Genomic DNA, 230686 nt, shown 5'->3' with positions numbered 1-230686 from the left:
GCTGATGACCTTGGATACCCCGTCGCCCTGCATCGACACGCCGTACAGCGCGTCGGCGACCTCCATCGTGCGCTTCTGGTGCGTGATCACGATGAGCTGGGAGCTCTCCTGCAGCTCCTCCATGATCCGGATCAGCCGCTGCAGGTTGGTGTCGTCCAGCGCCGCCTCGACCTCGTCCATCACGTAGAACGGGCTCGGCCGCGCCTTGAAGATCGAGACCAGCAGGGCCACCGCGGTCAGCGACCGCTCGCCGCCCGAGAGCAGCGAGAGCCGCTTGACCTTCTTGCCCGGCGGCCGCGCCTCCACGTCCACGCCGGTCGTGAGCATGTTGTCCGGATCGGTGAGCACGAGGCGCCCCTCGCCGCCCGGGAAGAGCCGCGAGAACACCCCCTCGAACTCGCGGGCCGTGTCCCAGTACGCCTCGGTGAAGACCTGCTCGACCCGCTCGTCGACCTCCTTGACGACCTGGAGGAGGTCCGCGCGGGTCTTCTTCAAGTCTTCAAGCTGCTCGCTGAGGAACTTGTGCCGCTCCTCCAGCGCCGCGAACTCCTCCAGCGCCAGCGGGTTCACCTTCCCGAGCTGCTGATACGCCCGCTCGGCCGCCTTGAGCCGCTTCTCCTGCTCGGCCCGGACGAACGGCACCGGCTGGTTCCGCGGATGCTCCGGGTCGGCCGGCAGCTCCTCGCCCTCGGTAGGCGGTGACGGCGGCACGAGCTGGTCCGGGCCGTACTCGGCCGCCAGCCCGGCCGGCTCCACGCCCAGCTCCTCCAGTGCCTTGGTCTCCAACTGCTCGATCTTCATGCGCTTCTCGGCGCCCAGCACCTCGCCCCGGTGCACCGAGTCGGTCAGCTTGTCCAGCGCGTCCTTCAGCTCGCGGTCCCGGTCCCGCTCGGCGGCCAGCGCCTGCTCCCGCTCCGCCTTCGCCCGCTCGGCGGCGGCCCGCTCCTCCTCGGCCCGCACGAGCGAGACCTCGATGTGCGCGAGCAGCTGCCGCGCGCCCTCCGACACCGCCGAAGCGACCCGCACCTCGTGGCGCAGCCGGGCGCGCCGCTGTTCGGCCCGCGCCCGCGCCTCACGCTCGGCACGCGCCGCCCGGTCCAGCCCGTCCGCCCGCCCCGCGAGCCCCTTGACGCGCTCCTCGTGCGTACGGACCTGGAGGCGCGCCTCCATCTCGGTCTGCCGCGCGTTGGCCCCGTCGGCGGCGAGCCGGTCCCGTACGGAGGTGTCCGGCTCCTCCTCGCCCGGGTCTTCCTCAGCGACGGCCAACCGCTCCGCCAGCTCCTCGGCCTCCTCGGTCGCGCGGGCCAGCGCCGCCTCGGCCTTGGCGACCGCGGCCGCCGACCGCTCCGCCTCCTCCGCGGCGCCCCGCGCCTGTCCGCCGAGCCGCCCCAGCGACTGCGCGACCTGCGACTTCTCGCGGTCGGCCGCCCGCCGGCGCTCGCCCAGCTCCTCGACCGCCGCGGCCCGTTCGGCCCGCCGCTCGGTGGCCAGCCGCTGTTCCTCGGTCAGCTCCTCGCACCGTGCGGCCAGTTCCTCCAGCTCCGCCGCCGCCTCGTCGACGGAGGCCTGCACCTCCAGCAGGCTCGGCGCGCCGGCCGAGCCGCCCTGCGCGAAGTGCGCCCCGAGCAGGTCGCCCTCGGCGGTCACGGCGGTCACCCCGGGCCGCGCGGCCACCAGGTCCTCGGCGTCCTCCAGCGTGCTCACCACGACCACGTCCCGCAGCAGCCGCCGCACGGCGGGCAGCAACTCGGCGGGCCCGTCGACCAGTTCCGCGGCAGCGGGCGGGCCACCGGGCGTACGGGCAGCGGGCACCGACCCGAACGACGCGCCGCAGGCGTCCCCTTCCGCACCGCCGGCCGCACCGGGGCCACTGCGCGCACCGGGGATCGCGGGGCCGTCGGCGTACGACGCTCCGTCAGAATGCGCGGCCGCACCGGGGCTCGACGCCCCGTCAGTACCTGTCCGGCCCTCGGCGCCCGCGGCGCCCGCCGTGCCCGACGCGCCCCCCGTCGCCGTCCCGTCGTGCGGCACCGTCCCCGCGAGGGAACGTTCCCCCTCGGCGCCCGTCAGGGGATGTTCCGCCGGGGCCGCCGGGAGCATGACCGCGCGGCCCGCGTCCTGCTTGCGCAGCAGGCGGATGGCCTCCGCCGCCGTCGCGGGGTCCGCGACGGCGATCGCGTCGGCCGCCGCGCCCAGCGCCGCCGCGACCGGCACCTCGTACCCCGGCTGCACGGTCAGCAGCTCGGCGGCCGGGCCGAGCAGTCCGCCCAGCCGGTCGGCGGCGGCCAGCAGCGCCCCCGTACCGTCCTTGCGGCGCAGCCCGAGCGCCAGCGCATCGTGGCGCGCCGCGGTCGCCGCGCGCTTGCGTTCCGCCGCCGTCAGCGCCTCGCGGGCCGCGGTCAGCGCGCGCTCCGCGCCGGCCAGCTCCTCCTTGGCCCGCTCGTGCTGCTCCGCCAGCTCCTCGTCGCCCGCGTCCAGCCCGTCGACCTCGGCCTTGAGCTGCTCGTACTCGCGCTGGGCCGCCTCGGCGCGCTGCTGCGCCCCGTCCCGCGACTCGGTCAGCCGGTCGATCTCGGCCTGGGCGGAGGCGGCCCTGCCGTGCGCGGCGGTGACCTGCCCGTGCAGTCGGGCCAGACCCTCGCGGCGGTCCGCGATGGCCCGTGCGGCGTCCCTTATGCGCCGCTCCTCGTCCTGCAGCTGCCGCTCCAGCCCCGAGCGGTGCTCGACCATGTCGTCCAGCGCCCGGGTCGCCGCCTCCAGCGCGGCCTCCAGCTCCGCCTCCTGCTCGCGGATCCGGGCCGCCTCGCGCTCCATCTCCTCGGGGTCGCGCCCGCGCCGCTCCTCGGGGGGCGCGGCCTGTGCGCTCTTCACCCGGGCGTCGGCCAGCGAGATCGTGCCGCGTACCCGCTCCGCCAGCTGCGACAGCTCGTACCAGGTCTGCTGGGCGCGCTGGAGCCGCGGCGCGAGCGTCCGCACCTCTTCCTCCAGCGCCGCCTCGCGCCGCAGCGCCTCCTTCAGCTGGGCCTCGGTGGCCTCCCTGCGCTGCTTGAGCGCGGCCTCGTCGGCGATCTCCGTACGGAGCGCCTCGCGCAGCGTGACGAGGTCGTCGGCGAGCAGCCGGAGCCGGGCGTCCCGCAGGTCGGCCTGGATGACGGCGGCCCGGCGGGCGACGGCGGCCTGCCGGCCGAGCGGCTTGAGCTGGCGGCGCAGCTCGTCGGTGAGGTCCTGGACGCGGGCGAGGTTGGCCTGCATCGCGTCCAGCTTCCGCAGCGCCTTCTCCTTGCGCTTGCGGTGCTTCAGGACGCCGGCCGCCTCCTCGATGAAGGCGCGGCGGCCCATCGGGTCGGCGTGCAGGACGCCGTCGAGCTGCCCCTGGCCGACGATGACGTGCATCTCGCGGCCGATACCGGAGTCCGACAGCAGCTCCTGGATGTCCAGCAGCCGGCAGGTGTCACCGTTGAGCTGGTACTCGCTGCCGCCGTTGCGGAACATGATCCGCGTGATGGTGACCTCGGCGTAGTCGATGGGCAGCGCGCCGTCGGAGTTGTCGATGGTGAGCGAGACCTCGGCGCGGCCCAGGGGCGGGCGGCCCGTGGTGCCGGCGAAGATGACGTCCTCCATCTTGCCGCCGCGCAGCGACTTCGCGCCCTGCTCGCCCATGACCCACGAGAGGGCGTCCACCACATTGGACTTGCCCGAGCCGTTGGGGCCCACGACGCAGGTGATGCCGGGCTCGAAGCGCAGCGTGGTGGCGGACGCGAAGGACTTGAATCCTCGCAGGGTCAGGCTCTTGAGGTGCACGCCGTTGGACTCTACCTTTCGAGTGCCTATGACCGTGCTCGTCCCGACCGGTCCTGGCGCGCCGCGGCGCCGCGCTCCGGCGGCGCCCGGTCGCCGGCCCGCTGCCGTGGCCGGACCATTTCGGTTTCGCCGCGGAACGTGCAGGGCACATCATGCGGTAAGAAGTCGCCGGGAAGCGGAGGCGTGAACGACGAAGGGACGCCGAAGCGTCCCTTGAATCTTCATAGAGCGGTGCCTCAAGTGGCTGTCGTTTCAGCCCGACCGGCCCTTGGGGCGATGGTCAGGTGAGCGCCGGCTCCGCCTGGGATACGTCGATGCTGTCGAGCAGCGAGTCGCCGTGACGTGCGGCAGCGGACAGAGCGTCGTTCTCGGCCTGAATCCTGATGATCTCGGATTCGAGGTCCTGGACGCGCTGCTGAAGCCGTCGCATCTCGGCGAGGACTCGGGGGTCGGAGCCGCCGACGTAACCGAGAAGCGCCTTTGCCATGATGGATGGTCCTCCACACTGAGTGACCGACCGAAGCGGTGGTGGGTCGTGAGGGAATCGCACCCGCGGTGTCTGTCATTCTCTGGTGTACGCAATGCCAAACAGCTAAGGTGCGCGGGGATTCCAGAGTCTCACCAAATGGATTGACGGTCAACACGATCACAGCCCGTATCCGAGGGCTCGTGTGCGCGCACGGCGGCAGAAGGCTCGCGGCGACGCTCCGGAAACGAGCCCGGGGGCGTGGAGATCATCCTTACTGCCGCAGCCTTCCACGGGTCGGCGGAAATGGCAACCACCAGGCGATTTCTGCTCCCCGCCGGTGCTCGCGGCATGCCATGAGGCGGGTCGGCGGCGGCCCGGAAGGCCGGTCGGCGGCCCCTCGTCAGCGGATCGCGAAGCCGTCGTACCCGCCCCGCGGCGTGTCCCAAATCTCACTCACCCCGTCGACCCGTCCGGGCGTGTCCCCGGTCCGCAGCCACTCCAGCAACTCCTCGCACCGCTCGCGGGGCCCCTCGGCCACCACCTGGACGCGCCCGTCCTCCCGGTTGATGGCGAAGCCGACGAGCCCTCCGATGCGCAGCGCGTTGGCCCGGGTGAACCAGCGGAAGCCGACACCTTGCACACGGCCCCGGACCCAGGCCGTCAGACGGACATCTTCGTTCATGCGTGCACGTTAACCGGCCAATTGCTTGCCGAGCACTTCGGCTCCGTACCCCGTGCCGTACAGTCACGCGACATCAGTGGTCACCCGTACGGGTGATTCAGATGTGGCGTTCGTGGACGCGAGTCCATGACGGTCGTGGACGGAAGGAAGTCACCGGATGGGCCGCCATCGACGCACCGCTCCCGTTGCCCCCGGAGTGCCGCCCGCCGACGCCACCACGGGCCGCCACCGAGGCGCCCGCGCCACGGGAACAGCCCACCCCGCAGGAACCGCACGCCCCGTGGGAACCGCGCCCCCCACGGGAGCAGCACGCCCCACTGCCCCCACCCGCACCGACAGCACCGCCGGCCCCCACGGGGCGCCGCGCCCCGACGCCCCCTCCCGCCCGGGCGGCATTCTGCGAACCGCACCCGTACGCACCGGCCTGCTCGGCATGTCGGCGGCGCTGGCGATGGGCGCCGTGGCGGTGTCTGCGGGGCTGCTGCCGGGCACCGGCACGTACGAGCCCGGCGGCGCGGACGGCCCCGGCGGACAGGTCCGTACCGGCGCGCTCCCGGAGGTGACCAGCACCCAGGGCGCCCGCTCACCCCTCCCCGCGGACCGCGGCACACCCCCGGCCGACCGCGGCGCCGCCCGCCCGGACACCCCCGGCGCAAGCTCCTCCGCCGACGCCTCGGCCGAGGACCGGGCCGGCAGGACCGACGACAGCGCTACCGAGAACGGCAGGCCCGGCAACGGCCGAACCGGCTCCCCCTCCGACCGCGCCGGCGCCCCCTCCAGCGCCTCCGGCGGCGCGTCCACCCCCACCCCGGCCGAGACCCGCGCGGCGGAACCGGCCCCCGCCGGGGACAGCTCCGCCGCCGCCCGGGTCCTCACCCTGGTCAACAAGGAGCGCGTCACCGCAGGCTGCGCCCCGCTCACCGCCGACGGCGGCCTCACCGACCTCGCGCAGGACTTCAGCGAGGACATGGCCCGCCGCGACTTCTTCGCCCACACCGACCCGGACGGCGCCACCCCCTGGGACCGCGCGAAGACCGCCGGCATCGCCGACCTCGGCGGCGAGAACATCGCCCGCGGCCAGACCACCCCCGAAGCGGTCATGGACTCCTGGATGAACAGCCCCGGCCACCGCGCCAACATCCTCAACTGCGACTACCGCACCCTCGGCGTAGGCCTCCACCGCTCCCCCGGCGGCCCCTGGTGGACCCAGGACTTCGGCTTCTGACGCCTCGCACGACGCCGTGTGTCACCCGCCCGGAACCGGACCGTCGGCGCGCTAGCGCGCCCTCGGTGCCCGCTGGCACCTGGGGCAGAAATAGCTCGAGCGGTTCATCCAGGAGCGGCGGCGGATGGGGGTGGTGCAGCGGCGGCAGGGTTCGTCCTCGCGGCCGTAGGCGTCCAGGGAGCGGTCGAAGTAGCCGGACTCGCCGTTGACGTTGACGTAGAGGCTGTCGAAGCTGGTGCCGCCGACGGCGAGGGCCGCGGTCATGACGTCGCGGACGTGGCCGAGGAGTTCGGTGGTGCGGGGGCGGGTGAGGGTGGCGGTGGGGCGGTCGTAGTGGAGCCGGCTGCGCCACAGCGCCTCGTCGGCGTAGATGTTGCCGACGCCGCTGATCAGGGACTGGTCCAGGAGCGCGCGCTTGATCGTCGTACGGCGGCGGCGCAGCGCCTCGTGGAACGCGGCGTCGTCGAAGTCCGCGTCGAGCGGGTCGCGGGCGATGTGGGCGATCACGTCGGGGAGGCCGTCGGGGTCGCCGGGGACGGTGGAGTGGAGCGAGAGTCCGCCGAAGGTGCGCTGGTCGACGAAGCGGAGTTCGGTGCCGACCGTGTCCGCGGGCAGGTCGGCGGCGGGCGCGACGCCGGGCGCAGCCGCCGCCGCGTCCGGGACGCTCGCCGCGTCCGTGAAACGGATCCGGATGCGCAAGTGCTTCTCGTCCGGCGCGTCCTGCGGCTGGACCAGGAGCTGGCCGCTCATGCCGAGGTGCGCGAGGACCGAGAGGTCGTCGGAGAGCGGCAGCCAGAGGTACTTGCCGCGCCGGCGGGCCTCGCCCACGCGGTGACCCGCCAGCCGCGCCGCGAAGTCCGCGCCGCCCGCGGTGTGGCGGCGCACCGACCGCGGGTGCAGGACGTCCACCGTGTCGATGGTCCGGCCGCTGACCCAGCGCTCCAGACCGCGCCGTACGACCTCGACCTCGGGCAGCTCGGGCAAGGGATCTCCTCGGGGAGGCGGATGGGCGCCGTGGGGGCGCCGTGGCGGGCGGGTTCCAGGCGCGGGGCGAAAGAAACCCCGCGAGGAAACCCCGTCCGGCGCCGGGAACGCGCCCCGGGCGCCGGAACGAGGAAACCCCGCCCGTCCCGCCCCGGTGAAGGGGCGGCCGGGCGGGGGCCGCGTGCGCGGGGCACGCGGGAAGGGCTCAGCTCGCGGGGCCGCCGGTGGTGGCTTCCGTGGCGGCCTTGGCCGCCGCGTCCGCCGCCGCGCGGATCTCCCGCCAGGCGGACTCGGCCGCCTGCTGCTCGGCTTCCTTCTTGCTGCGGCCGGTGCCGGTGCCGTACGAGACACCACCGACGCGGGCGGCAGCAGTGAAGGTCTTCTCGTGGTCCGGACCGGTCTCGGTGACCAGGTACTCAGGGACCCCGAGTCCTTCTGTTGCGGTCAGTTCCTGGAGGCTGGTCTTCCAGTCCAGGCCGGCGCCCAGGCTGGAGGACTTCTCGATCAGCGGGTCGAACAGGCGGTGCACCAGTTCGGAGGCCGCGTCGAGGCCCTGGTCCAGGTAGACGGCGCCGATGACGGCTTCGAGCGTGTCGGCGAGGATGGACGCCTTGTCCCGGCCGCCCGTGCCTTCCTCGCCCCGGCCGAGCCGGATGAACGCGCCGAGGTCGAGACCCCGGCCCACCTCGGCGAGCGCACGCGAGTTGACCACCGCGGCCCGCAGCTTGGCCAGCTGGCCTTCGGGCAGGTCGGGGTGGGTGCGGTACAGCGTGTCGGTGACCACCAGGCCCAGCACGGAGTCCCCGAGGAACTCCAGGCGCTCGTTGGTGGGCAGACCGCCGTTCTCGTATGCGTACGAGCGGTGCGTCAGCGCACGCACCAGAAGGGCGGACTCGAGCTGGTACCCGAGCCGCCCTTCCAGAAGCGTGTGGGACGAGGCCGTGTCCGCAGACGGAGTCTTCGAGGAGTTCTTCGACGAATCAGCGTCTGACATAGAGCCTGTCACCAGCCGATCAGACCTCGAGGACCTGGCGCTTGTTGTAGGTGCCGCAAGCGGGGCACGCGATGTGCTGCTGCTTGGGCTCGTGGCAGCGCTCGCACGCCACCAGGGTGGGGACCGCAGCCTTCCACTGCGACCGGCGGTGGCGCGTGTTGCTGCGCGACATCTTCCGCTTCGGAACAGCCACGGCTACTTCTCCTGCTTCTCGTCGACGCCCGCATCGGCGCCGCCCATGTTGTCCTTCTCGCCGTCCTGGATGGATTCAGCGAGTCCCTGCAGTGCCGCCCAACGGATGTCGACGGCATCGTGGTGGTGGTCCGGGTCGTCAGCGAGCCGGGCTCCGCACTCGGAGCACAGGCCCGGACAGTCGTCCTGGCACACCGGCTGCATCGGCAGTGCGAGCACCACCGCATCACGCAGCACGGGTTCGAGGTCGAACATGTCGTCCTCGAGGAAGAGGGTGTCCTCCTCGTCCTCGGCGTCGTCGTCCTGATCCGCTTCACGGACCCGGGCGTCGGCGTCGGGGTAGGAGAACATCTCCTGGAAGTCCGCTTCGAGCTCATGCTCGACCGGCTCCAGACACCTTACGCACTCCCCCTTCACGGATGCACGGGCGGTGCCTGTGACAAGCACCCCGTCCATGACCGACTCCAGGCGGAGGTCGAGCTCCGTCGGCGCGCCCTCGGGCACTCCGATGACCTCGTTGCCGAGGCTCGCAGGGGCCTCGACGGAGCGGGAGACCTTCTTCATCGCACCGGGACGCCGGCCCAGCTCGCGTGTGTCGAACACGAGAGGGGAGCGGTGGTCGAGGCGGGCGTTGATGGCTTCCTGCTTTCTACGGCGGTACGGTCCGCCCGGGCCGCCGTAGCGGCTGCCGGGCAGCACAGATCGCGGACGTATGCGCGACCGAACAGCCAGGATACTGGACGCGCCGCGATTGACCCAATCCACGGCGATCGGCCCCCGGGGAGGCGCGCCGACGGCCCTCGCGGGTCCCCGCCGGCGCCCCTGCCCGTACGGTCAGCGCCCCTGCTCGTACTGCTGCTCGTACTGCCGCAGCTGATCCAGGTCGATCATGCTGGTGTCGAAGAGGCTGGTCTCGTCCAGGGCGGCGGGCTGCTGGCCGTGGTGCTGCTGCGGCTCCTGGCCGGGCGGCATCTGCTGGGCCTGCTGGGGGAGGTACCCGCCGGCGTCGTACCCCTGCTGCGCCTGCTGCTGCCAGCCGTAGCCGTACGGGTCCTGCTGCTGGGCGTACTGCTGCGGCTGCTGATAGCCGTACGCGTCCTGGGGGTACCCCGCCGCGGCGTAGTAGTCCTGCTGCTGCGCGGCGGCCGCGGGCTGCACGTCCGGCGGCATCAGGGGCTGCGGCGGAAGCTCCGTACCGGGCTGCGCGACCGGCTGCGGGGACGCCGCCTGCTGCTGGGCGGCGGCGAGGTCCGCGAGGTACTCGGCGTCGCCGGACTGCGGCAGCCCCGTCGCGGGGTCGGTGTGCGCCGCGAACTGCGCCCCCAGCTCGTCCGTGGGCTGCGCGCCCAGCAGCTTCTGACGGCCCCGCCCGACCGCCTCCAGGGTCTTGGAGAGCACGGCCTCGAAGGCGCCGAACTTGGCGTCGACGTACGCGTCGGCCCGCTGCCGCAGCGTCTCCGGGTCCGCGCTGCGCTCGGGCGCCTCGGTGTCCGCGTACCCGTCCTGGTCCAGGCCCGGGCCGCGGCCGAGCAGCTTCTCGCGGCCGCGGTCCACCGAGCCGATGGTCTTGGTCAGCACGACCTCGAAGTTGGCGAGCTTGCTGTCGACGTAGTCGTCGGCCTCGGCGCGGATCTCCTCGGCCTCCCGGCGGGCCTCGGCCAGGATGCGGTCGGCCTCCTCCTGGGACTGCCGGGCGATCTGCGTCTCGGAGAGCAGCGAGCCGCGCTGGGCGTGCGCGCTCTCGATGATCCGCTCCGCCTCCGCGCGGGCCTCCTCGACCATCTGCTCGCGCCCGCCGAGCAGCTCCTGCGCCTGCGCGAGGGACCCCGGGAGCGCGGCCCGCACCTCTTCGAGGAGTGCCAGCAGCTCGGCGCGGTTGACCACGCAGGAGGCCGACATGGGCATGGACCGGGCATGGCCGACGGTCTCGACGATCTCGTCGAGCTTCTTCTGCACGTCCACTGGGGGCTCGCCACTCTCTGGGGGATGAAACGACGGAACGGGACCGACTGTACGGCCACCCGCCCCCGCCCCGACACCCACTGACGCCCCGTCAGCCGGACGGCCCTCCACCGCTTCCGGCGTCACTTCTCCCCGAGGCGCTCCGTGAGGGCTTCGAAGACGAAGTCCGGCACCAGGTGCGAGACGTCGCCGCCCCAGGCCGCGACCTCCTTGACCAGGCTGGACGAGAGGAAGCTGTAGGTCGGGTTGGTCGGGACGAAGAGCGTCTCGACGCCGGAGAGGCCGTTGTTCATCTGGGCCATCTGCAGCTCGTAGTCGAAGTCGCTGACCGCGCGCAGGCCCTTCACGATGGCCGGAATGTCACGCTGCTTGCAGAAGTCGACGAGCAGGCCGTGGAACGCCTCGACCTCGACGTTCCCGTACTCGGCGGTCGCCCGGCGGATCAGGTCGATCCGCTCCTCGACCGTGAACAGGCCCTGCTTGGACTTGTTGATCATCACGGCGACGTGGACCACGTCGTAGAGCTTGGAGGCCCGGGCGATGATGTCCAGGTGCCCATTGGTGACGGGGTCGAACGACCCCGGACAGACGGCACGGCGCACTTCAGGTTCCTCGCTCTCCGATCCGGTCATGACTCGCTTGCCGACGTGGCGGGCCGCTCGTCCTTCTCGTCGTCCTCGCACGTCGAAGCGGCGCGACCGTACCAAAGGGTGGCCTCGCCGTAGCGGCGGGACCGCAGGCCCTCGAAACCCTCGGGCCAGCGGAACTCTCCGCCTCGGGTGCTCCGCTCCACGGTGGCGAGCGCGTCGCCCGCGATCCAGCCCTGCGAGCGGAGTGTGAGGAGGATCTCCCGAAGATCGTCGTCGCTCACCGCGTACGGCGGGTCCAGGAAGACGATGTCGTACGGCTCCCCGGAGACCGGCCCCGCGGCGACCTGCTCGGCCTTCGCGGCACGGAACTCGGCACCCGGCAGCCCGAGGGTGCGGATGTTCTCCCGGATCGTCCGGGCGGCCTTCGCGTCGGCCTCGGCCAGCAGCACCGCGGCGGCGCCCCGGGAGAGCGCCTCCAGGCCGACCGCGCCGGACCCGCCGTACAGATCCAGCACCCGGGCCCCGGCCAGCGGGCCGTCCAGCGCCTCCCAGGTGGAGAACAGGCCCTCGCGCGCCCGGTCGGAGGTCGGGCGGGTGCCCGTGCCGGGCGGCACGGCCAGGCGCCGGCCGCCGGCCGTGCCGGCGATCACGCGGGTCATACGATCTTCGTCCTCGTCCTGTGCTGCCCATGCGGCCCATGGGCGGGGCGGGGCCGGGAACGGTCCCGCACCCCCACGATATGGCGTGCGCGCCTCACCTGCCGTCGGTCTCCTCGGCGCCGCCCACCAGCGCCGGTGAGGCGTACCGCGACCAGGACAGGCAGCCGTCCGGCGGGCAGTACTCCGGGCGGCGCGGGTCGTGGCCCAGCTCGCGCAGCTTCGTCCGTACCGAATCGGGCGTGCGGCCGAAGCGGGCGGCGATCCGCGCGATGGTCTCGCCCGCGTGGAACCGGCGGGTCAGGTCCTCCTCGTGCTGCGGCACCCAGGGGGCGCCGTGCCCGGGGAACAGCTCGCGCAGCACGTCCCGGTCCGGTATCGGCTCGGCCACGTCGGCCACCAGCGCGAGGGCGCGCAGGGCACGGTTCAGTGCGATCCGCAGCGCCGGTACCTCGGCCAGGGGCAGGGTGAGGGCGCCGGAGGCGAGGAGCGTCTCGGGCGCTTCCTCGTGCCAGCCGGTGAGGGTGAGGGTGACGGTCGCGTCGTCGTCGCTGGCGAGCTCGATGCGGAAGACCTTGTCGCCGAGCGGCAGTTCGTTCAGATGCCGGAATGCCATGAGAGGCCCCCCTGGTCCGCGCACGGCCGGCCACCGGAGAGAGAAGATCAGGACCGGCTCGTACGGAATTCAGTCTCCCAGGGGGGTCTGACAACGGTCCGGTCCTCGGGGAAGTCCGGGGCGCGGCCGGGACCACGGACCGTGGCCGGGCCGCCTCACCCCTTGTCCAGGTAACTCTCCCGCTCGGTGTCCAGCAGGGCGTCCAACGCGACCCGCAGCTCGGGGAGTCCGGCCAGCTCCGGGTCGTTCGCCACCGTCGCCGTCGCCTCCTCGCGGGCCGCCTCGATGACGTCCTCGTCCTCGATGACCGCCAGCATCCGCAGGCTGGAACGCACCCCGGACTGGGCCTGCCCCAGCACGTCGCCCTCGCGCCGCTGCTCCAGGTCGATCCGGGACAGCTCGAAGCCGTCCAGGGTGCTCGCGACGGCGCCGAGCCGGGCCCGCGCCGGACTCGCCTCGGACATCTCCGTCACCAGCAGGCACAGGCCGGGCGCCGAGCCGCGGCCGACCCGGCCGCGCAGCTGGTGCAGCTGCGAGACGCCGAACCGGTCCGCGTCCATGATCACCATGGCGGTGGCGTTCGGAACGTTCACCCCGACCTCGATGACGGTCGTCGCGACCAGGACGTCGACCTCACCGGCGGCGAACCGGCGCATCACATCGTCCTTGTCGTCCGGCTGCATCCGGCCGTGCAGCACCTCCACGCGGAGCCCGGTCAGGGGGCCCTTCGCCAGTTGCTCGGCGACCTCCAGCACCGCCAGGGGCGGCCGCTTCTCCGCCTCCTCCGCCGCGGCCTCCTCCTCGGCGTCCTTGCCCTTCTTCTTCGCCCCCTTGGGCTCCTCCTCGTCCCCGATCCGCGGACACACCACATACGCCTGGTGCCCGCCCTCGACCTCCTCCCGCACCCGCTCCCAGGCGCGCGCGAGGAAGTGCGGCTTGTCCTTGGCCGGCACCACATGGCTCGCGATCGGCGACCGCCCGGCCGGCAACTGGTCCAGTACGGAGGTCTCCAGATCGCCGAAGACCGTCATCGCGACCGTCCGCGGGATCGGCGTGGCGGTCATCACCAGGAGATGCGGCGGCTGCTTCCCCTTGGAACGCAGCGCGTCCCGCTGCTCCACCCCGAACCGGTGCTGCTCGTCGACCACGACCAGGCCCAGGTCGAGGAACTGCACCTTGTCCTCGATCAGCGCATGCGTACCGATCACGATCCCGGCCTCACCCGTGACGAGATCCAGCAGCGCCTGCTTCCGCGCGGCGGCCCCCATGGACCCGGTCAACAGCACGACCTTCGTCCCGCGCTCCGCTCCCCCGAGCATCCCGCCCTCGGCCAGCTCCCCCATCATCTCGGTGACCGACCGATGATGCTGCTGAGCCAGCACCTCGGTGGGCGCCAACATGGCCGCCTGCCCGCCGCAGTCCACGACGGACAGCATGGCGCGGAGAGCGACCATCGTGTTGTGCGTGACGGTGAAGTTGTCGGTCACGTACGCATGACTCGGGTGCGCGACGCTGATGCACTGGACCGGCTTCGTCCCGACGTACTCGACCGCTCGGATACCCCGGCGGAACGTGTTGTACTTCGGCCTTCCGCCCATGCGGCCGGCCTTCCGCGCAAGCCTGAAGGGCGGGAATTCGTCCGGCAGGGCCACGGACACGTCGAAGGCGTTCTTCTTCGGCAGCACCCGCGCCCGGCCGCCGAGCGAACGCACCAGCCAGGCGACGTCGTCGGCCAGCCGGCGCGAAACCGAGCAGAACGACACGGACATCCCGCTCTGCTGGACCGTACCGTCCGTGTCCATCAGCCCCTGCAGCACGGCCAGCCGGTCCTTCACCGGCGCGTTCTTGTAGCCGGGCGGAACGAACTTCGTGTGCGAGGTGGCACCCCACAGGTCCAGTTCACGCAGGGCCGAGATCACGGGGTTACGGCGTGTGCCGCCCTTCGGGCCGGTCAAGTGAATCGTGTAGTCGCAGTTCTCTCCCGGTACGGGCACCAGCTTGCAGGCCGGCGCCACCGCGGCGTCGACCGCCGCCACGAGGTCTTCGTCCACGCCGGAGAACCGCAGGTTGTGCCGGAAGGATCCGTCTCCCAGGAGAAGCCCCAGCAGGTACGGGTCGAGCGGCCGGGGATCACCGCATTCGAGGTCCACGGCCGCCGCGGGCGCGATGTACCACTTGGAGGCGCCGTTGGCCTTGAACGTGTCCGCCCTGATCTCGCGGGTCGTCATCACCTTCGGTCGCTCGCCGCGGTCCCACGCGCAACTGGTCGCGACGATCCAGAGGTGCTCATCATCACATTCGACGGTGCTCCCGTCCGACAGCACGAGGCGCCAGACATCCCGCTCACCCTGCGGAAACACCCCGTCCACCACGGCGATCTCACCGCTCGGCACCACCACCTCGTCGCCAACGGCCATGTCCCCCATCGCACGGAAGCCCGCCGGGGTCAGGACCGAGGAATCCAGCGGCTGGGCCTTCCCGCTGCCCACCTCTCCCTGAAGGAGCCGGTGCATCGGGTGGTCCGTGGCGAGGTCGTCGAAGATTTCGCGGCTGACCTTCTGCTGGCCGTCGGTGAGGGTGAAGGGGAGGCGGGCGTCGAAGGCGTCGAGGATGCCGTTCTCGGTCAACGGGCGGGGGACGGCGGGGAGCTGGGTCTCGGCGAAGCGGCGGCGGGCCAGCGCGACCTGGAGGACGAAGGCCTCGTCCCACTTCAGGCGGGCCCGGGCGTCCTCGATGTCGGCCCGGGTGGCGGGGCGGTGGATCTTGAGCAGGGCCTCGGGGAGCGGGACCAGGCCGCGGCCCTCGCGGAGCGCGGGCGGCAGCGGGTCGACCGCGTCGCGGGCGTTGGGCAGGACCGCGTCGACGGCCTTGGCGACCTTCCAGGACGGCATCTTCTGGGCCGCCGGATAGATCGGCAGGAGCTGGTTGGCGAACGCGTCGACGGCCTCCTCGCCGCCCTCGCCCGCGAGGAGTTCGTACTCGGGGTGGGCGAGCTGGAGCTTGCGGTTGAAGACCGAGACCTTGCCCGCGAACATCGCCCGGCGGCCCGGGAGCAGGTCGTGCCGCGGCTTGTGGATGCCCTTGCCGAAGAAGACCAGCTGGAGGCGGCCGCTGCCGTCGGTGAGAGTGACCTCCAGGCGCTGGCCCCGGCCGTGGTTGAAGGTGTGCACGCGGGCGTCGGCGACCCGGGCGACGACCGTGACGTGCTCGTCCAGCGGGAGGTCGGCGAGGGTGGTCAGCTCGCCGCGCTCGGCGTACCGGCGGGGGTAGTGGTGCAGCAGATCGCCGACCGTGTGCAGGCCGAGGTGCTCGGCCAGCACCTTCGCGGTGGTGCCGCCGAGGATCTTCTTCAGGGGTTCATCCAGCACGGGTCCATTGCACACCACGCCACTGACAAGCGGCGGGAGGACCGGGATTCGGGTGACGCGAAGGGGCGCGGGGGCCGGTCGGCCGGGGCCGGCTACTCCACGCCGATCAGCAGCAGCGGGGCCTGCCGGCCGCCCTCGTACACGACCGTGTCCACGGCGAGGTGGCGCTCGCGTACATGGCGTTCGAGCCGGTCGGCCAGGCTCTGGGGGAAGCCGTCGCCCACCACGAGGGTGACCATCTCGCCGCCCGCCGACAGCATCCGGTCCAGTACGTCGGCCGCGACGGCCGCCGGGTCGGCGCCAATCACCGCGACGTCGCCGTCCACCAGCCCCAGCACGTCCCCGGCCTGGCAGACCCCGGCCATGGTCCAGGACTGCCGTTCGGCGACGGCCAGCTCGCCGTACCGGGTGGCGCCCGCGGCCGAGGTCATGGCCACCACGTCCTCGTCGAACGAGCGGCCGGGCTCGTGGACGGCCAGCGCCGCGATGCCCTGGACCGCGGCACGGGTGGGGATCACGGCCACCCGTACGCCCTCGGTACGGGCCTGTCCGGCCGCCGCGGCGGCGGTGTGCCGCAGCTCGGCGTCGTTCGGCAGCAGCACCACCTCGCGGGCGTGCGCCTGCCGGATCGCCTGGACCAGCTCGCCGCTGGCGGGCGGCTCCCCGGGCCGTACGGAGACCACGCACGCGCCGGCCTCCGTGCACAGCCCGGCCAGCCCGTCCCCGGCCACCACCGCGACCACGGCCCGCTCCACGCGCTCGGGGGCCGTTCCCCGGGCGGCACCGGAGCTCCCGAAGTGCGTGACGCGGATCCGGTACGGGCGGCCCGCCTCGATACCGGCCTCGACGGCCGCGCCCGCGTCGTCCACGTGCACATGGACGTGGAACAGTCCGTCCCCGCCGACCACGACCAGGGAGTCGCCGAGCGCGTCCAGGCGGGTGCGGAGCCGGGCCACGGCGTCGTCGGCGGCCTCCAGGAGGTAGATCACCTCGAAGGCGGGCCCGTCGGCGGCCGCGTGCTCGTCGGCGCCGCAGCCGCCCGCGTCGGCGACGACCGCGACGGGATCGGTGCCGGCCCGTACGGCGGGCGCGCCCACCGCGATACGTACGCCGCCGGCCGCGGCCGTGCGCTCTCCGGAGAGCGCGTCGGCGAGCGCCCCGAGGACGGCGACCAGGCCGCAGCCGCCCGCGTCGACCACGCCGGCCCTGCCGAGCACCGCGAGCTGCCCCGGGGTGGCCTCCAGCGCCTTCCCGGCGCCTTCGTGGGCCGCGCGCGCCACGGCCACCACGTCACCGCCCGGCGCCACGCCCTCGGCGGCGTCCGCTGCCGCCGTCGCCACGGTCAGGACCGTGCCCTCCACGGGGTGCGCCACCGCTTCGTACGTGGACGCGGCGGCCCGCCGCAGTGCTCTGCCGAGGGCGTCGGCCGTACCGTGCTCCGCGTCACACTCCGGCGTCGTACCGGGGGCCGCCGCCAGCACCTCCGTCATGCCGCGCAGGAGCTGCGCGAGGATCGTGCCGGAGTTGCCGCGGGCCCCGATGAGCGCGCCGTGCGCCATGGCGCCGACGGCGTCGGCGAGGCCGGGGGCCGTGCCGGAGGCCGCGTGCCCCTCGAAGACGGCGTCGACGGCGCGGGCCGCGGACTCCATGGTCAGGTAGAGGTTGGTGCCGGTGTCACCGTCCGCGACGGGATAGACGTTGATCGCGTCGATCCGCTCGCGGTCCCGGCCGAGCGCCTCCAGGGCCAGCCCGCACCATGCGTGTACCGCGGCGGCGTCGAGCGTGTGGGGCACGGATGTCCTCCTCGGTCGGGGCCGTGCACCGCAGGGTAGCCGCGGACGGAGCGGGTGCTCGGGGCGGGGCCCCGAGCGGTCATGGTAGTTTCGTAGGGCGGGAGCGGTCGTTGTATGCTGCTCCGGTTGCCCGATGCGAATCGGGCCATTCCCCTCCCGGCACCGCTTGTCGTTCAATGCACTCGGCGCGCTGGGAATTACCGTAAGTGCATCTGAAGTCTTTGGAGTGACCCGTGGCTGCCAACTGCGACGTCTGCGGCAAGGGGCCGGGCTTCGGCAAGAGCGTTTCTCACTCGCACCGCCGCACCAACCGTCGTTGGAACCCCAACATCCAGACGGTGCGCGCTGTGATCGGGCGCACGCCGAAGCGGCTCAACGTCTGCACCTCGTGCATCAAGGCCGGCAAGGTCGCGCGCTGACGTTACGTCGTGGCGCAGCCTGCCGGTTGCCTTGAAGCCGGTCCACCTCAGGGTGGGCCGGCTTTTTTGCCGTTCCACCGACTTCTTTGACTGTTTTCCGGGGGCGTCCGCACCGGGATGCCGCCGCCCCCGGCATGCCTCAGCGCAGCCGCCAGCCGTGATCGACCGGGCCGATCCCTTCGCCCAGCCGGAAGCCGTGCGCGATCGCGCCCGTGACGTACTCCTTCGCCGCCGCCACGGCCTCCGGAACGGTGTCCCCGTGCGCCAGCCGCGCGGCGATCGCGCTGGCGAGGGTGCAGCCCGTGCCGTGCGTGTGGCGGTTGTCGTGGCGCGGCGCGCGCAGCCAGTGCTCCTGATCGCCGTCGGTGAGCAGGTCCACGGCGTCGCCCGACAGGTGCCCGCCCTTGATCAGGGCCCAGCGCGGGCCGAACTCCAGAACGGCCGCCGCGGCCCGCCGCATGTCGGCCTCCTCGTGCACCTGTACGCCCGTGAGCTGGGCGACCTCGTCGAGGTTGGGGGTGGCGACGGTCGCCGTCGGCAGCAGCTTCGTACGGACCGCGTCCAGGGCCGTCGCGGCGAGCAACGAGTCGCCGTGCTTGGAGACGCCCACCGGGTCGACGACCACGGGGGCGGTGGCCTCGGCGAGCAGAGCGGCGACGGTCTCGACCAGTTCGGGCGAGGAGAGCATCCCGGTCTTGACGGCCTGGACGCCGATGTCGTCCACGACGCTGCGGAACTGGGCGCGTACGGCCTCGGCGGGCAGCTCCCACGCGCCCTGCACGCCCAGGGAGTTCTGGGCGGTGACGGCGGTCAGCACGCTCATGCCGTGCGTGCCGAGCGTGAGCATCGTCTTCAGGTCCGCCTGGATCCCCGCGCCGCCGCCGGAGTCGGAGCCGGCGACGGTCAGGACGCGTGGTGGTGTGTACATGCTCCGAATCTAGACGACGCCGGCCGGGTCCGGTCGAGGCCGGTCGGCCGACGAGATCGACGCCGGTCAGCCGACCACGTCGTCGTCCCCGAAGTGGTCCCAGCCGCCCTTGGTCCAGGGCGCGCCGTCCACCGTGACCTGGGGCAGCGCGGAGGGGTTGAGGACCTCGCCGATGACCTTCCAGCGGGCGGGGAGCTTCACGTCCGGCGGGAAGGTCGCCACGATGGCGTGGTCCTCGCCGCCGCTGAGCACCCACTGCAGCGGGTCCACGCCGCAGGCGGTACCGATGTCGGCCATCTGCGAGGGCACGTCGATCTTCTGGGACTGCAGGTCGATGCGGACCTTGCTGGCCTCGGCGATGTGCCCGAGGTCGGCGACCAGGCCGTCGCTGACGTCGGTCATGGCGGTCGCGCCGAGCCCGGCGGCCGCGGGGCCCGCGTGGTACGGCGGCTCCGGCCTGCGGTGCGCCTCCACGAAGGCGCGCGGGGAGCGGAAGCCGCGGGTGAGGACGGCATGCCCGGCGGCGGACCAGCCGAGCCAGCCGGTGACCGCGACGACGTCGCCGGGCTGGGCGCCGCCGCGGGTGACCGGCTCGACGTTGCGCAGGTCGCCGAGGGCGGTGATGGCGACGGTGATGATCTCGCCGCGTACGACGTCGCCGCCGACCACGGCGGCGCCGGCGACCTGGCACTCGTCCCGCAGTCCGTCCATCAGCTCGGTGGCCCAGGTGGCGGGGAGTTCGGCGGGGACCACGAGGCCGAGCAGGATGGCGGTGGGGACCGCGCCCATGGCGGCGATGTCGGCGAGGTTCTGGGCGGCGGCCTTCCGGCCGACGTCGTAGGCGGTGGACCAGTCGCGGCGGAAGTGCCGCCCTTCGAGGAGTACGTCGGTACTGGCCACGACCCGGCGGTCCGGCGCGGTGACCACGGCGGCGTCGTCGCCGGGGCCGATGCGTACGGCCGGGGTGGAGGTGAGCCGCGAGGTCAGCTCTCTGATGAGGCCGAACTCCCCCAACTCGCCCACGGTGCCCTTCATGCTGTTGCCCTTCCCATGCGTACGGACCTTCCGTACTCCACTGACGCGTCGTGCACGGCCGGCGCCGCCCTCCCGGACGGCCGCGCTCCGGGTGACGCGATCCGCGCCGGCCGCCGCGAACTGTTGGCCGCGTCGGCCGCGCGGGTCTCCCCGCTCCGCTCGGCGACGCGGTACCGTGGCGTCCCTTCTTCCCACATGATCCTCGAAGCCGCCCTGGAGGTCCCGTGGTACAGGCCTACATCCTGATCCAGACCGAGGTCGGCAAGGCCTCCCAGGTCGCCGAAGTGATCGCCAAGCTGCCCGGCGTGATCCAGGCCGAGGACGTGACCGGTCCCTACGACGTGATCGTGCGTGCCCAGGCTGACACGGTCGATGATCTGGGCCGCATGGTGGTCGCCAAAGTCCAGCAGGTGGACGGGATCACGCGCACCCTGACCTGCCCCGTCGTCCATATCTAGCCCCCCGTATGCTCGGCCGGGTGAAATTCTCGCCCCGCCGGTCGCTCGCTCTGCCCCTGCTCGCCGTGCTGATCACCGCGGTGGGCTGTGCCCCGTCCGACGATTCGGCGAGCGTGGCGGTTCCCGCCCCGAAGGGTGAGGCTGCCCGGCTGTGCCGGGCACTGCACGGGGAACTGCCCGGCACGGTGGACGGTCTGAAGCGGCGGACCGCCGATCCCGTCTCCGACTTCACCGCCGTATGGGGGTCGCCCGCCGTGCGCCTGCGGTGCGGCGTACCGAAGCCCGAGGTGCTGCAGCGCGGTAATGAACATTACAACCCGCTGCAGGACGCCGCGAAAATCAACGGCGTCGAGTGGGTCTTCGAGAAGCAGGACGACGGCTACCGCTTCACGACCGTGCTGCGCAGGGCGTACGTCGAGGTGACGGTGCCGGGGAAGTACGCGCCCGAGGTCGATGTGCTCACCGACCTGGCGTCGGCCGTACGGAAGACCGTTCCGGTCGGGGTCGTGTAGGACACGCCCCGACCGGGGACGCCGCGGCCTCAGCGCAGGCCCGTGGAGCGGCGCAGCGCCGCCTGGATGAGCCGGTCGACCAGCTCGGCGTAGCTCACGCCGGACTCCTGCCACATTCGCGGGTACATCGAGATGGGCGTGAAGCCGGGCAGGGTGTTGATCTCGTTGATGACGAACTCGCCGTTGTCCTGCAGGAAGAAGTCGGCCCGCACCAGGCCCTCGCAGGACGCCGCCTCGAAGGCCTGCACGGCCAGCTCCTGGACGCGCGCGGTCTGCTCCTCGGTGAGCGGCGCGGGCACCAGTCCGGTGGCCGAGTCGATGTACTTGGCCTCGAAGTCGTAGAAGTCGTGCGCGGTGACCGGGGGGATCTCGGCGGGCACGCTGGCCCGCGGACCGTCCTCGAACTCCAGTACGCCGCACTCGATCTCGCGGCCGCTCAGCAGCGACTCGACGATGATCTTCGGGTCGTGGCGGCGGGCCTCCTCGACGGCCTCGTCCAGCCCGGCGAGGCCGTCCACCTTGGAGATGCCCATGGAGGAGCCGGCCCGGGCGGGCTTCACGAACAGCGGCCAGCCGTGCTCGCCGGCGAAGTCCACGATCTTCTTGCGGGCGGCGGAAGGATCCTGCTCCCACTCGCGCGGGCGGATGACCTCGTACGGGCCGACCGGCAGCCCGAAGGAGGCGAACACCCGCTTCATGTAGTCCTTGTCCTGGCCGACGGCCGAGGCGAGCACGCCGGAGCCCACGTAGGGCACGCCGGACAGCTCCAGGAGGCCCTGGAGGGTGCCGTCCTCGCCGTACGGGCCGTGCAGCACGGGGAAGACCACGTCGACGTCGCCGAGCGCCTTCGGGACCGCGCCGGGCTCGCTGTAGACGACCTCACGGTTGGTGGGGTCGACCGGCAGCACCACGGCTCCGTCGGCGGACTCGGCCAGCTCCGCGACGTTCGGCAGCTTCCGGTCCGTGATGGCCATCCGCTCCGGGGCGTCGGCGGTCAGCGCCCAGCGGCCGTCCGACGTGATGCCGATCGGCAGCACGTCGTACTTCTCGCGGTCGATGGCGCTCAGGACGGCGCCCGCGGTGACCACCGAGATGGCGTGCTCGGAGCTGCGCCCGCCGAACACGACGGCGACGCGGGGCTTCTGGGAGGAGGTCTCGCTGCTCATATCGGACCGAGACTACCTGTTGGTACGGCCGATGCGAATGTCCTGGGCGGCGTGGGGCGCTTCTATGGGCCATGTCCCCCGTGTCCGTGGCAGGGCCCCTCCCTCTCCCCGGTCCAGCGGGAGAACTCCCGTCCCCATGGCCAAGGCCCCTCCCCCACCTCCACCACACACAAGGTGAAGTTAGCCCTCACAGCCCGCGGCCGTGAGGGCCTGTGGACAACGGCTCATCGCCAACGCCCACGGCCCCCGGACTCTGTGGACAACCAGAGGCCCAAGGCCCTCCGACTCCGGAGATCTCAGTGCCGCTCCGACTTCGCCGACCGCGACATCAGTTCCTTCAGCGCCACCAGCGGCGGCTTCGCGTCGTGGACGATGTTCACCACCGTTTCGGTGATGGGCATCTCCACGCCGTGCCGGCGGGCCAGATCCAGCACCGATTCGCAGGACTTCACGCCCTCCGCGGTCTGCTTGGTGACGGCGATGGTCTCCTCGAGAGTCATGCCGCGGCCGAGGTTGGTGCCGAAGGTGTGGTTGCGGGAGAGCGGCGAGGAGCAGGTGGCGACCAGGTCGCCCATGCCCGCCAGCCCCGCGAACGTGGCCGGGTCCGCACCCAGCGCGAGGCCCAGCCGGCTGGTCTCGGCGAGGCCCCGGGTGATCAGGGACGCCTTGGCGTTGTCGCCCAGGCCCATGCCGTCCGCGATGCCCACCGCGAGCCCGATGACGTTCTTCACCGCGCCGCCCAGCTCCGCGCCGACCACGTCGGTGTTGGTGTACGGGCGGAAGTACGGGGTGTGGCAGGCGGCCTGCAGGCGGGTGGCGACGGCCTCGTCGGCGCAGGCGACGACCGCGGCGGCGGGCTGCCGGGCGGCGATCTCCTTGGCGAGGTTCGGGCCGCTGAGCACGGCCACCTGCTCGGCGGGCACCTTGGCGACCTCTTCGATGACCTCGCTCATCCGCTTGGCCGTACCGAGCTCGATGCCCTTCATCAGGGACACCAGGACGGTGTCGGCGGGCAGCAGCGGCGCCCATTCCGCGAGGTTGGCGCGCAGCGTCTGGGAGGGCACGGCCAGGACGGTGAACTCCGCGCCCTCGGCGGCCTCGGCGGGATCGGTGGTGGCCCGTACGGTCTGCGGCAGCTCCACGCCCGGGAGATAGTCGGGGTTGGTGCGGGTCGTGTTGATGGCCTCGGCGAGCTCCGCGCGGCGGCCCCACAGGGTCACCTCGCAGCCCGCGTCGGCCAGCACCATCGCGAATGCGGTGCCCCACGACCCCGTGCCGTAGACGGCGCAGCGCGTCACTTGCCTTCATCCTCCTGAGTGCGGCCGGACGCCTCGTCCTGCCGTCGCATCTGCTGGGTCTTCCGGCGCTGTTCGGCGCGGGCCTTGCGGTGGTCGTACGGCTCGGCGGGCGCGGGCTCGTCGCGGACCTCGGCCAGGATCGCGGTCACCGCCGTCATGATGCGGTCGGTGACGGCGCGCAGCACCTCGGCGGTGGGCTCCTGGCCGTAGAACTCGTCCAGGTCGACGGGCGGGCCCGCCTTCACGCGCAGGGTCTTGCGCGGGAAGAGGCGGAGTTTCTTGTCCTTGGCGTACGGCGGCATCGCCTCGTTGGCGCCCCACTGGGCGACGGGGATGACGGGTGCCTTGGTGAGCAGGGCGACGCGGGCCGCTCCGGTCTTGCCCTGCATGGGCCACATGTCGGGGTCCCGGGTGAGGGTGCCTTCGGGGTAGAAGGCGACGCACTCGCCGCGGTTGATGGCGTCCACGGCGGCCCGGAATGCGGTGGCCGCGTCGGTGGACTCGCGGTAGACCGGGATCTGTCCCGTTCCGCGCATGACCGCGCCGACGAAGCCGCCCTTGAAGAGGCCGGCCTTGGCGAGGAATCGCGGGACCCGTCCGCTGTTGTACTGATAGTGCGCGTAGGAGAGCGGGTCGAGATACGAGTTGTGGTTGACCGCGGTGATGAATCCGCCCTCGGCCGGAATGTTCTCCATTCCCTGCCAGTCCCGCTTGAACAGAACCACGAGCGGCGGTTTTGCGATGACCGCTGCGAGGCGGTACCAGAAGCCGATTCTGTGGCGGGACACTCGGACACCCTCCTTGTGGGACCTGCTGAGCTGCGGCGACCCGGCAGCCGCACAAGTGTCGCCCCCGGTACCCGGTCTGTCGAGGACACCGTATCCCCGCGCCCTGCTGCGGGCGGCGGCAGCGGGTGACAATGCTGCCGATGCGAGAGGAAGGAGCCGTCGCGGTGTGGAGCCTGGTGGTGCCTCTGAAACCGCTGGTGCTGGCCAAGAGCAGGCTGTCCGCCGCGGCGGATGCCCGCTTCCGGCCCCGGTTGGCACTGGCGTTCGCGCTGGACACCGTGGCCGCGGCGCTGGCGTGCCCGGTGGTACGGGATGTGGCGGTTGTCACGGATGATCCGCTGGCCGGTGAGGGTCTCGCGGCCCTGGGTGCGCGCATTGTGGCCGACACTCCGGCGGCCGGGCTGAATCCGGCGATCGCGTACGGCGCGCAGGCCGTACGGGCGTGCCGTCCCGATGCCGCGGTGGCGGCGTTGAACGCGGATCTTCCCGCGCTGCGTCCGGCGGAACTGGAACGGGTGCTCTCGGCGGCCGCGCAATTTCCGCGTGCATTTCTCGCGGATGCGGCGGAAATCGGTACGACGCTGCTGACCGCGGCGCCGGGGGTGGAATTGGCGCCGGCTTTCGGGGGCGCCTCGCGTGCCCGGCACAGGGCCTCGGGGGCGCGGGAGATCGCGCTGTCCGGTGTGCGGTCGGTGCGGCAGGACGTGGACACACCGGAGGACCTCGGGGCGGCGCTGGAGCTGGGTGTGGGGGCGCGGACGGCCCGGCACACGGCGGCCATTTCGGCGCGTATCGCGGCGCTGGGGGCCCAGGGGGCCTGAAAGGCGTCCAAGGGCGCCCGAGGGAGGCCGGGGCGGCTCTCAGGACGTCCGAAGGGCGTTTCTCCGGGGACGTCCGGAGGATGATTCTCCGGGGACGCCCGGAGGGTGTTTCAGAACGTCTGGAGCGTGATGAGGGTGATGCGGCGGTTCTCGCCGTCGCCCGTCACGTCGATGCGGACGCGCTGGCCGGGCCGGAGGAGCCGCAGGGCGCCTGCGTCGAAGGCGGCGGCGTCGAAGGGCAGCGGGGTGCCGTCGTCGAGCAGCACGCTGCCGGTGCGGCTGTCGGCGTCGTAGGTGTATGCGGTGGCCTGCATGGTCAGAGCCTAATCGGGTGGGGCGCGGACAACACACCGCGGGCCGGGCTCCTCAGGGGAGCCCGGCCCGTCGCGAGGGTCCGCAGGAAGGTCAGCGCTTGCGCGCGGTGGTCTTCTTGGCGGTGGTCTTGCGGGCGGTGGTCTTCTTGGCCGGTGCCTTCTTCGCCGTGGTCTTCTTGGCCGGGGCGGTCTTCTTGGCGGTGGCGGTCTTCTTCGCCGGGGTCGCCTTCTTGGCGGTGGTGGCCTTCTTCGCCGGGGTCGCCTTCTTGGCCGTGGTGGCCTTCTTGGCGGTAGTGGCCTTCTTCGCGGTGGTGGCCTTCTTCGCCGGCGTCGCCTTCTTCGCGACGGTGGTCTTCTTCGCGACCGTGGTGGTCTTCTTCGCCGCCGACTTCTTGGCGGTGGCCTTCTTGGCCGCGGCCTTGGCGGTCGTACGGGTGGAAGAACCGCCGGAAAGGCTGCCCTTCGGGGCCTTCTTGACGGCCACGTCGTTCTTGGGGAGCTTCTTGGAGCCGCTGACCAGGTCCTTGAAGCCCTGTCCGGCGCGGAATCGCGGCACGGAGGTCTTCTTCACCCGCACCCGCTCACCCGTCTGCGGGTTGCGGGCGTAGCGGGCCGGGCGGTCGACCTTCTCGAACGAGCCGAATCCGGTGACCGAAACGCGGTCGCCGCCGACCACGGCACGGACGATGGCGTCCAGGACCGCGTCGACCGCGTCTGCGGCGTTCTGACGTCCGCCGAGCTTGTCGGCAATGGCTTCTACGAGCTGCGCCTTGTTCACGTCTTCCCCTTCGGAGACATTGCTGGAACGAATGTGTTCAAGCTTTTTCGCACGTTAGGCAGATATATACCGCAAATCAAACACGAAACGGGCTAATCACCCTTGTGCCGCAACGAACTCGACCGTCACGGAGTTCCGTCGGCATCCACATCTTCGGGATAACGGCCTTCGTCGAGGTCGTTCATGAACCGCTCCAGACGCCGTGCCGCGCCGGCGAGATCGTGTTTTGCCGCAGCCGTGATGACGAGCAGCTTCCGGGTCAGCGCCATCCGTACGCCCTCCGGGACTTGCAGTGTCCGCACTCTTGTGTGTGCGGCCTTGAGGCGGTCGGCGACGAGACCGTAGAGCTCCAGTTGGCCGTCGCGTTCCATGCGCTAATTGTGCCATCTGCGGTGAGTTGTCGCTTCACGGGGCCTCAACACGCCACTCAACAAGACGAAGCGCCCCTTGCCAAGTAGCAAGGAGCGCATCGTATGCAAGATGTCTTTCAGCCAGAAAATCCCGAGGTCAGGCCACTACCGTCTCCGGCTTGAAGGACGGCCGCTTCGCCTCGTAAGCGGCGATGGCCTCCTCCTCCCGGAGGGTGAGGCTGATGTCGTCCAGCCCCTCCAGCAGCCGCCAACGCGCGTTCTCGTCCAGCTCGAAGCCGGCCTTGATGCCCTCGGCCCGCACCTCGCGGTTGACCAGGTCGACCGTCACCTCGGCGGTGGGGTCGGCCTCGGCCAGCTGCTGCAGCGCCTCCACGGTCTCCTGCGGCAGGACGACGGTCAGCAGACCGTTCTTGAGGGAGTTACCGCGGAAGATGTCGGCGAAACGCGAGGAGATGACGGCCTTGAAGCCGTAGTTCTGGAGCGCCCAGACGGCGTGCTCACGGGAGGAGCCGGTGCCGAAGTCCGGACCCGCGACCAGGACGGTGGCGCCCTGGTACACGTCCTGGTTCAGCACGAAGTCGGGCTGCTTGCGCCAGGCCTCGAAGAGACCGTCCTCGAAGCCGTCCCGGGTGACCTTCTTCAGCCAGTGGGCGGGGATGATCTGGTCGGTGTCGACGTTGCTGCGGCGCAGCGGGACGGCCCGGCCGGTGTGGGTGGTGAATGCTTCCATCGTTCTCAGACTCCAGCGGGCGCGGGGACGGCGGCGTCGGACAGGTCGGCCGGGGACGCCAGGTGGCCGAGAACCGCCGTCGCGGCGGCGACCTGGGGCGAGACCAGGTGGGTGCGGCCACCCTTGCCCTGCCGGCCCTCGAAGTTGCGGTTGGAGGTCGAGGCGGAGCGCTCGCCCGGGGCCAGCTGGTCCGGGTTCATGCCCAGGCACATGGAGCAGCCCGCGTGCCGCCACTCGGCGCCGGCCGCGGTGAAGACCTTGTCCAGGCCCTCCTCGACGGCCTGCAGCGCCACCCGGACGGACCCGGGGACGATGAGCATGCGTACGCCGTCGGCGACCTTGCGCCCCTCCAGGAGGGAGGCGGCGGAGCGCAGGTCCTCGATGCGGCCGTTGGTGCACGAACCTACGAAGACGGTGTCCACCTTGATGTCGCGCAGCGGCTGACCGGCCGTCAACCCCATGTATTCCAGGGCCTTTTCGGCGGCGTACCGCTCCGAAGCGTCCTCGTAGGAGGCCGGGTCCGGGACGCGCTCGGACAGCGGCGCGCCCTGGCCGGGGTTGGTGCCCCAGGTGACGAACGGCGCCAGCTCGGAGGCGTTGATGACGACCTCGTGGTCGAAGACGGCGTCCTCGTCGGTGCGCAGCGTCTTCCAGTACTCGACCGCCGCGTCCCAGTCCGCGCCCTTCGGGGCGTGGTCGCGGCCCTGGAGGTAGGCGAAGGTGGTCTCGTCCGGGGCGATCATGCCCGCGCGGGCGCCCGCCTCGATGGACATGTTGCAGATGGTCATCCGGGCCTCCATCGAGAGTTTCTCGATGGCGGAGCCGCGGTACTCGATGACGTAGCCCTGGCCGCCGCCGGTGCCGATCTTCGCGATGATGGCGAGGATCAGGTCCTTGGCGGTGACGGTGTCGGGCAGCTCGCCGTCGACCGTGATGGCCATGGTCTTGAAGGGGGACAGCGGCAGCGTCTGGGTGGCCAGCACGTGCTCGACCTGGCTGGTGCCGATGCCGAAGGCCAGCGCGCCGAAGGCGCCGTGGGTGGAGGTGTGCGAGTCACCGCAGACCACGGTGGTGCCCGGCTGGGTCAGTCCCAACTGCGGTCCCACGACATGGACGACGCCCTGCTCGACGTCGCCCAGCGGGTGCAGCCGGACGCCGAACTCCGCGCAGTTCTTGCGCAGTGTCTCCAGCTGGGTGCGCGAGACCGGGTCGGCGATGGGCTTGTCGATGTCCAGCGTGGGGGTGTTGTGGTCCTCGGTGGCGAGGGTGAGGTCCGTACGGCGCACCGTTCGGCCGGCCTTGCGCAGGCCGTCGAAGGCCTGCGGGCTGGTCACCTCGTGCAGCAGGTGCAGATCGATGAAGAGGAGGTCCGGCTCGCCTTCCACGCGCTTGACGACGTGGTCGTCCCAGACCTTCTCCGCGAGTGTCCGTCCCATCGCTGTCCCTCCGGCCGGCCGCTTCGCCGGCCCAACTCGTCTGATTGCGCGCCGCTCGTACCCCTCGTACCGGGCGGTACACAGGCCCCTGGTCCAGGACCTCGCTTCAAGAGTGGCGACTTCCTCGGAAAATTGAACTTGCGTTTCACAGTGTGAGACGCGAGTATCGTTGCATGGACAACTCTAGCGGCGTCGGCGTTCTCGACAAGGCGGCTCTGGTATTGAGCGCTCTGGAGTCCGGTCCGGCCACCCTCGCCGGGCTGGTCGGAGCGACCGGGCTCGCGCGCCCCACGGCGCACCGGCTTGCGGTAGCACTGGAACACCACCGGATGGTGGCGAGGGACATGCAGGGCCGGTTCATCCTCGGACCACGGCTGTCGGAGCTGGCCGCGGCGGCCGGCGAGGACCGCCTGCTGGCCACGGCCGGTCCGGTGCTCACGCACCTGCGCGATGTGACGGGCGAGAGCGCCCAGCTCTATCGCCGGCAGGGCGACATGCGGATCTGCGTGGCCGCTGCCGAGCGGCTCTCCGGCCTGCGGGACACCGTCCCGGTGGGTTCCACGCTCCCGATGAAGGCGGGCTCCTCCGCGCAGATCCTGATGGCCTGGGAGGAGCCGGAGCGGCTGCACCGCGGCCTTCAGGGCGCGCGCTTCACCGCGACCGCGCTCTCGGGCGTACGGCGCCGTGGCTGGGCCCAGTCGATCGGCGAGCGGGAACCGGGCGTGGCCTCGGTCTCCGCGCCCGTACGCGGCCCCTCGAACCGCGTGGTGGCCTCCGTGTCGGTCTCCGGGCCGATCGAGCGCCTGACGCGCCACCCGGGCCGGATGCACGCCCAGGCCGTCATCGACGCGGCCGCGCGCCTCAGCGAGGCCCTGCGCCGTACGAGCTGACCCGCGCCGTACGAGCCGACCTCTCCCCCGGGCCTGCCGCCGCCAACGCCGCCGGCGGCGGGCCGGGGCTCTTTTCGCTCTTTTCTCTTGGCAAACGAAAAAGGCCCTTCACCGAAGTGAAGGGCCTTTCTTCTGTACCCCCGACCGGATTCGAACCGGCGCTACCGCCTTGAGAGGGCGGCGTGCTAGGCCGCTACACAACGGGGGCTGGTCTGCTGTGATCAGCAGGAGGTGCAGTTCACCTGCTCAACTGCGCTGGCCTACCAGGACTCGAACCTAGACTAACTGAACCAGAATCAGTCGTGCTGCCAATTACACCATAGGCCATGGTGGTGTAGACCAATCCAGGATCGGTCCACCAGTACCCCCGACCGGATTCGAACCGGCGCTACCGCCTTGAGAGGGCGGCGTGCTAGGCCGCTACACAACGGGGGCCCTAGCGATCCTCATCATCACCGCATCCGGGAGCGACCCGAAGGAGGTGGGTTGAAAGGATCTGTACCCCCGACCGGATTCGAACCGGCGCTACCGCCTTGAGAGGGCGGCGTGCTAGGCCGCTACACAACGGGGGCTTGCACTGCAATCAAGAGACGTGCTTCGACGTGCGATGACGCAAAAGATGATCTCTTGCTGGCCTACCAGGACTCGAACCTAGACTAACTGAACCAGAATCAGTCGTGCTGCCAATTACACCATAGGCCACCAAAACGCAACCCCCTGCGGGGATTTTGTTCGGGTTACGCTTCCCGGCCGGGCCTCTCGGCCCTCTCGGGCGGCGCAGAAAGAACATTACCCGAAGGTGTCCGGCGCTCCAAAACGCGTATCGCCGCGCAGCAGCCCGGGCAGCTGGTTCAGGCCGGTGATCCGGACCAGCTCGGGACGGCCGCCCAGTCCCCGGCGGTCCAGCCAGATGCCGGTGAGCCCTGCGGCGACGGCCCCGCGCGCGTCGATGTCGGGCTGGTCCCCCACGTACGCCACCTCCGCCGGCGGCAGTCCCAGGACCTCACATGCGGCGTGAAAGGCCCCGGCGGCGGGCTTGGCGACCCCCAGGTCCGCCGCGCACACCAGCGCCTCGAAACGGTCCCGCACGCCCAGGACGCGCAGCTTGCGGTCCTGGTTGCGGACGGAGGAGTTCGAGAGCACCGCGTGCCGGTAGTCCGCCGCCAGCAGCTCCAGGGCCGGCAACGTGTCCGGGAAGAGCGCCCAGGCGGCCTCGTAGTGCGCGAGGTACCGCCCGAACCAGTCGTCGGCCTCCTCGTCGCTCATCGACGGCGTACCGAGGAAGTCCCGCACGCGGTCGCGGCGCTGCGCCTCGAAGGCGACGCCGCCGTTCTCGAACCGCCGCCAGTGCAGCTCGGTGAGCTCCTTCCACCGCACGAGGGCCGCATCGACGGACGGATGCCCGCCGGTCAGCCCCTCGGCAAGAAGATGCGCCTGCATCCCGGCGCGGTCGGCGCTCGCGTAATCGAAGATCGTGTCATCGACATCCCAGAGAACCGCGCGTATCGGCATGTCCCGCACGGTACCGGCGCATGCTTCAGGAGACCCAGTTCTTCAGGGGCTCGGTGTCGAGGGTGAGGTTCACGGGGTCGGGGAGGTGGACCTCTTTGCCGAACGGAATGATCTGGACCTGCTCGTAGCGGACGCCGTCCGGTTGGGAGAAGACCTTCACCTCGCAGCTGTCCCGGTCGATCAGCAGGTAGACGGGGATGCCGGCCTCTGCGTAGGCGCGGGGCTTGTCCCTCCGGTCCCGGCGGTCGGCGTCCGAGTCGTACGACGTCACCTCGACGGTCATGAGAACCGGGTCCGGATCGGCCCACTCCCCCGCCCCGACGAACGCATCACTCGGCGCAAGCATGCCGTCCGGTCGCGCACGACCACCGCAGTAGGCCCCGACGCACAGGCCCTGTTCAGGGTGGACCCAGAGCTCAGGACGCGCCTGCAGGCAGAGGCGCGTCAGCCATTGAATGAACCTCCCGTGATCACCGTTCGCCATCGCCTTGACCCCCAGCCGTCCGTCAATGAACTCAAGACGCGGGCCGTCGTCATGGTGCATGGCGATACGAGCCAGCTCTTCGAAGAGGTCCAGAGACATCTGCTGTTGCAGCATGTGCGGCCGCTCGGCGAGCGCAGTCATGGGCGTCCTCCTAGTCGCGTCACGCTCAGTGTTCCGCTTCATCTCCGGCACCGCCCCTGCGTAGACGTTCCTGCACTCTCAGTCATACACGAAAGAGGGGCGGCGACCGGTGTGGTCGGCGCCCCTCTTCAGGGGTGGGCGGTTACGCGCCCAGCTTCTTCAGGGCGGCGTCGATGCGGGCCAGGGTGCGGTCCTTGCCGAGGACTTCGAGGGACTCGAAGAGGGGGAGGCCCACCGTGCGGCCGGTGACGGCGACGCGGACCGGGGCCTGGGCCTTGCCGAGCTTGAGGCCGTGCTCCTCGCCGGCGGCCAGGACGGCCTCCTTGAGGGCCTCGGGGCTCGACCAGTCCGCGGTCTCCAGCTTGGCGCGGGCGGTGGTGAGCAGCGCGACCGGGTCGCCCTTGCCCATCGCCTTGGTCCAGGACGCCTCGTCGAAGACCGGCTCCTGCAGGAAGAGGAAGTCGACGTTCTGGGTGATCTCGGAGAGGACCGTGAGGCGGGTCTGGGCGTGCGGGGCGATGGCCTCCCACGCTGCCCGGTCGAAGTCCTCGGGGGCCCAGGGGGCGTACGGGGCCTGCAGCCACGGGGTGCAGGCCTCGGTGAAGGCCTTCACGTCGAGGCGGCGGATGTGGTCCGCGTTGATGGCCTCGGCCTTCTTGAGGTCGAAGCGGGCCGGGTTGGCGTTGACGTCCTCGATCTCGAACTTCGCGACCATCTCGTCGATGGAGAAGAGGTCCTGGTCCTCGGAGAAGGACCAGCCGAGGAGCGAGAGGTAGTTCAGCAGGCCCTCGGGGAGGAAGCCGCGCTCGCGGTAGAGGTTCAGCGAGGACTGCGGGTCCCGCTTGGAGAGCTTCTTGTTGCCCTCGCCCATGACGTAGGGCAGGTGGCCGAAGGCCGGTACCTGCTTGGCGATGCCCAGCTCGATCAGCGCCTTGTAGAGCGCGATCTGGCGCGGGGTGGAGGAGAGCAGGTCCTCGCCGCGGAGGACGTGGGTGATCTCCATGAGCGCGTCGTCGACCGGGTTGACCAGGGTGTACAGCGGCGCGCCGTTGGCCCGGAGGATGCCGTAGTCGGTGACGTTCTCCGGCTGGAAGGTCAGCTCGCCGCGGACCAGGTCGGTGAAGGTGATCGTCTCGTCGGGCATCCGGAAGCGGACGATCGAGGTGCGGCCCTCGGCCTCGTACGCGGCCTTCTGCTCGGGGGTGACCGTGCGGCACTTGCCGTCGTAGCCGGAGGCCTTGCCGGCCTTGCGGGCGGCCTCGCGGCGCTCGTCCAGCTCCTCGGCGGTGCAGTAGCAGTGGTAGGCGTAGCCGCCGTCCAGGAGCTTCTGCGCGACGTCCTGGTAGATGTCCATGCGCTGGGACTGCCGGTACGGGGCGTGCGGGCCGCCGACCTCGGGGCCCTCGTCCCAGTCGAAGCCCAGCCAGCGCATGGCGTCCAGGAGCTGGTTGTAGGACTCCTCGGAGTCGCGGGCCGCGTCGGTGTCCTCGATCCGGAAGACCAGGGAGCCCTGGTGGTGCCGGGCGAACGCCCAGTTGAAGAGGGCGGTGCGGACCAGGCCCACGTGGGGGTTGCCGGTCGGCGAGGGACAGAAACGTACGCGGACGGGGGTCGCGTTAGCCACGCTTGATCACCTTGTTGGTGAGAGTGCCGATGCCTTCGATGGTGACGGCGACCTCGTCGCCGACGTTGAGCGGGCCGACCCCCGCGGGGGTGCCCGTGAGGACGACGTCGCCGGGGAGCAGCGTCATCGCCTCGGTGATGTGGACGATCAGATCCTCGATCGAGCGGACCATCTCGCTGGTGCGGCCCAGCTGGCGTTGTTCGCCGTTGACCGTGCACTGGACGGTCAGGTCGCTCGGGTCCAGCTCGGTCTCGATCCAGGGGCCGAGCGGGCAGGAGCTGTCGAAGCCCTTGGCCCGGGCCCACTGCTTCTCGCGCTTCTGGATGTCACGGGCGGTGACGTCGTTGGCGCAGGTGTAGCCGAGGACGACGTCCTTGACGCGCTCGCGGGGCACCTCGCGGCACATGCGGCCGATGACGACGGCCAGCTCGGCCTCGTGGTGCACCTCCTGCGAGAAGGAGGGGTACACGACGGGGTCGCCGGGGCCGACCACGGAGGTGGAGGGCTTGAAGAAGGCGACCGGTACGTCGTCGACCTCGTTGCCGAGCTCCTTGGCGTGCTCGGCGTAGTTGCGGCCGATGGCCACGACCTTGTTCGGGAGGACGGGCGGCAGCAGCCGCACCTTGTCCAGGGGGACCTTCTGCCCCGAGCGCTCGAACTCGGCGAAGGGGTGTCCCTTGATGACGTCGAGGTCGTTGCCCTCGACGACGCCGAAGCCGACGTTGCCGTCGATGGAGAATCTGGCGATGCGCACGGAAGCCGCTGCCCCTCTTGATCTCTAACCGGGAGTGGACAACCCAGGCTATCGCGGGAGCAGCGCCCGCCCTCTGTCCTCTTCGTACGGGGCGTGCTGCCCCGTTTTGTGCGTCGCGTCCTACTCGGGCGCGGTCATGAGGACGGTGCGGCGGGGGTTGGCGGTCTGGGCGGGCAGCTCGACGGCGTGCTCCGGGGCCACGTTCTCCTCGACCGGTGCGGTCTGCAGCTCGTCCGCGTCCTTCAGGTGCATCAGAGTGGTGCGCCGCGGGTTGGCTATGGAGCGGAACATCATCGTCGTCTTCACTGCGGAATGCCTCGCGTATCTCGCGTCGTGGTGGACATGGCTCAGGTGCCGCTGGGCGATAGCGGCACCTGTGTAAAGCGCAAGGCTATGCGCGCTATTCCCGTCCGCGGTGCGGCCAAGTCGACGATCATCATGTGAGTTTGCTCACGAACAGTGTGGCAAATGCCGCAATTTTCATGATCGAAAACCACCGCCGAAACGGACATTGGCGGATCGAAGTGCACGTTCCACTCCCCTTTACCGAACCCGGGGCGGCGCGCTATGGCGACCGGAACGCTCGCAAAAGTCCGTTATAAGGGGCAGGAGCTTCTACGACTCGTTACTCACTCCATACATTGCGTCACACATGTCACAGCCAGGGCCTCCGCTCTTGTTGCTGCTCCGGCACTGTGCTGGAATTCCCCGGACCGCCGCATGTTTCACACGGCGCGCAGGGGGCGCAGAGCAGCGCCGCGCGGTGGGTGCCGCTCTCTTCGCCAGAGGGAGCAGCCCTCCGGTCACACTCACGACCGCCATGGGGCCCGCGGCCCCCTACGACTCGACACCGTCCCGCCGTTACGCGGAGGGACGCCTGGTCCAGAGGTTGCGACGCTAGTGCAGGGACGTTTCAAGAGGGATGGCAGCGCTGCGGCTGACCCGGAGCTGCGCGGCGGGACCGACCGCGCCTCCTCGCAGCAGCGCGCCCAGAGCAACGGTCCGGCGAGCGGCACGTTGCCGACCGACCGGACCGACCCGGCGCCGGCCGGCGACTCCGCCGCCGAGCGCCCCAAGGTCAAGGGCCCCACGGGGCCCGGGACCCGTCTGTCGCTGCGCAACTGGCGCATCAGCACGCGCCTGGTCTCCCTGATCGCCCTGCCCGTGGTCGCCGCCACGACCCTGGGCGGTCTGCGGATCAGCAGCGAGCTGGACAACATCGACCAGCTGGACCGCATGCAGCTCCTCACGGAGATGACGCGGCAGGCCACCGAGCTCGCCGACGCCCTCCAGGAGGAGCGGGACCGCTCGGCCGGCCCGGTCGCCGGCTCGGGCAACACCAAGGACGACACCGATGTCGTGGCGCCGCGCGAGGAGACCGACCGCGCGGTCAAGTCGTTCAAGGAGCACACCGACGACATCGACTCGGTGCGCGGCTCCATGGCCGGCGTCCGCGCCACGATCGTCGACATCCAGCGCCAGCTGGGCACCCTCAACGAGGTCCGCAACAAGGCGTACTCCGACAAGGAGAACGTCGCCCAGACGATCAGCGCGTACAACCAGCTCATCACCTCCCTGCTCGCGCTCTCCCAGGACATGGCGCAGGCGACCAGCAACCCGGAGATGATCCAGAGCACCCGCTCGCTGGCCGCGTTCTCCTCCGCCAAGGAGTACGCGTCGATGCAGCGGGCCTTCGTCAGTGCCGGTCTGGCGCACAAGGGCCACGCGCACCTGTCCGCCAACGACCGGCTGGCCGGCCGTACCGCCGAGGACAACGAGGAGTCCGCGCTCAAGCGGTTCTCCAACATCTACCCCGGCGCCGCCTCCCTCATGGAGGGCCTGGACAGCGGCAACGACGACATCGAGCACGCGAACTCCTTCGCCGACCGCAGCTTCAAGACCGAGTCGGGCATCCGCGGTGAGGAGATGTCGTACCTGGACTGGTACGACCTCGACACCAACAAGATCAGCCTGATGTCGCGCATCGAGACGACGCTGCTCTCCCAGATGGAGCAGAAGTCCCGCGAGCTGCGCAACGACGCGACCACCGGCGCCATCATCAACGGTGCCGTGATCCTGCTCGTCCTCGGCATCTCGCTGATCGGCGCGTTCGTCGTCTCCCGCTCCATGGTCCGCTCGCTGCGCCGCCTGCAGGACACCGCCCAGACCGTCTCCCAGAAGCGGCTGCCCGAGCTGGTCAAGCAGCTCTCCGAGGCCGACCCGCAGGAGGTCGACACCTCCGTCGAGTCCGTCGGCGTGCACAGCCGGGACGAGATCGGGAAGGTGGCCACCGCGTTCGACGAGGTGCACCGCGAGGCCGTCCGGCTGGCGTCCGAGCAGGCGCTGCTGCGGGGCAACGTCAACGCGATGTTCACCAACCTCTCGCGCCGCAGCCAGGGCCTCATCCAGCGGCAGCTGTCGCTGATCTCGGAGCTGGAGTCCCGCGAGGCCGACCCCGACCAGCTCTCCTCGCTGTTCAAGCTCGACCACCTCGCGACCCGCATGCGCCGTAACGGCGAGAACCTCCTCGTCCTCGCGGGCGAGGAGCCGGGCCGCCGCTGGACCCGCCCGGTCCCGCTGGTCGACGTCCTGCGCGCCGCCGCCTCCGAGGTGGAGCAGTACGAGCGCATCGAACTGAGCGCCGTGCCGACCACCGAGGTCGCCGGCCGCGTCGTCAACGACCTCGTGCACCTCCTCGCCGAGCTGCTGGAGAACGCCACCTCGTTCTCCTCGCCGCAGACCAAGGTCAAGGTGACCGGTCACGCGCTGCCCGACGGCCGTGTGCTGGTCGAGATCCACGACACCGGCATCGGCCTCTCCCCCGAGGACCTCTCGGCGATCAACGAGCGCCTCGCCAGCCCGCCGACCGTGGACGTCTCGGTGTCCCGCCGGATGGGCCTCTTCGTGGTCGGCCGCCTGTCCCTGCGGCACGGCATCCGCGTCCAGCTCCGGCCCTCCGACTCCGGCGGTACGACCGCCCTGGTCATGCTGCCGGTGGACGTCGCGCAGAGCGGCGGCGCCAACAAGAAGGCCGGCCCGGGCGGCAAGTCCGGCAAGCCCCAGGGCGGCCGCGGCGCCGGTGAAGCGGGCGGCCAGCACTCCAGCCGGCTCGCCGGCCTCCAGCCGCGCGGCCAGGTCGGCGCGGGCCCCCGTACGGCGCTGCCCACCCGCCCCGGCGCGGGCGCGCCCGGCGGTGCCCCCGGTGGCGCTCCCGGCGCCCCCACCCGTCCGCAGAACGACGCCTTCGGCAACCGTCCGGCGGCGCCCGCCGGCCAGGACCGGCCCTCGCTGCCGGTGCGCGGCGGTGAGCCGGCCCAGCCGCCGGCCGCGAACCACCAGCCGACCGTCGCCCCGCCCACCGGTGCGCCCGCGCCGCGCGGCGAGCGGCCGCAGCTGCCCACGCGCAGCTTGGCCGGCGAGCTGACCGGCGGTCCCGCCGCGGGTCAGGACGCGTCCGCTTCGCAGCAGCACGCGCAGCAGCCCGGTTCCAGCTGGGGTGCGCGGCGTGAGCGCGGCGAGGCGGCCGACGACTGGCCGCTGGCGCCCCGGCGCCCCCAGGAGGACCGCCCGCGCGGCCACGAGGAGCCCGGCACGGCCGGCGGCCACGGCCGTCCGGAGCTCCCGGCGCAGTACGAGCGTCCGGAGACCACGGGCCGGTTCCCGCAGCCCGGGAACACCGGCCAGTACGAGCGTCCGGAGACGACCGGGCAGTTCCAGCGGCCCGAGGCCCCCGGGCAGTTCTCGCAGCCGGCGGCCGGCGGTCCCGGTGACACGGCGCAGTTCGAGCGTCCCGACTTCGGCGGCCCGCGCCCCGGCGCGGACGCCCCGGCCCGCGACGACGGCCCCGCACAGGGCGGCCCGGCGCAGGGCGGTCCCGCGCAGGGCAGCCGGCCGATGTGGAGCGGTGAGTTCACGCTGCCGTCGGCCCCGTCGTCCGGGCAGCCCGCCGAGGAGGCCCCCACGCCTCCCGCGGCGCCCGCCGGGCCCAGCAGTCCCATGTGGAGCGGCGAGTTCGCCCCGCAGTCCGCGCAGGACGGCCGCCCCGCCGAGGAGAACGCCCAGGCGCCCGCCCGCGGCGAGGAGGCCCCGGCACGCGGCGGTCAGGCGTACGACGCCGACTCCTACGGACGCGACGACGCGTTCGGCCGGGACGACGCCTTCGGACGCGACGACGCTTTCGGGCGGGACGACGCTTTCGGGCGCGGTCCCCGTACCGGCGAGGTGCCGCTGCAGCAGCAGCCGCGCAACGCGCCGGACGACGCCGACTACCTCGGCGGCCCCGCGCCGCGCGACACGGGCGGCGACGGCCGTACGCCGATCTTCGACACGATCGAGTCGAACTGGTTCACCCAGCCGGGCGGCAGCGCGGCGCAGGAGCAGGAGCAGCCGAGCCGGCCGCAGAGTGCCCCCGAGGCGCCGCGGCTGCCCCGGCGTGAGCCGGCCGGCAGCGGCGCGCAGGCGCAGGCGCAGTGGCGTACCTCGCCCAACGACGACGTGTGGCGCCGGGCCGAGCAGGTCCGGCAGCCGGCGGCCGGCGGGGTCACCACCTCCGGGCTGCCGCGCCGGGTCCCACGTGCCAATCTGGTCGCAGGCACCGCGCAGCAGGAACCCCGGCCGGGCGGACCGCAGGTCTCCCGCTCGCCGGACGACGTGCGCGGCCGGCTGACCAATCTCCGCCGGGGCATCCAGCAGGGGCGGCAGGCCGGGCACACCGGCACGCATCCCCTCGTGGACCCCACTCACCAGCAGGAGCGTTAGTTGAGTCCGATGAGCCAGGCGGCGCAGAACCTGAACTGGTTGATCACCAACTTCGTGGACAACACCCCCGGGGTGTCCCACACGGTGGTCGTCTCGGTCGACGGTCTGCTGCTCGCGATGTCCGAGGGCTTCCCGCGGGACCGGGCCGACCAGCTCGCCGCGGTGGCCTCCGGGCTCACCTCCCTGACATCCGGCGCTTCCCGCATCTTCGAGGGCGGGAACGTCAACCAGACCGTGGTGGAGATGGAGCGCGGCTTCCTCTTCCTCATGTCCATCTCCGACGGATCGTCGCTGGCCGTACTGGCGCACCCCGAGTGCGACATCGGCCTCGTCGGTTACGAGATGGCCCTGCTCGTCGACCGCGCGGGGGGCGTCCTCACACCGGACCTGCGCGCCGAGCTGCAGGGCAGCCTGCTCAACTGATCCACCACCGATTCCACGTGCCGCAGTTCCCCCCACCGGCCCGACCCGACGACAGCCAGTTGTCCAGCCCGGAGGACCCATGACCCCGCCACCCGCTTCGCCCGGCCCGTACGGCCATACCCCGTACGCCGACGGGGGCGACCAGCCACTGGTCCGCCCCTACGCGATGACCGGAGGCCGGACCCGGCCGCGTTACCAGCTCGCCATAGAGGCGCTGGTCAGCACCACGGCCGATCCCTCCCAGCTGCCCGGACTGCTGCCGGAGCACCAGCGCATCTGCCATCTGTGTGCCGAGGTCAAGTCGGTGGCGGAGGTCTCCGCGCTGCTCCACATACCGCTGGGGGTGGCCAGAATCCTGGTCGCCGACCTGGCCGAGGCCGGCATGGTGGCGATCCACCAGCCCGGTGGCAGCGGTGAGGCCGGCGGCACGCCCGATGTGACCTTGCTGGAGAGGGTGCTCAGTGGACTTCGAAAGCTCTGAGGCCGAGTCCCGTTCGACCACGTCCGCGAAGATTGTGGTGGCGGGCGGTTTCGGCGTGGGCAAAACCACCTTTGTCGGGGCGGTCTCCGAGATCAATCCGCTGCGCACCGAGGCCGTGATGACGTCCGCTTCGGCGGGCATCGACGACCTCAGCCACGTGCAGGACAAGACGACGACCACCGTCGCCATGGATTTCGGGCGTATCACCCTCGATCAGGATTTGATCCTTTATCTTTTCGGCACGCCCGGCCAGGACCGTTTCTGGTTCATGTGGGACGATCTGGTCCGCGGTGCGATCGGCGCCGTGGTGCTGGTCGACACCCGCCGGCTCGCCGACTGCTTCCCCGCTGTGGACTACTTCGAGAACAGCGGCCTGCCGTTCGTGATCGCGCTGAACGGCTTCGACGGAGCCCAGCCGTACACCCCGGACGAGGTTCGGGAGGCGCTGCAGATCGGCCCCGACGCGCCGATCATCACCACCGACGCGCGGCACCGCAGCGAGGCCAAGGGTGCCCTCATCACGCTGGTCGAGCACGCTCTGATGGCGCGGCTCAAGTAGCGCTTCGACGTGGTCAGTTGCGCCGGGGCCCGTTGTGTCCTTGGACACGCCGGGCCCCGGCGTTCATAACGTTTCGACAGAGAAATCCCAGCACCTGGACACCGGATGCGCACAGCTGGCTTCGCTGTGTTCACTTTCACCCCGGCTTTTGCCGTGCCTCGCCCTTAACGCCCCTTTTATCTGGCGCCCCACCGGCCTTGCTCATCTTTTGCGCACTGTTTGGAACGCGCGGCCCTGACGTGCTGGAATTCGCTGAACTCCGGAGTAGGTAACGCCCAGAACGAAACGGCACAGTGAGAGACGTGCCGGCGCCGAGAGGTTGTTGGTCGAGTGAGGCGAAGCAAGTCGGGCCCCGCGCCGCAGCAGGCGGCGCAGCGGGGCAACTTCACACCGCCGCCGCGTAGTACGGCGTCGCCTTCCGACGCGCCCGAAAGTCCGCTGACCGCCCAGCCGGTACGCGGCAACCGGATGTCCCCGCGCAACTGGCGGGTGGCCACCCGCCTGAACGCGATCCTGCTGCTCCCCGTGATCCTGGCGCTGATCTTCGCCGGACTGCGGGTGAACACCTCGGTCGGTACCTGGAACGAGGCGCAGGACGCCGAGAACACCGCGAAGCTGGTCCAGGCCGCCGCCTCCTACGGGCAGGCCCTCGTCGACGAGCGCGACCGCACCGCGGCGCCGCTCCTCCAGGGCAAGCAGAACGACCCGGCCGTCCGCGACGCCCGCGCCGACACCGACGCGGCCGCGGCCGACTTCCACGACGCCGTCAAGAACATGCCCGACAAGCCGGGCCTGAAGCGCCGCCTCGCGGTCTTCGAGAAGGTCGAGCCCAAGCTCGACGCGCTGCGCAAGGCCGCCTACACCTCGCAGCTGACCGGCGTGCAGACCGAGGAGGGCTACACCGAGGTCCAGCACCCGCTGATGGAGTTCTCCAACGAGCTGGGTCTGGGCACCGGCAACATCACCTCCTACGGCCGTACGGTCTATGCCGTCTCGCTGGCCAAGGCCGCCACGTCACTGCAGCGCTCCATCGGCACCCACCTGCTGGTGCACCCGGCGTCCGACGCCAAGGAGCGCAAGAAGCAGCTGACCGCCTACGCCTCGTACGCCTACCTGGAGGGCATCGCCATCGGCGAGTACACCTCCGGCGGCACCCCCGAGGACATCGCACGCCTGAAGTCGGACTCGGCCGCGCTGAAGAAGAAGGCGCAGGAGCAGGCGGCCGAGGCCAAGCGGAAGTCCGCCGCGGCCGGGCGCACCTTCCAGGCGCCGCCGACCATGGACCAGATGGTCCAGGCGATCTCCTCCGGCGCCTCGCCGCAGCTGCTCGCCGCCAAGGGCGTCACCCCGAAGACCTGGTACACGGCCGCCACCGGCAAGTTCGACATGTACCGCGGCATCGAGAAGGACCTCGCCGACAAGGCGGTGGCCGAGGCCGCGCAGATCTCGTCCGACGCGCAGCAGACCACCTTCGTGGACTCCGGTGTCGCGCTGGGCGCGCTGATCATCGCCTTCCTCATCGCGGGCCTGATGGCCCGCTCGATGACCCGCAACATGCAGGAGCTGCGCACCGCCGCCTTCGGCATCGCGGAGCAGCGGCTGCCGATGCTGGTCGACCAGCTCTCCCGTACGGACCCGGGCCGGGTCGACACCCGGATCAAGCCGATCCCGATCTCCACCACCGACGAGATCGGCGAGGTCGCGCGCGCCTTCGACCAGGTCCACCGCGAGGCCGTGCGGCTGGCCGCCGAGCAGGCGCTGCTGCGGGGCAACGTCAACGCGATCTTCACCAACCTCTCGCGCCGCAACCAGGGCCTGATCGAGCGGCAGCTGACGCTCATCACCGACCTGGAGAACAACGAGGCGGACCCGGACCAGCTGGAGAGCCTCTTCCGCCTGGACCACCTCGCCACCCGTATGCGGCGCAACGGCGAGAACCTCCTCATCCTCGCGGGCGAGGAGCCCGGCCGCCGCTGGACCCAGCCGGTCCCGCTGGTGGACGTGTTGCGCGCGGCCACCTCCGAGGTGGAGTCCTACGAGCGCATCGAGCTCCAGGGCGTCCCGGAGAGCGAGATCCACGGCCAGGCCGTGACCGACCTCGTGCACCTGCTGTCGGAGCTGCTGGAGAACGCCACCACGTTCTCCTCGCCGCAGACCAAGGTGCGGGTCACCGCGACCCGTCTCCCGGACGGCCGCGTGATGATCGAGATCCACGACAAGGGCATCGGGCTCACCCCCGAGGACTTCGCGGACATCAACCACAAGCTGGCCAACCCGCCGACCGTCGACATCGCGATCTCCCAGCGCATGGGCCTGTTCGTGGTCGGCCGGCTGGCGGACCGGCACGGCATCCGCGTCCAGCTGCGCCCCTCGGGCGAGACGGCCGGCACCACCTCGCTGGTCATGCTGCCGGAGGCGATCACGCACGGCGGTGGCGGCGAGGACCGGTTCGAGGACGACTTCACGGTCTCCCGGATCATGCCGGAGCACCCGCAGTCGTTCACCCAGCAGCCCGACATCCGGACCGCGGCCGAGCTCGGCTTCGACGACCACTACCGGCCGTCGGACGACGGCCGGGACCTCGACCCCGTGGGCCGCTCGCTGCTCCGCGAGGAGCGCCGCGCGGCGCTGGAGGCCCAGAGCGGCGCTCCGCAGAACGGTGCGCAGCAGGGCCAGGAGCCGGCACAGAACCCGGCGCAGGACTTCGGCGGGCTCCCCCGGCGTGGCGAAGCGGAGGGCTCGGGCGGCGCGTACGACGGCTTCCAGCAGCAGCCGTACGCCCCCCAGGAGCCCGGCGGGCAGGGCTATGACGAGCCTGCCGGCGGCGACTACGGCACCCCGTCGTTCGGCGGCGGGAACATGTTTGACCAGGGGCCTTCGCAAGCCACTGGTGAGCAGCCGCAGTACCCGGCGCAGGACCAGCAGCGTCCCGCCTGGAGCGAACCCGCTTCGTTCCAGGGGTACTTCGGCGGACAAGCGGAATCGGACCACAATGGTCCGGACGCTCCCGCGCAGCCGCAGGAACGCGTAGCATTCGATCGTCCGGGTCCCACCCCGAGCGAAGTCCACTCGCTGACAGACGCCGGCCTTCCGCGCCGCGGAGGCGACAAGGCGCCGGGCCAGCAGGAGTGGCAGCAGCCCGAGGAGTCGGCGTCGCCCCCGCAACAGCGGAGCACGCCGGAGGACAGCTTTGGTTGGCGCACCGCCAACGACGAGCGCTGGCAGCGAGCGGAGCAGCTTCGCGAGCCGAAGGCGGGCGGGATCACTCCCTCCGGTCTTCCCCGGCGCGTGCCCAAGGCCAACCTGGTCGAGGGCACGGCGGAGCAGACCCTGCAGGGCGGCCCCCAGGTCTCCCGCGCGCCCGAGGACGTCCGGGGCAGGCTGAGCAACCTGCGCCGCGGCATCCAGCAGGGACGCAGTGCCGGTATGGAGGCACCCAAGAATGACCAACAGGGCTTCGGCCCCGGCAGCACCTACGATCAGGAGCGTTAGTGTGAGCCCGATGAGCCAGGCGGCGCAGAACCTGAACTGGTTGATCACCAACTTCGTGGACAACACCCCTGGTGTGTCCCACACGGTCGTGGTCTCCGCGGACGGTCTCCTCCTCGCCATGTCCGAGGGATTCCCTCGGGACAGAGCCGACCAGTTGGCGGCGGTGGCCTCCGGGCTCACCTCGCTGACCTCGGGTGCCTCCCGCATTTTCGAAGGCGGGAGCGTCAATCAGACCGTGGTGGAGATGGAGCGCGGCTTCCTCTTCATCATGTCCGTCTCGGACGGATCGTCGCTGGCCGTACTGGCGCACCCCGAGTGCGACATCGGCCTCGTCGGTTACGAGATGGCCCTTCTGGTCGACCGCGCGGGCAGTGTTCTCACGCCCGACCTGCGCGCCGAACTGCAGGGCAGCCTTCTCAACTGACAGACAGGCAGTGCGTTTCTCGCCACCGCGCCATAGGGTGCGGTGGCGCGACCGGCGTCGGATCGGCAAGTTGGAGGAGGAAACGTGGCAACGCCCCCTAGCGGATACCCGTACGATTTTGGGCATCAGCCCGAGTCGCAGGGCGAAACCCAGTACAACCGCTTCAACTTCCCTTCCGCACCGAGTCGCCGGCAGCCGCGGCCACCCGCGCCGCAGCCCTACGACACGTCGTACGGCAGCCCCTCTCCGTCGCCGTACGGCTACGGTGACGAGGGGCCCCGGGTTCCCCGTATAGAACCGGTCCAGCCGCACCGGCGGCCCGAGCCGTCGGCGCCGACCGGTGGCGCGCAGAACCCGCTGGTCCGCCCGTACGCCATGACCGGGGGCCGCACCCGGCCGCGCTACCAGCTCGCCATCGAGGCCCTGGTGCACACCACGGCCGGCCAGGCTCAGCTGCAGGGCCAGCTGCCGGAGCATCAGCGCATCTGCCATCTGTGCCGCGAGATCAAGTCGGTCGCCGAGATCTCCGCGCTCCTCTCCATCCCCCTCGGCGTCGCCCGGATCCTCGTCGCCGACCTGGCGGAGGCCGGACTCGTCGCCATTCATCAGCCCGGCGGTGACGAGTCCGCCGGCGGACAGCCAGATGTGACACTGCTCGAAAGGGTGCTCAGTGGACTTCGCAAGCTCTAGCGGTGCAGCCCGCTCCACCACCTCCGCGAAGATCGTGGTGGCGGGCGGCTTCGGCGTGGGCAAGACGACCTTCGTCGGGGCCGTCTCTGAGATCAATCCGCTGCGTACCGAAGCCGTGATGACCTCCGCCTCGGCGGGCATCGACGACCTGACGCACGCGCCGGACAAGACCACCACGACGGTGGCGATGGACTTCGGCCGTATCACCCTGGACCAGGACCTGATCCTGTACCTCTTCGGTACGCCCGGTCAGGACCGGTTCTGGTTCATGTGGGACGACCTGGTCCGCGGCGCCATCGGCGCCGTGGTGCTGGTGGACACCCGCCGCCTGGCGGACTGTTTTCCGGCCGTGGACTACTTCGAGAACAGCGGCCTGCCGTTCGTCATCGCCCTCAACGGCTTCGACGGGCACCAGCCGTACACCCCCGACGAGGTCCGTGAGGCCCTGCAGATCGGCCCGGACGCACCGATCATCACGACGGACGCACGGCACCGCAGCGAGGCCAAGAGCGCGCTCATCACGCTCGTGGAGCACGCCCTCATGGCACGCCTGCGCTAGCGCCCGCCCGTACGCGAAGGGCCCCGCACACTCTGCTGTGCGGGGCCCTTCGCGCTGGACGCCCCGCCAGGGGCGTTCAGGGGCGCGGGAGCGTGTCGACGTGCGGCTCCGCCGCGTGGGCGCGACCGGCCACCGCGGCACCGCGGCCGTCAGCGGAGCGTGCTGCCCACGGCGGTGACGATCAAGGCCAGCGAGGTGGCACCCGCGTCGGCGTGGCCATACCCCATGTCGCCCATGCGGGCCGCGCGCCCCCGGGCCGGTACCAGCTCCGCCGTCGCGGCCGCCGCCTTCGTGGCCACCTCGGCGGCAGCGCGCCACGCGGCACCCAGGTCCTCCCCGCCGCGCGTCGCCAATTCGGCCCGGAACGGGTCCAGCGCGTCCAGCATGGTCTTCTCGCCCACCGCGGCGCCGCCCAGCTCCGACACGGCCCGCTGCGCCGCGGTCACGGCCTCCGCGAGCAGCGCCGTCGTGCAGGAGGCGCCTTCCGGGGCCCGTACGAGGACGGCGCCGGTCTCGGCCAGCAGCGCCCCGTACAGCGCGCCCGAGGCGCCTCCTGAGGCGTCCGCGAGGGCCAGGCCCGCGCCGAGCAGCGCACGGCCCGCCGAGCGCGGGTCACCGGCAGGGCCCGGCTCGTCGGCGCGCGCGGCCGCCACCGCGGCGCGCAGCCCGCGCACGATCCCGATGCCGTGGTCCCCGTCGCCCGCGACCCCGTCGAGGCGGCCCAGCTCGTCCTCGTTCGCGGCGACCGCGTCGAGCGCGGCCTGGAGCGCTGCGGTCGCGGGCAGGTCGGCGGCGGAGGGCGCGGCCTGCTGCCGCTGCTCGGGCAGCGCCGCGGTCTCCCGTACGTCGTCGGCGTCCGTACGGGGCCCGGGCAGGCTGCGGAAGGCCGGGGTGTCGCACGGCGCGTCGTACAGCTCGGCCAGTTCGTCGTCGAGGACCATCACCGACAGCGAGACGCCCGCCATGTCGAAGGAGGTGACGAACTCGCCGACCTCCGGCCGGAAGGGCGTCAGCCCCGCCGCCTTCAGACGCCGGTTGACCTGCCGGAACACCACGAACATCTCTTCGTACTTGGTCCGGCCGAGGCCGTTGAGCAGCACCGCGACCCGGCCGCCGCCCCCGCCCTCGGGCAGCGGCGGCAGCTCCGGGAGGAGGTTGTCGACCAGCTCGTCGGCCAGCTCGCTCGCGGTGAGGCGGCGGGTGGTGCGCAGGCCGGGCTCGCCGTGGATGCCCATGCCCAGCTCGGTGGTGCCCTCGGTGACGGTGAACAGCGGCTCGGCAGCGCCGGGCAGCGTGCAGCCCGCGAAGGCGGCGCCGAAGGTGCGGGTCATGGCGTTGGCGCGGGCGGCCAGCCGGGTCACGCCGGCCAGGTCGTCGCCCCGCTCGGCGGCCGCGCCCGCCACCTTGAAGACGAAGAAGTCGCCCGCGACCCCGCGCCGGTCGCGCGAGGGGTCGATCTCCTGGCCCTCCACCGGCGGCGGGCCGCTGGCCACGTCATCGGTGACCAGCACGGTGTTCACGGGCACGCCCTCGGCGGCGAGGCGGCGGGCCGCCAGGCCGAAGTGCATCACGTCGCCGGCGTAGTTCCCGTAGGACATCAGCACGCCGGCGCCGCCGTCGGCGGCCTTGGCGGTGCGGTAGATCTGCTCGGCGCTGGGGCTGGCGAAGACGTCGCCGACCGCCGCCGCGTCCGCGAGGCCGGGCCCGACCAGTCCGGCGAAGGCCGGGTAGTGGCCGGAGCCGCCGCCGATGACGAGGGCGACCTTGCCGGGACGCGGGGCGTGGCGGCCGACCACGCCGAAGGTGCCGGGGACCCTCCGGAGCGTGCGCGCGTACGCGTCGGCCAGTCCTTCCAGCCAGTCCTCGCGGAAGGTCGCGGCGTTGTGTCCGAGGCCGTCGGGCGTCGTGGTCATCAGGGCACACTCCTTTGTTCCGTCCCTGTTGGATTTAACATCCAGATCACAGATTCGTCACCCCCTGAGCCGCAAATCGCGGTCAGCACCGTGAGAATCACGGGATGTAAAAACCCGGCATCACACCTTGCATGTGAAGTTCACAGGATTCATGCTGCTCGCATCACCCTTCACGGCACACCCTCTCCCCACGGAGGCGCGACATGGCTCCACCCTCGGCGCTCTCACTGCCGGACCGCCTCGGCATCCCCAAGGCGCTGGTCTACGGCTACCTCGGCGTCCTGCTCTTCATGGTCGGCGACGGCGTCGAGTCGGGCTTCATCGCTCCTTACATGGCCGAGCACGGCGCGGGCACCGAGGTGCACGCCTCCTATGTGATCACTGCTTACGGCGTCACGGTCATGCTCGCCTCCTGGCTCTCCGGTGCCCTGTCGGACCTGTGGGGCCCGCGCCGGGTGATGCAGCTGGGCCTGGCCATCTGGATCGTCTTCGACGTCCTCTACCTGGTCTTCGCGCTCGGGCCCGAGAACTACGCCCTGATGCTGGTCTTCTACGGCCTGCGGGGCTTTGGCTACCCGCTGTTCGCCTTCGGATTCCTGGTCTGGATCACGGCGACGGCGCCCATGGCACGGATGGGTGCCGCGGTCGGCTGGTTCTACATGGCCTTCACCGGCGGCCTGCCCACGCTCGGCTCGCTGGTCGCCGGCGCCACCAACCCGGTCTTCGGCCAGTTCGGCACCCTGTGGGTGGCGCTCGGCATCATCGCGCTCGGCGGCGCCTTCTGCATGTTCGGCGTGAAGGAGCGCACCGGCTTCTCCCGGCTGGCACCGCCCGAGGTCAAGCCGGTGCAGTCGCTGGTCTCCAGCCTCTCGATCGCCTGGACGCACCCCCGGGTCGCGGTGGGCTGCGTGGTGCGCATCATCAACACCGCGCCGGAGTTCGGCTTCCTGGTCTTCCTGCCCACGTTCTTCGCCAAGGAACTGCACTTCGGCGAGGGCCGCTGGCTTACCCTGCTCGCCGTCATCTACGGCACGAACGTCGTCTTCAACCTGATCTTCGGCGTCATCGGCGACAGGATCGGCTGGCGGCGGACGATCGCCTCCTTCGGCGGCATCGGCTGCGCGATCACGACCCTGACGCTGTACTTCGTCCCGCAGGCCGTCGGCAGCAACTACACCGTCGCGATCATCTGCGGCATGCTCTACGGCATCACGCTGGCCGGCTTCGTGCCGATCTCCGCACTGATCCCGGCGCTGGCCCCGGAGAACAAGGGCGGCGCGATGGCGCTGCTGAACCTGGGCGCGGGCGGCGCGGCCTTCGTCGGCCCCGCCATCGTCAGCCTCTTCCTCGACCCGCTCGGCCCGGCCGGCGTCGTCATCATCTTCGCCGCGCTGTACGTCGCCTCGGCGCTGATGACCCTGTACCTGAAGCTGCCCGAGACGTCCGCGGGCACCACTCCCCCGGAGCCCGCGGTCGAGGCGGCCGGCGCGGTGCGCACCTGACCGCCCGGTACGCCGAAGGGCCCCGCACACCGAGGTGTGCGGGGCCCTTCGTACGTCGCTGCGTCAGCGCTGCGCTTGCGTCAGCGCTGCCAGGAGCTCGCGCCGTGGAAGCCGCGCTGACGCTCCAGGCGGCGCCAGCGGGCGGCCGTGGCGTACGGCTGCGCCGGCACGTCGGCCGGGCGGTGCGCGGCGCGGGCGAGCAGCACCGCGGTCAGCGCGGCGAGCTCCTCCTCGCTGGCCTCGCCCTTCTCGACACGGACCAGGGAACGGTCGGAGGTAGCGGCAGGGTTCACTTTCGTCGTCTCCAAGGTCGCAGGGTGGCTGCGGTTCTGGTGGCCGGTGGTGGTGATCCGGTTACTGCGGCGGGTTGCCGTGCTTGCGGGCCGGAAGGTCGGCGTGCTTGGACCGAAGCATGGCCAGCGAGCGGATCAGCACCTCGCGGGTCTCGGTCGGGTCGATCACGTCGTCGACCAGGCCGCGCTCGGCCGCGTAGTACGGGTGCATCAGCTCGGACTTGTACTCCTTGACCATGCGCGCCCGCATGGCCTCCGGGTCGTCCGCCTCGGCGATCTGCTTGCGGAAGATCACGTTGGCCGCGCCCTCGGCGCCCATCACGGCGATCTCGTTGGTCGGCCACGCGTACGTCAGGTCGGCGCCGATGGACTGGGAGTCCATGACGATGTAGGCACCGCCGTAGGCCTTGCGCAGCACGATCGAGATCCGCGGCACGGTGGCGTTGCAGTACGCGTACAGCAGCTTCGCGCCGTGCCGGATGATCCCGCCGTGCTCCTGGTCGACGCCCGGCAGGAAGCCGGGGACGTCCAGCAGCGTGAGGATCGGGATATTGAAAGCATCGCACATCTGGACGAAACGGGCAGCCTTCTCCGACGCCTCGATGTCCAGCACGCCCGCCAGCGACTGCGGCTGATTGGCGATGATGCCGACGACCTCGCCGCCCATGCGCGACAGCGCGCAGATGATGTTGGTCGCCCAGCGCTCGTGGACCTCCAGGAACTCGCCGTCGTCGACGATCTCCTCGATCACCTTGCGCATGTCGTACGGCCGGTTGCCGTCGGCGGGCACCAGGTCCAGCAGGTCCTCGCCCGAGCGGTCCGCCGGGTCGTCGCACGGGACCGACGGCGGGTTCTCCCGGTTGTTCGACGGCAGCAGCGCGAGCAGGTACCGCACCTCTTCGAGGCAGGTCTGCTCGTCGTCGTACGCGAAGTGGCACACACCGGAGGTCTCGGCGTGCACATCGGCGCCGCCCAGCCCGTTCTGCGTGATCTCCTCGCCGGTCACCGCGCGGACCACGTCGGGCCCGGTGATGAACATCTGCGAGGTCTCCCGCACCATGAACACGAAGTCCGTCAGCGCCGGGCTGTAGGCGGCGCCGCCCGCACACGGGCCGAGCATCACCGAGATCTGCGGGATGACGCCCGAGGCCTTGGTGTTGCGCTGGAAGATGCCGCCGTAGCCGGCGAGCGCCGAGACACCCTCCTGGATCCGGGCGCCCGCGCCGTCGTTCAGCGACACCAGCGGCGCACCGGCCTGGATGGCCATGTCCATGATCTTGTGGATCTTGGTGGCGTGGGCCTCGCCCAGCGCGCCGCCGAAGATCCGGAAGTCGTGCGCGTACACGAAGACGGTACGGCCGTGCACGGTGCCCCAGCCGGTGATCACACCGTCGGTGTAGGGCTTCTTGTTCTCCAGGCCGAAGCCGGTCGCACGGTGCCGGCGCAGCGGCTCGACCTCGTTGAAGGACCCCTCGTCCAGCAGGAGGTCGATCCGCTCGCGGGCGGTGAGCTTGCCCTTGGCGCGCTGGGCCTCGGTGGCGCGCTCACTCGGGCCTCGCCGGGCCTGCTCACGGATCGCGTGCAGCTCGGCGACGCGCCCGCGGGCGTCGTTCGCCTCGGCGGGCGCATCTTCGACAGTGGTCATGCATCGACCGTACGCGGACACCTGCTCGGGAACCGATGTCGGTTTCGTACAACGTCGAGCGCGATTTGGTGGGCAAGCAGAACAGAACCACGCTGTACGCGGGGCGCGGGCCCGGCCCGGACGCGAACGACCACTCCGCGGGCACTGTGCGGGGCCCACAAAAGACACCGGTGGCGTCTTGTGGCGGTCCGCCGGTTGACCGCGGTTCCCGGCCATCGGCCCGCGCGTCCGCCGGGCGGCGGGGCCGGCCCGCGCCGCCCGGCGGACGGGTCAGCCCGTGGTGACAGTACAGCGGAACGTGGCGCAGACCTTCCCCGGCGCCACCCGCAGCCGCAGCCGCCGGCCGGCCTCCAGGACCGTGACGCCCGGCCCGGCGTCCACCACGCCGCGCACCGGCCGGTCCCAGACGACCTCCACCGGCTCCCCCGTGCGCGGCGGCTCCGCCACGCACAGCGTCGCCGTCCGGCCGCGCCCGCGCACCAGCACGGAGGCCGGCGCCGAGACGGTCAGCGGGCCCGCCGTACCGGCCCGCCAGAAGTTCGCCGCCGTCACCCCCAGCGCACGCACCTCCACCGCCTGCGCACCGCCCGTGTTGGCGAGCACCCGCAGCCAGTGCGGGTCGGCGGCGCGCGCCGCGAGGGCACGCGGCCCGGCCCCCGGCATCAGGACATAGGCGTACGAGGCGTCCACCGGGTCGGTGCCGTGCTCGTGCCAGAGCGTGAGGTAGCGGCGGGTGAGCCGGTCCGGCGAGGAGCCGGTGTTGATGTCCCGCCACGCGCCCGTACGGGCCTCCCGCAGCGCCCGCAGCCCCGCGCCACCGGGGAAGACGTACCCGCCGTGCCCCTCCAGGTGCGCCCAGCGGGCCCGCGGGAAGGTGCCCGTCCAGCCGGTCGCCGAGGACTGCCGGGCACCGTCGACCGTGAGCACCGGGCTCCCCGAGGCGCCGAGGTTGCGGTTGTCCACGATCGTCTCGGCGGGCACACCGTCCTGCCCGGTGATCCCCGCGCCCAGGCACACCACCGCGTCGGCCAGGCAGAACCAGGACTTCTTGGCCCGCAGCGTCGACGAGAGCCCGCGGACGTCCTGCCCCACGGCCGCGAACTCGCCGTCCGTGGTGCCGCCCACCCAGGTCGCGGCGGGCTTGGGCGCACCCCAGCCGCCACCCTCGTTGTCGGCGAGCCGCTTGGTGGACACCGTGGTCCCCGGCAGGCGGTACGGGTCCACCGTCGGCCAGAAGGCGTCGGTGTACTGGCCGCCGCCGAAGTCCGCGCCCCACCAGTAGAGCATTCCGGCACCGGTGTGCCAGCCGCGCGGATTCTCCCCGTTGCCGTTCTCGTAGTACGTGATCCGCTCCGAGGCCATGGCGATGTTCGCGGCGAACCCGGAGCGGCGGTGCACCGCCCGGTCCATGGCGGGGAAGAGCTTGTGCGCGACCGGCTCGGGCGCCGCGGGGCCCGGCCCGGCGGCCACGGCGGCCAGCCGCGCGGCATCCGCGACGCCGAACTGCCGGTCGGTCAGCACGTCCAGCGTGCTGTCCCGTTCGATCCAGCCCTTGACCATGGCATGCCAGCGGTCCCGCTCGGCGGCGGAGGCCCCCTGCGCCAGCACCGTCACCGCGGCCAGCAGCGCGTGCCCGTGGAAGTGGTCGCTGCGCATCACCTTCAGGTCGTCGTCGGCCAGGTAACCGCGGCTGACCGCCCGCCCGTTGACGCTGTCCATCATCAGGCCGTTGTGCAGCAGCGGTGCGTAGGCGTTCTCCACGCTGTCGAAGATGATCTGCCGCTTGGGGTCGGTCACCTCCCATGTGCTGCCGCGCAGCAGCGTGAACAGCCGCCCGAGCCCGTCCAGCAGCACGAAGCCGTACGTACCGGAGTAGGCGACCCAGGTGTGCTGCACGAAGGAGCCGTCGGCGTACAGCCCGTCGCCCTTCGTCACGTACGGGAAGACCGGCGAGAGCGCGTCGCGGGCGAGCGCCAGCTTCGCCGCCGACCGGCCCAGGACGCCGCGCACCGCGACGACCCGGCACAGGTCGACGCGGTTGGCCCCGGTGCTCGTGCCGGTGTAGTCGCCGAGCATCGAGTCGGGCACGAAGTGGTCGACCGCGGCGAGGAAGCGGTCGCGCTGCGCGTCGGAGAGCGCGTCGTCGACCAGCGTCATCGTGTCCAGGAGCAGCCGCGGGCTGCCGATCTGCCACTCCCACCAGTTGCCGTACCGGGTGGTCGTGGGGTTGTAGACCTTGGTGTCGAGGTGGTCCAGGCCCGCGAGGACGTCGGCGAGGACGCCCGCGTCGCCGGTGAGGCCCGTACCGGGCTGGGCGTACGCCTGCGCCAGGGTGTTCAGCCGGCTGTAGCTGCGGGTGATGCCGGCCGGCGGGTCGAACGGGCAGTCCGGCCAGAGCGACGCGGCGGCCGGCGCCATGGCCGCCCGGAACCGCCGGGCGAGGTCGCCGGTCTCCCGCAGCCGGGAGGCGTACGGCTCGGCGGCCGGGTCGAAGTCGGTGCCCAGCTGAAGGTCGGCCCAGCGCTGCCGCAGGGTGGCGTACTCGTCGGCGGCGGGGGCGGCCCGGCCGGAGCCGGCGGCGACGGCGTCCTGCGCGGACAGCGCGAGGGCGGCCGCGCCGGCGCCGCCCGTCGCGAGGAAGCCCCGGCGGGTCCAGTGGGAAGCGCGCGGCGCCATGGTCAGCAGCCGCCGCAGTTGTAGTAGAGGACGTCCCAGTGCGAGCCCTCCTTGGCGTAGATGTTGCCGGAGCCCGACCGGTACATCGGCGCGCCGTCGCCGCGTACGCCGATGTAGGCGAAGGTGCCGGTCACGTAGTTGCTGACGCAGCTGTTCAGCGCGAAGTCCAGCTTGTAGCCGTTCCAGTGGCTGTACGTGCCGCTCGCGTGGCCGGTCTCGGTGCCGCCGGTGATGTTCAGCGCGCAGCCGCTCGCCTTCTTGAGCGTGACGGCGCCCTGGGCGGTGGCCTGGTTCAGCTGGTCGAAGGAGGTGCAGGTCGGGGTGTTGCGGTCCGAACAGCCGCCGGAGGAGGACCAGGTGATGCCGGCGTTGCGGAACATCGTGGTGGCCTGGGAGTGGGTGAGCTTGGTGACGGCGTGCGCCTCGCCGGCGCCGGTGAGGACGCCGAAGCCGGGGGCGAACAGGACGCCGAGGACGAGGGCCGGCGCGCTGAGGACGGTACGGACTCTCAAGGGGAACCTCCTGCGGTGAACCGGTGAACCGTGCGACGGATGTTTCGGCGGTGCAGGTGGAGCACCGCAGATGATGCCCGACCTCTACGCGCGTCGCCAGCCCTTGCGAGCAGGGCGGACGAAGCCCGTCGCGGCCACCCCTCGACAGAAAGGTTGAATTTTGAACCAGAAGGGTCTACGCTGAATCTCGTTGAACGTTAAACAAGAAGTTCGACAGCGACATCGACGCCCGAGGTCCCCCGGACCCGTCCCCCCGAGGAGGAGCCATGGCTCTGTTCAACCGCAAGCGCGCCACCGAGACCGCCGCCCCCGCCGCCACCGCGACCCTCGCGGCGGACCCCGCGCTGGCCGCACTGACCGGCGAGTACACCATCGACCCGGCCCACAGCAGCATCGGCTTCACGGTGCGGCACGCCATGGTCACCAACGTCCGCGGCTCCTTCGGCGAGCACGAGGGCACCCTCCGCCTGGACGGCGCGAACCCGGCCGCCTCCACCGCGAGCATCGACGTGAAGATCGACAGCATCGACACCGGCATCGCGGACCGCGACGGCCACCTGAAGAGCGCCGACTTCTTCGACGCGGAGAAGTTCCCCCTGATGACCTTCCGCTCCACCGCCGTCGAGCAGACCGACAGCGAGACGTACCGGGTCACCGGCGACCTGACGATCAAGGACGTCACCAAGCCGCTCACCATCGACCTGGAGTTCAACGGCTCCGCCACCGACGTCTACGGCGCCGACCGCGTCGGCTTCGAGGGCACCGCCGACATCCTCCGCTCCGAGTGGGGCCTGACCTGGAACGCCGCCCTGGAGACGGGCGGCGTCATGGTCAGCGACAAGGTAAAGCTGACCTTTGACATCTCGGCGGTCAAGGCAGCCTGACCGGGCGTTCCCGCCCGGTGCCCGAAGGGGGCGCGCACTGCTCGGCAGTGCACGCCCCCTTCATGCCGTCCGCCGTCAGTCCTGCGGATCGACGCCCGCGCGGAGGAGGCCGTAGGCGTAGGCGTCGTCCAGGGCCTGCCATGAGGCGGCGATGACGTTCTCCGCCACGCCCACCGTGGACCACTCGCCGCGGCCGTCGCCCGTGGAGACCAGGACGCGGGTGATCGAGCCGGAGCCGAGTGCGCCTTCCAGGATGCGTACCTTGTAGTCCACCAGCTCCATCGACGCGAGCTGCGGGTAGATCTGTTCCAGCGCGACCCGCAGCGCGCGGTCCAGGGCGTTGACCGGGCCGTTGCCCTCCGCCGTGGCCACTATCCGCTCGCCCTTCGCCCACAGCTTCACCGTGGCCTCGTTGGCGTGCGTGCCGTCCGGGCGGTCCTCCACGATCGCGCGCCAGGACTCGACGGTGAAGTAGCGCAGCGGCTTGCCCTGGACTTCCTCGCGCAGGAGGAGTTCGAAGGAGGCGTCGGCGGCCTCGTACGTGTAGCCGGCGAGCTCGCGCTCCTTGACCCGCTCCACGACCCGGCCGACCAGCTCGCGGTCGCCGCCGAGGTCTATGCCCAGCTCCTTGCCCTTGAGCTCGATCGAGGCGCGGCCGGCCATGTCGGAGACCAGCATCCGCATGGTGTTGCCGACCAGCTCGGGGTCGATGTGCTGGTACAGGTCCGGGTCGACCTTGATCGCGGAGGCGTGCAGGCCCGCCTTGTGCGCGAAGGCGGAGAGGCCGACGTAGGGCTGGTGGGTGGAGGGCGTGAGGTTCACGACCTCGGCGATGGCGTGCGAGATGCGGGTGGTCTCGGCGAGCTTGCCCTCGGGCAGCACCTTGCGGCCGTACTTCAGCTCCAGCGCGGCCACGACCGGGAAGAGGTTGGAGTTGCCGACCCGCTCGCCGTAGCCGTTGGCGGTGCACTGCACGTGCGTGGCGCCCGCGTCGACGGCGGCCAGGGTGTTGGCGACGGCGCAGCCGGTGTCGTCCTGGGCGTGGATGCCCAGCCGCGCGCCGGTGTCCGCGAGGACGGTCCGGACGACGGCGGTGACCTGGGCGGGGAGCATGCCGCCGTTGGTGTCGCAGAGCACCACGACGTCGGCGCCGGCCTCGCTCGCGGTGCGGACGACCTGCTTGGCGTAGGCCGCGTCCAGCGCGTAGCCGTCGAAGAAGTGCTCGCAGTCCAGGAAGACCCGGCGGCCCTGGGAGCGGAGGTACGCGACGGTGTCGCGGATCATGGCCAGGTTCTCGTCCAGCGTGGTGCGCAGGGCCAGTTCGACGTGGCGTACGTGGGACTTGGCGACCAGGGTGATCACCGGGGCGCCGGAGTCCAGCAGGGCCGCCACCTGGGCGTCGTCCTCGACGCGTACGCCGGCCTTGCGGGTGGCGCCAAAGGCGACCAGCCGTGCGTGGCGGAAGGGGACCTCTTCCTGTACGCGCTGGAAGAACTCGGTGTCCCGGGGGTTGGCTCCGGGCCAGCCGCCCTCGATGAAGCCCACGCCGAAGTCGTCCAGGTGGCGTGCGATGGTCAGCTTGTCCGCGACGGTCAGGTTGATGCCCTCGCGCTGCGCGCCGTCGCGCAGCGTCGTGTCGAACACATGGAAATCGTCGGACAGAGGAGAGGGTTCTGAGGTGTCCGTCATGCTGGTCTGGCTCCTGTCGGGATCTCGGTCTACCGGAATTACCGGCTCCACCGTCCCCTCATGATCCCTCGCGCTCCGTCCCCGGTGGCTGGTGGGCCGGGAAACGAAAAAACCTCTCGCGGGTGCGAGAGGTCTGCGCGCGGGTCTGGGACGACGGTGCCGCGCCGTACTCGGTTTCGTACGGGGCGGTCACTGCGGACCGGCGCGCCTGCTGCCAATAATCATGGCGAACGAGAGCATGGGGGCAGTCTTGCACACGACTGCCCCCAAAGCGCCCACCGTCTCAGGATGCGAGCAGTCGCTGGTCCTTCCCCTTGCCCGCCTCGTCCTTGGTGACGCGGTGGAGGTCGATGGTGCGGGTTTCCCGCATCGTCAGATAGACGACCAGGGAGACGGCGGCGCAGCCGGCGACGTACCAGTAGTAGCCGGACTCGTTGCCGCCGTTCTTGAACCACAGGGCGACGTATTCGGCGGTGCCGCCGAAGAGGGCGTTGGCGATGGCGTACGGGAGGGCGACGCCGAGGGCCCGGATGCCGGTGGGGAACAGCTCGGCCTTCACGCAGGCGTTGATGGAGGTGTAGCCGGTGACGACGACGAGGGCGAGCAGGGCGAGGCCGAGGGCGGGCCAGAAGGAGCCGGCGTGCCGCAGCAGGGTCATGATCGGCACGGTGAGGAAGGTCGAGCCGATGGCGAAGGTGATCAGCAGCGGGCGGCGGCCGATGCGGTCGGACAGCTTGCCGGCGAGCGGCTGGATGCACATGAAGACGAAGAGGGCGCAGAAGCTGACCAGGGAGGCGGTCGGCTTGTCCATCCCGGCGCTGTTGGAGAGGTACTTGGTGAGGTAGGTGGTGTACGTGTAGTACGCCACGGTGCCGCCCATGGTGAGGGCGATGACGAGGAACGCCTCGCGCTTGTGGGCCCAGAGGGCCTTGAGGGTGCCGCGCTCGGGGTCGCTGTTGGCGTCGTCGTCGGCCGCGTAGACCTCGGTCTCCAGCATGTTGCGGCGGAGGTAGAAGACGATGGCGGCGCCGAGGGCGCCGATGATGAAGGGGATGCGCCAGGCCCAGCTGTGGAGCGCGTCCTCGGACATGGTGCGCTGGAGAATGATCTGGAGGCCGAGGCCGAGGAGCTGGCCGGCGGTCATCGAGACGTACTGGAAGCTGGAGGCGAAGCCGCGGCGGCCGGGTGCGGAGGCTTCGGTGAGGTAGGTGGCGCTGGCGGCGTACTCGCCGCCGACGGAGAGGCCCTGGAGCATGCGGGCGACGAGGAGGACGGCGACGCCGCCGTAGCCGGCCACCGCGTAGGTGGGGGCGACCGCGATGAGGACGGCGGAGGCCGACATCAGGGTGACGGTGAGCGTGAGGGCGGCCTTGCGGCCCTTGCGGTCGCCGACCCGGCCGAGCAGCCAGCCGCCGACCGGCCGCATGAAGAAGCCGACCGCGAAGACGCCCATGGTGTTCATGAGGTTGGCGGTCTCATTGCCCTTGGGGAAGAAGGAGTCCGCGAAGTACACGGCGAAGCTCGCGTACACGAACCAGTCGAACCACTCGACCATGTTGCCGGCGGACCCGACCCAGATCTTCTTCCATTGCTCTCGTCCCATAGCCGAGAACGGTGCCGGAGCTGGGACTTTTCGGCAAGGGTGCACCGGACAACGATCAGGCTTCGTTCCGTGCGTTACGTGCTTTCGCCGTCGGTGCGCGTGAGCGTTTCGTCCAGGAAGTCGCGTACGTGTCCGAGTACGTCCGGGCGGGAGAGGCCGGGCAGGCCGACGACGAGGTGGGTGCCGAAGCCGTCGAGGAGGGCGCGGGTGCGGGTGGCGAAGCGTTCGGCGTCGACGGCGCGCAGTTCGCCCTTGGAGGCGCCTTCGACGAGGAGGGCGACGAGGTCGCGGTGCCAGGCGAGTTCCAGGTCGAGCTGGCGCTGGCGGGTGGCGTCGTCGGCGTTCTGGGAGCGGTTCCAGACCTCTAGCCAGAGGGTCCAGCGGGGGTCGCGGGGTCCGTCGGGGAGGTAGAGGTCGACGAGGGAGTCGATGCGGTCGCGGGTGGGCGCGGGGCGGGCCAGCTCGGCGCGGCGCTGCGCGCCGAGCTGTTCCTCGCTCCACTGCAGGGTCTGCAGCAGCAGCTCGTCCTTGGTGCCGAAGTAGTAGAGGATGTGGCCACTGCTCATGCCGACCTCGCGGCCGAGTCCGGCCATGGTGAGCCGGTCCAGGCCCTCTTCGGCGATGGTGGTCATGGCCGCGGCGAGCACCTGCTCGCGTGGCTGGCTGAGCCGCCGCCGGGGACGGCGTGCGGGACCGGGCACGGTGACCTCCTGGACCGGCTGATCGGTGGCTGATCAGACCTTGGGCTGCTGCTGGGTGATGCAGTGGATGCCGCCACCCGCAGCGAAGATCGTACGGGCGTCGACGAGGGTGACCGTACGGCCGGGGAAGAGCCGGCGGAAGATTCCGGCGGCGTGCTCGTCGCGCGGGTCGTCGAAGGAGCAGAGGACGACGCCGTCGTTGCAGAGGTAGTGGTTGATGTAGGAGTAGTCGACGAACTCGCCGTCCTCCTCGATGACGGTGGGTGCCGGTACCTCGACGACCTCCAGCTGCCGGCCGCGGGCGTCGGTGGCGCTCTGCAGGATCTTGACGATTTCGGCGCAGACCGCGTGGTCGGGGTGGGCGGGGTCGGGCTGGGTGTGGACGACGACGGTGCCGGGGCGGGCGAACGCGGCGACGATGTCGACGTGGCCGCGGGTGCCGAACTGGCCGTAGTCGGCGGTGAGGCCGCGGGGCAGCCAGATCGCCTTGGTGGTGCCGAGGTGGGCGTGGATCTCGGCTTCGACCTCTTCGCGGGTGCGGCCGGGGTTGCGGCCGGGGTCGAGCTGGACGGTCTCGGTGAGCAGGACGGTGCCCTCGCCGTCGATGTGCAGGCCACCGCCCTCGTTGACGAGAGGGGTGGCGTAGCGGCGCGCCTCGGCGAGGTCCGCGACCTCGGCGGCGATCTTCGCGTCGTGTTCCCAGCTCGCCCATTCCTGGGCACCCCAGCCGTTGAACACCCAGTCGGTGGCGGCGAGTTGGCCGTTGCCGGTGAGGAAGGTGGGACCGATGTCGCGCATCCAGGCGTCGTTCAGCTCCCGCTCGACGACGTCGATGTCGGGGCCGAGGAGGCCGCGGGCGTTGGCGGCCTGACCGGGTCCTGCGACGACGGTGACGGGTTCGAAGCGGCGTACGGCGCGTGCCACGCGGGCCCAGGCGACGCGGGCTTCGGAGAGGTCGCTGCCGCCTTCTTCGCCGAAGGTGAAGTTGGGGCCGGGCCAGGCCATCCAGGTGCGCTCGTGGGGTGCCCACTCCGGGGGCATGGCGTATCCGTCGGCGGCGGGGGTGGCGCCGGTGGAGGGGAGGGGCTGGTCCGTCATGAGCTGCGTCCTTGGGTGGGAGAGGTCGAGGGTGAGGAAGCCGGGGCGGCCGCCCGGGGAGGGGCGGGCCGCCCCGGTGCCGCCCGGGAAGGGACGGGGCCCCGGGCGGGGCGTGATGGCCGCAGCGGGGCAGGCCGCTGCGGCCGGTGCGGGGCCGGTCCGGGCAGGGCGTACCGGCGGGAGGGGGCGCCGTCCCGCACGAACGGACGCCCCCGGTCCGGTGCCGCCCGGGTGTGCCGGGCGGCCGGGTGGTGCCGGCTCAGAGGAAGTAGAGCCGGGACAGCGAGACGTAGTCGGCGGGGTCGGAGCGCATGGGAGCGCCGTCGAGGGTGACCAGGCCGGTGTCGCCGTTGACCTGGACGTTGCCGACGCGGTCGTTGAGGAGCAGGTCGCGGGGGCCGATGCCGCGGGTGCCGCGGACGGCGACGCGGCGGCGCCGGGTGGGCAGCGAGTCGAAGGCCTTGCCGGGCGAGCCCGCCTCGACCGCGGCGCCGCTGACGAAGGCGACGGAGAGGTCGGCGGCGGTGGCGCCGTGGCCGCCGAACAGCGGTCCCATGACGAGGGGTTCGCAGGTGTCGGTGGCGGCGTTGGGGTCGCCGGTGACGCCCCACGCGGGGAAGCCGGACTTCAGGACCATCTGCGGCTTGGCGCCGAAGTAGCGGGGCTGCCAGAGCGCGATGTCGGCCATCTTGCCGACTTCGAGGGAGCCGATCTCGTGGGAGAGGCCGTGGGCGATGGCGGGGTTGATGGTGAGCTTGGCCATGTAGCGCAGCACGCGGGCGTTGTCGTCGTGCGGGCCGTCGCCCTCCATGGGGCCGAGTTCGGCCTTCATCTTGCCGGCCATGGCGAAGGTGCGGCGTACGGTCTCGCCGGCGCGGCCCATGCCCTGGGCGTCGGAGGAGGTGATGCCGATGGCCCCGAGGTCGTGCAGGACGTCCTCGGCGCCCATGGTGCCGGAGCGGATCCGGTCGCGGGCCATGGCGGCGTCGCCGGGCAGGTCCGTCTTCAGGTCGTGGACGGAGACGATCATGCCGTAGTGCTCGGCGACCGCGTCCCGGCCGAAGGGCAGCGTGGGGTTGGTGGAGGAGCCGATGACGTTCTCCACGCCCGCCATCTTCAGGACGTTGGGTACGTGTCCGCCGCCGCAGCCCTCGATGTGGAAGGCGTGGATGGTGCGGCCGTCGAGGACGGAGAGGGTGTCCTCCACCGACAGGCACTCGTTGAGGCCGTCGCTGTGCAGGGCGACCTGGACGTCGTGTTCCTCGGCGACGCGCAGGGCGGTGTCCAGGGCGCGGGTGTGGGCGCCCATGTCCTCGTGGACCTTGAAGCCGGAGGCGCCGCCCTCGGCGAGCGCCTCGACGAGCGGGGCCGGGTCGGAGGAGGAGCCGCGGCCGAGGAAGCCGATGTTGACCGGCCAGGCGTCGAAGGAGTTGAAGGCGTGCCGCAGGGCCCAGGGCGAGTTGACGCCGACGCCCCAGACGGGGCCGAATTCCTGGCCGATGATGGAGGTGACGCCGGAGGCGAGGGAGGCCTCCATGATGCGCGGCGAAAGCAGGTGGACGTGGGTGTCCACCGCGCCCGCCGTGGCGATCAGGCCCTCGCCGGAGACGATCGAGGTGCCGGTGCCGACGACGACGTCGATGCCGTCCGTGGTGTCGGGGTTGCCGGCCCGGCCGATGCCGCTGATGCGGCCCTCGCGGATGCCGATGGACACCTTGCGGATGCCCTGGACGGCGTCGATGACGAGGACGTTGCTGATGACGACGTCACAGGTCTCGCGGACGGCGGCGGCCTTGAGGTGCAGGCCGTCGCGGGCGGTCTTGCCGAAGCCGGCGAGGAACTCGTCGCCGGGCTTCTGGGCGTCGGACTCGACGCGTACGACGAGGCCGGTGTCGCCGAGGACGACCCGGTCGCCGGCCCGGGGGCCGTGCACGGACGCGTATTCCTGCGGGTCGATGGTCATGCCCGCTCCTCCTCTTCGGTGCTCGCCCCCAGGTAGCCGCAGGCGGCGGCCCGCCGCAGCGCTTCTTCCTTGGCCCCCGGTGCGTCGAGCGGGCCGTCCACCAGGCCCGCGAAGCCGATGGCGATGCGTGCGCCGCCGATCGGCAGGAGGCCGACTTCTTCCTCGCCGCCCGGGTCGAAGCGCTGGGAGGAGCCGGCGGGGACGTTGAGGCGCATGCCGTAGGCGGCGGCGCGGTCGAAGTCGAGCCGGGGGTTGGCCTCGAAGAAGTGGAAGTGGGAGGTGACGCTGACGGGGACGGTCGCGGTGTTGCGGACGCGGACGGTGACCGCGGGCTCGGGGGCCGTGTCGGCGGGTCCGGGCAGGATCGCGCCGGGTGCCGCGTCGCCCATCGATCCCCCGGCGATCGGGTCGCTGACCACGGCGAGCCGGGAGCCGTCGTCGAAGACGGCCTCGACGTGCACCTCGGTCACGACGTCGGCGACGCCGGGCAGGACGTCGTCCGGGCCGAGGACCGCACGGGCCGCCTCGATGGCGTCGGCCAGCCGGCCGCCGTCCCTGGCCACCTCGCAGACCGTGTCCGCGACCAGCGCCGTCGCCTCGGGCACGTTCAGCTTCAGGCCGCGTGCCCTGCGCGCTCTCGCCAGTTCGGCGGCGCCGAACAGCAGCAGCCGGTCGCGCTCCGTCGGGGTCAGCCGCATGCCACCCACACCTCCTGATCGATTAGAGCGTCACTCTAACCACAGTATCGAGACGTGGGAAGGGGTTGACCGACTACAGGGGCATGGGTCACATTGAGCGCCGCTCAATAAAGCGGAACGCTCCGCACCGGAGCGGCACCCCCCCCTCGACAGTTGTCCGGCCTCTCAGAGGAGCCCTCTCATGCCGATCGAACAACGCGGAGTCGACACGATCCCCGACGAGGAACGCACCAGCAGCCCCCGCGATCTCGTCTCCATCCTGCTCGGCTCCAACCTCGCCCTGGGGGTGGTGATCTTCGGCTGGCTGCCGGTCTCCTTCGGGCTGGGCTTCTGGCCCTCGGTCACCTCCCTCACCCTCGGCACCCTCGTCGGGACGCTGCTCACCGCTCCGCTCGCGCTGGTCTCGCTGCGGACCGGCACCAACCTCTCCACCAGCTCCGGCGCGCACTTCGGCGTCCGCGGCCGGCTGGTCGGCTCGGTGATCGGCCTGCTGCTCTCGCTCGGCTACACCGCGCTCACCCTCTGGGTCGGCGGCGACGCCGTCGTCGGCACCCTCGCCCGGATCGTCGGCCTCCCCGACAGCGGCGCGAGCTATGCCGCCGTCTACGCCCTGCTCGCCGTCTGCACGGCCGCCGGCGCGGTCTACGGCTACAAGCTCCTGCTCCGCCTCTCCCGCGTCCTCGCGCTCGGCATGACGGCGATCCTCGCGATCGGCCTGTTCGCGTACGCGCCGGACTTCACCACCGCCGCGCCGCACGGCAGCGCGTACCTGCTCGGCAGCTTCTGGCCGACCTGGCTGCTGGCCGTGGTCTCGGCCGGACTGAGCGGCCCGATCGCCTTCATCACGCTGCTGGGCGACTACACCCGGTACATCTCCCCGCGCCGCCACAGCTCCCGCAAGGTGTTCCTGGCCACCTGCCTCGGGCTGGTCGCGGGCCTGCTGGTCCCCCAGCTCTTCGGCACCTTCACCGCGCTCGCGGTCGGCGCGGGCGAGGACTACGCCGGGCCGCTCGTCGCGGGCGCGCCCTTCTGGTTCCTGGTCCCGCTGCTCCTCGCCGCCTCGGCGGGCTCGGTCGGCAACGCGGGGCTGATGCTGTACTCGATGGGCCTGGACCTCGACGCGATCCTGCCGCGCGCCACCCGTACCCAGGCCACGTACGTCGTGGCCGCGGTCGCCACGTTCTTCGTCTACCTCGGCCACTTCGCGTGGGACGCGCAGGACGCGATGACCTCGTTCGTGCTGCTGCTCACCGCGGTCGGCACGCCCTGGGCGGTGATCACCGTCATCGGCTTCGCGCGCTGCCGCGGGGTGTACGACTCCGAGGCGCTGCAGGTCTACAACCGCCGCTCCCGGGGCGGCCGGTACTGGTACACCGCGGGCTGGAACGCGCCCGCCACGACGGCGTGGGCGCTCGGCTCGCTGGTCGGCCTGGCGGCGGTGGACACCCCGCTCTACACCGGCCCGCTCGTCCCGTACACCGGCGGCATCGATCTCTCGTTCCTGCTGTCGGCGCTGGTCACGGCCGTGCTGTACGGGGCGCTGACGCGTCGCCCGGCGGCCGCGCCGGCGCCCGTGGCGCCGGTGCCGGAGGCCCCGGCGGAGGTGCCGTAGCCCGGCCGGGCCGTACGGCGAAGGGCCGCCCCGGACGCGGAAGGCGTGCGCGGGACGGCCCGTCGGAGCCGGTTGCTTCCCTCGGCGGTCAGCCCAGGGGGTGCATCCAGCCGTGGGCGTCCGCCGCCGTGCCGCGCTGGATGTCCAGCAGCGCCTCGCGGAGCTTCATGGTGACCTCGCCGGGCTCGCCGCCGCCCTGCTGCCACTCGGCGCCGGCGCGCTTCACGGTGCCCACGGGCGTGATGACCGCGGCGGTGCCGCAGGCGAAGACCTCGGTGAGCGTGCCGTTCTCGGTGTCGGCCTGCCACTGGTCGATGGAGACGCGCGCCTCTTCCGCCTCGTAGCCCAGGTCGCGGGCGACGGTGAGCAGGGAGTCACGGGTGACGCCCGCGAGGAGCGAGCCCGTCAGCGTCGGGGTGACAATCTTCGGCCGGCCGTCGGCGCCGCCGTTCCCGTACACGAAGTACAGGTTCATGCCGCCCAGCTCCTCGACCCACTTGTGCTCGACGGCGTCGAGGTAGGCGACCTGGTCGCAGCCCTTCTCGGCGGCCTCGGCCTGGGCGAGCAGGGACGCGGCGTAGTTGCCGCCGGTCTTGGCGTCGCCCATGCCGCCGGGGACGGCGCGCACCCGGTCCTCGGACAGCCAGATGGAGACGGGCTTGACGCCGCCGGGGAAGTAGGCGCCGGCGGGCGAGGCGATCACGATGAAGAGGTACTCGTTGGCGGGCTTCACGCCCAGGCCGACCTCGGTGGCGAACATGAAGGGGCGCAGGTAGAGCGACTCCTCGCCGCCGTGCGCCGGGACCCAGCCCTTGTCCTGCTCGACCAGCGCGTCGCAGGCGGCGAGGAAGGTCTCGACGGGCAGCTCGGGCATGCCGAGGCGGCGCGCGGAGCGCTGGAAGCGCTGGGCGTTGGCCTCGGGGCGGAACGTGGCCACGGAGCCGTCGGGCCGGCGGTAGGCCTTCAGCCCCTCGAAGATCGTCTGGGCGTAGTGCAGCGTCATGTTCGCCGGGTCGATGGAGAGCGGCGCGTACGGGACGAGCTGCGCGTCGTGCCAGCCGCGGCCCTCGGTCCACCGAACGGTCACCATGTGATCGGTGAAGTGCCGGCCGAAGCCGGGGCTGGCCAGGATCTTCTCGCGCTCCGCTGCGGACAGCGGGTGCGCGGAGGGCTTGAGCTCGATCGTGGGCGTCGTCATGAGTGCGTGTCCTTCACCGGTGAGGTTGTGGCGGCCGCGCTCATGACGTCCTGTCGGTACGTGGACGTCCGAGTTCCCTCCCGTACGCGGTCCCGCGTCCGATTATCGCTCGTGTGGGACCGCGGAGAGGAAGGAGGTGACGTAATGCTCAAGCGCGACCTGGGGTCGATGGTCGCACCCAACCGCCGAGTAGCCCAGCGGCCAACGGGTACGCGGCGCGCAGCGCCTCCACTGAAGGGTGGTGGCGGGCGACGGGTGGGCGTACGTACGCTGCCGCTGGGCTACTGGCGGGAACGGCCGTCATCGGCCGTCGTGGCGGAGAAGCAGCGGCGTCAGCCCGCTACTCGGCCGGCGAGCGCGTCGCCGATCTCGTCGGTGGTGCGGGCCGTGCCGTCGCGGCCTTCGAGATCCGTGGCGACGGCCTCCTCGATGCGGGTGGCCTCGGCGTCGTAACCGAGGTGCCGCAGGAGGAGCGCGACGGAGAGGATGGTCGCCGTCGGGTCGGCCTTGCCGGTGCCCGCGATGTCCGGGGCCGAGCCGTGGACCGGCTCGAACATGGACGGGAAGGCGCCGGAGGGGTTGATGTTGCCGGAGGCGGCCAGGCCGATGCCGCCGGTCACGGCAGCGGCGAGGTCGGTGAGGATGTCGCCGAAGAGGTTGTCGGTGACGATGACGTCGAAGCGCTCCGGCTGCGTGACGAAGAAGATCGTCGCGGCGTCGACGTGCAGGTAGTCGGTGGTGACCTCGGGGTACTCCTCGCCGACCTTGTCGAAGATGTTCTTCCACATGTGGCCGGCGTGGACCAGGACGTTGTTCTTGTGGACCAGCGTCAGCTTCTTGCGCGGGCGGGCCTGGGCGCGCTCGTACGCATCCCGCACGACCCGCTCGACGCCGTACGCCGTGTTCAGGCTGACCTCGGTGGCGACCTCGTGGGGCGTACCGGTGCGCAGGCTGCCGCCGTTGCCGGTGTACGGACCCTCGGTGCCCTCGCGGACGACGATGAAGTCGATGTCGGGGCGGCCGGCCAGCGGGGTGCTGGTGTTCGGGAAGAGCTTCGACGGGCGCAGGTTGACGAAGTGGTCGAACGCGAAGCGGAGCTTCAGCAGCAGGCCGCGCTCCAGGACGCCGGAGGGCACGGACGGGTCGCCGATCGCGCCGAGCAGGATCGCGTCGTGCTGCTTGAGCGACTCCATCTCGGCGTCCGGCAGGGTCTCGCCGGTCGCGTGCCATCGCTTGGCGCCCAGGTCGTACTCCTGGGTTTCCAGCTTCACGTCCTGCGGGAGGACGGCCGAGAGGACCTTGAGGCCCTGGGCCACGACTTCCTGGCCGATACCGTCACCGGGGATCACTGCGAGGCGAATGCTGCGAGACATGCCTGGACCCTACTCTTCGTCCCAGGGGCTGACATCCACCGTCCGGCATACGGACACATGGTGAGCCGTACAGCTGAGGTTAACCGGGAGTACGCCATCCGGTTCCGGGGCGATGGAACGTTACCGGCATGGCTTCCCGTGAGACCCCCACGTCCCCCGACATCCCCCGCTTCGGCATCCCGGAGCGGATCGCCGCCCGCATGTCCATGGCCGAGCAGCACGAGTACCTGCGCACCAAGCTGTCCCGCCGCGGACTGCTGCGCACCTCGGCGGCGGGCGCGGGGATCGTCGCGGGCAGCGGGCTGATCGGCACCACCACGGCCTGCGCGTCGCCGCGCTCCACGACCCTGCTCTCCACGCCCGCCACGGCCACGGTGGACGGCTCGATGGTGGCGCCCTTCGGCCGGCACCTGCAGTTCGGCGCCGACCCCAAGACGCAGATGCGGGTCTCCTGGCAGGTGCCGTTCGCGGTGAAGCGGCCGTACCTGCGGGTGGGCCTGAAGCCGTGGGACCTCAGCCGGAAGATCGAGGCGGAGGTGCGGGACCTGCACACCCCCGCGCTCACGAAGAAGCTGCCGGCCGTCGACCAGTACTACCTGCACGCCGCGCTGGACGGCCTGAAGCCGGGCACGACGTACTACTACGGCGTCGGCCACGACGGCTTCGACCCGGCCGACGCACGCCACTTCTCCACCGTCGGCACGTTCCGTACGGCGCCCGCGCGGCCGGAGAAGTTCGTCTTCACCGCCTTCGGCGACCAGGGCGTCAGCTACGACGCGCTCGCCAACGACCAGCTGATCCTGGGCCAGAACCCCTCCTTCCACCTGCACGCGGGCGACATCTGCTACGCCGACCCGGACGGCCAGGGGTCGGAGGAGGACACCTACGACGCGCGGGTGTGGGACCAGTTCCTGGCGCAGACCGAGACGGTCGCCAAGTCCGTGCCGTGGATGGTGACGACCGGCAACCACGACATGGAGGCCTGGTACTCCCCCGACGGATACGGCGGCCAGCTGGCCCGCTGGTCGCTGCCGGAGAACGGCCCGGACCCGAAGAAAGCCCCCGGCGTCTACTCCTTCACCTACGGCAACGTCGGCGTGGTCGCGCTGGACGCCAACGACGTCAGCTACGAGATCACCGCGAACACCGGCTACACGGACGGGAAGCAGACCCGGTGGCTGGACCGCCGCCTCGGCGAGCTGCGCGGCCGTGACGACATCGACTTCCTCGTGGTCTTCTTCCACCACTGCGCGTTCTCCACGACCGTCTCGCACGCCTCGGACGGCGGCGTGCGGGACGCCTGGCTGCCGCTCTTCGAGAAGCACGGCGTGGACCTGGTGATCAACGGCCACAACCACATCTACGAGCGCACCGACGCGATCAAGGGCACCGACGTGTCCCGCAAGGTGCCGGTCGGCGGTCACGTCGACTCGGCGCGCGAGGGCATCGTGTACGTCACGGCGGGCGGCGCGGGCAAGGCGCTGTACAAGTTCCCCGTGCCGGACAGCTACGAGGGGCACGTGAAGGACCTGCACGAGGTCGAGACGTACCACTGGGTGAAGGGCGGCGGGAAGAACACCGACAACGTCGCCTGGTCGCGGGTGCGCTACACCGGCTTCTCCTTCCTCGCGGTGGAGGTCGAGACCGGCCACCGGCCCCGGATGATGGTCACCGCGCTCGCCGAGACGGGCGAGCGGATCGACCACTTCGAGGTGGTGCGGACGAAGCCCGCGCGGAGCTGAGTTCAGCCGTTGGGCAGGATCACGGCCCGGCCGTTGATCTGCCCGTGGTGCAGCCGCTCGTAGGCCAGCGGCGCGTCGTCGATGCCGTACGTCTCGACGTGCACCCGGAGCGCGCCGGCCCGGGCCAGCTCCAGGACCTCGGCCAGTTCGGCCCGGCTGCCCCAGTACGGCGCGGCCACCGACACCTCGTACGCCGAGGTGCCGAAGCCGACGGGCAGCGCGCCGCCGCCGAGGCCGACGATCGTCACGTCCGCCTCGACGGCCGCGACCGCGCCCGCGGTGGTGACGGTGGGCGGCGCGCCGACGAAGTCCAGGACCAGCTGGGCCCCGAGGCCGCCGGTCAGTTCGCGGACGGTCGCCGCGGCCTTCTCGTCGGAGAGCACCGTCTCGTGCGCCCCGACCTCGCGGGCCAGCGCCAGCTTCTCCTCGCTGACGTCCAGCGCGATCACCCGGGCCGTGCTCAGGGCGCGGAGCAGCTGGATGGCGACGTGGCCGAGGCCGCCGGTGCCGATGACGACGGCGGTGGAACCGGGCACCAGCTTCGGCAGCGAGCGCTTGACGGCGTGGTACGGGGTGAGGCCCGCGTCGGTGAGCGGCACGGCCTGCACGGGGTCCAGGCCGCCGAGCGGCAGCAGGTGGCGGGCATCGTCGACGAGCAGGTACTCGGCGAGCGCGCCGGGGGCGCCCAGGCCGGGCGGGCGGATGCCGAGCTCGGGGGCGCGCAGGCAGTAGTTCTCCTTGCCCTCGGCGCACTTGGCGCAGGCGCCGCAGCCCCACGGGCCGTACACGGCGACCTGGTCGCCCACGGCGAAGCCGGTGACGCCGTCGCCGAGCGCGGCGACCGTGCCGGCGCCCTCGTGGCCGAGGGTGAGCGGCAGCGGGAAGGGCAGCTGGTCGGCCGACCACTGCATGACCGAGAAGTCGGAGTGGCAGACCCCGGCGGCGGTCACCTTCAGCAGGACCTGGCCGGGCCCCGGTACGGGGACGGGCACCTCGACGACCTCGGGCGCGGCGCCCACGGTGCGGTACTGGACGGCCTTCATCGTGGCCTTCATTGCGAACCTCCTCGTTCTGCGGCGAGCGCCGCGAATGCCTGGTCGACCAGGCGCGGCAGCGCCCCGGTGTCCCCGCCGCGGACCCAGGCGGTCTGTGCGGCGATCAGGGCCCCGGCGCCCGCGCCGACCAGTACGGCGGGGCGCAGGTCGGTGTCGGGGTCGGTGCCGAGCCGGTCGGCGACGATGCGGACGGAGTCCTCCTGGGCGTCCACCCGGGTGTGCTGGAGGGCGGCGAAGAGCGCCGGCTCCTGTTCGGCGAGTCGCAGCAGGTCGAACATCCGCGGGCGGCGGTGCCAGGCGGGGTGGTCCGGGTCGGCGAGCCAGTCCCGTACGGCCCGGTGGTAGGCGGTCAGCGGCGGTTCGCCGGCGGGCCGGGCGCGCAGTGCGCGGTTGATCCGGTCGGCGTCGGCGCGGAGGCAGTCCACGACGGCGCTCTCCTTGCCGGTGAAGTGGCGGCTGAACGTGCGGCGGGTGACGTCGGCGCGGGCGGCGATCTCCTCGACGGTGACGGCGGCGAGTCCGCGCTCCAGCGCGAGGGCGAGCGCGGCAGCCGCGAGCCGGTCCCGGGTGCGGCGCGCCGCCTGTACCTTTCGGTCCGGTTCGGGCATTTCGTCATCCATACATGCACCGTACATCCAGGTGTGTCCCGATGGGACACATGTCCCGCCGGGACACCGGGAAATGGGTGTGAACCGTGCGACAGTCCAGCTCCCCCGGACAACGAACCCGCAGGTCACAACCGTGCGCGCAACACCGCCACCCGCACGCCGTCTCAGATAGTAGGAAGACCAAGTAATTGTGCAGACAGCACGGTCCGACTGTCCTAACTTTGTAGGAAGCCGAACGTCTCGCTCCACCCAGCGAAGGCGGCTCAGGCCGGCGCGCACGCACAGGTGACCCCTGGCGCGACCTGGCCCCGCCCGCTCCGGCGTCGCATTCCGTTTTCTCGGCATCTCGGGGATCGAACAGAGGAGAGACGTGGCCATGGCCGAAACCGCTGCCCCTGCCCGCAGGATCCGTCACCGCGTGCGCACGTCCGGCGAGACCGACCGCAGGAACGCCGCCGCTGCCCTGCAGCGCGCCCTGGACCGCCGCGACAACGGCGGCGCGACCGGGCACTGAACGTGAAACCGCCCCCGTCCGGCAGCCATCGCTGCCGGGCGGGGGCGGAGTCCGGGCGGCCGGACCGGCCGCGCTCCCCGGGCCTCAGCCCATGTGCGGGTAGCGGTAGTCGGTCGGGGCGACCATCGTCTCCTTGATGGCGCGCGGCGACATCCAGCGCAGCAGGTTGAACTTCGAACCCGCCTTGTCGTTGGTGCCCGAGGCGCGGCCGCCGCCGAAGGGCTGCTGGCCGACGATCGAGCCGGTCGGACGGTCGTTGATGTAGAAGTTGCCGGCCGCGAAGCGGAGCTTCTCGGAGACCTCGGCGACGACCTTCCGGTCCTTGGCGAGCACGGCGCCGGTCAGCGCGTACGCCGAGGCCGACTCCATCTGCTCGACCGTGGCGTCGAAGTCCGCGTCCTCGTAGACGTGGACGGCCATGATCGGGCCGAAGTACTCGGTCTTGAAGACCTCGTTCTCCGGGTCGGAGCAGACGATGACGGTCGGGCGGACGAAGTAGCCCACCGAGTCGTCGTACGTGCCGCCCGCGACGATCTCGCAGGCCGGGTCCTGCTTGGCGCGGTCGATCGCGGCCTTGTTCTTGGCGAACGAGCGGTCGTCGATGACGGCGCCGATGAAGTTCGACAGGTCGGAGGTGTCGCCCATGGTCAGACCCTCGACCTCGGCGACCAGGTCGTCCTTGAAGCCGTTCTCCCAGGTGGAGCGGGCGATGTAGGCACGCGAGGCCGCGGAGCACTTCTGGCCCTGGTACTCGAAAGCGCCACGGGTGATCGCGGTCTTCAGGATCGCCGGGTCGGCGGTCGGGTGCGCGACGATGAAGTCCTTGCCGCCGGTCTCGCCGACCAGACGCGGGTAGGAGCGGTACTTCTCGATGTTCTGGCCGACCTCCTTCCACAGGTACTGGAAGGTCTTGGTCGAGCCGGTGAAGTGCACGCCGGCCAGCTCCGGGTGCGGCAGCGCGACCTCGGAGACCTCCTTGCCGTCACCGGTGACCAGGTTGATCACGCCCTTGGGCAGCCCGGCCTCCTCCAGCAGCTCCATGAGCAGGATCGCGGAGTGGGTCTGGGTGGGCGACGGCTTCCAGACGACCACGTTGCCCATGAGCGCGGGCGCGGTCGGCAGGTTGCCGGCGATCGCGGTGAAGTTGAACGGCGTGATCGCGTAGACGAAGCCCTCCAGCGGGCGGTGGTCCAGGCGGTTCCACACGCCGTTCGGCTGCATCGGGGGCTGCTCCTGGAGCAGCTCACGCGCGAAGTGCACGTTGAAGCGCCAGAAGTCCACCAGCTCACAGGGCGCGTCGATCTCGGCCTGCTGGGCGGTCTTGGACTGGCCCAGCATGGTCGAGGCGGCGATGGTCTCGCGCCACGGGCCGGACAGCAGGTCGGCGGCCTTCAGCAGGATCGCCGCACGGTCGTCGAAGGACATCGCGCGCCAGGCCGGGGCCGCGGCCAGGGCCGCGTCGACGGCCTCCTGCGCGTCGGCCTTGGTGGCGTTGGCGTACGTACCCAGCACGGCCTTGTGGTTGTGGGGCTGCACGACGTCGAAGCGCTCGCCGCCGCCCATCCGCTTCTCCCCGTTGATGGTCATCGGGAGGTCGATGGGGTTCTCGGCGAGCTCCTTGAGCTTCGCCTCCAGGCGGGCGCGCTCCGGGGAACCGGGGGCGTAGCCGTGGACCGGCTCGTTGTACGGGGCGGGGACGTGGGTCACAGCGTCCATGGCGGCCGTGTCTCCTTCTGTCGGGTGCGGGTGCGAAGTCTGTGGTGTGCGGGGCGGCCGGGGAGGGGGCCCGGCCCGGGGGCTCAGCCGCGGGTGAGCAGCGAGCGGGCGAAGAACGCGAGGTTCGCGGGACGCTCGGCCAGCCGGCGCATGAAGTAGCCGTACCAGTCGGTGCCGTAGGCCACGTAGACGCGCATGCGGTGGCCCTCCGCGGCGAGCCGCCGCTGCTCGTCGTCCCGGATGCCGTAGAGCATCTGGAACTCGTAGTCCTCGTTCTTGCGGCCGGCGCGGAAGGCGAGGTCCTGGGCGATGGCGACCATGCGCGGGTCGTGCGACCCGACCATGGGGTAGCCCTCGCCCGCCATCAGGATCTTCAGGCAGCGGACGTACGCCTTGTCCACCTCGGCCTTGTCCTGGAAGGCGACGGTGGCGGGCTCCTTGTACGCGCCCTTCACCAGCCTCACCCGCGAGCCTTCCCCGGCCAGCGCGCGGCAGTCGTCCTCGGTACGGAAGAGGTAGGACTGCAGCACCGCGCCGGTCTGCGGGAAGCGTTCCCGCAGCTCGGCCAGGATGGCGAGGGTGGAGTCCACGGTGGTGTGGTCCTCCATGTCCAGGGTGACCGTCGTGCCGATCGCGGCGGCGGCCTCGACGACCGGAACGACGTTCTTCAGGGCCAAATCGTGGCCGCCGGGCAGGGCCTGCCCGAAGGCGGAGAGCTTGACCGACATCTCGGCCCTGGCGCCCAGGCCCAGCGGCTTCAGGCCCTCGACCAGCTCCAGGTAGGAGTCCCGGTTGCGGAGCGCCTGCGCGGGGTCGGTGATGTCCTCGCCCAGCACGTCCAGGGTGACCTCCAGACCGGCGTCGGCCAGGGAGCGGACGGCGGGGACGGTGTCGCCCAGGGTCTCGCCCGCGATGAAGCGGTCGACGACGGAGCGGGTGACCGGCGCGGCCGAGACGAGACGGCGCATTTTGTCGCTGCGCGCTGCGGCGAGGATCACGGGACCCAGCACGGGACACCTCCACGGTTCACGGATGACAAATGCCGAGCGTGCAAGGCGCGCCGGCAGGACGAGCCACCAGAAACGTAAGTTTCACGGTACGTCGGTAGCCATCGACAGCTGTCACGCCTTCGTGTCCGGGATCTCAGACAGATGTATGAGAATGTGCGGGGACAATGGCGCAGACGTGACCGGAGAGGAGCCAGGCGGCGCATGCCAGGGGACTACGAGCAGCTGGTGGACGAGATCTCGGCGGCGCTCGGCGCGCCCGCGACGCTGGAGGACCGGGACTTCCGGCTGATCGCGTTCGGCGCGCACGAGGGCGACGACGACTCGATGATGGACCCGGTGCGGACCCGGTCCATCCTCCAGCGCCGCTCCACGGCCGCCGTCCGCGCCTGGTTCGAGGGGTTCGGCATCGCCCGCGCCAAGTCCGCGCTGCGCATCCCGCCGGACCCCGCGGCCGGGGTCTTCAAGGGCCGCATCTGCCTGCCCGTACGCCACCGCGGCATCGTGCACGGCTACGTCTGGCTGCTGGACGACGGACACCTCAGCAACCTGGAGCTGGGCGGCCGCGGCACGCCGCCCGACCCGCGTATCGAGCAGGCCATGGAGACCGCCGCACGGATCGGGGCGCTGCTGGCGGCCGAGGCCCGCGCCGGTGCCGAACTGGGCGACCTGCTGCGGGAGTTGCTGCTGAGCGGGGCGGCGGACCGGCAGGCGGCAGCGGCCGCGCTGCGCGGCGCCCTGCGGCCCGGCGCGACCGAGGCGCCGCTCGCGGTGGTCGCCGTGACGCCCTGGGACACCTCCGACACCGACGCGGCCCCCCTGCCCGGCCTGCCGGGGCTGCTCGCCGCGAGCGCGATGCCGGCGGGCGCGGCCGGCACGGAGGGCGCGGACGAGCGCCCCGGCGGGCCGCCCGGCGCGGGCGCCCGGTCCGGCACCACCGGCCACACCCTCGCGGCCCTCGTACGCCTGCGGACGGCCGGCGGGCTCGCGCCCGCGCACTCGGCCGCCGAGCACCTGCTGCGCTCCCCCCGGGCCGGGGGCGGGGCCGCCGCCGGTCTCGGGGCCACCCGCGAGGAGCTGGCCGCGCTGCCCGGCGCCTGGCGCGAGGCGCTGGCCGCCGCGCGTGCCGCGCACGCCGAGCCGCGACTGGGCCCGGTCGCGCAGTGGGACGCCATCGGCGCGTACCGCCTGCTGACGGGCCTCCCGGTCGGTACATCGGATGAAACGATTCGCCCGCTGCTCTCCCCCACCCACGCCGAACTGGCGCGCACCGTCGAGGCGTTCCTGGACTGCGCGGGCCAGGCCAGCCGCACCGCCCAGTCGCTCGGCATCCACCGGCAGACGCTCTACTACCGGCTGGGCCGGGTGGAGAAACTCACCGGCCTGGACCTCGACGAGGGCTCCGACCGCCTCCTCCTCCACATGGCACTGAAGTCGGCACGGCTGTAAGGGACTTCACCCCACACCCCGCGGCGGGGTACCACTCCCCAGCGCCTCATCCGTAACACGGGGAAACGTGCCCGTCATCGCGCGCGCGGTCGTGGGTAACACGCCGTTCCTAGGGTCCCCGCCATGGACACAGGGCTGTACACCGAGGCGGGGACCACGCCGGCCGTGCCGGGGGACGGGCCGGCGGACGGCGGACGGGCGGCGGACGAGACGCTGGAGGACTACACCCTCCGGTTCGCGCCGCGCAGCTACCGCCGGTGGACGCCGATGGTCGTGGCGACCACCGCGCTGGGCGGCATCGCCTACCTGGCGGACTTCTCCATCGGCGCGGGCATCGGCCTCGCCCACGGCACCGGCAACGCGCTGGCCGCGATCCTGCTCGCCGCCGCGGTCATCTTCGTGACCGGCTTCCCGCTCGCGTACTACGGGGCGCGCTACAACATCGACCTGGACCTGATCACCCGCGGCTCCGGCTTCGGGTACTACGGCTCGGTGCTCACCAGCGTCATCTTCGCCAGCTTCACCTTCATCTTCTTCGCCACCGAGGGCTCGATCATGGCGCAGGGGCTGAAGCTCGGCCTCGGACTGCCGCTGTGGCTGGGCTATCTGGTCTCCACCCTCCTGGTCATCCCGCTGGTCGTGTACGGGATGAAGGCGCTCAGCAAGCTCCAGGTGTGGACGACGCCGATCTGGCTGCTGCTGATGGTCGGGCCGCTGGTGTACCTGGTCGCCACCGACCCCGGCACCGTGCGGCACTTCCTGGCGTATCCGGGGACGTCCGGCGACGGCGGCCTGAACACCGCCTCCGTCCTGCTCGGCGCGGGCGTGTGCCTGTCGCTGATCGCGCAGATCGGCGAGCAGATCGACTATCTGCGCTTCATGCCGCCGAAGACGCGGGCCAACCGGCGCACCTGGTGGACCGCGGTGATCATGGCGGGGCCCGGCTGGGTGGTGCTGGGTGCGCTGAAGCAGGCCGCCGGCATCTTCCTCGCCGTGTACGCCCTCGCCGAGGTCGCCCCGGCGGCCGCCGCCGAACCGATCCAGCAGTTCAAGGGCGCCTTCGACGCGATGCTCCCGGCGTGGCTCGTCGTGCCGCTGGCCGTGGTGCTGGTCGTGATCAGCCAGATCAAGATCAACGTGACCAACGCCTACTCCGGCTCGCTGGCCTGGACGAACTCCGTCACCCGGGTCACCAGGCGCTACCCCGGCCGGATGGTCTTCGTCCTGGCCAACCTCACCATCGCGCTGGTCCTGATGGAGGCCGACATGTTCAGCTTCCTCAACGCCGTGCTGGGCTTCTACTCGAACTGCGCCATCGCCTGGATCGTCACGGTCGCCACGGACATCATGGTCAACAAGTACCTGCTCAAACTCTCCCCGCACGCCCCCGAGTTCCGCCGGGGCATGCTGTACGCGGTCAACCCCGTCGGCGTCGTCGCCTTCACCGCCGCCTCCGGCCTGTCCATCGCGATGTACTTCCACGCCCTGGGCGACACCCTCCAGCCGTACTCCCCCGTCGCCGCGGCACTGCTCGCCTTCGTCCTCACCCCGCTGATGGCCGTCGTCACCAAGGGCCGCTACTACCTGCGGCGGACCGACGACGGCATCGCCGAACCGCTGCTGGACGCGGACGGCAACCCCAGCGCGCACACGTACACCTGCCACGTCTGCCGGCAGGAGTTCGAGCGCCCCGACGTGGCCGCCTGCCGGACGCACGACGCGGTGATCTGCTCGCTGTGCCTGAGCACCGACCGCACCGGCACGCACCTGCTGCCCGCGGCGCCGCCCGCCGCCTGACGCCCGCCGTGACGCCTGCCGCGGTACGCGCACACGGGGCGACGCCTGCCCGTGCCGAGCCGGGCAGGCGCCGCGCAATGGTGCGAGCGGAGAACCGCCCCCTGGGTCACCAGCGCCCCGTGTCCTCTTCGCCGGTCTCCTTGGTGCCCTTCATGCCCTTCATACCCTTGCGGGTCTTGTCGGCCGGGCCCGTACGGCCGGTGGTGCCGCCGGTGGTGCCGGTGCCGTCGTCGAACTCCAGCTGCTCCCGGCGGACTTCGGTCGACACCTCCTGCTGCTCGGTGACCCGGTCGGTCTCCAGCCGGACCCGCTCGTAGGCCACGGTCTCCTTGCTGATCACGGGCTCCTCGCGGTGCAGCGTGATGTCGTACTCGCCGTCCTCCAGCTTCGCCGGCTTGCCGCCGGTGCGACGGGCCTCGTCCTCCGGGATCCGCTCACGGGTGATGCGGACCTCTTCGTGGCTGACCGGCACGGTCTGACTCACGTTCTCGGTGACGACGCGCTTCCGCAGGTGCGCGTGGCCGCTCTCGTGCTCCTCGACACCGAACCGGGCCCGCTCCTCCGACAGCGTCATCTCCGGGTTCTGCTCCTTGCGGGAGTGCCGGTCGTCGGTGGGGCCGCCACGCGACATGGCCATCTGCCCGGCGCCCGCGCCGGCCAGCGGCCGGTCGGCCTCGGGACGCGTGTGCTGCCCGGCCATGCCGGCCGCACCCGCGGTACCCATGCCACCCGCGGCTGCCGCGGTGCCCGTACCTCCGGCCTGCCCCGCGTCGCGGCCCATACCGGTCCGGCCCGACCGGGTCAGACCGTAGTGCCGGTACAGACGCTCCTCCTCCGACGGTTCCAGGTGTCCGTCGGCGTCCATGCGCGGGGCGTCCTTGATCATGTCCTTGGTGTGCGGAACACGGAGCGCGTCGTCCACCCGCGTACACCCGGCCAGCGGGACGAAGGTCTCCTTCGTACCGAACAGCCCGGTGCGCACCGTGATCCACTCCGGCTCATTGGTGGCGTCGTCCCGGTAGACCTGCTGGACGGAGCCGACCTTGGCACCGTCGGCATCGATCACATTCAGCCCGGCCAGGTCATGAGGGGTGTCACCCAGAGGTGCATTCATGGCGTCTCTCCTTTCGCGCGCGCCTGCAGGAGAGGCACGCACCTCTCCCATTGCGCACCCCCTGGAGCCGCCGAGCGAGTCGGGAGCACGGGAGCGCGGCTCCGGCTACCGGTCCGTACCGGTCCCGAAGCCGCTCATGAGGGCGGAGCGCGGCACCGTCCGGCCCGGCGCCCCGCCCCCCGTCGCTACGCCATTCGAGTGAACACCCTCGTGGCTCAGCTGCCGCTGCCGTACGGGCGGGTGATCAGCTCCATGTAGTGCCCGTCCGGATCGGCGAAGTACACGCCCCGGCCGTTGTCGTTGTGGTTGATCTCGCCCGGGCGGGTGCGGTGCGGGTCGGCCCAGTACGTGAGGCCCTTTTCCTGGATCCGCTGGAACCCGTGGTCGAACTCTTCCTCGCCGACCAGGAACGCGTAGTGCTGCGGGGTGATCTTCCCGTCGTCCTGGGCGAAGTCGAGGGTGACGCCGTTGTCGGTCTCCACGGGCAGGAACGGCCCGAATTCGGGCTTCACCTGAAGCCCGAGAATGTCCGCCAGGAACTCCGCCGACCGCTTCCGGTCACTGGCGTGGACGATCGTATGGTTCAGCTCAACTGCCATGAGTGGCCTCCCTCTTGGTCCCTGCCGAGCCTAGGCGCCGAGCGCCCCGCCGCCATCGGCCGCGGGTCGGATGGGGGTGGGCGGCGGGGCCTAGGTCTGCGGGTCCGTGACGGGGCCCGCCCCTCTCCTCCGAGCCCTGGCAGGGCCCCTCCCTCTCCCCAACCGCTGGAAAGGCCCCCGCGGCAAGACCCCCTCCCCCGCCTCCACCGCGCATACCGCGAAGGTAGCGCGGCCCCGCAGTCCCGCGGGGGCCCTGTGGATAACCGCCGAACGCGGCGAAGGGCCCGGACGGAAGGAATCCGTCCGGGCCCTTCGTACGGGCTGCGGGCCGTCAGTCGGTGAGGTTGACCGTACGGGCCGAGGTCGCGCCGATCTCGTCGGCGATCTCGCCGAGGACCGGGGCCGCGATCGTGTCGTCGACGGTCAGCGCGACCAGCGCCTCGCCGCCCACGTCGGCGCGGGAGACCTGCATGCCGGCGATGTTGATGCCGGCCTCGCCCAGGATCCGGCCGAGCGTGCCGACCACGCCGGGACGGTCGCTGTAGCGCAGGAACGCCATGTGGTCGGCGAGCGCCAGGTCGATGCTGTGGTCGTTGACCGCAACGATCTTCTGCTGGTGCTTGTGGCCGGCCAGCGTGCCGGAGACGGAGATCTCCTCGCCGCCGGAGAGGGTGCCGCGCACCGTCACGACGTTCCGGTGCTCGGGCGACTCGCTGCTGGTGGTGAGGCGTACCTCGACGCCGCGCTCCTGCGCGAACAGCGGGGCGTTGACGTACGACACCGTCTCGTCGACGACGTCCTCGAAGACGCCCTTGAGCGCGGAGAGCTCCAGCACCTTCACGTCGTGCTGGGTGATCTCGCCGTACACCTCGACGTCCAGGCGGACCGCGACCTCGCCCGCGAGCGCGGTGAAGATCCGACCCAGCTTCTCGGCCAGCGGCAGACCCGGCTTCACGTCCTCGGCGATCACGCCGCCCTGGACGTTGACCGCGTCCGGGACCAGCTCGCCGGCGAGCGCCAGGCGCACCGAGCGGGCCACCGCGATACCGGCCTTCTCCTGCGCCTCACCGGTCGAGGCGCCCAGGTGCGGGGTGCACACGACCTGGTCGAACTCGAAGAGCGGGGAGTCGGTGCAGGGCTCGGAGGCGTAGACGTCCAGGCCGGCGCCGGCGACCCGGCCCTCCTTGAGGGCGGCGGCGAGGGCGGCCTCGTCCACGATGCCGCCGCGCGCGGCGTTGACGACGCGGACGGACGGCTTGACCTTGTGCAGCGCCTCGTCGCCGATGAGGCCGACGGTCTCGGGGGTCTTGGGGAGGTGGACCGTGATGAAGTCCGAGACCTCCAGCAGCTCGTCCAGGGAGAGGAGCTTGACGCCCATCTGGGCCGCGCGGGCCGGCTGGACGTACGGGTCGTAGGCGACGACCTTCATGCCGAAGGCGGACATGCGCTGGGCGACCAGGACGCCGATGCGGCCGAGGCCGACCACGCCGAGGGTCTTCTCCGCCAGCTCCACACCGGTGTACTTGCTGCGCTTCCACTCGCCGTTCTTCAGCGCCGTGTTCGCCTGCGGGATGTTCCGCGCGGTGGCGACGAGCAGGCCGCAGGCCAGCTCGGCGGCGGTGACGATGTTGGAGGTCGGGGCGTTGACGACCATCACGCCGGCCTTGGTGGCGGCGGAGACGTCGACGTTGTCCAGACCCACGCCCGCGCGGGCGACGACCTTGAGCTTCTTGGCCGCGGCGATGGCCTCGGCGTCGACCTTGGTCGCGGAGCGCACCAGGATGGCGTCGACGTCGGCGATGGCGGGAATCAGCTCGGCGCGGTCCGCGCCGTTGCAGTGCCGGATCTCGAAGTCCGGACCGAGCGCGTCGACGGTCGCGGGCGACAGCTCTTCGGCAATGAGTACGACGGGTTTGGCGGAGGCAGTGCTCACGTGGTCTTCAGTCCTCACTTAGTCCTTCGCGGACGGCCGTCCCGACGGCCGAAGGCGGTGAAGGGGGCAGCCGCGTGGAAGACGCACGACGTTGTGAGCCTGACGCGCTTGTGGTCAGCAGTGTAGTGGCGTTTCAGAGCTCCTCCTTCGCCGGAGCGGAAGGATCACCCGTGCGTGGTTCTACGCAGTGGACAAGGCAGTGGCGCGAGGGGCCGTACCGGTGCGGTACGGCCCCTCGGCCAGGAGGCTTACGCCTCCTCGTCCACCCAGCTCATCAGGCCACGCAGCTTCTTGCCGGTGGTCTCCAGGAGGTGGTCGGCGTCGGCCTTCTTGTACTCGTTGTACTTCGGCAGACCGGCCTCGTACTCGGCCATCCAGTTGTTGGCGAAGGTGCCGTCCTGGATCTCCGCGAGGACCTTCTTCATCTCGGCCTTGGTCGCGTCGTTCACGATGCGCGGGCCGGTGACGTAGTCGCCCCACTCGGCGGTCTCGGAGATGGACCAGCGCATCTTCTCCAGGCCGCCCTCGTACATGAGGTCCACGATGAGCTTCAGCTCGTGGAGGCACTCGAAGTACGCGATCTCGGGCTGGTAGCCCGCCTCGACCAGGGTCTCGAAGCCGGCCTTGACCAGGGCGGCGGTGCCGCCGCAGAGCACGGCCTGCTCGCCGAACAGGTCGGTCTCGGTCTCCTCGGTGAAGGTCGTCTTGATGACGCCCGCACGGGTGCCGCCGATGCCCTTGGCGTAGGACAGGGCCAGCGCGAAGGCGTTGCCGGAGGCGTCCTGCTCGACGGCGGCGATGCAGGGCACGCCGCGGCCTTCCTCGTACTGGCGGCGGACCAGGTGGCCCGGGCCCTTCGGGGCGACCATGCAGACGTCGACGTTGGACGGGGGCTTGATGAAGCCGTAACGGATGTTCAGGCCGTGCCCGAAGAACAGCGCGTCGCCGTCCTTCAGGTTGTCCTTCACGGACTCCTCGTAGACCTTGGCCTGGATGGGGTCCGGCACCAGGATCATGATGACGTCGGCCTCGGCCGCCGCCTCGGAGGGGCTCACCACGCGCAGGCCCTGCTCCTCGGCCTTGGCCTTGGACTTGGAGCCCTCGTGCAGGCCGACGCGCACGTCGACGCCCGAGTCGCGCAGCGACAGCGCGTGGGCGTGGCCCTGGCTGCCGTAGCCGAGAACCGCGACCTTACGGCCCTGGATGATGGACAGGTCGGCGTCGTCGTCGTAGAACAGCTCGGCCACTTCGGGTATCTCCTTGGTACTAGCTGGTGCCCACAGACTATGCCGGGGCTGGGGGGTGTGAGCTCAGGGTCTCGCCATGCGGGCAGCGGCCGCGGGCGAGGGGGTGCGTTCCGGCCGTGCCCCCACGGCCGGGTGACGCTTCGGTCAGGCGGAGCGCTCCAGGGCGCGCAGCGAGCGGTCGGTGATGGACCGGGCGCCGCGCCCTATGGCGATCGTGCCGGACTGGACCAGCTCCTTGATGCCGAACGGCTCGAGCATCTTGAGCATGGCCTCCAGCTTGTCGGCGCCGCCGGTGGCTTCGATGGTGACGGCCTCCGGCGAGACGTCCACGGTCTTGGCGCGGAACAGCTGGACGATCTCGACGATCTGCGAGCGCGTCTCGTTGTCCGCGCGGACCTTCACCAGGACCAGTTCGCGGTGGATGGCCGAGGACGGCTCCAGCTCGACGATCTTCAGGACGTTGACCAGCTTGTTCAGCTGCTTGGTGACCTGCTCCAGGGGGAGCGATTCGACATTCACGACAATGGTGATGCGTGAGATGTCGGGGTGCTCCGTGACACCGACGGCGAGTGAGTCGATGTTGAAGCCGCGACGGGAGAACAGCGCGGCGATCCTCGCCAGGATACCCGGCGTGTTCTCCACCAGGACGGAGAGCGTGTGCTTGGTCATGGGCTCGGTCTCTTCTCTTCTGTCCTGGCCGTCAGTCTTCTTCGTTGTCGCCGAAGTCGGGGCGCACCCCGCGGGCCGCCATGACCTCGTCGTTGGAGGTGCCGGCGGCGACCATCGGCCAGACCATGGCGTCCTCGTGGACGATGAAGTCCACGACGACGGGGCGGTCGTTGATGGCGTTCGCCTTGGCGATCACGGCGTCCAGTTCGGCGGGGTCCTCGCAGCGCATCGCCACGCAGCCCATGGCCTCGGCCAGCTTCACGAAGTCGGGGCAGCGGGTGCCCAGGTTCTTCTGCTCGGCGGCCTCGGGGCCGGCGTGCAGCACGGTGTTGCTGTAGCGCTGGTTGTAGAACAGGGTCTGCCACTGGCGGACCATGCCGAGTGCGCCGTTGTTGATGATGGCGACCTTGATCGGGATGTTGTTCATCGCGCAGGTGACCAGCTCCTGGTTGGTCATCTGGAAGCAGCCGTCGCCGTCGATCGCCCACACCGGGCGGTCCGGCTGTCCGGCCTTGGCGCCCATCGCGGCCGGGACGGCGTACCCCATCGTTCCGGCGCCGCCGGAGTTCAGCCAGGTCGCCGGCTTCTCGTAGTCGATGAAGTGGGCGGCCCACATCTGGTGCTGGCCGACGCCCGCGGCGTAGATGGTGTCCTCCGGCGCCAGCTGGCCGATGCGCTGGATGACCTGCTGCGGGGAGAGGCTGCCGTCCTCGGGCAGGTCGTACCCGAGCGGGTAGTGCTCGCGCCAGCGGTTCAGGTCCTTCCACCAGGCGGCGTAGTCGCCGGGGTGGCCGGCCTCGTGCTCGGCCTGGACCGCCACGATCAGGTCGGCGATGACCTCGCGGGCGTCGCCGACGATCGGCACGTCCGCCATGCGGTTCTTGCCGATCTCGGCCGGGTCGATGTCCGCGTGGACGATCTTGGCGTACGGGGCGAAGCTGTCCAGCTTGCCGGTGACGCGGTCGTCGAAGCGGGCGCCCAGGGCGACGATCAGGTCGGCCTTCTGCAGCGAGGTGACCGCGGCGACCGAGCCGTGCATGCCCGGCATGCCGAGGTGCTGCGGGTGGGTGTCGGGGAAGGAGCCGAGCGCCATCAGGGTGGTGGTGACGGGGGCGCCGGTCAGTTCGGCGAGCACCTTCAGTTCGGCCGTCGCGCCGGCCTTCATCACGCCGCCGCCGACGTAGAGCACGGGCCGCTTGGCCGTGGTGATCATCCGGGCCGCTTCGCGGATCTGCTTGGCGTGCGGCTTGGTCACGGGGCGGTAGCCGGGCAGGTCGGTCTGCGGCGGCCAGGAGAAGGTGGTCTTCGCCTGCATGGCGTCCTTGGCGATGTCCACCAGGACGGGGCCAGGGCGGCCGGTCGAGGCGATGTGGAAGGCCTCGGCGATCGTCCGGGGGATGTCGGCCGGGTCGGTCACCAGGAAGTTGTGCTTGGTGATCGGCATCGTGATGCCGCAGATGTCCGCCTCCTGGAAGGCGTCCGTGCCGATCGCGGCGGAGGCGACCTGGCCGGTGATCGCGACGAGCGGGACGGAGTCCATGTGCGCGTCGGCGATCGGGGTGACCAGGTTGGTGGCGCCGGGGCCCGAGGTGGCCATGCAGACGCCGACCTTGCCGGTGGCCTGGGCGTATCCGGTGGCGGCGTGGCCGGCGCCCTGCTCGTGGCGGGCCAGGACGTGGCGGACCCGCTTGGAGTCCATCATCGGGTCGTACGCCGGGAGGATCGCACCGCCGGGGATGCCGAATACGGTGTCGGCCCCGACCTCCTCGAGAGAGCGAATGAGGGACTGCGCGCCCGTGACGTGCTCGACGGCGGTGGGCTGCTGCGCCCCGCCGGTACGGGCCCGCGGCTGCGGATGGTGGGCCCCGGAGGCCTGCTCGGTCATCTGCGTCTCTTCTCGGAGGTGAGGGTTTTGATGGGGTTTGGCGGTGCTGGTGCAACAAAAAACCCCTCGTGCCGGTAGGCAAGCGAGGGGAGCGCGTCGGTGCGGTGCGCCGGGATGTTCAGGTCCCGGCTTCAGCCGACGCGCTGTCCAAGTACGAGAATTCGGGTGCGCATGGCTCCGACCTTCCCCCCGGCGCACCTGGAGTGTCAAGTGGGTGGGACGGAGGTCTCACTATTTGAGCGCAACGGGGGATGGCTGATCGCGTCCGGTCCGGCCGGCACCTCCCCGGCGCCGAGCCGTCGGGGCAGTTCTCCGAGCCGTTGCGCGCCGCCCGGCTCCCGGGGTCCGGAGGCCCGCCGGGCGGCCGGTACCGCGCTGCTCAGCACCATCTCGCGGCTCTCTGGCAGCAGGCCGGGGACGGGGTAGGAGCCGATGGTGAGGGCCCGGCGGAGCCGGTGCTCGTCCAGCGGTCCGGAGAACGCCATGCCCTGGCCATGGGTGCATCCCATGGCGCGCAGCGCGGTGACCTGTTCCGGCCGGTCCACGCCGTCGGCGACGGACTGGAGTCCGAGGTCGCCGGCGATCCGCAGCAGCCCCGCTGTGATCTTGTGCAGCCGCGCGGACTCCACGACGCCGTCGACCAGGCCGCGGTCCAGCCGCAGTACGTCGATGGGCAGTCGGCGCAGGGCGCTGATGGCGGCGTATCCGCTGCCGAAGCCGTCGAGCGCGATCCGTACGCCCAGCCTGCGCAGGGCCGCCAGGCGCCGTTCCAGCTCGTCCAGCGGGATCCGCGGGTCGCTGTCGGACAGTTCCAGCAGCAGCGCGCCGGAGGGCAGGCCGTGCCGGGCGAGTAACGTCTCGATGCTCCTGGGCGGCAGCTTGCGGTCCAGCAGCCGTCGCGCTGAGAGCCGGACGGTGACGCAGACCGGGTGGCCCGCGCGGTGCCGCCGCGCGGCCTGCTCGACGGCCTCCTCCAGCTGCCAGCGGCCCAGCTCGGCGGTGCGCTCGCCCTCCTCGCCGCCCGGCCGGCCGCGTTCGCCGACCCGCAGGAACTCGGCGGGGGTGAAGAGGATGCCCTGCGTGGAGCGCCAGCGGGCCTGCGCGGCGACCGCCGTGATCCGGCCACTGGAGAGCTCGACCACGGGCTGGTGCAGCAGCGCGAATTCGCCGTCGTGCAGCGCGGTGCGGAGCTTCGTCGCCAGCTCGGAGCGGCGTACGACGTCGGCCTGCATCTGCGGCGCGTACATCTCCACGCGGCCCTTGCCGGCCTGCTTGGCGCGGTACATGGCGAGGTCGGCGTTGCGCAGGAGGGTGGCCGGGGTGACGCCGGGCTCGGCGAAGGCCACGCCGATGCTGGCCGCGACGCGTACTTCCTGGCCGTCGATGCGGTACGGCTCGGACAGCCGGACGCGCAGCCGGTCGGCGATCTCGTGGACGCGGAACTCGCGGGCGGTGAGGTCGCGGCTGCCGTCGCCCATGATGAGCGCGGCGAATTCGTCGCCGCCCAGGCGCGCGGCGATGTCCCCGGCCCGTACGGATTCGGCCAGCCTGCGCGCGGCCTGAACCAGCAGCTCGTCGCCGGCCTGGTGTCCGATGGTGTCGTTGACCTGTTTGAAGCCGTCCAGGTCGATGTAGAGCACGGCGGTGTCGTGGTCGGAGGAGCGGCGGCCGGTGACGGCCTGGCTGACCCGTTCGGTGAACAGGGCACGGTTCGGCAGGTCGGTCAGGGCGTCGTGCGAGGCATTGTGCTGGAGCTGGGCCTGGAGCCGTACCCGTTCGGTGACGTCGCGGGAGTTGAAGATCAGGCCGCCTTCGTGGCGGTTGACCGTGGACTCGACATTCAGCCATTCCTCGCCGCCGGGGCGGCCGCCGCCGGCTCGGAAGCGGCACTCGATGCGGGTGGTGGGCTCCGTCTCGGCGTCGGCGGCGAGGAAGCGCCGTACTTCGTGCACCACGCGGCCGAGGTCCTCGGGGTGGATCAGGGAGGCCAGTTCGGAGCCGACCAGGTCCTCGGCGTCGCGGCCGTAGACGCCGGAGGCGGCGGGGCTGACGTACCGCAGGACGCCGGTGGGCGCGGCGATCATGATGACGTCGCTGGAGCCCTGCACCAGGGAGCGGAAGTGGTTCTCCTTCTGGGCCAGCTCGCGGGTCAGGGTGATGTTGTCCACGAGCATGATGCCCTGGCGGACGACGAGGGCGAGCACGACCGTGCAGCCGGTGAAGAGCACGACGTGGTCGATGCGGCGGCCGTCCAGGACGTTGAGCAGGATGCCCAGGGTGCAGACGGCGGCGGCGAGGTACGGGGTGAGCGCGGCCAGCGAGCCGGCGATCGGGGGGCTGCCGGGCGGTACTGCGGCACGCCGGGTGGCGCGGGTGAAGTCGTCCCCCGCGGAGTCGGCGCCGGAGCGCGCGGCGACCCAGGGGGCGTACGCCAGGAGCATGGAGCCCGCGAACCAGCCGGCGTCCAGGATCTGCCCGGAGCGGTAGTGCTCGCGCAGCAGCGGCGAGGTGAACAGCGCGTCGCACAGTACGGTCAGCGCGAGCGCCGCGATCGCGGTGTTGATCGCCGAGCGGTTGGCCGAGGAGCGCTTGAAGTGCAGCGCCAGGACCATGCTCACCAGGACGATGTCGAGCAGCGGGTACGCGAGCGACAGGGCGCCCTGCGCGACCGTCTGGCCCTGGAAGTGCGTGGTGTGGGCGAGGGCCAGGCTCCAGGAGAGCGTGAGGAGCGAGCCGCCGATGAGCCAGGCGTCCAGCGCCAGGCAGACCCAGCCGGCCCGGTTGACGGGCCGCTTGGCGAGCACCAGCAGGCCGACGATGGCGGGCGGCGCGAAGAGCAGGAAGCAGAAGTCGGCGATCGAGGGGCTGGGCACGGGCGCTTCGAGGACGACCTCGTACCATCCCCAGACGCCGTTGCCGATGCCGGCCATCGCGGAGGAGGCGGCGAACAGCAGCCAGGCGGGGCGGAAGCGGCTGTGGTGCTTGCGGGCGTAGAACACGCAGGAGACCGCGGCCGCCAGGGCCGCCGCGCTGAGCCCGAAGTCGCCCATGATCAGGGCCAGTTTCTCCGAGCCCCAGCCGAACGCCGCCCCTGTGGCGTATCCGCCGCAGACCACGGCGAGCAGGATCTGCGGGAGACTGCTCACGGGGGATCGGGGGCCGGCCGACGGGGTCAGCACGGCGCCGGAGGCGGTCACCGGGCTCTCCCCCGCGCTGCCGACCGGCGTGGTCGTGGCGGGCGCGGCCCGTGCTGCATCCGTATCGCGGTGGGAACACGCGCAACGCGCGTGTGGTCAGCGGTCCTCGTCTCGGTGGTGCATCGGCCGTTCATCGCCCGTCGCCCCCCTCGGTTCCGGTCGTTCGCTGCGCGCCGCCACGTCCCGGCGCGGGTCCCCGTTCGGGACGATACACCAGTTCCGTCACACAGGGACATAGTTGCTCTACGGAGCGTGACTGGCCCGGAATTGGTGGCACAGGACGCAGTCGTACGACTCCGTAGAGCTACGGTCAACCCGTCAGCCGGCGGTCGTGATGACGTTGTCGAGGGGCTCGCCGGCCGCGAAAAGCCGGAGTTGATCACGGAGAAGCCGCTTCGCACGGGGCAGGAAGGCAGTACTGGGACCACCGACGTGCGGAGTGATGAGCACGCCGGGAGCGTGCCACAAGGGGTGTGTGGCAGGCAGTGGTTCCGGATCGGTTACATCGAGTGCTGCCCGGAGCCGTCCCGACTCCAGTTCCGCGAGCAGCGCCTTGGTGTCGACCACACCCCCGCGCGCGATGTTGACGAGCAGCGCGCCGTCCTTCATCCGGGCCAGGAAATCGGCTCCGACCAGGCCACGCGTGTCCTCGGTGAGCGGCGTCGCCATGATCACGACGTCTGCTTCGGGCAACAGGGCGGGCAACTCGGCGAGTGGATGCACAGGACCGCGCACGGTGTCACGAGCGGTGCGCGCAATGCGCGCCACCCGCGCACACTCAAAAGGTGTGAGCCGGTCTTCGATAGCACTTCCGATCGAACCATAGCCCACAATGAGGACGGACTTGTCGGCCAGCGAATCACGGAAGCCCTGTCGCCACTCCCCCGCGTCCTGGGCCCGGACGAACGTGGGGATGTCGCGGAGCGCGGCGAGGACGAGCGTAAGGGTCAGCTCGGCGGTGCTCGCGTCGTGCAGACCGCGTGCGTTGCACAGCCGGGTACCGGCCGGCAGCCCGGGCACGGCGGGCAGCATGTGCTCGATGCCGGCCGTCAGGGTCTGCACGACGCGTACGTTCGTCATCTCCGCGAGCGGCCGCAGCACCTGGTCGACAGGCTTCATGTAGGGGACGGCGTAGAAGGCGCAGCGGGCGGGATCGGCGGGGTATTCGGGGCCGGCGTCCCAGTGGACGTAGGAGAGGCCCTCGGGGAGGCCGTCGATCTCGGCGGCAGGCATGGGGAGCCAGACGTCGGTGGCGCGAGTGGTGTCTGAGGAAGCCATGGCCCGAGGCTATGCGAAGAGTGCCCCTCATCAGACGTTAGTTTGGTCAGCGCCCTTGACCGGGGCGAGGGGACGGAGGCACGACCAGGTGGAGCGCAGGACAATCGGTGCGGCGGCGCTCGAAGTGGGCGCAATCGGCCTCGGCTGCATGCCGATGAGCTGGGGGTACACCGCGTCGCAGCGGCACGGGGAGAGCTCGGAGCGGACGGTGCACGCCGCACTCGACCGGGGCTGCAGTCTCCTGGACACCGCCGACATGTACGGCCCCTTCACCAATGAGCTGCTGGTGGGGCGGGCGCTGAAGCAGCGCCGCGCGCAGGCGTTCGTCTCGACCAAGGTCGGGCTGCTGGTCGGCGAGCAGCACATCGTCGCCAACGGCCGTCCCGGGTACGTGAAAAGAGCCTGCGACGCCTCGCTGCGGCGGCTCCAGACCGACCACATCGACCTCTACCAGCTGCATCGCGCGGATCCCGAGGTGCCGATCGAGGAGACCTGGGGGGCGATGGCGGAGCTGGTGGCGGCCGGGAAGGTGCGCGCGCTCGGGCTGTGCGCGGTCGGCGCGCGGGCCCCCAGGCGCCGCGGCACCCGTACGCACGACGACACGCTGCGCCAACTGGAGCGCATCCAGCAGGTGTTCCCCGTCAGCAGCGTCGAGGCGGAGCTGTCGGTGTGGTCGCCGGAGGCCCTGGAGGCGCTGCTGCCCTGGTGCGAGACGCGCGGCGTGGGCTTTCTCGCGGCGATGCCGCTGGGCAACGGCTATCTCACCGGCACGCTGACCCCGGGTCAGGGTTTCGAGCCGGAGGACCTGCGGGCCCGGCACCCGCGCTTCACGGCGGAGATGATGGCCGCCAACCAGCCGGTCGTGGCGGGGCTGCGCCGGGTGGGCGCGCGGCACGGGGTGACACCCGGCCAGGTGGCGCTGGCGTGGGTACTGGCGCAGGGCCGGCACGTCGTCCCCATACCGGGCGCGAAGAAGGAACGCTGGGCCGTACAGAACGCCAAGGCCACCGCGGTACGGCTGACCCGCGAGGACTTCGCAGAAATCGCCACCCTGCCGCCTGCCCGGGGCTCCTGGGACTGAGGGGGCACGAGGCCGCGCGTACGGGGGCGGGGCGCGCTTCGGGGCGATTCGAACGCCCCCTTCCCCCTGACCGGGGGATACCCGAGGGGTGGTCGAGGAAACGCCGGGCGGGGCGCTGCGGCACGCGTACAAAGGGCGGCAGGCGTCCGAAGCAATACGGCCCGCGTGCGGAACGAGGTCCGCGTACGGGGCGGGGCGCGCGCTTCGGGGCGATTCGAACGCCCCCTTCCCCCTGACCAGGGGATACCCGAGGGGCGGTCGAGGAAACGCCGGGCGGGGGCCCGTGGAGCGGGCGGGAAAGGTCGGGGACTCCCGAGGGGTGGGCGAGGAAACGCCGGGCGGGGGCTCCCCAGGGGCGCTCCGGGCAAACGCCGGGCAGGGGGGCTCCCGAGGGGTGCTCGGGGAAACGTCCGGCAGGCGATACCCGTGGGGTGGTCGGGGAAACGGTCGGGCGGGGGTGGTCGGGGTGTGGTGTGCTGGTGGCGCCCGTCGACGAGAGGACGCCCGCCGTGCCACGCCGTACCGCGACCGCCGCACTGACCGCCGCCGCCCTGCTCCTCGCGGGGGGCTGTTCCTCGGGGGACGGCAGCCCCGGTACGTCCGGGAAGTCCACCGGGCCCTCGCGCGGCGCCGGCTCCTCGGCGACGCCCCACAAGCCGCACGAGACGCCCTCCGGCGCCCCCGCCAAGGGCTCGGTGAAGGTCGTCTCCACCCTCGCCACCGGCCTGGCCTCCCCCTGGGGCGTGGCCGTGCTGCCCGGCGGCGACCTCCTCGTGGCGTCCCGGGACACCGGGAAGATCGTCAAGGTGGACGCGGAGAACGGGAAGAAGGCCGAGCTGGGCTCGGTGCCCGGCGTGGCGGCCGACGGCGAGGGCGGGCTGCTGGGCCTCGCGGTGTCCTCGACGTACGGCGCCGACCACCTGGTCTACGCGTACTTCACCACCGCGTCCGACAACCGCATCGTGCGCATGATCTACAACGACAAGCGGCCGGCGGGGAACCAACTGGGCGCGCCCGACACGGTGTTCAAGGGCATCCCCAAGGGTCACATCCACAACGGCGGGCGGATCGCGTTCGGCCCGGACAAGATGCTGTACGCCGGTACGGGCGAGACGGGCGACGGCGAACAGGCCCAGGACAAGGACTCCTTGGGCGGCAAGATCCTGCGGATGACGCCGGACGGCGAGCCGGTGCACGGCAACCCGTCGGCCGACTCCGTCGTCTACTCCACCGGCCACCGCAACGTCCAGGGCCTGGCCTGGGACTCCGGGGACCGGCTGTGGGCGTCGGAATTCGGCCAGGACACCTGGGACGAACTGAACCTGATCCGGCCGGGCCGGAACTACGGCTGGCCCGACGCCGAGGGTAAGAGCGGCGGGGACTCCTCCTCCGTACGCCCGGTCGAGCAGTGGCGGACCGCGGACGCCTCGCCCAGCGGCATCGCGTACGCCAAGGGTTCGGTGTGGATGGCCGGGCTGCGCGGCGAGCGGCTCTGGCGGATCCCGCTGCGGGGCACGAAGCCGGTCGCGAAGCCGCAGGCGTTCCTGGAGGGGAAGTACGGGCGGCTGCGGACGGTCGTGCCGGTCGGCGACGGCGGGCTGTGGCTGGTCACCAGCGAGACGGACAAGCGGGGTACGCCGGAAAAGGGCGATGACCGGATTCTGCGACTGAAGATCACATGATGTCCTTTTTGCGGCGGGCGTGCCTACACTGACGGCAGTGAGCAGGACGCCACGCCAGGGGGTCGCAGCCAGGGGGTCGCATGTTCAACCTCGCCGAAGAGCTCTTCGCGCCGGGCCGCAAGCACACCGAGGACGAGCGGCAGAAGCTCACGCTCGTCGTCGTGGACATCGGCGACTCCGACCCCGGCCGGGGCCCGATCGACCTCGCTTCCGGGCAGGTCGTCGTCCGCCTCCCGCACCCCGCCTCCGAGGAGCCGCGGGCCTCAGGCTGATTCCGCGTCGGGGAAAAGCCGCAGCCGGTGCGCCAGCGCACCCGCCTCGCCGCGCCCCGAGACGCCGAGCTTGGCGAGGATGTTGGAGACGTGCACGCTCGCGGTCTTGGGCGAGATGAAGAGCGCGTCGGCTATCTGACGGTTGGTGCGCCCGGCCGCGACCAGCCGCAGTACGTCCCGCTCGCGCGGCGTGAGCCCGAGGGAGTCGGCGGTGGCGCCGGGCCCTGCGCCCGTGGCACGGGCCGCCGCCCGCTCTCCTCCCGGGGCGGCCGACGGAGCGGCGGCGTGCCCCGCGGGCAGCACGGTGGGCGCGGGCGCCGCGGGCCCGCCCGGTCTTCGGCCGGGCCCCGCCCCGGCGTCCGGCCCCGCCACGGCCCCCGGCTCCCCCACAGGCCCTGCCGGTACCGCCGCCGTACGCACCGCTCCAGTCGCTCCGGCCACTCCAGTCTCTCCGACCGCTCCGACGCCACCGTCCCGCACCGCGGCGCCGGTCACCGCCGGGACCGCGCCTGCCGTGATCGCAGGCCGCCACGCGCCCTCGATCCCGGCCCCGGCCCACTGCCGTACCACCCCGGCTTCCGGCACTCCGCCCCTGCCGGTCCTCCCGCCGACGCTCCCGCCGTCCTCCTGCGCCCCGCTCCCGTCGGCTCCCCCGTCGTCCTCCGGCAGCGTGATCCGGGCCCGTACGGCGAGCTGGTCGATCTCCACGATGAGCGGGCCCGCGCCCATCCACCGGGCCGCCGCACGCGCGTCGGCGAGCAGGCCCGTGGCCGTCTCCCGCGCGTCGCGGGCCACCGGGCCGCAGGTCAGCAGGGCTTCGGCCCAGCGGAGGCGGGCCCAGGCCAGCTCGTAGGGCCATTCGACCTGCTGGAGGGCCGCGACCGCCTCGGCCCAGCGCTCCGGTGAGGGGCGGCCCTCGGCCCGGCGCAGCTCGGCCTCGGTGAGCCGGCCGTACGCCTGCCACACCGGGACCGGGCGGGGCAGCCGCTTCACCGCCGCCGCCAGTCGGGCGAGCAGCGCGTCCCGGCCCGCGGCCGCGGCGGGCAGCCCGCGGGCGTCGGCCTCGGCCGCGGCCACTCGCCACAGCAGCGGCCAGCCGTAGTTGTACGTACCGAGCGGGAAGCCGGCCGTCAGCAGCGGCTCCAGCACCTCCCGGGCGGCGACCACGCCGTGGCGCTGCACCGCGATCTCGTAGGCGAAGCGGGTCATGGGGAGGCTGTGCTGCGGTTGGTTCTCGTAGCTGCCGAAGTGGGCGCGGGCGTAGTCCAGTTCTTCGGCGGCGGCGTCGGTGTCGCCGCGCATCAGGGCGAGATCGGCGTGCCGGGAGGCGGCCAGCGCGCGGGTGCGGTTGCCCAGGGCGAGGCGCCGGCAGGCCGTCGCGGCTTCGGCGGCCTCCGCCCAGCGGCCCAGCGACAGCAGGCTCTTGGCGCGGTTGCCGTACACCCAGGCGCGGGAGTCCTTCATGCCGAAGTGGTCGGTCAGGGCGAGCCCGCGCTCGGTGGCCGCCACCGCCTCCCCGGACCGGCCCACCGACTCCAGGTGCGAGGGCAGGTTGGTGCAGCCGCGCGCGACGACGGCGGAGAAACCGCCCTCCAGCGCGCGGGCCAGCGCCTCCCGGAAGCCGGTCAGGCCGCCGTCCACGTCCCCGGAGGAGACCTGGAGGCCGTACAGCGTGAGACGGGCGTTCAGCTCGGCCTCCTCCTCTCCGACCAGGCGGGCCAGCTCCACGGCCCGCTCGGCGGCGGTGAAGGAGTCCGGGCCCGGGGCGTGCAGCGCGCCCCAGGCGGCGGCCTGGGCGAGCACCGCGGCGTGCACCGGGGACGGCGGCAGCCCGCGCACCAGTTCCTGGGCCGCGCTCAGGTCCTCCCACCCGTCACCGCGGCCCGTGGTCTCCGCCAGGCGGGAGCGCTGGGTACGGAACCACGCCTCGCGCAGCGGGTCGTGCTCCCCGGCGAGCGCGCGGAGCGCCCGTTTGGTGACGGTGTACGCGCGCTCGCGGTCGCCGGAGAGCCGCGCGGCGACCGCGATCTCGGCGAGCAGGTCGAGGTAGCGCAGCGCGTCGTCGTCGCAGCCGCTCGCCGGATACGCCTCGGCGCAGTCCACCGGGCGGACCGCGAGCCGGACGTCCTTGGGCACCTCGTCCCACAGCTCCAGCGCGCGGTCCAGGAGCCGCAGCTGTTCGGCGTGGGCGTGCCGGCGGCGGGCGGTGACCGAGGCGGTGAGCACGGCGGGCAGCGCTTTGGCGGCGTCCCGGGCGTGGTACCAGTAGCTGGCCAGGCGGGCGGCGCACGCCTCGGTGCGTACCAGTGCGGGGTCGGCCTCCAGGGCTTCGGCGTACCGGCGGTTGAGGCGGGTGCGCTCGCCGGGGAGCAGGTCGTCCTGGACGGCCTCGCGGACCAGGGCGTGCCGGAAGCGGTAGCCCGTGCCGTCGCTGGTGGGCACGAGGGTGTTGCTGCCGACGGCGACCCGCAGCGCTTCGATGAGGCCGTCCTCGGGCAGTCCCGCGACGGCGGCGAGGAGGTCGTGCTCGACGGTGGAGCCGCCCACGGCGGCCGTGCGGATCACCCGCTGGGCGTGCTCGGGCAGCGCCTCGACGCGCACCAGGAGGAGATCGCGGAGGGAGTCGCTGAGGCCGGGGAGGGTGCCGTCGTCGATGCTGCAGGCCAGTTCCTCGACGAAGAAGGCGTTGCCCTCGGAGCGCTCGAAGACCCGGCCGAGCAGGGCCTCTTCGGGCTCGCGGCCGGTGATGCCGGCCATCTGGGTGCGGACCTCGTCGCGGTCGAAGCGGGCCAGTTCGGCGCGGCGGACCGTGCGCATCCGGTCGACCTCGGCGAGGAAGGGGCGCAGCGGGTGGCGGCGGTGGATGTCGTCGGAGCGGTACGTGGCGACCAGGAGGATGCCGGCGTCGTGCAGGGTGTGCAGGAGGTAGCCGAGCAGTTCGCGGGTGGAACGGTCGGCCCAGTGCAGGTCCTCGACGACGATGACGAGGCTGCGGTCGCGGGCGAGCCGCTCCAGCAGTCGTGCGGTGAGTTCGAAGAGGCGGGCGCGGCCGTGCTCGTCGTCGCGGGACTCGCCGGGGGTCTCGGCCAGCTCGGGCAGGATGCGGGCCAGTTCGCCCTCCTGCCCGGCGACCGCCGCGGCGAGCTCCTCGGGCAGGCGGGCGTGGAGGGTGCGCAGGATCGATGAGAACGGGGCGAACGGCAGGCCCTCGGAGCCGATCTCGATGCAGCCGCCGAGGGCGACGAGCGCGCCGGCGGCCCGGGCGGCCGCGGCGAACTCCTCGATGAGCCGGGTCTTGCCCACGCCCGCCTCGCCGCCGATGAGCAGCGCCTGCGGCTCACCGGACGCCGTGGTGCGCGTGAGCGCGTCCCCCAGCAGGCCCAACTCGCTGCTGCGGCCGACGAACACGCGACTGACGGACCTGGTCTCCACGCCGCAGAGCATGGCACAGGGGTCTGACAGTTCGGCACCGAGTTTCCCGGTCACCGGACGCCCCGGCGGGCCGCGCGGTTCAGGCCTCGGCCCGGCGGCGGGCCCGTACGAACCGGCCCTGCTTGCGGCTCACCCGCCCTTCGGGTTCGTGCTCGGCGGACCGGGCGGCGCGGCGTCCCGCGGCGGCTTCGCGGGCCAGCCGGTCGAGGTCGGCCTCCCGGCGCAGTTCCTCGTGGCGGATGCGGTGCTGGACCTCGTAGTAGTGCATGGGTTCCCCCTGAGAAGGGCCGCGAGGAGCGTGCTCCTGCGGCGGCTGACGGTACGTCGTCAGCCTCGCCGCCTCAGGCGGTGTGCGACATCGGGCAACTTCCCGATCTTCACGGCCGTAGGGGCCTCAGATTCCGCGGTGGTGTCCCACCGTGCGGTCTAAGGCCCCTGCCGGATGCCGTATGCGGTCGTGCGGACTTCCTCAGGAACCGCCGGCGCTGAGCTTGGGGGCCGCGGCGAACAGGTCGAGGTACATGCCGCCGGCGACCACCAGGCCGAGCACGGCGAGCGCGAATCCACCCCAGGCGACGGCCTTGGTCCAGGCGGCCTGCGGGCGGCCGAGCAGGACGACGCCGGTGACCACGAGGGCGATCAGGGCGAAGGTGCCGTTGACGAGCGCGGTGGTGTGCCAGGGGGCGGTGTAGACGGCGGCGATCTGGTCCTTGGTCTGGCCGGTCTGGAGCTTGATCTGGCCGAGTACGCCCTGCCGCTCGGAGAGGATCGTGCCGGCCCAGGTGCCGGTCAGGGAGGCGAGGCCGAGCGCGGCACCGGCGACGGCGCCGGCTCCGGCCACGATGCCGCGCCGCGCGGGTGCGGCCTGCCCGGTGGCGGGCGCGTCCTCGGGGTGCAGCTCCTCCTCGTGGGCCTCGTCCGCGGCGGTGTCCGGCACGCGGTCCTCGGGCGCCGCGGCCTTCTCCGCGGGTGCGGCGGCCGGCTCCTCGGAGGCGGCCGCCGGCTTCGGGTCGGCGGCCTTGTCGTCGGTGACCGCGTCGGTCTTCGCGGTGTCGTTCTTGCTCGTCGTGGTACCCATGGGCGCGACCGTAGGGGCCGCGTCTGAGAGTCGTATGAGAGAGCCGCGCTAGCGGGGCACGAGGGGCTCGCGTTCGGCGTGCCGCGGTGCGGGGACGGGGGCGGCGGTGTCCGGTTCCTCCTCCGGCGGCTCGATGCTGATCCGCGGCAGCCGGCGGTCCAGCCAGCCCGGCAGCCACCAGTTCGCGCCGCCCAGCATGTGCATCAGGGCGGGCACCAGGAGGGTGCGGAGCACGAAGGCGTCGAGGGCGACGGCGGCGGCCAGCCCGATGCCGAACATCGCGATCGTCCGGTCGCCGCTGAGCACGAAGGCGGAGAACACCGCGATCATGATGACCGCCGCGGAGTTGATCACCCGGCCGGTCTCGGCGAGCCCGACCCGTACGGACCTGCGGTTGTCGTGGGTGCGCCGCCACTCCTCGTACATCCGGCTGACCAGGAAGACCTGGTAGTCCATGGAGAGGCCGAAGAGGACCGAGACCATGATCACGGGGAGGAACGGCTCGATCGGGCCGCCGCTCCCCAGGCCCAGCGCCTCGCTCCCCCAGCCCCACTGGAAGACGGCGACGACGATCCCGAAGGAGGCGGCGACCGCGGCGACGTTCATGACGGCGGCCTTGAGCGGGATGCCGATGCTGCGGAAAGCGAGGAGGAGCAGTACGCAGCCGAGGGTGATGACGACGCCCACGAAGAGCGGCAGCTTGCCGACGATCACGTCGGCGAAGTCGTCGTAGCCGGCGGTCACGCCGCCGACGTCGACGCGCAGGGTCGAGTCGTCGGCGGCGGGCGGCAGTACGTCGGTGCGGAGCCGCTCCACCAGGTCCGAGGTCTGCTGCGACTGGGGCGAGCTGTCCGGGACAACGGTGATCACGCCGGTGCTGCCGCTGCCGTCGAACTCCGGGCCGCTGACCTGGGCGACGCCGGGCGTGGTCCGCAGCCGGTCGGGGAGGTTGTCGAAGGCGAGCCGGTCGTCGGCCCCGTCCAGGTCGCCGACCAGGGTGAGCGGCCCGTTGAAGCCGGGCCCGAAGCCCTCGGCGAGCAGGTCGTACGCCTGCCGGGTGGTCGAGGCGGGCGGGTCGGTGCCCTGGTCGGAGGTGCCCAGGTGCAGGCCGAGGGTGGGCAGCGCGAGGACGAGCATGATCCCGGCGGCGAGGGCACCGAGCAGCTTGGGGTGGCGCTCGACGAAGCCGGACCAGCGGACGGCGAAGCCGGTGGGGTGCTCGGGGACCGGTCCGTCGGCGGCCAGCCGGCCGCGTTCCCGGCGGCCGAGTACGCGGGTGCCGATCAGCCCCAGGAGGGCGGGCAGCAGGGTCACGGAGGCGGCGACGGTGAGGACGACGGTCAGTGAGGCGGCGAGCGCGACGCCGTTGAGGAAGGACAGCCGCAGGACGAGCATGCCGAGCAGGGCGATGCAGACGGTGGCCCCGGCGAACACCACGGCCCGCCCCGATACGGCCACCGCCCGTTGTGCGGCCTCCGGGACGCTCATCCCCGCGCGGAGGTTCTTCCGGTGCCGGGTGACGATGAACAGCGCGTAGTCGATGCCCACGCCGAGCCCGATGAGCATGCCGAGCATGGGCGCGAAGTCGGCCACGGTCATGACGTGGCCGAGCAGGCCGATGCCGGACGAGGCGGTGCCCACCGCGACGAGCGCGGTGATGATCGGCAGGGCGGTCGCGGCGAGCGAGCCGAAGGCCAGGAAGAGGACGACGGCGGCCGCGGCCAGGCCGATGGCCTCGGCGAGGTGGCTCTTCGGCGCTTCGGCGAGGTCGATGCCGGCGCCGCCGAGGGCGACGGTCAGGCCGTCACCGGAGGCGTCCTGCGCGGTGTCCACGACCGCCCGCACGGTCTTCGGATCCAGGTCGTCGACGGGCGCGTCGAAGACCACCGAGGCGTAGGCGGTGTGCCCGTCCGCGCTGATACGGCGCTCCGCGGCCTCGTCCGCGGGGGCGTCGGTCCGGGTGTCGTAGGGGCCGTCCACGGAGGCCACTCCGGGCAGCCCGGCGACGCGGTCCAGGGCCGGTGCCATCCGGTCCCGTACGTCCGCCGCGCGCACCGTCCCCGAGTCGGTGTGCCACACGATGGTGTCGCTCTCCCCGGACCGGCCGGGGAAGGCGTCCGCCATCCGGTCCGCCGCGCGTCCGGACTCCGTGCCGGGCACCTCGTAGTCGTTGGAGTACGAGGAGCCCAGCGCGCCGGCGGCCGCGGCGACGCCCGCGAGGACGGCGAGCCATACGACGACGACCAGGGCGCGGCGCCGGAGACACCACCGGGCGAGTGCGGTCATGGAGGCCTTTTCTGCTGTCCCGGGGCGTGCGTCGAACTCCGGGGCACCGGTGCTGTCGCGCGCGGGAGGGGCGGGGGATGGCGCGGGCCCGCCGCCTGCCGACGAAGGGGCGGCGGGCCCGCATTCCAGAAGAGTGACAGCCCGAAAAGATCCTTTGACCCCTTTGTGTACTTCCCCACAAAGAAGCGAAGGAGCGGCCTCCGCTCGGATCAGCCCGTTATGGACTCCTCGCCGTTCTCGAGGTGTCCCATCAGTCGACGGCGGAACGATTCGTCCTGCCTGACCGTGAGGTTTAGGTCGTACCAGCCGTGGTCGCGGGCGGCGGGGTGCGCGAGCGTACGGGTGTGGCCGGCCGGCAGCTCGACCGTGCGCGGCGCCGCGCCGGAGTACGCCAGCGGGGCCAGCGTGACGGTCAGCGACCGGTCACCTCGGTTGACGAGCGTGAGGTGGATCTCCCGCTCGTCGGCGTCCAGGTGCGTGCTCACCCGCAGCCCGGCCGCCGCGCCCGCCGCGGTGCCGGCGAACTCCCGCCGGAAGCCGTTGGGCCCGGTGAGCGTGAAGTCGTACGCCCCGTCCCGGACGGGTACGTCCCAGCCCGCCTTCCCGCGTACGTCGCGGTGCTGGGGCGTGGCGTACTCCGCCGCGTACGGGTACAGCGCGAGGTGGGCACTGGCCGCGCCCGTGTTGCGCAGCGCCAGCCGGAACCGCCCGGCCGCCGGGTCGTACGTGCCGTCCGCGTCGGGCTGGTACGGCAGCGGACGGGCCGGCCGGGTGCCCTCCTCGGGGCGGGGCAGCCGCTGCTCGGCGGGCGGCTTGGGGTTCCACCGGCCGGTGAAGGGCGGGATCGGGCCCGGCTGGTCGACGGCGGGCTGCTTCCGGCCGCGCGAGAAGTCGAAAGCGCTGGTGAGGTCGCCGCAGACGGTACGCCGCCAGGCGCTGATGTTCGGCTCGCGGACGCCGGTCCAGCGCTCCAGGAAGCGGATGATCGAGGTGTGGTCGAAGACCTGGGAGCAGGCGTGGCCGCCGACCGACCAGGGCGAGATCACCAGCATCGGGACGCGGATGCCGAGACCGGTGGGACGGCCGTCCCAGTACTCCTCGTCGGTGCCGGCCGGGGCGACGGGCGGCGGGACGTGGTCGAAGAAGCCGTCGTTCTCGTCGTAGGTGAGCAGCAGGACGGTGCGCCGCCAGACGTCGGGGTTGCTGCCGAGGGCGTCGAGGACCTTGTAGACGAGGGTGGCGCTGGCGATCGGCGAGGAGGAACCGGGGTGCTCGGAGTCGGCGGCGGCCGGGACGATGTAGCTGACCTCGGGGAGCTTCCCGGCGGCGACGTCGGCCGCGAAGGCGGTGGCGGTCGAGCCCGGCTCACCGCGTCGCAGCGCGCGCTCGAAGAGGCTCCGGTCCGCCCGCGAGAGCGCCCTCACGCCCTCGTCCAGCAGCCCCTGGAGCCGCTTCCGCTCCGCCTCGTCGGCATCGGCGACCTTGGCGTAGAAGGCCGTCATGTTCTGGACCTTCGGGTCACCGACCCCGGCCAGCGCCTTCTTCGCGACGGCCTTGAAGCGCGCGTAGAACTCCAGGTTGTTGTCGGTGAAGTTGTCCCACTCCTGGTAGACCTGCCAGCTGTGGCCGGCCTTCTCCAGGCGCTCGGCGTACGTCGGCCAGTCGTAGCCGGGGTGGGTGTCCTCCTCGTACGCGTCGTTGCCGACCGCCCGCTCGCCGTTCACCTCGAAGCCGGTCCAGCCGCTGACCAGGTGGTTGCGGTTGGGGCTGGTGGAGGAGTGGATCGAGGAGTGGTACGCGTCGCAGACGGTGAAGGTGTCGGCCAGCTCGTAGTGGAGCGGCACGTCCCGGCGGTCGTAGTGCGCCATGGTGGCCGCGGTCTTGGCGCCGACCCAGTTGTCCATCCAGCCGCCGTGCCAGGCCTTGGCGCCGCCGTCCCAGCCGTGGTCGAGCGCGCCGATGTACTGCAGGTCCTTCTTCTGCGCCGCCGCGGCCTCCCGCACGGAGAAGGGCAGTACGGTCCGGCCGAGCGGCCCGGGCTGCTCGTAGACGCTGCCGCCCCCGGGGAGCGTGATCGCGTTCCGGTCGGCGTAGCCCCGCACGCCACGCAGCATCCCGAAGTAGTGGTCGAAGGACCGGTTCTCCTGCATCAGGACGACGACATGGCCGATGTCGTCGAGCCCGCCGTCCGGACCGGGCCGCGCCGCGTCGGCGGCCAGCGCCTGCTGGAGCGAGGGCGGCAGCAACGACCCGGCAGCAGCCGCCCCCACGGCCGCCGCCCCAACCGCCAGTACCCGTCTACGCGTTGTCTCCGCTGCCACCCTCGACCTCCAGTCGTCTCCAATGGTCCGCGGTCGGTCCATTGATGTGGTGCGCGAGGGACACTAGAACCCCCGCGTGGCCGGCGATACGTATCGGGATGACAACTTTGCAAACGCCTGCCGGACCGCGAGGAGTCGTTCGGCCCGTCGCACCGGGCTCGGGCCGGGAGGAACGCCCGAGGGGCGGCACGTCCGGAGACGGGCCGCCCCTCGGCGGGTGTGCGGGGAGGTCAGCCCTCCACGCCCAGCTTTTCCAGGATGAGTTCGCGGACGCGGGCCGCGTCGGCCTGGCCTCGGGTGGCCTTCATGACTGCGCCGACCAGGGCGCCGGCCGCGGCGACCTTGCCGCCGCGGATCTTGTCGGCGATGGCGGCGTTGGACTCGATCGCCTCGTCGACGGCCTTGCCCAGCGCGCCCTCGTCGGAGACGACCTTCAGGCCGCGCTTGTCGACGACCTCGTCCGGAGTGCCCTCGCCGGCCAGCACGCCCTCGATGGTCTGGCGGGCCAGCTTGTCGTTGAGGGAGCCCTCGGCGACCAGCTCGGCGACCCGGGCGACCTGCTCAGGGGTGATCGGCAGTGCGTCGAGGTCGACGCCGTCCTCATTGGCGCGACGGGCCAGCTCGCCCATCCACCACTTGCGGGCGGCGGCGGAGTCCGCGCCGGCCTCCGTGGTGGCGACGATCAGGTCGACCGCACCGGCGTTGAGGATCGACTGCATGTCGTGCTCGGAGACGCCCCACTCCTCGCGCAGCCGGTTGCGGCGGACGCGCGGCATCTCGGGCAGACCCTTGCGCAGCTCCTCGACCCACTCGCGGGACGGGGCGACGGGGACCAGGTCGGGCTCCGGGAAGTACCGGTAGTCCTCGGCGTTGTCCTTGATGCGGCCGGAGGTCGTGGAGCCGTCGTCCTCGTGGAAGTGACGGGTCTCCTGGACGACCGTGCCGCCGCTGTTCAGGACCGCGGCGTGCCGCTGGATCTCGAACCGGGCGGCGCGCTCGACGCTGCGCAGGGAGTTGACGTTCTTGGTCTCCGAGCGCGTACCGAACGTCTCGCTGCCCTTGGGCATCAGCGAGAGGTTCACGTCGCAGCGCATCTGGCCCATCTCCATGCGGGCCTCGGACACACCGAGCGCCTTGATGAGCTCGCGCAGCTCGGCGACGTACGCCTTGGCGACCTCGGGGGCCCGCTCGCCCGCGCCCTGGATGGGCTTGGTGACGATCTCGATGAGCGGGATGCCGGCGCGGTTGTAGTCCAGGAGGGAGTGGGACGCGCCGTGGATACGGCCGGTGGCGCCGCCGACGTGCGTCGACTTGCCGGTGTCCTCCTCCATGTGGGCTCGCTCGATCTCCACGCGGAAGATCTCGCCGTCCTCCAGCTGTACGTCGAGGTAGCCGTCGAAGGCGATCGGCTCGTCGTACTGGGAGGTCTGGAAGTTCTTCGGCATGTCCGGATAGAAGTAGTTCTTCCGGGCGAAGCGGCACCACTCGGCGATCGAGCAGTTCAGCGCGAGGCCGATCTTGATGGCGGACTCGACGCCGGTCGCGTTGACGACCGGGAGCGAGCCGGGCAGCCCCAGGCAGGTGGGGCAGGTCTGGGTGTTGGCGTCGGCGCCGAGCGTCGTCGCACACCCGCAGAACATCTTGGTCTTGGTGCCGAGTTCGACATGCACCTCAAGACCCATGACGGGCTCGTACGTCGCGAGGGCGTCCTCGTACGAGACCAGGTCAGTGACAGTCACGGTGAAACTTTCTCCCTCAGCCCAGCAGGACGTCGTCGTCGCCCAGGTGCTTCAGCTCCCGGTAGAGGATCGCCAGGCCGGTCACGATCGCCGCGGCCGAGACGGCCGCGTCGATCAGCCGGAGCGTGTCGTTCTCCTGCCGGGCCAGCTTCGCCTGCTTGGCGACGCTCAGCGCGCCGAAAGCGGTGGTGCCCATCGACAGGTACAGACCCGACTTGGACTTCTTGAAGTTCTTGGCCTTCTTGGTGATGGCGCTCACAGTGACGGTGCCTCCTCGAGCAGCGGGTGGCCCCACTTTTCCACGAAGGCGGCCTCGACGGCGGCACCGACCTTGTACAGCCGGTCGTCCTTCATGGTGGGGGCGATGATCTGCAGGCCCACGGGCAGCCCGTCCTCGGGCGCGAGGCCGCAGGGCAGCGACATGGCCGCGTTGCCCGCGAGGTTCACGGGGAGCGTGCACACGTCGGCGAGGTACATCGCCATCGGGTCGTCGGCGCGCTCGCCGATCGGGAAGGCGGTGGTGGGCGTGGTCGGCGAAACGATCACGTCGACCTGCTCGAAGGCCTGCTCGAACTCGCGGGTGATCAGCGTCCGCACCTTCTGCGCGGAGCCGTAGTACGCGTCGTAGTAGCCGGAGCTGAGCGCGTACGTGCCGAGGATGATCCGGCGCTTGACCTCGTCGCCGAAGCCGGCCTCGCGGGTCAGGGCCGTGACCTCCTCGGCCGACTTCGTGCCGTCGTCGCCGACCCGGAGGCCGTAGCGCATGGCGTCGAAGCGGGCCAGGTTGGAGGAGCACTCCGAGGGCGCGATGAGGTAGTACGCCGCCAGCGCCAGGTCGAAGGACGGGCAGTCCAGCTCGACGATCTCGGCGCCCAGCTCACGCATGAGCGCGACGGACTCGTCGAACCGCTGGATGACACCGGCCTGGTAGCCCTCGCCGCGGAACTGCTTCACCACGCCGACGCGCATGCCCTGCACCGAGCCGTTGCGGGCGGCCTCGACGACCGGCGGGACCGGCGCGTCGATGGAGGTGGAGTCCATCGGGTCGTGGCCGGCGATCGCCTCGTGCAGCAGCGCCGCGTCCAGGACCGTACGGGCGCACGGCCCGCCCTGGTCCAGGGAGGAGGAGAACGCCACCATGCCGTACCGCGAGACGCCGCCGTAGGTGGGCTTCACGCCGACCGTGCCGGTGACGGCCGCGGGCTGGCGGATCGAACCGCCGGTGTCCGTACCGATCGCCAGCGGCGCCTCGTACGAGGCGAGGGCCGCGGACGAGCCGCCGCCGGAGCCGCCGGGGATACGGGTGAGGTCCCACGGGTTGCCCGTCGGGCCGTACGCGCTGTTCTCGGTGGAGGACCCCATGGCGAACTCGTCCATGTTGGTCTTGCCGAGGATGACGACGTCGGCGGCCTTGAGCTTCGTGGTCAGCGTCGCGTCGTACGGCGGGATCCAGCCCTCCAGGATCTTCGAACCGACCGTGGTGGGAATCCCCTCGGTGGTGAAGATGTCCTTCAGGGCCAGCGGCACGCCGGCCAGCGGGCCGAGCTTCTCGCCGCGCTCGCGCTTGGCGTCCACGGCGCGGGCCTGGGCGAGCGCGCCCTCCCGGTCGACGTGCAGGAAGGCGTGCACCTTCTCGTCCACGGCCTCGATCCGGGCCAGGTGGGCCTCGGTGACCTGGACGGCGGTGACCTCACCGGCCGCGATCCTCGCCGCGGTCTCGGCAGCGGTGAGCTTGATCAGTTCGTGTGCTGCGGTGTCAGCCATCTCGGTCAGTCCTCCCCCAGAATCTGCGGCACCTTGAATCGCTGCTGCTCCTGGGCGGGCGCGCCGGAGAGCGCCTGCTCGGGGGTGAGCGACGGGCGCACCTCGTCCGCCCGCATGACGTTCGTCAGGGGCAGCGGGTGGGAGGTCGGCGGAACGTCTTGGTCGGCGACCTCGGACACGCGGGCTACCGCGCCGATGATGTCGTCGAGCTGTCCGGCGAAGTGGTCGAGCTCTTCGTCCTTCAGCTCCAGACGTGCCAGCCGTGCGAGGTGGGCGACCTCCTCGCGCGTGATGCCAGGCATGCAGCGATCCTCTGCTGGTTTCCGGTGGAGTTTTCGCCCCAATCCTATGGCGCGCGGAGTCGTGACCGCGAAACGCTTTCCGCCGGGGCCCGCCGGAGGCCGGGTGAGCTACTTCACGACCTGGCCGGAGGGCCGGTCGGCCTCCTCGGAGTCGGACGGCGAACCGTCCGACTCGCGGCGCCAGCCATGGTGCTCGCGCGCCCGCAGCCACGCCGTCGTCTCGTCCGGCGGCATCGCGGCCGCCACCAGCCAGCCCTGTACCGCGTCGCAGCCCAGGTCCCGCAGCCGCTCCCAGGTCTCGTCGTCCTCGACGCCCTCGGCGACGACGAGCAGGCCGAGGGAGTGCGCGAGGTCGAGCGTGCAGCGGACGATCTCGGCGTCCTCGGTGTCCACCGCGAGCCGCGCCACGAACGAGCGGTCGATCTTCAGCTCGCTGACGGGCAGCCGCCGCAGATGCACCAGCGAGCTGTACCCGGTGCCGAAGTCGTCCAGCGACATCTTCACGCCGTGCCCGGTCAGGCCGTTCAGCGTGTCGGCGGCCCGCTGCGGGTCCTCCAGCAGCACGTGCTCGGTGATCTCCAGCTGGAGGGAGCCCGGCGGTACGCCGTGCCGGGCCAGCCGCGCGGCGACCGCGCCGGCGAACCCGGGGGTGTGCACGTCGCGCGGCGAGACGTTCACCGCGACGGGGACCTCCAGCCCGTCCGCGCGCCACCGCGCCACCTGGCCGAGCGCGGTCTCCAGGACGTACTCGGTCAGCCGCGGCATCAGCCCGGAGGACTCGGCGATGGCGATGAACTCGTCCGGAGGGACTCTCCCGCGGTCCGGGTGCACCCAGCGCACCAGCGCCTCCAGACCGGCCACCTGGCCGTCGAAGCGCACCTTGGGCTGGTAGTGCAGCTCGACCTCGCCCGCGTCCAGCGCCCGGCGCAGATCGCCGAGGAGGCCGAGCCGGTCGGGGGTGTTGCCGTCCCGCTTGGCCTCGTAGACCTCCACCCCGCTGCGGTCCCGCTTGGCCTGGTACATCGCGACGTCCGCGCGGCGCAGCAGGCCCTCGGCGTCCAGCGCATGGTCCGGATAGACGGCGACGCCGGCGCTCGCCTCCAGCACCAGCGTCAGCCCGTCCAGGTCGAGGGGCGAGCCCAGCGCGGCCACAAGCGAACGGGCCACCCGCTGCGCGCTGGTGAGCGAGTCGGCGGTGGGCAGCAGCACCGCGAACTCGTCACCGCCCAGCCGCGCGGCCTCCGCTCCGCGGGGCAGGGCGTGCCGCAGCCGCTCGGCGATCTGCAGCAGCAGGCGGTCGCCCGCGAGGTGCCCGAGGGTGTCGTTGACCGACCGGAACCGGTCCAGGTCGATCAGGACCAGGGCGGCGCGGGAACCGACCCGTTCGGCGTCGTCCAGGGCGCTCCAGGTCCGTTCCAGCAGCCACTGCCGGTTCGGCAGGCCCGTCAGCGGGTCGCGCAGCTGCTCCTCGGCGCGCGCCCGGGCTATCCACAGCGTGGAGTCCAGGGCGATGAGCGGTACGGCGAAGAGCGGCAGCAGCAGCGGGGCGTGCTCGGCGACCACGACGATCAGCGGGGCTATGCCCACCAGTGCGATGCCGACGAGTGCCTGCCGGGTCACGGCGCGGCGCGCGATGGACGGCAGCCGGCCGTTGCGCGAGCCCATCAGGAACCACATCAGGGCGCGGGTGACCGCGAGGTACGCCAGCGCCGCGCCGAGGGCCGGCGGCAGGACCGAGAGGTCCCACTCGCCCGAGCCGCGGGGCTCGGGGACGCCGGCGGTGATGCCGAAGGCGGCAAGGCCCAGCGCGGCCGCGCCCAGGCCCAGTACGTCGATGGCGCCCTGCACCACTGCCTGCCGCCAGCGCTGCCGGCGCGCCGCGCCGACCAGGACGACGACGGACAGGCTGATGAGCGCGGCGGGCACCCAGCCGTACAGCAGCAGGACCGCGAGGGCCAGTGCGGCACCGGAGCCGGTGCCGCCGGACCAGCGGTCCCTGCCGATGGCGACGAGATGCCCGACGATGACTCCGGTCAGGACGGCCAGCGACCAGCCGATGGCGCCGCGCGGGAAGAGCGCGGCGCCGCCTCCGATCGTCATGATCACGCCCGTCACGAGCACCAGGGCGGCCGTCAGGACCACCGCGGCGGGCAACGCGGGCATGACGAGCCGCCGGAGCCGCGACGCCGTAGCGGCGCTGTCGGTCGGTTCCATTCCGATCCCTCTCACAGCCGGCTGTGCCCGCGCCACGGCAGGCGCACCCCTCAACAGTAGGCCGCAGAAGGCCGCTACGGGCAGCGATCGGCAGCGGTTGCCCGAATGCGACCCGACCACCCGTAAGCGTCTGGTATGCACCGAAGGAGTGTCTTGCTCACTCCTCCTCCGGAGGTGTGACAGCTACCGCTCGCGCGGCATCGGGGCCCTGTTCGAGCAGCACCGCGAATCCGTCATCATCCAGCACGGGGACCTTCAACTGCATAGCCTTGTCATATTTCGACCCAGGATTGTCGCCTACGACGACGAAACCGGTCTTCTTCGAGACAGATCCGGTCACCTTCGCCCCAAGACGTTGCAGCGCTTCCTTCGCGCCGTCTCTGGTGTGTGATTGGAGTGTTCCCGTTACGACGACGGTGACGCCCTCCAGCGGCCTCGGGCCTTCGTCCCCGGTGCTTTCCTCCGCCATCCGCACCCCGGCGGCCCGCCACTTCTCCACGATGTCGCGGTGCCACTCCTCCTCGAACCACTGCTTGAGCGAGGCGGCGATGGTGCCTCCGACGCCTTCGACCGCGGCCAGTTCCTCCTCGCTCGCCTCGCGGATGCGGTCCAGCGAACGGAACTCCATGGCCAGCGCCTGCGCCGCGACCGGGCCCACGTGCCGGATCGAAAGACCCGTCAGGATGCGGGCCAGCGGGCGCTCCTTGGCGGCCTGGATGTTCTCCAGCATCGCCAGGGCGTTCTTCTTCGGCTCGCCCTTCTGGTTGGCGAAGAAGGTGACGACCTTCTCCTCGCCGGTCTTCGGGTCCCGCTTGGGCAGCCCGCTGTCCGGGTCCAGGACGTAGGACTTGATGGGCAGCAACTGCTCGATGGAGAGCCCGAAGAGGTCGCCCTCGTCCCGCAGCGGCGGCTCGGCCGGCTCCAGCGGCTGGGTCAGCGCGGTCGCCGCGACGTACCCGAAGTTCTCGATGTCCAGGCTCTTGCGGCCCGCGAGATAGAACAGCCGCTCCCGCAGCTGCGCCGGGCAGCCCCGGGCGTTCGGGCAGCGCAGGTCGATGTCGCCCTCCTTGGCCGGCTGCAGCTTCGTGCCGCACTCCGGGCACTCGGCCGGCATCACGAACTCCCGCTCGCTGCCGTCCCGCAGGTCCGCCACCGGCCCCAGGATCTCCGGGATCACGTCGCCCGCCTTGCGCAGCACGACCGTGTCCCCGATGAAGACGCCCTTGGCCTTGACCACGTCCTGGTTGTGCAGCGTGGCGAACTCGACCTCGGAGCCGGCCACCATGATGGGCTCCACGACGGCGTACGGCGTCACCCGGCCCGTCCGCCCGACACCGACCCGGATGTCCAGCAGCTTGGTGTTGACCTCCTCCGGGGGGTACTTCCACGCGATGGCCCAGCGCGGCGCGCGCGAGGTCGCGCCGAGGCGGCCCTGCAGCCGGATCTCGTCGAGCTTGACGACGACGCCGTCGATCTCGTGCTCGACGTCGTGCCGGTGGTCGCCGTAGTACGCGATGAACTTGCGCACCGCGGCGAGCGAGTCGACGACCTTGTTGTGCTTGGCCGTCGGCAGGCCCCACTCGCGCAGCAGGTCGTACGCCTGGGACTGACTGTCGATGTCGAGGCCCTCACGGGCGCCGATGCCGTGCACCACCATGTGCAGCGGGCGGGTCGCGGTGACCTTGGGGTCCTTCTGGCGCAGCGAACCGGCCGCGGCGTTGCGCGGGTTGGCGAAGGGGGGCTTGCCGTCCTCCACCAGCCGGGCGTTCAGCTGCTCGAACTTCTCCATCGGGAAGAAGACCTCGCCGCGGATCTCCACCAGCTCCGGGATCCGGTCGCCCTCCAGCCGGTCCGGGATCTCCGCGATGGTGCGGACGTTCGGCGTGATGTCCTCGCCGGTGCGGCCGTCGCCGCGGGTGGCGGCGCGGGTCAGCCGGCCGTGCTCGTACGTCAGGTTGACCGCCAGGCCGTCGACCTTCAGCTCGCACAGGAAGTGGTACCCGGCGGACTTGGGGTCGCCCCCCAGCTCACCGGCCAGCCGCTCCGCCCAGGCCGCCAGCTCCTCGTCGTCGAAGGCGTTGTCCAGCGAGAGCATCCGCTCGCGGTGGGCGACCTCCGTGAACTCCGTCTCGTAGGCCCCCGCGACCTTCTGGGTGGGCGAGTCGGGCGTCCGCAGCGGCGGGTGCTCCTCCTCCAGCTTCTCCAGGGAGCGCAGCAGCTTGTCGAACTCCGCGTCGCTGACGATCGGCGCGTCCTTGACGTAATACCGGAAGCGGTGCTCCTCGATCTGCTCCGCGAGCCGCTGATGCCGCTCGCGCGCCTCCGAGGGCACGTCGGCTCCCGCCGCGCCGTCCCCCGCCTGTCCGGTCTGCTCTTCGCCGGCCACCGTCTGTCCTCCCGTGTCCTTGAGTGCGCTCACTCAGGGTTGTCCGCGAGCGATCCCGCCGCCCGGACGCAATGGGCGAGCACCTTACGGGCATAGTCGGGCGAAGCGCCCGCGAGCCCGCACGCGGGAGTGATCACCACGGACTCGCTGAGAGTCCCCGGATTCAGCCCCAGCCTGCGCCACAGCGTCCTGACACCCATGACGCTACCGGCAGGGTCTGACAATGGGCCGTCAGTGCCCGGCACGACCCCGGCGAAGAGTGTCGTACCGCCCTCGACCGCCTCCCCGATCGCTTCGTCGTCACGCTCGGTGAGCAGAGAGAAGTCGCACGCGATCCCGGCGGCGCCGGCGCGGCGCAGCAGCGCGAAGGGGACGTCCGGCGCGCAGGAGTGCACGACGACGGGGGTGCCGTCCTCCTGCGCACCGCCGGCCGCGCCGGTCCCGGCCGCTCCCGCCGCGTCGATGATGTCGCGGAGCGCGCCCTCGACGACGGCGCGGTCCACGGCGCTGTGCGTCCGGTAGCCGCTCGCGGTCTTCACGCTGCCGCGCAGCACGGCGGTCAGCGACGGCTCGTCGAGCTGGAGCACGATCCGCGCGCCGGGCACCCGCCGCCGTACGTCCGCGAGATGCCCGCGCAGCCCCTCCGCCAGCGAGGCGGTCAGGTCCCGGCAGGCGCCCGGGTCGCTCAGCGCGGCCTCGCCGTTGCGCAGCTCCAGTGCGGCGGCCAGCGTCCACGGCCCGACGGCCGAGACCTTCAGCGCGCCCTCGTACCCCTGCGTGAACTCCTCCAGGGCGTCGAGGTCCTCGCCGAGCCAGGAGCGGGCGCGGCGGGTGTCGCGGCCGGGCCGGTCGCTGATCCGCCAGCCGCTGGGCTCCACGTGCGCGTACACCTCGACGAGCAGCCCGGCGGTCCGGCCGATCATGTCGGCGCCGGGCCCGCGGGCGGGCAGCTCGGGCAGGTACGGCAGCCGTTCGAGGGAGCCGGTGACGGTTTTCGCGGCCTCCCGCGCGTCACCGCCGGGCATCGACCCGATACCGGTGGCCGCGCCGGCGCTCCAGGGGGTGGTGGTCTTGTCGCTCACGCGTCCGACCCTATGTGCCCGAAGGGCGTTGCCGTGTCCGTGCCCCGGGGCACGCGGCCGCGCGCCCCGGGAGCGGGGCTCAGCGCCCCGGGCGCACCGAGAGGTCGGTGATCTCCGCGTCCCGGGGGAGGTCGAGGGCGGTGAGGACCGTCGTCGCGATCGACTCCGGGTCGATCCAGCGGCCCGGGTCGTACTCCTTGCCCTCCTGCTGGTGCACGCTGGCCTGCATGGCGGTCGCGGTGCGCCCGGGGTACACGGAGGTGACGCGGACGCCGTTCTCGTGCTCCTCGGCGCGCAGCGCGTCCGCGAGTGCCTTCAGGCCGTGCTTGCTGGCCGCGTACGCGCCCCACTGCGGGTTCGCGCGCAGCCCGGCACCGGAGTTGAGGAAGATCACGTGGCCCTCCGCGAGCCGCAGCTGCGGCAGGAAGAGGCGGGTCAGCTCGGCCGGCGCGACCAGGTTGGCGGTCAGCTGGCGCTGCCAGCTCTTGGCGGGCAGGTCGGCGACCGTGCCCAGCTCGACGACGCCGGCGATGTGCAGGACGGAGTCCAGCCGGTCCGGCAGCGTCTGGTGGCCGAGCGCCCAGCCGAGCTTCTCGGGGACACCGAGGTCACCGACGACCGTGCGGGCCCCCGGGAACTGCGCGGCCAGCTCCTTGGCGCGGCCCGCGTCCCGGGCCAGCAGCCACAAGTCCTCGCCGCGGTCGGCCAGCCGCCGCGCGACCGCCGTCCCGATGCCCGATCCTGCGCCGGTGATCAAGTGCGTACCCATGGGCCCGATCCTAACGACAGGTCCGCACAAGGCGGACGTACGGGGCGGCTGATGCGCCCGGTGGCTCTCAGGCGGCGGGCGACTGCTCCGCCCGGTGCCCCTCAGGCGGCCTGGATGCCCGCCTGCTCCTCCAGGTAGGCCAGCGCGCCCACGCCGTCCTCCGCGAAGAACGCCAGCTCGGTCAGCGGCACGGGGAGGAAGTTCTCCGCCTCCATGCGCCGGAACTGCTCACGGAGGCCGTCGTAGAACCCGTTGGTGTTGAGCACGACGACGGGCTTGGCATTCAGGCCGTGCTTCTTCAGCTCCAGGATCTCGGTGGCCTCGTCCAGGGTGCCGGTGCCGCCGACCATCACGACGATGGCGTCGGCGCGGGCCAGGAGCGCGGCCTTGCGCTCGGCGAGGTCCGCGGTGATCACCATCTCGTCGGCGCCCGCGCGCGCCTTGTGGGCCAGGAACTCCACGGAGATGCCGATGAGCCGGCCGCCGTTCTCCTGCACGCCGTCGGCCATGACCTTCATCAGGCCGGTGTCCGAGCCGCCCCAGACGAGGGCGTGGCCGCCCTTGCCGATCAGCTCGGCGAACTCACGGGCGGGGGTGGTGTAGCGCTCGTCGAGGTCGGCGGCGGAGCAGAAGACGCAAATGTTCATACTGCAACCATACGGGCGGGGGCGGCGCCACAGGTACGCGCGGGGAGGCTCGGGACGGCGCCACAGGTGGGCGGGGACGGCGCGCACCGCCCCCGCCCCCCAGCCGCATCGGGGGGCCGGTTACGGCCGCGTACTAGATCAGGCCCTGCGCCAGCATCGCGTCGGCGACCCGCTCGAAGCCGGCGATGTTGGCGCCCGCCACGTAGTCGCCCGGGTGCCCGAACCGCTCCGCCGTCTCGAAGCACGTGGCGTGGATGTCGCGCATGATGGCCGCGAGCTCGCCCTCGGCGCGCTCGAACGTCCACGTCTCGCGCGCGGCGTTCTGCCGCATCTCCAGGGCGCTCGTCGCGACGCCGCCCGCGTTGGCCGCCTTGCCGGGCCCGAAGGCCACGCCGGCCTCCCGGAACACGGTGATCGCGCCCGGCGTGGTGGGCATGTTCGCGCCCTCCGAGACCGCCTTGACGCCGTTGCGCACCAGGACCCGCGCGGCGTCCTCGGCCAGCTCGTTCTGGGTGGCCGAGGGCAGCGCCACGTCCACGGGGACGTCCCACACGGACCCGCCGGGCACGTAGGTCGCCGAGGACCCGCGCCGCTCCGCGTACTCGCTGATGCGGCCGCGCTCGACCTCCTTGATCTGCTTCAGCAGGTCGAGGTCGATGCCCTTCTCGTCCACCACGTAGCCGCCGGAGTCCGAGCAGGTCAGCACGTTCGCGCCGAGCTCCTGGGCCTTCTCGATGCTGTAGATCGCGACGTTGCCGGAGCCGGAGACCGAGACCTGCAGGCCGTCCAGGTCCTCGCCCCGCTGCTTGAGCATCTCCACGGTGAACAGCACGTTCCCGTAGCCGGTGGCCTCCGTGCGGGCGCGCGAGCCGCCCCAGTCCAGGCCCTTGCCGGTGAGCACACCGGCCTCCCAGCGGTTGGTGATCCGCCGGTACTGGCCGAAGAGGTAGCCGATCTCACGGCCGCCGACGCCGATGTCACCGGCCGGTACGTCGGTGTGCTCGCCGAGGTGGCGGTGCAGCTCGGTCATGAAGGACTGGCAGAACCGCATGACCTCGGCGTCGGAACGGCCGTGCGGGTCGAAGTCGCTGCCGCCCTTGCCGCCGCCGATGTTCAGGCCGGTCAGCGCGTTCTTGAAGATCTGCTCGAAGCCGAGGAACTTCACGATGCCGAGGTTGACCGAGGAGTGGAAGCGCAGGCCGCCCTTGTACGGGCCGAGCGCGCTGTTGAACTCCACCCGGAAGCCCCGGTTGATCTGCACCCGGCCCCGGTCGTCCAGCCACGGCACCCGGAACATGATCTGCCGCTCCGGCTCCACGAGCCGCTCCAGTACGCGGGCGTCGGCGAACTCGGGACGCGCCGTGAGCACCGGCTCCAGCGTCTCCAGGACCTCCAGGGCCGCCTGGTGGAACTCCGGTTCCCCGGGATTGCGCCGGACCAGCTCGGCATGGAGCGCGGCCGGCCCGGCCCCATGGACCCCGGCCTTGTCCTCCGTATGCACGGTCACGTTGACTCCCTTTCGATCAGCAGCCGTTGTCGTCCCGTCGCCCCCGCGACTCTACGTCCCCGCCCGCCACGGGCGGTATCCGGTCTCCGCAAACCCTGGCGGAATCCCGGACGACGTGCGTATGCGCCCGCCGCCGCGTTGCCTCCGTCCCTGGGCAGCGGGACGCTGGAGACATGCAAGACCGGGCCCGTCCGGTACCCCTGAAGGAGCACCCGCCCGGCCGGAAAGGGGTTCCCATGCGAATGATGCTGAAGGTCCAGCTGGACACACCGACGGCCAACGACGCCATCAGGAACGGCACGCTGCCGAAGACCATGGAGAACGCGCTGACGGCCCTCCGCCCCGAGGCGGCCTATTTCACCACCGAGAACGGCTGCCGCACCGCGTACATCTTCTTCGACATGCAGGACCCGTCGCAGATGCCGAAGACCGGGGAGCCGTTCTTCCTGGAGCTCGGCGCCAAGGTCCAGTACTCGCCGGTCATGAACGCGGAGGATCTCCGCAAGGGCCTCGCGGCCCTCGGAGCCGACGGCTAGCCACCACTCACCGGCGGGCTGCCGCCGCCCGGCAGTCCGCCACCCGCAGGGCATCCCCCAGAGCCGCCACCAGACAGCGCGCCAGGTACCGGAACTCGATCTCCGTCGCCTTCGGGTCGGCGAGCATCGCGCGCGCGTGGCACAGCAGCTCCTCCCCCATCCCCAGCTGGATCTCCTCGACGCTGTCGGCGAGCGCCGACACGGGTCCGGAACCGTCGGTGGAGAGATAGCAGGGACGGCCGTCGACGGTCGTCCAGGGCAGCAATCGAAGGCCGACCGCGGGCGCCTCACCAGGGTTTTCCTCAGTCATGGACCGATTGTCGGTGGCGGCGATTACTCTCTGTACTGGATCGGCTCCGTTGTGCGGAGGCGTACGGCGAGTGTGCGATCCGTGCGATGCGGTACGACCAGCGTCAGCGGAGGTGCCCGATGACCCGGACCAACGAGCCCCCGATCAGCCTGCTGATCTTCGGGAAGCAGTCCCGCTTCCTGCGCGAGAAACGCGAGATGACGCGGCGCGAGCTGTCCGCGCTCATCCCGTACTCCGAGTCCTTCATCGCGATGGTCGAACGCGGTGAGAGACCCCCGAAGGTGGGCTACGTGAACGCGGTGGACGCGGCCCTGGGCGCGAACGGCCTCCTGAGCGTGCTGGCCCCCGAGGTGGCCGAGAAACATCACCCGGCGTGGGCGGAGGAATACGTCAAACTCCAGGCGGAGGCGCTGGCGTTGCACGTGTACTCCACGCATTTCCTGCACGGGCTGTTACAGACGGAGGAGTACGCGCGGGCGGTGTTCCGGTCGCGGCGGCCGAGCCTCAACGATGAGGGAATCGAGAAGGCCGTCCAGGCGCGACTGGCTGCACAGAAGCTGCTCACGCGCGAGCCACCTTGTCGGATGACGTTCGTACTGGAAGAGCCCACACTGCTGCGGAAGATCGGCGGCCAGTCCGTGTGGGAAGGCGAGTTGCTGAACCTTCTCGACATCTCGCAACTGCACAACGTTCAGCTTCAGGTCATGCCGCTCGCCAGGGAGACTCACGCGGGGGTGGACGGCGCGATGACCTTGCTCGAAACCCCGGACCACCACACGGTCGGCTACGTGGAAGGCCAACAGGGAAGTTATTTCCTGACTGAGCCCGAAGACATCAGTGTGCTGAGCCACCGCTACGGCACACTGCGGTCACAGGCCCTCGATGCCGAGGCGTCGCGAGCCTTCATGCAACGCCTGCTGACAGGAGAGTCATGAACGTCGAACTGACGTGGTTCAAGAGCAGCTACAGCGGCGGCGATGGCGAAGCCTGCATCGAAATCGCCATCGCCTGGCGGAAGTCCAGCTACAGCGGCAGCGAAGGCGAAGCCTGTGTGGAGGTCGCGTCCTGCCCCGATGCGATACACGTCCGGGATTCCAAGGACACCTCACGCCCCCACTTCAGCGTCTCCCCGGGCGCATGGGCGGAGTTCGTCGCGTACGCGCGGGGCACGAGGGAGGCGGCCGGCTGACCGTGCGGCGGTGCGGCGGTGTCAGACCGCCTCACCGCCTCACCGCCCCACCGCGCCGCAGGCGCGCCACGCGCTACGCGCTCTCGTTCAGTACGGCGAAGTCGACCGTCACCTCGTCGCCCCGCACTCCGGTCACGGAGATCGTCATCGGCTTGCGCTTCCCGTCGAAGACGGCGGTGCACTCCACGCTCTCCGACTGCTTCGCGCGCAGCCCGCCCTCGCAGCTCACCGATTCCGGTCCCTCGTCGCGCAGCGGACGGCCGTAGTCCTCCACCGCGTGCTTCTCGACCTCCGCGCGCGGCACCACGTGGTCCGCTCCGTTCGCGGTGAGGACCGCCCCGTCGGTGTTCATGTTCAGGGCGGTCACCGCGCCCAGCGCCACTACGGCGACGGCGGCCAGGGCCATGGCAATGCGCTTCATACGTCGTTCCTCGAATCCCGTTCCGGCCGGTCCGGCCGCGATCCGCACCGGAGAGCGCCAGGGCACTGGCGGTGCACGCCCGGGGTCCCGGCCGCGGGAACAAGACTTCCGGCCGCCGCTGCTGATCCACCGCCGTACGGCTAACGGCTCACTAACGCCGCATACGGCCGGGAGCCCGGGCCGGGAACAACCGTCCGGCGGCCGCTAGCGCGCGCTCGCGGCCGTCGCGCGGCGGGTCGTCGCGATGGTCGCGGAGCCGACCACCCGCGTCCCGTCGTACAGGACGATCGCCTGGCCGGGGGCGACGCCTCGGGCGGGGGTGGTGAAGGCGACGGTGAAGCCGTCCTCGGTGGGCTCGGCGCGGACCTCGGTCTCGTCGCCGTGGGCGCGGAGCTGGGCGGTGTACGTGCCGGGGCCGGACGGGGGCGTGCCGCACCAGCGGGGGCGGATGGCCGTGAGGGCCGTCACGTCCAGGGCCTCGGCGGGGCCAACGGTGACGGTGTTGTCCACCGGGGAGATGTCCAGGACGTACCGCGGCTTGCCGTCCGCCGCCGGGGTGCCGATGCGCAGGCCCTTGCGCTGGCCGATCGTGTAGCCGTACGCACCCTCGTGCGTGCCCAGCTTCGTGCCGGACTCGTCCACGATGTCGCCCTCGGCACGGCCCAGCCGCTTGGCGAGGAAGCCCTGGGTGTCGCCGTCGGCGATGAAGCAGATGTCGTGGCTGTCGGGCTTCTTGGCGACGAAGAGGCCGCGGCGGGCCGCTTCCTCGCGGATCTCCGCCTTGGTGGTGACCGTGTCGCCGAGGGGGAACATCGCGTGGGCGAGCTGGCGCTCGTCCAGGACGCCGAGGACGTAGGACTGGTCCTTGGCCATGTCGGAGGCGCGGTGCAGCTCGCGGCTGCCGTCCTCGCGGGTCACGACCGTGGCGTAGTGGCCGGTGCAGACGGCGTCGAAGCCGAGGGCCAGCGCCTTGTCGAGGAGCGCGGCGAACTTGATCTTCTCGTTGCAGCGCAGGCAGGGGTTGGGCGTGCGCCCGGCCTCGTACTCCGCGACGAAGTCGTCGACGACGTCCTCGCGGAACCGCTCGGCGAGATCCCAGACGTAGAAGGGGATGCCGATGACGTCGGCGGCCCGGCGGGCGTCGTGCGAGTCCTCGATCGTGCAGCACCCGCGCGCGCCCGTACGGAAGGATTTGGGGTTCTCGGAGAGAGCGAGGTGCACACCGGTCACGTCGTGGCCGGCCTCGGCGGCGCGGGCGGCGGCGACGGCGGAGTCGACACCGCCGGACATGGCAGCGAGCACGCGGAGGCGGCGGGGAGCGTCAGTCATAGCCCTTCCAGAGTAGACGGAACCGCTGACACGAGTGGAAGGGGAAGGTGTCCGGCCGCCGGGCGGAACCGGGAACCGGGGGGTGAGCGTTGTTCAGCGCATGGGAGACGGTGATCACACGGGCCGCAGAGTCGTCGGCCGCCGAGCGGTACTGATCGGCGGGACGGTCGCGGTGGCGGCCGCGGGACTGGCCGCGCACGAGCGGCTGGAGCGCTGGTGGTGGCGGCTGCCCGGCCAGGAGAAACCCCGCAAGCCGGGCGCGGTCGACTACCGCGACGCGCAGTGGTCCGCCGCGTCCGGGGCGAACTGGCGGCGGGCCGACCGGCCGGACGACTACGTCATCGACCGGGTGGTGGTCCACGTCGTGCAGGGGAGCTACGCGACGGCCCTGCGGGTCTTCCGCAATCCGGATCACGGCGCGGCCGCGCACTACGTCGTGCGGAAGGACGGGCACGTCGCGCAGACCGTGCGGGAGCTGGACGTCGCCTTCCACGCGGGCAACCGGGAGTACAACGAGCGCAGCATCGGCATCGAGCACGAGGGCTTCGTCGACCGGCCGCAGGACTTCACAGCGGCGATGTACGCGAGCTCGGCGCAGCTGACCGCGGACATCTGCGCGCGGTACGGCATCCCGGCCGACCGCACGCACATCATCGGCCACATCGAGGTGCCGGGCGCCGACCACACCGATCCGGGCCCGCACTGGGACTGGGACCGCTACATGGACCTGGTGAAGGAAGCGCTGTCGCGCAACCCGGGCAAGGGGAAGGACCCGGGGAAGGCCCCGGCCTAGCGCCGGCCGCCCGGTCCTGGCGCCCAGCGCCCGGCCGCTCCGTCACGGCGGCCCGGCCACCCGGCTCCGGGCCGTCCCGCTCAGCTCAGGCCCGCGCTCCGGGCCCGTTCCACGGCCGGGCCGATCGCGTCCGCCAGGGCCGCCACGTCCTCCTTCGTGGAGGTGTGGCCGAGGGAGAAGCGGAGTGTGCCGCGCGCCAGGTCCGGGGCCATGCCGGCGGCGAGCAGGACGTGGCTGGGCTGGGCGACGCCGGCGGTGCAGGCCGAGCCGGTGGAGCACTCGATGCCCTGCGCGTCCAGGAGGAGCAGCAGGGAGTCGCCCTCGCAGCCGGGGAAGGAGAAGTGCGCGTTGGCGGGCAGCCGGCCCGCCGGGTCGGGGTCGCCGCCGAGGACGGCGTCGGGCGCGGCCGCGCGGACGGCCGTGATCAGCTCGTCCCGCAGGGCGCCGATCTCGCGCGCGAACTCCTCGCGGTGCGCGACGGCGTACCGCGCGGCCGCGGCGAAGGCGGCGACCGCGGGCGTGTCGAGGGTGCCGGAGCGGACGTGGCGCTCCTGCCCGCCGCCGTGCAGCACGGGCACGGGGGCGTACTCGCGGCCGAGCAGCAGCGCCCCGATGCCGTACGGGCCACCGATCTTGTGGCCGGAGACGGTCATCGCGGCCAGGCCACTGGCGGCGAAGTCCACCTCCACCTGGCCGACCGCCTGGACCGCGTCGGCGTGCAGCGGGATGTTGAACTCGTTCGCCACGGCGGCCAGTTCGGCGACGGGCTGGACCGTGCCGATCTCGTTGTTGGCCCACATGACGGTGGCGAGCGCGATGTCGTCGGGCCCGGCCCCGGACTCGACGGCGGCGCGGAACGCATCGGGGTGCACCCGCCCGTACGGGTCGACCGGCAGCCATTCCACGCGCGCGCCCTCGTGCTCGGCGAGCCATTCGACCGCGTCCAGCACGGCGTGGTGCTCGACGGGGCTGGCCAGTACGCGGGTGCGGGACGGCTCGGCGTCCCGGCGGGCCCAGTACAGGCCCTTGACGGCGAGGTTGTCGGCCTCCGTGCCGCCCGCCGTGAAGACGACCTCACTGGGGCGTGCGCCGAGCGAGGCGGCGAGGGATTCCCGGGCCTCCTCGACGGTACGGCGAGCACGCCGGCCGGCGGCGTGCAGCGAAGAGGCATTGCCGGTCACGGTCAGCTGGGCGGTCATCGCCTGCACCGCCTCCGGCAGCATCGGGGTGGTGGCGGCGTGGTCGAGGTAAACCATGGTGCGCACGATTCTACGAGCTTCCGAAAGGCGCACCGGGAGCGCACACCCCGCGCTCGGAGGCACCCTCCACAACCCCGGCCGGGCGCACCCCGGCCGCCGGTCAGTCCAGCAGCGCCCGCGCGAGCTGCCGGGACTGCGCGACCAGGCGGTCGTCGGCGTCCCAGACCTCGGCGTCCTCCTCCAGGAAGCCGCCGGCGAGGTTGCGGGTGGTGATCGAGACCCGGAGCGGGCCGGGCGCCGGGCGGCAGCGGATGTGGGTGGTCAGCTCCACCGTGGGGACCCAGCCCTTGAGGCCCATTTCGAAGGCGGTGGGCGGCAGCGCGTCGACCGTGAGGAGGAGGGAGAGCGGGTCGGCGTCGCGGCCGTCGGCGAGGCCGAACCAGCCGCGCATCTCGCCGTTGCCGCTGGGTGCGCCGATCGCCCAGCCGCAGGTGGCGGGGTCCAGCCGGACGTCGAGCCGGGCGGTGATCGCCGAGCTGCCGGGCAGCGCGGGGCGGCCGCCGGGCGCGGCGTCGGCGCCGAAGCACTCCGCGAGCGCCGGCATGGCGGGCGGCTTGGCGGTGGTGCGCACGTCGTCCGGCAGCGCGTCGAGGTCGCCGTACGCGGCCAGCACGCGCAGCCGCTCGACCTCGGAGCCGTCGTCCTCGAACTGGACGAGGGTCGCCGTGCCGGTGGACATGGTGCGGCCGGTGCGCACGACCTCGGTACGGATGACGGCCGGGCCCGGCCTGGACGCGGTGAGGTAGTGGGCGGTGACCGTCATCGGGTCCGGGTGCGGCAGCGCGTCACCCAGGGCGCGGCCCATCAGCGCGAGGAGGTAGCCCCCGTTGACCGCGTGGATGATCGTCCAGCCGGCCGAGAGCTCGGCGTCGTAGACGCCGGGAGAGCGGCGGACGACCGCCGTGTCGCGGTCGAACTCGCTGTTGCCTATGGTCACCTGTGCCATGCGGTGCACCGTACATGGAATTATTACCGGCCGGTAGAGGCGTCTTGACCGCCGGTCACCGGGCTGTTGCCCCGGCGCCCGGCGGCCTCCCCCGCACTGCTCCCCTACTCCGGCGCGGCCTCCGACACCTGGTCGGCCGTCCCGCCGCGGAGCGGCACATCGGACTCGAGTTCCGGGTGATGGCACGCCACCCGGTGCCCGGTGCGCAGCGCCACCAGCGGTGGTTCCGTCGTGGTGCACACCTCCGTCGCCTTCCAGCAGCGGGTGCGGAAGCGGCAGCCGGAGGGCGGGTCGATCGGTGAGGGGACGTCGCCCTTGAGCAGGATGCGGTCCCGCTCGGTGCGCCGCTTGGGATCCGGTACGGGCACGGCGGAGAGCAGTGCCTTGGTGTACGGGTGCATCGGCGCGTCGTACAGGGAGTCGCGGTCCGCCAGCTCCACGATCTTGCCGAGGTACATCACCGCGATCCGGTCCGAGACGTGCCGGATGACCGACAGGTCGTGCGCGATGATCACGTACGTCAGGCCCAGTTCTTCCTGGAGGTCGTCCATCAGGTTCACGACCTGGGCCTGGATGGAGACGTCCAGCGCGGAGACCGGCTCGTCGGCGACGACCAGCTTGGGCTTGAGGGCGAGCGCGCGGGCGATGCCGATGCGCTGGCGCTGGCCGCCGGAGAACTCGTGCGGATACCGGTTGTAGTGCTCCGGGCTCAGGCCCACCAGCTCCAGCAGCCGCTGCACCTCTTTCTTCACCCCGCCCTCGGGTTCGACGCCCTGGAGCCGGAAGGGGGTGCCGATGATCCCGCCGATGGTGTGCCGCGGGTTCAGCGAGCCGTACGGGTCCTGGAAGATCATCTGGACGTCGCGGCGCATCGGGCGCATCCCGCCGGTCGACAGGTGCGTGATGTCCCGGCCCTCGAACTCGATGCTGCCGCCGGTCGGCTCGTCCAGCCGCGTGATCAGCCGGCCCATCGTCGACTTGCCGCAGCCGGACTCGCCGACCACGCCCAGCGTCTCGCCCGGGTACACGTCGAAGTCGATGCCGTCGACCGCCTGCACCGCGCCCACCTGGCGCTTCAGCAGCCCCTTGGTGATCGGGAAGTGGCGGACCAGGCCGCGCACCTTCAGCAGCGGTGCGGCCGCATCCCCGTCGGGCGGTGCCGCCACCGTCGTGTTCTTCGCGTCAGTCGTCTCGGTCACAGCTTCGGCGCAATCTCTTCGGTCCAGATCCGCTCCCGCTCCTCCGGCGCCATGTGGCAGGCGGAGAAGTGCCCTCCCCCGCCGGCTACGCCCTCATTGGCGGCCTCGCGCAGCTCGGGGCGGACGGTACGGGTGAGGTTGTCCTTCGGCACGTCCGCGTACGGGCAGCGCGGGTTGAAGGCACAGCCGGTCGGGACGTTGATCAGGCTGGGCGGGGATCCCTTGACGGGGATCAGGCGCTCGGTCTGCGCGCGGTCGATGCGCGGCATCGAGCCGAGCAGGCCCCAGGTGTAGGGGTGCTGCGGCTCGTAGAAGACCTTTTCGGCCGGGCCGCGCTCCACGCACCGCCCGCCGTACATCACCAGCAGGTCGTCCGCGAGCTCGGCGACCACGCCGAGGTCGTGGGTGATGATGACGACGGCCGAGCCGAACTCTTTCTGCAGGTCCCGGATCAGGTCCAGGATCTGCGCCTGGACGGTCACGTCCAGCGCGGTGGTCGGCTCGTCGGCGATCAGCAGCTCGGGGTTGTTGACCAGCGCCATCGCGATCATCGCGCGCTGCCGCATGCCGCCGGAGAACTGGTGCGGATGGTCGTCCACCCGCTTGTCCGGCTGCGGGATGCCCACCCGGTCCAGCATCTCGATCGCCCGCTTGCGCGCGGTCTTCTTGTCCACGTCGTGGTGGACGCGGTACGCCTCCACGATCTGGTTGCCGACCGAGTAGTAGGGGTGCAGCGCGGACAGCGGATCCTGGAAGATCATCGCCATCTCCCTGCCGCGCAGCCGCCGTACGTCGTCGGGGTCGGCGCCGATCAGCTCCTTGCCGTCCAGCCAGATCTCGCCGGACATCCGGACCTTGCTGCGCTGCCGGCGCGAGGCCTGGTGCAGGCCCATCACGGCGAGCGAGGTCACGGACTTGCCGGAGCCGGACTCGCCGACGATGCCGAGGGTCTTGCCCTTCTCCAGCTTGAAGGAGAGGCCGTCGACGGACTTCACGACCCCGTCGTCGGTCGGGAAGTGGACCTTCAGGTCGCGTACTTCGAGGAAGGCGGTGGGTTCCGCGCCGCCCTCCGCGACGGGCTCGGCGATCGCCGACGAGCCCGCGTCGGGGCCGGTCCTCGTCAGTTCTTCGGAGTCGGTCACGAGAGCCTCACCCGCGGGTCGACGGCGGCGTACAGGACGTCCACCACCAGGTTGCACAGGACGATGAAGAAGGCGGCGAGCAGGGTGACGCCGAGGATGTTGGGGAGGTCGTTGGCGGTGATCGCCTGGACGGCGAAGGCACCGACGCCCTGGAGGGAGAAGACCTGCTCCGTGATGAGCGCGCCGCCGAGCAGCAGGCCGAGGTCCATGCCGAAGACGGTGATGATCGGCGTGAGCGCGGCACGCAGACCGTGCCGGACGACGACCTTGCGCTCGCGCAGGCCCTTGGCGCGTGCGGTGCGGATGAAGTCCTCGTTCAGCGTCTCCAGCATGCCCGCCCTGGTGAGCCGGGCGTACAGCGCCGAATAGAGGAACGCCAGGGTCACCCAGGGCAGGACCAGGGTGCGCGCCCACCCGAACGGATCCTCCAGCAGCGGTACGTAGTCACTGCGCTCGAAGATCGGCCACTGGTAGGTGAACAGGGCCAGCGCCAGGGCGCCGGTGAAGAACATGGGGAGCGAGACACCGGCCAGTGCCACGCCCATCGCGGCGCGGTCGAAGAGCGAGCCGGGGCGCAGCGCGGAGAGCACGCCGGTGGCCACGCCGGAGACGACCCAGACCACCGCGGCACCGGCGGCCAGCGAGAGGGTCACCGGAAGCCGGGACTGGATCTCGGGCCAGACCTCGATGTGGGTCTTGAAGGAGTACCCGAAGCACGGCCGGTGGCAGTGCACCGCCTCGGGACCGAATTTGTAGTCGACGCCGACGAAGATGCCCTTGAGGAAGTCCCAGTACTGCTCGTACACCGGCTTGTCCAAGCCGAGGTTCTTCTTCACCGCCGCGATGTCCGCGGGCGTGGGTGCCTTGCCGATGTACTGCTGGGCGAGCTGGTCGCTGGTCTGCCCGGCCAGCTTCGGCAGCAGGAAGAAGATGCCGAAGGTGACCGCGCTGACGATCAGCAGCAGGATCACTGCGCTGATCAGCCTGCGGATGATGTACGAGAACACGGGACTGCGGCGTCGGTGCCCGCCGGCCGCCGCCGGCGGGCACCAATGCCTTCACCTGCCTTCCGGGGCTGCTACTTCTTGACGCCGACGTTGAGGTAGTCGTACTGACCGCTGAAGGCCGAGGTGGACACCAGGTTCGTGGCCTCCGGCGAGCGGTACATCAGCACCTTGAAGTAGGTCAGCGGCACGATCACCGCCTGCTCCATCGTCTTCTTGTCGATCTCGGCGTACGCCTTCTCGCGCGCGGCCTGGTCGGTGTCGGCGATGGCGCTCTCGAGCAGCTTGTTGATCTCCGGGTCGTCCAGCTCGGAGAGGTTGGTGTTGCCGGACTGGCTGATCGCCTTGCCGTTCAGGATCTGCTGCAGGTAGCCGTAGCCGGTCGGGAAGTCCGAGCCCCACTGCATCATGATCAGACCGACGTTGTTCTTCTTGTTGAACTTCGGCACACCGGCGTAGTCCGAGAAGTACTTGCTCGTCGGGTACTGCTGGATCTTGGCGTTGATGCCGATCTTCTTCAGCGAGTCGATGACCGTGGTGGCCGCGTCGACCTCGTCCTGGCGGTCGGAGCGGGCGAGGATGGTGGTGTCGACCTTGCCGGCACCGCACTCCTTCCACTTCTTCTTCGCCTCGGTCAGGTCCAGCTTGTCCTTGGCGTCGTACTTCTGCGGGTACTGGTCGAACTTCTGGTACCCGGCGATGTCGGTCGGCAGGACGGTGGAGGCGATGTCACCGCGGATCGGGCCGCCGAGCGAGGTCTGCACGGCCTTCTTGTCGATCGCGTACTGGACGGCCTGGCGGCACTCCAGCTTGTCGAACGGCTTCACCTTGGAGTTGATCGCCGTGTAGACCAGCCGCTGGCCGAGCGCGTTGTCGGTGTTGGCCTTCTCCGAGTTGCTGGTCAGCAGCTGGGCCTGGGTCTGGCCGTCCACGCCGCGCCCGGCGAGGTCGATGTGGGTGTTGCCGGAGCGCAGGTCCTTGTCGATGGTCGACTGGGCGACCTTCATCTTCAGGACGATCTTGTCCGGGAGCTGCTTGCGCAGCGGGTCGGTCTTGGCGGACCACTGCGGGTTGCGCTCCAGGACGAGCTGCTTGCCCTCCTGGTAGCTCTTGAACTTGTAGCTGCCCGAGGAGACCACGGAGCGGGTGTACTCCGCGCCCTTGTCCTTGGCCTGCGGGACCGGGGCGGTCTGCGGCGCCGAGACCAGGTAGTCGAACTCCGCGAACGGCTTCTTCAGGTGGAAGACGATCGTGTGGTCGTCCGGCGTCTCGATGGACTTCAGCCCGGCCTTGGACTTGTCCTTGTACGGACCCTTGTACTTGTCCTCGTCCACCAGGAACTGCTGGAAGTAGTTCGGGCCGAGGGAGAGGGTGTCCCGCGCGAAGTTGGAGCGCTCGACCGCGTACTTGACGTCCTGCGAGGTGACTTCCTTGCCGTCCTCGTACTTCACGCCCTTGCGGATCTTGTACGTCCAGGTCTTGCCGCCGTCGGAGGGCTTGCCCATCGACTCGGCGAGGTCCGGGACCAGCTCGTTGCCCTTCTGACCGGGGGCCGGCTTGAAGGTGGTCAGCGGACGCGCGTAGAGACGGCTGAAGTTGTAGATGAAGGCGTAGTACGTGTTGCCCGGATCGAAGGACTCGGGGGCGTCACTGATCGCGTAGTTGAGCGTTCCGCCCTTCTCGTTCGAGGCGTTGACGATCCCCTTGGTGGCGGCGTTCGCCTCGGACGATCCGTTGGCGGAGTCCTTGCCGCCACTGCAGCCGGCCAGCAAAAGGCCCGCACTGGATATGGCCGCGATCGCCGCGACCGGGACTGACCTTCGCATGATGGTCGGTTTCCCCTTCGTTCGTCGGAAACTTCGAGTGGAACTGCCGGGACCGCCCGGGCGCCGCGGGAGCGGCGTCAGCGGCTGCGTGGGTCCAGCGCGTCCCGCAGACCGTCACCGAGGAGGTTGAACGCGAGTACGGTGACGAAGATCGCGAGGCCGGGGACGAGCATGTACTGCGGGTCGACCTCGTAGTACTTGACCGCCTGGTTGAGCATGCCGCCCCAGGAAGCCTGAGGGGGCTGGATACCGACACCGAGGAAGCTGAGGGCCGCCTCGAAGAGGATGTTGGAGGGGATCAGCAGCGTGGAGTAGACCACGATGGGCCCCACCAGGTTCGGCAGCAGCTCACGGAAGAGGATGAACGGTCCGCGTGCACCCATCCCCCGGGCCGCGTCGACGAATTCGCGCTCGCGCAGCGACAGGGTCTGCGCCCGCACGATGCGGCCCATGTAGGGCCAGTTGAAGAAGCCGATCACGAAGATCAGGACCGAGATGTGCAGCGGCAGGCCCTCCAGGCCGAAGGCGCCGCCCTGCAGCGAGGCGGAGATGGCGATGGCGAAGAGCAGCAGCGGGAACGCCAGGAAGACGTCCATCATCCGGCTGATCACCGCGTCCACCCGGCCGCGGTAGTAGCCCGCCACCACGCCGAGGACCGTGCCGATCGCCACCGACAGCAGGGTCGCGCCGAACGCGACGATCAGCGAGACCCAGGAGCCCTCCAGGACCCGCGCGAGCAGGTCGCGGCCGAACTTGGGGTCGACGCCGAGCGGGTGGTCCGCGCTCATGCCGCCCAGGTCGCCCAGCGGCAGGGTGGTGTTGGGGTCGATCAGCGACTGATTCGGCTCGTTCGGGTCCAGGCCGAGGAGCGACTGGAGGGGGCGGGAGAGCGCGGCGATGACGATGAGGAGGATGACAACGATGGCACCCGCCACCGCGACCTTGTCGCGCTTGAAGCGCAGCCAGGCGATCTGGCCGAGCGAGCGGCCTTCGATCCGCTTGCTCCCGACGCCTTCCAGCACCGCTTCCGGCTGCGCCTCAGCAGCCGCCCCGGTGGTCTCGATCGGTGCGGTCACAGTGCCTTTGACCCCTCTCGGCCCGCCCTGCGGCCGGCCACGCCCGCCGCGTCGGCGGCTCGGTTCACTCACTGGTGTGCACGCCGGCGGACGCCCGGAGGTCTTGCAGCTCATCGGTCTTCGGATGTCCGCGCGACAGCGGTCCAACTGCTCGTCGCACACAGGGTCCAGACCCCTGCTGCGGGAGTCTTCATCCGAGTCGCGATCAGTCACCAGTCCTGCCGAGGAAAGGATGCGCAACTGTGATGTGCTCCACGGCATACCGTTATACGGACATCACGGACGGCTGAGCGGTCCTGACAGCCGGTTCGCGCCAGCCTCAACCGGGGTACACACGGGGGCAATTCGGCACACTACGGCACACGGGAGGACGGCCGGGGACGCCGCGCTCCCGCCCGCGCGGGACGTCAGTGGGGACCGGGGTAGCCGTAACCGTACGAGGCGGCCGGAGCCGGCGCGGGGCCGTGCGCGCCGCGGTCGAAGAAGGGGCGGGAGTAGGCCCGCATCCACATGGCCACGGGGTCGTACTCGTCCTCCATCGCCACCGTGGAGACCGGCAGTCCCTCCGGAACCGCGCCGATGGACTGCTGCATCATCAGCCGTACCGATTCCACCGCGGCCCGCCCCGTGTCGTACAGATCCAGGCCGATCGCGAGATAGGGAACGCCGAGGGCCGGCTGCACCCAGGCCCGGCGCAGCGAGCGGACGGCGGGCGTGCGGTGCGCGTTCTGCCCGAGCAGGGCGTAGAACTGCGGGATCTCCACGACCGGTTCGGTGATCCGCAGGGGCCCCGCGGGCAGCCGGTCCAGGCCGCCGGCGATCCGGCGCAGGTCCAGCCAGGGGATGCCGACGCCGCCGCCGGGCGCGTGCGGGTTCAGCCAGAGGCCCCAGCGGTCGGGGTAGAGCGCGGCGGCGATCTCGGCGCCGGGCACGACCTCGTGGGCGCGGGTCCAGCCGCTGGCCGCGAGCTCGGCGGGGGAGGTCACGCACGGGGCGTAGCCGAGCCCGTCGACCTCCATGTTCCCGTACTGCGCATCGGGGGCCCCGGCCTGGCCCTGCCACAGCAGCATCCACACCTGGCCGCCGGACAGCGCCTGCAGCAGCGCCTCGTAGGCGTCGTACCGGCCGGGCGAGACCTGCTGCAGCACCTGCTCGACCTGGCCTGCCGCCGCTCCCTGATGCGCACCCGCGCTCACGTGTCCCCGTCCCTTCTCCCGTCGGGCACGTGGGGGTGCCCGCCCGTCGTCCCACCAGCTTACGGGCCGGATCCCGGCGTGGTCCGGGCGCGCGCCGGTCGGTCCGGCACGGGCCGCGGCCGGCCCCGGCCGTACGGGCTACACGAGGTCCTGCGTGTAGAAGGGCCGCACGCGCTCCAGCATCCAGTCGACGACCGGGTCCTGTGCGATGTCCAGCATCACCAGCTGGACCGGCCAGGGCACCTCCACGGTGCCGAGCGCCCGGCCCAGCGCCCCGAGCGCGATGTCGCGCTGGGTCTGGTCCTGGAGGGCGGCCGCCGGGTCGGCGACCTGCACGCCGACGAAGAGGGTGGGCGCGTCGCCCTCGATGTTCGCCAGGCAGCGGCGGGCGGTGGTGACGTGCGGTACGCCGGAGAACTCCAGGCCCGCGGCGGCGAGGAAGTCCACCGGCTCGTCCTGCCAGTCCGGCTCGTACAGCCGCACCCGGCCGCCGGACGGCAGCCCCTCGCGGGGCATGTCACCGCGGCACAGCTCGGCCACGGCGGGCGGCGGCAGCGGCACGCCGACCGTGCCGTCCGGGTTCACCGCGATACCGATCTTCGGCGGCAGGCCGCGGGCGAACTCGCGGGCCGGTGCCACCGTGAAGGACATGTGCGCGCCGACGACCCGCAGGAACTCCTGCTCGGAGCTGAAGACGGGCACGTACGCCAGGCCGTCGGGCAGCTCCACGGTGGGCAGGTCCAGGCCGGGCGCGCCGAAGCCGGCGCTCTCGGGGCCGCCGCCCTTGGGCAGCGGCACCCATATCCGGCTGCGGCCGAGCACCTCGACGATCCGGGCGCCGGCCCCGGGATGCCCCACCGACGCCGCGAGCACTTCCTCCAGCTCGTTGGCCGGCCAGGCCAACTGCGGAATGCCCTGCTCGAAAACGCCCTGACCGGGGATGCTCTGCTCCGGAATGTCCATGGTCACCCACCCGCTTCGTACCGCACTGCCTGATCGAAAACCCTAGCGGCCCGCCGCGGGCGCTTCGCCCCCCGTCCCGAAGCCCGGACAGGGGCGCGGCAGTGGTGTACCCAGGCTCTCAGCCGAACGTCGTGCGTTCCAGCGCCTCGGCCGCCCGCCGGTCCAGCAGCACCGTGGCCGTGAACCCCTTCGGCAGCCGGGCCGCCCGGGCCCTGGCGAGCAGCCGGCGCACCGCGCGCCGGTGCCGCGCGAAGGCGTAGCCGGACACGCCGCGGCCCCTGGCCCGCTGTCCGGACAGCGCGACGCCGGCGGGCACGTCGAGCAGCAGCAGGTGCAGCTCGCGGCAGTCCCGCCGGGCGGTGCGCGCGATCCAGCGGCGCACCCAGGCGACCGTCCCGCAGTCGTGCACCACGACGCTGCCGCCGGAACGCAGTGCCTGCCACAGGCCGTGGTAGTGCGCGATCCGCACCAGCGGCCGCAGCAGGCCGTACGGCAGCGCGCCGAGCCGGCCGGCCTCCCAGCGCTCCCGTACGTCCTGGGAGTCGATGCGGTGGACGGGTGTGCCGGCCCGGTCCAGCGCCGGGACCACGCGCTGCATCAGCGTGCTCTTGCCGCCGCCGGGCAGGCCCGAGACGACCACCAGGCAGCGCGCGGGGAAGTCCAGCTCGCGGACGCGCGCTTCCCCCTCCGTGCCGCGCAGGTCCGTCACGCGGGCGCCGCGGCCCGGACGCACCACCGCCTTGGGTGTGCGGGCGCGGCGGGGCACCGCGCCGCGCGCGACCCCTGCCGACGTCGCATATACGGCTTGCCTCTGCACCGTGATCGCCCTCCCCGTTCCGTTCACTGCTGCCCCCACTACCCGCAGAGTGTCAAGAAAAGGTAATGAGCTTCAAGCGGAGGGCAGGTCATGGCGGGTTGCCCCCGGGCCGGCGGGGCGGCGCGGGCCGGGGCTCCTGTATCCGGCGATCCCGTGCAATGATGTGCGCGCCGGCCGCCGTACCCGACGCCGGCCGCCAACTGCATACCGGCCGCTTGAATCCGCGCGGGAGAGTTCCCGCCAGGCCACGGCGGGGCGCCGAAGGAGCAAGTCCTCCCTTGAATCTCTCAGGCCCCTGTACTGCGCGGACGAGGCAGATCTGAAAAGCGGGCCGCACGCCGGTGCGGCCCCACCCAAGGTGCAAGCCGAGGCCCCGATGGGGGCTGTCGGTGAACCTCTCAGGTTCCGATGACAGATGGGGAGACGTCCGATACGTCCCTGTCGTCCACTTCGGGAGCCCGCGACCATGACTGACGCCCGCCCGTCGCCCGCCACCACCCCAGATGGAGTCGCTTCGCGACGAAGCGCTCGACTCACGGCGCTCGATGCCACGCATCGCGCCCTCGGCGCGACCATGACCGACTTCGCCGGCTGGGACATGCCGCTGCGTTACGGCAGCGAGCGCGACGAGCACGTCGCCGTCCGCACCCGCGCCGGCCTCTTCGACCTCTCGCACATGGGCGAGATCACCGTCACCGGGCCGCAGGCCGCCGACCTGCTGGACCACGCGCTGGTCGGCAACATCGGCTCGGTCAAGCCCGGCCGCGCCCGGTACACGATGATCTGCCAGGAGGACGGCGGGATCCTGGACGACCTGATCGTCTACCGCCTGGGCGACCAGGAGTACATGGTCGTCGCCAACGCCTCCAACGCGCAGACCGTGCTGGACGCGCTGACCGCCCGGCAGGCCGGCTTCGACGCCGCCGTACGGGACGACCGCGACGCGTACGCGCTGCTCGCCGTCCAGGGCCCGGAGTCCGCCGGCATCCTGAAGCAGCTCACGGACGCCGATCTGGACGGGCTGAAGTACTACGCGGGCCTGCCCGGCACCGTCGCGGGCGTCTCCGCACTGATCGCCCGGACCGGCTACACCGGCGAGGACGGCTTCGAGCTGTTCGTCCGGCCCGCCGACGCGGTCGCCCTCTGGGAGGCGCTGACCGAGGCCGGCAAGGAAGCGGGCCTGGTCCCCTGCGGCCTGTCCTGCCGCGACACGCTGCGCCTGGAGGCGGGCATGCCGCTGTACGGGAACGAGCTGTCCACCTCGCTCACCCCCTTCGACGCGGGCCTCGGCCGGGTCGTGAAGTTCGAGAAGCCCGGGAACGACGGCCGCTTCGTGGGCCGGGACGCGCTGGCGGCCGCCGCCGAGCGGGCCGAGCACAACCCGCCGCGCAAGCTCGTCGGGCTGATCGCCGAGGGTCGCCGGGTGCCGCGCGCCGGCTACCCCGTCGTGGACGCGGAGGGCACCGCCATCGGCACCGTCACCTCCGGTGCCCCCTCCCCCACGCTCGGCAGGCCGATCGCGATGGCGTACGTGGACGCGGCGCACGCCGAGCCCGGTACGAAGGGGGTGGCGGTCGACATCCGCGGCAAGCACGAGCCGTACGAGGTCGTCGCGCTGCCCTTCTACAAGCGGGAGAAGTGACCGCACGGCACACTCCGGCCAGGAGAAATGACCGCGGGACGGCCGTCCTGCCGGTAGAAGTGACGCAGTCGCGTCTCACCTGTCAAGACCCTCTGCACGATCATTCCCCCGCATCCAGGAGAATCGAACCATGAGCAACCCCCAGCAGCTCCGCTACAGCAAGGAGCACGAGTGGCTGTCGGACGCCGCGGACGGCGTCTCGACGGTCGGCATCACCGAGCACGCGGCCAACGCGCTCGGCGATGTGGTCTTCGCCCAGCTCCCCGAGGTCGGCGACACCGTCACCGCGGGCGAGTCCTGCGGTGAGCTGGAGTCGACCAAGTCCGTCAGCGATCTCTACTCCCCGGTCGACGGTGAGGTCACGGAGATCAACGAGGACGTGGTGGCCGACCCGTCGCTGGTGAACTCCGCCCCGTTCGAGGGCGGCTGGCTGTTCAAGGTGAAGCTGAGCGGCGAGCCGGAGGACCTGCTCTCCGCCGACGAGTACACCGCTTTCACCGCCGGCTGACCCGCCCGTCAACCGCCACCGCCCCAATTGGAGCTTCGCGCCTCTTATTGGATTCCGCCCGCCGTGCCGAGGGCCGCGCCCCTCGGTGGCTCCCACCCAGGAAGACTCATGTCGCTTCTGAACAGCTCCCTCCATGAGCTCGACCCCGACGTCGCCGCCGCTGTCGACGCCGAACTCCACCGTCAGCAGTCCACCCTCGAAATGATCGCGTCGGAGAACTTCGCTCCCGCCGCGGTCATGGAGGCCCAGGGCTCGGTCCTCACCAACAAGTACGCCGAGGGCTACCCGGGCCGCCGCTACTACGGCGGCTGTGAGCACGTCGACGTCACCGAGCAGATCGCGATCGACCGGGTCAAGGAGCTGTTCGGCGCCGAGTACGCCAACGTGCAGCCGCACTCCGGCGCCTCCGCCAACCAGGCGGCGCTGTTCGCGATCGCCCAGCCCGGCGACACGATCCTCGGCCTGGACCTGGCGCACGGCGGGCACCTCACCCACGGCATGCGCCTGAACTTCTCCGGCAAGCAGTTCAACGTGGTCGCCTACCACGTGGACGAGGCCGGCCTGGTCGACATGGCCGAGGTCGAGCGCCTGGCCAAGGAGAACAGCCCCAAGGTGATCATCGCGGGCTGGTCCGCCTACCCGCGGCAGCTGGACTTCGCCGAGTTCCGCCGGATCGCCGACGAGGTCGGCGCGAAGCTGTGGGTCGACATGGCGCACTTCGCCGGCCTGGTCGCGGCGGGTCTGCACCCGAACCCGGTGCCCTACGCGGACGTGGTCACCTCCACCACGCACAAGACGCTCGGCGGCCCGCGCGGCGGCATCATCCTGGCCCGCAACAAGGACTTCGCGAAGAAGCTGAACTCCGCGGTCTTCCCCGGTTTCCAGGGCGGCCCCCTGGAGCACGTGATCGCGGCCAAGGCGGTCTCCTTCAAGGTCGCCGCCTCGGAGGACTTCAAGGAGCGCCAGCAGCGCACCGTCGAGGGCGCCCGGCTCCTCGCCGAGCGGCTGACCTCCCCGGACGCGCGTGAGGCCGGCGTCAACGTGCTGTCCGGCGGCACCGACGTGCACCTGGTCCTGGTCGACCTGCGCGACAGCGAGCTGGACGGCCAGCAGGCCGAGGACCGCCTCCACGAGGTCGGCATCACGGTCAACCGCAACGCCGTCCCGAACGACCCGCGGCCCCCGATGGTCACCTCGGGTCTGCGGATCGGCACCCCGGCGCTGGCCACCCGCGGCTTCCGGGCCGAGGACTTCCGCGAGGTCGCCGACATCATCGCGCTGGCGCTGATGCCGGAGTACGACGCGGCGGCGCTGAAGACCCGCGTCACCGCGCTGGCCGACAAGCACCCGCTGTACCCCGGCCTGGCCAAGTAGGGCCACCGGCCGGTCGTACGGGCTTCACGGGCCCGGGGCAGGATGTCCCGGGCCCGTGGTGTGCGCGCCCGCTCACAGGGAACCCGCGTCACCAGCACGTCACGCGCATCACGGGTGGATTCGCCCGCACATGCACCGTCCGTCCCCCGGGCGCGTTACGCTCGACAACCGGTACCGATCCGACAACCGGCGTTTTCCGTCCGCCAGCGCAGAAACGTCACATCTCTTCGGCCGCCCGGCCCCCCCTTTCTGGCGCGTGCTGTCGCACGGCCGCGCACGACCGCCCACCACGAGCCGACAAAGGAGTCCGCCACCGTGGCCATCTCCGTCTTCGACCTTTTCTCCATCGGCATCGGCCCGTCCTCCTCCCATACGGTCGGCCCGATGCGCGCGGCGCGGATGTTCGTCGGCCGCCTCAAGAAGGACGGCCTCCTCGCGCAGACCACCTCCGTACGGGCCGAGCTGTTCGGCTCGCTCGGCGCCACCGGGCACGGCCACGGCACCCCCAAGGCCGTCCTGCTCGGCCTGGAGGGCCACTCCCCGCGCAGCGTGGACGTCGAGCGGGCCGACGACATGGTCGAGCGCATCCGCACCACCAAGCGGCTCCGGCTGCTGGAAGCCGAGATAGGCGAGGTGCACGAGATCGACTTCGACGAGTCGACCGAGCTGATCCTGCACCGCCGCCGCTCGCTGCCGTACCACGCCAACGGCATGACGCTCTTCGCGTACGACGAGCACGGCGCCCCGCTGCTGGAGAAGACGTACTACTCGGTCGGCGGCGGCTTCGTCGTCGACGAGGACGCGGTCGGCGCCGACCGGATCGTCCTCGACGACACCGTGCTGAAGTACCCCTTCCGTACCGGCGACGAGCTGCTGCGGCTCGCCCAGGAGACCGGTCTGTCGATCTCCGCGCTGATGCTGGAGAACGAGAAGGCCTGGCGGACCGAGGAGGAGATCCGCGCCGGGCTGCTGGAAATCTGGCACGTCATGCAGGCGTGCGTCGCCCGCGGCACCAGCCGCGAAGGCATCCTGCCCGGCGGCCTGAAGGTGCGCCGGCGCGCCGCGAACGCCGCCCGCGCGCTGCGCGCCGAGGGGGACGCGCAGGCGCGCGCCATGGAGTGGATCACGCTCTACGCGATGGCCGTCAACGAGGAGAACGCGGCGGGCGGCCGGGTCGTGACCGCGCCCACCAACGGCGCGGCCGGCATCATCCCCGCCGTTCTGCACTACTACATGAACTTCGTGCCCGGCGCGGACGAGGACGGCGTGGTCCGCTTCCTGCTGGCTGCGGGCGCGATCGGCATGCTCTTCAAGGAGAACGCCTCGATCTCCGGCGCCGAGGTCGGCTGCCAGGGCGAGGTCGGCTCGGCCTGCTCGATGGCGGCGGGCGGCCTCGCCGAGGTACTGGGCGGCTCCCCGGAGCAGGTGGAGAACGCCGCGGAGATCGGCATGGAGCACAACCTCGGCCTGACCTGCGACCCGGTCGGCGGCCTGGTCCAGATCCCGTGCATCGAGCGGAACGGCATGGCCTCGGTGAAGGCGGTCACGGCGGCCCGTATGGCGCTGCGCGGCGACGGCCGGCACCACGTCTCCCTCGACAAGGTCATCAAGACCATGAAGGACACCGGCGCCGACATGAGCGTGAAGTACAAGGAGACGGCGCGCGGCGGGCTCGCGGTCAACATCATCGAGTGCTGACCGGGCCGCCCGGCCGCCGGCGTACGCGCCGTCACTCCCGCCCATTCCTCATGTGATCCAGATCACGGAATGGGCCCGGGAGTTCGGGGCAGGCGACGCTGGTGATTCTCGTAATGCTGATCATGATTGCCGCCCTGACCGCGCTGGTGGCGCGCTACGCGCCCCGCCCTCCGGCCTGACTGCTCACCCCCGACAGCGGGTCCGATCCCTTTCCGGGTCGGACCCGTTGCCGTTTTTTGCTTGCGCGCCCGGCCCGCACCCCGTATCCGTATTACCCACGGGAACTCCCGTACGCCGAGAGGCGTTTGCTCACCGACGGCACTTGTCGCACAGCGTGCACAGCCGTCGTGCACGGGGGACGTCGAGGGGAGCGACGAAGCACGACCGGAGGGCAGGAGCACCTTTGGGGCCCGGCGTCAGCGGGCATGTCCATGAAGGCGGACCGTAGTGACGCTTGGTAATCGCACGGTTGCGGGAGGAGTGCAATGCTGCACGGCGTCGATGTCAGCTCGTATCAGCCCACCTACTCCACGAAGGGCCTGGACTTCGTCTTCATCAAGGCGACGGAGGGCCGTTCCTACATCAATCCGCATCAGAGCTCGCAGGCTTCGCGGGCCCGCGAGGCCGGCTGCGTGGTCGGCTTCTACCACTTCCTGTGGCCGGGGAACATCGCGGCGCAGGCCCGGTACTTCGTCGAGAAGTGCGCGTCGAGACTGGGCGACGTCCTGATCGTCGACTGGGAGCGCACCAGCGCCGGGACCTACGCGAGCAACGCGCAGAAGGACCAGTTCATCCGCGAGGTGAAGGCCCTGCGCCCGGACCGCCACCAGGTGCTCCTGTACTGCAACCGCGACTTCTGGCTCAACCACGACACCACGTCGTACGCCGGCGACGGCCTGTGGATCGCCGACTACGTCAAGGCCGGGCACCCCCGGATCAAGGCGAAGTGGCGCTTCCACCAGTACACCGACAATCCCCTGGACAAGAACGTCGGCCAGTTCTCCAGCAAGGCCGCGCTGAAGTCCTGGGCCAACGAAGAATAGAGTTTCCTCGTACGTACGCGCCTGTGCGCCGGTGCCGCCAGCCCCTCCGCACGCCCTGGCGCCACAGCGAGACCACGAGGAGCCACTGTGACCGACCCGGCGTCCATGAGCCTGCAGCAGGAGATCGCCCGGGATCTCCAGGTGTCCGCGTCCTTCGACGCCCAGGAGGAGATCGAGCGCCGGGTGGCCTTTCTCGCCGAGCGGCTGACGAGCACGGGGCTGCGCTCCCTGGTGCTCGGCATCAGCGGCGGCGTGGACTCCACCACCGCGGGCCGGCTCTGCCAGCTCGCGGTGGAGCGGGCCCGTGAGGCGGGCCACGACGCCACGTTCTACGCCATGCGGCTGCCCTACGGCGTGCAGGCCGACGAGCACGACGCGCAGCTCGCGCTCTCCTTCATCAAGGCGGACGAGGTGCTCACCGTCGACGTGAAGGCGGCCAGCGACGCGGCCCTGCAGGCGGTGCTGGACTCCGGTGTCCCGTTCCGCGACGCGCACCACCAGGACTTCGTCCAGGGCAACATCAAGGCCCGGCAGCGCATGATCGCTCAGTACGCGGTGGCCGGTGCCCGGGACGGTCTGGTCGTCGGCACCGACCACGCCGCCGAGGCGGTGACGGGCTTCTTCACCAAGTTCGGCGACGGCGCCGCGGACGTGGTGCCGCTGACCGGCCTGACCAAGCGGCGGGTGCGCGCGGTGGCCGACGCGCTGGGCGCCCCCTCCGAGCTGGTCTGGAAGGTCCCGACCGCCGACCTGGAGACGCTGTCCCCGGGCAAGGCGGACGAGGAGGCGCTCGGCGTCACGTACGACGAGCTCGACGACTTCCTGGAGGGCAAGCCGGTCAGCGAGCAGACGTTCGACACGATCGTGCGCCGCTACCGCCTCACCGCTCACAAGCGCGAGCTGCCGATCGCGCCCTGAGCCGACGCGGACGCCGGGGCCGGGACCGGGCGCGGGCACGGGCGTGCCCGGGCCGGGCCCGGCGTCCGGGGCGGGACGTCCGGCGCCCGTCGCCGGCGTCCCGCCCGTCACCCGGACGTCATGCCTCCGCAAGGGGGGCTTCCGCTCCGCGGTGGTGAATCGTGGCCGCGGGCGGGCATGCATCGGCGCATGGGATGCCACGAAGTGCGATCGGAAGATCAACTGTCAGTGGGTGCGCCTACGCTCCGGGGCATGAGTTACGCAGACCTGCGCGAACTCCAGACCGCGCTCACTCTCGCCGCCGACCTCGCCTCGGGCCTGCAGCAGGCCCCCAGCCGGCAGGACGCCGACCGGCTCGTCGACGTCCTGCGGCACGCCCTGACCACCGCCGGATCGATCGCCCCCGACACCGGGCCGGCCGGCAGTCCGACCGGCTGCGCCGCCCATCCGCACGGCGCCGTCGACCCGCTGTACGGCGACCCCGAGGACCCGCTGCCACCCGGCTACGGCAAGTGCCTGCTGTGCAACGACCGCCGGCGCCGGGCCGACGCGCACCCGCATCCGCCGCTGCGCCGCAGCGCCTGACCCGGCCCGCCGCCCCGGCTCAGCGCACCAGCCCCAGGTCGTGGAGGAGCTGGTAGCGGCCGGGGGCGACCGGCAGGAAGACGTGCAGCCCCGCCTCCAGGAAGACGGCCGCCGCGCTCACCGCGACGACCGCCCCGGCGAGGAACAGCACGCCCACCCCCGCCGCGTGGTGCGCACCCCGCACGGGGATCCGCCGGGCGGTGGTGAGGTGCGAGGTGACCAGCACGGCCCCGATCGCGAGCACCGACGCCTGGAAGAAGCACCACGCCCAGACGTCGGACGGCACGCCCCGCACGGTGCTGCCGTACGCCTCTGCCAGTGCGCCGCCGGTCGCGCCGCCGTCACCGGCGCGCAGGTACAGCAGCGCCTGCCGCCCCGCCACCAGCGCACCGGCAGTACAGCCGATGAGCGCGAGCCCCCACCCCATGAGGTAGTCCCGGCGCGGCACCGTGCCGCGCAGCCCCTGCCGGACGATGTGGGCGGCGCCCAGCAGCGCCAGCACCATGAACATCCGCTGGACGACGCAGAGCGGGCACGGGTGTTCGCCCCGGGCGAGCTGGAGGTAGAGCCCGCCGCCGAGGACGGCGGTCCAGCCGGCCGCGAAGAGGCAGGCGAACCAGTACTGCGCGCGGGCGATGACGCCCGGCGGGCCGGGCTCCAGCGCGGGAATCGCCGGCGTGCTCAGCGGCGTGGTCATCCGCCCGGTCAGTAGTGCGCTCATGAGCGAGAAGTTCTCCGGTCCAGTCGGTTCCGGCCCGCCGGTCGGCGCGGGCCGGCGGGCGCGGCACGCTTCACTGCGGCAGACCGGGCACGACGGCGCCCGTGACGTGATGTGCCGCCAGCCAGACGACGGCGGCGAACATCACCGACCACGCCGCGACCGCCGCCACTCGGCTCTTCTGGCCCACGACGCACAGGAAGGTGGCGAAGAGACCGGCGAAGAGGAGGGCATCCATGCCACGGCAAGCTAGTGGCCGGCCGGCGACATCCCGCGCACGCCACGGAAGGTCACCGGCCGCCCGCACCGGATATGAGCCGAATGGCCCCACAGCCGGCCGATGAGTGGGATCAGTCCTTCGTCTTCTTGTCCGGGCGGAGCGCGATGCGGCCGAGCACCGCGGCGACGGCCAGCGCGGCCACCGCGATCAGCACGGTGTCCGGCACGGCGTCCCCGGCCGCCGCCACCCATTCCTCCAGCCGGAATTCCGCGTCGGTACCGAGGATTCCGGGCAGCGCGCTCGTGCCGTTGAACGTCAGGAAGAGCACGCCGATGCCGATGAAGAACAGCCCGGAGACGAGCGAGGTGGTGTGCAGCCGCAGCGGCCCGAGGCCGAACTCCCGGCCGCGCAGCCAGCCGCGCCGGCCCAGCTGGAACCGGTCCCACAGCAGGGCCAGTACGAACAGCGGCAGCGCCATCCCCAGCGCGTACACGGCCAGCATCGACGCCCCGTACACCGGCGAGCCGCTGACCGCCGTGACCGTCAGCACCGCGCCCAGGATCGGCCCGGCGCAGAAGCCCGCGAGGCCGTAGACGCAGCCCAGCAGGAAGGTGGAGACGGCCGAGCGCGGGGTGATCCGCGCGGCGGCGGACTGTGCACGGCGGGACGCGAAGCCCAGGCCCAGGATCTGCAGCACGCCCATCGCGATCACGACCCAGCCGCCGACGGCGATGAGCAGGTCGCGGTGGCCGTTGAAGAGCCGGCTGGCGGCGGTGCTGGCCGCGCCGAGCGGCGTCAGCGTGGCCGCCAGCCCCAGGTAGAAGACGCCGGTACGGGCCAGCAGCCGGCCGGGCGTGGCGAGCGAGTACGCGAAGAACGCCGGCAGCAGTAGCGCGCTGCACGGGCTGAGCAGGGCGAGGGCGCCGCCCAGGAAGGCGGCGAGGTAACCGATGTCGCTCACTTGCCGCCCCCGTTCTCCCCCGCGCGCGCCGCGGCCTCGTCGATGGCCTGGGTGAAGGTGGCGGTCGGCTGGGCACCGGCGATCGGCTCGCCGTTGACGAGGAACGACGGGGTGGACTGCACGCCGAGGTCGTAGCCCTCACGCTGGTCGCGGCCGAGCGCGTCCGCCGCCGCCTCGCTCTTCATGTCGCGCCGGAAGCGGTCGATGTCCTCGATGCCGCTGTCGCGCGCCAGGCCGGTCAGCTTGTCCTCGGCGAGCGCCTTGCCCTTGCGGCTCTTGGCGTACAGCGCGTCGTGCAGCTCCCAGAACTTGCCCTGCCGCCCGGCGGCCCAGGACGCGCGCGCGGCCCGCTCGGAGTCCTCGCCGTAGATGGTGAAGTTGCGGAACTCGATGCGCAGGACGCCCTTGTCCACGTACTTCTTGATCAGTTCGGGCTGGGTCTCGCGGGCGAAGCGGCCGCAGAAGCCGCACTGGTAGTCGGCGTACTCGACCAGGACGACCGGCGCGTCGGTCCGGCCGACGGCCAGCGCGTCGCCCTTCTCCCGGCGCGAGGTCTTCTTCTCGATGTCGTCGTACATCTGCCGGCGGCCGTCGGGATCCGACTCCGAGACGGAGGCGGCGGGGCCGGGTTCGGCGGAGGTGTGGTCGCCGCCGCCCTCGACGGCCGTGCCGACGGCGACGCCGATCGCGACGAGGCCGACGATGAGGGCGAGGATCGCGCCGACGGCCGCGAGACGGCGGCCCGGCGAAGCGGATGCGGACATGGGTGTACTCCTGACGTGCGGATGCGGATACGGAGGGGCTGCGCCGGTACGCGCGTACGGCTGCCGGGCACCGGGGTGCCGGGGGCGCCGGCGCGCGGGGGGGCGCTATATCCGCAGGACGGTCAGGAGGGCGCTGGGGTCGGCGGCGGGCGCCGGGCCGGTGGGCGGCCGGGCGAGGGCGCAGCGCGCGGGGTCGTGGGAGAGGTACGGGGCGGGCACGGCCGCCGGGGCGGCGAACGGTTCGCCGCGGTGCGTGGCGGGCGCGGGCGCGCTGTCGCCGGACGCGGGCGCGTCGTGCGGCGCACACCTCTTCGGCGCGGACGCGGCCACGGGGACCGGATCCGCGGACTGCGGGGTGGCGGCCGCGTGGGCCGGAACCGCGGTCCGCTGTGCGACGGGGGTCGCGTGGGCCGGAGTCGCGTGGGCCGGGGACGCGTGGACCGGGGTCACGTGGGCCTGGGGCACGGCCGCCGTTCGTGGCGCCGTCGCGGCCGGTGTGCCACCGCCCGTCCGGCAGAGCAGCGGCGCGAAGACCACCGTGAGGAGGACCAGCAGCGTCCAGGCGGCCGAGCGGTGCGCACGTCCCGTCGCTCCCATGCGGCCGCTCCCTCCCCGGTGTCCGGTGCCGCCCGGCGCCGGCGGCTTCGGCGCCCCATCCTACGGACCGCCGCTGCCGGCTCCCAGGGGGGAACGCCGGTCTCGGCCGTCGCCCACCGCACGGCCCGCATAACCATCGGGCGAATTCGGTAATTACTCAGCGATTACCCAGGTGAGAGCGGCAATTGGAAGGTCGGTGGCACAACTCACCTTGGATCGACCGACGATTCTCGCCGATACTTCCACTCATGACCGATATGCCCTTTTGGCAGCCGCCTGCCCTGCCTGCGATAGTCGGGGCAACGACCCCCCATTGACCCGGGCCAGGTCGTACCTGCGCCGTGGACACACCCCTTCCGTCCGCCGGCGCGCGACAACTGGGGCCCGTTCCGCCGACAGCGCGGAAGGGCCCCAGTCACGTTTCCGGCACGCGCGGCACGGCTCACCGCGCCGCGCTCACGCGCGGTCCGTCACCCGCATCTCGAACCACGTCGTCTTGCCGCGCGGCAGCAGGTCGACGCCCCAGCGGTCGGAGAGCTTGTCCACGAGGAAGAGCCCGCGCCCGCTCACGTCCAGCTCGTGCACCGGCATCAGGCAGGGCAGTCCGCGCGACGGATCACGCACCTCGATGCGGATCCAGCCGCGGCGCCGCAGCATCCGCAGGCCGAACGTCCGGGCGCCGGTGTGCCGTACGGCGTTGCCGACCAGCTCCGACACGAGCAGTACGGCGTGCTCGGCGAGCGCAGGCGTCAGCGACCACTGTTTCAGCAGTACGGACTGCGTCAACCGGCGTGCGGTCGCCGCCGATTCGGGTCGCGAGGGGAGCCGCACCTCGTCGAGGGCGGGGTCACCGATGAGATCGAGCGCCCTCGACGCTCCGTCCCCCCGAGCGGCAGCCGTCACCCTGGCACTCTCCCCCTCCACATCCTGGGCGGGCAGAACCCAGCGCGCGGCAGCCGTACCGGCTCGCGGCTGCGGCTGCTCCCTGCCTTCGAGGCCCGCCATGCCACCATCATGGACGCAACTGACACGGTACGGGGGCGGAACCGCGGGAATCGGTCTCCCGGAATCCGCGGTTCCCGCACCCCCTCCGGTCATATGCCATGGGCAGACAACCGGCCGGTACACACCGTCTGACCTGCACAGTCATCCCGCTCGCTACGGAACGTCGAGACCGCGCGCGGGGCACTCCATAAGGCTCCCTTGAGCCTCACATCATTCCCCCACAAGGGGCACGGGCGCGCACCCGCTTCCCGCGCGCCCCGCCAACACCTGCCCGGTCAGCGGAACTTGGCCTTGCCCGGACCCTCCTCGACGAAGCTGCGCATGCCCGTCTCGCGGTCCTCGGTGGCGAACAGACCTGCGAACCAGTTGCGTTCGATCGTCAGTCCGGTGTCGATGTCGGTCTCCAGACCGGCGTCCACCGACTCCTTCGCGGCCCGCAGCGCGATCGCCGGGCCCGCGGCCAGCCGGGCGGCCCAGGCGTGCGCCTGCGCGTACACCTCTTCGGCGGGAACCACGCGGTCCACCAGCCCGAGCGTGAGCGCCTCGTCGGCCTTCACCTGACGGCCGGTGAAGATGAGGTCCTTGGCCTTGGACGGGCCGATGAGACGGGCCAGGCGCTGGGTGCCGCCCGCGCCGGGGATCAGGCCGAGCAGGATCTCGGGCTGGCCCAGCTTGGCGTTCTCCGCGGCGATGCGGAAGTCGGCGCAGAGGGCGAGCTCGCAGCCGCCGCCGAGCGCGTACCCGGTCACCGCGGCGACCACGGGCTTGGGGATGCGGGCGACGGCGGTGAAGGAGTCCTGCAGGGCCCTGGACCGGGCGACCATCGCCGCGTGGTCCATCACCTGCATCTCCTTGATGTCCGCGCCGGCCGCGAACACCTTCTCGCCGCCCCAGATGACCACGGCGCGGACGTCGTCGCGGCGGGTCGCCTCCGCGGCCAGCTCGCGCAGCCGGTCCTGGGTGGCGGTGTCCAGCGCGTTCATGGGCGGGCGGTCCAGGCGGATGGTGCCGACCCCGTCGGCGACCTCGAAGTTCACAGTCATGCAGGCAGGTTAATGGCCGTTCACGGGAACGGCGCCGGTGCATCTCGTCACAGTGCGACCGCGCCGTGCGACCACGCCGTCCGACCGCGCGCGGTCCCGTCGGCGCTCCCCCGCCGACGGGACCCCCGCGTCGCCGCCCCGGCCGCTACTGCGCCGCCGGAGCCGGCTGCGGCTTCTTCCACTCCTCCCACGGCATGTTCCACACGTTCAGCCCGTTCTCGGGCTGGATGGTGCGGTCGTGCGAGTTCTTGACGACGACCAGGTCACCGATCAGGGAGTTCTCGTAGAACCAGCCGGCGGGCGTGGACGTGGAGCCGCCCCGGTAGTCGAAGAGCCCGACGCAGCCGTGGCTGGCGTTGCGGTTGCCGAACGTCCACTGCCCCGACCAGTAGTTGCCGTGGATGAACGTGCCGGAGTCGCTGAGCCGCATCGCGTGCGGCACGTCCTTGATGTCGTACTCCCCGCCGAAGCCGACGGTCTCGCCGTTCATCCGCGTCACCGGGTGCTTCTCGCTGATCACCATCTTGCCGTTGTACGTCTCGGTGCCCGGCGCGCCCGACGTGATCGGCAGGGTCTTGACCTTCTTGCCGTCGCGGACCACGGTCATCTGGTGCGACGCCGCGTCCACCGTGCTGACCTGGCTGCGGCCGACGGTGAAGGTGACCTTCTTGTTCTGCGTCCCGTACACCCCGGGGCGGCCCTCGACGCCGTTGAGGTTCATGGTGAGGGTGACCTTCGTGCCCGGCTTCCAGTACTTCTCCGGGCGGAACTCCAGGCGGTCGTTGCCGAACCAGCGGCCCTCGATGGGCACCGACGGCTCGGCCGTCACCTCGATGGCCTTCTCGACGGCCTCCGGGTCGGTGATGCCGCGGGTGAAGCGCAGGTCGACCGGCATCCCGACGCCGACCTTCTGCCCGTCCTCCGGCACATAGCGCCCGACGAAGGTGTTCTTCGGGGTCAGGGTGGTGAAGTCGGCGTGCTCGGCGGCCTCGCGGCCCTCGGAGTCCTTCGCGACCGCCTCGACGGTGTACTCCGTCGCGGTGCCCAGGTGGCCCACCGGCTGCCAGACGCTGCCGCCCTTGGACAGCCTGCCCTCGACCGCCTTGCCCTTGCGGTCCTTGACGGTCACGGACTTCAGCGTGCCCTTGTCGACCGTCACCTTCAGGGTCCCGTTCGTGGCGACGCCCTCGGCGCCGTCCTTCGGGGATATCTTCACCGTCGCCCGCGACGGCGTGTCCCCGCCGCCCTTGTCCCCCTCGTCCTCACCGCTGCCCCCGCACGCGGCCACCAGCACCATCAGCGCCCCGAGCACCGGAGCGAGCAGGACCTTTCCCCCCTGCCGCCGCCGATGCCGCTCCCGCGGCGCCCCCCATATCGGCTGCACGTCCAAGACTGGCCTCTTTTCCCCTCGCACAACCCGCATCCGCAGCGCGCGGCACGGGCCACGCGCGCGCCTGCCGCCAGATAACCACACCGCGGACGGGAGGGGACTCCCCGGACATGTCACCGTTTCGTACCGACTGGTGAGGGTGGTACGGGACGTACGGAAGGGGCTCCGGCGGGCGTTCGATTCGGCCGGATAACGGCCGCCCCCGGGCCCGCCGGACGGCCGCGTTCAGTCGGCCGCGGAGCCCCGGAGCCACGCCTGCCACGTCATGTTCCAGCCACCCAGACCGTTGTCCGGGGCGACCGTGGTGTCACGGGAGCGGATCACCTCCACGATGTCGCCGATGAGCGAGGTCCGGTAGAACCAGCCCGCCGGGGTGTCCGGGCTGCCGCCCTGCTCGTCCCGCAGGCCGACGCAGCCGTGGCTGGTGTTGGCGGCCCCGAACGTGGCCCTGGGCGCCCAGTAGTTCCCGTGCAGGAACGTGCCGGAGGTGGTCAGGCGCAGCGCGTGCGGCACGTCGGGGATGTCGTACTCGCCCCCGAAGCCGACGGTGCCCCCGTCCATCCGGGTCATCGGGTGCCGTTCGAGGATCACCATCCGGCCGTTGTACGTCGGGTTGTCCTGGTCGCCCGCGGTCACCGGCAGCGTGGCGAGCGGTTTCCCGGCGCTCCGTACGGTCATGGTGTGCGCGGTCGCGTCAACAACGCTGGTCCGATCCCGGCCGATCCTGAAGCGGACCGTCTTGTGCTGGATCCCGTACACCCCCGGCGCCGCACGGACGTCCCGCAGCCGCAGCGCCATCGTGACCTCGGTGCCCGGCCGCCAGGGCTCGCGGGGCCGGAAGTCCAGCCGCCGGTCGCCGAACCAGTGGGGCGCGACGGTCACCTCGGGGCGCGCGGTGACGGTGACGGCGCGCTCGACGGCGGCCCGGTCGCGCACGGGGCGGTTGAAGTCGAAGGAGACGATCATCCCGGTGCCGACGGTGGAGCGGTGCTCGGGGCGGAAGAAGCCGACGATGCGGTGCTCGGGCACGTACGTGGTGAAGGAGGTGTGCCGGGCGGTGCGCCGGCCGCGGCCGTCCAGCGCCACGGCCTCGACGGTGTACCGGGAGGCGAGCGCGAGCGGGGCGCCGGCCGAGCGCCAGCCGCGCCCGTCGGGGGTGAGCCGGCCGGGCACCGGTTCGCTGCCGGTGTCGCCCGCGCGGGTGACCTCGACCCGCTCCAGCCGGCCGTCCGGCACCCGTACCTCGATGCGGTGGTCGGCGGGCACGCCGCGCGCGCCGTCGTCCGGATGCACCCGTACGGCCTCCTTCGGGGCGGGCGGCTCGTCCGACGTCCAGCCGCCGGGTCCCTGGCAGCCGGCGAGCAACGCGGCGCCCGCGAGCAGCGGTACGGCGGCCGTCCAGGGACGCCGGAGCGTTCGGTACGTCAGTGATCGGTTGGTCACGGTGGTCTCAACGAGCGCTCCCTTCGTGGGGAAACGTGACGTCCCGACCGGTTCGGGGAAGGAGGAGTGCAGGGAAGGATTGCCGGGAGGGCACGTCCACACACGCGGCCGGGACGCCGCGTACGGCACCGCCCGATCGAGTCGCGAGCCGCGGGAGGCTGCCACGTGTCGAGCGCGCTTGAGCAGGAGGCACTGCCGGACGAGGGCGGGGCGAGACCGGCCGCTGCCCCGGTCACGGTGCGGCCGGGGTCACCGCAGCCGCTCGGGGCGCGGTTCCGCTGCGGTCCGGACGGTGTCGCGGGGACGAACTTCGCGCTGTGGGCGGCGGGCGCCGAGTCGGTGGAGGTGTGCCTCTTTGACGACGCGGGCGTCGAGACCCGCCATCCGCTGGCGGAGCTGACCCACGAGATCTGGCACGGCTTCGTCCCCGGTGTGCTGCCGGGGACGCGGTACGGCTACCGGGTGCACGGCCGCTGGGACCCGTGGACCGGCGCCCGCTGGAATCCGGCGAAGCTGCTGCTCGACCCGTACGCGCGCGCGGTCGACGGGGACTTCCTGCTGCCGCCGGAGGTGTACGGGCATGTGCGGGACTGGCCCGAGCAGCACATAGCGGACACGGTGCGCGACGACCGGGACTCCGCGCCGCACGTCCCGAAGGGCGTCGTCGTCCACGACGACGTCCCCGGCGACGACTGGGAGGACGACCGCCGGCCGAAGACGCCGTGGGCCGATTCGGTGATCTACGAGCTGCACGTGCGCGGCTTCACCAAGCGGCACCCGGGCATCCCGGAGGAGCTGCGCGGCACGTACGCGGGGCTCGCACACCCGGCCGCGATCGGGCATCTGACCCGGCTCGGGGTCACGGCGGTCGAGCTGCTGCCCGTACATCAGTTCGCGCACGAGGACCATCTGCTGCGGCGCGGGCTGCGCAACTACTGGGGCTACAACTCCATCGGCTACTTCGCGCCGCACGCCGCGTACGCCGCTTCGGGGACGCGCGGCCAGCAGGTGGGCGAGTTCCGCCGGATGGTGCGGGCCCTGCACGACGCGGGCATCGAGGTCATCCTCGACGTGGTCTACAACCACACGGCCGAGGCGAACGAGATGGGCCCGATGCTGTCCCTGCGCGGGATAGACAACCGCGGCTACTACCGCCTCCAGCAGGACCCGCGCCGGTACGCCGACTACACCGGCTGCGGCAACACCCTGCACGTCGTGCAGCCGAACGTGCTGCGCCTGATCACCGACTCGCTGCGCTACTGGGTCACCGAGATGGGCGTGGACGGCTTCCGCTTCGACCTGGCCGCCGCGCTGGCCCGCTCCATGCACGACGTGGACATGCTCTCGCCGTTCCTCGCGGTGATCGCGCAGGACCCGGTGCTGCGCCGGGTGAAGCTGATCGCCGAGCCGTGGGACGTGGGGATGGGCGGCTACCAGGTCGGGGCCTTCCCGCCGCTGTGGACGGAGTGGAACGACCGGTACCGCGACACCGTGCGCGACTTCTGGCGCGGCGCCCAGCACGACGTCCGCGACCTGGGTTACCGGCTGTCCGGCTCCAGCGACCTGTACGCCTGGGGCGGCCGCCGCCCGCAGGCGTCGGTCAACTTCGTCACCGCGCACGACGGCTTCACCCTGCGCGACCTGGTCTCCTACGAGCACAAGCACAACGAGGCCAACGGCGAGAGCAACCGCGACGGCACGGACGACAACCGCTCATGGAACTGCGGCGCCGAGGGCGAGACCGACGACGCGGACGTACGGGCGCTCCGCCGTCGCCAGCTGCGCAACCTCCTCACCACACTGCTGCTCTCCACGGGCGTGCCGATGCTGGTCGCGGGCGACGAGCTGGGCCGCACCCAGCAGGGCAACAACAACGGCTACTGCCAGGACAACGAGCTGGGCTGGCTGGACTGGTCGCTGACGGAGGACCCGGAGTGGCGGCCGCTGACCGAGCTGGTCTCCCGGCTGATCGCGCTGCGCCGGGCGCATCCGGTGCTGCGCCGCCGGGCCTTCTTCTCGGGGCGGCCGAACGGCCCGGACGGGCTGCGGGACCTGGCGTGGTTCACGCCGGCGGGGACGGAGATGGCGGAGGGCGACTGGTACGCGCCCGCCGCGACGCTGGGCATGTTCCTGTCCGGGACGGACATCCCGCAGCGGGACGAGCGGGGGCTGCCGGTGACCGACGACAGCTTCCTGGTCCTGCTGCACGCCGGGCACGCACCGGGCCGCTTCACCCTGCCGGCCGCGCCGTGGGCCCGTACGTACGAGCTCCTCGTGGACACCGCGCGCGAGGACCAGGAGGCGGAACCGGGGACGGCGTACGAGGCGGGCACCGAGGTGGAGCTGCCGGGACGGGCGGTGTGGCTGCTGCGGGCCGGACGGTGAGCCGCTGACGGACGGCGCGCGGCGCTCCCCCGGGCCCAACTGCCGTCCCCCGGCGGGAAAAAACCGCATGAGGATTGTCAGTGGCGACTTCTACGCTCACTGCTGATGAGCGCTGCAGTGAAACGCCCCGAGCCCGCCGTCCCTCCGCCCCGCTCCGCCGTACGGTCACTGCTGCGGCTGTGGCCGTACGTCCGCCCCGTACGCGCCCGGCTGTCCGGCGCCGCGGTCGTCGCCGTCCTCGCGTCCTGCATGGGCCTGCTGATCCCGCTGGTGCTGAAGTGGCTGGTCGACGGGCCGGTGGCGCGGCGGGACGCGGGCGGCATCTGGCTGGGCGGCGGGCTCCTGCTGCTCCTCGGGCTGGCCGAGGCGGGGCTCTTCGGGCTGCGCCGGTGGCTGGTGGCGCGCCCCCTGGCGCGCGTCGAGGCGTCGATGCGGAACGCCCTCTACCACCATCTGCAGCGGCTGCCGGTGACCTTCCACGACCGCTGGCCCTCGGGGCAGCTGCTCTCGCGCGGCACGACCGACCTTCAGCTGCTGCGCATGTTCCTGGCGTTCCCGCTGACGTTCCTGTTCGTCAACGGCGTCACCATCCTGGTCGGCTTCGCCATTCTCCTCGCCCAGCGCTGGACGCTGGGCCTGGTGCTGCTCGCGCCGCTCGTGCCGCTGATGGTGCTCTGCTACGTGTTCGAGGCGAAGTACTCGGTCGCGGCGCGCCGTTCGCAGGACCAGGTGGGCGACCTGACCACGCTGGTCGAGGAGTCGGTGCTCGGCATCCGCATCATCAAGGGCTTCGGCCGGCACCGCGCCCAGGCCCGCGCGTACACCGCCCTCACCCACGAGCTGCGCGGCACCGAGCTGCACAAGGCGCGGCTGCTCGCGGCGATCTGGGGCGTGATCACGTTCCTGCCGGAGACCGCCATCGGCGCCGCGCTGGTCCTCGGCACGGTCCAGGTCGCGGACGGGGACCTGTCGGCGGGCACGCTCGTGGCGTTCCTCTCCACCGCGCTGGCGCTGCGCTGGCCGGTGGAGTCCATCGGCTTCCTGCTGGCCATCAGCAACGAGTCGGCCACCGCGGCCGACCGGTACTTCGAAGTGCTGGACGCCCCGCCGGCGGACACCGACGACGCGTCCCCGAGCGCCGCGGCCCGCGCCCCCGCTCCCGGCACCCCGGCCCCCGACGGACTCGCCTTCACGGGGGTGGAGTTCCGCTACCCCGACGCGCCGCCGGGCGCCCCGCCCACGCTGCGCGGCGTCGACCTGCACATCCGGCCGGGCGAGACGATGGCGCTGGTGGGCGCGACCGGCAGTGGCAAGACCACGCTCACCGCGCTGGTGCCGCGGCTGTACGACGCGACCGGCGGCCGGATCACCGTGGACGGCCGGGACATCATGGCCCTGCCGCGCGACGAGCTGCGCTCCCTGGTCGCGGTGGCGTTCGAGGAGCCGACGCTCTTCTCCGCCACCGCGGCGGAGAACGTCCTGATGGGCGGCGAGGAGGCGGGCGAGGACGGCGTCGAGCGGGCGCTGCGGACCGCCCAGGCGCAGGAGTTCGTCGCCGCGCTCCCGCAGGCCGGGCACACCCAGGTCGGCGAGCAGGGCCTGAGCCTGTCCGGCGGCCAGCGGCAGCGGCTCGCGCTGGCCCGCGCGGTGGTCGGAACGCCGCGCTTCCTGGTCCTGGACGATCCGCTCTCCGCGCTGGACGTGCACACCGAGGCACGGGTCGAGACGGCGCTGCGGGAGGTCCTGGCCGCCACCACCGCGCTGATCGTCGCGCACCGCCCGTCCACGGTGCTGCTCGCCGACCGGGTCGCGCTCCTCTCCGGCGGCCGGATCACCGCCGTCGGCAGCCACCAGCAGCTGCTGCGCGAGAACGCCGAGTACGCCCATCTGATGTCCGGCGCCGACCTGGCGGGGGACGGCCCGGACGCCGCGCCGCGTGCCGCCGCGCCGCACCGCACCACCAAGGAGACGGAGCGATGACCACGACCACGACCGCGGCCGGCCGGCCTCCCGAGGACAGCGGCGCGGACCCGGCCGCCTCCCCCGGTTCCGCGCCCGCCGAGGACCCCTTCGACCGGGACGTCCTGCCCACCCCCAAGGGCGCCTCGCTCACCCTGCTCCGCTCGCTGCTGCGCCCGTACCTCGGCCGCGGCCGGCTCACGGTCGTCCTGCTGCTGCTCCAGCAGGCCGCCGTGCAGGCGGGCCCGCTGCTGGTCGCGTACGCCATCGACCACGCCGTGCCCGCGCTGCGGGCGCACGACCACGGCCCGCTGCTGGCCGTCGGCGCGGGCTATCTGGCGTGCGCGCTGGCCGCCGGCGCGCTCCAGTACGCCTTCACCCGCTCCTGCTCCCGGGTCAGCCAGGACGTCCTGCGCGACCTGCGCGGCCGGATCTTCCGGCACGCCCAGGCGCTCAGCCTGGACTTCCACGAGCGCTACACCTCGGGCCGGCTGATCTCCCGCTCCACCACCGACGTCGAGAGCCTGCGCGAACTCCTCGACGACGGCCTGCAGGAGCTGGTCGGGGTCGTGCTGTCGATGGTGTACGTGACGGCGATGCTGCTGTACCTGGACTGGGGCCTGGGCGCCGCGGCGCTCCTGTCGACGGGCCCCCTGCTGCTCCTGATCCGCTCCTTCCAGCGCCGCTCCCTGGCCGTCTACAAGCGCCGCTCGACGGCCATCGCGGCGGTCATCGTGAAGTTCGCCGAGACGCTCAACGGCATCCGCCCCGTGCAGGCCTTCCGCCGCGAGCGGCCCAACGACACCGAGTTCGCCCGCCTGAACCACGTCCACGAGCGGGCCAACGGCACCGCCATCCTGGAGATGGCCCGGTACGTCGTCCTCTCCCGCACGTGCGCCAACATCGCCCTCGCGGCCATCGTGCTGTGGGGCGCCTACCGGGTCGCCACCGGCTCGCTGGCCCTCGGCGTACTCGCCGCCGGCGTCCTCTACCTGCGCCGGCTGTACGACCCGATCGACCGCCTGGGCATGTTCCTCAACGCCTACCAGTCGGCGGCCGCTTCCCTGGAGAAGATCGCCGGCCTGCTGGCCCAGCGCCCCGCCGTCCCCGAACCGGCCGCGCCCGTCGCCCTGCCCCCGGCCGCCGACGGCAGCCCCGGGCGCGAAGTGGTCTTCTCCGGCGTCCGGTTCGCCTACCGCACCGGCGGCGAGGTGCTGCCCCGATTCGACCTCACGCTGACCGCGGGCAGCACGGTCGCGGTCGTCGGCAGCACGGGAGCGGGCAAGTCCACGCTCGCCAAGCTGCTGGCCCGCTTCTACGACCCGAGCTCGGGCCGGGTCCTCCTGGACGGCGTGGACCTGCGCGACCTGTCCACCGCCGAGCTGCGGCGCGGCGTCGTGATGGTCACCCAGGAGGCGTTCCTGTTCTCCGGCACGGTCGCCGAGAACATCGCCGTCGGCCGCCCGGACGCGACCCGCGCCGAGGTCGAGGCGGCGGCACGGGCCATCGGCGCGCACGAGTTCATCAGCGCGCTCCCCGACGGCTATGACACGGATGTGCGCAAGCGCGGCGGCCGCATCTCCGCCGGCCAGCGCCAGCTGGTCTCCTTCGCCCGCGCGCTCCTCGCCGATCCGGCGGTCCTCGTCCTCGACGAGGCCACCTCCTCCCTCGACATCCCCGGCGAACGCGCCGTCCAGCGCGCCATGCACACCGTCCTCCGCGACCGCACCGCCGTGGTCATCGCCCACCGCCTGTCCACGGTCCGGATCGCCGACCGCGTCCTGGTCATGGAGCACGGCCGGATCATCGAGGACGGCGCCCCCGACCGGCTCATCGCCGACCGCGGCCACTTCGCCGACCTGCACAGCGCCTGGAAGGAGAGCCTGGCGGGGTGACGGCCCCGCGCCTCGCCGCGGGGGGCCGGGCGGGCTGATCGGCCGTGATGGTTGACCGCTATACGAACGCCGACCGCCGCTCTACGGACGGTTTCCGGCCATGTTCTTGAAGGGATCCTGACAACCGGGCGTGGGTGGTGGGAAGCTGCGCGGCAGTCGAAACGGGTCCCCACAGCACCACCGCCCGCTCCGGCCACGTATGCACCGCTCCCCCCACACGCACTTGTTCTGCCCGGGCGGCCACCCAGCCGACCGGTCCCCTCGGCCGCGGCCCATCCCGTCGCGGCCTCGCAGAAGGAGCCAGCGTGACACGCACCCCCCATGGACGTTCCGGACAGGCCCGCAGACGTGCGACGGCCACCGGCACCCTCGTCGCCGTGACCGCCCTGCTCGCCGTCGGCGTACAGACCGGCGCGGGCAATGCGGCCCCCAACCCCGGCGTCACCCACGTCCAGCCCCGCGCGGGCGCACTGCCCGCCAAGCTCTCCCCCTCGCAGCGTGCGGAGCTGCTGAAGGAGGCGGCGGCCACCACCGCGCAGACGGCGAAGAAGCTCCAGCTCGGAGCCGAGGAGAAGCTGGTCGTCCGCGACGTCCAGCAGGACCGGGACGGCACCACCCACACCCGGTACGAGCGCACCTACAAGGGCCTGCCCGTCCTCGGCGGCGACCTCGTCGTGCACGAGACCCGCACCGGCAAGGTCCAGCGGGTCACCAAGGGCGTCAAGGCCCGGATCGCCGTGCCGAGCACCAAGGCGGCCGTCACGCCGGCGACCGCCGAGTCCAAGGCCCTGAAGGTCTCGAAGGCGGAGGGCGCCGAGAAGACCGACGCCAAGGAGCCCCGCAAGGTCGTCTGGGCGGCGAACGGCAAGCCGGTCCTCGCGTACGAGACCGTGGTCGGCGGCGTACAGGACGACGGCCAGACGCCCAACCGGCTGCACGTCGTCACCGACGCCACCACCGGCGAGAAGCTGTTCCAGTACCAGGAGATCGAGCAGGGCACCGGCAACAGCCAGTACAGCGGCAAGGTGACCATCGGGACCGCGCCGTCGTACACCATGACGGACACCACGCGCGGCAACCACAAGACGTACAACCTCAACCACGGCTCGTCCGGCACCGGCACGCTCTTCAGCGACCCGGACGACGTGTGGGGCGACGGCACTCCGCAGAACGTCCAGACCGCGGGCGTGGACGCCGCGTACGGCGCCCAGCTCACCTGGGACTACTACAAGAGCGTGCACGGCCGCAGCGGCATCAAGGGCGATGGCGTCGGCGCGTACAGCCGGGTCCACTACGGCAACAACTACGTCAACGCCTTCTGGGACGACAGCTGCTTCTGCATGACCTACGGCGACGGGGCCGGCAACGCGGCGCCGCTCACCTCGATCGACGTGGCGGCCCACGAGATGACGCACGGCGTCACCTCCGCCACCGCCGACCTCGTCTACAGCGGTGAGTCCGGTGGCCTGAACGAGGCGACCTCCGACATCTTCGCGGCGGCCGTCGAGTTCAACGCCAACAACCCCGAGGACCCGGGCGACTACTTCATCGGCGAGAAGATCGACATCAACGGCGACGGCACCCCGCTGCGCTACATGGACAAGCCCAGCAAGGACGGCGCGTCCAAGGACTTCTGGTACTCCGGCGTCGGCAACGTCGACGTGCACTACTCCTCCGGCATCGCCAACCACTTCTTCTACATGCTGTCCGAGGGCAGCGGTGCGAAGGTCGTGAACGGCGTGCAGTACGACAGCCCGACGTCCGACGGGAAGTCCGTGCCGGGCATCGGCCGGGCCAACGCCGAGAAGGTCTGGTTCAAGGCGCTCACCCAGTACATGAGCTCCAACACCAACTACGCGGCGGCGCGCACCGCCACCCTCAATGCCGCCGCCGACCTCTTCGGCAAGGACACCCCGACCTACAACACGGTCGCCAACACCTGGGCCGCGGTGAACGTCGGCAGCCGCGTCGGCGACGGCGGCGACCCCGACCCGGGCGGCAACGTCTACGAGAACAACACCGCGGTGGCGATCCCGGACGCGGGCGCCGCGGTCACCTCGTCGATCGCCGTGAACCGGACCGGCAAGGCCCCGAGCACGCTCAAGGTCGGCGTGGACATCACCCACAGCTACCGCGGTGACCTCGTCATCGACCTGGTCGCGCCCGACGGCACGGCGTACCGCCTGAAGAACTCCAGCTCCTGGGACTCGGCGGCGGACGTGAAGACCACCTACACGGTCAACGCCTCCTCGGAGAACGCCGGCGGCACCTGGAAGCTGCGGGTCCGCGACGTGTACTCCGGTGACACCGGCCGCGTGAACGGCTGGAAGCTGACCTTCTGATCCGGAACTCCGGCAGACGGATCAACCAGGAGGGCCACCCCCGCCGTTCGGCGGGGGTGGCCCTCCTCCGCTATCCGGACGACAGCTCGCTCTTTGCGAACAAATTGCAAACCGGCCCCAATTACCCGGTGACAGTCGCGCGTTGGAATGGCACGCTGACCCCGCACGTACCACCCGCATCGCTTTGCACCCCCACCACTTGGCAAAGTTGAAGGAGCACGCGTGACCCCCCACATATCGCGTACCACCCGTATCGCCGGTGCCTCCGTCGCCGCGGCAGCACTGCTCGCCGCCGGCATCGCCACCGGCACGGCGGGCGCGGCCCCCACCTCCCACGAGGCCGCCGGCGCGCCCGTGAAGATGACCGCCTCGCACCGCGCGGAGCTGCTGCGCGACGCGCAGGCCACCAAGGCGAAGACCGCCGAGGAGCTCGGGCTCGGCGCCAAGGAGAAGCTGGTCGTCAAGGACGTCATCAAGGACGCCGACGGCACCACGCACACCCGCTACGACCGCACCTACGACGGCCTGCCCGTCCTCGGTGGCGACCTGGTCGTGCACGAGGCCAAGGGCGGCGCCGTCAAGTCGACCTCCAAGGCCACGAAGGCCGGCATCAAGGTCGCCTCCACCAGCGCGAAGATCGCCCCGAAGAAGGCCGCGGCGTCGGCCCAGTCGGTGTCCGGGAAGACCGAGGGCATCAAGAAGTCCGACGCGGCCACCCCGAACAAGGTGATCTGGGCCGCCTCCGGCAAGCCGGTCCTGGCGTACGAGACCGTGGTCAAGGGCGTCCAGAAGGACGGCACGCCCAGCGAACTGCACGTCATCACCGACGCCAACACCGGCAAGAAGCTGTTCCAGCGCCAGGCGATCGAGACCGGCGCCGGCACCAGCATGTACAGCGGCAAGGTCGAACTGGCCACCAAGAAGGGCAGCGGCGGCTACGAGCTGACCGACGACAGCCGCGGCGGCCACTCCACGCTCGACCTGGGCGGCAAGGAGAGCGGCGAGGGCAAGCTGCTCACGGACGAGGACGACAAGTGGGGCACCGGCAAGGGTGACGACCCGCAGACCGCCGCCGTCGACGCCGCGTACGGCGCCCAGGTCACCTGGGACTACTACAAGAGCGTGCACGGCCGCAGCGGCATCAACGGCGACGGCAAGGGCGCGACCTCCCGCGTGCACTACGGCCAGAACTACGTGAACGCGTTCTGGGACGACAGCTGCTTCTGCATGACGTACGGCGACGGCGAGGGCAACACCCACCCGCTGACCGCGCTGGACGTGGCGGCGCACGAGATGTCGCACGGCGTCACCTCGGCCACCGCGAACCTGGAGTACAGCGGCGAGTCGGGCGGCCTGAACGAGGCCACCTCCGACATCTTCGGCACCTCGACGGAGTTCAGCGCCAAGAACGCCGAGGACCCGGGCGACTACCTCATCGGCGAGAAGATCGACATCAACGGTGACGGCACCCCGCTGCGCTACATGGACAAGCCCAGCAAGGACGGCCAGTCGCTGGACTTCTGGAAGGAGGGCGCCGGCGACGTCGACGTGCACTACTCCTCGGGCATCGCCAACCACTTCTTCTACCTGCTGTCCGAGGGCAGCGGCGCCAAGGAGATCGACGGCGTGAAGTACGACAGCCCGACCGCCGACGACTCCAAGGTCGAGGGCATCGGCCGGGACAAGGCCGAGAAGATCTGGTACAAGGCGCTGACCGCGTACATGACCTCGACGACCGACTACAAGGCGGCCCGCGAGGCGACCGTGAAGGCGGCCACCGACCTGTACGGCGCGGACGGCGCCGAGGTCAAGGGCGTCGAGGCGGCCTGGACGGGCGTCAACGTGAAGTAACGCTTCGCCACATGGCTCCCCTTACAGTCCGGGGAGTTTAGGGGGGCGGGTCGGCCGGTGGGCGTTGTCCACAGGGTGATCCGCTTCCCGCACCGCACACAGGCCGAGCGGTGTCCGGGGGCTCCCGATATCCCTCCGGGCACCGCTCCTCCATGTCGCGGGGCCGGTCGCTCGGCCGTCGGTCAGGACAGGGCGCCGGCCTTGCGCAGGCCGTCGGTGGCGGCCGGCGACAGGCTCGTGTGCGGGAGATCGGTCAGCGGGAACCAGGCCACGGCGTCCGTGGAGCCGTCGGCTTCGGTGACCGCCGTCGGGCCGTCCTCCAGCGCGACGGCGTAGAACAGGCCGGTGAGCTGCCAGTCCACCCCGAGCCGCCGGACCTCGTAGGTCCGCGCGTCCAGCAGCCCGGCCTCCCGGACTTCCCGGCCGGTCTCCTCGCGCAGTTCGCGTACCAGCGCGTCGACGGGCTGCTCGCCGGGGTCGATGCCGCCGCCCGGGAGATGCCACTGGCCGGGCGTGAAGATCGGCGAGGCGTCGGACAGCCGGGTCAGCAGCGCCCGGTCCTCCGCCACCACGATCCCGTACGCCGAGACCCGTGTCCGTACCTGGCTCATGATTCCGCCCCCGTGAAGCCGTCCGGCCGCTCCTGCGCGACCGGCTGTGGGCAGCAGCCTATGGCGTGCGGGAAGGGCGGGGCTTCGCGGTACGGCGCCGTGCCGGGGTGTTCGTGGCACGGCGCCGCACCGGGTCAACGGAGCAGTACCCCGGCCGCTTCGCCCGTGGCCTCCGAGGGGGCCGCGATCAGGCCCATCTCGGCGCCGGTGGCGAGGAGGGGGTGGGCGGGGAGGATGCGGACGGTGTAGCCGAAGGGGCCCGTCCGGTCCAGCACCAGCGGTCCCTCGTAGAGCCAGCGGCCCTCCAGGTCGGGCCCGCCGGCCGGCTTCAGCGCCGCGGTGAGCGGGTCGGCGATCCGGTCGGACTCGTCGACCCGGCCGGAGACCAGCTGCACCTCCACGTCCTCAGGAGCCAGCTCGTCCAGCGCGACCCGGACGCGGAGCGCCAGGGTGCCGCCCAGTTCGGCCTGCCCGTTGGCGGGCGCGGCCGCGCTGCCGGTCTCGACGTGGTCGACGGCGACCCGCGGCCAGGCCTCGCGCACCCGGGTCTTCCACCGCGCGAGGTCGCGCGCGGCGTCCGGGGTGAGGGCGCGGTGCGCCTGCGCGGCGGGGGCGTAGAGCCGCTCGACGTACTCGCGGACCATCCGCCCCGCCAGCACCTTCGGGCCGAGGGTCACCAGCGTGCGGCGGACCATCTCGACCCAGCGGTGCGGTACGCCCGCCTCGTCGCGCTCGTAGTAGCGGGGCGCGACGCGCTGTTCGAGGAGTTCGTAGAGGGCCGCGGCTTCGAGGTCGTCGCGGCGTTCCTCGTCGGTGGCGGTGCCGTCGGCGGTCGGGATGGACCAGCCGAAGTCCGGCTCGTACCACTCGTCCCACCAGCCGTCGAGGACGGAGAGGTTGAGCGCGCCGTTGAGGGCGGCCTTCATGCCGGAGGTGCCGCAGGCCTCCAGGGGGCGCAGCGGGTTGTTCAGCCAGATGTCGCAGCCCGGGTAGAGCTTCTGCGCCATCGCCATGCCGTAGTCGGGCAGGAAGACGATGCGGTGCCGGACGCGCGGATCGTCGGCGAAGCGGACCAGTTCCTGGACGAGGCGCTTGCCGCTGTCGTCGGCGGGGTGTGCCTTGCCGGCGACCACGATCTGGATCGGGCGCTCCGGGTGGAGCAGCAGCTCCATGAGCCGGTCGCGGTCCCGGAGCATGAGGGTGAGCCGCTTGTAGGACGGCACGCGGCGGGCGAAGCCGATGGTGAGGACGTCGGGGTCGAGGACCTGGTCGATCCAGCCCAGTTCGGCGGTGGCGGCGCCGCGCTGCCGCCAGGAGGCGCGCAGCCGCATCCGTACCTCGGTGACCAGCTGTTCGCGCAGGGTGCGGCGGAGGTCCCAGATGGCGGGGTCGGAGATGTCGGCCACCGCCGACCAGCGTTCGGAGCCGCCGACGGTGAGGGCGTCCTCGGTGCGGGTGGCGCCGATCTGTTTGGCGCCGAGGCGGAAGACCTCGGGGGCGACCCAGGTGGGCGCGTGCACGCCGTTGGTGACGGAGGTGATCGGTACCTCGTCGGCGTCGAACCCGGGCCAGAGTCCGGCGAACATCTCCCGGCTGACCCCGCCGTGCAGCGTGGAGACGCCGTTGGCGCGCTGGGCGAGCCGGAGGCCCATGACGGCCATGTTGAAGACGTTGGGTTCGCCGCCGGGGTAGCTCTCCATGCCGAGGCCGAGGATCCGGGCGGCGTCGATGCCGGGGAGCTCGCCGTCGGGGCCGAAGTGCCGGGCGACCAGTTCGCGGTCGAAGCGGTCGATGCCGGCGGGTACCGGGGTGTGGGTGGTGAAGACGGTGCCGGACCGGACGGCTTCCAGGGCGCTGTCGAAATCGAGCCCGCCGGCGTCCTCTTCGGACAGTTCGCGGATGCGTTCCAGGCCGAGGAAGCCGGCGTGGCCCTCGTTGGTGTGGAAGACCTCGGGGGCGGGATGGTCGGTGAGCCGGCAGTACGTACGGACCGCCCGTACGCCGCCGATGCCGAGCAGCATCTCCTGGAGGAGGCGGTGCTCGCTGCCGCCGCCGTAGAGGCGGTCGGTGACCTGGCGCTCGCCGGGTCCGTTCTCCTCGACGTCGGAGTCGAGGAGGAGCAGGGGGACGCGGCCGACGCGGGCCTGCCAGATGTACGAGCGCAGGCGCCGGCCGCCGGGGAGGGCGAGGGAGACCTGTGCGGGGCTGCCGTCGGCCTCGCGGAGCAGCTCCAGTGGCAGCTCGTTGGGGTCGAGGACCGGGTAGTGCTCCTGCTGCCAGCCCTCGCGGGAGAGGGTCTGGCGGAAGTAGCCGTGGCGGTAGAGCAGCCCGACGCCGATCAGCGGGACGCCGAGGTCGGAGGCGGCCTTGAGGTGGTCGCCGGCAAGGATGCCGAGGCCGCCGGAGTACTGCGGCAGGGCCGCGGTGATGCCGAATTCGGGCGAGAAGTAGGCGACGGCCTCGGGCAGGGCGCCGTCGACGGACTGGTACCAGCGGCGGCCGGCGAGGTAGTCCTGCAGTTCGTCGGCGCAGGCGGTGAGCCGGCGCAGGAAGCGGCGGTCGGCGGCGAGCTCGGCGAGGCGTTCGCCGGTGGCGGTGCCGAGGAGCTGGACGGGGTCGGCCCCGGGCCGCTGCCGGCCTTCGGGGTCCAGGGCATGGAAGAGTTCGCGGGTTTCGGTGTGCCAGGACCAGCGCAGGTTCCGCGCCAGTTCGCTGAGCGGTCGTAGGGACGGGGGAAGGACAGGGCGCACGGTGAATCGACGAATGGCCTTCACGCTCCGACCGTAGCGGCGGCTCGGCCGCGGCAACCACAGCGCGCGGCCCGTGCCGCGGACAACCGCTCGAAAGGCCCGCCCCTCGCGCCAGGTGTGCCCCCGTGCGCCTCTTGCCGGCCGGAGGGTACGCCTCTTGGCCGAGGTGCCTGCCCCGGAGCGCGGCTCCGGGCGCGTCGGGGGGTGCCCGGCCGGGCGCGGGGAGCGGGCGGGGCGCGGGAATCCGGCCAGAAATCACCGCAACCTTCGCCACGGATCGCTCACCCGATATGGCCGATTCCGCCCCCTCGTCCTCTCTTGTACGGACTCCGGGCCCACGGAAGGCTGCAGGATGGCGTCGGTGGAGCGCGGCGCGGCAGCCGGCGCCACGGAACGGCAACACCCTTGCCCGCCTGTCGAGTTGAAGAGGGGAACTCCGTACATGGCCTGGACACGAATAGCCCGGCGACGGCTGGCGGCGGGGGGTACGGCCGCCACCTCGGCGGCCCTGCTCTGTGCCGCCGCGCTGCCCGCCCACGCCGCGCCGCCCGAGGGCCGGATCCTGGGAGCGGGGGCGACCGGCGCGGTGCGCAGCAGCTACATCGTCACCCTCGAGGCGGGCGCCCGGGGTGTCGAGGCACGCTCGGCGGCGGGCAAGGGCCTGGCGGCCAAGTACGGGGTGTCGATCCGCCGGACGTACCACAAGGCCATCAACGGCTATGCCATCCGGGCGAACGAGGCCCAGGCCCGGCGTCTCGCGGCCGATCCGGCCGTGGCGGCGGTGAGCCAGAACCGCACGGTGCGGCTGACGGACACGGTGGCGACCCCGGGCGGTGACGCGGCGACGGCGGACAGCGCCGCGACGGCCGCGGGCGGCACCCGCAAGAACCCGCCGTCCTGGGGGCTGGACCGGATCGACCAGGAGAGCCTGCCGCTGGACAAGTCCTACACGGCACCCGCGACGGGCGGCGCCGGGGTGCAGGTGTACGTGCTGGACACCGGCGTGCGCACCGCCCACGGGGACTTCGGTGGCCGCGCCAGAAGCGGGTGGGACTTCGTCGGCAACGACGCGGACGCGAGCGACGAGAACGGTCACGGTACCCATGTGGCCGCCACCATCGCGGGCAGGACGTTCGGCGTCGCCGACAAGGCCCGCATCGTGTCGGTACGGGTGCTGGACGCCAAGGGGGCGGGCACCACCGAAAACGTCATCGCCGGCATCGACTGGGTGGCGAAGCACGCGCAGAAGCCCGCGGTGGCCAACCTGAGCCTGGGCAGCATGGCCTCGCCGCAGCTGGACCAGGCGGTGCGCAACGCCGTGAAGGCCGGGGTGACGTTCACCGTCGCGGCCGGGAACGACGGCCTGCCGGCCGACCTGTTCTCGCCCGGCCGGGTGCGGGAGGCCCTCACCGTCGGCGCCACCAGCAGCAAGGACGTACGCGCCGACTTCTCCAACTGGGGCCCTGGCGTGGACCTGTTCGCGCCCGGTGTAGGGATCACGTCGGCGTGGCACACGGACAACGCGGCCTCGAAGACGCTCTCCGGCACTTCGATGGCCGCGCCGCACGCAGCGGGTGCCGCCGCCCTGTACCTGGCGGACCACCCGGGGGCGACCCCGCAGAAGGTGGGGGACGCGCTGGTCGGCCGGGCTTCGGCGGGCCAGGTGAAGAGCGCACTGGGATCACCGAACCGACTGCTCCGGGTCGAAGGCTCCTGACGGAGTCCCTTCAGGACCGGCACCACGGCCGGCTCCGCCCGAGGGCGGGGCCGGTCCGTTGCTGTCCGCATGCCGCGCGGCCGGTACGTCCGTCTTGATCGACGTGCGCTGTTACGTACGAGTAGTTCATCCGCGGGCGGATTGCCCGGCCGCGGCGCGTGGGAAGGCTCAGTCGGAACCCTCGCTGCGTGCCCCCCTCGCGTGTCCCGCCCTGCGCACCTCCAACCGAGTGAAAGGCGACAGGACCGTTCATGCCCGCAACCCGTAAGCCCGCCGCGGAGATACAAAGGACAACACCCCGCAAAGTGTCCCAAGTCTCAGGTGATCCCATGATCGGTCGCATTCCCGTCCTGGACGTCCGTCCCCAGATCGACTGCGGGCGCCGCCCGGCCAAGGCGGTGACCGGCGAAACCTTCGAAGTGTCCGCCACCGTCTTCCGCGAAGGGCATGACGCGGTCGCCGCCAACGTGGTGCTGCGCGATCCGAACGGCAGGAGCGGGCCGTGGACGCCGATGCGGGAGCTGGCGCCGGGCACGGACCGGTGGGGCGCGCGGATCACCCCGGACGCCGAGGGCCGGTGGACGTACACCGTGGAGGCCTGGTCGGATCCGGTGACCACCTGGCGGCGCACGGCACAGGTCAAGATCCCGGCCGGCCAGGACACCGGCCTGGTGCTCGCCGAGGGCGCCTCGCTGCACGAGCGGGCGGCGGCCGGGGTGCCGAAGAACGCGGGGCGCGAGTCGATCCTCCGGGTGGCCGACTCGCTGCGGGACGAGAATCTCCCGGCCGCCACCCGGCTGGCCGCCGCGCTCACCCCCGAGGTGCTGGACACCCTCGGCCGGTACCCGCTGCGCGAACTGGTCAGCGCCTCCCGGCCGATGCCGCTGCTGGTGGAGCGGCGCCGGGCGCTGTACGGCTCGTGGTACGAGCTGTTCCCGCGCTCGGAGGGGGCGTACGAGGCACCCGACGGGACCATGGTCAGCGGCACGTTCCGGACCGCGGCCGAGCGGCTGCCGGACATCGCCGCGATGGGCTTCGACGTGGTGTACCTGCCGCCGGTCCACCCGATCGGCACGACGCACCGCAAGGGCCCGAACAACACGCTCTCCGCCGGCCCGCACGACGTCGGCTCGCCGTGGGCCATCGGTTCGGCCGAGGGCGGCCACGACGCGCTCCACCCGGACCTGGGCACCTTCGAGGACTTCGCGCACTTCGTGCAGACCGCGCGGGACCTGCGGATGGAGGTCGCGCTGGACTTCGCCCTGCAGTGTTCGCCGGACCATCCGTGGCTGGACAAGCATCCGGAGTGGTTCCACCACCGCGCCGACGGGACCGTCGCGTACGCCGAGAACCCGCCGAAGAAGTACCAGGACATCCACCCGATCGCCTTCGACGCCGACTTCCGCGGCCTGGTGAAGGAGACCGAGCGGCTGCTGCGCTTCTGGATGGAGAAGGGCGTCCGCATCTTCCGGGTGGACAACCCGCACACCAAGCCGGTGGTGTTCTGGGAGAAGGTGATCTCGGACATCAACCGCACCGACCCCGACGTGATCTTCCTGGCCGAGGCGTTCACCCGCCCCGCCATGATGCGCACCCTCGCGCAGGTCGGCTTCCAGCAGTCCTACACCTACTTCACCTGGCGCAACTCCAAGCACGAGCTCACCGAGTACCTCACCGAGCTCTCCCGGGATTCGGCCTCCTGCATGCGGCCGAACCTGTTCGTGAACACCCCGGACATCCTGCACGCGTACCTCCAGCACGGCGGCCGGGCGGCTTTCGAGGTACGCGCGGTGCTCGCGGCGACGCTCTCCCCGACGTGGGGGGTCTACGCCGGATACGAGCTCTGCGAGGGGACTCCGGTACGAGACGGGAGCGAGGAGTACCTGGATTCGGAGAAGTATCAGCTGCGTCCCCGGGATTGGCAGACAGCGGCTCGCGAGGGCCGTAGCATCGCTCCCCTCATCACGGCACTCAACCGGCTGCGCCGCCGTCATCCGGCACTCCAGCAGTTGCGTGATCTGCACTTCCATCATGTCGACAACGACGCGATCCTCGCCTACTCCAAGCGCGAGGGCGCCGACGTGGTGCTCACGGTCGTGAACCTGGACCCGCACCACACCCACGAGGCGACGGTGTCGTTGGACATGCCGGAGCTCGGCCTCGACCGGCACGAGTCCGTACCGGTGCGCGACGAGCTCACCGGCGAGACCTACCACTGGGGCAGGGACAACTATGTGCGCCTGGAGCCGGGCAGTGGCATTGCGCCCGCGCACGTGCTGTCCCTGCGACCGTCCTCACCGATCGGAGGGTCACCCAATTGATCGTCAATGAGCCCGTCCCCGACACGTTCGAGGACACTCCGGCCAAGGACCGCGATCCCGACTGGTTCAAACGGGCCGTCTTCTACGAAGTCCTGGTGCGGTCGTTCCAGGACAGCAACGGGGACGGCATCGGCGACCTCAAGGGCCTGACGGCCAAGCTGGATCATCTGCAGTGGCTGGGCGTCGACTGCCTCTGGCTGCCGCCGTTCTTCAAGTCCCCCCTGAGGGACGGCGGTTACGACGTCAGCGACTACACCTCGGTGCTGCCGGAGTTCGGGGACCTCGCCGACTTCGTGGAGTTCGTGGACGCCGCGCACCAGCGCGGCATGCGGGTGATCATCGACATGGTGATGAACCACACCAGCGACCAGCACCCGTGGTTCCAGGAGTCCCGCAGCGATCCCGAAGGGCCGTACGGCGACTACTACGTCTGGGCGGACGACGACAAGCAGTACCAGGACGCCCGGATCATCTTCGTCGACACCGAGGCGTCCAACTGGACCTTCGACCCGGTCCGCAAGCAGTACTACTGGCACCGCTTCTTCTCCCACCAGCCGGACCTCAACTACGAGAACCCGGCCGTCCAGGAGGAGATGATCTCGGCCCTGCGCTTCTGGCTGGACCTGGGCATCGACGGCTTCCGGCTGGACGCCGTGCCCTACCTCTACGCCGAGGAGGGCACCAACTGCGAGAACCTCCCGCAGTCGCACGCCTTCCTCAAGCGGGTGCGGGCCATGGTCGACACGCACTACCCGGACACGGTGCTGCTGGCCGAGGCCAACCAGTGGCCGGAGGACGTGGTCGACTACTTCGGCGACGCGGAGTCCGGCGGCGACGAGTGCCACATGGCGTTCCACTTCCCGGTGATGCCGCGCATCTTCATGGCGGTACGCCGCGAGTCCCGCTACCCGGTCTCGGAAATCCTCGCCAAGACCCCGGCGATCCCGTCCGGCTGCCAGTGGGGCATCTTCCTCCGCAACCACGACGAGCTGACCCTCGAAATGGTCACGGACGAAGAGCGCGACTACATGTACGCGGAGTACGCCAAGGACCCGCGGATGCGCGCCAACATCGGCATCCGCCGCCGGCTCGCGCCCCTGCTGGACAACGACCGCAACCAGATCGAGCTGTTCACCGCCCTGCTGCTCTCCCTGCCCGGCACGCCGATCCTGTACTACGGCGACGAGATCGGCATGGGCGACAACATCTGGCTGGGCGACCGGGACGCGGTGCGCACCCCCATGCAGTGGACGCCGGACCGCAACGCCGGCTTCTCCTCCTGCGACCCCGGACGGCTCTTCCTGCCGACCATCATGGACCCGGTCCACGGCTACCAGGTGACCAACGTCGAGGCCGCGATGTCCTCGCCGGCGTCCCTGCTGCACTGGACCCGGCGCATGATCGAGATCCGCAAGCAGAACCCGGCCTTCGGCCTGGGCACGTACACCGAACTGCCGTCGTCCAACCCGGCGGTCCTGGCCTTCCTCCGCGAGTACGAGGACGACCTGGTCATGTGCGTGCACAACTTCTCGCGCTTCGCCCAGCCCACCGAGCTGGACCTGCAGTCGTTCGACGGCCGCCACCCGGTCGAACTGATCGGCGGCGTGCGCTTCCCCGCGATCGGCCAGCTGCCCTATCTGCTGACCCTCGCGGGGCACGGCTTCTACTGGTTCCGGCTGCGCAAGGACGCGGTGGCCTAGCCGGAAAAATGTTCGGACGCCGGCCGCGCTCATGGGCCGGTGCCACGCGGGCGCCCCGCGAGGAGCGCCCGCACACCGCCGCGTACGGGCCCGTCGCGCCGGCCGTCCGGCCGCGTCGGGGGCATGCATTACCCGCCCGTACATGCACGCAAGGCGTGTTCGGGAGTTTTTCGACCTTTCGCCCGGGCAGTCTCCCTACTGCCGCACGGGCCGGACGATCCTCGCGCCGCGCCTGCGGGCGTGGGGACTCCTGCCGCAGATTCCGCTGCCGTACGGACGATCCTCGCCCGACACGTCCCGCACCGCCCCACAGTAAAGGCCGTATTCCGGGACACTTTGCCGTAGCTGTCGTGTGCCCGGGGAAAGGACGCGACGTCATGTCGGAAACCGCCTCGACCCGTGCTCTGCAAGGCCGGCACCACCGGCCGCCCGTCACCGCCGCGCCCGGGCTGCTGCCCTCGCTCGTCCCCCTGCTGCGCGAATGGGTGCCACGGCAGCGGTGGTTCGCGGGCAAGGGCCGCCCGGTCGCCGGTTTCGACCTGGTCTCCGCCGCCGAACTGCTGCCCGTCGAGGGGTCCGCGGCGCCCGGAATGCTGCACCTCCTCGTCCGCGCCCGGCAGCCGGGACCGCCGGCCCGCACCCCGGCGGACGACGACTGCTACCAGCTGCTGCTCGGCGTGCACCGCACGCTGCCGCCGCGCCTCGCCCACGCCCTGATCGGCCGCCCGGAGGAGGGGCCGCTGGCCGGGCGGACGGTCTACGACGCGCTGCTGGACCCCCGGCTCTGCGCACTGCTGCTGGAACGGCTCCGGGTGCCGGGGCAGCTGGGCGCGCTCCGCTTCACCGTGGCGCCGGACACCGCCGTCGCCTCCGGGCTCACCGCCCGGCCGCTGACCACCGAGCAGTCCAACACCTCGGTGGTGTTCGGCGACGCCTACATCCTGAAGGTCTTCCGCCGGGCCTCCCCCGGCCTCAACCCCGACCTGGAACTGCCGCTGGCGCTGGCCCGCGCCAAGTGCTCCCGGGTGCCGCCGCCGGTGGCCTGGTTCGAGTCAACGGCGGCCGGCCCGGTGAAGCCGGCCGACGGCCCCCGCCATCACGCCGCAGAACCGATCACTCTCGGCGTGCTCACCCCGTTCCTGGACGGCTCGGCCGACGGCTGGCAGCTCGCGCTCAACGCCCTCTCGGTACGCGCCGACTTCACCGGCTCGGCGCGCGCGCTGGGCCACGCCACTGCCGAGGTGCACACCGCGCTCGCCGAGACGCTCCCCACCACAGAGCTGCGCCGCACCCACCTGGAGCTGATCGCCGCCGGCATGACCGAGCGGCTGGACGCGGCGGCCCGCGCCGTCCCGGCGCTGCGCCCGTACCGCAACCGGCTGCGCGCCGCCTTCCAGGCGCTGACCACGCTCGGCGAGGACGGCCGTGCCTTCGCCGCGCAGCGCATCCACGGCGACCTGCACCTGGGCCAGACGCTGCGCACCGCCGGCGAGGGCCGCTGGTCGGTCATCGACTTCGAGGGCGAGCCGGCCCGGCCGCTGGCGGAAAGGCGCGATGTCCAGCCCGCGGTGCGGGACGTCGCCGCTATGCTCCGGTCCTTCGACTACGCGGCGCGCAGCGGCCCCGGCGGCGGCGACGCCTGGTCGCTGGAGTGGGCGCGGCGCGCACGGGCCGCGTTCTGCCGCGGTTACGCCGAGGCCGGCGGCCTGGACCCGGACTCCGTTCCGGAGCTGATGCGCGCGTACGAGACCGACAAGGCCGTGTACGAGGTGCTCTACGAGGCCCGGCACCGGCCGGACTGGCTGCCCATCCCGATGGCCGCCGTCCGCCGGCTCGCCGGTGCCGACCCCCGCCTCGGCACCGACCCGCACCTGACGACCGACCCCCATGTGGCCGCGGGGCCCGACCCCTACGCCGACACGGAACCGGAGGAGGGCGACCCGACGTTCACCGCCTCCGCCCCGCCCGAGGACCGCAGCTGACCACCGTGCACAGCGCTTCGATCCCCCGACCGCCCGACCGCCCCGCCAGGAGGCTCCTCCCGTGACCCCCCGTCCGCCGTCCCGCCCCTCGTCCGACCCCGCCGCAGCGCCCGACGCCGACGTACCGCACACCTTCCTGCCGGCCCCCGCCCGGCCGGAGAAGGAGCAGGAGGCGCCGCCCGCCCAGCGCACCGGGCCCGGCCCGGAGGCGGAGGCGGCCGCCGAACCCGCCGCGCAGCCGGCGCGGAAGAAGACCTCGCGTGCGAAGCCGGCCCGCGGCGGCGCCGAGCCGTCCGACGCGCCGGCCACCGAGGTGAAGCCGTCCGGGACCTCGGTGACCGGTGCCCCGGCGGCCGGGGAACCGGCCACCGGGGCTACCGCAAAGAAGCCCGCCGCCCGGAAGAAGACCGCCGCGAAGAAGACCCCGGCCAAGAAGGCCACGGCGAAGAAGACCACGGCCGCTGCGGCCGGGAAGGCCGCCGCGAAGACGACCGCCGAGGCGCCCGCGAAGAAGGCCGCCGAGAAGGCGGAACCCAAGAAGCCCGCCGGCCGGAAGGCGGCGGCCCCGGCCCCCGCGAAGGTCGCCGCCGCGCGGACCCCGGCCACGCAGGCCGCCGCGGCGAAGATCCCGGCCGCACAGGTCCCGGCCGACCGGGCCGCCGCGTCGACGGTGTCCGCCGCGAAGGGCGGCGTGCTGCCCGCGTCCCCGCTGGGCGACACCGACCGCGGCCGGCTGCTGTCCGGTACGCACCACGACCCGCACGCGGTGCTCGGCGCGCACCCGGTGGGCGGCGGGATCCTCTTCCGCACGCTGCGCCCGTACGCCACCTCGGTGGCCGTGCTCGCCGAGGGGCTGCGGGCCGAGCTGCCGCACGAGGGTGACGGGATCTTCGCCGGGGTGCTGCCGCTGCCGGAGATCCCCGACTACCGGCTGGTGGTCACCTACGGCGACGGCCCGGACGGCCACGAGGTGACCGTCCACGACCCGTACCGCTTCCTGCCCGCCATCGGCGAGCTCGACCTGCACCTGATCGGCGAGGGCCGGCACGAGGAGCTGTGGCAGGCGCTCGGCTCCCGGGTCATGGAGCACGAGGGCGTGCCCGGCACCCGCTTCACGGTCTGGGCGCCGAACGCGCAGGGCGTCCGCGTCGCCGGGAACATGAACTACTGGGACGGCACGGTCTACCCGATGCGCTCCCTCGGCTCCACCGGCGTGTGGGAGCTGTTCGTGCCGGGGCTGGGCGAGGGCGAGCTGTACAAGTTCGACATCGCCCGCCCGGACGGCAGCCACACGCTGCGCATCGATCCGATGGCCCGGCGGACCGAATGCCCGCCCGCCAACGCCTCCGTCATCGACGTGTCACGCCACGAGTGGAGCGACGCGGAGTGGATGGCGCGCCGGGCCGAACGCCCGGTGCACACCGCGCCGTTGTCCGTCTACGAGGTCCATCTGCCGTCCTGGCGGCCGGGCCTGTCCTACCGCGAACTCGCCGAGCAGCTTCCCGCGTACGTCAAGGACCTGGGCTTCACGCACGTGGAGCTGATGCCGGTCGCGGAGCACCCCTTCGGCGGGTCGTGGGGTTATCAGGTCACCGGCTTCTACGCGCCGACCGCCCGGCTCGGCTCGCCGGACGACTTCAAGTACCTGGTCGACGCGCTGCACCGGGCCGGCATCGGCGTGATCATGGACTGGGTGCCGGCGCACTTCCCGCGCGACGACTGGGCGCTCGCGGAGTTCGACGGGCGGACGCTGTACGAGCACGAGGACCCGGCGCGCGCCGCGCACCCCGACTGGGGCACCCTCGAATTCGACTACGGCCGCACGGAGGTCCGTAACTTCCTGGTCGCCAACGCCGTCTACTGGTGCTCCGAGTTCCACATCGACGGGCTGCGTGTGGACGCCGTCGCCTCGATGCTCTACCTGGACTACTCCCGGGAGCACGGCGAGTGGACGCCCAACCAGTACGGCGGCCGGGAGAACCTGGACGCGGTCGCCTTCCTCCAGGAGATGAACGCCACGGTCTACCGGCGCTGCCCGGGCGTGGTGACCATCGCCGAGGAGTCCACCGCGTGGGACGGCGTCACCCGCGCCACGCACCACGTCGGGCCCGGCGGCTTCGGCGGTCTGGGCTTCGGCCTGAAGTGGAACATGGGCTGGATGCACGACTCGCTGGTCTACATGTCCAAGGAGCCGGTGCACCGCAAGTACCACCACAACGACATGACGTTCTCGATGGTGTACGCCTACTCCGAGAACTACGTGCTGCCCATCTCGCACGACGAGGTCGTGCACGGCAAGCGGGCGCTGGTCTCGAAGATGCCCGGCGACTGGTGGCAGCAGCGCGCCAACCACCGTGCGTACCTGGGCTTCATGTGGTCCCACCCGGGCAAGCAGCTGCTCTTCATGGGCCAGGAGTTCGCGCAGGGCGCCGAGTGGTCCGAGGAGCAGGGCCCCGACTGGTGGCTGCTGGACCCGGCGTACGACGCGGCGCCGGACCACCGCGGCGTCCGCGACCTGGTCCGTGAGCTGAACCGGCAGTACGCGGCCACCCCGGCGCTGTGGGAGCGGGACACCGACCCGGGCGGCTTCGCCTGGATCGACGGCGGCGCGTGGGAGGACAACGTCCTCTCGTTCGTGCGCTACGACGCCGCCGGCGAGCCGCTGCTCGCGGTCGCCAACTTCTCGCCGGTGGTGCGGCACGAGTACCGCCTCGGGGTGCCGGAGAACGTCCCGTCCTGGCGGGAGGTGCTCAACACCGACGAGGAGCGGTTCGGCGGCAGCGGCGTGACCAACACCGGGGAGCTGAAGTCCGAGCCGGTGCCGTACCACGGCCGCTCCGCCTCCATCGCGCCGGTGCTGCCGCCGCTCGCCACGATCTGGCTGCGCCCCGAGGGCTGACGGCCGTACCGACGTGCTTGCGGGCCGGTGTCGCACCCCCTGCTCGTACGCACAAGAAAGGGGCCCGCCGGCGTCTGCCGCCGGCGGGCCCCGTTCCCCCGTGATCCCCCGTACCCCCGTTCACCGGCGGCTTCCCGCCGGCCCTGCCGACTCTGCCGCTTCACAGCGTCCGGCGACAGTCCCGCCACGGGTTCGTTTCCCGCCCGCGACGCCTTGAGACGCAATCGAGAAATTCCGTACAAGATCGCGAACATCGAAGGCCCCCGCCGCGTGGTGCGGCGGGGGCCTTCGGGGCGCGGAACGCGTCAGACGGTGGCCTTGTCGCCCTCGGGGCGCGGCTGCGGGACGTCGGTGTCGTCCTCGGCGGCCGGGCCGTGGCCGTCGTCCACGAGGGTGGTCTCGTCGAACGGGCGGTTGCCCGCCAGGACCTCGCTCACCCGGGACTTGTCGATCTCCTTGGTCCAGGTGCCGATGAGGACCGTGGCGACCGCGTTGCCGGCGAAGTTGGTCAGCGCGCGGGCCTCGCTCATGAAGCGGTCGATGCCGACGATCAGGCCGACGCCGTCGACCAGGTCGGGGCGGTGCGACTGGAGGCCGCCGGCGAGGGTGGCCAGGCCGGCGCCGGTGACACCGGCCGCGCCCTTGGACGCGATGATCATGAAGACGAGGAGCGAGATCTGCTGGCCGATGGAGAGCGGGCTGCCCATCGCCTCGGCGACGAACAGCGAGGACATCGTCAGGTAGATCGCGGTGCCGTCGAGGTTGAAGGAGTAGCCGGTCGGGACGGTGATGCCGACCACCGGCTTGCTGACGCCCAGGTGCTCCATCTTCGCGATCAGCCGCGGCAGCGCCGACTCCGAGGAGGAGGTGGAGAGGATCAGCAGGAACTCGCGGCCCAGGTACTTCAGCAGCGAGAAGATGTTCACGCCGGCGATCAGCCGCAGCAGCGAGCCCAGGATGACGATCACGAAGAGCAGGCAGGTGACGTAGAAGCCCACCATGATGACGGCGAGGGACTTCAGGGCGTCCAGGCCGGTCTCGCCGACCACCGCGGCGATGGCGCCGAAGGCACCCACCGGCGCGGCCCACATGATCATGGACAGGACGCGGAAGACCAGCTTCTGGAGGTGGCCGATGCCGCGCAGGATCGGCTCGCCCGAGCGGCCCATCGCCTGGAGCCCGAAGCCCACCAGCAGCGCGACCAGCAGGGTCTGGAGCACCTCACCGGTGGTGAAGGCGGAGACCAGGGTGGTCGGGATGATGCCGAGCACGAACTCCGAGCTGGACTCGCCGCCGCCCTCGGTCTGCGCCTGGCCCGCGTGCCGGAGGGTCTCGGTCAGGTGCATGCCGGAGCCGGGCTCCAGGATGTTGCCGACGACCAGGCCGATGGCGAGGGCCACGGTGGACATCAGCATGAAGTAGCCGAGCGCCAGGCCGCCGACCGCGCCGACCTTGGCGGCCTTCCGTACGGAGCCGACGCCGAGGACGATCGTGCAGAAGATGACCGGCGAGATCATCATCTTGATGAGGTTCACGAAGCCGGTACCGAGCGGCTTCAGCTCCACGGCGACGCCCGGGGCGATGAAGCCGACCGCGATGCCGAGCACTACGGCGCCGATGACGGCGATGTAGAGGTAGTGGGTGCGGTCACGCTTCTTCGGCGCGGGCGTGGCGGGCTCGCCGGGGGTCCCGCCACCCGGCAGGGTCGTTGCGGCCACGACTGCCTCCTGTCCTCGATTGTCCGGTTCTGCGTGCGACCTGCGGCTCTTGAACGCAAAACAAAGTCCCGGCGACTATGCACCCCCCTCTTGATCACGTCACCCTTACGTACATTTCGTTCATGTAAACGTGACCGGGCAAACTTATGCACATGCGCCTTCCCCGACCCCGCAGCCTGGCCGGCCAGCTCTTCGCCGTGCAGGCCGTGCTGATCGCGGTCGTCGTCGCGGGCTGCGCCGTCTTCGCGTACCTCAACGCGAGCGAGCAGGCCGAGGAGACGGCGCGCCGCCAGACCACCGCGGTCGCGACCTCCGTGGCCAACGCTCCCGAGGTCGCGCGGGCGGTCCGCTCCGAGGACCCCACGAAGCTGCTTCAGCCGTACACCGAGCGGGTGCGCAAGGCCGCGGGCGTGGCCTTCGTCGTGGTGATGGACACCGACAAGACCCGGTATACCCATACACGGCCGTCCGCCATCGGCGAGAAGTACCTCGGCCACATCGGCCCCGCGCTGCGCGGCGAGGTCTACCACGAGACCCACCTGGGGACGCTGGGGCCGTCCGTGCGGGTGGTGGCGCCGGTACGGTCCGGCGGCAGGATCGTCGCGCTGGTCAGCTCCGGCATCACGGTCGAGACGATCAGTGACGGGCTGCGCCGCCAGATGCTCTCGCTGATCCTGGTCGCGGCCGCCGCGCTGGCCCTGGGCGGCGTCGGCACGTACGTCGTCAACGCCCGGCTGCGGCGCCATACGCACGGCATGAACGCCGCCGAGCTGAGCCGGCTGCACGACTACCACCAGGCCGCGCTGCACGCCGTACGCGAGGGGCTGCTGCTGCTCGACGGACGGCGCGCGGTCGCCCTGATCAACGACGGGGCGCGTGAGCTGCTGGGCCTGGGCGGGAACGCGGTGGGCCGGCCGGTCGCCGAGCTGGGGCTGCCCGCGCCACTCACCGAAGCACTGCTCTCCCCCGGCCCGCGCGTCGACGAGCTGCACCTGTCCGCCGACCGGGTGCTCGTCGTGAACACCTCGCCGGTCGACGGGGGCGAGCGGCGCGGCACGCTGGTCACCCTGCGCGACCATACCGAGCTGCAGGCGCTCTCCGGCGAGCTGGACTCGGTGCGCGGCTTCGCCGAGGCGCTGCGCTCGCAGGCGCACGAGGCCGCCAACCGGCTGCACACCGTCGTGTCACTGATCGAGCTGGGCCGCGCCGAGGAGGCGGTGGAGTTCGCCACCGCGGAGCTGGAGCTGGCGCAGAACCTGACCGACCGGGTGACGGGCGCGGTCGCCGAGCCGGTGCTGGCCGCGCTGCTGCTGGGCAAGGCCGCGCAGGCGAACGAGTACGGCGTGGAGCTGACGCTGACCGAGGACAGCGGGATCGACGACGGACTGCTGCCCGAGTGGCTGCCGGCGCGCGACCTGGTGACCGTCCTGGGCAACCTCGTCGACAACGCGATCGACGCCGCGTCCGGCACGCACCCGGCGGGCGAGGCGGGCCGCGTCGTGGTCACCGCCCGCGCCACGGACGGCGAGCTGCTGCTGCGGGTCGCCGACTCCGGGCCCGGCGTGGACCCGGGACACGCCGAGGAGATCTTCCGGCGCGGCTGGACGTCGAAGGAGAGCGGCTCTACGGTGCACGGCCGGGGCCTGGGACTGGCCATCGTGCGGCAGACTGTGCGCCGCCACGGCGGCACGGTCACCCTCGACCGGGCGCCCGAGGGCGGTGCGGCGTTCGCCGTCCGCCTGCCACTGCGGACGGAGCGGCGGGAATGACCCCACAGGACGGCACGGGCGGCACCCCGCCGGCCGACAGCACCGACGGCACCCCGAAGGTCCCGGAGACCCCCATCCGGGTGCTGGTCGTCGAGGACGACCCCGTCGCGGCCGACGCGCACGCGCTGTACGTCGGCCGGGTCGCCGGCTTCACCGTCTCCGGCACCGTGCACACCGCCGCCGCGGCCCGCCGCCACCTCGACCATCACCCCGTCGACCTGCTCCTGCTGGACCTGTTCCTACCCGACGGGCACGGGCTCCAGCTGGTACGGACGCTGCGCGCGGCCGGGCACACCGCGGACATCTTCGCGGTGACCTCGGCCCGCGACCTGACCGTCGTACGGGAGGGCGTGTCGCTGGGCATCGTGCAGTACGTCCTGAAGCCGTTCACCTTCTCCACGCTGCGCGACCGGCTCACCCGCTACGCCGTCTTCCGCGCGTCGGCCGGCGAGGCCGCGGGCCAGGACGAGGTGGACCGGGCCATCGGCGCGCTGCGGGCGCCGCAGCCGGCCACCCTGCCCAAGGGGCTGACCCGGGCGACGCTGCGGGCGGTGACCGACGCGCTGCGGGCGGCCCCGGAGGGGCTGTCGGCGGGCGCGGCGGCCGAGACGGTGGGCATCTCCCGGATCACGGCCCGCCGCTATCTGGAGCACCTGGCCACCACGGGCCGCGCGGCCCGCAGTCCCCAGTACGGGCACGTGGGCCGCCCCGAGCTGCGGTACACCTGGCTGCACTGAGCCTGGCCCGGATTCGGACGCATGCCCGGCCAATAACAACGTTGTCACGGAACAACGCCCGCCCGACGCACGGGCATTGACCAGCCACGGAACGCCGCCTTACGTTCACCGGGCAGCCAACGAGGGCGGCCGGCCGGAGCCGCCAGTGCCGGATGGCTCGTAGGAGGTCGTGCCGTGCCCCGCCCCAGCACTCCCCTGCTGCTCACCGCAGCCGCCCTGCTCGCCGCTTCCACCCTGACCGCCTGCGGAGGCGGCTCCGGGAGCGACCCGGACGTCGTGAAGGTCTCGTTCAAGCAGTCCACGGACAACAAGATCCGCCAGATGGACACCTACCTGGCCGGGATCAAGAAGGAGTTCGAGCAGGCGCACCCGGGCAAGAAGGTGAAGCTGGTGCCGATCAAGGCACCGGACTCCGAGTACTACACGAAGCTGCAGCAGATGCTGCGCTCCCCCAGGACGGCGCCCGACCTCGTCTACGAGGACACCTTCCTCATCAACTCCGACATCACCAGCGGCTATCTGAAGCCCCTGGACCCCTACCTGGACAAGTGGCGGGACTGGGGGCAGTTCATCGACACCGCGAAGACCGCGGCCAAGGGCGAGGACGGCAAGACGTACGGCGTGCCGGACGGCACCGACACCCGCGGTCTGTGGTTCAGCAAGGACATCTTCAAGAAGGCGGGCCTGCCCGCGGACTGGCAGCCGAAGAACTGGGACGACATCCTCGAAACCGCCCGCACCATCAAGAAGAAGGTGCCCGGCGTCATCCCGCTGAACGTCTACACCGGCAAGCCGGCGGGCGAGATGTCCGCGATGCAGGGCTTCGAGATGCTGCTCTACGGCACGGGCGAGGACCCGCTGTACGACCCGGGCAAGAAGAAGTGGGTCGTCGGCGGCGAGGGCTTCAAGGACGCCCTGAAGTTCGTGGAGACCGTCTACAAGGAGAAGCTCGGCCCGGACGTCTCCGACGCGCTCGACCCGAACATCGGCACCCGCACCCGCGGCGAGCTGCTGCCCGAGGGCAAGCTCGCCATCAACCTCGACGGCTCCTGGCTGCCGCAGGACTGGATCAAGGGCTCCGGCCACGAATGGCCGGAGTGGTCCGAGGAGTTGGGCCTGGCGCACATGCCCACCCAGGACGGCGGGGCACCCGGGAAGGTGAGCATGTCCGGCGGCTGGACCTGGGCCGTCCCGGCCAAGGCGGCCAACCCCGACCTGGCTTTTGAGTTCATCAGGACGATGCAGACCAAGCAGAACGCGCGGAAGTGGTACATCGCCAACTCCGGCATCGCGGTCCGCAAGGACGTCGCCGAGGACCCGGAGTACGTGAAGGCGCAGCCCGGCATCAAGTTCTTCACGGACCTGGTCGCGCACACCCACTACCGGCCCGCCTACCCCGCGTACCCGAAGGTCTCCACCGCGATCCAGGAGGCCATGGAAGGCGTCACGACGGGCGACACCTCGGTGGCGGAGGCGGCGAGGACCTACGACGAGGAGCTGGACTCGATCACGAACGGCGCAGTGGTCAAGAAGTGAGCGCCCTTGGTACGCGCCCGCGCCGCACCCTGGCCCGGGCGCTGCCGGTGACCCCCGGCGTCGCCCTGTTGCTGCTCTTCCTCGCGGGGCCGATCGGCTACTGCGTCTATCTCGCCTTCACCGACCTGCAGTTGACCGGCCAGGCGGAGTCGTCCTTCGTCGGCCTGGACAACTTCGCCGAGGCCTTCGGCGACAAGGGCTTCCTCAACGCCGTCTGGCTGACGCTGGTCTTCACGGTCGTCTCGTCCCTGATCGGCCAGAACACCCTGGGCCTGACGCTCGCGGCCCTGATGCAGCGCGCCTCCGGGCCGGTGCGCACGCTGACCGGCGGCATCGTGGTGACGGCCTGGGTGCTCCCGGAGGTGGTGGCGGGCTTCCTGCTCTACGCCTTCTTCCGCCGCGAGGGCACCCTGAACGCGGTGCTCGACTGGCTGCACCTGCCGGCCCAGAACTGGCTCTACACCCTGCCGATCCTGGCGGTGTCCTTCGCCAACGTCTGGCGCGGCACGGCCTTCTCGATGCTGGTCTACTCGGCGGCCCTCAACGAGATCCCCAAGGAGATCACCGAGGCCGCGCAGGTCGACGGCGCGAGCGGCCGGCGCCGGATGTGGCACATCACGCTGCCGATGATCCGCCGCTCCATCGGCACCAATCTGATGCTCAACACCCTCCAGACCCTCTCGGTCTTCGGCCTGATCTGGGTGATGACCCGCGGCGGGCCCGGCAACCGCAGCCAGACGCTCCCCCTGTACATGTACGAGCAGGCGTTCCAGAACAGCATGATCGGCTACGCGACGGCGGTGGCCCTGCTGCTGCTCCTGGTCGGCTCCCTCTTCTCCCTCGTCTACATGCGCCTGCTGCGCACGGAGGTCTGAGTGCCCCGCTCCGTGACCCGCACCCCGGCCTTCCGCCGCGCCACCCGCCGGCTGACGGCGGACGCCGCGCTGCTGGTCGTCGCGGCGGCCTTCGTCCTGCCCCTGGCCTGGGTGGCCCTCTCGTCCGTCGACGCGCGGGCCGACCTGCGGGCGAAGCTCCCCGACGAGTTCACCTTCGGCAACTTCGACGCGGTGCTCGTCCCCGACGTCACCTTCACCCCGCTCCTCAACAGCCTGATCCTGTGCGGCGGGGCGACCCTCCTGACGATCGTCTGCGCGGCCCTGGCGGCCTATCCGCTGTCCCGCCACCGCTCCCGTACGGGCAGCGCGTTCCTGGCCACGATCCTCTTCGCCACCTGCCTGCCGATCACGGCGATCATGGTTCCGGTGTACGCGCTGTTCGTGCAGGTCGAGCTGATCGACACCATGCACGGCACGATCCTGTTCTTCGCGGCGTCCCAGCTCCCCTTCGCCGTATGGCTCATGAAGAACTTCATGGACGGCGTGCCGAAGGAGCTGGAGGAGGCGGCCTGGACCGACGGGGCCTCGCCCATGCAGTCCCTGCTCCGCGTCGTCCTGCCGCTGATGGGGCCGGGCATCGCGGTCGTGACCGTCTACTCCTTCGTCATGATGTGGGGCAACTTCTTCGTCCCCTTCATGCTCCTGCTCGACCCCGCGCAGATGCCCGCCTCGGTCAGCATCAACGACTTCTTCGGCAACCGCGGGACCGTGGTCCACGGCCAGCTCGCGGCCTTCTCCCTCCTCTACTCCACACCGGTCCTGGTCCTGTACGTCCTCATCGCCCGCCGCCTCGGCGCCGGCTTCGCGCTGGGCGGGGCGGTGAAGGGGTAGCCGAAACCTCTCTGGCCGGTACGTGGCGCGCGGCCTACCGTGCGCGGTAGCCATGACGCCGCAAGGAGGTCCGCCATGTCCAGCGTTCCCTCCGCACCGTCCGCAGCGCTGCCGTCCCGCGCCCGCGTCGTCGCCGTGCACAGCGGCAAGGTCGTGTGCGTGAGCGAGGCGTCCACCGCCGACGGTGCCCACGTGATCCAGTTCTCGCGCGGCGCGCACGGCAACGACAAGTTCTCCCTGGAACCCGTCGGCGACGGCTCCCACCGGCTCGTGGCCAAGCACAGCGGCAAGGTCCTGAGCATCGCGGACGCCTCGCCGAAGGAGGGTGCGGGGCTGGTCCAGTGGCGAGCGGTCGGCACCCCGAACGAGAAGTTCCGCTTCGAGCCACGGCCCGGCGGCGTCTACCGCATCGCCGTGGAGCACAGCGGCCAGTACCTCGACATCGAGGGCGGCGCCACGGGCAACGGGGCCCGCCTCGTCCAGTGGCCGCGCGAGGAGGTGGACCACCAGCTGTTCCGGCTGGAGCCGCTCGTCGACGCCGACTGGTGACGGGCGCGAGTCCCGGCTGAGCGAGCGCTCGGTCAATCGCGATGTTTGGCTGAGAATCCTCTCGCATATCGCTCACGGTCCGTGAGAAAATCACCCACCGTTACAAGATCACTCTCTGCAATCCGTATATTGCTACGAGTTTTCGAAGCAAAGAGCAGAACTACCCGCGTAGACATATCCCGGTCATTTACGGTGTGGCGGTGCACACGCCAGACAGGGGCGAGCGCCGCCCACCCTTCGACGCCCAGGCAGCCAAGCGCATGCGCGAGGCTCTCGGCATGACGCCCGCGCACGTTGCGTACGGAATCAACGCCGCCTACGGAAAACCGATTCAGCCACGGATGATCGCCGCGTGGGAGCGGGGCGAGGGCTCGCCGACGGAGAGCGAGCTGAACGCGCTCGCCGGCGCCCTCTGGTGCGCGCCCGGTGATCTGCTCGGCACCCCCGACACGCTGCGCGAGTACCGCATCGCCCGGGGCATCGCCGCCGACGACCTCGCGCTGCGCATCGGGATGGAGATCCCGGCGTACGAGCGGATGGAGGCCACGGGCCAGTGGCAGGGCAACGACCGGCAGGCCGCGGCCCTCAGGACCGAGCTGGACCTCCCGCTGCCCGCACTGGTCCGGCTGACCGGCCGCGACCGGCAGCTGGCGGAGATGCTGCGCAGCGCGGCGACCACGCGCTGGCAGGCATACACCCGGCCGGTGTGCAAGCTGCTGGGGCTGCCGAAGCCGGCGGTGCAGAAGGCGCTGGAGTTCCTGTTCGAGGAGTACCACCGCCGGATGGCCGGGACCCTGGGCTGGGGCGGCGGCGTGGAGTCCGCCGCGGAGTCCAGCGACGCGGGCCGGGACTTCCTGGCCGACGTCCTCGCCCACTTCTGGGAACAGGTCGGCGAGGCGTGAGCCGTGCCCGGCCCGCCGGGGCCGGGCACCGGAACGGATCAGAAGACCGACTCGGCCTCGTGCATGCGGTCGGCCGGGACGGTCTTGAGGTGGGTGACCGCCTCGGCGAGCGGCACCATCGTGATGTCCGTGCCGCGCAGCGCGGTCATCCGGCCGAAGTCGCCGCGGTGCGCGGCCTCGACGGCGTGCCAGCCGAAGCGGGTGGCGAGGACGCGGTCGTACGCGGTGGGGGTGCCGCCGCGCTGGACGTGGCCGAGGATGACCGGGCGGGCCTCCTTGCCGAGCCGGTTCTCCAGCTCGACGGCGAGCTTGGTGCCGATGCCCTGGAAGCGCTCGTGACCGAACTGGTCGATCTCGCCCTTGGCGTAGTCCATCGTGCCCTCGGCGGGGTGCGCGCCCTCGGCGACACAGACGACGGCGAACTTCTTGCCCCGGGCGAAGCGCTCCTCGACCATCTTGACCAGGTCGTTCACGTCGAAGGGGCGCTCGGGCAGGCAGATGCCGTGGGCGCCGCCGGCCATGCCGGACTCCAGGGCGATCCAGCCCGCGTGGCGGCCCATGACCTCCACGACCATGACCCGCTGGTGCGACTCGGCGGTGGTCTTCAGGCGGTCGATGGCCTCGGTCGCGACGCCGACGGCCGTGTCGAAGCCGAAGGTGCGGTCGGTGGAGGAGATGTCGTTGTCGATGGTCTTCGGCACACCGACCACCGGCAGCCCCGCGTCGGCGAGCATCCGGGCCGCGGTGAGCGTGCCCTCGCCGCCGATCGGGATGAGCACGTCGATGCCGTACTCCTTCGACATGTCCTTGGCGTCCTCGCAGGCCTGGCGGAGCCGCGCGCGCTCCAGGCGGGAGGAGCCGAGGATGGTGCCGCCGCGGGCGAGGATGCCGCCGACGGCGTCGAGGTCGAGCTTGCGGTAACGGCCGTCGAGCAGACCCTTGAAGCCGTCCTCGAAGCCGATGACCTCGTCGTCGTGGCCCGTGACGGCGCGGTGCACCACAGAGCGGATCACGGCGTTGAGGCCGGGGCAGTCGCCGCCCGCGGTCAGGACTCCGATACGCATCGTGCTGAGTCTCCTGTGCTCGATGTTGGTTCTGGTGAGCCGGTGCGATTGTTTCACGGGCCGGTGACCGGTGACCTCACGCGCCTCGGGTACTCCGTCCTCGGGTACCCGGCACAGGAGCCCTCACCCACCTCTTGCACCCGCCTTCGCCCACCGGCGCCGACCATGGACACTGGAGGAAGCGGCTTATCCACTGGCGCAGGTATTGTCAAGGGGGGCAAGGCCACCATAACGGGTAATTTTTCCCGGTCAGCAACGGAAAAGGACGGAGATCGCGCGTGACGCGGAGCGTGTACGTGACCGGCATCGGCCGCGGCGACGGACGCCAGGTGATCGAGCTGGGGGTCATGGAACTGCTGACCCGCCATGTGGACCGGGTCGGCGTCTTCCGGCCGCTCGTGCACGACGACGGCCCCGACCGGCTCTTCGACCTGCTGCGGTCGCGGTACCGCCTCACCCAGCCGGCCGACACGGTCTACGGCATCGGCTACGAGGAGGCGAACGCCCTCCAGGCCGAGCGCGGCACCGACGAGCTGGTCTCCCGGCTGGTGGACCGCTTCCACGACGTGGCCAGGGAGTACGACTACGTCCTGGTGCTGGGCACGGACTACGCCGACACCAGCCTGCCGGACGAGCTGAGCCTGAACGCACGGCTGGCGAACGAGTTCGGCGCCTCGGTCCTGCCGGTCGTCGCGGGCCGCGACCAGGAGCCGGAGTCGGTGCGGGACGAGGCGCGCAACGCCTACCGCGCCTTCGAGTCCATGAGCTGCGACGTGGTCGCCGTCGTCGTGAACCGGGTCGCCCCCGACGACCGCGCCGCCGTCGTGGAACAGCTGGCCGGGCACCTGCCGGTCCCCTGCTACGCGCTCCCCGAGGACAGCTCGCTCTCCGCCCCGACCGTCTCCCAGATCGTGCACACCCTGGGCGGCGAGGTGCTGCTCGGCGACGACTCCGGGATGGCCAGGGACGCGAAGAACTTCGTCTTCGGCGGCGCCATGCTGCCGACGTTCCTCAAGGCGCTGACCGACGGCGCCCTCGTGGTGGCGCCCGGCGACCGGGCCGACCTGATCATCGGGGCGCTCGCCGCGCACAGCGCGAGCGCCCCGCCCATCGCGGGCGTCCTCCTGACGCTCGGCGAGCGCCCCGGCCCCGACATCATGGCGCTGGCCGCCCGGCTCGCCCCCGGTACGCCGGTGATATCCGTGCCGGGCGGGTCCTTCCCGACGGCCGGTGAGCTGTTCGAGATCGAGGGCAAGCTGAGCGCCGCCTCGCCGCGCAAGGCCGAGACCGCGCTGGGCCTCTTCGAGCGGCATGTGGACACCGTCGAGCTGACCAAGCGCATCGCGGTCCTGAAGTCCGACCGGGTCACGCCGATGATGTTCGAGCACGAGCTGATCGAGCGGTCCCGCTCCGGGCGCCGCCGGGTCGTGCTGCCGGAGGGCACCGAGGAGCGCGTGCTGCGCGCCGCCGACGTGCTGATCCGCCGGGACGTGTGCGACCTGACGCTGCTGGGCGAGGAGGACGCCATCCGCAAGCGGGCGGCCGACCTCTCCATCGAGCTGGGCGACGCGCAGATCATCGACCCGCAGACCGCGCCGGTGCGCGAGCGCTTCGCCGAGCGGTACGCGGAGCTGCGCGCCCACAAGGGCGTGACGTACGAGCTGGCGTACGACGTGGTCGCGGACGTCTCCTACTTCGGCACCCTGATGGTGCAGGAGGGCCTGGCCGACGGCATGGTGTCCGGCGCCGTGCACTCCACCGCCGCCACCATCCGGCCCGCCTTCGAGGTCATCAAGACCAAGCCGGACGCGCAGATCGTCTCCTCCGTCTTCTTCATGTGCCTGGCCGACCGGGTGCTGGTCTACGGCGACTGCGCGGTCAACCCGGACCCGAACGCCGAGCAACTGGCCGACATCGCCATCCAGTCCGCCGCCACCGCCGCGCAGTTCGGCGTCGAGCCGCGGATCGCGATGCTGTCGTACTCCACCGGCACCTCCGGCTCCGGCGCGGACGTGGACAAGGTCCGCAAGGCCACCGAGCTGGTCCGCGAGCGCCGCCCCGACCTGCTGGTCGAGGGCCCGATCCAGTACGACGCGGCCGTCGACGCCGACGTCGCCCGTACCAAGCTGCCGGACTCCGAGGTCGCGGGCCGGGCCACCGTGCTGGTCTTCCCGGACCTGAACACCGGCAACAACACCTACAAGGCCGTGCAGCGGTCGGCCGGCGCGGTCGCCGTCGGCCCGGTGCTGCAGGGACTGCGCAAGCCGGTCAACGACCTCTCGCGCGGCGCCCTGGTCCAGGACATCGTCAACACCGTCGCCATCACGGCCGTCCAGGCCCAGGGCGGCGCCTCCCCCACCGGCCGCTGAGCCCGTCCCCCACCCCTCGCCCCGCCCGCATCCCGACCCGAAAGCCTTCTCCATGACTGCCGATGCCACCCGAGTCCTCGTCCTGAACTCCGGATCCTCCTCGCTGAAGTACCAGCTGCTGGACATGGACGGGGGTGCCCGGCTGGCGGTGGGGCTGGTCGAGCGGATCGGTGAGCCGGCCTCGCGGCTGGTGCACACCCCGCTGGCGGCCGGGGGCGAGAAGCGCGAGCGCGAGGAGCGGATGGCCGACCACGACGCGGCGCTGAAGGCGGTCGCGGACGAGCTGTCCGCCGACGGGCTGGGCCTGGACTCCCCGCAGCTGGCCGCGATCGGCCACCGGGTGGTGCACGGCGGGCTGCGGTTCACCGAGCCGACCGTGATCGACGACGTGGTGCTCAAGGAGATCGAGCGGCTGGTGCCGGTGGCCCCGCTGCACAACCCGGCGAACCTCACCGGCATCCGGACCGCCCAGCGGCTCCGCCCGGACCTGCCGCAGGTGGCCGTGTTCGACACCGCCTTCCACTCGACGATGCCGGAGTACGCGGCCCGGTACGCCCTCGACGTGGAGACCGCCGACGCGCACCGCGTACGCCGGTACGGCTTCCACGGCACCTCGCACGCGTACGTCTCGCGCGAGACCGCCAAGCTGCTGGGCAAGGACCCGTCCGAGGTCAACGTCATCGTGCTGCACCTGGGCAACGGCGCCTCCGCCTCGGCGGTGGCCGGCGGCCGGTGCGTGGACACCTCCATGGGCCTGACCCCGCTGGAGGGCCTGGTCATGGGCACCCGCTCCGGCGACATCGACCCGGCGGTCATCTTCCACCTGGAGCGCAACGCCGGGCTGTCCAGCGACGAGATCGACGAGCTGCTCAACAAGAAGAGCGGCCTGCTGGGGCTCTGCGGCGACAACGACATGCGGGAGATCCGGCGGCGGATCGACGAGGGGGACAAGCAGGCGGCCCTCGCGTTCGACGTCTACATACACCGGCTGCGGAAGTACATCGGCGCCTACACCGCGGTGCTGGGCCGGGTCGACGCGGTGGCCTTCACCGCGGGCGTCGGCGAGAACTCCGCCCCGGTGCGCGAGGCCGCGGTGCTCGGCCTGGAGGAGATGGGGCTCGCGGTGGACACGCGGCGGAACGCCGAGCGGTCCGGCGAGGCCCGCATCATCTCGCCCGAGTACGCCCGGGTCGCGGTGGCCGTGGTGCCGACCGACGAGGAGCTGGAGATCGCCAACCAGACATACGCACTGGTCAGCGCCTAAGTTTCGGCGCTTCCGCCAGGTGGAATATTCCGCTCTGAAACAAACCGATAGGATTCAGCCCATGCGCCGTTCGAAAATCGTCTGCACCCTGGGCCCTGCCGTTGACTCCTTCGACCAGCTGAAGACGCTGATCGAAGCCGGCATGAACGTGGCCCGTTTCAACATGAGCCATGGCACCCACGCGGAGCACGAGGAGCGGTACCACCGCCTCCGCAAGGCCGCCGAGGAGACCGGCCGGGCCATCGGCGTCCTCGCCGACCTCCAGGGCCCGAAGATCCGCCTGGAGACGTTCGCCGACGGGCCGGTGGAGCTGGTGCGCGGTGACGAGTTCGTCATCACCACCGAGGACGTCCCCGGCGACCGGACCATCTGCGGCACCACCTACAAGGGCCTGCCCGGCGACGTCTCCAAGGGCGACCCGGTCCTGATCAACGACGGCAACGTCGCCCTCCAGGTGGTCGAGGTCGACGGCCCGCGAGTGCGCTGCATCGTCATCGAGGGCGGCGTCATCTCCGACCACAAGGGCATCAACCTGCCCGGCGCCGCGGTCAACGTCCCCGCGCTGTCCGAGAAGGACATCGAGGACCTGAAGTTCGCGCTGAACATGGGCTGCGACATGGTGGCCCTGTCCTTCGTGCGGGACGCCAAGGACGTCCAGGACGTGCACCGCGTCATGGACGAGGTCGGCCGCCGGGTGCCGGTCATCGCCAAGGTGGAGAAGCCGCAGGCCGTCGCCAACATGGAAGAGGTCGTCGCGTCCTTCGACGGCGTCATGGTGGCCCGCGGTGACCTGGCGGTGGAGTACCCGCTGGAGAAGGTCCCGATGGTGCAGAAGCGCCTGGTGGAGATGTGCCGGCGGAACGCCAAGCCGGTGATCGTGGCGACCCAGATGATGGAGTCGATGATCACCAACTCCCGGCCGACCCGCGCCGAGGCGTCCGACGTCGCCAACGCGATCCTGGACGGCGCGGACGCGGTCATGCTCTCCGCGGAGTCCTCGGTCGGCCAGTACCCGATCCAGACCGTCAAGACGATGTCGAAGATCGTCGAGGCGGCCGAGGAGGAGCTGCTCTCCAAGGGCCTGCAGCCGCTGGTCCCGGGCAAGAAGCCGCGTACGCAGGGCGGTGCCGTGGCCCGTGCCGCCGCCGAGATGGCCGACTTCCTCAACGGCAAGGCGCTGGTGGCCTTCACCAAGTCCGGTGACACCGCCCGCCGCCTGTCCCGCTATCGCGCGGTGCAGCCGATCCTGGCCTTCACCACCGACGAGTCCACCCGCAACCAGCTCTCGCTGAGCTGGGGCGTGGAGACCTTCGTCGTGCCGCACGTGGACAACACCGACGCGATGGTCGACCTGGTCGACGCCGAGCTGCTCAAGCTCAAGCGCTACAACAAGAGCGACACGATGATCATCACGGCCGGTTCGCCCCCCGGCGTCCCCGGCACCACCAACATGGTCCGGGTGCACCACCTGGGCGGCGAGCGCGGCTGACGCTCCCCGTACGTACGCGAAGGCCCCGCTCCTCCGAGGAGGAGCGGGGCCTTCGTGGTGCGGCTCCCGGACGGGACTGCGGCGGGCCGGGCGGGCCCGGACCGGCGGCGGTGCCTCAGGTCATGTACTGGTGCAGGCCCGGGACGTGCAGGTTGCCGCCGAACTGGCCCGCCTGGTCCAGCTCCACCTTGGTGAAGTAGGCGAACGGGGTGTTGATGGGCGGCGGGTGCTCCGCGTCGAACACGATCGGGATCAGCCCGAAGAGGTTGCCCTGCAGGCGCTCGGTGTACATCGTCACCTTGCCGCCGCGGAAGGTGGACGTGGAGCCCTTGCGCGCCTCGACGTGGTACTTCTTCCCCGACGTCGGGTCGTCCACCGTCTGGTGCAGGTCGCCGATGTCCACGCTGTCCGCGGTGAACTTCAGTACCTGCTTGGTGTTGCCGCTCTGGGTGGTGACGTTGACGACGCCCTCGTAGTCCAGGCCGCGCAGGGTGAGCGCGGAGGACGTCAGGTGCCAGGGCTTGTCGGGCAGCGTGACGGGGGTCTGCTCGTCCTTGCCCTTCTGCTTGTTCTCGGTGACGCAGGGGTAGCCCTTCTTGCCGTTGGCGTCCTTGCCGTCCAGACCGCCGCCGGGCAGGGCGTTGTCCGCCATGCCCACGGCGCCGTGGACGGTGTCGCCGACGGTCTTCGAGCCGCCCTTGAGGGAGTCACCGGCCTTGCCGAGACCGTCGGTGACGCCCTTGACGGTGTCCTCGACGGGCTTGGTGGCCTCACCGGCAGCCGCGTCCGTGTCCCCGGTGTCCTTCGTGGACTCCTCGGACGCGGTGTCCTCGGAGGCCGACGGGGTCGGGCTCGGCGACTCGGTGGACTCCTCGTCGGACTTGTCGCCGCCCAGCAGACCGCCGAGGGCGTCACCGACGCCGCCCAGCAGGCCACCGTCCTTCTTCTCCTCCTCGGGGGAGGCGGACGGCGAGGGCGTCGCGGACTCCGACGGCTCCTCGCTCTCCGGGGTGGCCGACGGCTCGGTCTTCTTGTCCTCGTCCGTGCCGGAGGGCGAGGCGGACGGCTTCGCGGACGGCTCGGCGGTGTCCTTGCCGTCCTTCTTGTCCTTGTCCTTCGCCTTGGCGTCGTCCTCGGCCTTGGCGTCCTGCTCGTCCACCTTGTCCGGAGCGGTCACGCACGGACCGTCCCGGAAAGGGCTCTCCGGGGGCTTGGGCTTGGCCATGGCCAGCTGGGGCGTGAGCCCCATGCCCATGAGCACGGCGGAGGGCATGGCGGCAATGGCGATCGCCTTGCCGGCCGGCACGTGCAACCGCGTCAGCAGCGGCTTCCTCGGCGCCGCGTGCCGCCCGGATCTCGCCCCGGCGGCTGCGCCCTCGTCGTGCAGCTCATCACCCGGCACGGTGCCTCCCGTTCGTCCCGTTGGTCGGGCTCTTACCTGACAGGTCGTCCAGTACGCCGCGCGAACCGCCCGCTCCGGCTGCCGCGGGCCGCCCGCCGCCGAACGCGTCGAACCCGTCGCCGGCGCCGTCGTCCGCACGCCCGCGGGGACCGTCGGTGTCCTCGGCGGCCTCGGCCTTGCCCGGCTTGCCGGGGGCCCAGGAGACCGCCAGCGCACCGCCGATCAGCCCCAGCAGGAAGCCGACCAGGAAGGCGCCGAAGTTGGAGACGACCAGGGACACCAGCGACAGCAGGATCGCCGCGACACCGGCGAAGACCCGTGAAGCGGGCTGGAACCACATGGTCAGACCGAGTACGACCAGCAGCACGCCGATGATCAGCGAGCCCGCGCCCGCCGTCGTCGCCATGCGCACGGTCAGGGAACCGATCGTGAGGTTCGCGTAAGGGATGTACATGATCGGGATGCCGGCCAGCAGGGTCAGCAGCCCCGCCCAGTACGGGCGTTGTCCTCGCCAAGCCCGGAAGGAACGGCGCTGCCGGCCGATTGTCTCGCTCAGCCGTGGTCGCGTGTCGGCGCTCATCTCGTACAGCTCCTCGGGACTGGCAATTCGGTGGTACGTGAGCTGGTGGTGCTGGGTGCTGTCCGAAGGACCGGCGCACGGGCACAGGGATACGGCTCAGGGGCCTGGTATCGGCTCCCCCGTGCCCGCACGCTCAGTGCGTCAGTAGCACTCGTTCTTGCCCTTGGAGACCTTCATCTTCAGGCCGCTGAGCTTGAACGTGCCGGCCGTGGTCGCCCAGGCCGTCTGCTTGACACCGGTCAGGGTGGCCGTGTCGGCCTCCTGGGCGAACGAACCGGGGTCCGTCTTGTCGCCCTTCTTGATACCGGGGCCCTTGGTCGACGAACCCGCGGCAACACCGATGTTGATGTTGTTGAAGGTCGCGTCCGCCTCGAGCTGGTCCAGGTCGATGTAGAGGTTCTTCGCCTCGACCGGCGTGTCACCGCCGCCCGCCTGGAGCTTCATCGACACGTCGCCGAAGACCGGGACGGGCACGACGACGGACTGGCACAGGTTCTTGATCTTGGCGTTGGAGAACGCCGAGACCGCCACCGGGATCTGCTTGCCGCCCTTCTGGGCGTCAACGGCTCCGTACTGAACGAAGCCTTGGCCGTCCAGGCGGTCGGTGGCCACCTTGAACTGCTGGCCGGACACGCTGAACGACGCGGCCAGCGCACCCTGCGAAAGGGCCACGCCGATCGCGGCCGTCGCAGCGACGCTCGGCACCATGACGACGGCGAACCGCTTCCATCTGGTCCCGCCACGAGCCAGGGACTCCATGACTTTCCTCCTTCTCGGACGTACATCTCCGGCGCCGGCCGCCCGGTCATGGATACGGCCGCACCTGGGATGGGAGAAGTGCTACGTCCTCGGGAAGGAGAGCGCCGCTTCGGAGGACTTGCGTTTCCGAACCACCGGCGATCACCCCCGAGCGACAACCACTGGCCACGCTCTCGCGCAACCTCTCTGGACAGGCTCCGCCGGGACGGCGAAGACCCCCCTGCCCTCGACCGGCGGCACTGCCGCCGGCCCACTCGGTGGGGACCCACCTCCCGCGCGCCTCCCGGCCGGCTGCCGGACTGCTGGGTGATGGACCGAGCTTGGCTGATCGTGGTGCATTCTCAGCCGCCGCACAAGGGGCTCGTTACCTACGAGTAACAGAGAAATGATCCGTCGGGTACCGAGCGAGATCACCCCGGTACACAGGGTCGCCTTTGACACGGAAGAAACATCCGCAAATTACGCCCAAAACACGCCAAGCCATCCCAGCGCTCTTACTCCAAGTAACAGCGGCCACGATTACCAAGTTTTGGTAAAACGTGGCCGCTGTTCCGTTTGAGGAGGGAGGACTTGGCGAGCCGTCAGAACAGGACGCGGGCCAGCGCGGTGCGCGCGCTCACGACGCGCGGATCCTCGCCGCCGATGACCTCGAAGAGCTCCAGCAGCCGCAGTCGCGCGGCCTCGCGGTCGTCGCCCGCGGTGCGCTTCACGACGTCGACCAGCCGCCCGAAGGCGTCCTCGACGTGCCCCCCGACCAGGTCGAGGTCGGCGGCCCGGATCTGGGCCTGCACATCGGCGGGGCTCTCGGCCGCCTCCTTGCGCACGGCCTGCGGGTCGAGGTCCTGCACCCGGTTCAGCAGCTCGGCCTGCGCGAGACCCAGCTTGGCCTCCTCGTTGGCCGGCTCGTCGGAGAGCACGTTCTTGTACGCCTGGATGGCACCGGCGAGGTCGCCGGAGTCCAGCGCCCGGGTCGCGGCCTCCAGCAGCGCGTCGTACGGGCCGGCCGGCGCGGGCGCCTCGACGGGCTCCTCGTCGCCCTGCGCCGCCGGGTCGACGGGCGCGCCGACGATGCCGAACTGCTGCTCGGCGGCCTGGACCAGCTGGTCCAGCACCTGCCGGATCTGCCCCTCCGGGGCCGCGCCCTGGAACAGCGGGATCGGCTGGCCGGCGACGACGGCGAACACGGCCGGGATGCCCTGCACACCGAACTGCTGGAAGAGGGCCTGGTTGCTGTCTACGTCGATCTTGGCGAGCACGAACTTGCCGGCGTACTCCCCCGCCAGGCGCTCCAGCAGCGGACCCAGCTGCTTGCACGGCTCGCACCACTCGGCCCAGAAGTCGATGACGACCGGCACTTCATTGGAGCGCTGCAGGATCTCCTGCTGGAACCCCGCCTCGTCGACATCGACCACGAGCCGGCCGGCCGCCGGAGCGCGACCGGTGCGCGCGGCCTCGGCGCGCGCCTGCTCCGCCTTCTGCTTCGCTTCCCCGGCCGCCTTCACCGCGGCGAGGTCGACCACTCCACTCATGGACATATTGCGTGGCTGCATGGTCCCATCCTCCCCCCTGAGCGGGCCGTTCCGGAAAGCGGTGCGGAAAATCCAGGGCCCCCATGGCCCTGGACCCCGCGAGGTGAGCTCCGCACCCGGCCGCGCGTCCCGCCGGTTTGCCTGAAGCGGGCCGGGAACAGAGCTCTGTGGTGGTCCCGAGGAGGACCGGTCTGTGGGCACGGCCCCCGTGGAGGGCCGGCGTGTGCGGCCCCTTCCGGAGCCGGTCACGGTCCTGAGCAAGGACCGTCCTGCGGCGGCCGGGGTCCCCACCCGCGGCCAGTGTGGCGTCGCTCTTTCGCTACGAGTCGTAGCGTAACTCTCCGGTCCCCCGCGGCCGCAAGCGCGCGGCCCCGCCGCGTCCGTGATCTGCCTCACCCGCCACACGGTGCTCATGCCTACCGGCCGGTATCGTCAGCCGCATGCAGTGCTCTTCCCCCGGCCCCCGCAAGGGGCGCACCCGCCCCACCGGCCGCACGGGACGCCCACGCAGCGCCGAGGCCGACGCCGCGATCCTGGACGCCACCCGCGCCGCGCTCGTCGAGCTGGGCTGGGGGAAGCTGACGATGGGCGACGTGGCGGCGCGCGCCGGGGTCGCCAAGACGACGCTGTACCGCCGCTGGGCGGGCAAGAACGAACTGGTCGTGGACGCCGTCGCGGTCCTCTTCGACGAACTCGAACTGCCCGACCGGGGCTGTCTGAAGAACGACATCGAGGGCGTGGTGCTGCAGTTCGCCGCGCTGCTCGCCCGCCCCGAGACCAAGACGGCCCTGATGGCGGTGGTCGCCGAGTCCACCACGGACGACGCGCTGCGCAACCGCATCCGCTCGGCCGTCGTGGACCGCCAGAAGCGGCTGGTGGTGCAGGGCCGGGAGCGCGCCCAGCGGCGCGGCGAGCTGCCGAAGGACGCCGGCGGCCCCGAGGGCGCGGCGGCCGCGGCGCGCAGCGTGGACATGATCTTCGACGTGATCGCCGGCGCCGTGGTGCACCGCGCCCTGGTCAGCGGCGAACCGGTCGACGCGGCCTGGGCCGCCCGCTTCACCACCCTGCTGCTCGGCGGCCTGGGCGGCCTGGAGAGCAAGGACTGACCGCGGGCCGCCCGCCGGCCTCCGGCGCCGCGGCCCCGCGGCCCCGCGGCACGGCACCGGAGCGGGCGCGCTCAGACCTGGTACCGGTCCGCCGCGAACAGGTGCAGATGCCCGCCGACCCAGTCCGAGGTACGCCGCAGCCCGACCTTCAGCGGCACCCTCGGCTGCCAGCCGGACAGCTCCCGGGCCCGCGCGTTGTCCGACAGCAGCCGCTCCACCTCGCTGCCGGCGGGCCGCAGCCGCGCCCGGTCCACGACCACCTCCGCCTCCCGGCCCGAGGCCGCCATCAGTTCCTCCACGAGCTGCCCGATGGAGATCTCCTGCCCGGTGCCGAGGTTGACCACCTCGCCCACCGCCCGGTCGCACTCCGCCATCGCGAGGAACCCCTCGGCGGTGTCCGTGACATAGGTGAAGTCCCGGGTCGGCGTCAGCGAGCCCAGCTTGATCCGCCGGGCGCCGGAGTGCAGCTGCGCGAGGATCGTCGGGATCACCGCGCGCGCCGACTGCCGCGGCCCGTAGGTGTTGAACGGGCGCACCACGGTGACCGGCAGCCCGAAGGCGTGCCAGTGGGAGAGCGCCAGCATGTCGGCGCCGATCTTGGAGGCGGAGTACGGGGACTGCGGCTGCAGCGGGTGGTTCTCGCCGATGGGCACGGTGCGCGCGGTGCCGTACACCTCGCTCGTGGAGGTGTGCACCAGCCGCCGCACGCCGTGCAGCCGGGCGGCCTCGCACACGTTCTCCGTACCGACCACGTTGGTCTGCACGTAGGCGCCCGGCGAGTCGTAGCTGTACGGGATGCCGATCAGCGCGGCGAGATGGAAGACCGTGTCGCAGCCGGCCACCGCGTCCCGCACCCGGCCCGCGTCCCGCACGTCCCCCGCCATCATCTCCACGGGACCGCCCGGCCGCAGGTACCGGGCCAGATGGCCCTTCTCCGCGTACGGCTTGTAGTGGACGAGCGCCCGGACCCGGGCGCCACGCTCGACGAGCAGGTCGACGAGCGTGGAGCCGATGAACCCCTCGGCTCCGGTGACGAGGACGCGGCGGCCCTCCCAGGGGTTGTGCTGCGTGGTCATGCGTACTCCTTCGAAGAGGCGGAAGTGCGGGTGGAGGTGGTGCGGCCGGCCAGCCGGAGGACCTTCGCGGCCAGCAGGCCGGCGGCGCGGGCGTGGTCGCCCGGATCGGCGGCGGCGCCCATCGCCGCCAGCCGCGCCGGGTCGTCCAGGAGCGGGCCGACGACGGCGTCGAGCCGCTCGGCGGTGGTCTCGGCGTCGGGCAGCAGCAGCCCGGCCCCGGCGTCGGACAGCACCCGCGCGTTGTGCGTCTGGTGGTCGCCCGGGGCATGCGGATACGGGACGAGGACGGCCGGCATGCCGATCGTGGCCAGCTCCGCGACGGTCGCCGAGCCGGCCCGGCACACCACCAGATCGGCGGCGGCGTACGCGAGGTCCATCCGGTCCAGGTACGGGACCGCCGCCGCGACCGCGTCGCCGCCCTCGGCGGCCAGCCGCTCCCGCGCGGCGTCCAGCGCCGCGGGCCCTGTCTTGATCAGCAGCCGCAGGTCCGCGCGGTGGCGGTACCGGGCGGCCAGCCCGAGGGCCGCCTCGGTGAGCCGGGCGGCGCCGAGGCTGCCGCCGTTGACCAGCAGCAGCCGGGCCCCGTCCGGGACACCCAGCGCCCGGCGGGCCGGGCCGCGCAGCGCCGCCCGGTCCAGCCCCGCCAGCGGCCCCGACAGCGGCATGCCGACCGTCTCGGCCCGCTCCCCGCCCGGCAGGTGCGCCCGGCTGCGGTCGAAGGCGAGGGCGATGTGCGGGGTGAGCCGGGCGGCGAACCTGTTGGCCCGGCCCGGTACCGCGTTGGATTCGTGGATCAGGCTCGGCAGCCCCGCCAGCCGGGCGCCGACGATCACCGGCGCGCTGGGGTAGCCGCCCATGCCGACCGCGACCTGCGCGCCCTGCGCCCGCAGGATCGCCCGGCACTGGGCGCCGGACTTCAGCAGGTCGGCGGGGAGCAGAAAGCGCCGGGCGCCCAGCGCCGGATCGAAGGGGATCATGTCGACGGTGTGCAGCGGATAGCCGGCCCGCGGGATCAGCCGCGTCTCCAGCCCGCGCTCGGTGCCGACGAAGGAGATCACCGCGTCCGGCACGGCGCGGCGCAGCGCGTCGGCGAGGGCGAGCCCGGGGTAGATGTGGCCGCCGGTGCCGCCGGCCCCGATGACAACGGAGAGTGGTGTGCGCATGGCCGCCACGCTCGGCGCGCGCCCTAAGAACGTTCTAAGAGCGCCGTTTGGCAGCCTTGGCCCATGCCGCCGACCGGATCACCCCCGCCGCCCCCGCACACGGACCCGCCCGCGCCCCGCGTCCTGGTCGTCGACGACGACGCCGAGGTGCGCGCCGCCGTCGAGGACGGGCTGACCGTGGAGGGCTACCGGGTACGCGGCGCCGCCGACGGGCTGGCCGCGCTCAGCGCCGTCGCGGAGTGGCAGCCGGACGCGCTCGTGCTGGACGTGATGATGCCCGTCCTGGACGGCCTCGCCGTCTGCCGGCGGCTGCGGGCGCTGGACGACCGTACGCCCATCCTGGTGCTGACCGCCCTGGACTCGGTCAGCGAGCGGGTGGACGGCCTGGACGCCGGTGCCGACGACTACCTGGTCAAGCCCTTCGCGCTGGACGAACTGACCGCCCGGCTGCGGGCCCTGCTCCGCCGCGTCACCCCGGCGTCCGCCGGCGCGGCCCCGGCCGTCGCCGACCTGGTGCTCGACCCGGCCACCCGGACCGGCCGCCGGGCCGGTAGGCGGCTGGAGTTCAGCCGCACCGAGTGGGCCCTGCTCGACCTGCTCGCGCGCAACCCCGGGCAGGTCGTACCGCGCGAGGTGATCCTGGAGCGGGTCTGGGGCCGCGACTTCGGCCCGGACTCCAACTCCCTCGCGGTGTACGTCGGCTACCTGCGCCGCAAGCTGGAGGCGGGCGGCGAACCGCGGCTGCTGCACACCGTGCACGGCATCGGCTACCGGCTGGGGGGTGTCTGATGGGTCGCCGCGACGCCACGGAGACCCATCAGACACCCCCTCAACGAAGGATGAGCGGCCGGCGCGGGGCCGGCGCGCCCTGGCGTCGACGGCGGCCGCTGCGGACCCGGCTGGCGCTGGCCGCCTCCGCGGCCGTCGCGCTGGTCGCGGTCGGCGTGTGCACCGCCGCCTTCGTCATCATCCGGTACGCCATGGGCCACCAGCTGGAGCTGAACCTCACCCAGTCGGCGACCCTGGTGATGCAGCAGAACCAGGGCCCCCACGAAGCAGCTCCCGGCGTCGTGGCCGCCGAGTGCCGCTACCTGTCGGCCCCCGCCTGCTCCCAGATCGTCCCCGCCGACGCCGCCGACGACCCGTCCGGGACGTACGCGCTGCCGGTCACCGGCGCCGTCCGCGAGGTCGCGGCCGGGCGGCGCGCCCCGTACTTCAGCGCCGTCACCCTGCACGGCCACCCCGCCCGGATGCTCGTACAGCACTTCAAGGACGGCACGGCGGTGCAGGTGGCGCTGCGCGCGGACACCGTGGAGAAGGGGGTGCGGCAGGCCGCAGGGATGCTCGCGACGGTGGGCGGCGCGGGCGTACTGCTGGCCGCCGCGCTCGGCTACTGGGTCTCCCGCACGGGCCTGGCGCCCGTCACCCGGCTGACCGCCGCGGCGGAACGGATCGCCGCCACCCGCGACGCCGCCCACCGCATCGAACTGCCCGCCGGGCCGCCCGGCCGCGAGGACGAGCTGACCCGGCTCGCGGCCAGCTTCAACACCATGCTCGGCGAGCTGGAGCAGTCGGTCGCCGCCCAGCGCCGGCTGGTCGCCGACGCCTCCCACGAGCTGCGCACACCGCTCACGGCGCTCCGGACGAACGCCGAACTCCTCGCCCGCGCCGACCGGCTGACCGACGCCCAGCGCGACCGCGCCTCGGCCGCCCTGGGCCGCCAGCTCCGCGAGGTGACCACGCTGGTAAACGACCTGATCGAGCTGGCCCGCGACGAGGAACCGCAGCCGCTGGTCGAGCAGGTGCGCGCCGCGGCGCTGCTGGAGCACGCGGTGGCCGCGGCCCGCGGCCACTGGCCGGAGATCGGCTTCACCGTACGGACCGCGCCGGGCACGGAGGCGCTGACGGTGCCGGGCGTCCCCGCCCGCCTCGCCCGCCTGCTGTCGAACCTGCTCGACAACGCCGCCAAGTTCTCCCCGCCCGGCGGCCCGGTCGAGGCGGAGCTGACCGCCCCGCCGGGCGCGCTGGAGATCACCGTGCGGGACCACGGCCCGGGCATCGCCGACGAGGACCTGCCGCACGTCTTCGACCGCTTCTACCGCGCGCAGGCCGCGCGTACCCTGCCCGGCTCCGGGCTGGGCCTGGCGATGGCCCGGCAGATCGCCCGCGCGCACCACGCCGCGCTCGCCGCGGAGCGGGCCCCGGGCGGCGGGGCGCTGTTCCGGCTGCGCTTCCCGCGCGACCGGACGGAACTCCCGCCGGCCGGGGCGGAGTGACTGCCGGTCAGCCGGACTTCTGCCAGGCGCAGCTGCCCAGCGTGGCCCGCCCGCCGGCCACCAGCTTCTCCGCCGTACGGGCCGGCAGCATGCCGCTGTGCCCGTCCCGGCAGACGACCGTGCGGTCGGTGAACCCGGCCAGGTCGACCAGGATCTGGTCCCAGTGCCGGTACTGCACGTCGTGCCCGGAGTCGGCGTACGAGCGCACCAGCGGCTTGCCCGGCAGCTGTTGCTGCCACGTCTTGATGGTGCTGGGCGGCACGGTGGTGTCCTTCTTGCCGCTGTAGAGGACGACCGGCGCCGTCAGCTTCGAGAGGCCCGGGCCGGGCCGCCGGCAGTACAGCTTCTGCTCGTGCACCTGCGGGGCCGGGTCCGCCTTCTGGCCGCGCTGGTTGTAGGTCCGCGCGCCCTCCTCGTACGCGGTGTCCGCGAAGCCCGGGATCTTCTTCGTCGGGCTGTCGTCGGGGAACGCCCACCACTTCCGGGGATCGGCGATCGTCGGGGCCAGCTGCTTGCCCAGCTCCGCGTCGGACAGCCCGCAGTAGTCGGGCTTCTTGCCGTACGGGGGCAGCGCGGCGGCCAGGTGCAGCGCGTCGATGCGCTGCGGAGCGCGGCTCGCGAGCTCGGCGGCGTAGGGCCCGCCGCCCGAGATCGCGACCACGGCGGTCTTCTTGACGCCGATCCGGTCCAGGACCTCCAGCGCGTCCTTCGCGAAGTCGGCCTTGCCCAGGTCCTTGTCGTACGCGGTGTCCCCGAAGCCGTTGCGCTCGACCGAGATCAGCCGCAGGTTCAGCGACTCGCGCGTGGAGCGGAAGAAGTCGGTCATGTGCGCCGCCCGCGCGCTGGTGCCCGTACCGCCGATGAACAGCACCGGCCGGCCGTCCCGCGGCCCTTCGTCGATGTAGTGCGCGGTGCGGCCGGTGGACAGCTTCGTGGCCCGCACCTCCGGGCCGAGGGAGTCGAAGTCGTCCTGGATGCGGGCCTCGTGCGCCCGTGCCGCGTGCGGCTCCGGCGCGGGATCGGCGCCGGCGGGGGCGCCGACGACCGCGGAACCGGCCAGCAGGGCGGTGGCGAGGGCTGCGGTGCCGGCAGCGGCGAGAGCGGGTCTCTTCACGTACGTCTCCGGGGGAGGTAGATGGATGCAGACCGCACCCACCTACCCGGACCGCCCGGAAGAACGCCACGGATTCCGTTGTCTGCGCGCCGGCCGCGCCTGCCGTACCTGCTGCGCCTGCTCAGAATCCGGCCGGCTCCGTGTAGACGCCCCATTCGTCCCGCAGCGCGTCGCAGATCTCGCCGAGCGTGGCCTCCGCCCGGACCGCGTCCAGCATCGGCTCGATCATGTTCCCGCCGTCGCGGGCCGCGGCCAGCATGGCGTCCAGCGCCGTGCGCACCGCCGCGTCGTCCCGGGCCGCCTTGCGGTCGGCGAGGACACGCACCTGCTCGCGCTCCACCTCGTGGCTGACCCGCAGGATCTCCAGGTCACCGGTGACCGAGCCGTGGGCGGTGTTGACGCCGACGACCTTCTTGTCGCCCTTCTCCAGGGCCTGCTGGTACTGGAAGGCGGACTCGGCGATCTCGCCGGTGAACCAGCCGTCCTCGATGCCGCGCAGGATGCCGGAGGTGATCGGGCCGATCGGGTGCCGGCCGTCGGGCACCGCGCGAGCGCCGCGCTGCTTGATCTGCTCGAAGATCTTCTCGGCGTCCGCCTCGATCCGGTCCGTCAGCTGCTCGACGTACCAGGAACCGCCCAGCGGATCGGCGACGTTGGCGACGCCGGTCTCCTCCATCAGCACCTGCTGGGTACGCAGCGCGATCTCCGCGGCCTGCTCGCTGGGCAGGGCGAGGGTCTCGTCCAGCGCGTTGGTGTGCAGCGAGTTGGTGCCGCCGAGGACGGCGGCGAGGGCCTCCACCGCGGTCCGTACGACGTTGTTGTACGGCTGCTGCGCGGTCAGCGAGACGCCCGCGGTCTGCGTGTGGAACCGCAGCCACTGCGCCTTCTCGCTGGTCGCGCCGTACACGTCACGCATCCAGCGGGCCCAGATCCGGCGCGCGGCGCGGAACTTGGCGATCTCCTCGAAGAAGTCGAGGTGCGCGTCGAAGAAGAAGGACAGGCCGGGCGCGAAGGTGTTCACGTCCAGGCCGCGGCTCAGGCCCAGCTCGACGTAGCCGAAGCCGTCGGCGAGGGTGTACGCCAGCTCCTGCGCGGCCGTCGAACCGGCCTCGCGGATGTGGTAGCCGGAGACCGAGAGCGGCTTGTAGGCGGGGATGGAGCGGGCGCAGTGCTCCATCAGGTCGCCGATCAGCCGCAGGTGCGGCTCGGGCTGGAACAGCCACTCCTTCTGGGCGATGTACTCCTTGAAGATGTCCGTCTGGAGCGTGCCGTTCAGGACGCCGGGGTCGACGCCCTGCCGCTCGGCCGCGACCAGGTACATGCAGAAGACCGGGACGGCCGGGCCGCTGATCGTCATGGACGTGGTGACGTCACCGAGCGGGATGTCCTTGAAGAGGACCTCCATGTCGGCGGCGGAGTCGATGGCGACGCCGCAGTGGCCGACCTCGCCGAGCGAGCGCGGGTCGTCGGAGTCGCGGCCCATGAGGGTCGGCATGTCGAAGGCGACGGACAGGCCGCCGCCGCCCGCCTTGAGGATCATCTTGTACCGCTCGTTCGTCTGCTCGGCGTTGCCGAAGCCCGCGAACTGGCGGATGGTCCACGTCCGGCCGCGGTAGCCGGTCGGGTACAGGCCGCGCGTGAAGGGGTATTCGCCGGGCCAGCCGATCCGGTCGAAGCCCTCGTAGGCGTCGCCGGGCCGGGGGCCGTACACCGGGTCGACGGGGTCGCCCGAGAGCGTGCTGAAGTCCGCGTCGCGCTTGCGTGCGGAGTCGTACCGGGCCTGCCAGCGGCGGCGGCCCTCTTCGATCGCGTCAGCGTCCATGCTTCCAAATTTACTTGGACGTCCTACTAATTGTCGATGGCGAACGGCCGCGGAGCACCCCACCGGGGCCCGGAATCAGCCGCGCAGAGCCGCCAGGTGCGCTTCCCTGACATCCGCCGTCTGGCCCTGGACCAGCAGAAACATGCCTTCACGGGCGAGCCGCTGGGCCGGCCGGTCCAGGCCGACCGCCCGGCCACCGCCCGCCACGACAGCAGCCGTGGTCGCCGCCCGCAGCACGTCGTACGCCCGCATCTTCGCGGCCAGCCGGTCCGCGATCCGCTCAGCGGCCGGCACCTCGTCCAGCAGCGCGTACGCGTCCTTGCGCACGGCCACCAGCCGCTCGCGCAGCACGCCCGCGGTCCGCACCGCGGCCTCGTCGCCCGAGGTGTCCAGAAGATCCAGCGCGGCCCGGGTGACGCCCAGCACCGCCGGATTGACGTTGGTGTTCTTCGGCCGGTCGGCCGCCGCCCAGTCCTCGTACGGCTGCCGCAGCGCCACCGCACCGTCCGGCAGCACCAGACCGTCCAGCTCCAGGCCGACGGTACGGGTACCGGAGAGCGCGGCCAGCTCCAGCGGTCCGGTCGCCCGCAGGCCGGGCTGCTCACGGGCCTCGGTGACGGCGAAGACGACCTCGCCGTCCTCGGTCGCGCCGCCGAGCATCAGGACGTCGTTCAGGCCCCAGCCGGTGTACCAGGGCACCCGGCCGTCGAAGCGCCACCCCGCGTGCTCCCGGGTGACACGCACCGGCAGCCGGGGGAAGGCACGCAGGTGCGAGAAGGCGATGCCGGACAGCAGCGTGCCGTCGCACAGCGGGCGCAGCAGCTGCTCGCGGACGGGGGTGCCCTCGGGCGCGGCGGCCAGGGTGCCGACCGGCGTGTGGTGCTGGGCCTGGACGAAGAAGGTGGCGCAGCAGGCCCCGGCGAGGGTCTCGGCGATCTCCCGGACGACGGGGGCCGGTGCGGCCGCCCCGCCGTACGCGGCCGGACCGGCGGCGCCCAGCACGCCGGAGGCCTTGACCGCGGCGATCGTGGCGGGATCGACACCCTCGCGGTCGGCGCGCTCGGCGGCGGGCGCGAGGGTGTCCTCGGCGAGCCGCCGGGCGGCGGCGACCAGCGGATGGCCGTCGTACGGCGGGTCCTCGGCCGGGCGGTCGCCGTACGGCTCGCTCATGCGGGGCCCGTCAGACCTTGGCGGTCTGCGGGGCCGCGGTGCCGGAGACGAGCGGCTCCAGCTCGCGCGAGACCTTGCGCTCGACGAAGAAGGCGGCGGTGGGGATCGTGCCGGCGATCAGCACCCACAGCAGCTTGCCGACCGGCATCTTGGCCTTGGAGCCCAGGTCGAAGGCGAATACGAGGTACACGACGTACAGCCAGCCGTGGGCGATGCCCACGACGCTGGTGAAGCCGGCCGCACCGTCGATGTGCAGCAGGTACTTGGCGATCACGCCGAGAGTCAGGAGGACCAGCAGCACGCCCGTCACGTACGCCATCGTCCGGTAGCGGGTCAGCACGCTCTTCTTCATGGCATCGAGCGTAACCGCACGGGCGGGGGCGATCTTCGCCGCCCCCGCCCGTGGCGCACCGCTTATCGGCCCCTTATTGACAGGGCTTTTACTCGTCCTTGAAATCCGCCGCCGCCACCCGGAGCGGGCGGAGCAGGGCGAAGATCTCCTGGCACTCCTCGGCGTCGTACGCGCCGAGCCCGAAGTCCATGGCCATCAGGTCGCGGGTGGCCGCGTCGCACACCTCGCGGCCCTTGTCCGTGATGGAGGCGAGCGTGCCGCGCCCGTCGTTCGGGTTCGGGCGCTTGGCCACCAGCCCCGACTTCACCAGCCGGTCGACGGTGTTGGTGACCGAGGTGGGGTGCACCATCAGACGTTCGCCGATCTTGGACATCGGCAACTCGCCCGCCTGCGAGAAGGTCAGCAGCACCAGGGCTTCGTAGCGCGCGAAGGTGAGGCCGTACGGCTTGACCACGGCGTCCACCTCGCCGAGCAGGATCTGCTGGGCCCGCATGATCGAGGTGATCGCCGCCATCGCCGGGACGGCCCCCCACCGGCGCTGCCACAGCTCATCGGCGCGGGCGATGGGATCGAAGGGGAGACTGAGCGGCTTCGGCACATCTCCGACCCTACCGGTCGCCCACATGGTGGTCAGCCCCGTCTCAGGAGACGGGCGGGGAAGGGGCCGGGGCCCCCTCCGTTCCGGTCAGTCCCGATCCTCCGCGAGGTGCCGCTCGACCGTCTCGACCTTCGAGGTGAGCCCGTCGGTGACGCCCGGCCGGATGTCGGCCTTGAGGACCAGCGAGACCCGGCCCGCGCGCTCCTCGACGGCCGCGACGGCGCGCTTGACGACGTCCATGACCTCGTCCCACTCGCCCTCGATCGAGGTGAACATGGCGTCCGTGCGGTTCGGCAGCCCGGACTCGCGGACCACCCGTACCGCGTCGGCGACGTACTCCCCGACGTCCTCGCCGACCCCGAGCGGGCTGACCGAAAATGCGACGATCATGCGCCGACCCCTCCTACGACGCCTTCCTTCTCCTTGCGGGCACGCGCCGCGATCACGGTGGCCTCGGCCTCGCGCTTCAGCCGGCGCTCGGCGAAGAAGCCGCCGGTGGGCAGGACGGAGAGGACGAAGTAGAGCGCGGCGGTGCCGAAGGACCACTTCGTACGGTTCCAGGCGTCCAGCCAGAAGACCACGTAGAGCACGAACAGGAAGCCGTGGACGGCGCCCATCACCGGCACCGCGTTGAACTCCGTGGTCCGCTTCAGGACGGAGCAGATCAGCAGCAGGAGGAAGGAGACCGCCTCGGGGGCGGAGACCAGGCGGAGCCGGCGCAGGGCGGATGCGGTCTTGATGTCCACGGGAACCTCGTTCGGGTGGGAGGGGTGCAGCCTTTAGCTTGTGCTTACATTCACAAGCACCGCTCCATTGTGACAGCAGCGCGGCGGTCCCCCGTCGCCGGGCCCGTTCCCGGCCGGTCCCCGCGGGGCCCTCTGCCCGTGGGCGCCGCGGCGGACTACGGTCTGGTGCCGTGGCTCAGTTTCGGCTCCAGGGGAGCAAAGTGCTCGCCGTCGACATGACCGGCGATGCCGTGAAGGCGAAGAACGGCGCGATGGTCGCCTACGACGGCCGGATGGCGTTCAAGAAGATGAGCGGCGGGGGCGAGGGCCTGCGCGGCATGGTGACCCGGCGGCTGACCGGGGAGCAGATGGAAGTCATGGAGGTGAAGGGCGAGGGCACCTGCTATTTCGCGGACCGTGCGAGCGAGATCAACCTCGTGAACCTGCACGGCGAGAAGCTCTACGTGGAGGCCAGCAACCTGCTCTGCACGGACGCGGCGCTGCGTACGGGGACGACGTTCACCGGGCTGCGCGGCGCCTCGCAGGGCAACGGGCTGTTCACCACGACCGTGGAGGGCACGGGCCAGGCGGCGCTCACCTCCGACGGCCCGGCGGTGGTGCTGCGGGTGACGCGGGACGCCCCGCTCCAGGTCGACCCGGGCGCGTATGTCGCCCATACCGGTGATCTGCGGCAGCACTTCCAGTCCGGTGTGAACTTCCGCACGTTCGTAGGAGAGGGCTCGGGCGAGGCCTTCCAGATCCGCTTCGAGGGCGAGGGCCTGGTGTACGTGCAGCCCAGCGAGCGCAACACGATCGGCGGTGAGGTCTGATGCCGTTCACGGTGCTCAACTCGCGCATGGTCCGGGCGGAGATCGGCCCGGGGCAGCGGCTGTTCAGCCAGCGCGGCGCGATGCTCGCGTACCAGGGCGAGGTGACCTTCACCCCCAACGTGCAGGGCGGCCAGGGCGGTCTGGGGTCGATGATCGGCCGCCGGATCGCGAACGAGGCGACGCCCCTGATGACCGTGGAGGTCCCCCAAGGTCTTCATGACCAGGGAGGTGCCCCCACCGCCTCGGTCATGTTCGGGCACGGCGGCCACCACGTCCACGTCGTCGATCTCACCGGCGACACCCTCTACGTGGAGGCCGACCGGCTGCTGGCGTTCGACGGGACGCTGCGCCAGGGCACGATGTTCATGGGCGCGCAGGGCGGCGTGATGGGCATGGTGCGCGGCCAGGTGACCGGCCAGGGCCTGTTCACCACCACGCTCGAAGGGCACGGCTCGGTGGCGGTGATGGCGCACGGCGGGGTGATCGAACTGCCCATCCGCCAGGACCGCGCGGTGCACGTGGACCCGCAGGCGTACGTGGCGCACCGCGGCAACGTCCGCAACAAGCTGTCGACGGCGCTGGGCTGGCGGGACATGGTCGGGCGCGGCTCGGGCGAGGCGTTCCAGCTGGAGCTGTCGGGCCAGGGCACCGTCTACGTACAGGCGTCGGAGGAGAAGCTGTGAGCGGTCCGGTCATTCACGATGTGCACTCGCTACCGGTGGACGACAACGTCAATCCGTACGCCTTCAGCGTGGATCTGAACGGCCAGTGGTTCCTGCAGAAGGGAAAGATGGTCGCCTATTACGGGCAGATCGAATTCCAGGGAATCGGGCACGGCGCGCTGGACCGGCTCATCAGGACCAGTTTCCATTCCCCGTTGCACGCGGCGGACTGGGTGGTCGCGCAGGGCCGCGGGAAAATGGTGCTGGCGGACCGCGCTTTCGATGTGAATTCCTACGACCTGGAGGACGGCAATCTCACCATCCGGTCCGGGAACCTGCTCGCTTTTCAGCCGTCCCTGTCGCTGAAGCAGTCGATCGTGCCGGGCTTTTCGACCCTCATCGGCACCGGGAAATTCGTCGCCGCGTCCAACGGTCCGGTGGTCTTCGCGGAGCCGCCGATCCGGGTCGACCCGCAGGCGCTGGTGGGCTGGGCGGACTGCCCCTCGCCGTGCCATCACTACGATCACCAGTACCTGCGCGGCTTCCTCGGCGGGCTGCGGGCGCACACCGGGATCGGCGGAGTCTCCGGCGAGGAGCACCAGTTCGAGTTCGTGGGGGCCGGCACCGTCCTGCTGCAGTCGACCGAGCAGCTGATGCCGGAGGTTCCGGCGGGGACAGTGGCGGCGGAACCCGGCGTACCGGGCGGGTCCGCTGGTCACAGCGGTGGCTCACAAATGCCGCAGCTGCCGGGTTCCCTCGGGGGGCTCCAGCGCCGCTTCGGGCTGTGAGCGGTAGTCTGCGGAGGGTGACCTCGAACGTCTGAGCCCTCCCGGCGGTCTGACCCCCGGCGGGAGGGAGCGGTGAGGGCATCATCACGGGGCATGACTAATTTACTATTCAACTTTCACGGGTAGAATTCATTCATGACGACCGACAGCGACACTCCCTGGCTGACCGACCAGGAACAGCGCGCCTGGCGCACCCACCTCGACGTCAGCAGGCTGCTGACGCACCAGCTGGAGCGGGACCTCCAGCCGTTCGGGCTGACCTACAACGACTACGAGATCCTGGTGAACCTCTCGGAGGCCGAGGAGCGCAGGATGCGCATGAGTGACCTCGCGGCCTCCACGCTCCAGTCCAAGAGCCGGCTCTCGCACCAGATCACCCGGATGGAGAACGCCGGGCTGGTACGCCGCGAGAGCTGCGAGTCCGACCGGCGCGGGCTGTACGCGGTGCTCACCGACGAGGGCTGGGAGACCATGCGCCGGGTCGCCCCGCACCATGTGGCCTCCGTGCGCAAGCACTTCATCGACCTGTTCTCGGCGGACGACCTGGCCGCGCTGCGCGCCTCGCTGACGCCGGTCGCCGATCACCTGCGGGGGCACCGCGGCAAGTACTGACCGGCCGGGCGCCGTGCGGGACGCGGGTGGGGGAACACCGTCGCACCCGCGCGGCGCCGCGGACGGCCGGTCCGGCCGTGTACGGCCTCAGTCCCGGTCGTCGGCCAGCGGCAGCCGCAGTTCGAACGCCGCGCCCTCGCGTACCTCCAGCGTGCCGCCGTGCCGTTCGGCGATGTCCCGGGCGATGGCGAGGCCCAGCCCCGCACCGCCCTCGTCACGGCTGCGCGCGTCGTCCAGCCGTACGAAGCGCTCGAAGATCCGCTCCCGGTCGGCCGCCGCCACCCCGGGCCCGTCGTCGTCCACCCGCAGCACGGCCCAGCCGCCGTTCCGGCGGACGTCCACCGAGACCTGCGTACGGGCGTGCCGCTGCGCGTTGTCCACGAGGTTGCCCAGGATCCGGCTCAGCTGGCTCCGCGAGCCCGACACCGCCACGCTCGGCAGCTCGCCGGCGCACACCGGCAGCCGGTCGGCGACCCGTTGCGACAGCTCCTCCCGGGCCAGCGCGCCCAGGTCCACCTGGGTGTCCTTGGGCCGCTCCCCCGCGTCCAGCCGGGCCAGCAGCAGCAGGTCGGCGGCGAGGTGCTGGAGCCGTACGGTGTCCTCCACCGCGCCCGGCAGGTCCAGCAGCTCCGGGTGGGCCTCGGCCACCTCCAGCTGGGTGCGGAGGCTGGCGATGGGGCTGCGCAGCTCGTGCGAGGCGTCCGCGATGAAGCGGCGCTGGCGCTCGACGGACGACTCCAGCGCGGCCAGCGTCTCGTTGGTGGTCCGGGCCAACCGGGCGATCTCGTCGCGCGTCGCGGGCTCCGGCACCCGCCGGGACAGGTCCGTACTGGCGGTGATCGCGGCCATCTCCGCGCGGATGCCCTCGACGGGGCGGAGCGCCCGTCGGGTGACCAGCCAGGTGACGCCCCCGACGACCAGGAGCAGCAGCGGCAGGCCGACCAGCATGGCGTTCCGCACCGAGCCGATGGTCTTCTCCTCGGCGCCGAGCGGAGTGCCGGCCATGACGGTCACGGTGCGGTCGCGGGTGTCGGTGGCGTCGACCTCCGCCCAGCGGTAGTCGGCGCGCTTGCCGTCGACGACGGCCGTGCCGTCGGAGCTGTCGACGTCGTCGTCCACCTCGCCGGGGCGGGGGGTGTCGCCGTCGTCATCGTCGTCGCCGTGGCGGCCGGCGCCGGGCGGCGTGCCCCGGGTGACCTTGTAGCCGTCGACCTCCTGGAGGTCCTCGCCGGCCGCAAGCACGCGGCCCCGCTCGTCGTCGACCAGCACGGGGTGCTCGTCGGCGTCCGGGAGGTCCAGGTCCTTGTAGGCGGTGCCGGTGGCGATCTCGGAGGCGACCTCGCGCGCGGTGACCTCGGCGTGCAGATCGGCCTGGGAGACCAGGTTCCCGCGCAGCACGATGAGGACCGCTATGCCGACCCCGACGAGGGCGAGGGCCACCACGGCCGTGGCGCCCGCGGTCGCTCTGGCCCGTACCGAGCCCAGCGCCCTAAACACCGGGCACCATCCGGTACCCCGCGCCGCGCACGGTCTGGATCGCGGCCGCGCCGAGCTTGCGGCGCAGCGCGCTGACGTACACCTCGACGATGTTCGGGTCGCCCTCGTAGGCGAAGTCCCAGACGTGCTCCAGGATGTCGGACTTGGAGACCACCTCGCCGGCGCGCAGCGCGAGCTGTTCCAGCACGGCGAACTCCTTGGTGGTCAGCGGCACGTCCGCGTCCCCGCGCCGTACCGTGCGGGCGCCCTGGTCGATGGTGAGGACGCCGACGGTCAGCACGGGCAGCGCGGTGCGGCCGCGGCGGCGCAGCAGCGCCTTCACACGGGCGACCAGCACGACGTAGCTGAAGGGCTTGGTGAGGTAGTCGTCGGCGCCGGTGTCCAGGCCCTCGGCCTCGTCGTACTCGCCGTCCTTGGCGGTGAGCATGAGGATGGGCACGTCGTTGCCGGCGGCGCGCAGGGCGCCGCAGACCCGGTAGCCGTTCATGCCGGGCAGCATGATGTCCAGGACGAGCAGGTCGTAGGCGCCCTCGCTCGCCATGTGCAGACCCTCCAGGCCGTCGTGCACGACGTCCACGGCGTATCCCTCGGCGGTCAGGCCGGCGGCGAGGGAACGGGCCAGCCGCTTCTCGTCCTCCACGATCAACAGGCGCATGCGACAAGAGTGCCACCGGCTTGCTGAAGGCGGCTTCAGGCTGGGTTCCTGAAGACCGCTTCAGGCTCCTTCAGGGTGGCTTCAGGAACGGGTCGGCAGTCTGTGGACATCACCTCGGGGGCCAGTCCCGGCCCCCTCCGGGCGACCCCCGGCCCCCAGGTGATCCTGCCGAACAGCAATCCGTTTTGGAGGCTTCACCATGAAGCGCAATGTCGTCATCGCCACCGTCGCCGCGGCCGCTCTGATCGCCGGCGGCACCGCGACCGCAGTCGCGATCGGTAACGAGGACGGGACGGCGACGGCATCCAACCCCGCGCAGTCTCAGCAGGCCAACGGCGTGGCGTCGTACGACGGGCAGGGGACCGGCGACGACAGCGACGGCGACGACGCCCGTGAGGCGCGGTCCGCCACGGTCACCGCGCAGCAGGCCGCGGCCGCCGCGCTGAAGGCCGTGCCGGGGACGGTCACCGAGGTCGACCTGGACGACGACGAGTCCGGTGTCGCCTGGGACGTGAACGTGCTGGGCAAGGACGGCAAGTGGCACGACATCACCGTCGGCGCGGACAAAGCCGAGGTGCGCGGTCAGCACGTCGACCAGGACGACGACGGCGACGAGGGCAAGGACCGGGTCCGCTCCGCCCTGAACGACGCCTCCGTCGACATCGCGCAGGCCGCCGGCAAGGCCGCCGCGCACGGCACGGTCGTGTCGGTGGAGCTGGACGGCCCGGACCACGGCAAGAAGCTCGTCTGGGAGGCCGAGACGGTCACCAAGGACGGCGCCGAGCACCACGTGAACGTCGACCCCAAGGGCGGCGCCGTGACCCAGGCGCACTCGGACGACGACGACCACGACAACGGCGACAACGGCGACGACGACTGATCCCGTACGTCGCACACCCCGAGCCGGCGGCGCCCCCCGCCGCCCGCCCGGCCGGCCCGCTCCTCGCCCCCCGAGGAGCGGGCCGGCCGGCCATGTGCGTTCAGGCCTGTTCCGTCAGGCCCGCCACCAGCTCGTCGGCGGCGGTGTACGGGTCGAGCGTGCCGTCCATGATCCGCCCGGCCAGGGCGCCGAGCCGGCGGTCGCCGTGCAGGTCGCCGATGCGTTCGCGGAGGGTCGTGACGGCGATCGTCTCGACCTCGCGGGCGGCCCGGGCGGCCCGGCGCTCGGCGAGCACGCCGTGCTCGTCCATCCAGGCGCGGTGCTTCTCCAGCGCCTCCACGACCTCGTCGACGCCCTCGCCGCGGGCCGCGACGGTCTTCACGATGGGCGGCCGCCAGTCGCCCGGCGCCCGGGACTCCCCCAGGCCCAGCATGTGGTTCAGCTCGCGGGCCGTGGCGTCGGCGCCGTCCCGGTCGGCCTTGTTGACCACGTAGACGTCACCGATCTCCAGGATGCCCGCCTTGGCGGCCTGGATGCCGTCGCCCATGCCGGGCGCCAGCAGGACCATGCTGGTGTCGGCCTGCGAGGCGATCTCCACCTCGGACTGGCCCACGCCGACGGTCTCCACGAGGATCACGTCGCAGCCCGCCGCGTCCAGCACCCGGATGGCCTGCGGGGCCGCCCAGGCCAGGCCGCCGAGGTGGCCGCGGGTGGCCATGGAGCGGATGTAGACGCCCGGGTCGGAGGCGTGCTCGCTCATCCGGACCCGGTCGCCGAGCAGGGCACCGCCGGAGAACGGCGAGGACGGGTCGACGGCCAGCACGCCCACCCGCTTGCCCGTCTTCCGGTACGCGCTGACCAGCGCCGAGGTGGACGTGGACTTGCCCACGCCCGGCGAGCCGGTGAGGCCCACGACGTACGCCCGGCCGGTCAGCGGGGCCAGCGCCGCCATCACCTCGCGCAGCTGCGGCGAGGCGCCCTCCACCAGCGAGATCAGCCGGGCCACCGCACGCGGCCGGCCCTCCCTGGCCTGGGCGACCAGGGTGGGGACATCTGCCATTGCTCAGCGCTCCGTTCTCGGTCCCTGCGGGATGTACGTACGGGCCTGCCGTACGGGTGCCCCGGCGGACACCCGTACGGTCACCTGCCCGGTCGGGTCACTTGCCGGGTACCCGCACGATCAGGGCGTCGCCCTGGCCGCCACCGCCGCACAGCGCCGCGGCGCCCACGCCGCCGCCACGCCGCCGCAGTTCCAGCGCCAGGTGCAGCACGATACGGGCGCCGGACATGCCGATCGGGTGGCCGAGCGCGATGGCTCCGCCGTTGACGTTCACCTTTTCCGGGGAAACCCCGAGGTCCTTCATGGACTGCACGGCGACCGCGGCGAACGCCTCGTTGATCTCGATGAGGTCGAGGTCGGCGACCTTGAGGCCCTCCTTGCCGAGGGCGTGCTCGATGGCGTTGCTGGGCTGGGACTGCAGGGAGTTGTCCGGGCCCGCGACGTTGCCGTGCGCGCCGATCTCCGCGATCCACTCCAGGCCCAGCTGCTCGGCCTTGGCCTTGCTCATCACGACCACGGCGGCGGCGCCGTCGGAGATCTGCGAGGCGCTGCCGGCGGTGATGGTGCCGTCCTTGGCGAACGCCGGGCGCAGCTTGCCGAGGGACTCGGCGGTGGTCTCGCCGCGGATGCCCTCGTCCTGGCTGAAGACGACCGGCTCGCCCTTGCGCTGCGGGATCTCCACGGGGGTGATCTCGGCCTCGAAGAGGCCGTTCTTCTGGGCGGCGGCGGCGCGCTGGTGGGAGCGGGCGGCGATCTCGTCCTGCTCGGGGCGCCCGATGCCCAGCCGGGTGTTGTGCTTCTCGGTGGACTCGCCCATCGCGACGTTCTCGAAGGAGTCGGTGAGCCCGTCGTGCGCCATGGAGTCCAGCATTTCCACGGCGCCGTACTTGTAGCCGCCGCGCGACTTCGGGAGGAGGTGCGGGGCGTTGGTCATCGACTCCTGGCCGCCGGCCACGACGACGTCGAACTCGCCCGCGCGGATGAGCTGGTCGGCCAGCGCGATGGCGTCCAGGCCGGAGAGACAGACCTTGTTGACGGTCAGGGCCGGGACGTTCATGGGGATGCCGGCCTTCACGGCCGCCTGGCGCGCGGGGATCTGGCCCGCGCCGGCCTGGAGCACCTGGCCCATGATCACGTACTGCACCTGGTCGCCGCCGATGCCGGCCCGGTCCAGTGCGGCCTTGATGGCGAAACCACCGAGGTCCGCGCCGGAGAAGGACTTCAGGGAGCCCAGCAGGCGCCCCATGGGAGTGCGGGCCCCCGCGACGATCACGGAGGTGGTGCTGCCGTTCGATGAGGACATCAGCGCGGCCCTTCCTGTGCAGGGAAGTTAACGAGGGTTTTCATCAATGTACTGAGCGGTACCGCGCCGGGTCACCGGGCTGTGGATGTGATCGCGCGCACGTTGCGTAATCATGCGTGCGAGCGGTGCACTGGAGAAATGCTGACGCGAATCGACCACATCGGGATCGCCTGTCATGACCTCGACGCGACCGTCGAGTTCTACCGGGCGACGTACGGGTTCCAGGTCTTCCACGAGGAGATCAACGAGGAGCAGGGCGTCCGTGAGGCCATGCTCAAGATCAACGATACGTCGGACGGCGGTGCTTCGTACCTCCAGCTGCTGGAACCGACCCGTGAGGATTCAGCCGTGGGCAAGTGGCTGACGAAGAACGGTGAGGGGGTGCACCACATCGCCTTCGGCACCGCGGATGTGGACGGTGATGCTGCTGACATCCGGGAGAAGGGCGTACGGGTCCTCTACGACGAGCCGCGGACCGGTTCGATGGGCTCCCGGATCACCTTCCTGCACCCCAAGGACTGCCACGGCGTGCTGACCGAACTGGTCACGGCCTCCCAAGAGCACTGACCTTCGCGTTCCCCGGCCGGTAGAGTGCTGCTTCGGCCGGGGTCCGGATCGGGGCTCGGTCCAATCTCCGCCGATGATCTGACACCATTTCTTCGGAAGGGTCAGCTCCACGCACGACGGAGCCGGCCGCCACCATGACCAGGGGACGGATGGGACCGCGCAGTGCGGGGCAACGACCGCTACGAGGCTGACGATCACCTCTCGCAGTTCGAGGCCGAGATGGAGCGGCTGAAGACGGAGCGGGACAAGGCCGTCCAGCATGCCGACGACCTCGGGTATCAGGTCGAAGTTCTGCGTGCCAAGCTGCACGAGGCACGCCGTACCCTCATGACGCGTCCGGCGTACGACAACGTCAGCGCCCAGGCCGAGCAACTGCTGCGCAATGCGCAGATCCAGGCCGACCAGCTGCGTGCCGACGCCGAGCGCGAGCTGCGCGAGGCACGGGCCCAGACGCAGCGCCTCCTCCAGGAGCAGGCCGAGCGCCAGTCGCAGCTGGAAGCCGAGCTGCACACCGAGGCGGTGGAGCGCCGCCGGCGGCTGGACGAGGAGCTGAACGAGCGCCGGGCCACCGTCGAGAGCCACGTCAACGAGAACGTCGCCTGGGCCGAGCAGCTGCGCGCCCGTACGGAGTCGCAGGCCCGCCGGCTCATGGACGAGTCCAGAGCCGAGGCCGAGCAGGCGCTCTCGCACGCCCGCGCCGAGGCCCAGCGGCTGGCCGAGCAGGCCCGCGAGCGGCTGGGCGCCGAGGCCGAGCAGGCCCGCGCGGAGGCCGACGCGATCCTGCGCCGCGCCCGCACGGACGCCGAGCGGCTCCTGAACGCCGCCTCCACCCAGGCCCAGGAGGCCACCGACCAGGCCGAACAGCTGCGTACCTCCACGGCGGGCGAGTCCGAGGAGGCCCGCCGCCGCAGCGCCGAGCTGACCCGCACCGCCGAGGAGCGGATGCAGGAGGCCGACACCGCGCTGCGTGAGGCGCGCGCCCGGGCCGAGAAGCTCGTCGAGGAGGCCGAGGCGGACGCCGCCAAGCGGCTGGCCGCGTCCGAGTCGGCGAACGAGCAGCGCACCCGTACGGCCAAGCAGGAGATCGCCCGGCTGGTCGGCGAGGCCACCAAGGAGTCCGAGGCGGCCAAGGCCGAGGCCGAGCAGCTGCGGGCCGACGCCAAGGCCGAGGCCGAGCGGGTGGTCTCCGAGGCCCAGGAGGCGGCCCGCGCCAAGGCCGCCGAGGACTCCGCGGCCCAGCTGGCGAAGGCCGCGCGGTCCGCCGAGGAGATGGTGAGCAAGGCGTCGGAGGACGCCAAGGCCACCACGAAGGCCGCCGCCGAGGAGGCCGAGCGGATCCGCAAGGAGGCCGAGGCCGAGGCGGACCGGCTGCGCGAGGAGGCGCACGAGACCGCCCAGCAGCTCAAGGGCGCCGCCAAGGACGACACCAAGGAGTACCGCGCCAAGACCGTCGAGCTGCAGGAGGAGGCGCGCCGGCTGCGCGGCGAGGCCGAGCAGCTGCGGGCCGAGGCGGTCGACGAGGGCGAGCGGATCCGCGGCGAGGCGCGCCGCGAGGCCGTGCAGCAGATCGAGGAGGCCGCGGCCACCGCCGAGGAGCTGCTGGCCAAGGCCAAGTCCGACGCCGAGGAGACCCGTTCGGGCGCGGCCGCGGACAGCGAGCGGCTGCGCACCGAGGCCGCCGAGCGTGCCGCGCAGCTGCGTACGCAGGCCGAGGAGGCGCTGGACCAAGCCCGCCAGGAGGCCGAGGACCTGCATGCCGCGGCCGAGGAGGCCGCGGCCGCCACCCGTACCGAGGCCGAGGAGGCCGCCGCCGAGCTGCGGGCCGAGGCCGAGCGCAGCGCGGACGAGCGCCGCGAGCTGGCCCAGGCCGAGCTGGACCGGCTGCACTCCGAGGCGGAGGAGCGGGTCACCGCGGCCGAGACGGCGCTGCGCGAGGCCCGCGAGGAGGCCGAGCGGCTCCGCAGGGAGGCCCAGGAGGAGACGGCCCGGCTGAAGGCGGAGTCCGCCGAACGCCGCCGGGAGAAGGAGCAGCAGGCCGAGGAGGAGGCCGAGCGGCTGCGCACCGAGGCCGCAGCGGACGCCTCCGAGGCGCGCGCCGAGGCCGAGGCCACCGCGGCCCGGCTGCACAGCGAGGCCTCCGCCGAGGCCGAGCGGCTGAAGGCGGAGGCGCAGGAGACCGCCGACCGGGTGCGCGCGGAGGCCGCTGCGGCCGCCGAGCGTACGGGTACGGAGGCCGCCGAGGCGCTGGCCGCCGCGCAGGAGGAGGCGGCCCGCCGCCGCCGGGAGGCCGAGCAGCAGCTGGGCGAGGCCCGCGAGGAGGCCCACCAGGAGCGCACGGCGGCCCGCGAGCAGAGCGAGGAGCTGCTGGCCACGGCCCGCGCACGGGTCTCCGAGGCGCAGACCGAGGCCGAGCGGCTGGTGGAGGAGGCGGACCGGCGCGCCGAGGAGCTGGTCGCCACCGCCGAGCAGACCGCGCAGCAGGTGCGGGACGCGGTCGCCGGGCTGCACGAGCAGGCCGAGGAGGAGATCGCCGGACTGCGGTCGGCCGCCGAGCACGCGGCCGCGCGCACGAAGGAGGAGGCGCAGCAGGAGGCGGACCGGGTCCGCTCCGACGCGTACGACGAGCGCGAGCGCGCCTCGCAGGACGCCGGCCGGGTCCGGCAGGAGGCGCAGGTCGAGGCCGAGGCCGCCAAGTCCCTTGCCGAGCGTACGGTTGCGGAGGCGATCGCCGAGGCGGAGCGGCTGCGCGTGGAGGCCAACGGCGTGCTGGACGAGGCGCGCGAGGCCGCGAACCAGCGCCGCGCCGAGGCCGCCGAGCAGGCCGACGAACTGCTGGGCGAGGCCCAGCGGGAGGCCGAGCGGACGGTCACCGAGGCGGGTGCCGAGGCCGAACGGCTGCGCGGGGAGGCGAACAGCGCGCTGGACGAGGCGCGCGAGGAGGCCAACCGGCGCCGCAGCGAGGCCGCGCAGCAGGCGGACGAGCTGCTGAACGAGGCCGCCGCGCAGGCCGAGAAGCTGGTCGCGGACGCCACCGAGAAGGCGCAGCAGCTGCGGACGAACGCCTCGGACGCGCTGGCCGCCGCCGAGCAGGACGCGGCGCGCGCCCGTGCCGAGGCCCGCGAGGACGCCAACCGCATGCGGTCGGAGGCCGCGGAGCAGGCGGACCGGCTGATCGCCGAGGCCCGTACGGAGGCCGAGCGGATCGTCAACGAGGCCACCGAGCTGACCTCGTCGGCCCAGGCGGACGCCGACCGTTCGGTCCGCGAGGGCCAGGAGACGGCCGACCGGTTGCGGGCCGAGGCCGGCGAGCAGGCCGAGCGGCTCGTCGCGGACGCCACGGCGCAGGCCGAGCGGCTCCGTACGGAGGCCGCCGAGACGCTGGAGAACGCCCGCACCGAGGCCGAGCGGACGGCGGACGAGGCGCGCCAGGACGCGGCGAAGCGCCGTGCCGACGCCGCCGAGCAGGCGGACAGCCTGATCTCGGAGGCCGGTACCGAGGCCGAACGGCTGCGCACGGAGGCGGCGGAGGCCACCGCGGCGGCGGAGCGGGAGGCGGACCGCGCCCGGGCCGACGCCCGCGAGCAGGCCGACCGGATGCTCGCCGAGGCTTCGGCCGACGCGGACCGGATGCGGGCCGAGGCCGCGGAAACGGTCAGTTCGGCGCAGCAGCACGCGCAGCGCACGCGGGCCGAGGCGGACCAGGTCAAGGCGGACGCCGAGGCCGAGGCCGAGCGGTTCCGCAACGACGCGCTGGAGGAGGCCGAGCGCACTCTGGACGAGGCGCGCAAGGACGCGGCCAAGCGGCGTGCGGACGCCGCCGAGCAGGCGGACCAGCTGGTCGCCAAGGCGCAGGAGGAGGCGCTGAAGGCGGCCACGGCGGCCGAGGAGCAGGCCGACACGATGGTCGGCGTGGCCCGCAAGGAGGCCGAGCGGCTCGTCGCGGAGGCCACGGCGGACGGCAACGCCCGGGTGGAGAAGTCCCGTACGGACGCCGACACGCTGCTCAGCGAGGCGCGCGGGGACGCGACCGCGATCCGGGAGCGCGCCGAGGAGCTGCGGGCCCGTATCGAGGCCGAGGTCGAGGAGTTGCACGAGCGGGCCCGCCGGGAGTCGGCCGAGGCGATGAAGTCGGCGGGCGAGCGCGTCGACAAGCTCATCGCGCAGGCCGAGGCGCAGCGCGTGGAGGCCGAGGAGCAGGCCAAGGAAACGCTCTCGGACGCGAGCAGCGAGGCCAGCAAGGTCCGCATCGCGGCGGTGAAGAAGGCCGAGGGCCTGATCAAGGAGGCCGAGCAGAAGAAGGCGCAGGCCGTACGGGAGGCCGAGGCGCTGCGTACCGAGGCCGAGCAGGAGGCCCAGCGGATCGTGGACGACGGGAAGCGCGAGCTGGAGGTGCTGGTCCGCCGCCGGGAGGACATCAACACCGAGATCTCGCGGGTCCAGGATGTCCTGGAAGCGCTGGAGTCGTTCGAGACGCCGGGTGGCGCCGGGGGCGGCGGTAAGGGAGGCTCGTCGCAGGGTTCCGGTTCGGGTGGCGTCAAGGCCGCGGCGGGCGCGGGGGCAACTCGTTCGGGTGGCAAGCAGTCTGATGGTTAGCCACTCAAATGAGGGGTCATTCTCCACTTCAAACGGTCAATGACTCGATGACACGCCGCTCGGGCCCCTAGGATTCCCCTTATCACCTCACCGGTCTCTTTCGACAGGAACCCCATGAGCGACACTTCCTCCCCCTTCGGTTTCGAGCTCGTGCGGCGTGGGTACGACCGCGGTCAGGTCGACGACCGCATTACGAAGCTCGTCGCCGACCGCGACAGCGCGCTGGCCCGTATCACCTCGCTGGAAAAGCGCATCGAGGAGCTCCATCTCGAAACGCAGAACGCCCAGGCCCAGGTAAACGACGCCGAGCCGTCCTACGCGGGCCTCGGTGCCCGGGTCGAGAAGATCCTCCGTCTCGCCGAGGAGGAGGCCAAGGACCTGCGCGAGGAAGCGCGCCGGGCCGCCGAGCAGCACCGCGAGCTGGCCGAGTCGGCCGCCCAGCAGGTCCGTAACGACGCCGAGGCATTCGCCGCCGAGCGCAAGGCCAAGGCGGAGGACGAGGGCGCCCGGATCGTCGAGAAGGCGAAGGGCGAGGCGCAGACGCTGCGGTCCGACGCGCAGAAGGACGCGCAGTCCAAGCGCGAGGAGGCGGACTCCCTCTTCGAGGAGACCCGCGCGAAGGCCGCCCAGGCCGCGGCCGACTTCGAGACGAACCTCGCCAAGCGCCGCGAGCAGTCCGAGCGCGACCTCGCCTCGCGTCAGGCCAAGGCCGAGAAGCGCCTCGCCGAGATCGAGCACCGCGCCGAGCAGCTCCGCCTGGAGGCCGAGAAGCTGCGGACGGACGCGGAGCGCCGGGCCCGCCAGACGGTGGAGACCGCGCAGCGCCAGGCCGAGGACATCGTGGCCGACGCGAACGCCAAGGCGGACCGTATCCGCAGCGAATCCGAGCGCGAGCTGGCGGCGCTGACGAACCGCCGCGACTCCATCAACGCCCAGCTGACCAACGTCCGCGAGATGCTCGCGACGCTGACCGGCGCGGCGGTGGCTGCCGCCGGCAACCCGGGCGAGGAGGACTCGTCCCGCGGTGTGCCCGCCCAGCAGGGCCGCTGACGCGGCTTGGCTCCGACGATCCGCCCCGTGCCGTTTTCCGCGGTGCGGGGCGGACGCGTGTTCGGGGTGCGGGCTGCGTGAGAGCGCGGCGCCGTATCCGGCCTGGCGGCCGCTCGTCCTCAATCTCCCCCGGCCAACGCTGGGAGGTACCCCCAGGACGGGCTGAATTGGATGCGTTCAGGCGGCGGAGAAGCACCACCGCGCCTAGCGTGGGTGCATGATCGAGATTGAAGGGCTGACGAAGCGGTACGGCGAGAAGCTTGCCGTCGACCGGCTGACCTTCACCGTCCGGCCCGGCATCATCACCGGCTTTCTCGGCCCCAACGGCGCCGGAAAGTCGACCACCATGCGGATGATGCTCGGCCTGGACAACCCCACCGCCGGCACGGCCCGTATCGACGGCAAGCACTACCGGCAGCTGAGGGACCCGCTCAAGTACATCGGCGCCCTGCTGGACGCCAAAGCCATGCACGGCGGCCGCAGCGCCTACCACCACCTGCTCTGCCTGGCGCAGAGCAACGGCATTCCGCGCGCCCGCGTCCACCAGGCGCTGGACACGGTGGGCCTGACCGCGGTCGCCAAGAAGCGCGCCAAGGGGTTCTCGCTCGGCATGGGACAGCGGCTCGGCATCGCCGCCGCGCTGCTCGGCGACCCGCGGATCCTGATGTTCGACGAGCCGGTCAACGGTCTCGACCCCGAGGGCATCCACTGGATCCGCAACCTCATGAAGAGCCTGGCGTCCCAGGGCCGTACGGTCTTCGTCTCCTCGCACCTGATGAGCGAGATGGCGCTGACCGCCGACCACCTGGTCGTCATCGGGCAGGGCCGGCTGCTCGCCGACACCTCCATGGCCGACTTCATCCGGCGCAACTCGCGCAGCTACGTCAGGATGCGCTCGCCGGAGCACGAGCGGCTGCGGGACGTGCTGACGGAGGCCGGGCACACCGCCGTACCGGCGGCGGACGGGGCGCTGGAGATCGACGGGGTGAGCGCCGACCACCTGGGCGAGCTGGCCGCCGGGCACGGCCTCGTCCTCCACGAACTCAGCCCGCAGCAGGCGTCACTGGAGGAGGCGTTCATGCAGCTCACCGCGGAGTCGGTGGAGTACCACGCGCACTCGGGAACGACGGACCCGGCGGCCCCGGCGGGCACCTCGGCGCCGGCTCCCGGTGCGGGTGCGGCCCCGCAGGCGGGTCCCGCGCCCGGCTGGGGCGAGGACTGGCGCCGGAAGAAGGGGCGCTGACGATGGCGGTGGTCTCCCAGGTCATCGGTTCGGAATGGACCAAGATCAGGTCGGTGCGCTCCACGGTGTGGACGCTGGGCATCGCCGTGGTCGTCACGGTCGCGCTGGGCGCGTTGATCTGCCTGCTCGTCAAGAACGACTTCGGGTCCATGCCGGCCCGCGAGCGGCTGACGTTCGACCCGACCAACACGGCCTTCGCCGGGATGGGGCTGGGCCAGCTCGCGATGATCGTCTTCGGGGTGCTGGTGGTCTCCAACGAGTACAGCACCGGCATGATCCGTACCTCGCTCGGCGCCGTGCCGCAGCGCGCCACCTTCCTCACCAGCAAGATCGTCGTGGCCACCGTGCTCGCCTTCGTCGTGTCGCTGGTGACCGCCTTCCTCGCCTTCTTCATCGGCCAGGCCATGCTCGGGCCCGACCTGCGGGTGGCACTGGGCGACCCGGGCGTGCTGCGCGCGGTCTTCGGCGGCGCGCTCTACATGACGCTGATCGCGGTGTTCTCCATGGGCGTGGCCTCGATGCTGCGCAGCCCGATGCTTTCGCTGGGCATCCTGATGCCGTTCTTCTTCCTGATCTCCAACATCCTGGGCACCGTCTCGGCCACCCGGAAGATCGGCCGGTACCTCCCCGACCAGGCGGGCCAGCGGATCATGAAGGTGGTGCTCACCGACGACGTCCCGTACGGGCCCTGGGGCGGGCTCGGCATCATGGCCCTGTGGGTGGTCGCCGCGCTGGCCGGCGGCTACCTCCTGCTCAAGAAGCGGGACGCATGACCTCGGTACGGGCCGCCGGCCTCGGCGCGGTACCGGCCCTGGAACCGCTCAGCTATCCGGGCCGCCCGGTCGCGGCGCCCGCCCTCCTGGACGGCGAGGCGCTGCTGCCGCTCACCGCCGTCCCCGGCCGGCACCGGGTCGGCGGCTGGCGCCTGGGCCCGGACCCCGACCGCACGCTCGACGACGTGCTGCGCACCCGCGGCCTGCCGCTCACCGGACGGCGCCACCCCGTCCTCGCCGTCGGCTCCAACGCCTCCCCCGCCCAGGTCGCCTACAAGCTCGCCCGGAGCGAGGTGCCGGTGGCCGTGCCGATGGTCCCGGTACGGGTCGGGGGCATCGGCGTGGGCAGCTCCGCGCACGTCGGGACACCGGGCTACGTGGCCGCCGCGCCCTTCGCCGACCCGCAGTCCGAGGTGACGCTGGTGGCGGGCTGGCTGGACGCCGCGCAGCTGGCGGTCGTGGACGCCACCGAGGCCCGCTACCACCGGATCCTGCTGCCCGGCGACCGCTTCCCGATGACGCTGCCGTCCGGGGAGCGGCTGGGCGGCGCGTATCTCTACGTCAGCCGGTACGGCGTGCTCGCCGGGCCGGACGGCCGGCCGCGGCCCTCCGGGGCACAGCCGGCGCTGCTCGCCGCGCTGCTGGCCGGCTCGGCGGCGCTGCGGCGACTCCTCGGCCCCGACCCGCGGACGTGGGTGAAGCGGGCCTCGTCGGACGCGGCGGTGCGCGCGGCGGCCCGGCAGGTCTTCCGCGCGGAGGGCCGGGTGGTGCCGCAGCCGGAGTTCACCCCATACGTGGACGACGACGCGGAGGTCCTGACGTACGACGATCTTCCGCCCATCGGGGGCGACGCGGGACTTCGTGGGTCACCGACACGCGGGGATTGAGTGGAACCGTCAATGGCTCGATAGCCTCCTAACCCTCACGGGGGCATGAGGTCACTTCGGCATGCCGTGCCCCACACCATCTCGCGAGGGGCGGAGAATGATCGAGGCAGTCGGCCTGACGAAGCGCTACGGCGCCAAGACGGCCGTGCACAACCTGTCGTTCCAGGTACGGCCGGGCACCGTCACCGGCTTCCTGGGGCCCAACGGGTCCGGGAAGTCCACCACGATGCGCATGATCCTGGGGCTGGACACCCCGACGGCCGGGCACGTGACGATCGGCGGCCACCCCTTCCGCAAGCTGCCGAACGCGCCCCGCCAGGTCGGCGCGCTGCTCGACGCCAAGGCCGTGCACGGCGGCCGCAGCGCCCGCCAGCACCTGCTGTCGCTGGCCCAGCTCGCCGGCATCCCGGCAAGCCGGGTGGACGAGGTGCTCGGCCTGGTCGGCCTGCAGGACGTGGCGAGAAAGCGGTCCAAGGGCTTCTCGCTGGGCATGGGGCAGCGCCTCGGCATCGCCTCCGCGATGCTCGGCGACCCGCAGGTCCTGCTCTTCGACGAGCCGGTCAACGGCCTGGACCCGGAGGGCATCCTCTGGGTCCGCAACCTGATGAAACAGCTGGCGTCGGAGGGCCGTACGGTCTTCGTCTCCTCGCACCTGATGAGCGAGATGGCGCTGACCGCCGAGCACCTGATCGTGATCGGCCGCGGCCAGCTGCTCGCCGACATGAACGTCAAGGACTTCATCGCCGCCAACTCCGCCGGCTTCGCGCGGGTCCGCACCCCGGACACCGAGCCCGGCCAGGCCGAGAAGCTGACCGCCGCGCTGGGCGAGGCGGGCGGCCAGGTCGCGCCCGAGCCGGACGGCGCACTGCGCGTGACCGGGCTGGCGCTGCCGCGGATCAGCGATCTGGCGCACGAGGCCGACGTCCGGCTGTGGGAGCTCTCGCCGCACCAGGCCTCCCTGGAGGAGGCGTACATGCAGCTGACGCAGAGCGCCGTGGACTACCGCTCGGCGGTGCCGCCGCAGGTCCCGCACGGTGCGGTGCCGCCGCAGGCGGTCGCACAGCCGCCCGGGATGCCGCCGCAGGGGATGCCGCCGCAGGGGTACGCGGGTGCGCCGTACGCCGGACAGCCCGGGCCGCAGGCCGGGATGGCGGGGCCGTACGGGCAGCCCGGCCCGTTCGCCGGTGGGCCGCCGCAGGGCGCGCCCGTGCCCGGCCCGTACGGAGCGCCGCCGCAGGCCCAGCCGCAGCCGCAGGCTCCGCCGCAGCAGGCCCAGCCCCAGCCGCAGGCCCCTGCCGGGCCGCCGCACGCCGCCCCCGCCGACCCGACCCAGCAGCACAGCGAGGACGCCCGATGACCACCCCCGACCAGCCGCAGCAGCAGCCGCAGCAGCCGCGCCAGGACGTACCGCCCCGTCAGGACGAGGGCACGATGATGCTGAACGCCGTCGGGGCGCGGGGCGGACAGCAGCCGGGCGCCCAGCCGCAGGCGCAGCCTCAGCCGCAGGGCCAGCAGCCTCCCCAGGCCCCGCCGCAGCAGTACCAGCACCCCCAGCAGCCTCCGGTCCCGCACCAGCCGCAGCCGCAGCCCGGGCAGCACGCCGCCGGTCCCCCGCAGTCGCAGCTGCCCGGGTCCGGCTACGTCTCCCCCATTCCGGTGCGGCGGGCCCACCTCGGCCACGCGCTGGCCTCGGAGTGGACGAAGATCAAGTCGGTCCGCTCCACGGTGTGGACGCTCGGCGTGATGATCCTCCTCGTCGTCGGCATCGGCGCGCTCACCGGCATCGGCATCTCCGCGAGCGGCACGAACCTGGGTGGCGAGTCGCCACTGGGCTTCGGCATGTTCGGCATGCTGCTCGGCCTGATGTGCGTGATCACCCTCGGTGTGCTGTGCGTCTCCTCCGAGTACGGCACCGGCATGATCCGTACGACGCTGACCGCCTGCCCCAGCCGGGCGCGGGTGCTCGCGGCGAAGGCGATCGTCTTCTTCCTGCTGTCCTTCGTGGTCACCGCCGTGACCACGGCGGTGGTGGCGCTGCTGCTGACCGGCATGCTCGGCGGCCAGGGCGGCGCCACGCCGGACGGCTCCGAGTGGTTCAAGGCGACGATCGGCGTCAGCCTCTACGTCGCGATGATCGGCCTGCTCGCGCTGGCCGTGGGCGCGCTGCTGCGGCACTCCGCCGGCGCCATCACCATCATGATCGGCCTGGTGCTGCTGCCGCTGGTGCTCGCACTGTTCATGATGGCGGAGAGCCTGTCGGACCTGCGGGAGTGGCTGTTCGAGTACTCCATCCCCAGCCAGCTGGGCGTGATGTACAGCAACGCCGTGGCCTCGTCCGGCCCGTCGGGCTGGGAACCGCTGTGGATCATGACGGGGCTGACGGCCGTCGTCCTCGGCGGCGCCTTCGTGGCGCTCAACCAGCGGGACGTCTAGGGCCTCTCGTTCGGATCTTGCTGGGCTCGCGACGCCTGGACACCGCACCTCGCGGCGTTGTCGTCACTCTCCCCCACGCCTGAACGGCGCGGGGGGACCCCCCTCGCTCCGCAGTGGCTCCCTCCTCCGCCTTGCGATGCACGGCACCAGACGCCGCTCACTGATCCAGCCTGATCCAAACGACAGACCCTGGGCCCGCACCGGAAGGCCCGGCCGAGAGGCCGGAAAGCGCTGCTCCGAGGGTCAGTATCGGGGCGCGTTACGGGACCGCTGGAGCCGGGCGCTCCGGCGGTCCCGCGCGTTCCAGCAGGCCTTGTGCCAGTGCCTGCGGTCGTCGCCGTCGCTGTGCTGCGGCCAGGCCACCACGTGCGGCACGCCGGGCGGGATCTCCTGGTCACAGCCCGGGCAGCGGTAGTGCTTGGCGGCCGCGCCCCCGCCGATGTGGCGGACGTACCACTCCTCGCCGCGCCACTCCGCCGTACTCTCCAGTCCGTACCGGCTGCCGCCCACGCGGTCCGAGGGATTCTCACCGCCGCGTGGACGGTTTCGACGGGGGGACACTGGGCACCTCGGGACTTCTCTGGGGGAGTAACGGCCTGTTACCAGACTACGGTGCGGGGCCGGCGTCCCGGGCCCCCTGTCGTAATGCTGCGATCATCAGGAAACTTCGCCGTGAGCCGTGCCTTTGGCACGTGTCAGCCGTTGTTGCCTGTAAGGGGGATGTCGCGTCGGCTGCGAGGAGGCAGAAGAGCGATGCGCGTTGGGGCATTCATCCTGGCCGCCCAGTTTCCGGGCCAGGGCGAGGGGGAGACACTGCATCGGGCCGTCCGGTCCGCCGAGGTGGCCGAGGAGGCCGGGCTCGACGACGTCTGGGTGGCCGAGCATCATTTTGTGCCGTACGGCATCTGCCCGTCGGCGGTGACGCTGGCGGCGCAGCTGCTGGGGCGTACGCACCGCATCGGCGTCGGCACGGCCGTCAGCGTACTGCCGACGGCGCATCCGGTCGCGGTCGGTGAGCAGGCGGCACTGCTGCATCTGACGTCCGGCGGGCGGTTCACGCTCGGCGTCGGGCGGGGCGGGCCGTGGGTGGACCTGGAGGTCTTCGGGTCCGGCCTCTCGGCGTACGAGGAAGGCTTTCCGGAATCCCTGGACCTGCTGCTGCGCTGGCTGCGCGAGCCGCGGGTCGGGGCCGCCGGGGCGCGGTACGCCTTCCGGGACGTGGCGGTGGTGCCGCGGCCCGCCGAGGAGCCGGCCGGCCGGGACGGCCCGCCGGTGGTGGTGGCCTGCACCTCTCCCGGGTCCGTGCGGCTGGCGGCCGAGCGCGGTCTGCCGATGCTGCTCGGGATGCACGCGGCGGACGAGGAAAAGGCCGAGATGGTCGCCTGTTGGCGGCGTACGGCGCTGGCAGCGGGGCGGGATCCGGACGAGGTCGCCGCGGTCGGGCACGTCTCGGCGGGCGTCGCGCAGATCGCCGACACCCGGCAGGACGCCACGGAGATCCTGCTGAAGTCGATGCCCGGCTGGCTGCGCCAGGGGCTGGCGGCCCATGTCACGGTCGACGGCCGGCACCGCGCCATGCGGGATCCGCTGGCCTACACCGAGCTGCTGTGCGGGCTCCATCCGGTCGGGACACCGGAGAGCTGCGCCGACCGGCTCGCCGCGTCGGCCGAGAAGACGGGGATCAGGCGCTACGCCCTGCTGGTCGAGGGCTCCGGCGACCTGGCCACGACGGAGGAGAACATCCGCCGGCTGGGCAAAGAGGTCCTTCCGGTACTGCCCTGAGCGCGCCGCCGGGCGAGAGACCCCAGGGGCCGGGGGGTCCGGAGAGAACGTTCATGTGCCCGGTGGACGGACCGCCCGTCGGCGGGGCCGGGTGGCCCCGCCGGCGGACTGTCATCCGATGCCGCCGCTGCGTACTGACGTCAGGCGCCACATCCCATGTACGCGGCGACGGCAACTCCGATCAGCAGTCGCGCAGTTCGGGCGACTGGTTCAGCAACTGGCCCCGTATGGAGGTGAAGCGGGCCAGACGGTCGTCCACCGCCGAGTCGAGCGGGAAGACCGCGACCCGGTGGCAGTTCTGGAACGCCAGCCGCACACCGAAATGGCGTTCAAGCGACCCGCGTATCGCGTCACTCGCCAGCGCTCGCAGCAGTTGGCCGCGCGCCTGCTCGTCGGGCGGCGGGGTCTGGTTGTCGGCGAACTGTCCGCCGTCCACCTTCAGCCGGGCCACCAGCGAGCTGATCATCTCCCATGCATAGGGCAGAGAGGTCCGGACGCAGTCGACAAATGCGGCTTCGTCGACCTCGCCTCGCTCGGCCTGTTCGAGGAGGGCCGGTGAGACGTCGAGCGACATGAGGTTCTCCTCTCGCGGCTCCATATGGGGCGGAGCCTCAGGGATAGGGCAGAGAGCCGCCACGCAGCGTGTCCGCGTCACGACCCCCCGCGTCAACGGTATTCCGCCTTTCTTGACCGCACCAGGAGATTGCGCACACAACCGGCCACGGGAGTCCGCCGGAGCTGCGCCGGTTTCGGCCGCAACGTCGCGTGCGTACCGGACCCGCCGCCTTCCGGTCCTCCCGGGCGGACGGTACGGGCGAATCGCGTGCACCACCCGCCGTCGAGTAGCGTGGCGCACCATGCGTCTCGTCATCGCCCGTTGCTCCGTGGACTACGCCGGCCGGCTCACCGCCCACCTGCCCTCCGCCCCCCGTCTGATCCTGGTCAAAGCAGACGGCAGCGTCTCCATCCACGCTGACGACCGGGCCTACAAACCGCTGAACTGGATGTCCCCGCCGTGCACCCTCAAGGGTGGCGACAGCGACGTGTGGACCGTGGAGAACAAGGCGGGCGAGAAGCTCATCATCACGATGGAGGAGATCATGCACGACTCCTCCCACGAACTGGGCGTGGACCCGGGGCTCATCAAGGACGGCGTGGAAGCGCACCTTCAGGAGCTGCTCGCGGACCGGATCGACACCCTCGGCGAGGGCTACTCCCTGATTCGGCGTGAATACCCCACCGCGATCGGCCCGGTGGACATCCTGTGCCGGGATGCGGACGGTGCGACCGTGGCTGTGGAGATCAAGCGGCGCGGCGAGATCGACGGTGTCGAGCAGCTGACCCGCTACCTCGAACTCCTCAACCGCGACCCGCACCTCGCCCCGGTGAAGGGCGTGTTCGCGGCGCAGGAGATCAAGCCGCAGGCCCGGGTGCTGGCCACCGACCGCGGCATCGGCTGCGTCGTCCTGGACTACGACGCGCTGCGCGGCATCGAGGACGACAAGCTGCGGCTGTTCTGAGGGCCCGGCCCCTCCCCCGTACGCATGCGACGGCCCGCCCGCGAGGAGATTCGCGGGCGGGCCGTCGTGCGTCGTGACAGGGGCCGTCAGGCCGTCGGCTCGCCGGTACCTGTCGCGGTGCCGTCGGTGCCCTCGGTCATCGGGCTGCCGGCGTTCTGCGAGGGGCTCTGCGAGTCGCCGGTGGTCGGGTCGTCCATCGGATCCGGCGTGGTCGGCTCCTCCGTCGGCTCGGTGGGCTCCTCCGTCGGCTCGGTGGGCTCCTCCGTCGGCTCGGTGGGCTCGCTCGTCGGCGGCGTGGGCTTGTGGGTCGGGGGCGTGGGTTTGTGCGTGGGCGGCGTCGGCCTGCCCGGCGAGGTGGTCGGGCCCGTGGAGTCGGAGGGCTCCTCGCCCGGCTCGGTGGTGCCCGGGGTGCCGGGCTCGCCGCTGGTGGCGGGGTCGCCGGGCCGGGTGGTGCCGGACTTCGCGGGTTCGCCGGTGGGGGCGCCGTTACCGCTGTTCCAGCGGCCGGAGTCGCTGCTCGTCCCCTGGCTGGGCTCGTCGGCGGTGAGGCCGCCGTCGTCCTTGCCCTCCTCCGCCGACTGCTCGGACTTGACCTTGTCGGCGGGGCTGTCACCGCCGGAGGTGGCGCCGAGCGTGACGATCGTGCCGAGGACGGCGGCGAGCAGGGCACCCGCGCCGGCCGCGACCACGTTGCGGCGCGCGCCGGAGAAGACCGCCCGCTTCTTCTTCGCCGGGGCCGAGGGGGCCGAAGCGGCGGTGACGGCGGGGGTGACCACGGTCGCCGCGGTCTCGTCCACCCGCGGCACGGGCGTGGTGATCGCGGTCGGCGACCCGGGCGGCGAGGCCGACTCGTCCGTCCCGACCAGCGGCACCTCCTCCCCGGCCGCCGCCACCGCGGCGGCGGTGACCTCGGCCGACACGGGCACACCGGTACGGTCGGCGACCAGGGCGAGGGCGCGCCGCCCCGCGACGGCGCCGCGCCGGTCGGCGAGCGCGCCGCGCAGCCCTATGGACGCCTCCAGTTCGGCGCGGGCCTTGTCCAGGTTGCCCAGGCAGAGCGCGAGGACGCCCAACTCGTGGTGGAAGTACGCCTCTTCGCCGACCTCGCCGGCGATCCTGGCGGCCTCCTGGCCGTGCCGGAGGCTGCGTTCCCAGGCGTTCCACTGGAGGGCGGCGGCGAAGGCGGGAGCCGCGGTGCGGGCGAGCAGCACGGCGGCGCTGGCGTGCCCGGACTCCCGGCTCGCGGTCAGCCGGGCCATCGCGGCGAGCAGCGCGTCGGCCTCGGCAGCGGCCCGCTCGGGGGCGACGGAGTGGTGCCCGGCCCACCAGGAGTAGTGCTGGGCGGCGGCGTGCGCGCGGCCGGCCGCGCCCTCGGCGTACCCGGCGGCGGTGAGCTGGTCCAGCACGGTCGCGGCGAGGCGGTGGTGGGTGCCGGCGGGGCTGATGAGCCCGCAGGCCAGCAGGTCGCCGAGGACGGCGTCGGCGTGCGGGTCCTTGAACAGCGCGGGCAGGTGGGTGGGGTGCGGGAGGTCGCCGCCGAGGGCGACGGCCAGCCGCAGCGTGTCCTGCGCTGCCGGTGCCAGCCCCTCGGCGATGAGCGTGGCGAACGAGCCGGCCTGCGGGATGCCGGGCAGCGGCGGTACGTCGTCGGAGCCGGCCGGCTCACCGCCGTCCGCCGTACCGTCGGCGGGCGCCGCGGCGCGCAGCCGGTCGCGCTGCCGCAGGACGGCGCCGGCCTGCAGGAAGCGCAGCGGGAGCCCTTCGGACTCGAACCAGAGGTCGCCCGCCCAGGCGGCCTCCTCCTCGGTGAGCGGCCGGCCGGCGGCGCGCTCCAGCAGTTCCTGGCAGGCGGCACGGCCGAGGCCGGAGACGAAGACCTCTTCGATGTGCGAGGCGGCGGAGGGCGCGGGCACGTCGGGCGTGGCCGAGAGCAGGAAGGCGCACTCGGGGGTGGCGGCCAGCAGCTCCTCCAGCGGCTCGCCGCCGAACTCCAGGTCGTCCACGATCACCACGGCGCCGATGCCGGCCAGCGCGGTGAGCAGCTCGGGGCGGCCCGGGCGGTACGTCGGCGTGCGGTGCACGGCGGCGAACAGGTCGTACATCACGTCGGTGGCCGTACGGCGGTACCCGGAGAGCCGGACGACGCCGTCGGGCGCGAGCCCTGCGCAGGCGGTGGCGACGGCGTCCAGCAGCCGCGTGCGGCCGGCGCCGGCGGGGCCGGTGAGGCGTACGGAGCGGCCGCGGGTGAGCAGCCGGGTCAGCCGCTCGGTCTCCTCCTGGCGCTCCAGCAGCGGGAGCCGGTCCACGGGGTGTGCGAGGCCGCCGGGCGGCACCGGCGGCGCGCTCGTGGCCCGGGTCCGCTCGGCGCGCTCCTTGGGCGTCTGCTTCTGGGGCGTGCCCGGCTCCTCGCCCGGCGGGGTCGGCTCGATCTCGCTGCCGTCGACGGGGTTGACGGTGAGCAGGTAGTCGCCGGTGACCAGGCGGACGGTGCGTGCCCGGCCGTCCGGCGGCACGAACTGCCGGCTTCCGGTGCCGGACGGGAGCGGGCCGGCAGGGTGCTCCTGCGCGCCGTGCTCCTCCGGCCGCCGGCCGTTGTGCGGATCCATGGAATCGAGCCCCCCAGATGCGTGGCGTGCCGAACTGCTCTCCCGGCCGTCCGCACTCCCCGACCGGGCCGGGACGGGTCGCCCCGGCCGCCGCTCCTGGTCCGGTGTCCGCCGCGGCCGTCCGGGACGCGACGAAACCGAACATTAAGCCTCGGACAGTATCTATGATGCGCCGGGGTCCTGCTCTGACCGGTACGTCACGGATTCGCGAGGATCACTGCGGTATGTACCACTTCCGCCTCTCACTTCCCGGCGGCCGTACGGCTCCTCGCAGGTCACCCGGTCCTCAGACGCGGGGCAGCGACTCCGCTTCGATACCGCCCTCGATGGCGAGAATGCGATGCAACCGTGTGGCCACCAGCAGGCGCTGCATCTGGGGCGGCACCCCGCGCAGTACGAGCCGTCGGTTCACCCGGCCCGCACGGCGGTGCGCGCCCATGATCACGCCGAGTCCGGTGGCGTCCCAGGAGTCCAGTTCGGTCAGGTCCAGGACCAGGTCGCCGCGGCCGGAGTCGACTGCGGTGTGCAGGGCCGTACGGGCGTCCGCCGCGCTGCGTACGTCGAGGCGGCCCCCGACGACCAGCTCGGCGTGGTCGCCCTTGATGTACATATGCGCTCCCCGTGATGCGAAATGTTTTTTGCGTCTACAGAACTGACTGCCTCTCACACGACGAAGTTGCCGCCTGTAAGCGAACCGATACCGAAACCACTCGGCCGAGTGACGGCTGAACGGGTGTTGGCATCGGGCCGTGCGGGACCCCCGGCCTTCCCGAGCCGGGGTCCGGGGCGCGGGCTTCCGGAGTCCGCGCCCGTGGTCGGGCCCGGACTTCTCAGTGCTCGTAGAATCCCTGCCCGCTCTTGCGGCCGATATCGCCTGCGTCCACCATGCGGCGCATGAGCTCCGGCGGCGCGAACTTCTCGTCCTGCGATTCGGTGTAGATGTTCTCGGTGGCGTGCAGGAGGATGTCGACGCCCGTGAGGTCGGCGGTGGCCAGCGGGCCCATCGCGTGACCGAAGCCCAGCTTGCAGGCGGTGTCGATGTCCTCGGCGGTGGCCACGCCGGACTCGTAGAGCTTGGCGGCCTCGACGACCAGCGCCGAGATGAGCCGGGTGGTGACAAAACCGGCCACATCGCGGTTGACGACGATGCAGGTCTTGCCGACCGACTCGGCGAACTCCCGCGCGGTGGCGAGCGTTTCGTCGCTGGTCTTGTAACCGCGCACCAGCTCGCACAGCTGCATCATCGGCACCGGCGAGAAGAAGTGCGCGCCCACGACCCGCTCAGGGCGGGAGGTGGCCGCCGCGATCTTGGTGATCGGGATGGCGGAGGTGTTGGAGGCCAGTACGGCGTCCTCCCGGACCAGCTTGTCCAGCGTCGAGAAGATCTCCCGCTTGATCTCGATCTTCTCGAAGACGGCCTCGACGACGATGTCGGCGTCGGCGGCCGCCTCCAGGTCGGTGGTGGTGGTGATGCGGGCCAGCGCCTGCTCGGCGGCGGCCGCCTCCAGCTTGCCCTTGGCGACGAACTTCTCGTACGACGCCTCGATACCGCTGCGGCCGCGGGCCAGCGCGCCGTCGGTGACGTCCCGGAGGGTCACGTCCCAGCCGGCCTGGGCCGAGACCTGTGCGATGCCGGAACCCATGAGTCCGGCCCCGATGACGGCGAGCTTCCTTGCCACTGAACGACCCCTCACACGCTGTGCACTTCACGACTTCTCCCGGGCGACGTTAGCGCCCGTTCGCCTCGGTTGGGAGGTCTGACGAGTGCGTCCTGTCTCACATGACGGACATCACACCGGAACGGCCCCCGCCCACCACGCCGGGCACCCGGTGCCACACCGGGCCGCCGACGGGCGCCTGCTCACTCCGGCGCGCGCACCGCGTAGTTGAGTACCCGTTCGCTGAGCAGGTCCTCCAGCTCGTCCAGCAGCGCCAGCGCCTCCCGCGACACCTCGGTCGCCTTGCGCCCCGCGGTCATCTCGCGGCCGATGTGGGCCATGAGCGTGCCGTGCGCCCAGTTCAGCTGCCCTGCCACGAGGACCGGCAGCAGGTCGCCCTCCTCGGCGCCCACCTCCTCGCACAGCGTGCGCTCCAGGTGCTCGGCCGTCTCCTGCTGGATGTACCACAGCCGCGCCTTCAGGGCCGCCGAGCCATGGATGACCCGCATGAACCGCTCGTACCCCTCGAACAGCCCCACCCGCGGCGAGACCGCCTCGACCTCGTCGCGCAGCTCGCGCAGTACCGCGGCGGCGGCCGACTCCCCGGCGCCCCGGCCGCGCACCCAGCGCGAGAGCCGGTCCACGACCCCCTTGCTGCGGTCGAAGAAGAGGTCCTCCTTGGCCGGGAAGTAGTTGTAGACGGTGTTCACGGAGACCTCGCAGGCCTCGGCGATCTCCGCGACGGTCACCGCGTCGAAGCCGCGCTCCAGGAAGAGCCCGGTGGCGACGTCCGACAGGTACTGCCGGGTCTGCCGCTTCTTCCGCTCGCGCAGCCCTTCCTTCTTCGGCCCCTCACTCATGGCCCCATCCTAGGCGCGCTTGCATGGTCTGAAATTTTGGGGCCATTGCAAAATTGCTGTCTCTCTGCTTTTCTTGCCGCCATGCCCGCCATCACCGCCACCGGCCTGTCCCGGACCTTCACGACCAAGCGCGGCCCCGTCGAGGCGGTCCGCTCCGTCGACCTCACCGCCGAGCGCGGCGAGATCGTCGGCCTGCTCGGCCCCAACGGCGCCGGCAAGACCACGACCCTCCGCATGCTCACCACGCTGCTGCCGCCCACCGGCGGCACCGCCACCGTCGCGGGCCGCGACCTCGCCCGCGACCCGGCGGGCGTCCGCGAGCGGACCGGCTACGTCGCCCAGTCCGGCGGCGTCGACCCGTCCGTCTCGGTACGCGAGGAGTTGGTCACCCAGGGCCGGCTGTACCGGCTCACCAAGGCCGACGCCACCGCGCGCGCCGCCGAACTCGCCGCCGACCTGGGCCTGGAAGGGCTGCTGGACCGGAAGTCCGCCGCGCTCTCAGGGGGCCAGCGCCGCCGGCTCGACCTGGCCATGGGACTCATCCACCGGCCCGAGGTGCTCTTCCTCGACGAGCCGACCACCGGGCTGGATCCCGGCAGCCGCGCCGGCCTGTGGGACCTGGTCCGCCGGATCCGCGCCGAGCACGGCACCACCGTCGTGCTGACCACCCACTACCTCGACGAGGCCGACGCGCTCGCCGACCGGCTGGTCGTCGTCGACCACGGTGTCGTCGTCGCCGAGGGCCGGCCCGCGGCGCTCAAGGAGCGCTACGCCGGATCGGCCGCCGCCTCCCTCCAGGACGCCTTCCTCGCCCTCACCGGCCGCTCGGTCACCGCCGAGGACGCCGCACCCCTCTCCGTCTGAGGAGCCCGACCCGATGTCCGCACTGCTCTCCGACACCGCGCTGGTCTTCGGGCGATACGCCCGCCAGACCCTGCGCTCGAAGTTCCAGATCCTCTTCGGCATCCTGATGCCGCTGCTCTACCTGCTCTTCTTCGGCCCGCTCCTGACCGGCCTGCCGCTCGGCTCCGCCGGCAGCTCCTGGCAGGTGCTGGTGCCGGGCCTGCTGCTCCAACTCGGCCTCTTCGGCGCCTCGTTCTGCGGCTTCGCGATCATCATCGAGAAGAACCACGGAGTGGTGGAGCGGATGCGGGTCACCCCGGTCAGCCGGCTCGCGCTGCTTCTCGGGCGAGTGCTGCGCGACGCCCTCCTCTTCGTCTTCCAGGCGGTGCTGCTGGTCCTCGTCGCGCTGGCCATGGGCCTGCGCGCGCCCGTGGGCGGCATCCTGATCGGCTTCGGTTTCGTCGCGCTGCTGGTCGTCTCGCTCGCGTCACTGTCGTACGCGCTGGCCCTGAAGGTCCGTACGCCGCAGGAGTTCGGCCCGGCCATCAACGCCCTGGCCATGCCGTCCATGCTGCTCTCCGGCCTGATGCTGCCCATGGCGCTGGGCCCCGGCTGGCTGGACGCCCTCTCGCACCTCATGCCGCTGCGCTATCTGGTGGACGCGGTACGGGACGCGTACGTGGGCCGGTACGCCACCGCGCACATGCTGTACGGCGTCCTCGTCGCGCTCGGCCTCGCCGCGCTCGCCGTGACGGTCGGCACACGTGTCTTCCGGCGGGCCGGGGCATAACTACGCTGGCGGAATGGTCAATCTGACGCGCATCTACACCCGTACCGGCGACCAGGGCACCACCGCCCTCGGCGACATGAGCCGGACCGCCAAGACCGATCTGCGGATCGCGGCCTACGCCGACGCCAACGAGGCCAACGCCGTCATCGGCAGCGCCATCGCCCTCGGCGACCTCCCCGAGGAGGTCGTCAAGGTCCTCGTCCGCGTCCAGAACGACCTCTTCGACGTGGGCGCCGACCTCTCGACGCCCGTCGTGGCGGACCCGGAGTTCCCGCCGCTGCGGGTCGAGCAGGCCTACATCGACAAGCTGGAGGCGGACTGCGACCACTTCCTGGAGCAGCTGGAGAAGCTCCGCAGCTTCATCCTGCCCGGCGGCACGTCCGGCGCGGCCCTGCTGCACCAGGCGTGCACGGTCGTCCGGCGCGCCGAGCGGTCCACCTGGGCCGCCCTGGAGGTGCACGGCGAGATCATGAATCCGCTCACCGCCACCTACCTCAACCGCCTCTCCGACCTGCTCTTCATCCTGGCCCGCACGGCGAACAAGGAACTGGGCGACGTGCTGTGGGTCCCGGGCGGCGAGCGCTGACCACCGCTTCGCCACATCCGGCCCACCACACGTCGCCTCAGCCCGGCCGGGGGCCCGGGGGTCGCCCCCGAAAAACACAGCATCCTGGCCCGCACGGCGAACAAGGAACTGGGCGACGTGCTGTGGGTCCCGGGCGGCGAGCGCTGACCACCGCTTCGCCACATCCGGCCCACCAC

194 protein-coding genes, 5 tRNA genes and 1 riboswitch (1 of these 200 only partly in view) are annotated in these 230686 nt (G+C 71.9%); of the genes, 76 read left to right on the top strand and 123 right to left on the bottom strand.

Annotated features, from left to right (window positions below; all coding sequences use genetic code 11):
- The 3 genes from ABZ840_RS10050 to ABZ840_RS10040 all read right to left on the bottom strand — a co-directional run.
- On the bottom strand, positions 1 to 3801 hold the 5' portion of the coding sequence (locus ABZ840_RS10050; protein WP_361556174.1) for an AAA family ATPase. Its footprint begins 15 nt before the window's first position; only the first 3801 of its 3816 coding nucleotides appear in the window; its start codon is at positions 3799 to 3801; the stop codon falls past the left edge of the window.
- Between the two features lie 280 nt (positions 3802 to 4081).
- On the bottom strand, positions 4082 to 4288 hold the full coding sequence (locus tag ABZ840_RS10045) for a hypothetical protein (RefSeq protein ID WP_030623651.1): 207 nt from the start codon (positions 4286 to 4288) through the stop codon (positions 4082 to 4084).
- A gap of 382 nt (positions 4289 to 4670) precedes the next feature.
- On the bottom strand, positions 4671 to 4952 hold the full coding sequence (locus tag ABZ840_RS10040) for an acylphosphatase (RefSeq protein WP_030267085.1): 282 nt from the start codon (positions 4950 to 4952) through the stop codon (positions 4671 to 4673).
- Between the two features lie 280 nt (positions 4953 to 5232).
- Here ABZ840_RS10040 and ABZ840_RS10035 point away from each other — a divergent pair, with 280 nt between their 5' ends.
- Positions 5233 to 6177, top strand: coding sequence for a CAP domain-containing protein (locus tag ABZ840_RS10035; protein WP_361556170.1), 945 nt, complete (start codon positions 5233 to 5235; stop codon positions 6175 to 6177).
- A 51-nt stretch (positions 6178 to 6228) separates the two neighbouring features.
- Here the strand turns inward: ABZ840_RS10035 and mutM are convergent, their stop codons facing one another.
- The 10 genes from mutM to ABZ840_RS09985 all read right to left on the bottom strand — a co-directional run bounded on the left by mutM (position 6229) and on the right by ABZ840_RS09985 (position 17332).
- Positions 6229 to 7161, bottom strand: a complete 933-nt coding sequence (gene mutM / locus ABZ840_RS10030; protein WP_361556167.1) for a bifunctional DNA-formamidopyrimidine glycosylase/DNA-(apurinic or apyrimidinic site) lyase — start codon at positions 7159 to 7161, stop codon at positions 6229 to 6231.
- A gap of 205 nt (positions 7162 to 7366) precedes the next feature.
- Positions 7367 to 8155, bottom strand: coding sequence for a ribonuclease III (gene rnc, locus ABZ840_RS10025; protein ID WP_361556164.1), 789 nt, complete (start codon positions 8153 to 8155; stop codon positions 7367 to 7369).
- 19 nt (positions 8156 to 8174) lie between these two features.
- Positions 8175 to 8348, bottom strand: coding sequence for a 50S ribosomal protein L32 (gene rpmF / locus ABZ840_RS10020; protein WP_028802425.1), 174 nt, complete (start codon positions 8346 to 8348; stop codon positions 8175 to 8177).
- A 2-nt stretch (positions 8349 to 8350) separates the two neighbouring features.
- Positions 8351 to 8950: a YceD family protein gene (locus tag ABZ840_RS10015; RefSeq protein ID WP_361556597.1), complete on the bottom strand. Its 600-nt coding sequence runs from the start codon at positions 8948 to 8950 to the stop codon at positions 8351 to 8353.
- A 231-nt stretch (positions 8951 to 9181) separates the two neighbouring features.
- Complete coding sequence (locus ABZ840_RS10010; protein WP_361556160.1) at positions 9182 to 10309, bottom strand: ATP synthase F0 subunit B; 1128 nt, start codon at positions 10307 to 10309, stop codon at positions 9182 to 9184.
- 122 nt (positions 10310 to 10431) lie between these two features.
- A complete protein-coding gene (gene coaD, locus ABZ840_RS10005) occupies positions 10432 to 10941 on the bottom strand; it encodes a pantetheine-phosphate adenylyltransferase (RefSeq protein ID WP_361556157.1) in 510 nt (169 codons plus the stop codon).
- On the bottom strand, positions 10938 to 11558 hold the full coding sequence (gene rsmD, locus ABZ840_RS10000; RefSeq protein WP_361556154.1) for a 16S rRNA (guanine(966)-N(2))-methyltransferase RsmD: 621 nt from the start codon (positions 11556 to 11558) through the stop codon (positions 10938 to 10940). The genes coaD and rsmD overlap by 4 nt, the downstream gene beginning before the upstream one ends.
- A gap of 94 nt (positions 11559 to 11652) precedes the next feature.
- Positions 11653 to 12171, bottom strand: coding sequence for a hypothetical protein (locus ABZ840_RS09995; protein ID WP_361556151.1), 519 nt, complete (start codon positions 12169 to 12171; stop codon positions 11653 to 11655).
- Positions 12172 to 12326: 155 nt separating this feature from the next.
- The gene (locus tag ABZ840_RS09990; protein WP_361556148.1) at positions 12327 to 15539 is read right to left on the bottom strand and encodes a helicase-related protein; all 3213 of its coding nucleotides are present in this window, start codon (positions 15537 to 15539) and stop codon (positions 12327 to 12329) included.
- Between the two features lie 92 nt (positions 15540 to 15631).
- Complete coding sequence (locus ABZ840_RS09985) at positions 15632 to 17332, bottom strand: DAK2 domain-containing protein (RefSeq protein WP_361556145.1); 1701 nt, start codon at positions 17330 to 17332, stop codon at positions 15632 to 15634.
- 233 nt (positions 17333 to 17565) lie between these two features.
- Between ABZ840_RS09985 and rpmB the strand changes: the two genes are divergently transcribed.
- Positions 17566 to 17751, top strand: coding sequence for a 50S ribosomal protein L28 (rpmB, locus tag ABZ840_RS09980; protein WP_030267048.1), 186 nt, complete (start codon positions 17566 to 17568; stop codon positions 17749 to 17751).
- Between the two features lie 139 nt (positions 17752 to 17890).
- Here the strand turns inward: rpmB and thiD are convergent, their stop codons facing one another.
- Entirely contained in the window at positions 17891 to 18679 is a 789-nt protein-coding gene (gene thiD, locus ABZ840_RS09975; RefSeq protein WP_361556140.1) for a bifunctional hydroxymethylpyrimidine kinase/phosphomethylpyrimidine kinase, read from the bottom strand.
- Between the two features lie 66 nt (positions 18680 to 18745).
- On the bottom strand, positions 18746 to 19714 hold the full coding sequence (locus ABZ840_RS09970; RefSeq protein WP_361556137.1) for a thiamine-phosphate kinase: 969 nt from the start codon (positions 19712 to 19714) through the stop codon (positions 18746 to 18748).
- A gap of 224 nt (positions 19715 to 19938) precedes the next feature.
- Between ABZ840_RS09970 and ABZ840_RS09965 the strand changes: the two genes are divergently transcribed.
- Both ABZ840_RS09965 and ABZ840_RS09960 read left to right on the top strand, forming a co-directional pair.
- Positions 19939 to 20172 carry an Lrp/AsnC ligand binding domain-containing protein gene (locus tag ABZ840_RS09965; RefSeq protein ID WP_361556134.1) on the top strand — a complete coding sequence of 78 codons (234 nt, stop codon included), beginning with the start codon at positions 19939 to 19941 and terminating at the stop codon, positions 20170 to 20172.
- A gap of 8 nt (positions 20173 to 20180) precedes the next feature.
- Entirely contained in the window at positions 20181 to 20684 is a 504-nt protein-coding gene (locus ABZ840_RS09960; protein ID WP_361556131.1) for a DUF3515 domain-containing protein, read from the top strand.
- A gap of 29 nt (positions 20685 to 20713) precedes the next feature.
- Here ABZ840_RS09960 and ABZ840_RS09955 read toward each other — a convergent pair whose 3' ends face one another.
- The 3 genes from ABZ840_RS09955 to ABZ840_RS09945 form a co-directional block, all read right to left on the bottom strand.
- Positions 20714 to 21850, bottom strand: coding sequence for a D-alanine--D-alanine ligase family protein (locus ABZ840_RS09955; RefSeq protein WP_361556128.1), 1137 nt, complete (start codon positions 21848 to 21850; stop codon positions 20714 to 20716).
- Positions 21851 to 22146: 296 nt separating this feature from the next.
- Positions 22147 to 23148 carry an NAD(P)H-dependent glycerol-3-phosphate dehydrogenase gene (locus tag ABZ840_RS09950; protein WP_361556125.1) on the bottom strand — a complete coding sequence of 334 codons (1002 nt, stop codon included), beginning with the start codon at positions 23146 to 23148 and terminating at the stop codon, positions 22147 to 22149.
- The gene (locus tag ABZ840_RS09945) at positions 23145 to 23936 is read right to left on the bottom strand and encodes a lysophospholipid acyltransferase family protein (protein ID WP_361556122.1); all 792 of its coding nucleotides are present in this window, start codon (positions 23934 to 23936) and stop codon (positions 23145 to 23147) included. The genes ABZ840_RS09950 and ABZ840_RS09945 overlap by 4 nt, the downstream gene beginning before the upstream one ends.
- Before the next feature lie 140 nt (positions 23937 to 24076).
- Between ABZ840_RS09945 and cofC the strand changes: the two genes are divergently transcribed.
- The gene (cofC, locus tag ABZ840_RS09940; RefSeq protein WP_361556594.1) at positions 24077 to 24757 is read left to right on the top strand and encodes a 2-phospho-L-lactate guanylyltransferase; all 681 of its coding nucleotides are present in this window, start codon (positions 24077 to 24079) and stop codon (positions 24755 to 24757) included.
- Positions 24758 to 24867: 110 nt separating this feature from the next.
- On the opposite strand, the gene ABZ840_RS09935 is transcribed toward cofC, so the two are convergent.
- From ABZ840_RS09935 to leuC, 5 genes are all read right to left on the bottom strand, one after another.
- On the bottom strand, positions 24868 to 25071 hold the full coding sequence (locus ABZ840_RS09935; RefSeq protein ID WP_361556119.1) for a hypothetical protein: 204 nt from the start codon (positions 25069 to 25071) through the stop codon (positions 24868 to 24870).
- Between the two features lie 91 nt (positions 25072 to 25162).
- Entirely contained in the window at positions 25163 to 25849 is a 687-nt protein-coding gene (locus ABZ840_RS09930) for an HU family DNA-binding protein (protein WP_361556116.1), read from the bottom strand.
- Between the two features lie 125 nt (positions 25850 to 25974).
- Positions 25975 to 26220, bottom strand: coding sequence for a hypothetical protein (locus ABZ840_RS09925; RefSeq protein ID WP_030267010.1), 246 nt, complete (start codon positions 26218 to 26220; stop codon positions 25975 to 25977).
- A gap of 136 nt (positions 26221 to 26356) precedes the next feature.
- Entirely contained in the window at positions 26357 to 26950 is a 594-nt protein-coding gene (gene leuD, locus ABZ840_RS09920) for a 3-isopropylmalate dehydratase small subunit (RefSeq protein ID WP_361556112.1), read from the bottom strand.
- Between the two features lie 5 nt (positions 26951 to 26955).
- Positions 26956 to 28386 (bottom strand): 3-isopropylmalate dehydratase large subunit, encoded by a 1431-nt coding sequence (gene leuC, locus ABZ840_RS09915; protein WP_361556109.1) that lies wholly within the window; start codon positions 28384 to 28386, stop codon positions 26956 to 26958.
- Between the two features lie 173 nt (positions 28387 to 28559).
- On the opposite strand from leuC, the gene ndgR reads away from it, so the two are divergent.
- Positions 28560 to 29276, top strand: a complete 717-nt coding sequence (gene ndgR, locus ABZ840_RS09910; RefSeq protein ID WP_030624314.1) for an IclR family transcriptional regulator NdgR — start codon at positions 28560 to 28562, stop codon at positions 29274 to 29276.
- Positions 29277 to 29411: 135 nt separating this feature from the next.
- Here the strand turns inward: ndgR and ABZ840_RS09905 are convergent.
- The 11 genes from ABZ840_RS09905 to ABZ840_RS09855 all read right to left on the bottom strand — a co-directional run bounded on the left by ABZ840_RS09905 (position 29412) and on the right by ABZ840_RS09855 (position 34321).
- Positions 29412 to 29484 (bottom strand) — tRNA-Glu (locus ABZ840_RS09905).
- A 47-nt stretch (positions 29485 to 29531) separates the two neighbouring features.
- Positions 29532 to 29603 (bottom strand) — tRNA-Gln (locus ABZ840_RS09900).
- A gap of 35 nt (positions 29604 to 29638) precedes the next feature.
- Positions 29639 to 29711 (bottom strand) — tRNA-Glu (locus ABZ840_RS09895).
- Positions 29712 to 29775: 64 nt separating this feature from the next.
- Positions 29776 to 29848 (bottom strand) — tRNA-Glu (locus ABZ840_RS09890).
- Between the two features lie 58 nt (positions 29849 to 29906).
- Positions 29907 to 29978: transfer RNA gene (locus tag ABZ840_RS09885), tRNA-Gln, on the bottom strand.
- A gap of 87 nt (positions 29979 to 30065) precedes the next feature.
- The gene (locus ABZ840_RS09880; RefSeq protein WP_361556106.1) at positions 30066 to 30788 is read right to left on the bottom strand and encodes an HAD family hydrolase; all 723 of its coding nucleotides are present in this window, start codon (positions 30786 to 30788) and stop codon (positions 30066 to 30068) included.
- Positions 30789 to 30813: 25 nt separating this feature from the next.
- Entirely contained in the window at positions 30814 to 31413 is a 600-nt protein-coding gene (locus ABZ840_RS09875) for a Uma2 family endonuclease (protein WP_361556103.1), read from the bottom strand.
- 142 nt (positions 31414 to 31555) lie between these two features.
- The gene (gene gltX, locus ABZ840_RS09870; protein ID WP_361556100.1) at positions 31556 to 33037 is read right to left on the bottom strand and encodes a glutamate--tRNA ligase; all 1482 of its coding nucleotides are present in this window, start codon (positions 33035 to 33037) and stop codon (positions 31556 to 31558) included.
- A complete protein-coding gene (locus ABZ840_RS09865) occupies positions 33030 to 33791 on the bottom strand; it encodes a fumarylacetoacetate hydrolase family protein (RefSeq protein WP_361556097.1) in 762 nt (253 codons plus the stop codon). Before ABZ840_RS09865 ends, gltX begins: the two co-directional genes overlap by 8 nt.
- Positions 33792 to 33911: 120 nt before the next feature.
- Positions 33912 to 34097, bottom strand: a complete 186-nt coding sequence (locus tag ABZ840_RS09860; RefSeq protein ID WP_361556094.1) for a hypothetical protein — start codon at positions 34095 to 34097, stop codon at positions 33912 to 33914.
- A gap of 41 nt (positions 34098 to 34138) precedes the next feature.
- Complete coding sequence (locus tag ABZ840_RS09855) at positions 34139 to 34321, bottom strand: hypothetical protein (RefSeq protein WP_361556091.1); 183 nt, start codon at positions 34319 to 34321, stop codon at positions 34139 to 34141.
- A 370-nt stretch (positions 34322 to 34691) separates the two neighbouring features.
- Between ABZ840_RS09855 and ABZ840_RS09850 the strand changes: the two genes are divergently transcribed.
- The 8 genes from ABZ840_RS09850 to ABZ840_RS09815 all read left to right on the top strand — a co-directional run bounded on the left by ABZ840_RS09850 (position 34692) and on the right by ABZ840_RS09815 (position 45177).
- On the top strand, positions 34692 to 38549 hold the full coding sequence (locus ABZ840_RS09850; protein ID WP_361556088.1) for a nitrate- and nitrite sensing domain-containing protein: 3858 nt from the start codon (positions 34692 to 34694) through the stop codon (positions 38547 to 38549).
- Positions 38550 to 38558: 9 nt separating this feature from the next.
- A complete protein-coding gene (locus ABZ840_RS09845; RefSeq protein WP_030257979.1) occupies positions 38559 to 38972 on the top strand; it encodes a roadblock/LC7 domain-containing protein in 414 nt (137 codons plus the stop codon).
- Between the two features lie 79 nt (positions 38973 to 39051).
- Positions 39052 to 39453: a DUF742 domain-containing protein gene (locus ABZ840_RS09840; RefSeq protein ID WP_361556085.1), complete on the top strand. Its 402-nt coding sequence runs from the start codon at positions 39052 to 39054 to the stop codon at positions 39451 to 39453.
- Positions 39434 to 40012 (top strand): ATP/GTP-binding protein, encoded by a 579-nt coding sequence (locus ABZ840_RS09835; RefSeq protein ID WP_361556082.1) that lies wholly within the window; start codon positions 39434 to 39436, stop codon positions 40010 to 40012. Before ABZ840_RS09840 ends, ABZ840_RS09835 begins: the two co-directional genes overlap by 20 nt.
- Positions 40013 to 40342: 330 nt before the next feature.
- Entirely contained in the window at positions 40343 to 43504 is a 3162-nt protein-coding gene (locus ABZ840_RS09830; protein WP_361556079.1) for a nitrate- and nitrite sensing domain-containing protein, read from the top strand.
- Positions 43505 to 43514: 10 nt separating this feature from the next.
- Positions 43515 to 43928 carry a roadblock/LC7 domain-containing protein gene (locus ABZ840_RS09825; RefSeq protein ID WP_030257992.1) on the top strand — a complete coding sequence of 138 codons (414 nt, stop codon included), beginning with the start codon at positions 43515 to 43517 and terminating at the stop codon, positions 43926 to 43928.
- 84 nt (positions 43929 to 44012) lie between these two features.
- Positions 44013 to 44618, top strand: coding sequence for a DUF742 domain-containing protein (locus ABZ840_RS09820; RefSeq protein WP_361556076.1), 606 nt, complete (start codon positions 44013 to 44015; stop codon positions 44616 to 44618).
- A complete protein-coding gene (locus tag ABZ840_RS09815; RefSeq protein ID WP_073447656.1) occupies positions 44599 to 45177 on the top strand; it encodes an ATP/GTP-binding protein in 579 nt (192 codons plus the stop codon). Before ABZ840_RS09820 ends, ABZ840_RS09815 begins: the two co-directional genes overlap by 20 nt.
- A gap of 149 nt (positions 45178 to 45326) precedes the next feature.
- Here ABZ840_RS09815 and ABZ840_RS09810 read toward each other — a convergent pair whose 3' ends face one another.
- On the bottom strand, positions 45327 to 47090 hold the full coding sequence (locus tag ABZ840_RS09810) for a dihydroxyacetone kinase family protein (protein ID WP_361556073.1): 1764 nt from the start codon (positions 47088 to 47090) through the stop codon (positions 45327 to 45329).
- Positions 47091 to 47293: 203 nt separating this feature from the next.
- On the opposite strand from ABZ840_RS09810, the gene ABZ840_RS09805 reads away from it, so the two are divergent.
- The gene (locus ABZ840_RS09805; protein ID WP_361556070.1) at positions 47294 to 48592 is read left to right on the top strand and encodes an MFS transporter; all 1299 of its coding nucleotides are present in this window, start codon (positions 47294 to 47296) and stop codon (positions 48590 to 48592) included.
- A gap of 80 nt (positions 48593 to 48672) precedes the next feature.
- On the opposite strand, the gene ABZ840_RS09800 is transcribed toward ABZ840_RS09805, so the two are convergent.
- From ABZ840_RS09800 to ABZ840_RS09785, 4 genes are all read right to left on the bottom strand, one after another.
- Positions 48673 to 48900 carry an acyl-CoA carboxylase epsilon subunit gene (locus tag ABZ840_RS09800; RefSeq protein ID WP_361556067.1) on the bottom strand — a complete coding sequence of 76 codons (228 nt, stop codon included), beginning with the start codon at positions 48898 to 48900 and terminating at the stop codon, positions 48673 to 48675.
- A 46-nt stretch (positions 48901 to 48946) separates the two neighbouring features.
- Positions 48947 to 50530 (bottom strand): acyl-CoA carboxylase subunit beta, encoded by a 1584-nt coding sequence (locus tag ABZ840_RS09795; protein WP_361556064.1) that lies wholly within the window; start codon positions 50528 to 50530, stop codon positions 48947 to 48949.
- Between the two features lie 270 nt (positions 50531 to 50800).
- Positions 50801 to 53206: a polysaccharide lyase 8 family protein gene (locus ABZ840_RS09790; RefSeq protein ID WP_361556061.1), complete on the bottom strand. Its 2406-nt coding sequence runs from the start codon at positions 53204 to 53206 to the stop codon at positions 50801 to 50803.
- Between the two features lie 2 nt (positions 53207 to 53208).
- Positions 53209 to 53718: a hypothetical protein gene (locus ABZ840_RS09785; protein ID WP_361556058.1), complete on the bottom strand. Its 510-nt coding sequence runs from the start codon at positions 53716 to 53718 to the stop codon at positions 53209 to 53211.
- 266 nt (positions 53719 to 53984) lie between these two features.
- Between ABZ840_RS09785 and ABZ840_RS09780 the strand changes: the two genes are divergently transcribed.
- A complete protein-coding gene (locus ABZ840_RS09780) occupies positions 53985 to 54602 on the top strand; it encodes a YceI family protein (protein ID WP_361556055.1) in 618 nt (205 codons plus the stop codon).
- 75 nt (positions 54603 to 54677) lie between these two features.
- Here ABZ840_RS09780 and cimA read toward each other — a convergent pair whose 3' ends face one another.
- The 6 genes from cimA to ureA form a co-directional block, all read right to left on the bottom strand.
- Positions 54678 to 56291, bottom strand: a complete 1614-nt coding sequence (gene cimA / locus ABZ840_RS09775; protein WP_361556052.1) for a citramalate synthase — start codon at positions 56289 to 56291, stop codon at positions 54678 to 54680.
- Positions 56292 to 56574: 283 nt separating this feature from the next.
- Positions 56575 to 57894 carry an MFS transporter gene (locus tag ABZ840_RS09770; protein WP_361556049.1) on the bottom strand — a complete coding sequence of 440 codons (1320 nt, stop codon included), beginning with the start codon at positions 57892 to 57894 and terminating at the stop codon, positions 56575 to 56577.
- Positions 57895 to 57968: 74 nt separating this feature from the next.
- Positions 57969 to 58595, bottom strand: coding sequence for a TetR/AcrR family transcriptional regulator (locus ABZ840_RS09765; RefSeq protein WP_361556046.1), 627 nt, complete (start codon positions 58593 to 58595; stop codon positions 57969 to 57971).
- A 33-nt stretch (positions 58596 to 58628) separates the two neighbouring features.
- Positions 58629 to 59693 (bottom strand): agmatine deiminase family protein, encoded by a 1065-nt coding sequence (locus ABZ840_RS09760; protein WP_361556043.1) that lies wholly within the window; start codon positions 59691 to 59693, stop codon positions 58629 to 58631.
- A gap of 259 nt (positions 59694 to 59952) precedes the next feature.
- Positions 59953 to 61656 (bottom strand): urease subunit alpha, encoded by a 1704-nt coding sequence (locus ABZ840_RS09755; protein ID WP_361556040.1) that lies wholly within the window; start codon positions 61654 to 61656, stop codon positions 59953 to 59955.
- Positions 61653 to 62354 (bottom strand): urease subunit gamma, encoded by a 702-nt coding sequence (gene ureA / locus ABZ840_RS09750; protein ID WP_361556037.1) that lies wholly within the window; start codon positions 62352 to 62354, stop codon positions 61653 to 61655. Before ureA ends, ABZ840_RS09755 begins: the two co-directional genes overlap by 4 nt.
- 181 nt (positions 62355 to 62535) lie before the next feature.
- Here ureA and ABZ840_RS09745 point away from each other — a divergent pair, with 181 nt between their 5' ends.
- Positions 62536 to 63966 (top strand): cytosine permease, encoded by a 1431-nt coding sequence (locus ABZ840_RS09745; protein ID WP_361556034.1) that lies wholly within the window; start codon positions 62536 to 62538, stop codon positions 63964 to 63966.
- 88 nt (positions 63967 to 64054) lie between these two features.
- Here ABZ840_RS09745 and ABZ840_RS09740 read toward each other — a convergent pair whose 3' ends face one another.
- A complete protein-coding gene (locus tag ABZ840_RS09740) occupies positions 64055 to 65164 on the bottom strand; it encodes a branched-chain amino acid aminotransferase (RefSeq protein ID WP_361556031.1) in 1110 nt (369 codons plus the stop codon).
- A 332-nt stretch (positions 65165 to 65496) separates the two neighbouring features.
- Positions 65497 to 66537, bottom strand: coding sequence for a 3-isopropylmalate dehydrogenase (locus ABZ840_RS09735; protein WP_361556028.1), 1041 nt, complete (start codon positions 66535 to 66537; stop codon positions 65497 to 65499).
- Positions 66538 to 66665: 128 nt separating this feature from the next.
- On the opposite strand from ABZ840_RS09735, the gene ABZ840_RS09730 reads away from it, so the two are divergent.
- Complete coding sequence (locus tag ABZ840_RS09730) at positions 66666 to 68279, top strand: metallophosphoesterase family protein (RefSeq protein WP_361556025.1); 1614 nt, start codon at positions 66666 to 66668, stop codon at positions 68277 to 68279.
- Positions 68280 to 68281: 2 nt separating this feature from the next.
- On the opposite strand, the gene ABZ840_RS09725 is transcribed toward ABZ840_RS09730, so the two are convergent.
- Together ABZ840_RS09725 and ABZ840_RS09720 are read right to left on the bottom strand one after the other, a co-directional pair.
- A complete protein-coding gene (locus tag ABZ840_RS09725) occupies positions 68282 to 69322 on the bottom strand; it encodes an NAD(P)-dependent alcohol dehydrogenase (RefSeq protein WP_361556589.1) in 1041 nt (346 codons plus the stop codon).
- 8 nt (positions 69323 to 69330) lie between these two features.
- Positions 69331 to 69954 (bottom strand): TetR family transcriptional regulator, encoded by a 624-nt coding sequence (locus ABZ840_RS09720; RefSeq protein WP_361556022.1) that lies wholly within the window; start codon positions 69952 to 69954, stop codon positions 69331 to 69333.
- Positions 69955 to 70318: 364 nt separating this feature from the next.
- On the opposite strand from ABZ840_RS09720, the gene ABZ840_RS09715 reads away from it, so the two are divergent.
- A complete protein-coding gene (locus ABZ840_RS09715) occupies positions 70319 to 70456 on the top strand; it encodes a hypothetical protein (RefSeq protein ID WP_351598443.1) in 138 nt (45 codons plus the stop codon).
- 84 nt (positions 70457 to 70540) lie between these two features.
- Here the strand turns inward: ABZ840_RS09715 and pruA are convergent, their stop codons facing one another.
- Positions 70541 to 72172: an L-glutamate gamma-semialdehyde dehydrogenase gene (pruA, locus tag ABZ840_RS09710; protein WP_361556019.1), complete on the bottom strand. Its 1632-nt coding sequence runs from the start codon at positions 72170 to 72172 to the stop codon at positions 70541 to 70543.
- Between the two features lie 83 nt (positions 72173 to 72255).
- Positions 72256 to 73182, bottom strand: coding sequence for a proline dehydrogenase family protein (locus tag ABZ840_RS09705; RefSeq protein ID WP_361556016.1), 927 nt, complete (start codon positions 73180 to 73182; stop codon positions 72256 to 72258).
- 201 nt (positions 73183 to 73383) lie between these two features.
- Here ABZ840_RS09705 and ABZ840_RS09700 point away from each other — a divergent pair, with 201 nt between their 5' ends.
- A complete protein-coding gene (locus ABZ840_RS09700; protein ID WP_361556013.1) occupies positions 73384 to 74628 on the top strand; it encodes a helix-turn-helix domain-containing protein in 1245 nt (414 codons plus the stop codon).
- A 123-nt stretch (positions 74629 to 74751) separates the two neighbouring features.
- Positions 74752 to 76425 carry an allantoin permease gene (locus tag ABZ840_RS09695; RefSeq protein WP_361556010.1) on the top strand — a complete coding sequence of 558 codons (1674 nt, stop codon included), beginning with the start codon at positions 74752 to 74754 and terminating at the stop codon, positions 76423 to 76425.
- A gap of 106 nt (positions 76426 to 76531) precedes the next feature.
- On the opposite strand, the gene ABZ840_RS09690 is transcribed toward ABZ840_RS09695, so the two are convergent.
- The 8 genes from ABZ840_RS09690 to ABZ840_RS09655 form a co-directional block, all read right to left on the bottom strand.
- On the bottom strand, positions 76532 to 77539 hold the full coding sequence (locus ABZ840_RS09690; protein ID WP_361556007.1) for a PRC and DUF2382 domain-containing protein: 1008 nt from the start codon (positions 77537 to 77539) through the stop codon (positions 76532 to 76534).
- A 215-nt stretch (positions 77540 to 77754) separates the two neighbouring features.
- On the bottom strand, positions 77755 to 78138 hold the full coding sequence (locus tag ABZ840_RS09685; RefSeq protein ID WP_361556004.1) for a VOC family protein: 384 nt from the start codon (positions 78136 to 78138) through the stop codon (positions 77755 to 77757).
- A 331-nt stretch (positions 78139 to 78469) separates the two neighbouring features.
- Positions 78470 to 80071, bottom strand: a complete 1602-nt coding sequence (gene serA, locus ABZ840_RS09680) for a phosphoglycerate dehydrogenase (protein WP_361556001.1) — start codon at positions 80069 to 80071, stop codon at positions 78470 to 78472.
- A gap of 248 nt (positions 80072 to 80319) precedes the next feature.
- Positions 80320 to 81318 (bottom strand): ketol-acid reductoisomerase, encoded by a 999-nt coding sequence (ilvC, locus tag ABZ840_RS09675; protein ID WP_361555998.1) that lies wholly within the window; start codon positions 81316 to 81318, stop codon positions 80320 to 80322.
- A 144-nt stretch (positions 81319 to 81462) separates the two neighbouring features.
- Complete coding sequence (ilvN, locus tag ABZ840_RS09670; RefSeq protein WP_103832993.1) at positions 81463 to 81987, bottom strand: acetolactate synthase small subunit; 525 nt, start codon at positions 81985 to 81987, stop codon at positions 81463 to 81465.
- A gap of 31 nt (positions 81988 to 82018) precedes the next feature.
- Positions 82019 to 83872, bottom strand: coding sequence for an acetolactate synthase large subunit (locus tag ABZ840_RS09665; RefSeq protein WP_361555994.1), 1854 nt, complete (start codon positions 83870 to 83872; stop codon positions 82019 to 82021).
- Between the two features lie 206 nt (positions 83873 to 84078).
- Positions 84079 to 87051, bottom strand: a complete 2973-nt coding sequence (locus tag ABZ840_RS09660) for an EAL domain-containing protein (RefSeq protein ID WP_361556587.1) — start codon at positions 87049 to 87051, stop codon at positions 84079 to 84081.
- A 336-nt stretch (positions 87052 to 87387) separates the two neighbouring features.
- Positions 87388 to 88347, bottom strand: coding sequence for a 2-hydroxyacid dehydrogenase (locus ABZ840_RS09655; protein WP_361555991.1), 960 nt, complete (start codon positions 88345 to 88347; stop codon positions 87388 to 87390).
- Positions 88348 to 88435: 88 nt separating this feature from the next.
- Here ABZ840_RS09655 and ABZ840_RS09650 point away from each other — a divergent pair, with 88 nt between their 5' ends.
- From ABZ840_RS09650 to ABZ840_RS09640, 3 genes are all read left to right on the top strand, one after another.
- Positions 88436 to 89428 carry an aldo/keto reductase gene (locus tag ABZ840_RS09650; RefSeq protein WP_361555988.1) on the top strand — a complete coding sequence of 331 codons (993 nt, stop codon included), beginning with the start codon at positions 88436 to 88438 and terminating at the stop codon, positions 89426 to 89428.
- A gap of 509 nt (positions 89429 to 89937) precedes the next feature.
- On the top strand, positions 89938 to 91110 hold the full coding sequence (locus ABZ840_RS09645; RefSeq protein ID WP_361555985.1) for a PQQ-dependent sugar dehydrogenase: 1173 nt from the start codon (positions 89938 to 89940) through the stop codon (positions 91108 to 91110).
- Between the two features lie 80 nt (positions 91111 to 91190).
- A complete protein-coding gene (locus tag ABZ840_RS09640; RefSeq protein WP_361555982.1) occupies positions 91191 to 91382 on the top strand; it encodes a DUF6191 domain-containing protein in 192 nt (63 codons plus the stop codon).
- On the opposite strand, the gene ABZ840_RS09635 is transcribed toward ABZ840_RS09640, so the two are convergent.
- The 15 genes from ABZ840_RS09635 to gdhA form a co-directional block, all read right to left on the bottom strand.
- Positions 91374 to 94826, bottom strand: coding sequence for an AAA family ATPase (locus ABZ840_RS09635; RefSeq protein WP_361556584.1), 3453 nt, complete (start codon positions 94824 to 94826; stop codon positions 91374 to 91376). The genes ABZ840_RS09640 and ABZ840_RS09635 overlap by 9 nt on opposite strands.
- Before the next feature lie 67 nt (positions 94827 to 94893).
- The gene (locus tag ABZ840_RS09630) at positions 94894 to 95082 is read right to left on the bottom strand and encodes a hypothetical protein (RefSeq protein WP_361555979.1); all 189 of its coding nucleotides are present in this window, start codon (positions 95080 to 95082) and stop codon (positions 94894 to 94896) included.
- Between the two features lie 201 nt (positions 95083 to 95283).
- Complete coding sequence (locus tag ABZ840_RS09625; protein ID WP_361555976.1) at positions 95284 to 95892, bottom strand: hypothetical protein; 609 nt, start codon at positions 95890 to 95892, stop codon at positions 95284 to 95286.
- A 48-nt stretch (positions 95893 to 95940) separates the two neighbouring features.
- Positions 95941 to 98178 carry an MMPL family transporter gene (locus ABZ840_RS09620; RefSeq protein WP_361555973.1) on the bottom strand — a complete coding sequence of 746 codons (2238 nt, stop codon included), beginning with the start codon at positions 98176 to 98178 and terminating at the stop codon, positions 95941 to 95943.
- A 209-nt stretch (positions 98179 to 98387) separates the two neighbouring features.
- Entirely contained in the window at positions 98388 to 100499 is a 2112-nt protein-coding gene (locus ABZ840_RS09615; RefSeq protein WP_361555970.1) for a phosphocholine-specific phospholipase C, read from the bottom strand.
- A 230-nt stretch (positions 100500 to 100729) separates the two neighbouring features.
- The gene (gene gatB / locus ABZ840_RS09610; RefSeq protein ID WP_361555967.1) at positions 100730 to 102238 is read right to left on the bottom strand and encodes an Asp-tRNA(Asn)/Glu-tRNA(Gln) amidotransferase subunit GatB; all 1509 of its coding nucleotides are present in this window, start codon (positions 102236 to 102238) and stop codon (positions 100730 to 100732) included.
- Between the two features lie 16 nt (positions 102239 to 102254).
- Positions 102255 to 102497, bottom strand: coding sequence for a hypothetical protein (locus tag ABZ840_RS09605; protein WP_030258159.1), 243 nt, complete (start codon positions 102495 to 102497; stop codon positions 102255 to 102257).
- Positions 102494 to 104002 (bottom strand): Asp-tRNA(Asn)/Glu-tRNA(Gln) amidotransferase subunit GatA, encoded by a 1509-nt coding sequence (gatA, locus tag ABZ840_RS09600; protein ID WP_361555964.1) that lies wholly within the window; start codon positions 104000 to 104002, stop codon positions 102494 to 102496. The genes ABZ840_RS09605 and gatA overlap by 4 nt, the downstream gene beginning before the upstream one ends.
- A gap of 5 nt (positions 104003 to 104007) precedes the next feature.
- Entirely contained in the window at positions 104008 to 104304 is a 297-nt protein-coding gene (gatC, locus tag ABZ840_RS09595; RefSeq protein WP_016642027.1) for an Asp-tRNA(Asn)/Glu-tRNA(Gln) amidotransferase subunit GatC, read from the bottom strand.
- Positions 104305 to 104412: 108 nt separating this feature from the next.
- A complete protein-coding gene (locus tag ABZ840_RS09590) occupies positions 104413 to 106518 on the bottom strand; it encodes a bifunctional diguanylate cyclase/phosphodiesterase (protein ID WP_361555961.1) in 2106 nt (701 codons plus the stop codon).
- A 157-nt stretch (positions 106519 to 106675) separates the two neighbouring features.
- The gene (gene ligA / locus ABZ840_RS09585; RefSeq protein WP_361556581.1) at positions 106676 to 108904 is read right to left on the bottom strand and encodes an NAD-dependent DNA ligase LigA; all 2229 of its coding nucleotides are present in this window, start codon (positions 108902 to 108904) and stop codon (positions 106676 to 106678) included.
- A 29-nt stretch (positions 108905 to 108933) separates the two neighbouring features.
- Entirely contained in the window at positions 108934 to 109929 is a 996-nt protein-coding gene (locus ABZ840_RS09580) for a methionine synthase (protein WP_361556578.1), read from the bottom strand.
- Between the two features lie 136 nt (positions 109930 to 110065).
- Positions 110066 to 110755 (bottom strand): SDR family oxidoreductase, encoded by a 690-nt coding sequence (locus ABZ840_RS09575; protein ID WP_361555958.1) that lies wholly within the window; start codon positions 110753 to 110755, stop codon positions 110066 to 110068.
- Between the two features lie 101 nt (positions 110756 to 110856).
- Positions 110857 to 111402, bottom strand: coding sequence for a TIGR00730 family Rossman fold protein (locus tag ABZ840_RS09570; RefSeq protein ID WP_361555955.1), 546 nt, complete (start codon positions 111400 to 111402; stop codon positions 110857 to 110859).
- A 133-nt stretch (positions 111403 to 111535) separates the two neighbouring features.
- Complete coding sequence (gene gdhA / locus ABZ840_RS09565) at positions 111536 to 112903, bottom strand: NADP-specific glutamate dehydrogenase (RefSeq protein ID WP_361556575.1); 1368 nt, start codon at positions 112901 to 112903, stop codon at positions 111536 to 111538.
- Positions 112904 to 113145: 242 nt separating this feature from the next.
- Between gdhA and ABZ840_RS09560 the strand changes: the two genes are divergently transcribed.
- On the top strand, positions 113146 to 113445 hold the full coding sequence (locus tag ABZ840_RS09560) for a hypothetical protein (RefSeq protein ID WP_361555952.1): 300 nt from the start codon (positions 113146 to 113148) through the stop codon (positions 113443 to 113445).
- A 7-nt stretch (positions 113446 to 113452) separates the two neighbouring features.
- On the opposite strand, the gene ABZ840_RS09555 is transcribed toward ABZ840_RS09560, so the two are convergent.
- Positions 113453 to 113755 (bottom strand): hypothetical protein, encoded by a 303-nt coding sequence (locus tag ABZ840_RS09555; RefSeq protein ID WP_361555949.1) that lies wholly within the window; start codon positions 113753 to 113755, stop codon positions 113453 to 113455.
- 119 nt (positions 113756 to 113874) lie between these two features.
- On the opposite strand from ABZ840_RS09555, the gene ABZ840_RS09550 reads away from it, so the two are divergent.
- Both ABZ840_RS09550 and ABZ840_RS09545 read left to right on the top strand, forming a co-directional pair.
- Entirely contained in the window at positions 113875 to 114690 is an 816-nt protein-coding gene (locus ABZ840_RS09550; protein ID WP_361555946.1) for a helix-turn-helix transcriptional regulator, read from the top strand.
- A complete protein-coding gene (locus tag ABZ840_RS09545; protein ID WP_361555943.1) occupies positions 114687 to 114944 on the top strand; it encodes a DUF397 domain-containing protein in 258 nt (85 codons plus the stop codon). Before ABZ840_RS09550 ends, ABZ840_RS09545 begins: the two co-directional genes overlap by 4 nt.
- A gap of 73 nt (positions 114945 to 115017) precedes the next feature.
- On the opposite strand, the gene ABZ840_RS09540 is transcribed toward ABZ840_RS09545, so the two are convergent.
- Both ABZ840_RS09540 and mnmA read right to left on the bottom strand, forming a co-directional pair.
- On the bottom strand, positions 115018 to 115365 hold the full coding sequence (locus ABZ840_RS09540) for a DUF4333 domain-containing protein (RefSeq protein ID WP_361555940.1): 348 nt from the start codon (positions 115363 to 115365) through the stop codon (positions 115018 to 115020).
- A gap of 204 nt (positions 115366 to 115569) precedes the next feature.
- Entirely contained in the window at positions 115570 to 116694 is a 1125-nt protein-coding gene (gene mnmA / locus ABZ840_RS09535) for a tRNA 2-thiouridine(34) synthase MnmA (RefSeq protein ID WP_361555937.1), read from the bottom strand.
- Positions 116695 to 116794: 100 nt separating this feature from the next.
- Between mnmA and ABZ840_RS09530 the strand changes: the two genes are divergently transcribed.
- On the top strand, positions 116795 to 117487 hold the full coding sequence (locus ABZ840_RS09530; RefSeq protein ID WP_361555934.1) for an N-acetylmuramoyl-L-alanine amidase: 693 nt from the start codon (positions 116795 to 116797) through the stop codon (positions 117485 to 117487).
- 80 nt (positions 117488 to 117567) lie between these two features.
- On the opposite strand, the gene ABZ840_RS09525 is transcribed toward ABZ840_RS09530, so the two are convergent.
- The 10 genes from ABZ840_RS09525 to ABZ840_RS09480 all read right to left on the bottom strand — a co-directional run bounded on the left by ABZ840_RS09525 (position 117568) and on the right by ABZ840_RS09480 (position 128807).
- The gene (locus tag ABZ840_RS09525) at positions 117568 to 118743 is read right to left on the bottom strand and encodes a cysteine desulfurase family protein (RefSeq protein ID WP_361556572.1); all 1176 of its coding nucleotides are present in this window, start codon (positions 118741 to 118743) and stop codon (positions 117568 to 117570) included.
- Positions 118744 to 118846: 103 nt separating this feature from the next.
- Positions 118847 to 119692: a thioesterase family protein gene (locus ABZ840_RS09520; protein ID WP_361555931.1), complete on the bottom strand. Its 846-nt coding sequence runs from the start codon at positions 119690 to 119692 to the stop codon at positions 118847 to 118849.
- Between the two features lie 104 nt (positions 119693 to 119796).
- On the bottom strand, positions 119797 to 120858 hold the full coding sequence (locus tag ABZ840_RS09515) for a dipeptide ABC transporter ATP-binding protein (protein WP_361556569.1): 1062 nt from the start codon (positions 120856 to 120858) through the stop codon (positions 119797 to 119799).
- A gap of 29 nt (positions 120859 to 120887) precedes the next feature.
- Positions 120888 to 121979 carry an ABC transporter ATP-binding protein gene (locus tag ABZ840_RS09510; RefSeq protein ID WP_361556566.1) on the bottom strand — a complete coding sequence of 364 codons (1092 nt, stop codon included), beginning with the start codon at positions 121977 to 121979 and terminating at the stop codon, positions 120888 to 120890.
- A 50-nt stretch (positions 121980 to 122029) separates the two neighbouring features.
- Positions 122030 to 123040: an ABC transporter permease gene (locus ABZ840_RS09505; RefSeq protein WP_361555928.1), complete on the bottom strand. Its 1011-nt coding sequence runs from the start codon at positions 123038 to 123040 to the stop codon at positions 122030 to 122032.
- Positions 123041 to 123111: 71 nt separating this feature from the next.
- Entirely contained in the window at positions 123112 to 124863 is a 1752-nt protein-coding gene (locus tag ABZ840_RS09500) for an ABC transporter substrate-binding protein (RefSeq protein ID WP_361555925.1), read from the bottom strand.
- Between the two features lie 77 nt (positions 124864 to 124940).
- Entirely contained in the window at positions 124941 to 125939 is a 999-nt protein-coding gene (locus ABZ840_RS09495; protein ID WP_361555922.1) for an ABC transporter permease, read from the bottom strand.
- A gap of 407 nt (positions 125940 to 126346) precedes the next feature.
- Positions 126347 to 127135 carry an enhanced serine sensitivity protein SseB C-terminal domain-containing protein gene (locus ABZ840_RS09490; protein ID WP_361555919.1) on the bottom strand — a complete coding sequence of 263 codons (789 nt, stop codon included), beginning with the start codon at positions 127133 to 127135 and terminating at the stop codon, positions 126347 to 126349.
- Between the two features lie 138 nt (positions 127136 to 127273).
- A complete protein-coding gene (locus tag ABZ840_RS09485) occupies positions 127274 to 128098 on the bottom strand; it encodes an enhanced serine sensitivity protein SseB (RefSeq protein WP_361556563.1) in 825 nt (274 codons plus the stop codon).
- Between the two features lie 118 nt (positions 128099 to 128216).
- Positions 128217 to 128807 (bottom strand): AAA family ATPase, encoded by a 591-nt coding sequence (locus ABZ840_RS09480; RefSeq protein WP_361555916.1) that lies wholly within the window; start codon positions 128805 to 128807, stop codon positions 128217 to 128219.
- Positions 128808 to 129131: 324 nt separating this feature from the next.
- Positions 129132 to 129228: riboswitch (glycine riboswitch) on the top strand.
- A gap of 153 nt (positions 129229 to 129381) precedes the next feature.
- Between ABZ840_RS09480 and gcvT the strand changes: the two genes are divergently transcribed.
- From gcvT to ABZ840_RS09445, 7 genes are all read left to right on the top strand, one after another.
- Positions 129382 to 130557, top strand: coding sequence for a glycine cleavage system aminomethyltransferase GcvT (gene gcvT, locus ABZ840_RS09475; RefSeq protein WP_361555913.1), 1176 nt, complete (start codon positions 129382 to 129384; stop codon positions 130555 to 130557).
- A 130-nt stretch (positions 130558 to 130687) separates the two neighbouring features.
- Positions 130688 to 131065: a glycine cleavage system protein GcvH gene (gene gcvH / locus ABZ840_RS09470; RefSeq protein ID WP_361555910.1), complete on the top strand. Its 378-nt coding sequence runs from the start codon at positions 130688 to 130690 to the stop codon at positions 131063 to 131065.
- A gap of 108 nt (positions 131066 to 131173) precedes the next feature.
- Positions 131174 to 132439, top strand: coding sequence for a serine hydroxymethyltransferase (glyA, locus tag ABZ840_RS09465; protein ID WP_361555907.1), 1266 nt, complete (start codon positions 131174 to 131176; stop codon positions 132437 to 132439).
- A 315-nt stretch (positions 132440 to 132754) separates the two neighbouring features.
- Entirely contained in the window at positions 132755 to 134137 is a 1383-nt protein-coding gene (locus tag ABZ840_RS09460) for an L-serine ammonia-lyase (RefSeq protein ID WP_361555904.1), read from the top strand.
- Between the two features lie 485 nt (positions 134138 to 134622).
- A complete protein-coding gene (locus ABZ840_RS09455) occupies positions 134623 to 135180 on the top strand; it encodes a GH25 family lysozyme (RefSeq protein ID WP_361555901.1) in 558 nt (185 codons plus the stop codon).
- Positions 135181 to 135267: 87 nt separating this feature from the next.
- Positions 135268 to 136098, top strand: coding sequence for an ammonia-dependent NAD(+) synthetase (gene nadE / locus ABZ840_RS09450; RefSeq protein ID WP_361555898.1), 831 nt, complete (start codon positions 135268 to 135270; stop codon positions 136096 to 136098).
- Positions 136099 to 136350: 252 nt separating this feature from the next.
- A complete protein-coding gene (locus tag ABZ840_RS09445; RefSeq protein ID WP_361555895.1) occupies positions 136351 to 136683 on the top strand; it encodes a hypothetical protein in 333 nt (110 codons plus the stop codon).
- 19 nt (positions 136684 to 136702) lie between these two features.
- On the opposite strand, the gene ABZ840_RS09440 is transcribed toward ABZ840_RS09445, so the two are convergent.
- The 9 genes from ABZ840_RS09440 to ABZ840_RS09400 all read right to left on the bottom strand — a co-directional run bounded on the left by ABZ840_RS09440 (position 136703) and on the right by ABZ840_RS09400 (position 144764).
- The gene (locus tag ABZ840_RS09440; protein ID WP_361555892.1) at positions 136703 to 137404 is read right to left on the bottom strand and encodes a disulfide bond formation protein B; all 702 of its coding nucleotides are present in this window, start codon (positions 137402 to 137404) and stop codon (positions 136703 to 136705) included.
- A gap of 70 nt (positions 137405 to 137474) precedes the next feature.
- Positions 137475 to 137639: a DUF5993 family protein gene (locus tag ABZ840_RS09435; protein ID WP_361555889.1), complete on the bottom strand. Its 165-nt coding sequence runs from the start codon at positions 137637 to 137639 to the stop codon at positions 137475 to 137477.
- 112 nt (positions 137640 to 137751) lie between these two features.
- Positions 137752 to 138582: a cytochrome c biogenesis CcdA family protein gene (locus ABZ840_RS09430; protein ID WP_361555886.1), complete on the bottom strand. Its 831-nt coding sequence runs from the start codon at positions 138580 to 138582 to the stop codon at positions 137752 to 137754.
- Positions 138579 to 139346 (bottom strand): DsbA family protein, encoded by a 768-nt coding sequence (locus ABZ840_RS09425; protein ID WP_361555883.1) that lies wholly within the window; start codon positions 139344 to 139346, stop codon positions 138579 to 138581. The genes ABZ840_RS09430 and ABZ840_RS09425 overlap by 4 nt, the downstream gene beginning before the upstream one ends.
- A gap of 105 nt (positions 139347 to 139451) precedes the next feature.
- Positions 139452 to 139943 (bottom strand): hypothetical protein, encoded by a 492-nt coding sequence (locus tag ABZ840_RS09420; protein ID WP_361555880.1) that lies wholly within the window; start codon positions 139941 to 139943, stop codon positions 139452 to 139454.
- A 456-nt stretch (positions 139944 to 140399) separates the two neighbouring features.
- Complete coding sequence (locus ABZ840_RS09415; protein ID WP_361555877.1) at positions 140400 to 140948, bottom strand: ATP-binding protein; 549 nt, start codon at positions 140946 to 140948, stop codon at positions 140400 to 140402.
- Positions 140949 to 141223: 275 nt separating this feature from the next.
- Positions 141224 to 141991, bottom strand: a complete 768-nt coding sequence (locus ABZ840_RS09410) for an enoyl-CoA hydratase-related protein (RefSeq protein WP_361555874.1) — start codon at positions 141989 to 141991, stop codon at positions 141224 to 141226.
- Between the two features lie 145 nt (positions 141992 to 142136).
- Positions 142137 to 143381 (bottom strand): Ig-like domain-containing protein, encoded by a 1245-nt coding sequence (locus tag ABZ840_RS09405; RefSeq protein ID WP_361555871.1) that lies wholly within the window; start codon positions 143379 to 143381, stop codon positions 142137 to 142139.
- Between the two features lie 225 nt (positions 143382 to 143606).
- Complete coding sequence (locus ABZ840_RS09400) at positions 143607 to 144764, bottom strand: Ig-like domain-containing protein (RefSeq protein WP_361556560.1); 1158 nt, start codon at positions 144762 to 144764, stop codon at positions 143607 to 143609.
- Positions 144765 to 145016: 252 nt separating this feature from the next.
- On the opposite strand from ABZ840_RS09400, the gene glgX reads away from it, so the two are divergent.
- The 5 genes from glgX to ABZ840_RS09375 all read left to right on the top strand — a co-directional run bounded on the left by glgX (position 145017) and on the right by ABZ840_RS09375 (position 155256).
- Positions 145017 to 147209 carry a glycogen debranching protein GlgX gene (gene glgX / locus ABZ840_RS09395; RefSeq protein ID WP_361556557.1) on the top strand — a complete coding sequence of 731 codons (2193 nt, stop codon included), beginning with the start codon at positions 145017 to 145019 and terminating at the stop codon, positions 147207 to 147209.
- Between the two features lie 105 nt (positions 147210 to 147314).
- A complete protein-coding gene (locus ABZ840_RS09390) occupies positions 147315 to 149189 on the top strand; it encodes an ABC transporter ATP-binding protein (protein ID WP_361555868.1) in 1875 nt (624 codons plus the stop codon).
- On the top strand, positions 149186 to 151063 hold the full coding sequence (locus ABZ840_RS09385) for an ABC transporter ATP-binding protein (protein WP_361555865.1): 1878 nt from the start codon (positions 149186 to 149188) through the stop codon (positions 151061 to 151063). Before ABZ840_RS09390 ends, ABZ840_RS09385 begins: the two co-directional genes overlap by 4 nt.
- A gap of 305 nt (positions 151064 to 151368) precedes the next feature.
- A complete protein-coding gene (locus ABZ840_RS09380) occupies positions 151369 to 153405 on the top strand; it encodes a M4 family metallopeptidase (protein ID WP_361555862.1) in 2037 nt (678 codons plus the stop codon).
- Between the two features lie 222 nt (positions 153406 to 153627).
- Positions 153628 to 155256 (top strand): M4 family metallopeptidase, encoded by a 1629-nt coding sequence (locus ABZ840_RS09375; RefSeq protein ID WP_361555859.1) that lies wholly within the window; start codon positions 153628 to 153630, stop codon positions 155254 to 155256.
- A gap of 182 nt (positions 155257 to 155438) precedes the next feature.
- Here ABZ840_RS09375 and ABZ840_RS09370 read toward each other — a convergent pair whose 3' ends face one another.
- Together ABZ840_RS09370 and glgP are read right to left on the bottom strand one after the other, a co-directional pair.
- Positions 155439 to 155867 carry an NUDIX domain-containing protein gene (locus ABZ840_RS09370; protein ID WP_361555856.1) on the bottom strand — a complete coding sequence of 143 codons (429 nt, stop codon included), beginning with the start codon at positions 155865 to 155867 and terminating at the stop codon, positions 155439 to 155441.
- A gap of 134 nt (positions 155868 to 156001) precedes the next feature.
- Positions 156002 to 158641 (bottom strand): alpha-glucan family phosphorylase, encoded by a 2640-nt coding sequence (gene glgP / locus ABZ840_RS09365; protein WP_361555853.1) that lies wholly within the window; start codon positions 158639 to 158641, stop codon positions 156002 to 156004.
- Between the two features lie 418 nt (positions 158642 to 159059).
- Between glgP and ABZ840_RS09360 the strand changes: the two genes are divergently transcribed.
- The 5 genes from ABZ840_RS09360 (at position 159060) to glgB (ending at position 169236) form a co-directional block, all read left to right on the top strand.
- The gene (locus ABZ840_RS09360; protein ID WP_361555850.1) at positions 159060 to 160334 is read left to right on the top strand and encodes a S8 family peptidase; all 1275 of its coding nucleotides are present in this window, start codon (positions 159060 to 159062) and stop codon (positions 160332 to 160334) included.
- Between the two features lie 329 nt (positions 160335 to 160663).
- Positions 160664 to 162655 (top strand): alpha-1,4-glucan--maltose-1-phosphate maltosyltransferase, encoded by a 1992-nt coding sequence (locus tag ABZ840_RS09355; RefSeq protein WP_361555847.1) that lies wholly within the window; start codon positions 160664 to 160666, stop codon positions 162653 to 162655.
- A complete protein-coding gene (treS, locus tag ABZ840_RS09350; RefSeq protein ID WP_361555844.1) occupies positions 162652 to 164355 on the top strand; it encodes a maltose alpha-D-glucosyltransferase in 1704 nt (567 codons plus the stop codon). The genes ABZ840_RS09355 and treS overlap by 4 nt, the downstream gene beginning before the upstream one ends.
- A gap of 377 nt (positions 164356 to 164732) precedes the next feature.
- Positions 164733 to 166337 (top strand): maltokinase, encoded by a 1605-nt coding sequence (locus ABZ840_RS09345; RefSeq protein WP_361555841.1) that lies wholly within the window; start codon positions 164733 to 164735, stop codon positions 166335 to 166337.
- Between the two features lie 61 nt (positions 166338 to 166398).
- Positions 166399 to 169236, top strand: coding sequence for a 1,4-alpha-glucan branching enzyme (glgB, locus tag ABZ840_RS09340; protein ID WP_361555838.1), 2838 nt, complete (start codon positions 166399 to 166401; stop codon positions 169234 to 169236).
- Positions 169237 to 169541: 305 nt separating this feature from the next.
- On the opposite strand, the gene ABZ840_RS09335 is transcribed toward glgB, so the two are convergent.
- Positions 169542 to 170954 (bottom strand): cation:dicarboxylase symporter family transporter, encoded by a 1413-nt coding sequence (locus tag ABZ840_RS09335; RefSeq protein ID WP_361555835.1) that lies wholly within the window; start codon positions 170952 to 170954, stop codon positions 169542 to 169544.
- Between the two features lie 152 nt (positions 170955 to 171106).
- On the opposite strand from ABZ840_RS09335, the gene ABZ840_RS09330 reads away from it, so the two are divergent.
- The 7 genes from ABZ840_RS09330 to ABZ840_RS09300 all read left to right on the top strand — a co-directional run bounded on the left by ABZ840_RS09330 (position 171107) and on the right by ABZ840_RS09300 (position 178174).
- Positions 171107 to 172723: a sensor histidine kinase gene (locus tag ABZ840_RS09330; protein ID WP_361555832.1), complete on the top strand. Its 1617-nt coding sequence runs from the start codon at positions 171107 to 171109 to the stop codon at positions 172721 to 172723.
- On the top strand, positions 172720 to 173460 hold the full coding sequence (locus tag ABZ840_RS09325; protein ID WP_361555829.1) for a response regulator: 741 nt from the start codon (positions 172720 to 172722) through the stop codon (positions 173458 to 173460). The genes ABZ840_RS09330 and ABZ840_RS09325 overlap by 4 nt, the downstream gene beginning before the upstream one ends.
- Positions 173461 to 173634: 174 nt before the next feature.
- Complete coding sequence (locus ABZ840_RS09320) at positions 173635 to 174996, top strand: ABC transporter substrate-binding protein (RefSeq protein ID WP_361555826.1); 1362 nt, start codon at positions 173635 to 173637, stop codon at positions 174994 to 174996.
- The gene (locus tag ABZ840_RS09315) at positions 174993 to 175871 is read left to right on the top strand and encodes a sugar ABC transporter permease (protein ID WP_361555823.1); all 879 of its coding nucleotides are present in this window, start codon (positions 174993 to 174995) and stop codon (positions 175869 to 175871) included. The genes ABZ840_RS09320 and ABZ840_RS09315 overlap by 4 nt, the downstream gene beginning before the upstream one ends.
- 12 nt (positions 175872 to 175883) lie before the next feature.
- Positions 175884 to 176723 carry a carbohydrate ABC transporter permease gene (locus ABZ840_RS09310; RefSeq protein ID WP_361556554.1) on the top strand — a complete coding sequence of 280 codons (840 nt, stop codon included), beginning with the start codon at positions 175884 to 175886 and terminating at the stop codon, positions 176721 to 176723.
- Positions 176724 to 176798: 75 nt separating this feature from the next.
- A complete protein-coding gene (locus ABZ840_RS09305) occupies positions 176799 to 177272 on the top strand; it encodes an RICIN domain-containing protein (RefSeq protein WP_361555820.1) in 474 nt (157 codons plus the stop codon).
- A gap of 194 nt (positions 177273 to 177466) precedes the next feature.
- Positions 177467 to 178174 (top strand): helix-turn-helix transcriptional regulator, encoded by a 708-nt coding sequence (locus tag ABZ840_RS09300; protein WP_361555817.1) that lies wholly within the window; start codon positions 177467 to 177469, stop codon positions 178172 to 178174.
- 38 nt (positions 178175 to 178212) lie between these two features.
- On the opposite strand, the gene ABZ840_RS09295 is transcribed toward ABZ840_RS09300, so the two are convergent.
- Positions 178213 to 179238 (bottom strand): ATP-dependent 6-phosphofructokinase, encoded by a 1026-nt coding sequence (locus ABZ840_RS09295; protein WP_361555814.1) that lies wholly within the window; start codon positions 179236 to 179238, stop codon positions 178213 to 178215.
- Positions 179239 to 179516: 278 nt separating this feature from the next.
- Between ABZ840_RS09295 and pta the strand changes: the two genes are divergently transcribed.
- The 3 genes from pta (at position 179517) to pyk (ending at position 184360) form a co-directional block, all read left to right on the top strand.
- A complete protein-coding gene (pta, locus tag ABZ840_RS09290) occupies positions 179517 to 181607 on the top strand; it encodes a phosphate acetyltransferase (protein ID WP_361555811.1) in 2091 nt (696 codons plus the stop codon).
- 52 nt (positions 181608 to 181659) lie between these two features.
- Positions 181660 to 182871, top strand: a complete 1212-nt coding sequence (locus ABZ840_RS09285; protein ID WP_361555808.1) for an acetate kinase — start codon at positions 181660 to 181662, stop codon at positions 182869 to 182871.
- A 61-nt stretch (positions 182872 to 182932) separates the two neighbouring features.
- A complete protein-coding gene (pyk, locus tag ABZ840_RS09280; protein ID WP_361555805.1) occupies positions 182933 to 184360 on the top strand; it encodes a pyruvate kinase in 1428 nt (475 codons plus the stop codon).
- 115 nt (positions 184361 to 184475) lie between these two features.
- Here the strand turns inward: pyk and ABZ840_RS09275 are convergent, their stop codons facing one another.
- The 4 genes from ABZ840_RS09275 to ABZ840_RS09260 all read right to left on the bottom strand — a co-directional run bounded on the left by ABZ840_RS09275 (position 184476) and on the right by ABZ840_RS09260 (position 188651).
- Positions 184476 to 185762, bottom strand: coding sequence for a hypothetical protein (locus ABZ840_RS09275; RefSeq protein ID WP_361555802.1), 1287 nt, complete (start codon positions 185760 to 185762; stop codon positions 184476 to 184478).
- Positions 185752 to 186342, bottom strand: coding sequence for a DUF6114 domain-containing protein (locus ABZ840_RS09270; RefSeq protein ID WP_361555799.1), 591 nt, complete (start codon positions 186340 to 186342; stop codon positions 185752 to 185754). The genes ABZ840_RS09275 and ABZ840_RS09270 overlap by 11 nt, the downstream gene beginning before the upstream one ends.
- Before the next feature lie 141 nt (positions 186343 to 186483).
- A complete protein-coding gene (locus ABZ840_RS09265) occupies positions 186484 to 187101 on the bottom strand; it encodes a DUF6230 family protein (RefSeq protein WP_361555796.1) in 618 nt (205 codons plus the stop codon).
- Positions 187102 to 187682: 581 nt separating this feature from the next.
- Complete coding sequence (locus tag ABZ840_RS09260) at positions 187683 to 188651, bottom strand: tetratricopeptide repeat protein (RefSeq protein WP_361555793.1); 969 nt, start codon at positions 188649 to 188651, stop codon at positions 187683 to 187685.
- 419 nt (positions 188652 to 189070) lie between these two features.
- Here ABZ840_RS09260 and ABZ840_RS09255 point away from each other — a divergent pair, with 419 nt between their 5' ends.
- The gene (locus tag ABZ840_RS09255) at positions 189071 to 189736 is read left to right on the top strand and encodes a TetR/AcrR family transcriptional regulator (RefSeq protein ID WP_361555789.1); all 666 of its coding nucleotides are present in this window, start codon (positions 189071 to 189073) and stop codon (positions 189734 to 189736) included.
- Between the two features lie 71 nt (positions 189737 to 189807).
- Here the strand turns inward: ABZ840_RS09255 and ABZ840_RS09250 are convergent, their stop codons facing one another.
- On the bottom strand, positions 189808 to 190812 hold the full coding sequence (locus ABZ840_RS09250) for a GDP-mannose 4,6-dehydratase (protein WP_361555786.1): 1005 nt from the start codon (positions 190810 to 190812) through the stop codon (positions 189808 to 189810).
- Entirely contained in the window at positions 190809 to 191975 is a 1167-nt protein-coding gene (locus ABZ840_RS09245; RefSeq protein ID WP_361555783.1) for a UDP-N-acetylglucosamine--N-acetylmuramyl-(pentapeptide) pyrophosphoryl-undecaprenol N-acetylglucosamine transferase, read from the bottom strand. The genes ABZ840_RS09250 and ABZ840_RS09245 overlap by 4 nt, the downstream gene beginning before the upstream one ends.
- A gap of 63 nt (positions 191976 to 192038) precedes the next feature.
- Here ABZ840_RS09245 and ABZ840_RS09240 point away from each other — a divergent pair, with 63 nt between their 5' ends.
- Positions 192039 to 192764: a response regulator transcription factor gene (locus tag ABZ840_RS09240; RefSeq protein WP_361555780.1), complete on the top strand. Its 726-nt coding sequence runs from the start codon at positions 192039 to 192041 to the stop codon at positions 192762 to 192764.
- A 50-nt stretch (positions 192765 to 192814) separates the two neighbouring features.
- Complete coding sequence (locus tag ABZ840_RS09235) at positions 192815 to 194251, top strand: HAMP domain-containing sensor histidine kinase (RefSeq protein WP_361555777.1); 1437 nt, start codon at positions 192815 to 192817, stop codon at positions 194249 to 194251.
- Positions 194252 to 194258: 7 nt separating this feature from the next.
- Here the strand turns inward: ABZ840_RS09235 and ABZ840_RS09230 are convergent, their stop codons facing one another.
- From ABZ840_RS09230 to ABZ840_RS09200, 7 genes are all read right to left on the bottom strand, one after another.
- Positions 194259 to 195365 carry an alpha/beta hydrolase gene (locus tag ABZ840_RS09230; RefSeq protein WP_361555774.1) on the bottom strand — a complete coding sequence of 369 codons (1107 nt, stop codon included), beginning with the start codon at positions 195363 to 195365 and terminating at the stop codon, positions 194259 to 194261.
- Between the two features lie 121 nt (positions 195366 to 195486).
- On the bottom strand, positions 195487 to 197187 hold the full coding sequence (locus tag ABZ840_RS09225; RefSeq protein ID WP_361555771.1) for a methylmalonyl-CoA mutase family protein: 1701 nt from the start codon (positions 197185 to 197187) through the stop codon (positions 195487 to 195489).
- A gap of 75 nt (positions 197188 to 197262) precedes the next feature.
- Complete coding sequence (locus tag ABZ840_RS09220) at positions 197263 to 198357, bottom strand: acyl-CoA dehydrogenase family protein (protein ID WP_361555768.1); 1095 nt, start codon at positions 198355 to 198357, stop codon at positions 197263 to 197265.
- A gap of 10 nt (positions 198358 to 198367) precedes the next feature.
- Complete coding sequence (locus ABZ840_RS09215) at positions 198368 to 198709, bottom strand: DUF3817 domain-containing protein (RefSeq protein WP_361555765.1); 342 nt, start codon at positions 198707 to 198709, stop codon at positions 198368 to 198370.
- Positions 198710 to 198797: 88 nt separating this feature from the next.
- Positions 198798 to 199307 (bottom strand): MarR family transcriptional regulator, encoded by a 510-nt coding sequence (locus ABZ840_RS09210; protein WP_030621285.1) that lies wholly within the window; start codon positions 199305 to 199307, stop codon positions 198798 to 198800.
- An 87-nt stretch (positions 199308 to 199394) separates the two neighbouring features.
- Complete coding sequence (locus ABZ840_RS09205) at positions 199395 to 199697, bottom strand: MTH1187 family thiamine-binding protein (protein ID WP_361555761.1); 303 nt, start codon at positions 199695 to 199697, stop codon at positions 199395 to 199397.
- The gene (locus ABZ840_RS09200; RefSeq protein ID WP_361555758.1) at positions 199694 to 200053 is read right to left on the bottom strand and encodes a DUF3817 domain-containing protein; all 360 of its coding nucleotides are present in this window, start codon (positions 200051 to 200053) and stop codon (positions 199694 to 199696) included. Before ABZ840_RS09200 ends, ABZ840_RS09205 begins: the two co-directional genes overlap by 4 nt.
- Positions 200054 to 200223: 170 nt before the next feature.
- On the opposite strand from ABZ840_RS09200, the gene ABZ840_RS09195 reads away from it, so the two are divergent.
- The 4 genes from ABZ840_RS09195 to ABZ840_RS09180 all read left to right on the top strand — a co-directional run bounded on the left by ABZ840_RS09195 (position 200224) and on the right by ABZ840_RS09180 (position 202924).
- Complete coding sequence (locus ABZ840_RS09195) at positions 200224 to 200862, top strand: AIM24 family protein (protein WP_361555754.1); 639 nt, start codon at positions 200224 to 200226, stop codon at positions 200860 to 200862.
- Positions 200862 to 201545, top strand: a complete 684-nt coding sequence (locus ABZ840_RS09190; RefSeq protein WP_361555751.1) for an AIM24 family protein — start codon at positions 200862 to 200864, stop codon at positions 201543 to 201545. The genes ABZ840_RS09195 and ABZ840_RS09190 overlap by 1 nt, the downstream gene beginning before the upstream one ends.
- The gene (locus tag ABZ840_RS09185; protein WP_361555748.1) at positions 201542 to 202312 is read left to right on the top strand and encodes an AIM24 family protein; all 771 of its coding nucleotides are present in this window, start codon (positions 201542 to 201544) and stop codon (positions 202310 to 202312) included. Before ABZ840_RS09190 ends, ABZ840_RS09185 begins: the two co-directional genes overlap by 4 nt.
- A gap of 135 nt (positions 202313 to 202447) precedes the next feature.
- Entirely contained in the window at positions 202448 to 202924 is a 477-nt protein-coding gene (locus tag ABZ840_RS09180; protein WP_361555745.1) for a MarR family transcriptional regulator, read from the top strand.
- Positions 202925 to 203011: 87 nt separating this feature from the next.
- Here the strand turns inward: ABZ840_RS09180 and ABZ840_RS09175 are convergent, their stop codons facing one another.
- Positions 203012 to 204409 (bottom strand): HAMP domain-containing sensor histidine kinase, encoded by a 1398-nt coding sequence (locus ABZ840_RS09175; RefSeq protein WP_361556551.1) that lies wholly within the window; start codon positions 204407 to 204409, stop codon positions 203012 to 203014.
- A gap of 4 nt (positions 204410 to 204413) precedes the next feature.
- Positions 204414 to 205076: a response regulator transcription factor gene (locus ABZ840_RS09170; RefSeq protein ID WP_361555742.1), complete on the bottom strand. Its 663-nt coding sequence runs from the start codon at positions 205074 to 205076 to the stop codon at positions 204414 to 204416.
- Positions 205077 to 205275: 199 nt separating this feature from the next.
- Between ABZ840_RS09170 and ABZ840_RS09165 the strand changes: the two genes are divergently transcribed.
- Positions 205276 to 205956: a PepSY domain-containing protein gene (locus tag ABZ840_RS09165; RefSeq protein ID WP_361555739.1), complete on the top strand. Its 681-nt coding sequence runs from the start codon at positions 205276 to 205278 to the stop codon at positions 205954 to 205956.
- Positions 205957 to 206056: 100 nt separating this feature from the next.
- Here ABZ840_RS09165 and meaB read toward each other — a convergent pair whose 3' ends face one another.
- Both meaB and ABZ840_RS09155 read right to left on the bottom strand, forming a co-directional pair.
- Entirely contained in the window at positions 206057 to 207016 is a 960-nt protein-coding gene (gene meaB, locus ABZ840_RS09160) for a methylmalonyl Co-A mutase-associated GTPase MeaB (protein WP_361555736.1), read from the bottom strand.
- Between the two features lie 97 nt (positions 207017 to 207113).
- Positions 207114 to 208289: an acetyl-CoA C-acetyltransferase gene (locus ABZ840_RS09155; protein ID WP_361556548.1), complete on the bottom strand. Its 1176-nt coding sequence runs from the start codon at positions 208287 to 208289 to the stop codon at positions 207114 to 207116.
- A 168-nt stretch (positions 208290 to 208457) separates the two neighbouring features.
- On the opposite strand from ABZ840_RS09155, the gene mce reads away from it, so the two are divergent.
- The 8 genes from mce (at position 208458) to ABZ840_RS09115 (ending at position 219865) form a co-directional block, all read left to right on the top strand.
- A complete protein-coding gene (gene mce, locus ABZ840_RS09150) occupies positions 208458 to 208886 on the top strand; it encodes a methylmalonyl-CoA epimerase (RefSeq protein ID WP_361555733.1) in 429 nt (142 codons plus the stop codon).
- 162 nt (positions 208887 to 209048) lie between these two features.
- Positions 209049 to 213479 carry a polarized growth protein Scy gene (gene scy, locus ABZ840_RS09145; protein WP_361555730.1) on the top strand — a complete coding sequence of 1477 codons (4431 nt, stop codon included), beginning with the start codon at positions 209049 to 209051 and terminating at the stop codon, positions 213477 to 213479.
- Positions 213480 to 213593: 114 nt separating this feature from the next.
- Entirely contained in the window at positions 213594 to 214529 is a 936-nt protein-coding gene (locus ABZ840_RS09140; RefSeq protein ID WP_361555727.1) for a cellulose-binding protein, read from the top strand.
- 217 nt (positions 214530 to 214746) lie between these two features.
- Positions 214747 to 215772, top strand: a complete 1026-nt coding sequence (locus ABZ840_RS09135) for an ABC transporter ATP-binding protein (RefSeq protein ID WP_361555724.1) — start codon at positions 214747 to 214749, stop codon at positions 215770 to 215772.
- A gap of 2 nt (positions 215773 to 215774) precedes the next feature.
- Entirely contained in the window at positions 215775 to 216545 is a 771-nt protein-coding gene (locus tag ABZ840_RS09130; RefSeq protein ID WP_361555721.1) for an ABC transporter permease, read from the top strand.
- On the top strand, positions 216542 to 217432 hold the full coding sequence (locus tag ABZ840_RS09125) for a hypothetical protein (protein ID WP_361555718.1): 891 nt from the start codon (positions 216542 to 216544) through the stop codon (positions 217430 to 217432). Before ABZ840_RS09130 ends, ABZ840_RS09125 begins: the two co-directional genes overlap by 4 nt.
- Before the next feature lie 97 nt (positions 217433 to 217529).
- On the top strand, positions 217530 to 218789 hold the full coding sequence (locus ABZ840_RS09120) for an ABC transporter ATP-binding protein (RefSeq protein WP_361555715.1): 1260 nt from the start codon (positions 217530 to 217532) through the stop codon (positions 218787 to 218789).
- Positions 218786 to 219865, top strand: a complete 1080-nt coding sequence (locus tag ABZ840_RS09115; protein ID WP_361555712.1) for an ABC transporter permease subunit — start codon at positions 218786 to 218788, stop codon at positions 219863 to 219865. The genes ABZ840_RS09120 and ABZ840_RS09115 overlap by 4 nt, the downstream gene beginning before the upstream one ends.
- A gap of 243 nt (positions 219866 to 220108) precedes the next feature.
- Here ABZ840_RS09115 and ABZ840_RS09110 read toward each other — a convergent pair whose 3' ends face one another.
- On the bottom strand, positions 220109 to 220426 hold the full coding sequence (locus tag ABZ840_RS09110; protein WP_361555709.1) for an ATP/GTP-binding protein: 318 nt from the start codon (positions 220424 to 220426) through the stop codon (positions 220109 to 220111).
- 192 nt (positions 220427 to 220618) lie between these two features.
- Here ABZ840_RS09110 and ABZ840_RS09105 point away from each other — a divergent pair, with 192 nt between their 5' ends.
- On the top strand, positions 220619 to 221647 hold the full coding sequence (locus ABZ840_RS09105) for an LLM class flavin-dependent oxidoreductase (protein WP_361555706.1): 1029 nt from the start codon (positions 220619 to 220621) through the stop codon (positions 221645 to 221647).
- A gap of 181 nt (positions 221648 to 221828) precedes the next feature.
- Here ABZ840_RS09105 and ABZ840_RS09100 read toward each other — a convergent pair whose 3' ends face one another.
- Positions 221829 to 222221 carry an SCO5389 family protein gene (locus ABZ840_RS09100; protein WP_361555703.1) on the bottom strand — a complete coding sequence of 131 codons (393 nt, stop codon included), beginning with the start codon at positions 222219 to 222221 and terminating at the stop codon, positions 221829 to 221831.
- A gap of 283 nt (positions 222222 to 222504) precedes the next feature.
- On the opposite strand from ABZ840_RS09100, the gene nucS reads away from it, so the two are divergent.
- Entirely contained in the window at positions 222505 to 223167 is a 663-nt protein-coding gene (gene nucS / locus ABZ840_RS09095) for an endonuclease NucS (RefSeq protein ID WP_361555700.1), read from the top strand.
- An 86-nt stretch (positions 223168 to 223253) separates the two neighbouring features.
- Here the strand turns inward: nucS and ABZ840_RS09090 are convergent, their stop codons facing one another.
- From ABZ840_RS09090 to ABZ840_RS09075, 4 genes are all read right to left on the bottom strand, one after another.
- Positions 223254 to 225773, bottom strand: a complete 2520-nt coding sequence (locus tag ABZ840_RS09090; RefSeq protein WP_361555697.1) for an ATP-binding protein — start codon at positions 225771 to 225773, stop codon at positions 223254 to 223256.
- 286 nt (positions 225774 to 226059) lie between these two features.
- A complete protein-coding gene (locus ABZ840_RS09085; protein ID WP_361555694.1) occupies positions 226060 to 226383 on the bottom strand; it encodes an STAS domain-containing protein in 324 nt (107 codons plus the stop codon).
- Between the two features lie 220 nt (positions 226384 to 226603).
- The gene (locus ABZ840_RS09080; protein ID WP_361555691.1) at positions 226604 to 227452 is read right to left on the bottom strand and encodes a 3-hydroxyacyl-CoA dehydrogenase family protein; all 849 of its coding nucleotides are present in this window, start codon (positions 227450 to 227452) and stop codon (positions 226604 to 226606) included.
- A 182-nt stretch (positions 227453 to 227634) separates the two neighbouring features.
- A complete protein-coding gene (locus ABZ840_RS09075) occupies positions 227635 to 228291 on the bottom strand; it encodes a TetR/AcrR family transcriptional regulator (RefSeq protein ID WP_361555688.1) in 657 nt (218 codons plus the stop codon).
- 81 nt (positions 228292 to 228372) lie between these two features.
- On the opposite strand from ABZ840_RS09075, the gene ABZ840_RS09070 reads away from it, so the two are divergent.
- The 3 genes from ABZ840_RS09070 to ABZ840_RS09060 are packed head-to-tail and all read left to right on the top strand — an operon-like array spanning position 228373 to position 230510.
- Positions 228373 to 229155, top strand: a complete 783-nt coding sequence (locus ABZ840_RS09070; RefSeq protein WP_361555685.1) for an ATP-binding cassette domain-containing protein — start codon at positions 228373 to 228375, stop codon at positions 229153 to 229155.
- A 13-nt stretch (positions 229156 to 229168) separates the two neighbouring features.
- Positions 229169 to 229924 (top strand): ABC transporter permease, encoded by a 756-nt coding sequence (locus ABZ840_RS09065; protein ID WP_361555682.1) that lies wholly within the window; start codon positions 229169 to 229171, stop codon positions 229922 to 229924.
- 13 nt (positions 229925 to 229937) lie between these two features.
- Positions 229938 to 230510: a cob(I)yrinic acid a,c-diamide adenosyltransferase gene (locus ABZ840_RS09060; RefSeq protein WP_361555679.1), complete on the top strand. Its 573-nt coding sequence runs from the start codon at positions 229938 to 229940 to the stop codon at positions 230508 to 230510.
- Positions 230511 to 230686 lie beyond the last annotated feature (176 nt).

Source organism: Streptomyces sp. NPDC047117 (genome assembly GCF_040643545.1).
Classification (GTDB): domain Bacteria; phylum Actinomycetota; class Actinomycetes; order Streptomycetales; family Streptomycetaceae; genus Streptomyces.
This window is presented reverse-complemented; position numbering and strand designations above follow the sequence as displayed.

Excerpts from the sequence above, each read along its gene's own strand:
- ABZ840_RS09590 (WP_361555961.1), bottom strand. The coding sequence starts at position 106,518 with ATGGAACCGACCGACAGCGCCGCTACGGCGTCGCGGCTCCGGCGGCTC.
- glyA (WP_361555907.1), top strand. The coding sequence starts at position 131,174 with ATGTCGCTTCTGAACAGCTCCCTCCATGAGCTCGACCCCGACGTCGCC.
- ABZ840_RS09715 (WP_351598443.1), top strand. The coding sequence starts at position 70,319 with ATGGCCGAAACCGCTGCCCCTGCCCGCAGGATCCGTCACCGCGTGCGC.
- mnmA (WP_361555937.1), bottom strand. The coding sequence starts at position 116,694 with ATGACTGACGCTCCCCGCCGCCTCCGCGTGCTCGCTGCCATGTCCGGC.
- ABZ840_RS09270 (WP_361555799.1), bottom strand. The coding sequence starts at position 186,342 with ATGAGCGCCGACACGCGACCACGGCTGAGCGAGACAATCGGCCGGCAG.
- ABZ840_RS09260 (WP_361555793.1), bottom strand. The coding sequence starts at position 188,651 with ATGCAGCCACGCAATATGTCCATGAGTGGAGTGGTCGACCTCGCCGCG.
- meaB (WP_361555736.1), bottom strand. The coding sequence starts at position 207,016 with ATGGCAGATGTCCCCACCCTGGTCGCCCAGGCCAGGGAGGGCCGGCCG.
- ABZ840_RS09625 (WP_361555976.1), bottom strand. The coding sequence starts at position 95,892 with ATGGGTACCACGACGAGCAAGAACGACACCGCGAAGACCGACGCGGTC.
- ABZ840_RS09090 (WP_361555697.1), bottom strand. The coding sequence starts at position 225,773 with ATGGATCCGCACAACGGCCGGCGGCCGGAGGAGCACGGCGCGCAGGAG.
- ABZ840_RS09440 (WP_361555892.1), bottom strand. The coding sequence starts at position 137,404 with ATGAGCGCACTACTGACCGGGCGGATGACCACGCCGCTGAGCACGCCG.
- ABZ840_RS09060 (WP_361555679.1), top strand. The coding sequence starts at position 229,938 with ATGGTCAATCTGACGCGCATCTACACCCGTACCGGCGACCAGGGCACC.
- ABZ840_RS09415 (WP_361555877.1), bottom strand. The coding sequence starts at position 140,948 with ATGGCGGGCCTCGAAGGCAGGGAGCAGCCGCAGCCGCGAGCCGGTACG.
- ABZ840_RS09215 (WP_361555765.1), bottom strand. The coding sequence starts at position 198,709 with ATGAAGAAGAGCGTGCTGACCCGCTACCGGACGATGGCGTACGTGACG.
- ABZ840_RS09140 (WP_361555727.1), top strand. The coding sequence starts at position 213,594 with ATGAGCGACACTTCCTCCCCCTTCGGTTTCGAGCTCGTGCGGCGTGGG.
- ABZ840_RS09735 (WP_361556028.1), bottom strand. The coding sequence starts at position 66,537 with ATGTCTCGCAGCATTCGCCTCGCAGTGATCCCCGGTGACGGTATCGGC.
- ABZ840_RS09235 (WP_361555777.1), top strand. The coding sequence starts at position 192,815 with ATGAGCGGCCGGCGCGGGGCCGGCGCGCCCTGGCGTCGACGGCGGCCG.
- ABZ840_RS09655 (WP_361555991.1), bottom strand. The coding sequence starts at position 88,347 with ATGGCTTCCTCAGACACCACTCGCGCCACCGACGTCTGGCTCCCCATG.
- ABZ840_RS09410 (WP_361555874.1), bottom strand. The coding sequence starts at position 141,991 with ATGACTGTGAACTTCGAGGTCGCCGACGGGGTCGGCACCATCCGCCTG.
- ABZ840_RS09240 (WP_361555780.1), top strand. The coding sequence starts at position 192,039 with ATGCCGCCGACCGGATCACCCCCGCCGCCCCCGCACACGGACCCGCCC.
- mce (WP_361555733.1), top strand. The coding sequence starts at position 208,458 with ATGCTGACGCGAATCGACCACATCGGGATCGCCTGTCATGACCTCGAC.
- ABZ840_RS09685 (WP_361556004.1), bottom strand. The coding sequence starts at position 78,138 with ATGGCAGTTGAGCTGAACCATACGATCGTCCACGCCAGTGACCGGAAG.
- ABZ840_RS09740 (WP_361556031.1), bottom strand. The coding sequence starts at position 65,164 with ATGACGACGCCCACGATCGAGCTCAAGCCCTCCGCGCACCCGCTGTCC.
- ilvN (WP_103832993.1), bottom strand. The coding sequence starts at position 81,987 with ATGACCAAGCACACGCTCTCCGTCCTGGTGGAGAACACGCCGGGTATC.
- ABZ840_RS09125 (WP_361555718.1), top strand. The coding sequence starts at position 216,542 with ATGACCTCGGTACGGGCCGCCGGCCTCGGCGCGGTACCGGCCCTGGAA.
- ABZ840_RS09390 (WP_361555868.1), top strand. The coding sequence starts at position 147,315 with ATGAGCGCTGCAGTGAAACGCCCCGAGCCCGCCGTCCCTCCGCCCCGC.
- ABZ840_RS09520 (WP_361555931.1), bottom strand. The coding sequence starts at position 119,692 with ATGGCACAGGTGACCATAGGCAACAGCGAGTTCGACCGCGACACGGCG.
- ABZ840_RS09550 (WP_361555946.1), top strand. The coding sequence starts at position 113,875 with ATGACCCGGACCAACGAGCCCCCGATCAGCCTGCTGATCTTCGGGAAG.
- ndgR (WP_030624314.1), top strand. The coding sequence starts at position 28,560 with ATGGACAACTCTAGCGGCGTCGGCGTTCTCGACAAGGCGGCTCTGGTA.
- rsmD (WP_361556154.1), bottom strand. The coding sequence starts at position 11,558 with ATGACCCGCGTGATCGCCGGCACGGCCGGCGGCCGGCGCCTGGCCGTG.
- ABZ840_RS09700 (WP_361556013.1), top strand. The coding sequence starts at position 73,384 with ATGCCAGGGGACTACGAGCAGCTGGTGGACGAGATCTCGGCGGCGCTC.
- ABZ840_RS09245 (WP_361555783.1), bottom strand. The coding sequence starts at position 191,975 with ATGCGCACACCACTCTCCGTTGTCATCGGGGCCGGCGGCACCGGCGGC.
- ABZ840_RS09085 (WP_361555694.1), bottom strand. The coding sequence starts at position 226,383 with ATGTACATCAAGGGCGACCACGCCGAGCTGGTCGTCGGGGGCCGCCTC.
- ABZ840_RS09810 (WP_361556073.1), bottom strand. The coding sequence starts at position 47,090 with ATGACCACGACGCCCGACGGCCTCGGACACAACGCCGCGACCTTCCGC.
- ABZ840_RS09640 (WP_361555982.1), top strand. The coding sequence starts at position 91,191 with ATGTTCAACCTCGCCGAAGAGCTCTTCGCGCCGGGCCGCAAGCACACC.
- ABZ840_RS09795 (WP_361556064.1), bottom strand. The coding sequence starts at position 50,530 with ATGACCACTGTCGAAGATGCGCCCGCCGAGGCGAACGACGCCCGCGGG.
- ABZ840_RS10045 (WP_030623651.1), bottom strand. The coding sequence starts at position 4,288 with ATGGCAAAGGCGCTTCTCGGTTACGTCGGCGGCTCCGACCCCCGAGTC.
- ABZ840_RS09925 (WP_030267010.1), bottom strand. The coding sequence starts at position 26,220 with ATGGAACGCGACGGCCAACTGGAGCTCTACGGTCTCGTCGCCGACCGC.
- ABZ840_RS09805 (WP_361556070.1), top strand. The coding sequence starts at position 47,294 with ATGGCTCCACCCTCGGCGCTCTCACTGCCGGACCGCCTCGGCATCCCC.
- gcvH (WP_361555910.1), top strand. The coding sequence starts at position 130,688 with ATGAGCAACCCCCAGCAGCTCCGCTACAGCAAGGAGCACGAGTGGCTG.
- ABZ840_RS09570 (WP_361555955.1), bottom strand. The coding sequence starts at position 111,402 with ATGAACATTTGCGTCTTCTGCTCCGCCGCCGACCTCGACGAGCGCTAC.
- coaD (WP_361556157.1), bottom strand. The coding sequence starts at position 10,941 with ATGACCGGATCGGAGAGCGAGGAACCTGAAGTGCGCCGTGCCGTCTGT.
- ABZ840_RS09100 (WP_361555703.1), bottom strand. The coding sequence starts at position 222,221 with ATGTCGCTCGACGTCTCACCGGCCCTCCTCGAACAGGCCGAGCGAGGC.
- ABZ840_RS09485 (WP_361556563.1), bottom strand. The coding sequence starts at position 128,098 with ATGGACATTCCGGAGCAGAGCATCCCCGGTCAGGGCGTTTTCGAGCAG.
- ABZ840_RS09560 (WP_361555952.1), top strand. The coding sequence starts at position 113,146 with ATGCGAATGATGCTGAAGGTCCAGCTGGACACACCGACGGCCAACGAC.
- ABZ840_RS09190 (WP_361555751.1), top strand. The coding sequence starts at position 200,862 with ATGCCGTTCACGGTGCTCAACTCGCGCATGGTCCGGGCGGAGATCGGC.
- ABZ840_RS09360 (WP_361555850.1), top strand. The coding sequence starts at position 159,060 with ATGGCCTGGACACGAATAGCCCGGCGACGGCTGGCGGCGGGGGGTACG.
- ABZ840_RS09255 (WP_361555789.1), top strand. The coding sequence starts at position 189,071 with ATGCAGTGCTCTTCCCCCGGCCCCCGCAAGGGGCGCACCCGCCCCACC.
- rnc (WP_361556164.1), bottom strand. The coding sequence starts at position 8,155 with ATGTCAGACGCTGATTCGTCGAAGAACTCCTCGAAGACTCCGTCTGCG.
- ABZ840_RS09665 (WP_361555994.1), bottom strand. The coding sequence starts at position 83,872 with ATGACCGAGCAGGCCTCCGGGGCCCACCATCCGCAGCCGCGGGCCCGT.
- ABZ840_RS09825 (WP_030257992.1), top strand. The coding sequence starts at position 43,515 with ATGAGCCAGGCGGCGCAGAACCTGAACTGGTTGATCACCAACTTCGTG.
- ABZ840_RS09790 (WP_361556061.1), bottom strand. The coding sequence starts at position 53,206 with ATGGCGCCGCGCGCTTCCCACTGGACCCGCCGGGGCTTCCTCGCGACG.
- ABZ840_RS09575 (WP_361555958.1), bottom strand. The coding sequence starts at position 110,755 with ATGGGTACGCACTTGATCACCGGCGCAGGATCGGGCATCGGGACGGCG.
- ABZ840_RS09875 (WP_361556103.1), bottom strand. The coding sequence starts at position 31,413 with ATGACTGCGCTCGCCGAGCGGCCGCACATGCTGCAACAGCAGATGTCT.
- ABZ840_RS09305 (WP_361555820.1), top strand. The coding sequence starts at position 176,799 with ATGTCCAGCGTTCCCTCCGCACCGTCCGCAGCGCTGCCGTCCCGCGCC.
- ABZ840_RS09170 (WP_361555742.1), bottom strand. The coding sequence starts at position 205,076 with ATGCGCCTGTTGATCGTGGAGGACGAGAAGCGGCTGGCCCGTTCCCTC.
- ABZ840_RS09265 (WP_361555796.1), bottom strand. The coding sequence starts at position 187,101 with ATGGAGTCCCTGGCTCGTGGCGGGACCAGATGGAAGCGGTTCGCCGTC.
- ABZ840_RS09435 (WP_361555889.1), bottom strand. The coding sequence starts at position 137,639 with ATGGATGCCCTCCTCTTCGCCGGTCTCTTCGCCACCTTCCTGTGCGTC.
- cofC (WP_361556594.1), top strand. The coding sequence starts at position 24,077 with ATGCGAGAGGAAGGAGCCGTCGCGGTGTGGAGCCTGGTGGTGCCTCTG.
- ABZ840_RS09345 (WP_361555841.1), top strand. The coding sequence starts at position 164,733 with ATGTCGGAAACCGCCTCGACCCGTGCTCTGCAAGGCCGGCACCACCGG.
- ABZ840_RS09695 (WP_361556010.1), top strand. The coding sequence starts at position 74,752 with ATGGACACAGGGCTGTACACCGAGGCGGGGACCACGCCGGCCGTGCCG.
- ABZ840_RS09115 (WP_361555712.1), top strand. The coding sequence starts at position 218,786 with ATGACCACCCCCGACCAGCCGCAGCAGCAGCCGCAGCAGCCGCGCCAG.
- ABZ840_RS09130 (WP_361555721.1), top strand. The coding sequence starts at position 215,775 with ATGGCGGTGGTCTCCCAGGTCATCGGTTCGGAATGGACCAAGATCAGG.
- ABZ840_RS09955 (WP_361556128.1), bottom strand. The coding sequence starts at position 21,850 with ATGAGCAGCGAGACCTCCTCCCAGAAGCCCCGCGTCGCCGTCGTGTTC.
- gcvT (WP_361555913.1), top strand. The coding sequence starts at position 129,382 with ATGACTGACGCCCGCCCGTCGCCCGCCACCACCCCAGATGGAGTCGCT.
- ABZ840_RS09295 (WP_361555814.1), bottom strand. The coding sequence starts at position 179,238 with ATGCGTATCGGAGTCCTGACCGCGGGCGGCGACTGCCCCGGCCTCAAC.
- ABZ840_RS09355 (WP_361555847.1), top strand. The coding sequence starts at position 160,664 with ATGATCGGTCGCATTCCCGTCCTGGACGTCCGTCCCCAGATCGACTGC.
- ABZ840_RS10040 (WP_030267085.1), bottom strand. The coding sequence starts at position 4,952 with ATGAACGAAGATGTCCGTCTGACGGCCTGGGTCCGGGGCCGTGTGCAA.
- ABZ840_RS09960 (WP_361556131.1), top strand. The coding sequence starts at position 20,181 with ATGCTCGGCCGGGTGAAATTCTCGCCCCGCCGGTCGCTCGCTCTGCCC.
- ABZ840_RS09730 (WP_361556025.1), top strand. The coding sequence starts at position 66,666 with ATGGCTTCCCGTGAGACCCCCACGTCCCCCGACATCCCCCGCTTCGGC.
- ABZ840_RS09065 (WP_361555682.1), top strand. The coding sequence starts at position 229,169 with ATGTCCGCACTGCTCTCCGACACCGCGCTGGTCTTCGGGCGATACGCC.
- ABZ840_RS09840 (WP_361556085.1), top strand. The coding sequence starts at position 39,052 with ATGACCCCGCCACCCGCTTCGCCCGGCCCGTACGGCCATACCCCGTAC.
- cimA (WP_361556052.1), bottom strand. The coding sequence starts at position 56,291 with ATGACGGACACCTCAGAACCCTCTCCTCTGTCCGACGATTTCCATGTG.
- ABZ840_RS09580 (WP_361556578.1), bottom strand. The coding sequence starts at position 109,929 with ATGCCCGGCGGTGACGCGCGGGAGGCCGCGAAAACCGTCACCGGCTCC.
- ABZ840_RS09120 (WP_361555715.1), top strand. The coding sequence starts at position 217,530 with ATGATCGAGGCAGTCGGCCTGACGAAGCGCTACGGCGCCAAGACGGCC.
- ABZ840_RS09635 (WP_361556584.1), bottom strand. The coding sequence starts at position 94,826 with ATGCTCTGCGGCGTGGAGACCAGGTCCGTCAGTCGCGTGTTCGTCGGC.
- ABZ840_RS09285 (WP_361555808.1), top strand. The coding sequence starts at position 181,660 with ATGACTGCCGATGCCACCCGAGTCCTCGTCCTGAACTCCGGATCCTCC.
- ABZ840_RS09385 (WP_361555865.1), top strand. The coding sequence starts at position 149,186 with ATGACCACGACCACGACCGCGGCCGGCCGGCCTCCCGAGGACAGCGGC.
- ABZ840_RS09445 (WP_361555895.1), top strand. The coding sequence starts at position 136,351 with ATGAGTTACGCAGACCTGCGCGAACTCCAGACCGCGCTCACTCTCGCC.
- thiD (WP_361556140.1), bottom strand. The coding sequence starts at position 18,679 with ATGTACACACCACCACGCGTCCTGACCGTCGCCGGCTCCGACTCCGGC.
- ABZ840_RS09220 (WP_361555768.1), bottom strand. The coding sequence starts at position 198,357 with ATGAGCGAGCCGTACGGCGACCGCCCGGCCGAGGACCCGCCGTACGAC.
- ABZ840_RS09690 (WP_361556007.1), bottom strand. The coding sequence starts at position 77,539 with ATGAATGCACCTCTGGGTGACACCCCTCATGACCTGGCCGGGCTGAAT.
- ABZ840_RS09995 (WP_361556151.1), bottom strand. The coding sequence starts at position 12,171 with ATGGCATTCCGGCATCTGAACGAACTGCCGCTCGGCGACAAGGTCTTC.
- ABZ840_RS09135 (WP_361555724.1), top strand. The coding sequence starts at position 214,747 with ATGATCGAGATTGAAGGGCTGACGAAGCGGTACGGCGAGAAGCTTGCC.
- ABZ840_RS09725 (WP_361556589.1), bottom strand. The coding sequence starts at position 69,322 with ATGAAGGCCGTCCAGTACCGCACCGTGGGCGCCGCGCCCGAGGTCGTC.
- ABZ840_RS09530 (WP_361555934.1), top strand. The coding sequence starts at position 116,795 with ATGGGAGACGGTGATCACACGGGCCGCAGAGTCGTCGGCCGCCGAGCG.
- nucS (WP_361555700.1), top strand. The coding sequence starts at position 222,505 with ATGCGTCTCGTCATCGCCCGTTGCTCCGTGGACTACGCCGGCCGGCTC.
- ABZ840_RS09070 (WP_361555685.1), top strand. The coding sequence starts at position 228,373 with ATGCCCGCCATCACCGCCACCGGCCTGTCCCGGACCTTCACGACCAAG.
- ABZ840_RS09620 (WP_361555973.1), bottom strand. The coding sequence starts at position 98,178 with ATGACCGCACTCGCCCGGTGGTGTCTCCGGCGCCGCGCCCTGGTCGTC.
- ABZ840_RS09760 (WP_361556043.1), bottom strand. The coding sequence starts at position 59,693 with ATGACGGACCAGCCCCTCCCCTCCACCGGCGCCACCCCCGCCGCCGAC.
- ABZ840_RS09325 (WP_361555829.1), top strand. The coding sequence starts at position 172,720 with ATGACCCCACAGGACGGCACGGGCGGCACCCCGCCGGCCGACAGCACC.
- ABZ840_RS09420 (WP_361555880.1), bottom strand. The coding sequence starts at position 139,943 with ATGGGAGCGACGGGACGTGCGCACCGCTCGGCCGCCTGGACGCTGCTG.
- ABZ840_RS09770 (WP_361556049.1), bottom strand. The coding sequence starts at position 57,894 with ATGGGACGAGAGCAATGGAAGAAGATCTGGGTCGGGTCCGCCGGCAAC.
- ABZ840_RS09545 (WP_361555943.1), top strand. The coding sequence starts at position 114,687 with ATGAACGTCGAACTGACGTGGTTCAAGAGCAGCTACAGCGGCGGCGAT.
- gatC (WP_016642027.1), bottom strand. The coding sequence starts at position 104,304 with ATGCCTGGCATCACGCGCGAGGAGGTCGCCCACCTCGCACGGCTGGCA.
- ABZ840_RS09370 (WP_361555856.1), bottom strand. The coding sequence starts at position 155,867 with ATGAGCCAGGTACGGACACGGGTCTCGGCGTACGGGATCGTGGTGGCG.
- ABZ840_RS09540 (WP_361555940.1), bottom strand. The coding sequence starts at position 115,365 with ATGAAGCGCATTGCCATGGCCCTGGCCGCCGTCGCCGTAGTGGCGCTG.
- ABZ840_RS09075 (WP_361555688.1), bottom strand. The coding sequence starts at position 228,291 with ATGAGTGAGGGGCCGAAGAAGGAAGGGCTGCGCGAGCGGAAGAAGCGG.
- ABZ840_RS09845 (WP_030257979.1), top strand. The coding sequence starts at position 38,559 with ATGAGCCAGGCGGCGCAGAACCTGAACTGGTTGATCACCAACTTCGTG.
- ABZ840_RS09455 (WP_361555901.1), top strand. The coding sequence starts at position 134,623 with ATGCTGCACGGCGTCGATGTCAGCTCGTATCAGCCCACCTACTCCACG.
- pruA (WP_361556019.1), bottom strand. The coding sequence starts at position 72,172 with ATGGACGCTGTGACCCACGTCCCCGCCCCGTACAACGAGCCGGTCCAC.
- ureA (WP_361556037.1), bottom strand. The coding sequence starts at position 62,354 with ATGCGGCTGACCCCGACGGAGCGCGACCGGCTGCTGCTGTTCGGCGCC.
- ABZ840_RS09720 (WP_361556022.1), bottom strand. The coding sequence starts at position 69,954 with ATGGATGACGAAATGCCCGAACCGGACCGAAAGGTACAGGCGGCGCGC.
- ABZ840_RS09630 (WP_361555979.1), bottom strand. The coding sequence starts at position 95,082 with ATGCACTACTACGAGGTCCAGCACCGCATCCGCCACGAGGAACTGCGC.
- gatA (WP_361555964.1), bottom strand. The coding sequence starts at position 104,002 with ATGGCTGACACCGCAGCACACGAACTGATCAAGCTCACCGCTGCCGAG.
- ABZ840_RS09330 (WP_361555832.1), top strand. The coding sequence starts at position 171,107 with ATGCGCCTTCCCCGACCCCGCAGCCTGGCCGGCCAGCTCTTCGCCGTG.
- leuC (WP_361556109.1), bottom strand. The coding sequence starts at position 28,386 with ATGGGACGGACACTCGCGGAGAAGGTCTGGGACGACCACGTCGTCAAG.
- ABZ840_RS09165 (WP_361555739.1), top strand. The coding sequence starts at position 205,276 with ATGAAGCGCAATGTCGTCATCGCCACCGTCGCCGCGGCCGCTCTGATC.
- ABZ840_RS09180 (WP_361555745.1), top strand. The coding sequence starts at position 202,448 with ATGACGACCGACAGCGACACTCCCTGGCTGACCGACCAGGAACAGCGC.
- ABZ840_RS09555 (WP_361555949.1), bottom strand. The coding sequence starts at position 113,755 with ATGACTGAGGAAAACCCTGGTGAGGCGCCCGCGGTCGGCCTTCGATTG.
- ABZ840_RS09425 (WP_361555883.1), bottom strand. The coding sequence starts at position 139,346 with ATGTCCGCATCCGCTTCGCCGGGCCGCCGTCTCGCGGCCGTCGGCGCG.
- ABZ840_RS09780 (WP_361556055.1), top strand. The coding sequence starts at position 53,985 with ATGGCTCTGTTCAACCGCAAGCGCGCCACCGAGACCGCCGCCCCCGCC.
- ABZ840_RS09250 (WP_361555786.1), bottom strand. The coding sequence starts at position 190,812 with ATGACCACGCAGCACAACCCCTGGGAGGGCCGCCGCGTCCTCGTCACC.
- ABZ840_RS09880 (WP_361556106.1), bottom strand. The coding sequence starts at position 30,788 with ATGCCGATACGCGCGGTTCTCTGGGATGTCGATGACACGATCTTCGAT.
- pyk (WP_361555805.1), top strand. The coding sequence starts at position 182,933 with ATGCGCCGTTCGAAAATCGTCTGCACCCTGGGCCCTGCCGTTGACTCC.
- ABZ840_RS09500 (WP_361555925.1), bottom strand. The coding sequence starts at position 124,863 with ATGCGAAGGTCAGTCCCGGTCGCGGCGATCGCGGCCATATCCAGTGCG.
- leuD (WP_361556112.1), bottom strand. The coding sequence starts at position 26,950 with ATGGAAGCATTCACCACCCACACCGGCCGGGCCGTCCCGCTGCGCCGC.
- ABZ840_RS09970 (WP_361556137.1), bottom strand. The coding sequence starts at position 19,714 with ATGAAGGGCACCGTGGGCGAGTTGGGGGAGTTCGGCCTCATCAGAGAG.
- ABZ840_RS09935 (WP_361556119.1), bottom strand. The coding sequence starts at position 25,071 with ATGCAGGCCACCGCATACACCTACGACGCCGACAGCCGCACCGGCAGC.
- ABZ840_RS09105 (WP_361555706.1), top strand. The coding sequence starts at position 220,619 with ATGCGCGTTGGGGCATTCATCCTGGCCGCCCAGTTTCCGGGCCAGGGC.
- ABZ840_RS09525 (WP_361556572.1), bottom strand. The coding sequence starts at position 118,743 with ATGGTTTACCTCGACCACGCCGCCACCACCCCGATGCTGCCGGAGGCG.
- ABZ840_RS09755 (WP_361556040.1), bottom strand. The coding sequence starts at position 61,656 with ATGACCATCGACCCGCAGGAATACGCGTCCGTGCACGGCCCCCGGGCC.
- ABZ840_RS09225 (WP_361555771.1), bottom strand. The coding sequence starts at position 197,187 with ATGGACGCTGACGCGATCGAAGAGGGCCGCCGCCGCTGGCAGGCCCGG.
- ABZ840_RS09205 (WP_361555761.1), bottom strand. The coding sequence starts at position 199,697 with ATGATCGTCGCATTTTCGGTCAGCCCGCTCGGGGTCGGCGAGGACGTC.
- ABZ840_RS09745 (WP_361556034.1), top strand. The coding sequence starts at position 62,536 with ATGCCGATCGAACAACGCGGAGTCGACACGATCCCCGACGAGGAACGC.